Raw genomic sequence first — 230,686 nt, forward strand, 5'->3', positions numbered from 1 at the left:
CTGTTGCTGTTGCTGTTGCTGTTGCTGTTGCTGTTGCTGTTGCTGTTGCTGTTGCTGTTGCTGTTGCTGTTGCTGTTGCTGTTTTAGCTTTTCTTCTACAACCGATAGGTTTTTCTTCGCGGCTTCAAAGTTAGGCTTTTCCTCTAGCAGTTTTTTATACAAATCAGCCGCATCTTCTAATTGACCATTTTGAGCGAGCGAGTTGGCGAGGTTATAGCGGCCGTTAAGGGAGGCATCATGAGAAAATGCTTCGATAGCGGCTTCGTAGTCACCTTTTTGATAACTGGCGGCTCCTTTCCAGCTTGGGTTTGTAAATAGGTTTTGCGCCTGTTCATACTCACCTTGCTTGTAGAGTTCCGCTCCTTGTTGGTCGGCATTTAAGAACGGATTAGCTTCTGCATGCGGTGTCCACGTTACTGGGACTACAGTCGCAACTACCATCCAAATCAGGCCGCGTCGAAACAGTAAAGCCGCAGGAAGAAGTAACAACGGCAGTAACCAAAAGCCACTGTTGAGACGAGAATCAGTTTTAACTTCTTCGCTTTGGGTCGCAGAAAGCTGGCTACCAATGTTATTGGTAAAGGCCGCGATGTTTTCAACGTCACGGTTGGTGTGTTGAATAGGAACAAATAGGCCACCAGTCTTATTCGCTAGCGTCTGTAGGTTTTTCAGGTTTGTTTTCGCTACGACGGTTGTGCCTTGTGCCGTTTTTAGCAGAGAGCCATCGGGCAGCGCGATAGGCGCACCGTTAGGAGTCCCGACGGCAAGAACAGAAATGCGAAACTTTGTACCTTGGACTAAATCTAACGCGCGAGACAGCTCTGACGTATCAAGATCATCCGCTAACACGATGATATCGCCTTGTTGCGTGCCGGCTTGAGAAAACTGGTTGATCGCCAGTTCAATCGCGGCAGGCAGGTTTGCTCCTTGAAAAGGCATCAGCTCTGGTGACAAATTTTCGATAATCCCCGCAAGCGTGCTGGAATCAGTTGTCAGTGGACTTAAGTTATAGGCATCGCCAGCGTAAGCAATAAGTCCAGTGGCTCCCTCTTTCCATTTAGGCAGCAAATCGAGCGCCTTATAACGTGTTTGTGCTAGCCGATTGGGTTTGATGTCTGTAGCAAACATAGAGCGAGACATATCAAGCACCAAGATACGGTTTTGGTTTAACTCAAAGCTTGGTCGAGCATTGGACTGCCAGCTTGGCCCCGCTAATGAAATGCAAGTTATTGCCCAAGCTAAACCCCATAGAGTGAAGTAATGCTTAGACTGCGTGTTTTGTCCGAGCATCCGCGATAGGTGAGGGGCAATCAGTGTGGACTTTTGGGCTCTAAATTTGTGATTAAGCAAGAGTGCAATAGGGATCACGATGAGCCCCAAAAGCCAATAAGGATTGAGGAAAATAAACTCAGCCATGTTTTCTCCTTAATAGGAATAACAATACCGATAATACAAATGCAGCGCTTAATGGATATGGAAACCATTCAGACTGTGGGCGCCAAGTTTGTGTGTCGCTAGATACGGGTTCTAGCTGGTTGATGGTGTCATAAATCTTTTCGAGCTCTTCCGTATCTCGCGCTCGAAAATATTGTCCACCTGTCACCTCTGCCACTTTAGTCAGTGTTTGTTCATCTAAGTCGGCTGCGGTGTTGACTTTGCGAGTCATGAAAAACTCTTTCACCATCATTTCACCAGCGCCCACGCCCACGGTGTAAATAGTGGCGTTGTATTTTTTCGCAATTTCCGCTGCTTCTAGCGGCTCGAGCACCCCTGCAGTATTGCTGCCGTCACTGAGCAAAATCATGACTCGTTGGGGAGCATCACTGTCTACAAAGGTTTTTGTGCCTAACCCAATACCATCACCAATGGCGGTTCGTTGACCAACCAAGCCGATGACGGTTTGATTAATCTGTTGCATGACGCTTTTGCGGTCTGCAGTGAGTGGTGTTTGCAAATAAGCATGGTCGCCAAACAAAACAACTCCGAGACGGTCACCTTTTCTCTTTGCTACGAAATCAGACAGAACTTGTTTGACTGCTGTGAGGCGATCGATATATTCGCCGTTGAGTTCCATGTCTTCCTGCTGCATCGAACCGGACAGATCGACGACTAACATCAAGTCCCGATATTTGGGTTGGAATTCAACGGGATCACCAAACCAAACTGGACGTGCACAAGCGACGACAAGAAAGCCCCAGATCGCGATTGAAAGCGCTTTTTGCAGCGCTTGCTTAGGCTTGCTGCGATTCTCATTGGTTGGTAAGTACGCCAATTTGATCTCGGCTTGTTGAGATTCTTGTGGCAGGAACTTGTATACCAGCCAGGGGATGGGCAACAAAAACAGTGCCCACCACCAGACAAATTCAATGTTTAGCCATTGGGCAAGATCGGTTATGAGTGTTTGCTCAGTCACGGTTATTTGCCTTTTTCTTTGGTGGCAAAGCGTAGGTTATCCAAAAGACACAATCGTCTACCAAGCTTTGATGATGCCCTTGGGAGGAATTCTGATACAACGCTTCTTGCCACTGATGTTGTTTGTCTACGAATCGACTCTCTTTGGTATGGCTATCGAGAAATTCATACCAAGCGATTCCGGTTAATGGTGCGATCTCTTCACGCGGAAAGTAACTCAATGCTGCCTGGCGCAATATTTCCAGAGCAGAAGAGGGGGTATGAGGCGCGGTAGGTTGAGTTAAAAGTGTTAATGCTGTCTTTTTTGCGCGTAAGTGTTTTTTACGCCATCTCACATAAAGACAAATGCCGAAAACGAAGAGCAAGGTGGCTGCAAGCACCACCCACCATCCCCAAGCGAGCGGAAACCAATCCGGTGCGTTTGGCAAAATCAAAGGTTCAAGGTCTAGGCTTTGGTTGTTTGTTGTCATTATTATTACTGCTTAATAAATACTGCTTGTCAGTTTGTTAGCTTAATTGTGAAATTAAGGGCCAGCCACTTGATAGCGTGTTAAATGGAATTGCTATCGAATGGCACTGCTGCTTAATGGTTTCTTGATGTTGGGTAAAGTGGCTTTCGAGTTCTCTTCGTTGTCCTTTAGAGCCAAAGTTAAACCATTGACTATGCAGCCCATCCGAAGCTTTCACTTGACCTCTAAAGTCTGTTTCGCCTCTTTCTAACGGATCATAAAACTGAACGGCCCTTACGCTATTGTGTTGTTTGAGTCGACGTAGTTGTGCCAGTTCCGTTGGTGTTACGTGGGCAAAGTCACTGAGCATAATCAATTCGCTGCCTTTTGGGGTGAGCGTATGAAGTGTCTCCAATACTTGTGTATAAGGCAGTGTACGAGTGTCGTTGCTTGCAGTACGAGTTACTTGCGCATTATGTATGTCGACTATGGCGTTAAGAATCCGCAGCCCTTGTCTTTGTAAAGAAGAGGGGCGAAATTCAAGACATTGATGTCCGTCATCAATCACTGCGCCGATGCGATCTTTTTTAGCTAGAGTTAGCCAAATTAGAACACTGGCAAAGTGGGCCAATTGAACGGATTTGAGTACATACTTAGATCCAAAATGTAGACTAGAACTTAGATCAAGATAAAGAATGACCGCTTGCTCTTTATCTTCTGCAAACAATTTTGTATGTGCTTTACCGGTCCTAGCGGTGACTCGCCAATCAATGCTGCGAATATCGTCGCCAGGTTGATATTGGCGCACCTCCATAAAATCCATACCTCGCCCTTTTTGGCGACTGGTATGGTTACCACTCATCTGCGACCAGAGACTCTGTGCTGGTGGTAACCAACGTACAGATTGAGTGCGATATTGGAGCAGCTCTTCAAGGGTTAATGTCACCCCATTCGCATGAGGTGGTAATGAATGTGTAGCGGACATATCACTCACCTGTTTATGCACTGCCAACAAGGTTTAGCAGTTTATCGATGACCTGGTTTGCCGTAATGCCTTCCGCTTGAGCGTGGTAACTCAACAATAAACGGTGGCGCAGTACCGGATAAGCCATGGTTTGAACATCTTCCGGAGAGACAAAATCACGACCAGCAAGCCAAGCGTGCGCACGTGCACAGCGATCAAGAGCGATGGTGGCACGCGGACTCACACCCATTGACAACCACTTGTCCAACTCAGTGTCATATTCGTTGGCTTGACGTGTCGCCATAACTAAACGGACGATGTACTGCTCTATCGTTTCCGCCATATGAATATCCAACACTTCTTTACGTGCGGTGAATATATCTTGTTGGCTTAACATTGGGCGTTCAACCTTTGCTTCGCCTTTTGCTTCTCCGCGGTTAATACGCAAGATAGATAGCTCATGCTCCGCATCTGGGTATTCCACTTCTAAATGCAATAAAAAGCGGTCTAGCTGCGCTTCAGGAAGGGGGTAGGTCCCTTCTTGCTCTATCGGGTTTTGAGTTGCCATAACCAAAAACAACTCTGGCAGCGGGTAGGTATGACGACCTGCTGTGACTTGTTTCTCTGCCATTGCTTCAAGCATTGCCGCTTGTACTTTGGCTGGCGCACGGTTTATCTCATCCGCAAGAATAAGCGAGTTGAAGATAGGACCTGATTGGAAAGTGAATTCTCCGGTTTCGGGACGGAAGATATCGGTGCCGGTTAAATCGGCTGGCAGCAAATCAGGGGTGAACTGAATGCGGTGGAAGTCGCCTTCAACACAGTCTGAGAGTGATTTTACTGCACGGGTTTTTGCTAACCCAGGAGGGCCTTCAACTAAAATATGCCCATCCGCAAGAAGCGCAACAAGCAGTTGCTTTACCAGATCTTGCTGTCCGATGATCTGCGACTCTAAGTATTGCTGAAGAGTTTCGAAGTTAGATTTATGCATGCTTTGGACTCTCGGTATCCATGTGATTTTCGTGTTGAGTATTGGTCATTTTCCATGTGAAAAAAGTTCCAACGCTCTATTGCAATTTATCTTTTCAATATTGGGACGCTACAGAGAATTGCAAGTACGTGCTATCTCTGAAAGTGCTTATTTGACAGTGTGTTACATTTATTTTTCATAATATAATGAGAAATGCCTCTAGTTTTGTACATATGAGCCGATAAAGATTCCGTGGTGTGCGTGTCATGAGATATGCACCTGATTCCCCTTGTGGGGCCAATAACAAGTGATTCTTTTAAAAGGTCCGAATATGTTGAAACTTCATTCCTTGAGCATCAAACAGAAGGTTGTACTTGGCATTACGTTTGCTGTTCTAGCATCAACAATCATTGTTGGTGTTATGGCTCAGCGTCATGCGAGAGATGTATTGAGCCATCGTCTTATTGACATCGAGCTACCTGCGATGTTGCAGCAAATCAATACCGAAATTGACCGCGAAGTTGTCGAAATGCAACAAGCGGCAAAACAGCTGGCTACAAACGAATTTATTGTTGAAGCCCTATCTAATACAGACCGTGATCCGTCAGTAGAAGTTCAGTTGGTTCAGCAGCTCAATAACGTTAAATCACAGTATGGTCTTAATGATGCGTCGGTAGCGAATCGTCAAACGGCATATTACTGGAATCAAAACGGATTCTTACGTCAACTTAACCGAACGCAAGATGCTTGGTTCTTTGGATTTACGTCGTCTGGTCAAGAAACGTCCGTGAGTGTGTTCCAAGAGGCAAATGGCGAAGTGAAAATGTTTGCCAATTTCCAAGATCTTAATGGTACATCAATGTCAGGTCTCTCTAAATCTATGGGAGACATGGTTGCTTTGCTCAATGGGTTTAAAATTGAAGATACGGGTTACGTGTTCCTCACTAATGAACAAGGCCAGATTCAAATACACCGCCAACAAGGTAAGAACCAAACTTCTATCACTAAACTATTTGGTAGTGACGCAAGTGCGCTGTTGAACAAAAATAGCTTCAACCTAATTAATGTGGAGTTTGAAGGGCAGGATACTTTTGTTTCTAGTTTGTATGTTCCTTCAATGAACTGGTTTGTTATTGGCGTGGTTCCCGTTGATGAAGTATTCGCAGACCTGAATGCGACAGCTAAAAAAATGCTGTTTACGACCATCATTGTTGCCGTTGTATTCATCCTCATGGGCGTATGGTTAGCAAACAGCATTACGAAACCAATCCGACTGATTGCCGATCGTTTTACCGACCTTGGGCAAGGTGAAGGCGATTTGGCGCAGCGTATTGAAATTAAGGGTAATGATGAAATTGCTCAGCTTTCAAAAGGCTTTAATGGATTTATTGAGAAGATTCATGCCACGATGAAAGAGGTTGCTCTAACCAGTGGCTCATTAAGTCAAGCGGCAGAAAGTGTGTCAACGAAAGCAACATCCACACACGACAACAGCCAAGAGCAGCGTGATCAAACCATTCAAGTAGTTGCAGCTATCAACCAAATGGGTGCGACCATCAGTGAAATTGCATCGAACGCTGCTACCGCTGCTGATACGGCAAATCAGGCTTCAGATAACACTCAAACTGGTCGAGAAGTTGTGATGAAAGCAAAAGAGGTGATCAGCCGCCTAGCCGATGATGTTGAAACAACCAACATTGTTGTTACGCAGTTGGCATCGACAACCAAAGATATTGGCTCGATTCTGGGTGTAATTCGTGACATCTCTGAGCAAACGAATTTACTTGCGCTAAACGCTGCAATTGAGGCTGCTCGTGCTGGTGAGCAGGGACGTGGTTTTGCGGTTGTTGCTGATGAGGTAAGAAACCTAGCTTCACGCACGGCTGATTCTACAGAAGAGATTCAGCGCATGATCAATCAGCTTCAAAGTGACGCACAAGACGCGGTAAGTGCTATGGAAGCGGGCAAAGCGGTCACCATAGAAGGGGTTACTTCTACCGATGAAGCAGTCGAGGTATTAATCAGTATTTCTGAACGAATCACCGACATCTCTGATCGTAATACACAGGTTGCAACGGCGACGGAAGAGCAATCCACGGTGGTGCATACCATTAATCAAAATATCGAAGAAATCAACGCGATAAATGAAATGACAACCGCGACAGCAGAAGAGTTGGCGGATGCAAGTCGCGATCTTCAAGCGTTCTCTTCTCGTTTGGACAAGATGGTTGGTAGCTTCAAGTTATAGAGTTGGATAGAATAGGCGAAGTTTAAAAGTTCAATCATTAATTTTAGGTAAGTACTATGAATGACTTCGAAAAAGAACTAGAGCAAATTTCTCAAGAAACCGCTCAGGAGCCAGAAGTAAAACTGCCGTCGCTAGAAGAGCAAAAAGCGATCGTCGCTGAGCTGAAAAAGCTGGAAGCGGAAGGTAAGCTGACGCCAGAAGTGTTAGAACAACACTTTGGTAAGTTTAACCAAAAAAACGCAGTTCCAATCCACTAAGTTAGGTGGTGTTTTGCCTCTAACGTGCGTGATTAAATCACCTGCTCAAACACAAAAAGGGAGTTTATACTCCCTTTTTTAATGTCTGAAAAATGCTAATACCTCTCACATACTTGCCACTTAAAAATTATTGACACTTCAATGAGTTATTAATTAGTACTAGTGATTTTCATACTTGACAATACTACCGCTCTATCTAAATCTATTGCGTATTTCAATAAAAACGACCAAGGGAATGCGATCAGGATGGAGCAGCAAAAAAAAAGAAACGTTATTTTAATCACGGAGGGAAGTCTACAGTCATCTCTGTTGAAAGATGTATTGGAGACCAAACTCGGTATTAGTGTTGCTCTAATCACGCCAGATAATCTGATTCACGGAGTGTTACATGAATCTCTTGCATCAGCCATTATTGTTGATTGCAGCGTGATCACGGATGAAATTTTTCGCCGTTATGCGGAGTTTAAAGCGGCCAAGCAGAAAGACACGCTTGAAATCTTAATTAATTGTGAGCAATCCATATCGACAGAAGACCTCTTTGCTTGGCGTACTTTGGCCGGTATTTTCTATACCTCTGATGATATAAAAACGTTGCAAGTTGGTATTGGTAAGGTGCTTCAAGGAGATATGTGGTTCAGCCGTAAGTTTTCTCAGCAGTACATTACTTACCTTCGTCGACATTGCAAACCTATAAATAAGAATGTTTCCGCTATTCTGACCAAACGAGAGCAACAAATAATTACCTTTCTTTCCATGGGGGCGTCCAATCAACAAATCGCCGAACAATTATTTGTCAGCGAGAATACGGTAAAAACGCATTTACATAATATTTTCAAGAAGATTGATGTGAAAAATAGAGTTCAAGCACTTATTTGGGCAAAGGAAAATATTTCAGACAACTCGTTAACGGTGTAATGCTATTGCAATATTAGGTTGCCTAATTTAGTAAACTCTTAATAATTTCTGTGACCTGAATGTGTTAAAAGTGTTTCTTTTATGAGAAACACTTTTTTTGGTTCTCTTTTTAATAACTTTAGAATTTAAAAAAGTAGCAAATAACTTTACTCTGTGAACTAGCACTTACATATCAAACTAAGTGCTGACGATTAACTACTAATTTAAGAATGTTAAGTCACTGAAAGTATGAGAAACATTATGGAACAGTATATGGAAAAGCCTGAAATCCTAATGCTCACTCAACAAAGTTTACAGAGTGAAAACTTTAAGGAAATGCTTTCTAAAAATACAGAAACTAAAATAACGATCATTGATACTAAAAACCCTAGTTATCATGAACTCATTCCGGAACGCTACTTTTTGCTTGTTGATTTTTCAGTTGAGATTCCTTCCGAAACTTTAGTTTATTTAAAAGATAGTAATAAAGTGCTAGGAACTATAATGCTTAATCTAGGTTATGACTTAGACACAGAAGAACTCGCTTCTTGGCCTCATGTAAAAGGTATATTTGGTCCAGGAGATTCAATGGACAAGGTTTGTCAGGGATTAAAAGCAATAATAAAAGGGGATAATTGGCTGTCTCGAAGATTACTTGATCAGCTAGTAAATTATTATCGAGGCAGAGAAGTAAATAGCATTATCGAACCTGCTATTGAGGTTGAGCTTACTCGGCGTGAAGTTCAGGTTTTAAAAATGTTGAAAGAAGGTGGTTCAAATATGGAAATCGCTGATTCTTTATTTATCAGCGAGCATACTATTAAATCACATCTATACAATATTTTTAGAAAGTTAGAAGTAAAGAACCGTACGCAAGCTACAAGTTGGGCTAAGAGAAACCTGTAGTACTAGTATTAACTTGCTGTAATAAAAAGAAAATACTCTATAAAGTACTAAATTTTATATTTATTATTAAAATGTCAGTCTGAAATATCATCCCATATTCAAACTTATTCCTATTCAGTTGACTATTAGACTTCTCATGTCGTGACGAATCTAGTCAGACGTGGAACAGAAGGTCTATTCAATTAATAAGCTAAGAGGGAATAAAAATGAGCGCAAGTGACAATGACACGTATTTAGGCGATGCAGGTGTAAATAACCAATTTGCTGATTTCGATGGCGGCGATGATTTGTTTATCGGTTTTGGTGGTAATGACTCGTTTGTTGGCGGTGGCGGTAATGATTATGTGATCGGCGGCGACGGCGACGATCGCCTAACTGGTGGTGCTGGAGATGACATCCTTAGGGCTGGTACAGGAAACGACTACCTCGGCGGTGGTACCGGTAATGACTTGCTGTTGGGTTTGTTGGGTGACAATAAATTAAATGGTGGTGTCGGTGAAGATATTCTTGTTGCTGGTTCTGGTGACAACGTTTTAGTTGGCGGCAGCAATGGCGATAAGTTTGTGTTCACGGATAAGTTTGGTGGCCATGGCGAAGCCAAAGTTGTTGATTTCACCATTGGTGAAGACTCTTTGCACATCATTAGCGACTCTGTCACTGACTTTGGTGATTTAAGCTTTAGCTACGATGCAGTTGGGAATGCAGTGTTTACCGATGGGGCTGATCTAACAGTGAAACTTATTGGCGTGACTGAAACTGACATCAACACCTATGGTGCAGATCTGTTCGTAATCTAAACGACTGAAAATAACTCTGGATGGGAATTAGTTTGCGTGGCTCTGCCATGCTGAGGTGCACTAATCGGACACTCTAGAGCGATTTGAGGTTACCTTAAGCTAGGCGCTAGTATTTCTGGCGCCTACAATTTTCACGTTAAACGGAAGTAGTCGTGCAAAAAACGGTTTTCAAAGAAGTGAAACAAAAACTATGCACGCTTGCGGGCTTGCTGATCGTTTTTAGCCTTTTTATCAACTTATTGGTTCTCTCGATTCCGTTGTACATGCTTCAAGTGTACAACCGAGTGATATCTTCCTACTCAACCGATACTTTATTCTTGCTCACTGTCATCGTAATTGTTGCGCTGTTAACCATGTCCATCATCGACATTGCACGAGCACAAATGAGTAAATCTTTTGGTTATTGGATGGACACAAAACTCTCCGCTTTCATGCTCAAGCGCACGATTCAATATCAATCACATACTGGGAAGAGTTATACCTCGCAAACTCTGAGAGACATTCAGAACATCAAAAGCTTTTTGAGCAGTCAAGCACCTTACCCACTGTTGGATGCGCCCTGGACACCGCTGTTTATTTTATTTGTGTATTTATTGCACCCGATATTAGGTCACATCGCGTTACTTGGATCTATCGTATTGTTTAGCCTAGGTCTACTTAATGAGCTAATGACGCGTAAAACAATGCAAGAGAGCGAAGTCAGAGCGATTTCTCATATCAACAACGCAGAATTAGCCACGCAAAACTCCAATTCAATTCTCGCAATGGGGATGATGAATGCATTTTTAGAGAAGTGGCAGTCGCGCGTGAGTGAAGTGAATGTGCTTGAAGAGCGAGTTGCAGGTAAGTCCATCTACATGGCTAACTTTTCTAAGTTTGTGCGTGGATCACTACAGATATTTTTACTGGGAGGTGGTGCATGGTTAGTAATCCAACATGAGATAACGGCAGGGGCGATGATCGCGAGCTCCATATTAATGAGTCGGGCATTATCGCCGATGGAGCAGGCGATAGGCACGTGGCGAAGTGCGATGTCTGCTAAAGGCGCCTATAAAAGGTTGAAAGAAATCGATGCGATCGTGCGCCAAGATGAATCAGATATGCCACTGCCTAAACCAAAAGGACACTATGAGCTTACCGGACTAGCCTATCGCCATCCTGGAGCAACCGAACCAGTGCTCTCATCGATCAGCTTATCGATTCCTCCGGGTGTTGCTGTTGGGGTGATTGGCCCTTCTGGTACGGGTAAATCGACGTTTGCTCGGCTGTTATTAGGTACGGTTAAGCCATTAGCGGGTAAAGTGACTCTTGATGGAATGGAAGTCTCCGTATGGGCATCTGAAGATCGCGGCGTGCATTTTGGGTATCTCGCTCAAGAGGTGGAGTTATTTCCTGGCACAATTCGAGAGAACATCGCGCGCTTTAAAGAAGAAGACCCGGTTAAAGTTATCAAGGCGGCGCAACTAGCAGGATGTCATGAATTAATACTCAAGAAAAACAAAGGCTATGATTGCATTATTGGTGAAAATGGCCGCGGTTTATCTGGGGGGGAAAGGCAGAGAATCGCTCTTGCAAGAGCCGTTTATGGCGACCCATCTATTGTGATTTTCGATGAAGCGAATGCCAACCTCGACGGTGAGGGAGAGGCTGCGTATCAACGTTTGATTGCCCATTTAAAAGCACAGAGTACAACGATTATCGTCATTGCTCACAATCCGAGCACGTTACGACAAATGGATAGGCTCTTGTATTTGGCTGACGGCCGAGTCAAGTTATACGGCGCTAAAGATGAAGTATTAAAACGTTTGATGGGCGAAGAAAGAACAGATATCCCAAGGGTAAGAAATGAGCAATCAACTGCCAACCGTTAATCAGAGTTCTACCGAGATCGTATATCGTTTTAGCCCCAAAGCGAGACTAAACTTTCGAAAACCAATTTTACTCGGTGTGGTGACCTTAAGTGTTTTTCTTGGAGGCCTTGGCTACTGGGCTGCAACAGCCAAATTAGAAAGTGCAGCGATTGCTTATGGTGATTTGTCAGTTCTCACTAAGCGACAAGAAATTCAGCATTTAGAAGGCGGTATTATTGAAAAGCTATATGTACAGGAAGGGGATTTAGTCGAAAAAGGTCAGTTATTAATTCAACTTTCTAAGCGTCAAGCTATGGCTAAGTTGGACTCGTTAAGTGGTCGTTTTATCCATACTCTAGCAAAGGAAAACCGTTTAAGTGCGGAGCTTGATGAGCTTCCAACGATTGTATGGTCTGATGATCTTGAAAGCATTCCCCGTGTCGATATCGTACAAGAAGCACAACTGGTTCAAAACAAGATCTTTGAAGCGAGAAAGCGATTCTTTGATAGTAAACTGAGTATCATTGAGCAGAGTATTTCTGGAGCAAATTTAGAGCTTGAAAACCTTCAGCAAACCAAAGTGATTGAGACGGAACGGCTCAACTTTATTGCTGAAGAAATAGACAGCAACCAAGCCTTGGTGCAAAAAGGTTTCTCGGGAAAATCTACTTTACTTCAACTCAAGCGCTTAGCAGCGGAGGTGAGAAGTACCTTAAGCCAGTTAGATAGGCAGTCGCTCACCGTTAGAAAAAGGTTAGATGAGAACCTAGCGCAAATTGAAGAGTTGAAGCTTGAAAGGCTGAATGAGATTGTCGAGGAACTACGAAATACCAAAACGGAAATTGTCGCAATTCGGGAAGAATATCGCTCCGCTCAAGATATTGTCGCAAGAACAACGATCAACGCACCTATTTCTGGTCGCGTAGTCAACATGCAAGTGTTTACCGAAAAAGGTGTGATTGGCTCGGGTGAAACGTTACTAGAACTGGTCCCGCAAGACGATAAGTTGTTAGTCGAGGCTCGTGTTAATCCTCAGGATATTGATTTAGTGAATCCAGGCCAGCAAGCGCATGTTCGTCTGACCGCTCTGAATGCACGGACGTTGGCACCTTTAGACGGTACTGTGCTGACGATTTCTGCCGATAAGCTCTCGCAAGAAAACCAAGAAGATTTTTATCTCGCTAGAATTGCAATTTCACCGGAAGATGTGACAAAACATCGTTTAACCTCAGGCATGAATGCCGAAGTGCTTATTTTATCTGAGCCACGAACGCCATTGAGCTACCTAATAAAGCCAATTACAGAAAGCATGAATCGTGCCTTCAGAGAGGAGTAATTTCAAAAAGACTTGAGTGAGCACGGACAACAGACAAAATAATTTGTTATCGTTAGCTGTTACTGGGCCGTATTTTTATTCGAGGGAGCCGTGGAATGGAGAAAGTGCAGTTAGTTGTCGATTTTCTTCTCACTCATAAATTGATTTTTACCGCACTGATCTTTGCGATTATGTGGTTAATTCGTCGTGCAATTTTATCGATGATTCGTGGTGATCACGCTTTTCTCTCAGAAGATCAGCGTAGTTGGATGTCCAGAACTAAAAATGGCACCTTTGCTGTTACATTACTGATTTTATTTATTTTATGGCAATCAGAAATTAACGAGTTTGCTCTGAGTGTAACGGCGATTGCCGTTGCCATTGTAGTGGCATCCAAAGAAATCATTTTGTGTTTTACGGGGTCGATTCAAAGAGCAAGTTCGCGTTCTTTTCGCGTTGGAGACTGGATTGAGGTCGGAAAGTTGTGTGGTGAAGTGATTGAGCACAATATGATGGCGACGGTGATTCAAGAGATCGACCTGCATCACGGGCAATATCATTACACCGGCAAAACAGCGACATTGCCTAATAGTATGTTCTTTACCTATCCAGTAAAGAACCTCAACTTCATGAAGCGGTACGTTTACCACAACTTTTCTGTAGTGGTGAAAGACTTCGTCAATTTGTATCCACTGTTACCGATTTTAACTGATAAAATTGAAGAACATTGCAGTTACTTTGCTGATGTTGCACATCGTTACAATGCGATGATTGAAAAACATGCCGGTGTTGACCTTCCTGGTTCTGAGCCACATATGCATATTTCTAGCAACATTAATGGTGAACAAATTCTGCACGTGATGATTTTCTGCCCAACCGATAAAGCGAACCACTTAGAGCACTTAATTCGTAAGGACTTTATGGAACTTTATGAGCAACGTTTTCCTGTAGTGCGAGAAGAATAGAGCATCGTACTTCGCCTTTAATTTCAAACCCCGCTATCAAAATAGCGGGGTTTGTTTTTCTTAGCGTATTTTTAGGCTGTAACAATATTCCCAACTTAGCTGAACTTACTCTTCAGCATTAAAAATAGGAAGTAAGTGCTGCCTATAATAGCGACCAACGTGCCAGCTGCGACCTGACTTGGATAAATAGCGATTTGTCCTAGCCAATCTGCCCACAACATTAGGGTTGCGCCAATTAAGGCACCGACACACAGTTGCTCTTTCACTTTTCTTGCTCCTAACATCATCGCCATATGGGGAGCGACCAAGCCAACAAAAGATATTGGACCAACTGTAGCGGTAGAAAAGGCGCATAACAAAGCAACGATGGTGAGCATAAGCGTATTGGCTACGGTAGGGTTAAGCCCTCGTGCATTTGAGAATTGTCGCCCGATGGAAATTAGTGTTAGCCAACGAGAAATCGAGAATACAGCGGCAAGCAGAACTATTATGGCCAAACATAACATCAGTGCGGTGTCGGCTGTGACTCGATAAATTGAACCAGTTAACCACAATAAAATTTTGTAACTGTCACCAGAACCTTGAGCTAGCGAAAATTGAACAAGAGCTTCTAGTAGTGCCGTTAGTGCGATGCCGGACAACACGAAGTTAGATGGATTAAAATGGCTTCGTTTACCGATAATCAGCAATAACATCAATACGGACATACTTCCGAAAAAAGCGATACCCCAGCTAAATGCGGAGAGAAGCGACCCAGCGATGACTCCTGTCGTAATAATGGCAAACGTGGCTCCGGAAGACACACCGAGAATATCGGGACTTGCCAGAGGGTTATAAACAATGCGTTGCAAAATGATTCCGGCAACGGATAGCGCAATACCGACAGAAAGTGCGGTTAACATTCGCGGCCAACGCAATTGCCATTGGAACTCACCTGGCACAGACCATTGAATTCCGTTTATACCATGGGTAACGAATGAGTAAGCTAGAATCCCAACCAGACTGAATAGCGCAATGCTGCATACCGCGCGTTTAGAAAGCGCCGTTTTTCCTTGGCTCATTGAAAGGTTAAGTTGATCGGTTGCCGTCAGCTTTTTACGAGTAAACCAAATTAAAGCGGGAGCGCCAATAGCTGCAGCCGCTACGCCGCTAGGAATGGTTTCCTCTAACCATAAGCTCAGCGAGATAGCGGCAGAGTCTGTGATGATTAGTAGCATTGCGCCCAAAAGCATGCTGCTGATCAATTCGTCGCGCGGTGTTCTTGCCCCCATCGCTCTGGCAATATTGGGTGTCAGTAATCCGATGAAGCTGATAATGCCAACTGCGGTGATTGAGGCAGATACCAGCCAAATACCCATCACCATTAACGCACCAAACGCGGGTAATACCGCTAAGCCTCGGGCTGCTGCGCCTTCTTGTCCTAGTTTCATTAAGGTCAGAATACGTGGTGCGACGATCAAAATTACGATTGCGATAGCGCAGCGAGGCAATAACCACTCAAACCAATCCCAGCTGTATTGAGAAAGGTCTCCGGCTCCCCACATAAAAATATTCTGTGCGAACTGGGCGTTTAAAATAATAATGGCTGTGGCGATAGAACCGAGCAAGATATTGATCACCATCCCCGAAACGACCAGCGGCAAACCTGTCATGTTACGCACACCGGCAATTGATACGATCAGGCCAAACGCCACTAAAGCCCCAACCATTGCGGCTAATGCAGAGTAATCGGCGACCCAATCGACGAACCAAATGTTTACCACGACTAATGCAAGCCAAGCACCAGAAGAGGTGCCAAGAGTCAACGGCGAGGTGAGGTTATTCTGCGTTAATTGCTGCATTAAGCTGCCGGTGAGACCAAGCATGGCACCAACAAGCAGGGTCATACTTAACCTAGGAAGCTGCGCTTGCGTAAAGAATACGTCACGAAACTCGGTTGCTACCTCTGGTTTTGTTAATAATTGCCATTGTTCGAAAAGTGATAAATTAGTATCAATTTGTAGGCTAAAGACGCTAAGTAACGTAATCAGCGCCAGATAACCAATATAATGTTTCGTTCTCATTGTTCTGGTGCCAACTCTATTAGACTGTCGGTAATCGCTTCAGCGGTGTATTGCAAAGACATGGCACCGCCATACGCCCACACTGCTCTGACTGAATTTACCCGCTGCTGTTTCACAAACGGCATCGCTTGCCAAAGTGGCGACTCTTTCAGTTTTCGTTCTTCTGGGAAAGGTTGTACGTAGAGAACGTAGCTGTTTTGAAGGCCCTGAAGCCGATTGATTCGATCTTGCTTTACTCCCCACGCTCGTGGGTCCTCTTTAATTGGAGCCTGTAATCCCAGTTTTCTAACCACGTAGTCAGTGGTGGAGTTTTCGGTTGCAAGTAATACAGTATTCGGAGTTGAAAATCGCATCACAAGAACGCTGAGTGGAGCAGAGTAATAGTGGCGAATTCGCTGGCGCATCTGCGCAAATGAAGCATCTAATTCTGCCAGTTTCTGTTCAGCAAGTGCCTCTTTATTGAATAGCTTGCTGAGCGTACGAAAGTGACGAATGGCCGTTTCAGCTGCGGCCTCATTTTCAGAAAAATTAGGTAAATAGATTACCGGAGCAATTTGTTTGAGTAACGGAATCAAGTCTTGCTGTGGAGATGCAGCAAGGATGACATCTGGTTTCAAACTGGCTATTTTTTCTAAGTTGGGTTCTGCTCGGGTTCCAATATCTTCAATTGACTCTGGTGCAGTTGGATTGACGACCCATTGGCGGTAGCCTGGTAAATTTGGGGCTGCGATTGGTTCTACGTTTAGCGCCAAAACTTGTTCTAAGATGTCCCAGTTTAAGGCTACAACGCGTTGAGGCGCTTGCTCAAAACTATGCTCGCCATATTCATCGGTAACGGTGATGACTGCATGTGCATTGGTCATAAAAAATGCGAGGAGAAAAGCAGATTGTGTAACCACAGTAAGTAAACGAGCTATTATGCGCATACAACAGCCACCTTTTGGCTCGCTAATGTGTTAGCCGGGCTTGGGTGTTCAATCAGCTTAATTGGTGACTCATATAGTTTAGAAAGGCGTGCCTCGTCTAACAACATGTCGGCGTTGCCTTCAAAGGCAATCTTACCTTTTTTGAGCGCAACAATGTGGGTGGCGTAGCGCAGTGCTAAGTTCAGATCGTGCAGGATCACGATAATGCCTACATTCTCGGTTCGATTCAGTTCTGCCAGCAGCGCCATTAGTTGAAACTGATGGTGAACATCGAGCGCCGAGGTTGGCTCATCGAGAATTAAAATTGGCGATTGTTGAGCCAGTAGCATAGACACCCAAGCACGTTGGCGCTCGCCGCCCGATAAGTCATCCGCCAAAGCTTGAGCAAAAGGTGTAACCCCTGTTCGTTCCATAGCCTGCGTGATGATCTGTTTGTCTTCAGCTTTCCAACGACCAAGTGCCCCACGCCACGGAAAGCGACCTAAGCGCACTAGCTCTTCTACCGTTAAACCAGCCGAAGAGGGCAGCTTTTGTGGCAAATAGGCGATCTGTTTTGCCAACTCTTTGGTTTTGAGTGATGAAAGGGAAGTATCGTTTAGTGTTACCGTGCCTTTATCTGGTGGCATTTGACCAGAAAGCAGGTTCACCAGTGTCGACTTACCTGAACCGTTATGGCCTAAAACGACCGTTAGCTCATTTGTTGGGATGTTAAGTTGTTCGATGCCGAGGATCTGACGTCCACCTCGCACGATCTCAATATTAGACAGTTGAAACATGGATGGCTCTTAGGAGAAAACTCCCCTCAATAGAGGGGAGTAGAAGTACAATTACCAGCGGTAGTTTGCGTTTAGCATAACAGAGCGAGACTGGCCGTAGTAACACCAGTAATCGCAACCTGAAACAAACTCTTTATCTAGGATGTTGTTCACGTTTAGCTGTGCTTGCCACTGTGAAGTGATGTCGTAAGTGACTGACGCATCCCAAAGAGTGACAGAAGGAACCGTTAGGTTCGAGCTCTTAGGGTTATCTTTTGACTCACCTACGTAGCGCACACCAGTACCGATATTGAGGCCTGGAATCAGGCTGTAGGCGCTGTAGTCTACCCATGCAGACGCTTGATGCTCAGGAATAAGTGCGGCTTGTTTTTTACCTTGGCCAAAGCTCTCATCTGTTTTCGCTTTAGTGTAGGTGTAGCTTGCCATCAGTTTTAGATCGTCGGTTAGCTGCGCCGTGCTTTCTAGCTCAATACCTTGAGATGTCACTTCACCTGTTTGTGTCGCAATCCATGTTGATGGGTTAGTGACCAACGCGTTCTTTTGCGTGATGTCGAACCATGCAAGGTTGATAAAGCCATCCATAAAGCTTGGCTCATACTTTACACCCACTTCTACTTGCTCGCCTTCCAGCGGTTTGTAAAGTTCATTGGTTGCCGCATCAATAGTGCTGATCACTTCAAACGACTGAGAGTAGTTTGCGTAAGGTGACAGGCCATTGTTTGCAAGGTACATCACACCCGCACTTAGAGAGAGCTGACCATCATCACGAGATTCACTTTGATCAACGGTAGCGCCCTTGCCAGAGTTTTCTGTTTTCACCCAGTCGTAACGAGCACCTATGTTACCAATCCACTGTTCATGCAGTTTCAATTGGTATTGTGAATAGAGACTTGCTTGAGATTTCTCAATCTCACGTTTCACGTTGTTGGCAGGATCAAGAGGGGTGAAGTTGCCGTAAACTGGGTTCCACGGGTTGATAGTGCCAAATGCATAGTTGTCTTGCTCGTCGCCATCGGTTTTGTGGAATTGCAGATCCATACCGATAAGCACTGTGTGCTCTGCGTTGTCTGTCATCCAGTTGCCGACAGCATTGTTATCGAACGTGATGCTCTGGTTTTTTCCGTCACGGAATACGATGCCTTGCGTTAACTCTTCTTTCGCTGGATCGTTGTTTGAGAACGCGTAAGAGCTGCGCAAGTACAACTCATTCGAACCGTAGTTGAGGTTTTGCGAGAGTGACCACGTGTCATTGATGTCGTGCTCTAGTAAGTAACCTAGAGAAAACTGCGTGCGTTCGTATTTATCGTAGTTTGGCTGACCAAGGTTAGTCGAAGGATCGATTTTGCCAAAGTTAGAACCAATCAGAGTACCTGCTGCCGGGAAGAATGGGTTAGTTGGTACACCGTCATCATGAAGGTAAGTTGCCAAAACGGTCAGCATTGTACGGTCAGAAATGTCGAACTCGACACTTGGCGCTAGGTAGAAACGCTCGTTATTTGTGCCGTCCAGTTCACCATCTTGGCTTGTCATCAAGCCAACCAAACGATAGCGCACAGTGCCTGCGTCGTTTGCTTCGTCAGCAATGTCAAAACCTACGGATTGGTGTTGGTTGTTGCCAACTTCGACTTTTACTTCGCCTTGAGGCGTAAACGTTGGTTTTTTCTGAACAGCATTCACGATACCGCCTGGTGCCGATTCACCAAACAGAATAGCCGATGGACCTTTAACGACTTCTACACTTTCTAGGCCGTAAGGTTCGACCAACCATGTGTAGTAACCATCGCGGAATAGGCGGTTGCCGTTTAGGTAAGTCGCTGCATCAAATCCACGAACTTTGAACCAATCAGTGTCGTTGTCTGCGCCATAAGGCTGAGCGGTTACACCAGACGTGTAGCGTAATGCTTCATCTAGCTTTTTCGGTGCACGAACACGAAGTTCATCTTCAGAAATGATAGATACGCTGCGCGGCGTTTCTGCTGCCGGGGTTTCTACTTTAAGTGCTTGCGCGGTGACCGTTATGGTCTCCATGGCAATCACGTCATCTTGTACGACGTCTTCTTGAGCTTGTGCTGTGAATGCAACCACTGCTGTAGGTGCTAAAGCACAAACCAACGCGTTGCGGATAGCGATGGTCAGTGAGTTATTCTTTTGCATAAATCTATTCCCGATAATTATGATTAACGCTAAGCTTAATTGTAATTATTATCATTTGAGCTTTTGTTTCGGTATTTTACTGACTTTTGTATCAAAAGATAGTAAAACGTTCGCAAATTCATTCGCGGTACCTAAAGTCATTGTTATGTTCAATTGGTTTGAAAAGCTGACCCAACCCTTTCCCCAGATGGAAACCGAAAAGCCACCGAAGACGCTATTTGGCTTTTGTCGTTTTTACACTCGTGGCTTTGAAGCCCCTTTACTCGTTATGGCTGTGTTCAGTGCGCTTATTGCCATTACTGAGGTGACGCTGTTGCGTTATATGGGCGAGCTCGTCGATATTCTCTCTAATCAAGATCGCGCAACATTCTGGCAAGACCAGGGTGATCGCATGCTAATGATGCTGTTCTTAGTGGCGGTTGTGATGCCAGCTCTCGGTTTTGTCCACTCAATGGTGATGCACCAAACGTTATTGGGTAACTACCCGATGTCTATCCGTTGGTTGATTCACCGTTACTTGCTAAAACAAGCGGTTGGATTTTTCCAGCGTGACTTTGCAGGCCGAGTTGCGACCAAAGTGATGCAAAGTGCGTTAGCGGTACGAGAAACGGTCATGAAGCTGGTGGATGTACTGGTTTATATCAGCGTTTATTTTCTTTCGATGCTCTGGATGATGGGCGAAGCCGATGGTTTGCTAATGTTGCCTATTGTGATTTGGATAGGAATGTACGCGGTTATCCAGTTCTACTTTATCCCTAAAATGAAACAAGTAGCGACGGAGCAAGCGGATGCTCGTTCTGTAATGACTGGGCGCATTGTCGATTCTTACACCAACATATCTACCGTAAAGCTATTCGCGCACTCGCAAAGAGAGTTGGAATACGCAGAAAGCAGCATGAAGCAATTTTTGGTGACGGTTTACCGCCAAATGCGCATGGTGACTTGTTTACTGTTTAGTGTGGATGCCATCAACTATTTGCTGCTGATGTCTATTAGTGCCATTTCGGTTTATCTATGGCTAGATCACGCTGTAACAATTGGTGCTATTGCGATTGCCATCAGTATTGCATTGCGCGTACAAGGTATGTCGAAGTGGATCATGTGGGAAGTTAGCGCGCTGTTTGAAAACATTGGCACGGTAGTGGACGGCATCAATACGATTTCAAACGATGTTGAAGTGAAAGACGTACCAAATGCTAAGCCTTTGCAAATCTCTCAAGGTGAGATCTGCTTTGATCACGTAGGTTTTAACTACAGTGATGAGAAGGCAGTATTTGAGAACTTGAATCTGACTATCAAACCGGGCGAAAAAGTCGGCATTGTCGGTCGTTCTGGGGCAGGTAAATCCACGTTGGTTAACCTGTTGCTGCGTTTTTACGATGTGAATACGGGTAAGATTTGTATTGATGGGCAGGACATTTCTCAAGTCGAACAAGAGTCGCTTCGCCAACACATCGGTATGATCACGCAAGACACCTCTTTGCTGCATCGTTCAATTAAAGAGAACATTCTTTACGGTGATCCAGATGCTTCAATGGATGCCGTTATCGCAGCTGCTGAGAAAGCACATGCTCATGATTTCATTCAATCTCTACGAGACGAGCAAGGTAACGTTGGCTATGACGTTGAAGTGGGTGAACGCGGTGTGAAGCTGTCTGGTGGTCAGCGTCAACGTGTGGCGATTGCTCGCGTTCTGCTGAAAAACGCGCCAATTTTGATCATGGATGAAGCAACGTCTGCACTTGATTCAGAAGTAGAATCGGCAATTCAAGAAAACCTTGAAGTTCTGATGGAAGGAAAAACAGTGATTGCGATTGCTCACCGTTTATCAACGATTGCCGCGATGGATCGTTTGATTGTAATGGATGACGGCAAAATCATTGAGCAAGGCTCGCATTACGAGCTGCTGCAATTGGGTGGTGTTTACGCTCAGTTGTGGAAGCATCAAACCGGCGGATTTTTGTCTGAGCAAGGTGATGCTCAACTGCAAGTCATCTAATATGACGCTACACGAAAGAGGAGCAAATGCTCCTCTTTTTTGTGTCTGTCGTTTATACCGAGTAAGTAGGCGTTAATGGGCAACGTTAACTTGTGATTATTCATTGAGTTAGGCCAACTTAATGATGATTATGTTTATAACTCACTGTCGTTACTGAATTTTTTACGCTTTTTTTACGCGAACTCCGAATGGGCTTTTGCTAAAGTTTTCTACATCGAATTTTGGTTGATGTATTTTATGTTTGTTCAATGGCGAGATAACACCTTTCTCTTTTCTACTACCGTGATTGTTGGCGCGGTTGTCGTCTCATGGTTGTTAGACCAACTGTTTGGCTCTACAGCCGCAGTCCTGCTGATTTTACAGTTAGCGGTCGTGGTAGTGGCGTTTCAATGCAACTCGCGATTCGCTTATGCGGCGGCGGTGATCGAAGCGTTGAGCTTCAACTTCTTTTTCACGACGCCTCGTTACTCTTTGCAGATGTTTCGTCCGGAAGACATTTTTAATTTAGTCGTGTTTATGGTGGTGGCATTTATCACCAGCACCTTTGCGGATCTTTATCGTCGCCAGCAGGGCGAGTTAAAACAAACCAAGCTGCAAAACAGCATCCTGCTATCGGTGTCCCATGACTTACGCACGCCGCTGGCAACCATTATTGGAACATTGACCACACTCAACGAGTACATGCCCAAGCTCAATGACTTAGAGCGTAAAGAATTGCTCGACAGTGCGACTTCAGAAAGCCATCGCTTGCATCAATATATCGAGAACCTCTTACAGGCGACTAAGCTCCAGCACGGCACATTAAAAATTACCAAAAAAGATGAGTTGATTGCAGATATTGTTCGGGATGCGGTTTCTCGTTTGCCAAATTACACCGAGAAAGTGTCCATGAATATGGATGATTCCGTTGATTATTTGTCAGTAAGTCGTTCGCTCATCGAACAAGCGATTTTTAATGTGTTGGATAATGCCATGCGATTTTCACCAGAGAATGAATCTGTTGAGGTTTCACTTTCTAAGCAGGGTTCGTCGTGCGTGATTGATGTTCGGGACATGGGGATTGGCATTAAAGCTGAAGATGCGGAAAAAATATTCAGCCTTTTCTATTCCGGCACGAACAACAAATCGGCCGATTCAGGCACCGGAATGGGACTCGCGGTTGCCAAAGGCATCATCACCGCACACCAAGGATATATTCAATCTATGCCAGTATCAGAAGGGACGCTGATCCGCATTCGACTTCCACTCAATCAAGGAGCAGAGCAGGCGTGAGTTACAAAGTTTTAGTCGTGGACGATGAGCCTCTCATTCATACCTTTATTCGAATTTCGCTGTCTGCTGAAGGGTTTGATTACATTGGCGCGAGTACCATTTCAGAAGCCAAAGCGTGTTTCGAAGCGCATTCGCCGCACGTCATTCTGCTAGATTTAGGCTTGCCCGACGGCGATGGGAAGGAGTTTCTCACTAAGCTTCGTCAGACCTATAAAACGCCAGTGCTAGTGCTGACAGCTCGCGATCAAGAAGAGGAAAAAATCCGCCTTTTAGAAGCGGGCGCGAATGATTACTTGAGCAAGCCTTTTGGCGTAAAAGAGCTCATCGCGCGCATCAAAGTGCTGGTTCGAGATTTGGTGGATGAGCAAACCGTCGCTGATGAGCTGGTGGCTGGCCGAGTCAAAATCATCAAAAGCACTCACCAATTTTGGTTGGATCAGAGGGAAATTCCACTCACCAAGAAAGAGTTTTCTTTCATTGAACAATTGATTCTCAAGCCGGGAAAACTCATTGAGCAAACTCATTTGCTAGCGGTGATTTGGGGAAAAAGTCATGTCGAAGATACTCACTACTTACGCGTGCTAGTGAGTCAACTACGCAAAAAACTGAACGATAGTGCTGACGAACAGCGGCTATTAAAAACCGAGCCGGGGCTGGGTTATCGTTTAGTGCTAGAGGCGTCCAAGCACCACTAAATTCCAAATTTAATCAACGTTAATGCCAAGGTTTAGTGCTGGTTATCGGCACTCGAACAGGATTCGTGTTGCCTATTTTCCGTGACGGAAAATCAGTCTAACCCTTAACGCATTAGCATTTTCTATACATAAAACACAGTTAGGTATTGATATGGCTCACTTTACAGTAATTGGTCTAGGGCGATTTGGCGTTGCCGCCAGCTTAGAACTTATTCATCTTGGACACACCGTAACGGGGATGGATAGCGACCCGAAAATCGTCGAAAAATACGTCGAAGAGTTAACGCAAGCGGTCATATGTGACGCAACAGACGAAGGTGCACTCAGAGAGTTAGCGTTAGCGAACAGTGATGTGGTGTTGGTGGCGATTGGCGAAGACATGCAAGCCAGTTTGTTGTGTACGCTGGCGCTGAAAAATCTGGGTGTGAAATTTATTTGGGTCAAAGCGAGCACCAAAGCGCACCATACCATCGTGTCTAAGCTTGGTGTACAACGCATTATTCATCCGGAAGAGGAGATGGGCGTAAGAGTCGCGCAGGCACTCAACTATCCGATGGTGAACAACTATTTAGAAATGGGGCATGGCTTGTATGTGGTGGAAATCCACGTTAAATCCAATCTGCACGATACGCCGCTTTCTAAGTTGATCAGCCGAGGCAGTTACAACATTCAGCCAATCTTGGTGAAGCGCGAAGAAGCCGTCTACACCAATATCAATGATGAGTTTGTGCTTAATGAGTTCGACACGCTGTTGCTTTGCGGTAGTCGCGCTGAGCTGAAATACGTCGCTCCAAGGTTGGTGTAACATGGTTTTGTGGCATCCCTCTATTATCCCAATCGAGCGAAAACCCAAAGCGGGCAAAAAATTGTTGGGCGCACCGCCATTAATACTTAGCCTCAGCTTTGCGTGCTTGATCATGCTCGGCACGGTCTTACTCAAACTGCCGATTGCCACCACAGAGCCCATCACTTGGATTCAAAGCCTGTTTACAGCAACATCGGCCATTACGGTGACGGGATTAGTTGTGGTAGACACGGGCACGGCGTTTACGCCTTTTGGGCAAGTGGTTATTGCTTTCCTGATTCAATGTGGTGGCCTAGGTTTGATGACGTTTGCTATCGTGACCTTGCTGGCTCTGGGCGGAAAAATTGGCTTTTTGGAGCGAGCAGTCGCGAGAGAGGCGTTCAACCAGACTGATTCATCGACACTCATTGCCACTGCTAAATCTGTATTGATGTTCGCTCTGCTCGTTGAACTTATTGGTTTCACTATTTTGAGCGTTTATTGGAGTGAAGAGCTGGGCTGGGAAACCAGTTTGTTCCATGGTTTCTTCTACACCATCAGTGCGTTTAACAATGCAGGTTTTGCGTTGAGTGCCGATAGCTTAATGCCTTACGTGGACGACCCGGTCGTTAACTTCACCATTACCAGTTTGTTCATTATTGGTGGTTTAGGCTTCTCGGTTTGGATTGACTTAAAACGCAATCGCCGTTGGCATCGACTCACCGTTTACAGTCGAATGATGATCTTAGGCACGATGATCATTAACGTGGTGGCACTTATCGCGATTTATCTGATTGAATATGACAACCCCAACACGCTTGCCCCGTTGAGCGAAGCAGGGAAATGGTGGGCATCGTGGTTTCAAGCGGTGACGCCAAGAACGGCAGGGTTCAACACTTTAGCTATCGATCAGTTGGAAGATGCCACAACGGCGATCATTCTGGTGTTGATGTTTATCGGCGGTGGATCATTGAGTACGGCAAGTGGCATTAAAGTTGTGACATTTATAGTGTTAGTCTTGGCGACTTACAGCTATTTGCGTCGCGATGAAGCAACCTATGCCTTTCAACGCGAGATTCCCAAAGAGACCATCAGCAAGGCATTGGCGCTGACTCTGATCTCGGTGGGGGTGACTTGGTTTGCCATATTCACGCTGTTACTGACAGAGAAAGCGTCTATGTTAGACATTATGTTCGAAGCGGTCTCGGCACTGGGTACGGTTGGGTTATCGCGAGGCTTAACGGGCAGTTTGTCCGAACCGGGTGAGTTAGTGATCATCTTCATGATGTTTATGGGACGATTAGGGCCTCTTACATTAGCGTACTTCTTAGCCAGTCCAAGAAAGAAAAAAGCGCGTTACGCGAGTACTAAACTGGCAATAGGGTAAATGGGCTAACTCGTACAAAGTGAGCAAAAGGCTAGACAAAAGAGGAGTAACTGCTCCTCTTTTTGTGCTCGTTGTAGCCACGAAACTGTATACGGCAGTCTCTCTCACAACAATTTATGATTCATCTCTATTTTTTATCATTTATAAATTGTCGTTTTTGAGGTGTTGTCCAGAATGGCATTATCCACGTGCAACATAAGATTGCCGGGAATAAAAATAATTACAATACTGCCTTACTGGAAGATACATGAAAATCAAACCCCTCCCACCTTTAAATAGCCTCGTTGCGTTTGAAGCGTCGGCGCGGCACTTGAGTTTTACGTTAGCCGCTGACGAGCTAAACGTGACCCAAGGTGCTATCAGTCGCCAAATTAGACAATTAGAAGAATACTTAGGCAAGGCTATGTTCACGCGAGCCAATCGAAGCATTAATTTAACGCCTACAGGTCTTCAATATTATCAAGCTGTCAGCCAATCTTTGCTCGATATTGCTCAAATAACTGGTGAAGTGAAGAAGTGGCAGGGCGAACAAAAGATCACGGTTGCGACGACAAATGCAATGGCAGCCTTGTGGTTGTTGCCTAAGGTTGCTCAATTTCAAAATGAACATGATGACATCGATATAAGAATATTGGCCTCAGATAATGTGTTGGACTTACGCCGATTAGATTGCGATCTCGCCTTGTTTTATTGTCGCACTCCACCTGCGGAAATGGATGTGACAACGCTGTTTTCAGAAGAAGTATTCCCTGTGTGTAGCCCGCTTTATTTAGAGAAAATCGGCCAGCCTAGTAAGCCAGAAGAAATCTTCAATAAAACGTTACTCTATCTGGAAGAGTCTCAAAGAGATTGGGTGAATTGGGAGCAGTGGTTTGCGAGTGTAGGATTGCCAAATATTTCGCCTCGTAATCGCATGAACATCAATAACTATCCAATGCTGTTACAAGCGGCAATTAATGGTCAGGGAATCGCGTTAGCCTGGGGGTCATTAGTGGACGACTATTTACAAAGCGGTGCTTTAGTTAGGCCAGTCGAACACGTGCTTTCAACACCTTCCAATTTCTCTATGCTTGAACCTAAAAATAGAGGTTTAATCCCAGCAAGCGTCAAGCGTTTTAGAGAGTGGCTTTTGCAACAGTTGCCAGATGAGGTGGGTGATCGAGGTTTAGCCTAAATCAATAAGCAGAGAAAATAACAGAGTTTGGTCATGTTAAAAAGCGGGAGTACCAGTTCCCGCTTTGTTTTAATTGATTGATGAAACGACGCACTAACTTAGTACTGGTCCCTGATTGAGTGTGGAATCATCTTTTAGTGAGGATGTTGAAGCGATAGGCTCGGAAACCACTGTTTTGCTTTCAACAAGCGGTTCAACAGGACCATCAAGTTTCTCTTGCTCTGGGTGAACGTGCTCTGGAAGCATTGCCCATGGCTTAGGTTCGCGTCGAATACTATGAAACAGCGTTAAGCTCATCACTGCGATAAAAATGGCGATAGGGAAACCGGCAATAATGGAGGCCGTTTGCATTGCTTTTAACCCTCCTGCGTATAGAAGTACTCCCGCAATGGCTGCGATCATGATCCCCCACAATACGCGTATAGAGGTAGGAGGCTCACTGTGCCCAGCGGCATCGAGGGTACATAGAACCAAGGTACCCGAGTCTGCGGAGGTAATGAAATAAGTACCGAGTAATAGACACGCAAGCACGCTAAGTAGTTTACCAAACATACCTGTATCTAGATTGTCGAATAGCGTAAACAAAGCGCGTGTCGTATCGGCTTTAGTCGCTTCAAGAATAGGGCCGCCAGAAAAATCCGCAGGTGGTGTTTGTTTGGTTTCTTGTGCCGCAGTGACTTGCTCTTGATGAGCAACACGAGCGTCTTGCTCTACCTTCAACGCTGCACCACCAAATACTGAAATCCATAAGAATGTGATCAGCGTGGGTACGATGAGAGCACCGCCGATAAGCTCACGTATTGTGCGTCCTTTAGAGATACGAGCTACAAACATGCCAACGAAAGGCGCCCAAGTCATCCACCAAGGCCAGTAATAAGCCGTCCACCAGTTTTGCCAGCCAGAGTCATTCTGTGCATCGCTCCATAAGCTCATACCGACAATGTTTTGTGCATAAAGCCCCGTGCTTTCAAGTAGCGTATTTAAGATATAGCGAGTTGGGCCAATATAAAGTACGACCAGCACGAGTGCGAGTGAAAGCAGCATGTTCCATTCTGATAAACGGCGAATACCTTTCCCTACACCAGATAGCACCGACGCAACCGCACAAGTACAAAGGGAAACGATAATAAAGAGTTGAATCCCCAAACTAATGTCTAGACCAAAGGCTTGATTCAAACCAGAGTTTATTTGGATAACTCCCATCCCCAAGGTTTGAGAGATACCGAAAGCAGTCACCGCGACTGTTAGGATATCAACCGTGTGTCCGATAGGCCCATAAATACGATCACCAATCAAAGGGTACAAGATAGAGCGTAGGGTAAAAGGCAGATCTTTACGGTAGGAAAAGTAAGCTAATGCGAGTGCCACAATGATAAAGACAGACCAAGGATGTAGACCCCAGTGAAAGAATGTCAGTTTCATTGATGTTGTTGCGGCTTCATTGGTCAGGCCTTGAGTAAATGGGTTGTCAGCGTAATGCCACATCGGTTCGGCGACCGACCAGAAAATTAAGCCTATCCCCATGCCTCCGGAAAAAAGCATGGATACCCAAGACAAATAACTAAACTCTGGTTTTTCGTCATCTTTACTCAAACGAATATGCCCATATCGACTAACCATAAGGTAAAGAAGAAAACCGACAACGAGTGAAACAAGTCCGATGTAAAACCACTTCATATTCTGCAGCAAAATGCCGGAAATCGTTTCGAAGTATTGGCCCGCTTGGTTGGCGAGAATGGCGCAGAAAAGTACAAAACCGATAACGACGATCTTTGATGCGATAGTCACAGTCGGATTGAGTCCTTTCAATATCCCAGATGTTGCTCTCATAGGCATCCCTCACAGTGCGTTTGTTTTAGCGTTATTGTTTGTTGCGTTATTGTTAATTTTTGAAAGAGAGTAGAGAGAGGGCTTTTGTGTTTCAACTGATTAATACTCATCGGTTAATGAGTATTAATCATGACAAGAAGATCATTGTTAATTAAAAGGTTATTTTTTTGTTCGAGATCAATGCATGAATGACAAAAACTCATCCAAGCCCGGCGAAAAAGTCGTTTGTTTGTTGCCGGGTTGTTAATCAAAATCATCTCCACTAACACAACACGATGTTGTACGCACTGGATGCAACTCGACTCTCGGAGATATGAATATGAGCAATGTCAACCAAACCATTATTCCTGTTGAACTTGTTGATAATGTACTGAACCCAATCAGTGAAGCAACAGGAATGCCGAATCAGGCCTACACCAGCGAAGAGTATTTTACTTTTGAGCGTGATCAGGTGTTTGGTAACACTTGGGTATGTATTGGTTTTGCATCAGACCTGCTTAAAAATGGTTATGTGATGCCACTTGATTTCATGAATCTTCCACTACTCATGATGAGAAATCGCCAAGGTGAAGTCCAAGTTTTCCACAACGTATGTAGTCATCGTGGTATGAAGCTGGTTCATGAGGCAGGCGAAGTTCAAGGCATGATTCGCTGTCCTTATCATTCATGGACGTACGATCTTGACGGCAATCTAAAAGGCACACCACACATTGGTGGTATCGCAAAACACAAAGATGATCGATTTAAGTGTGAAAAACATGGCCTTAAGCCACTTCGTTCAGCCGTTTGGATGGACATGGTATTCGTCAACTTATCGGGCAATGCAGAAAGCTTTGAAGAGCATATCGCGCCGCTAGAGCAACGTTGGCAGCAGTTCTTAGGTGAAGATGGGTTAGGTCTTCTTCGCCGCGTGAACATGGGTGGCAACTTAGAGATCGAAGTAAAAAGTAACTGGAAGCTTGCCGTAGAAAACTACTGTGAGGCTTACCACTTACCTTGGGTGCACCCGAGTTTGAACAGTTATTCTCGCCTAGAGGATCACTACAACATCATGTTTGCAGAGCGCTTTGCTGGTCAAGGTAGTCTCGCGTACAACCTTTCTGATACAGCAGGAACACACTTACCTAAATTTCCAAGCTGGCCAGAAGATAAACTGCGTCATGCAGAATATGTTGCACTCTTTCCAAACGTGTTGCTTGGTATTCAAGTCGATCATGCCTTTGCAATGATGATTGAACCAATCACTGCGAATAAAAGTGTTGAGCACCTACGTGTTTTCTATGTGGGTGATGAAGCAACGAAAGATGAGTTCGCGGCGTGCCGTACTGCTACCGTTGAGTCATGGCGAGTCGTATTCGGCGAAGATATTGGAGCGGTCGAAGGTATGCAGGAAGGTCGTTACTCACCTGGCTTTGGTGGTGGTGTGTTCTCACCAGAAATGGATGTTCCGACGCATTTCTTTCAAACCTGGTTGGCAAAGCAAGTGAAAGCGGCACTGGAGCAGTAATATGATGCATTACCTTAATTATATTGATGGTGAGTGGTGCGATTCAGAGCAAGCGCTGACCGTCATGAACCCTGGCACAGCCGAAGCGTATGCGACGATTGCAGAAGCCACTATCATCGATGCCGATCGCGCAATGGCAGCGGCACGCCGAGTGGTCAATCAAGGCCTTCTTTCGGACGTTCGTCCAGCCGTCAGAACCGAGTGGATGTTAAAAGCCGCCGCAGCTATTCGTGAAATGGTTGATGAAGGTGGGTTAGTTGCCTGTCGTGAAAATGGGAAATCTTTGCAAGATGCCAAAGATGAGTTTTTAGAGTCGGCACGTTACTTTGAATACTACGCAGGCATGGCCGACAAGCTGGAAGGCACGTCAATTCCGTTGGGTAAAGACTATGTCGACTTCACTCAATATGTGCCGTTTGGCGTGTCGGTGCAGATTGTGCCGTGGAATTTCCCTGTCTCTATTTGTGCACGCTCATTGGCACCTGCATTAGCCGCAGGTAACGCAGTGGTGATCAAATCGCCAGAGATTTCCCCACTTGCCATGACTCTGTTGATTCAAGCGATTGAAAAAGCGGGCTTCCCGAAAGGTACGATTAACCTTCTATGCGGTAAAGGCTCAGTCGTTGGCAGTCATTTGGTGCAGCACCAAGAGGTCGATCAAATTGTCTTTACGGGTTCCGTTCCAACCGGCCAACACATCCTGCAAGATTCAGCGCAACGCGCTACTCCATCGGTGATGGAGCTGGGTGGTAAATCGGCTGCTATCGCGCTGAAAGATGCGAACCTCGAAACACTTTTGAAAAGCGTTCAGGTCGGTATTTTCTTTAACGCTGGTCAAGTGTGTTCGGCAATGTCTCGTTTGCTGATTCAAAAAGAGCGTTATGAAGAAGTAAAAGCGGCAGTAGTGGAAATGGCAAAAAGCCTAACCATTGGCCAAGGCGAAAGCCAGCCGGACATCACACCGTTGGTATCGGCTGATCAACAAGCACGCGTGCTTGAAATGATAGAACAAGCAAAAGCCGACGGCGCGAATATCCTAACGGGTGGATACGCCCCTGATTTGTCGGGTTACTTTGTGGCACCGACGGTGATTGAAGCCTCACCAGATATGCGTATTGCTCAAGAAGAAGTGTTTGGTCCTGTACTGGTAATTACACCGTTTGAAACCGAGCAAGAGGCCGTTGAAATCGCGAATGGCACCGATTTTGGCCTAGTTGCTGGTGTCTTTGGTGAAAGCCTAAACCAAACATTGCGTGTGGCGCAGCAACTGCGTGGTGGGCAAGTGTTCATCAATGAATGGTTTGCTGGTGGTATCGAAACACCATTTGGTGGCGTGGGCTTGTCCGGTTTTGGGCGAGAAAAAGGACAAGAAGCGATTTATAGCTATGTCCAGACACGCAATATTGCCATTCGTTTGCAGCAAGACAGCAACGTATAGGTACCGTGTAACTGTATTTTCATCACCTCGTACCGGCTTGGATTTCAGACCACAAGCTAGGGCGAGGTTGATGGAATCACAACAAATCTGACAACGGTTTGTAAACACGGAAATTCTGAACAAGGTAGTTGGAGTATAAGTGATGAGAAAGTGGCTCTGTATTATTTGCGGCTTAATCTATGATGAAGCACAAGGTTGGCCATCCGATGGCATTGCACCAGGAACAGCATGGGAAGATGTACCGGATGACTGGTTATGTCCTGACTGTTTAGTGGGTAAGGCCGATTTTGAAATGATCGAAATCACCGACGATGCGCCACTAGAAGAGGTTGCAGCTGTGTCTTCGGTGTCGGTAGAAGCGTCTGTTCAGCCAAATACGGCTCAGCCTCTTCCATCTGAAGTTACTCAACCTGTATTCTCAAATGACCCTATCGTTATCATCGGTAGTGGCCACAGTGGTTACCAGTTGGCGGCGGCACTTAGAGCACAATCCGAGACGGTTGCTATCACCATCTTTACCGCTGATGATGGCGCTTTGTACAGCAAACCAGCATTGTCTAATGCATTAGTCATGAATAAAGACGGCGACGCGCTGCAAAGTGAGAGCGCGTTGGAGTGGGAAAGCCGTCTCAATATCCGAGTTTACCCGCATACCCGTGTTGAACAGATCGATCGTGCCAATTCAACGCTACATACCTCCATCGGTAAATACGCCTACAGCCGCTTGGTACTGGCAACAGGTGCATCACCGATTGAAATCCCAATTGAGGGCGATCGCTCTTGGGTTATGAGTGTGAACGACTTAGTTGACTACCGCCGTTTCAGATCGGAGCTGCAAGACAAAAAGCGCATCGCGATCCTAGGTGATGGCTTAATTGGCTGTGAGTTCGCGAATGACCTGATCGAAAGCGGTTATGAAGTGACAGTTATCGGGTTGGGTCAATGGCCAATGGAGCGTTTGATCCCGCAACAGTTGGGTGAATCATTACAAAGCGCACTTGCCGATCGAGGCGTGCAATGGGCTCTACAAGACAGTATCACCAGAATCGAGCCAAGGTCCGCATCCAGTGCGGTTTTACATCTAAACAGTGGCAAGAAGATTGAAGCAGATCTAGTGCTGAGCGCGGTTGGACTCAAGCCAAATGTTTCTCTGGCTGAGCAAGCAGGGCTCGAAGTGGGCCGCGGCATTAAAGTGAATCAATTCGGCCAGACGAGTGATGAGAATATTTACTCGCTAGGTGATTGTGTTGAAACTGAGCAAGGTTGGCAGCCCTATATTGCACCGATTAATCAAATGATCCCTTCTGTAGCGAAAAGCTTGCTAGGCGATGTCGCCCCTATCTCGTTAACACCAACTCCAGTGATTGTAAAAACGCCGATTCTTCCACTCACGATTTTCACGGTAGCCGCTGAAGAACAGGGACAATGGTACATCGAGACCCAAGCAGATGAATTGACCGCTGCGTTTTATTCACCAGAAGGAGCAATGCTCGGTTTTGCGTTGCTAGGAAGAAAAGTACAGTCATTACGCGGCCCTTGGCTAGATCAATTGTCATTGAAACTGTCAGCAGCGTAGCGGAGAAAGAAGATGATTCATTTACCCAATGATGACGTGACGTGTGGTTGGTACCATGCGTTGCCAAGTATTCCAGAAAAATCGGCGTTAAAAGGTAAACAAAGTGCTGACTATGCCGTGTTAGGTGCCGGTTTCGTAGGCCTAGCTATGGCAAGACGTTTAGCTGAACTTATGCCTAATGCACGAATTATACTGATTGATGCGCAACGTATCGGCCAAGGGGCTTCAGGAAGAAATTCGGGCTTTGTTATCGATTTGCCTCATAAGTTTTCACTTGAGCATCCCGACCCTGAGCACAAGCAAAAGTTATTATCACTCAACCGTTCTGCGATTGCTCAGCTAAACACTTTAGTGTCGAAGCACAGTATTTCTTGTCAGTGGTCAGCAAAGGGCAAATATCAAGGAGCCGTAGGGGCGCGCGGTGAAGCATATCTCGATCACTTTGAGCACCTAATGAAAGACCTTGGCGAACCATACTTCCATGTTAATGGCAGTGAGCTTGCGAAAGTCTTAGGGACAAATTACTACAGCCGCGCAATTTACACGCCAGGTGGTTATTTAATGCAACCTGCTGCTCTGGTGCGTGGGCTAGGGGAAAGCCTTCCAGAGAACGTCGAGGTGTTAGAGAACTCGCCAATCCGCAAGCTCAGTAAAGAAAACGGTTGCTGGGTATTACATGGAGATAGTGGCTCTGTTGAAACCCCTGAACTGTTGCTTGGGACCAGCATTTTTACTCGGGAGTTTGGTTATCTTAAAAACAGACTACTTCCAGTGATGACGTTTGCAAGCTGGACGCGTCCATTGACCGACGCAGAAATGCAACGATACGGAGGTGAGCTGAATTGGGGGTTAACTCCAGCTGATCATGCGGGAACGACGTTACGTATGACCGCCGATCGACGTATTTTGATCCGCAATACTTACAAACACGTGCCGAAATATGGCTCAAGCATGAACGATAAAGTCAGAGAACAAATTCGCGACGATCATCGTCAGGTCTTTCTGGCGCGTTATCCCGATCTGGCCGACGTACCATTTACTCACACATGGGGTGGGGTGTATGCCATCTCTCGTAACTTTACTAACTTTTTCGGTCAATTAGATGAAGGTGTTTATGCCAGCGCTTGTGACAATGGTGTTGGTGCTGCGTGGGGAACCATTTCTGGAACACTGTTAGCTGACTATGTCGTTGGTGCGACATCTAAATCATTGGATGACATACAGCAAGTGACAGGAATGCCTTGTTTGAATCCGCCAGAGCCTTTTTTAGGTTTGGGAGTAAAAACGCGTATCCAATTAGCAAAATGGCAAAGCCGGAGTGAATTATGAAGCAAGTCAAACTTGTTGATAGTAAAAGTCTAGATTTCAATGTTCGTGGTGATACGCCGGGAATGGCGTATGTTGCCAGGGCGTTAAGCCCAGAAATTTCACCAAACATTGGCGTAGGCTTTGCTAAATGGGAAGGCGCTAAAGTGGCTTGGACAGTGCTTTATGATGAAGTTATTTTCGTGATTGAAGGCTGTTTCGAGCTGACCGCAAATGGTGAAACACATTTTGTGCACCCAGGTCAGATGCTGTGGATACCGGAAGGAACTGAATTGGTTTATGGTGGGCATGCTCTGTTCGGCTATGTGGTTCAACCAGGAAACTGGAAAGAGTTACATGGTATTGAATGACTTTTATCATTTAGTAGTGTTTCGGAAAGGCAAAACAAAAATCCGATTTTTACCCATGAGTTTTCGTAAAAGAACTTAATCTCAATGGAGCAAGGGTTTCTTACTTGCTATGTTTCTTGGTCACGTTTCCAGACGTGTTAGACCTTTCTCAATTGCTATTTTATCTATCAAAAAGGGAAGCCTTGGCTTCCCTATAATGAGTCTTCTTTTGGCTTGGCTAAATCTTTTATTTTAGCTCAAATTTACCCTGCATGATTGCCCAGTGACCTGGGAACGAACAGAAGAATGAATAGTCACCGCCGGCTTTCATTTTCTCAGTACTGAACGTAATGCTGGTGCTTTCACCGCCACCAATTACTTTTGTGTGAGCGTAGACGCGATCATCATTTGGTTTTACGTAGTTATTTTCTGCTCCAGCTGCCATGCCATCAGTACCGACTGCTTGTAGGTTGGCAGTGTCAGAGATGACCACGTTGTGACCCATCGATTGCGCTGGCATCTTACCTGTGTGATTCAGCGTCAGTTTTACCTCTTTACAAGTGGCTGGTACGCTCAATGTTTTAGTAGAAAACTGCATCATATCGTTAGCATCTAATGACACTTCACACTCGGCACTAGCTTGGGCACCAAAGCTCATTCCTACTAATGCGAAGGTTGTTGCTAATAAACGTAAAGACATATAACACTCTCCATTTTGTATTTTAGGCTGACTTGGATTGATCTTATCCAATAGTTCTCATTATCAGCCAATTTTCACTCCAAAAACGTGCTTCAATCGGTATATTGACGTTTTGTTGCAAGCTTGTACTGGTCAGTTCCGCTATTTGATCACTCAAATGCCTTATTTCATGCGATTGCGTGAGTTAAATCAAAAGTCGTGATTAGCCAGAGTTAAGGTGAAATTAATCTCGCTAAACGGGTGGAAGAATCGTTTGGTTTTAAGGTATTGGAGAGGTTTCGAGAAAGAAGCTCAGCTAAATTGCTGAGCTTCTATAGAACAGACGACAAGTAAACCTAGCGAGTTTGTTTTAACGCATGCAACACATCATGCAGTGAAGGTGCGACAGTATGGCCTAATTGCTTTATTTCGTCACAAGGCTCAACCAAATCAGGGATTTGATAAGTGATCATGTTCGCTGCTACAGCAGCACGCACGCCATTATTTGAATCTTCAAAGGCGAGACATTTGGTTGGATCTACGCTTAGACGACTTGCTGCAAGCAGGTAGATCTCTGGATCAGGTTTGCCGTGTGACACTTCACAGCCCGTCGTTAAGTTGTCGAAATACTTGCTTAGGCCCGCTAACTCCAACTTCTTCTGTGCCACTTCTTTTGCTGTAGAAGTGGCGACTGCAATTGGCAACCCTTGGCTTTTCAACCACTCAAGCAGCTCAATCACCCCTTCTTTTACTGGTATCGCTTGGTGCTTAACCACAGCGTCGTAACGGTCGCGCCACTCTTCGTGTAAGCGGTCAAGATCATCCCCATAAGCTTTACGAAAAATCACTTCAATGCCCGCTGCATTGCGACCAATGATTGAAAGGTAAACATCTTTATAGAAGGGTAGGTTCTGGGCTTCACATGCTTCTTGGAAAATATGCATACAGACGCGCTCAGTATCAAGGAGCAAACCATCCATATCAAAAATAGCAGCTTGGTAGTTCATTACATTAAGACTTTTTGGTTGGGATGGCGCATTTTGACACAAGCAGATCGGTTTTTCTTCTAAAAATTAGAACTTGATTTTGATCCTATGAGTTCACATTGCCTCTGAACACACTATACACAGAGTCTATAAATTAGGTGTGAAATATAATATTTTTAAAATTATAAAAATTCAGTTAAATAGATAAAACTCTATCTTAATATAAGCTAGATTTTTATTAATATTCTATTGTTATTTTAACTATTGGATAATTTATTAATAGTTAAAATTAATAATAAAATAATACCAAGTCACGATTGTTTACGACTGCATGAGTGTACCAGCTCTTGACTTCAGATATTTGTTGCTCTGATAAGCCTCCGAAGTCAACGTTATCTTGGTGAATATCTTGATTTTTTATCATAAAAACAACAGGGAAATCGTCAGGGAATGGGAATTTTATAGGATAATCGGTATTAGTGAATGGAATATCGCAGAAATCGTTTACATCGCAAGGATACCAAGAGTTATTGGATAAGTAATAACCAGTTATCTTACATATAGCTTCAAGCAAGTAAGCATAGGCGTAACCTAAGTGACTGTATTTTATCTCTTCAGACAACATTTGCATAAGAAGCTCTTCAGCTCGGATGCTTTCGCCACTACTTTCCAGCATTTCATTAATCACTTTAAAGGAGTCTTGACACCTTTCCATGATGGCTTTTTCTAGCTCTGGATTACGCTCATTCTTTAGTACGTTAAAAACCTTTTCAGTATCTAATGAATATACTGTCGCCCCATATCCCATATTTTATTCTCCTCACTTTTATACAGTTAAATTCATTTAAGTGTTTTTTATCGAAGGGATTATATTTTGATGTTTTTTGAAGGTAAAGTGTATATATAGAGGTTGTATTTATTATGATGAACTTTGAAAGTTTAAATTCTTAAAATAAATACTATATATTTAATTTTATTAGATCTAGCTCATAAAAACACCTTAATTATTATTGTGTTTATTGTTAAGGGTTATTAAATCTGTGAGGTGGTTCAAGACAATAAAATTTAGAAGAAAATACCGTCAAACTTAGGTGGCTATTCTATCTGAGCACTCAGCCCACTACTTATGGTGGGCTGAGTGCGCGGTTGGGCATCAGGCACATTATTTGGCGATGAATATGCCATATTAGGTGATATTCGTTAGTGTCTATTTTATCCCCAGCCGTTTTGCTAATCGGTGCAAATTGCCGTTATCTAATTCAAGCTGACGTGCCGTTGCTGCCCAGTTACCTTGGTTCTCTTCCAGAACTCGAACAATCATCGCTTTTTGGAAGGCGTCTGTGGCTGGCTTTAATCCGCCTTCTGGTAGCTCAAGCCGAGATTTTTGTTCCGTTTTTTCAACGTTCTTGATGTTCTGATTCGGCGTTCGAATATCAAAATCTTGCTCAACTAACTCAATGTCCATGGCGTGGGTACGCGCTTTTGCCAAAACACCAGCACGTTTAATGACATGTTCAAGCTCTCGCACGTTGCCTGGCCATGAATAGTCTTTGAGTGCCTGCACCAAAGTGGGAGACAAACGAATGCTATTCAAGCCCAATTTGCTTCTTAAGCGTTCGGCAAAAAAGCCTGCGAGTAACACCACATCGTCTTCACGTTCACGAAGAGGTGGAACATGAAGCGGGAAGACGCTTAAACGATGATACAAGTCGGCTCGGAAGCGCCCAGCAGTCACTTCTTCATGCAATATACGGTTAGTGGCGGCGACAATGCGTGTGTTGACTCGAATATGGCGGTCATCACCCACACGTTGAATGTCGCCGTATTGTAGGGCTCGAAGTAACTTAGCTTGCAGTTCTAACGACAGTTCGCCGACTTCATCCAAAAACAGTGTGCCGCCATCGGCTTGTTCGAACTTACCTTTACGATTGCTGATCGCGCCTGTGAATGCGCCTTTGATATGGCCGAACAACTCGCTTTCCGCGACTGATTCTGGCAGCGCCGCACAGTTGAGGTAAACCAAAGTATTGTTCGAGCGGCTAGAGCGATGGTGAATAGCGCTGGCAACTAACTCTTTACCCACGCCCGTTTCTCCCATCACTAGCACAGACAATTCAGTATCGGCGACTGCATCAATCTGCTCTTGAAGATTTTTCATGCCTTGAGAATGACCAATGATTTCATTGCTTAAGGTGCGTTTCTCAGCGTAAGAGTCACGTGGCAAGCTCGCTTGTGTTTCTAATTGCTCTAGTAGGAGTGCAGTGTGCAAGCCTCCTGCTGCCAATGCGCTGACAAAACGTAACTCTTGGTTGCGTAGCCCATCAAACTGGTTGGGGTCGAAGGCATCGATCGTTATTGCGCCAATCAATTGATCGTCGATCAGCAAAGGTAAGCCAATACACGAATGGACATGGAGTTTGTCTTCGTGGTTTGGGATCAAGCCATCATAAGGATCAGGTAAGTCGCTGTCAGAGGGAAAGCGCACGATGTCGCCAGCTCGGGCAATGGCTTCTAATCTTGGATGCTGCTCAATGGAGAAACGGCGTCCAAGCACTTCTTTCGCCAATCCATTGATCGCTAGAGGTTTAAAGTGCTGGTCTTCATACAAAAGCAGGGCAGAAGAGTCACACTTCAATACTTCTCGAATCGTGGTTAATAACGTATCAAAGCGAGCCTGTTGAGTGAGCGCCGAGTTAAGGTCTTGCGTGATGTGTAGCCATTGCGCGATTAAAGAAGTCATAGCCAATACCGATTGTGTCAATATGACTATTGTAGTGTCTTAATGACAATTTTCAACTGTGTCTAAATGACAGTTGTTAAAGTTGGGTTTGAATTAAAGTATTGAAATGTATAGCAATTAAAAGTTGGCACGCCCAGTGCAATACAAGAAGAAATTATTTTTGTTTATCCCGTCATTCAAGGTAGTAATTATGACAATTCACGTAAAAAACAACATTCACTGGGTAGGTCAACGCGATTGGGAAGTTCAAGACTTCCACGGTACAGAATACAAAATGACAAAAGGTACCAGCTACAACAGTTATCTAATTCGTGAAGAAAAAACCGTACTGATTGATACGGTCGATCATCGATTCAGTCAACAATTCATCCAAAATTTAGAAATGGAAATCGACCTTAAGTCTATCGACTTTATCGTAGTAAACCATGCTGAAGAAGATCACTCAGGTGCATTGTCGGCATTAATGGAGAAGATTCCGAACACGCCAATTTACTGTACAGAAGCGGCGATTGATTCGATTGTGGGTCATCACCACCATCCTGAGTGGAACTTCAAAACCGTAAAAACGGGCGATAGCATCGATATTGGTAACGGTAAGCAATTGGTGTTCGTGGAAGCTCCAATGCTGCATTGGCCAGACAGCATGATGACTTACCTAACTGGCGATGCAGTGCTGTTCAGCAATGACGCATTTGGTCAGCACTACTGTGATGAACGTCTGTTCAATGATGAAGTGGATCAAAATGAGTTGATGGAACAGTGTTTGCGTTACTACTCAAACATCCTAACGCCGTTCAGCAGTTTGGTAACCGCCAAAATCAAAGAAGTGCTGAGCTTCAATTTGCCTGTTGACATGATCGCAACGTCACACGGCATTGTATGGCGCGATAATCCAGTTCAAATCATCGAGCAATACTTAGCATGGGCAGACAATTATCAAGAAGATCGCATTACGATTTTCTACGATTCTATGTCAAACAACACCCGAATGATGGCTGATGCAATCGCGCAGGGTATTCACGATGTCGATCCTGGCGTGGCGGTTAAAGTCTTCAATGTCTCTAAACATGATAAGAATGAAATTCTCGCCAATGTGTTCCGCTCAAAAGGCATCTTGGTTGGTTCTTCTACCATGAACAACGTCATGATGCCGAAAATCGCAGGCATGCTAGAAGAAATTACCGGTCTGCGCTTTAAGGCGAAGAAGGCCGCTGCATTCGGTAGCTACGGTTGGAACGGTGGTGCGGTGGATCGTATCCATGCTCGATTGACCGACGCAGGCTTTGAAACCGCAGTGAGCTTGAAAACCAAATGGCGACCAGATGGTAAAGCGATGCGTGAGTGCCGTGAACATGGTCAGAACATCGCGAAATTGTGGGCAAAGCATGACCTGACAAGTTCTGTTATTTCTCCGGCGATTGCTGCGTCTGCACCACAAGTTCAATCACAACCTGCTGCGCCAGCGACAACACAGGCGGTCGTAGATGCTGCTCCTAGCAATCCTAGTACTGAGGCGCATCCCGCAGATTGTCAATGCATGGTTTGCACCGTTTGTAATTGGGTATACGACCCAGCTAAAGGCGAGCCTAATCAAGGCGTTGAACCTGGCACGGCATGGTCTGAAGTGCCAGATTACTTCTTGTGCCCAGAATGCCACTTGGGTAAAGACGTCTTTGTCGAATACAACGGGTAAGGGGGCGAATATGCAAGCACCTATTGTGATTATTGGTAGCGGCTTTGCGGCTTACCAATTGGTGAAAACTGTCCGTCGAATGGACGCACATATTCCGCTGCAAGTGTTTACTGCTGATGATGGCGCGGAATACAACAAGCCCGATTTGAGTCATGTATTCAGTAACAAACAAACGGCCCAAGACTTAGTGGTTAGAAGTGGTGAGGCGTTTGCACAGGAACACAACATCGAACTGTTCGCACATACCATGATTGAGCATGTCGACGTGCAAGCTCAGCAAGTGGTAGCCAATGGCCAAGTCTATCCTTACTCCAAGCTGGTGTTTGCGACAGGCGCGAAAGCCTTTGTGCCGCCAATATCTGGTGAGGCAGCACCTGAGGTGATAACGCTGAACTCGCTACAAGAATATCAATTAGCGGAAGAGCAAATCAGCCGTGCGGAACGAATTCTAGTAATGGGTGGTGGTTTGATCGGCGTCGAGATCGCCATGGATCTCGCAACCAGTAGTAAAGCGGTTACGGTGGTTGAGCCAAATTCCCGTTTGCTCGCTAACTTGATTCCTGAATTCGTTGCATTGCCGCTCGAAAACCAACTTAAGCAGCAAGGTATTCAACTTGCCTTGGAGACTGGGGTTGTTGCGATCAATCGTTCAGATGATTCGCTGGTGGCGAGTTTGAGCAAAGGTGAAGCAATTGAAGCCGATGTAGTGATTTCAGCTGCGGGCTTACGTGCTAACACTTGGTTAGCGAAGGCTTGTGGGTTGAGCGTGAATAAAGGCATCGTGGTGGATACTCGATTACAGACATCAGTAGCCAATGTGTTTGCATTAGGTGATTGTGCTGAGATTCAAGGCCGAATGATGCCGTATCTCCAACCAATCGTGCTAAGCGCCAATGTGTTAGGCAAGCAACTATTGGGACAGGAAGCTGAGTTGAAGCTAACGCCTATGATGGTAAAGGTCAAAACACCGAGTTATCCAATTCAATTGGCGGGTGATTTCAGTTCGGTGACGAGTTGGAGTGTGCAGATTTCTCAAACTGGCATTGCCGCGAAAGCACAAGATGAAAATAGCCGACTCATGGGCTTCGTCGTGACGGGAGAACAAGTTACGCAAGCATTTCCATTACTTCGAGAGTTGTCTCAAGCCGGTCAGGCTTGACTGATTTAAACGAAAAGAATTGTAATTAGAGAGGGTATCATTATGTCGCATTTACGAATTCCTAAAGACTGGACTGTTCAACGTTCAACGCCTTTCTTCACTAAAGAGAATGTACCACCAGCGCTACTGACTCATCACAATACTGCTGAGGGTGTATTTGGACAGCTGTGCGTCATGGAAGGGCAAGTGACTTACTACGGCTTTGCTGATGAACATGCTACAGAAGCAGAAGTGATGGTGGTGATTAATGCAGGCCAGTTTGCTACAAGTCCACCGCAGTACTGGCACCGCATTGAGATGAGCGATGATGCTCAGTTCAACATCAATTTCTGGTCGAACAAGGACAAGAGTGGGCAAGCGATGTTCCACGCTAAGCAGTAGTGAACCTTTGTAAGTGCTTTGACTGTTACGCTAATCGTCAAGTAAAGGGGTGTAGAAGGCGCAATAAACGGACTGCAATGCAGGATCATCGAGACCGAGGAAAGAGAAATCACGAGTAATGATTTCAATTCTTTAGTAGCATGTTACGAAACATTTCAGTCAGGTGAACTAAGGGAAGCGTGCAATGGAAAAACAACGAGTAGCATTTATTGGTCTGGGTGTGATGGGATACCCAATGGCTGGTTACCTAAGTAAAGCGGGCTTTGAAACCAAAGTATACAACCGCACAAAAGCGAAAGCCGACAAATGGGCTGAAGAATACCAAGGCGTAGCTTGTGAAACACCACGTGAAGCGGCAGAAGGCTGTGACATCGTTTTTACCTGTGTGGGTAATGATGATGACGTTCGTAGCGTTGTTTACGGTGAAGAGGGCATTCTGGTCGGCTTGAAAGCGGACGCAGTGCTAGTCGATCACACGACCACTTCTGCAGACCTAGCGGTTGAGCTGGCTGAAGCGTGTGTTAAGTACGGTAATCACTTTATTGATGCGCCAGTTTCTGGTGGTCAAGCGGGCGCAGAAAATGGTGTTCTAACCATCATGTGTGGTGGTGAACAAAGCATTTTTGACCGTGTGTCTCCGGCGATGGATGTGTACGCGAAGCAGATGACGCTACTGGGTGAAAACGGTCAGGGTCAACGCTGTAAGATGGTAAACCAAATCTGTATTGGAGGCGTTTTACAAGGTCTGAGTGAAGCTTTGTTGCTGGCACAAAAATCAGGCTTGGACATCGCTCAAGTTGTAGAAACGCTTAAGCATGGCGCTGCAGGTTCTTGGCAGATGGAAAACCGCGCAAATACGATGGCTGAAGACAAGTTCGATTTTGGCTTCGCTATTGATTGGATGCGCAAAGACTTAGGTTTCTGTCTGCAAGAAGCTGAGCGAGTGGGTCTAGAACTTCCACTGACTAAGAAAGTGGATGAGCAATACGCAGACCTTCAACGTGATGGTTTAGGTCGCATGGATACATCAGTACTGATCAAAGCGGTAGCTAAAAATCAGTAGTTGATGAATCAGTAATAGATAAACAGTTCTTTGGTATCAAAGAGCTTAAAGAAATCTAAGTTAATCATAATGAACCTCCTTGAGCATGGTTTGTGACTTGTGATTAAGGATTAGTGATTTGAAATCAGGAGGTGCTGTTGGGCACCTCCTTTTTTATGTCTTTTAATCACACAGTGTGATGATTACAGCGTTCGCTTACTTGTTTAAGCCTAGCGCAATCTCAAGACCTTTGCCGTACGCTTCGTCTGCTTGGTATGCGTGTTGAACGTGGCGCTGTTGGATGAATTCCGGCACACCGTCCATTGCGCGAGCTGTGTTGTCGAACAGAGTTTGACGTTGCTCTTCGTTCATCAGACGGAATAGGTCACCCGCTTGGCTGAAGTAGTCTTCGTCTACACGGTGATCGTAGTGATCAGCGTTGCCATTGATGCGTAGAGGTGGCTCAGAGTAATCTGGTTGCTCTGCCCATTCTTGTTTGTAGTTTGGCTCGTAACCTAGTGTTGAACCAAAGTTGCCATCAACGCGCATTGCGCCATCGCGGTGGTAGCTGTGAACAGGGCAACGAGGTGCGTTCACTGGGATTTGATGGTGGTTCACACCTAGACGGTAACGCTGAGCATCGCCATAAGCGAACAGACGACCTTGTAGCATCTTATCTGGAGAGAAGCCGATACCAGGTACTACTGCTGCTGGGTTGAACGCTGATTGCTCAACTTCTGCGTAGAAGTTTTCTGGGTTACGGTTCAGTTCGAACTCACCAACTGGGATCAGCGGGTAGTCTTTTTGAGACCATACTCGTGTTAGGTCGAATGGGTTGAAGTTGACTTCATCCGCTTCTAGCTCAGGCATGATCTGTACGTACATCTTCCATTTAGGGAAGTCTTGACGCTCAATCGCTTCGTAAAGGTCACGGTGATGGCTTTCGCGGTCTTTACCTACGATCGCTTCTGCTTCTTGGTCAGTCAGGTTCTTGATGCCTTGTTGAGTTTTGAAGTGGAATTTCACCCAGTAACGCTCGTTTTCTGCGTTGATAAAGCTGAATGTGTGGCTACCAAAACCATGCATATGACGGTAAGAGGCTGGGATACCACGGTCACTCATTACGATAGTCACTTGGTGGAATGCTTCTGGTAGTGATGTCCAGAAATCCCAGTTGTTGGTAGAGCTACGCATGTTAGTGCGAGGGTCGCGTTTTACAGCGTGGTTTAGGTCTGGGAATTTTAGTGGGTCACGTAGGAAGAATACTGGTGTGTTGTTACCAACCAAGTCCCAGTTACCTTCTTCAGTGTAGAATTTTAGTGCGAAACCACGGATGTCGCGTTCTGCGTCTGCTGCACCGCGCTCACCAGCTACAGTAGTGAAGCGAGCGAATAGTTCTGTTTTTTTGCCGATGTCAGAGAAGATTTTAGCGCGAGTGTACTTTGTGATGTCGTGCGTTACTGTGAACGTACCGTAAGCACCAGAACCTTTTGCGTGCATACGACGCTCAGGGATCACTTCGCGGTCAAAGTGTGCCAATTTTTCAAGGAACCAAACGTCTTGTAATAGTTGAGGGCCACGAGGACCTGCAGTCATAACGTTTTGGTTATGTGCGACAGGGCAACCTGCTGCTGTAGTCAATTTCTTGTTTGTCATTTTTCTTCCCCCTCCAGGGCTCAATACCTTAGAAACTGTAGAGGAGGTTATTACGGAAAAGCTGGGGGAGAAAACTGATATTGCTTATCAATTCAATAGATGGTGACTATGGTCGAAACTATATTAGAATCAGAAATTTACTACATTAGCTTGATTGACATAACAATCGACGTTCTCGAATGCGATTGACTGGGGGGAAGCGCTATCCAGTTAGCGTGTCTGCGATGCTAGTAATATCGCCCCTTAAATGAAGTTTTACGTGTCATCAAAGGGACGAAAGGGAGGAAGTAATTAAGAGTACTTCACTTCAAGTTGTTCAGCTTTTGCAAATGCTGGGTGTGTCGCGAGCTGTTTCCCATAACGTTCAATATTAGGGAAGTGATTAACTAAACCAAACTTTTGAACCAATTCGACAATGAAAGACATCATGATGTCAGCGCCAGTCAGACGCTCTTCTACTAGGTAAGTTTTGCCTTCTAAGGATTGCTCGAAGTAGCCTAGTACATTCATTGCTTCCTTGTCGGCATAGCCTGATAAAAACTGAGTTTCATTTGGCTCTTTGCTTACGAAGATTTTTAGCAGCATAGGTAAAATTGCGGAGCTTTCTGCAAAGTGCATCCATTGCAAATATTCTGTGTGTGCTTTTGTACCGCGCTCAGGAGCAAAGGCTCCGTCACTGTATTTCTCAATCAAATATTCGGTCATTGCACCTGACTCAATGATAATCTCGCCGTTATCTTCAAGAACAGGTGACTTTCCTAATGGGTGAACACTTTTTAGTTCTGGCGGTGCCATGAAGGTCACGGAATCACGGACATAGGGTACAATCTCGTAATTTACATCTAGCTCTTCAAGTAACCAAATGATGCGCTTTGAACGAGACTGATTGAGGTGGTGAAGTTTAATCATTTACATATCCCTTTTTATAATGGGTCGTTAATCTGTACTACAAGCTTGCCGAAATTCTTACCTTCCAACAGACCGATGAATGCTTCTGGCGCATTATCCAGTCCTTGTACTAGATGTTCGCGGTATTGGATCTTTCCTTCTGCCAACCATTGATTAATATCTTGCGCAAATTCACCGTAACGATGTCCGTAATCATCAAAAATGATGAAGCCTTGCACCTTGATTCGTTTGGTCAGGAGCTTACCCATTAGTAATGGAAGGTGGTCGGTACCTTCAGGCAGCTCTGTCGCGTTGTACTGAGAAATCAAACCACAAAGTGGGATACGCGCGTTTGTATTCAGAAGTGGCATTACAGCCTCGAATACTTTGCCACCTACGTTTTCGAAGTAAACATCGATACCTTTGTCACAGGCATTTCTCAGTTGTTCTGCAAAGTCTTCAGCTCTGTGATCAATACACTCATCGAAGCCAAGCACCTCTTTAGCGTAACGGCATTTTTCTTCTCCGCCTGCTATACCAACAACTCGGCAACCTTTGATTTTACCAATTTGACCAACTGTTGCGCCTACAGGCCCCGTAGCAGCTGCTACCACGATGGTTTCCCCTGGTTTTGGCTGACCAATGTCGAGTAAACCCATGTACGCGGTAAAGCCAGGCATTCCTGCAACGCCTAGCGCGTAAGAAGGATTTCGCGGTTCTTTACCAAGTTTAATGACCATCTCACCAGTTGAGATAGCGTAGTCTTGCCAGCCAACAGTGTAGGCAAGAACCCATTCACCTGCTTCGTAATCTGGGTGGTTTGATGTTTCTACCTGACAAACTGTACCACCGACCATTACGTCATCAATTGCAACAGGGTCAGCGTATGATTCGGCATCACTCATGCGACCACGCATGTATGGATCTAGAGATAAATAAACCGTTCTCAATAGCATTTCACCCTCTTTCGGAGTCGGTTTCGTTACCTCTTCTAAACGAAAGTTTTCTTGTGTCGGTGCACCATGGGGACGTGACGCGAGTACGATTCTGCGATTTGTTGCGTTAGTCATATCTATCTCACTTGTTGATTAGACCGGTCGTCTAGTATTTGTTTCAAAATATCCCGCTTATGTAAAGCGGGAAGGTTTACTGTGTTAACACTGACGCTTTTTCTGACAGTGAAACGTGTGTAGGGTGTTCATTCTGCTTCCACGCCGCCCGTTATGGGCAAGTGCGCGTATTCTGCAGTAAGTCTTGAGTATAGGTCAGACTTTGCGTCAATGCTGCCTGATCTTGATAAAGTTTGTTCAGCAAGCTAGCGCCATTCCAAAGGTAGTATATCTGCCTTGCTAATAACGCACTGTCACCATTGGGGATTGAGCCATCTTTAATGCCGATGTCAATGCAATCCGCTATCGCTTGAATGGTTTTGTCTGCTCCTTGGCGTAATGCCAAGCGCATTGACTCTGAGAGATCGGAGACTTCTGCACTTAACTTAACCAATAAACATTTGTTCGCATTACACACGTCGTCTTCTACTTTGACCATTTCTTCGAAATAGCTCATTAGGCGTTGGTAGCCACTCAGTTCAGTATTGGTAAAGCGTGCGTTTAAACGCTCAAAATACTTAGTAAAGTAGTCTTGAATCATCGCTTCACCAAATTGTTCTTTGGACTTGAAGTAATGATAAAACGAGCCTTTTGGCACTGCGGCCTTTTTTAATAGCTCTGAAAGACCAACACTCGTGAACCCTCGGTTTACGATCAACTCGTATCCGACGTCGAGAATATGTTGGCGTGTGTCATTCGTCTTTGCGTTCATGAAGTGTACTATAGAATGAATTAGACCAGTCGTCTAGCCTTTGTTGTGGGTTATTTAATCAGCTCATACTCAATAACAAATAGCGTGTCGGTATTTGGGTAGATTTCTCGAATTAACTGCTTGAGTTTTGGTAGTTCGATGGCTTCTTGTTCTGCATGAAACTCATTAATATCTTCAAAGTGAAGTGGTTCTACAGAACGTATCTTGATATCGCAGACTTTACGATTCGTTTCTAAGGTAAAAACTTCGACTTCTGTATTGGGAACGTAATGGCTTTCTGATTCATCTCGAATCGTTATCGTCTTTTTGCCTGACGTGATCAACGGGGTTAAGAATTCAAAAAAAGTAATCTTGGTTGGATGAGATGGCATGATGTACTCGTTAGTCTGGTTGTTTGGCGTAATTATATACCCAAATCCCCCAGAGATTCCTGTATTACTAGAACGACCGAGTGCGGATGAAGCGAATTAACTTGGCACTAAAGTAACCTGAGATAACGCCTATCCAGTTGGTGCTGAGATCATCAAAACTAAATGATCGATTTGGAATAAAAAGTTGGCTCATTTCTTCCATTGAAACGATAGCCAACAGCAGTAGCAAAAGACGAATCCCAAAAACGTCGGTTTTATTCGGGCTCACCAGAGAAGGGAACGTGAAAACCGATAAAAAGCCGATCAATAAACTGAAAGTAAAGTGAAGCGTACTCGATCCGCCTAAGTAGGTTTCCATTTGCAGGTAAGCAGTATGGTGTAGGTCAGAGCTTTTCCACAAAGAGAGTGAAGCGGTTAGCATCAGGACTAAAACAAAACTCGTGCGTGCCAGTATTAAAGCCATAATTAACCTATTGGAAAGAAGCCTAAGTAACGTTTTACAAAGTACAGTGCAGCTAAATTCTGGATAGCCATGCCAATTGCCATTGCCCACGCTGCACCAATCACCCCAAACATTTGGCAAAGCGTAACAAGTAGGCAGATGGACACCGTACCGGAGGAAATTGTAATGTATTTCATGGTTCTCTCATGACCACTCATTAATAATAAAAAACCTACTGAACCAGTCGCAACATTGACTAACTGCCCCAGAGAAAGGACGACTAATAGTGGCGCCGCGGCGAGAAACTCCTCACCAAAAAACTGCATTACAAACTCGGGGAAGAGGGTGCAAATAATTACGGGTACAATCGCTAAACCAACATTGGCTCGGCACGCCAAGCGGCTCAGGTTCTGCAGTTTACGCATTTGACGCTCTTTGTAGAGAGAGGCAAACATCGGGGCGACCACAAAGTTAATGGTAATCAGCACGAAGCCAATCAGTAGTGATGTACGTTGGGCTGCGGCTAACAAACCGAGTTCCGCTGTTGAGATAAAAAAGCCCGTAATAACAAGGCTTCCCCACTGAAGAACATTCGTGAAGATACTGCCAACCCAGACTTGCTTGGCAGAAGCGACCATTTTTTTGTTTGGTACGAAAGCCGATGTTTGATATTGATCTGAGCCAAGCCAATTGGCACTAGATATGACCGCGACACCTATGCTCGCTAAAAGCAGTGCGGTCATTAGATTGTTGATATTTTGCTGACCGATATAGTCTAGGGCAAAGACAAAAATGACCATCAACATGCTTACCCCAAGCTGCAACGCAAACAGAGATGATACAACTTTTCTACATGCTTGAAGCACCCGACTGTTGGTTTGCGCAAGCACCAAGAAAGGTATGCAAAGCAAGCATAAAATAATCGCATACATTGGTGATTGAGTCTGGTTTAGCTGTTCTGGAAACAGATTAAACCCTGCCAACAAAACGCCTATGGCGAGCAAGCAAAATGCCATACTTCGATAAAGTGCGGTTTTATAGTTTTGGCTTTGTTCAAGCTTCTCTTTGTTATTAAAAGCGATCGCATTGTAACGAACTAACGAGACATCAAAACCTAGCTGAGAAACGATGGCGAGTAGCGAGACTAGGTTGAATAAAAAGAAAAATTGACCGGCCGTCGAAGCGTCACTGGTCTTCGATACAATCAGAGTCAGTAAAAAAGCAAATAGCGCACTCAACACACGCGTGATTGCGGTTTTTAATCCAGTAGATAACAAGCTTTTTTTACCGCTGGGCATCAACAGTAATTTTTGTTGAACAGTGTGAAACATAGGGGCATTTAACCGTAAAGTTTATTGAGTGCGAGGCGCTGTTTTTCTTCACTGAAGGCATCGTTTAATTCTGCTGTATATTGGCGAAAATCGATCTCTTCATAATGATTGACACAATGCGCGATCTGCTTGGCCATTTCTTCAGGTGTGAGCGCTAAAAACGGGTAGTTGAGATCTTTGGTTGCGCCGATGGTCCGAATAACCATAGGAAGATGTAACTTGGATGCTTCTAGAATGGTTAACGGCATCCCTTCCCATGCTGCAGTATGTAGATAAAGGTCTGAACCCTTGAGCTTTTCAACTACCTCATCGCGAGGCAGCATGCCCGTTACATCCACATTTTCAGTGCGTAATTTCTGTTCGAGTACGTGGTCACCGCCACCTATCCATGTGATCTCTATCGGGCGGTTAAGCGCATACCGATTAAGGAACTGCAATGTGCTGATAAGAAACTGAGGATCTTTTTGGGGCGCGACACGACCAAGTACAACGAGCTTCAGCGCTTCTTGCTTGTTTCGCTCTATACGATCTTCACTTTGATAAGACACGTAGTTGTTGAGCAGTTCGGCACGTTTCGCACCAATGCTAATGGCTAGGTCACACTCTCGTTGGCTACAGCCTGCAACCACATCAATTTTGCTCAGTTTTACTTTCTCTAGTGCTTTATAGATCTGGCGTGCAAGCTCTGAGATATCTTCACGTTCGAAGGCATAACAGTGCGGTGTGTAAACCAAGCGTGCCTTGCCAAGCTTTAGAAATCGGCCGAGAAATCCCGCTTTACTCGAGTGCAAATGCACGACGTCGGGAGCAAGTGATGCAATCATGTGGTTTGCATCGCGAATAAATTGAAGCAAGCCGCCTTCTACCCACTTTGTCTGTACGAAAATGTGGTGGTTGTTCTCATTGGTCAAGTCGTTTTCTCGGGCTCTGGCTAGCAAGAAATGTTGATAAGGCTCGTCTCTGGATGAGTGAACATAACTATAGAGGGCGGTTTGAACGCCACCTCCAAACGCTTCTGTAACATGGAGTACTTTCTTCATGATGATTTTGTCCCTGGTGTTTGCATCCATTTGTGTTTAAAAGCATCACGCTCTTGCTCTGAATAAACGTGGCGATACAAGGGAAGATCGTACATATAAAACAGTTTTGAGAAGTCGTAGTGATTCTTAAAGTGTTGGTGGATATTGGAGTACCACTTGTTTTTCGCTTCGTTGCTGTTTTTCAGTACGAAGTCTTGCAACTCAAGAAACTCACCGATTTCTTTATCAAGAGAACTGAGCTGTTCGCATTTGATTAGCATGACGTTGGCCTGATCGTTCTGGAATGTGAAGAAAGGTTGAGTGTTGTCCAGCTCTTGGCGCATCACATCGATATTGAAATTACGCTTTAACTCGTTGTCGAACCAGTCCGCAAAATAGTTGAGATTGATATAGTTATCAAAGCAATGCTCGAGGTGCTGATACGTGACTTCCATATCTCGGTGAATTGCATCATTCTTTTTGCCTTCGATAAATTGCAAATGGAGGTCTTGAAAGAAACGAGAAAAGACAGTTGCGATTGGATCGCGGACCAGCGTAACGATTTTAATCTGCTCGCGTTTTTGTAAGATACGTTTTCGCTGCTTGAGCACTAAGCGATAGAGTGCGCGGTTTCGGAAGTCGAAGAATTTACTCACGTCTTTTTTATTGTGATACATGTGAAATTCTTCGTGATCATCAAAGGTGTGGATGTGATAGCTCGGGATATTTTTCTCCCCTAGCGTGTGCTCAATTGATGAGGAGCCAACTTTGCCCATTTGGTAAACTAAAACAAAATTATCAGCTTGGAGTTCTCGGTTCTTTTCAAATTGTCGAGAGATTGAATACTTCATCTATCCTATCCTTGATTATTCATATTCGTGGTGATGGTTTACCGGAAAAGTATGAGCAATGGCCCTTGAGTCGTTGCTCATGCTGATCATGACGGGTAATAAGAGTATTAAAATTATGGTGGTGTTTACCGCAACGAAAAACACCATGATGAGGGCGTATATCGCAAGTAATAGGCTTTTTCTGTTTTCATTAAGACTACGGAAGCAAAAGCGAATAAAAAGAAAATAACCACCAAACAGCAGACCGATACCAAACAATCCGTATTCAATTGCGGTATCTAACACAAAGTTGTGGGTGTAGATCGCCAGCTCATCATAATTAAAGTAACTGATCATAAAGTTGGGTAACATTTTCGCGCCGACACCTAACACTGGGTGTTGAAGTAAAATATCTAGCCCATTGGCAAGTAAAAGTTTTCTATGAAGATTCGATACCCAGCGCGCTTCACTTTGGTTGGCAAATAAGACGTCTTCTTGGGTTATTTCCAATGTGTCTGCTAGCGTTTCAAACCCAACGTAGAGTGTGGTTGTGACGGCAGTAAACACAATGAAGCTCAAGGCTAATAAAATTGTCCACGTGTACGTTTCGCTGAGCGATTTTCTCATTAAGTTTTTTACGAGCAGTTGGTCAAAGAAGAAAAGCAGACAAAAACCAAGTAGCGCTTTTCTTTCTTGTGACAACACCAGTAATACTAAAGCTACGAGCATCAAAAGGTGGAAAGCGCGAATTTTATCTCGATAAAGGTACAGTAGTGAGCACAGTACACCGAACCCGTATTTACTTACCCCGAGTAACTTAAACCCACTTTGATAGCCCTGAGCAAAGTGCCATAAGGCAACGAGCGAACAGATGAAAAACAACAGATACGTGAAATAAACCATTACCCGTTCGTCATCAAACACGCCATAGGCGTACATTAGGCTCAGTAGGCACAAAATCGCTAACCATTGCACAGTTTCTATAACTAGCGGCATTAAAGGGACGCGATTTAGCAGACCATTTATGAACACATACCCAGTGAACAATACGAGGAACCCCATACAGGGATGTATGAGTTTTTCAGCTTTTCCTTCCAATACCACTAATGCAGTAAAACCAATAGACAAAAGGCTTGCGATGTCAGATGGGGCTAGCGCTATTCCTCCAGCACGAAACTTCATTGGAATAAAGAACAATACTAATAGGCATGCTGCAAGCAATGAGGCGCGATGGCTCGATGGCGCGGAACTATTTGTTGGCGCAAAGCTGCTGGTAGATTCCATAGTAACCTTCACGAAATTTATCGATGGTGTAAAGAGAGGTCCTATTGACTGAGTATTGACTTGCAGCGTCATACCGCTCAACACTTTCACACAGTTGGAGAACTTTTTGGCTCAGTTCAGTGGCGTTACCAACTTGAAATAAATATTCGGCACGTCCGGTGACGTCATCCAAACCAGGTACGTCCGACGATAGTACGGGTAAGCCTGCTGCCATCGCCTCAACCGCCGCCAAACCAAAGCCTTCGACGTGCGACGATTGCACGTAAATATCCATGTCGTTCAAAAAGGCTGGAACGTCAGAAACTACGCCATGAAAGTGAACACGTTGCGCGACGTTGATTTTTGTTGCCAATGCTTGCAGTGACGATTTTTTTTCTCCATCTCCCGCAAGGTGGAGTTCGTATCGTCTTGGTAAATGGATAAGTGCTTGGATAAGCGTTTCATGGTCTTTATGTTGGTGAAGTCGGCCCACCATTCCAATCTTGATAACTGGTTTGTCGATTAGGTGGCTGGCGAATCTTGGCGTCATAGAAAACCTTTTTAAATCAACGCCATTGTGCACCACGTGATATTTATGTTGATAGCGAGGCATGAACTTCACCAGTTCATCTTGTACTTTTTCACTAATACTGACCGTCAAGTCGTGGCCCCAATATAAGACGTATTCCATGAACTTAAACAGCGGATAGTCACGTCGACGGTTATAAGAACAGTGCTCAGTCTGGATTCGTTTTTTACCTACCGCCAATAGCGCTAGGTAAATGGAAGGGTAGAGGTGCCCGTGAACGACATCCGGCCAACGCAGCAAAGAGAATTTCTCACTCAATGACAATGTGCGCCAGTTAAAACACTCTACCCCTTGGGCGGATAGCATTGGTAAGTAATCATTTTCATCACACAAGACCAAAATTTTGATTTCGTATTCAGGCTTATGTTCTAAAACAAGGTCGACTAAGAACTTCTGAGCACCGCCGTTCTGAGAAAGATCATTGATAATATGTAGAATCTTGGTTTTCATGATTAATTGGTCAGATATTGCTGTTTAAGGTCGGTGATTTCTGTATTTGAGAAAAAGTGCTTCGTCAATTTAGAATTCAGCATTTCTTCAACGTACTCGGGTGTAGGTTGAAATTGCGTTTTGAATTCTTTCATTAGTGGCGAGTACCATTTGTTGTCTGATTGATTTTCATAAACAACATCCACGGGGTAACCTAAAAAGTCTTCAACTGCGGAGTTAGCCTTCGTTAGCTTGTCACTTCGAATGACCAACAGTGAGAAGTTATTGTTATGGTATGTTTGATAGCCTACTTCGTGATTAAAAGACTCGTTAAACACATCAATCCCTGTTAGTTGTTTGATCTCGTTGTCAAACCACTGCAGCGCATATTGATGATTCATGTGCTTATCAAATGCTTCTTGGAGTAATTGCGGTCGTTCGGTACGTATTGCGCTGTCATCCTTTAGATATTTGTCCGCCATCCAAAAAGGAAGTGCTTGAAAGAACATTGAGACATTTCGTCCGATCGGTTCACGCACCAGCGAGATAATTCGAACTTTTTTCTTACGCTTTAACATGCGGCTCATCGTTATGCGCTTTAGTCGTCGCTTTAACGCATTGATCTGAGGCTTATGCAATTGCGCTCTAACGGGGGATATTTGTTTTTGCGCATCGACGGTCATAAGGTCGTGCAAGTGAATCGAGTCAGGAATGGAATGCTCTAATGCACTCGAACCTACTTTGCCCATTTGATAGATCAATACCGGCTGTTCTTGGCTTTTCAACGTTTGGTACCAAGATAGGTTTACGTTAGTAGGCGTATTTCTGGACATAAAGCGTCTCTCCTTCCTTGGCCTTGGCTTGTGTGATTAAGACGCCAAGAGATGGAACTGAGTGTTGTATTTGTTTAGATAACGCAAGGTTAACCAGTGATGATTTTGTCGATTCTGAGCGAATGACGGTGATCAGACCATTGGCATACTGACCAAGAATAAGTGCGTCACTCACTGACAGTAGGGGCGGTGTATCGATAATGATCCGGTCATACTTATTTTGAAAATGTTCGAGCAACTTTTTAAAGCGATCAGAAGCCAATAATTCCTGTGGGTTTGGCGGAATTAGGCCGGCCGGTAATACATCTAAGTTGGCTTCTTTTATATGTGTAACACAATCTTTGATTGGCGTATCCATCGTCAGGATATGCGTTAAGCCAGGGCTTGATTCAGCAATACCGAATCGCTTTGCGATGGAAGGTCGACGTAAATCGCAGTCGATGATCAATACCTTTTCCATTTTTGAAAACGACACCGCCATATTGATACTGGTTGATGTTTTTCCTTCTTCTGGAATAGCAGAGGTAAAGGGCAATATCTTTTGCTTCGTGTTGGTTAATCTGAGCAGAAGCGAGGTTCTGACGGAGCGGCAAGCTTCACTAAATAGCTTTTCTTCATCATCTAAATACGCGGTATAACTGACGCCGTTTTTACGCAAATTGCGTTTTTTGACCATAGGAATCACACCTAAACACGTAACACCAAGTTTTTCCTGCACATCGGCTGTGCTTCGGATAACTTCTCGCATCGTTTCTAAGATGATGACTAGAGCGCAAGCAATGGCAAAGCCAAAAAAGGTGGCAATTAGTACCAGTTTGATTCGTTGTGGTGCCACCGGGAATAGAGGAATGATGGCTTTATCAGTAAAGCGAGCAGTGACATTCTTGTAGTCGCTGGTGGCGTTGGTCTCTTTCTCACGATTTAAGAACGCTTCATAGAGTGCCTTATTGGATTCAACCTCGCGTTTTAACTGTTCGTAACGCGCTTTTTGTGACCCTAACGATTGGAAGTCTGACTTTTTGTTATCGAGTTCTGCGCGAAGCATGTCCTCTTGCGCTTTTGCAGCAAGAAGGTCTTGTTGCTTACTGAAGGAAATGTCACGGATGAGTTGCTGGGTTCTAGATTGAATTTCAGCAAGCTGCGCTTTCGCCTGAATCATTCGATCATGTTTAGGTCCGTAGCGCTGTGCCAGTTCAGAGAGATTTTTGGCTGCCTGTGCTTCCGACAATTTTAGATCGCGGATTTGCGCTTGATTAGCGAATTCATCAATTGACAACAAGCTGTCTAAACTTTGCGAAGATTTACGTCGTAACAATTGGATTAACGTCTGCGCTTCAATACGCTTATTAACAGCGATATTCAGCTTGCGAGTGAGTTCTTCTAGCTCATTTGCGTAAATTTCATCAATACCATTTATATCGATCAACCCTTCTTTTAACAAGAATTCTTGCAGCGCTTGCTCCGAGTTACGTAATCGCTCCTCCAATTTTTGAGAGTTATTTGTCAACCAAGTAGCCGCATTTTGTGTAACGACCAATTTGGCTTCAAAATTTGCGTCAATGTAGGCTTGGCCGACCGCGTTGGCGATTGTCGTCGCAAGCTTAGGATCGGTAGAACGAAAGCGAATTCTGACTAATTGGGTGTTACGTACTGGCTCAATATCGAGTTTACTTCTGAAAGCTTGAAGTGCCTGATAATACGACTCTGAAAACTGGGCGGTTTCTTTTGGGCTTGGTGCCACATTCAGTAGGTCTTGAACAAAAGGAATCGACTTTATTTGGTCGATTTTTTTATTTAACCCCCCTGAGCTTGTGAACTCAGGTAATTGGGTGAGGTTCAGCTCTCTAATGACCTTATCTGCAATATGATTCGATTTTAAAATGGCGATTTGCGTTTGAAAGTACTCTTTTTTTGTCGTGTCGACGCCATATACTTCCTCGATTGAAAGGGCGCTTTTTTGCTCCTCTTGGATGAGTAGCGTAGCTGTAGCTTGGTATATCGATGCTTTGGAGTAGATATACCAAGTACAAGTTAATGAGAACAGAAGCGTGAATGCTGCGATGCTTAGCCAATTCTTTTTAATCGCTTTGAAGTGATGGCCAAAACGAATCAGTTCTACTTTGTTCATCTGGAGATTATTTGGATGAGTCCCGTTCATTTGATTCCCTGTCACTTAAAAGAAGCTCTGGTCAATAAATACAATGTCACCAGGTTCAACGTTGCGGTGCATACTGACCCCTTCCATCGTTTGACCTGTTTTATGCTTGGTGAGGTTAATGCCTTTGCGTGAGGCTCTGTCGGTCAAGCCACCTGCTAGAGCGATGGCTTTCTCTATGGTTAACCCTGGACGGTACTCAAATCCACCAGGTTTCCTGACTTCGCCATTAACGTAAAATAGACGAAAGTTATTGATGGTGACCATCACTTTTGGATTGATGAGATAATCGCCTTTTAAGCCCGTTTCTATTTCGTACTTGAGTTGTTTTGGTGTTTTTTTGATTGCTTTAATTCGGCCAAGGTAGGGGTAATCAAAGTAGCCATCTGACGTTATTAGAATATTTTTAATCGTAAGATCTTCTTCACCATAGACCTGCACGGAAATGGTATCGCCAGTATCGAGTAAGTAATCTTCCTCGTTTGAGTCAGCGTTGACCAAAGTGCTAAATAGCAACAACGCTACACTCATGAATTTGATGAATGCCTTCATTAATAATCCTTTTTACAGAGAAAACTGTGCGCTTAAAGTCCAAATATTTTGTTCGAAGCTATAATCCGATCGGCTAGAGTTTTTATCTTGGTATTGCCAATCGGCTTGCAGCTGTATCCAACGTTTGATCTGATAATCGATACCAAAAGATAGAGTGTACCGATCGTCGTTTCTGGAGATTCCCGTGTAATCATCTTGTTGATAAACAGCACCTAAGCGAGTTGCAAGGTAACTATTCCAATCGTGCTTGAGGTTCAGTCGGTAACGAGTTTGTAGGTTGTAATCGCCATCTTGATCGGGGTTAACCGCCGCTTGAGTGGTTTTCACGCTGACTAGAGTTTGTTCTTGAGGCAACCATTCAAAGCCGATATCCCAACTAAAGCCTTTAAATGTCTCTCGTTGAGCGCTGTCAAAATCTTTGATTTGATAACCGAGTCGAGCGATGCCTTTGGTTTTTCCTGTGACTTCCCATTCGGCACCGGTGTAATAGAAACTGGTGTTGTTATCTTTCGATGGCTGCGCAGAATTTCGGTGCTGATACTCGGTTACGATTTGGTTTGTTCCGACTAACCAATAGGTTCTTGGCGTCGCTCTTAAATAGAACTCCAAATGTGCATTGGGAGCTCGAAAATCGTTGTATTTAGTTTTAGCGTTTGGGCGACCAGGCAAGCCGTCACGATAGTTTTGATAGGTTTTATCACTATAGCCTAAACCGAATTCGAGTCTGCCTTTGGCACCGTTAGATCCAAAGACATAATTGGTTTTTACATCGTTACGGTTGAACTCTATTGGTGAGTCGATTGCGCTACCATTACCTTCGGTAATATCTTCTCCTCGAACTTCATGCTGGGCGCGAAAACGGTAATCAACCACTAAACGATGACGATGATTAAATTCGAAAAAGTTGGAAAACTGAAAAGTGTGGTCGTCGAAGTCGTTGCGATCGTCAGATGAAAAGCCAGCTTTTAACTTATATAAAATATCTGCGCGATAGCGATTCCGTTCTATACGTGCTAGTAAGCTTGGTTCTATACCCCAAATATTGACTGACTCTACATTGCCGGATTTTTCCGCTTTATTGATGTTGTCATCTCCCTCGTAGAAAGTTTTTACGAGGGGAATCAACTCTATACCAGACTCGGTTTGGTAAGCCATCGGTTCTGCGAGCAAGTCAGTAGAAAACAGACTCAATGCTATTGCCATTGTCAGTTTCTTCATAATCTCAACCTTAGTAAGCGTTAGCACCAGTGAAGCCTTTGAAAACGGTCATAAAGATGATTTTGATGTCCATCCAAACCGACCAATGGTGGATGTAATCCAAATCAAACTCGACTCTCTTTTCCATTTTTTCTAAGGTGTCGGTTTCGCCGCGATAACCATTAATCTGCGCCCAGCCAGTAATGCCTGGTTTTACTTTGTGACGTAGCATGTAGCGATCCACGATCTGACGGTATTCTTCATTGTGTGCCACGGCATGAGGGCGTGGGCCGACAATAGACATGGTCCCTTGCAGTACATTGATAAATTGAGGTAGTTCGTCCAAAGAGGTGCGACGTAGAAATCCGCCAAAAGGCGTAATACGAGGATCGTTCTTTGTCGCCTGTTTCACGTTGGAACCTTGATCCATGGTTGTCATTGAACGGAACTTCCAGACTTCAATCTTGCGTCCATCAAGACCGTACCGATGTTGTTTAAAGATGACAGGGCCTTTAGACGTTGCCTTAATGCCAATCGCAATGACGAATAGAATAGGGGCGATTAAGACCAAAATAATGCTCGAAAACAAGATGTCTTCAAACCGTTTTACCCAAGAAGAAATTCCAGCAAAAGGTGTATCAAAGACACTTAGTGTTTGAACTTGGCCGATCTGCGCCCAACGAGAATGTAAAAGGTTATAAGTGAAGAAGTCGGGAATCAGATACGTATTTGCGGTGGTATCTGAGAATTGGTTAAGAAGTGACGCAATGCGCTCTTTTGCGTGCATTGGCATCGCGATATAGACGTAATCTACTTCCCCTTTTTTAGCTCGCTCAAGGGCGTGGTCAACAGCTCCTTTAATAGGATAATCAGAATTTGGCAATCTGTCGGAAGATCGTTCGTCGTAAAAGCCATCAAAAAGCACGCCGTGTTCTGTGTGGTTTTGAATTTCGTTAGCTAGGGTAATGCCGTGAGGAGTTTGGCCGATGATGATTGCAGTGCGAGTGTTGAATCCTTTTTTTCTCAAATAGGCTAATCCGGTACGGAATGTTACTCGCCATGCCAAAAGCAGAGCGGGCGTAATCGCAAACCACAGCACTAAAATTGTGTTATCAAATAAGGTATGGACTTCAGAAAAATACAGCACAATAAAGATAAGTGCAGAAGTCACCGCCCAAGCAACACAGACAATAAACATCTGCTCTTTAAACGAACTGGTTCGCCAAGAGCGATACAGATTGCCGCTTTCTGCCATAAATAGAAAGGAGATGCCTCCAACGAAAGCCAATATGACGTAATCTTTCCCCATCGCAGTATTCATGTCTTTGAATACTAAAAACAGCATAAAAGAGACGATGACAGCAAGATCTGAGATGCGATATAAAAAAGCGAACTCCATCTCATGAGAGCGGATAAGTCCTTTTTGTTTCATGACTCAGTTTCCCTTCTGACACGCTACCGCCCTTGGGTGTCTTCCCCAATTGCCGTGTCGTGAACGTTATTAGTAGTTGGTGCACAGAGCATTCTGTTGAATACTGCTGAGTTTTTTGTCACGTGTAATTTCGTTGATAAGTGTAAAAATTTGCGTTGTTGAGGTAAGTGGAAATAAGAATGATATTTAGCCCTTTGGCTAAGTTTGGCGGGTTAGGAAAAAGCTGGTACTTACTTATGAGGAATGAGGAAAAGTATTAAAAATGAAGTATCAGTACAAAGACAATGGTTTATGTGAGGGTAGAAGAAACGGGTGATTTGATTCGTTAACGATTAATGATTTAGTATCGAATTGCTGATATTTATTAAGATAAAAAAATCCCTCTCACTTGAGAGGGATTTTTTTGAGTAAGGACGAATGAATTATTCGACTTCTACGCCGTTTTCTTTGTATAGGCGGCGGCATGCGCGACCATCACTGTGGAACAGGTGACAACGATGAGCTGGAATACCGATCTCGATTTTATCGCCAGTGTCGACTGCAAGCGTGTCAGGCTGACGGAAAATAACGTCGGCGTCCGCCCCTTCTAGATTTAGGTATACTTGAGTTTCGTTACCTAGCTTCTCAACAATCATCACTTCACCGTGAATACTTGCATCAGCTTCAGAAGCGGATAATAGGTGCTCAGGGCGAATGCCTAAAGACATTCGGTCGCCGCGGTTAACTGTTGTACCATCCACTGGAATCCAGAAAGATACGCCGTTAGATAGTTGAACTTTGACGCGCTCTGCTTCTACTTCATCAATGAATACGCTCATGAAGTTCATTTTCGGAGAACCGATAAAGCCAGCTACAAAGCGGTTTTGTGGGTAATGGTAAAGCTCAAGCGGCTTACCAACTTGCGATACATAACCGCCGTCTAGTACAACGATTTTATCTGCCATTGTCATCGCTTCTACCTGATCGTGCGTTACGTAGATCATGGTACAACCAAGTTGGCGTTGTAGCTTAGTAATTTGTGCACGCATGTTTACACGTAGTGCCGCATCCAAGTTTGATAGTGGCTCGTCTAGAAGGAATACATTTGGCTGCGATACCAATGTTCGGCCAATCGCCACACGTTGACGCTGTCCACCAGAAAGTGCTTTTGGTTGGCGCTCAAGCAAGTGGCCTAGTTGTAGGATTTCTGCTGCTTGTTCAACACGCTTGTCGATTTCTGCTTTGTCTGCTTTTGCTAGTTTCAAGCCAAATGACATGTTGTCATATAAGTTAAGGTGCGGGTAAAGAGCGTAAGACTGGAATACCATACCAACACCACGTTTGGATGGTTCGACGTCATTCATGCGCTGGTCACCAATATACAAATCACCTGAAGTAATGTCTTCAAGACCGGCAATACAACGTAAAAGGGTAGATTTACCACAACCTGATGGACCTACGAAAACAACAAATTCACCTTCGTTGATTGTTAGGTCTACGTTCTTAGAAATCAGTACGTCGCCATACGCTTTACAAACATTTTTTAACGTGACACTCGCCATGTAGCTCGTCCTCGATCAATTTTTTATTATTCACCGCTCATCATTATATGAATTATCTAGCGAGCAGTAACAGTAGGAATCGGTAAGTTCTTGCGGTTGGTAAGAAAAGTAGGGTAGCACTTCAATAAAATGTCCTGAATAGAAGTGCTACCCATCATAGCCAAGTACGAGTTTCTCTCCCCCACATTATTCGTATTGTCTCCCCCGTGAAATAATTACCACAAACAACACTAATAATGACATTCCACTCGTCTGGCAATGCAAAACCAGCAAATCTTTTTCCTAATACGTAGGCACTGCTGGGAAAGGGTTCTTACCATCCACTCTTGGATGACTGCAGTTTCTAAGATTGTGCGTAGTGCGACATCCTCCTAATAGAAATAATTGTAGGGGGAGTAGAAAGGGAGGAGTAAAAAAGGAGGAGGAAGAAAGCAGTTGGTCGGAAATCACATTATTGCACCACCTAAAGTTGAAACCGATCACAGGAACTATCCATTTTGTGATTTGAGTCTCTTACCCTTGGCGATTTAGATCACGAAAATACGTCATAATTGTAAGGGCGTAGGGATTAGGAGGATGAGACATATTGGATTATTTCAGATGATATATGTCGAAATACGGCTGAACCTCAATGGACTAGCCCTACATCAAAAATATAAAAAGGATACGAACATGAAAAAGTTAAGCGCTGTAGCACTAGGTACTCTTGTTGCTTTGGGTTCTTTTGGTGCTAATGCTGCCATCGAAGAAGGACAACTTACTATCTGGATCAACGGTGATAAAGGCTACAACGGCCTTGCTGAAGTTGGTAAGAAATTTGAAGAAGACACAGGCATTAAAGTGACTGTGGCTCACCCAGATGGCCTTCAAGACAAATTCCCTCAAACTGCAGCGACTGGCGACGGTCCTGATATCGTATTCTGGGCTCACGACCGTTTCGGTGGTTACGCAGAAGCTGGCCTGCTAGCAGAAATTAAACCTTCTAAGAATATTCAAGAAGGTATCGTTGATTTCGCTTGGGATGCAGTACGTTACGACGGCAAATTGATCGGCTATCCAGTTGCGGTTGAGTCTCTATCTCTAATCTACAACAAAGACCTAGTTCCAAACCCACCAAAGTCTTGGGAAGAGGTTGCAGCATTAGATGCAAAACTTAAAAAAGACGGCAAGTCTGCAATCATGTGGAACCTAAAAGAACCGTACTTCACTTGGCCACTAATGGCTGCTGATGGCGGCTACGCGTTTAAATACACTTCTGAAGGTTACGATGTTAAAGACGCTGGTATCGCGAAAGAAGGCGTTAAAGACGCAATGAGCTTCGTAAAAGGCTTAGTTGATAAAGGCGTAATCTCTGCGGATATGGATTACTCCGTGTCTGAATCTGCGTTCAACCAAGGCAAAACAGCGATGACGATCAACGGTCCATGGTCTTGGGGCAACATTGAGAAGTCTGGCGTTAACTACGGCGTGACTACGCTACCTAAGTTCCAAGGTCAATCTTCTAAGCCATTCGTTGGTGTTCTAACGGCTGGTATCAGCACTGCGTCTCCAAACAAAGACCTAGCAGTTGAGTTCATTGAGAACTACCTACTAACAAACGATGGCCTACGTATGGTTAACAACGATAAGCCTCTAGGTGCGGTAGCACTTAACTCGTTCCAACGTGAGCTAGATTCAGATACTCGTATCGCAGCAACAATGGACAATGCGATGAACGGCGAAATCATGCCAAATATCCCTCAAATGAACGCATTCTGGGGTGCGGCTAAGAACGCAATCATCAACGTAGTTGACGGTCGTCAAACTGTCGATGCAGCTCTTGCAGATGCAGAAAAACAAATGACTAAATAATTAAGTAAGACCTTTTTAAGGAGGAGGCAACTCCTCCTTACTTTTCTATATTTATTCTATATTCGCTAGCAGGTTCCCTATGCAGTCAGTTCAAGGTACAAATGCTATGACAGCACCAGAAGCCAGCCTTCCGAGCAGCAAAAAAGTGTTCATGAAATGGTCACTTTTAGGCACAGTCGGCATCATCAATGGCTACGCAACAATCCTTATGTATTCTCGCGGTGAGATTGCGTTTGCACTACTTACGCTCATTCTTACCGCTTTAGCGTTGTTCATCTTTGGTAGTAAAAAGACGTACGCACACCGTTACATCTACCCTGGTATAGCAGGGATGATCCTTTTCATTCTTTTTCCTTTGGCGTACACCATAGGTTTGGCGTTTACCAACTATAGCGCGAAAAACCAACTCTCTTTTGATCGCGCTCAGAACGTACTTTTGGACCGAACTTACCAAAGTGGTGATAGCTACCCGTTCACTTTGTATAAAACGGAGCAAGGCCATCAACTTGTGGTTGAAAAAGATGGTGAGCTACTTGCAAGCCCGACTTTTCAGCTTGATAACCTTTCAGCATCGGAGTTTGATCTTTCACCAATTGAAGAAGTGACGGGTGAAAAAGAATCAATCAAGGCGATTGTTAAGAACCGCAGTGCGTTGAGCAGTGTCGATTTACATTTGCCAAGCGGTGATGATATCCGTATGAGTGGGCTGCGCAAATTTGCTGCAGTTGTGCCTTTGTACACATTACAAGAAGATGGTGAAACGCTTTACAACAACCGGACTGAAGAAACGCTACGTCCAAATATGGAAGTAGGTTACTACCAGCCTGTCGATGAAAACGGTCAATTTGTTGGCAGCACAGTGTCACCAGGTTTCGTGGTGAACATTGGTACCCACAACTTTGAGCGTGTTTGGAAAGATGATGGTATCAAAGAGCCGTTTATCAGTATCTTTATCTGGACCATTGTTTTCTCTGCGCTAACCGTATTGTTTACGCTTGTTATTGGTCTTGTCCTTGCCAGTGTGGTTCAGTGGGAAGCACTTAAAGGTCGCTCAGTTTACCGTTTGTTGCTAATCCTGCCTTATGCAGTTCCGGCGTTTATTTCTATCTTGATCTTTAAAGGTTTGTTTAACCAAAGCTTTGGTGAGATCAACATGTTGTTGGAAGGCTTATTCGGCATTAGCCCGGCTTGGTTCTCTGATCCGTTCATGGCGAAAACCATGATCTTAATTGTTAACACTTGGCTTGGTTTCCCTTACATGATGATTTTGTGTATGGGCTTACTAAAAGCGATTCCAGACGATTTATATGAAGCATCAGCCATTGATGGTGCGAACTTTGTCACGAACTTCACACGTATCACACTACCAATGATGTTGAAGCCGTTAACACCATTGTTGATCGCGAGTTTTGCATTTAACTTCAACAACTTCGTACTTATCCAGTTGTTGACTGGCGGTGGTCCAAATATGATTGGTACATCAGAGCCTGCGGGTTACACCGACCTACTAGTAAGTTACACCTACCGAATCGCATTCGAAGGTGCTGGCGGTCAAGACTTCGGCCTAGCAAGTGCGGTAGCAACGCTTATCTTCCTATTGGTTGGCGCATTGGCACTTATCAACCTACGCGTAACTAAAGTAGCTCAGGACTAAGGAGAAATTACAATGGCAATGGTACAAGGTAAGTCATTAAAGTATCGTGTTTGGGCTACTCATATTGCAATGTGGGCATTCTTGGCACTGATTATTTTCCCTTTACTGATGATCATCGCGATTTCATTCCGTGAAGGTAACTTTGCAACGGGTAGCCTGATCCCAGACAACCCAACACTTGATCACTGGAAATTGGCATTAGGTTTCTCGGTGACTAATCCAGACGGTACAGTTACACCGCCACCATTCCCAGTAATGACATGGTTGTGGAACTCGGTAAAAGTGGGTGGTATTTCTGCAATCCTAATCGTGGCGCTATCAACCACATCGGCTTACGCGTTTGCTCGTATGAAGTTCAAAGGTAAGAACACCATTCTTAAAGCGATGATGATCTTCCAGATGTTCCCTGCGGTGTTGGCACTGGTTGCTCTGTACGCGTTGTTCGACAAACTGGGTCAGTACATTCCTTTCCTTGGTCTGAACACGCATGGCGGTCTGATCTTCGCTTACTTAGGTGGTATCGCACTGCACGTTTGGACCATTAAAGGCTACTTCGAAAGTATTGACTCGTCTCTAGAAGAAGCGGCGGCTCTTGATGGTGCTACACCATGGCAAGCATTCCGTTTGGTATTGCTGCCACTGTCTGTACCAATCCTAGCGGTAGTCTTCATATTGTCGTTCATCATGGTAATTGGTGAAGTTCCTGTAGCGTCACTACTGCTTTCTGATGTAGACTCGTACACACTTGCAGTGGGTATGCAGCAATACCTATATCCACAAAACTACTTGTGGGGTGACTTTGCCGCAGCTGCTGTACTTTCAGCAGTGCCAATCACTGCCGTATTCTTACTTGCGCAGCGCTGGTTGGTTGGTGGTCTAACCGCTGGTGGTGTGAAAGGATAATCTCTTGTGGTCTGAGATTGATAAGAATAACTAGAAAAGGGCGACCACATGGTCGCCCTTATACTTAGCACGGATATTACAATTTTGGTTTGGCCGCCGATCAGTAATATCTTGGCTTTTATTGGCGTTACGCATAGCTGGCTGTTAGCTTAGTTCCTTACGATTCAATCACTAACAGTTTTTGTAACCATAACCTGAGTTTAGACTCAGGTTTTTTTATGCCTGTTAAAGGCAATTTTGCAATAAGTAGATAGAGATTAGCGGCTTTGCAATGGATTACACAGGGCTTGAATAATGCCCTGCGTAGCACTTCACATAAATAACTAGAGCTTAGTAAAAAGCTAAATTGAGGTAGGGAAGGAAGAGATTAAAACTCTCGGCTGGAAGGTGCGCATCCAACGTATTGAAGCAGCGTGTACAAACTTTCTTGCTGCAGTGCGACGCGACGAAATAGATTAGCAAAGGTAACGTCACCGCCAAAGCAAGTTTGAATGTAATGATTAATTTCTGTTTCGTTATACCCCTCGACGTACATGGTTCTCACCCACTGGTACTCGACCGCTTTTAAATTGGTCAACGTCTCTTCACTTAAGGTCGTTTCTTTTAGTCTCAAGATCCAAACTCTATCCAACTCTAAAATAATGGATGGATTTAAGCAAAGCTAGGTGAAGGATTTATGACAGAGAAGGGCGAGCGTGAAACAAATGGCAAAACCATGATGTTGCTCCACACTCTGGGTCTGGGTAACGTTGAGGTACTTAATAGCGTTCTTAACGGATGCCAGTTACTTGAGATATTTAACGTGTGCTTCCATTTCTTCCCCAATCTCTTTACGCATGTTCATAAGACGGATAGCGGATTGCTCTAAGGCTTTGTCTTCATCTGACTCTGGAATCCATTTCGGTACATCGGTTGGTTTTCCGTTTTCATCTACAGCAACCATGATAACGATACAGTGAGTGGTGAGTCTGTTTTTCATTTGCTTTGGATCACTAGCTTGCACGTCAATCGCAATGTGCATTGAGCTTCGTCCGGTATAAATGACTTTCGCGCTAACTTCGACTAAGTTGCCGACATGAATCGGAGCAACAAACCGAATGCCGCCAGCATATGCGGTAATGCAATATTTACCACTCCACGCTGCAGAACAGGCGTACGCTGCCAAGTCGATCCATTTCATTACGGCGCCGCCGTGCACTTTTCCGCCAAAATTTACGTCGCTGGGTTCTGCTAAAAAGCGAAGGGTAATGTCTCTTTGACCACTGCTCATCTGTCTTTCCTTGATGGGTTATTGTTTTCCCAATTTAGCAGCAAGATGAATTTTCGGGAATAGCGAATGAAACAAAATATTAACTTTTATTCGAACGCTGGAAGTGACAAGCCACAGCGTAGTTCTGTGGCTTGAGGTGTAGATGTTAATTGGCGGTAGAGGCAATCTCAGAATTGGACAATGGTTTTCTCTGTCTTACTTTTATTTGCGACAGGATAACGCCAGAGATGACTAACAACCCACCAATAATATGGTAAGCGTAAATTTTCTCACCAATTAGTGTTGAAGCAAGTATGACGGAAACCACAGGCATTAGGTTCATGAACATAGCACTTGAATCAGCACCAATTGAATCAATCGCTTTGACCCACATCAGCGGCGCGAAAATGGAAGCAGCAATACCAGCATAAGCGATTAATGGTAGCGCATCTTGGCTTGGTAACAGTTGCTCACTAGAGAGCCAAAGTGGTGTGAGCATCAAAACAGAAAAGAAGCCCTGCATGTAAACCAGAGTCAGACTACTGAATGGCATTTTCCAGCGTTTTAGCAGAACACAATAAGCCGCGTATACCATGGCAGCAACGAGCATTAAGCTGTCACCTTGCGTTAAGTCTTGATGTAAAAAGTAAGTGATATCACCGTGACCAAGCATAAATGCCAAGCCGACGAGCGAAATGACACCACCGACGATACTTAACATTGGTATAGATTTACCGAGCAATGGGACACTTAAAAACACACTGATCAAAGGAACTAAAGAGGTGATCAGGGCCATGTTAGAGGCCGTTGTTGTTAAACCGGCATAGTATCCAAGTGACTGGTTGAGAACCATACCAAGTAACGCAAGAAACGCCAACTTAGCTAAGTAAAGTCGAATAATGTGTCGTTGTTTGATGATTGCAGGCAGGCAAAATGGCGTTAGGAGTACCATTGCGACAAACCAACGGTAGAAACTCATCGCACTTGGTTCAATGGCGCTTGCTGCCATCTTGTTCACAATTGAGTTACCACCCCAAATCATAACGGTGAAAAACGGAAGTAAATAAATCATGAGAACCCTATAGCACAATTATTGATGGCGCTAGTCTGGCAGGTCTTTATAATAAAAAGTATCTCTTAAAAGACATCGTAAGCGATAGGAAGACAATTTTGAAAAAGAGCGCCAGAAATCTTCATCCCTCCTTATCAATCGATCGTGCGCCATCAGATGTATTTATGAATTTCGAAGCGTTTCTCTCTAATACAGAAACACGAATTCATAGCCACCCTTGGGGGCAAGTGCAACTGATCAGCGGTGGGATTCTGGAGATGGATGCAGAAGACACAAGATTTCTAGCACCTCCACATCTTGCTATTTGGGTTCCCGCCGGAGTTCGTCACACTAGCTACAACCGTAAGCCAATCGAATATTGTTCTTTGAACATTGCCCCTGAATTGACGGCGCATTTTCCAACTAAAACGAGCTTGATCAAAGTGACTCCAATCGTGTCATCTATTATTGAGGACTTTCGTCAGCGAGACATTAACGTGGCGCAAACTGATGAAGACAAGCGCTTGGTACAAGTGTTATTGGACCAGCTTGCAAAGCAAGAAGTGGAACATCACTTTTTACCGACAACCGACAACAAATATCTTCAGCCAATCTTAAAAGCAGTAGAAGAATCGCCAACCGATGAAATTAGTTTGGCGGAGTGGGCGGCAAAAGTGCATACTACAGAACGCACGTTAGCGAGACATTGCCAGAGTGAGTTGGGCATGAGCTTTACTGAGTGGCGCTTACGTGTGCGATATTTACATTCTATGGAGTTGCTGCGTAAAGGGCAGACTGTGAAAGAAGTCGCTCTGACGTTAGGTTATAACCAAGCTAGCCCTTTTATCGCGATGTTCAAGAAATACTCCGGCATGACACCGGAGCAATACAAGAATCGATTGTTATAGCTGAGCCAGAACGTAATTCAGACCACCGACCACGGCTGCAACTTGCGCATCGTTGCATTCTTCGTCGGTCACCGTTGGGCTGTCTGGGTACACTTCCGTTGTCGTGCCGTAAACGCAATTTGTTACGCCGCCACACAGCCCCAGTTTTACCATTGGGTAGTTGATAACGCCAAACTGTACGACGGGTGAACCAATGATTTCGCCGTTTTCATCTGCTGGTGCAATGTGAGTCACTTTTGCAACTGACTCAATGACCGCTTTTTGGAAGTCAGGCTGAGGGTTTTCACTATCTCCCACCGTGTAAAAGCCATCTGGGATCATACCTTCAATGTACTCAATACCATCACGAGCAGCTAAGGCTGGACGGAACTCAGTTTCGTCAGAATCTGTCGTTTCATGTAGATCAATGTGCATTAACACATCGCCTAAAGTTGCAACTAGCTTTATGAGGTTAGCGGACTCTTCGGCAGGGCTATCCTTATAGAAAGAGCGGTTTGGATCAATCGCGTTTGGATTCCAGCGGTTGATCACCTCGTAACCCCAAGGGCTTACGCAGGGGGCAATGACAATATTGAAATACTCTGCATAGCGCTCTGCTTCCGTTTCTACAAACTTTAATGCGCCATGTACACCGCTGGTTTCGTAACCGTGCACGCCGCCTGTGACCAACACAGCAGGTTTAGTTGAATCCCAATTGCGTGTTTTGATACAAAACAGAGGGAAGCGTGCCTCGTTGTATGAGAGCGCACCATATTGTTCAACATCAAAACGCTCGCGTAGGGCATCGATTTTACTGACGACTTCATCTTGGTAGCTACGTTTTACTTCTTGCGTTGCTAACCAAGCTTTACGTTCTTCTTCGTTCCAAGGTTGGCCAGGAGTACCGATCGGGTAAATGTATCCACTTTTCATCTATACTTTTTCTTTTGACTGCTGAAAGGTATCACAAGACTAGACCTGTCTTATCTTTACGGCAATATAAAACACCATTTGGGGTGGTATTCTTTGCAAAATCATCACTTTGATGAGTGATTCATTGGTGTTACATTTTGTTACTTACTCAATTTCATATAAGAGACCAAAAATGGCTGGAGCAAGTTTACTCACACTGTTGGACGATATTGCCACGGTGCTTGATGATGTCGCCTTAATGTCAAAAATGGCTGCAAAGAAAACCGCAGGTGTGTTGGGAGATGATCTAGCGTTAAACGCTCAACAAGTGTCTGGTGTTGCATCTGAGCGAGAGATTCCAGTGGTTTGGGCGGTTGCAAAAGGCTCATTCAAAAATAAAATGATTTTAGTTCCTTCAGCTTTACTTATTAGCGCGATTATTCCATGGCTTATTATGCCATTATTGCTAATTGGCGGCTTATTTCTCTGCTTTGAAGGGGCAGAGAAAGTACTTGAGAAAGTGTTTCCTCACTCGCATCCGCACGAAGAAAAAGAGGAGCTAGTTAATACTGGCGAGTCGATAGAAGAGTATGAAAAGCGTAAAGTTTCTGGTGCGATTCGAACAGACTTTATCCTTTCAGCAGAAATCATCGTGATTGCGTTAGGTACCGTGACAGGAGCCAGTCTTGTTACGCAAATTTTAGTTGTCAGTTTAATTGCAGTGATTATGACGGTTGGAGTTTATGGACTAGTCGCTGGGATTGTGAAGCTAGATGATTTAGGCCTTTACCTTGAAAGTCGCTCAAACGGTAAAGGTTGGGTGGCGAAAGTCGGAGGGGCCTTGGTCGCTTTTGCACCAAAGTTGATGAAGTTGTTAACCATTGTAGGAACTGCTGCGATGTTTTTGGTGGGTGGAGGAATTGTGGTGCACAACGTGCCAGCCATTCATCACTTTGTAGAGCCGATTATTATGAACTTTAGTGGTCATTCGGTTGCTACAGCCATTTTGCCTATTTTATTGAACGGTATTATCGGCTTTGTGGCGGGGTTGGTTGTGGTTGCGGTATGGACGATGGTTGAAAAGCTTCGTGGTCAATAATCACATCTAAAACATGAGACGATAATAACAAGGGTCATGACTTCTTTTTACAAAAAGCATGACCCTGTTTTATAGGTGAAATGTCAGTAAAGTACTTACTTCACTTTCCACTCGATCTGTTCATTTGCTCGAATAGGCACAACGATATCATTGCCAAATGGCATCGTTTCTGGCACATCCCAAGCGGATTTTTCTAACGTTACCGTATCTGTGTTACGTGCAATGCCGTAAAAATCAGGACCGTTGAAGCTTGCGAAAGCTTCCAAGTTTTCCAACTTGTCTTCTTTTTCGAAGACTTCTGCATAAAGCTCTAGCGCTGCGTGTGCAGTGTAAGAACCAGCACAACCGCAAGCCGATTCTTTTGCCCCTTTCGCATGTGGCGCTGAGTCTGTACCTAGGAAAAACTTCTTGCTACCACTAGTTGCTGCTTCGATCAGCGCTTGCTGGTGGGTTCCGCGCTTAAGAATTGGCAAACAGTAGAAATGAGGTTTAATACCACCCACAAGCATGTGGTTACGGTTGAAAAGAAGGTGGTGGGCAGTGATGGTAGCCGCTACGTTGTCTGAGGTGTTGTTAACGAAGTTTGCTGCGTCGGCGGTGGTGATATGTTCTAGAACGATTTTAAGATTAGGGAAGTCATTGACGATAGGAGCGAGGACAGTATCAAGGAATTCTTTCTCTCGGTCGAAGATATCAACATCGTGATGTGTTACTTCGCCATGAACCAGAAGTAACATTCCGACTTCTTCCATCGCTTCTAAAACGTGATAAATGTTCTTCGCATTGGTCACACCGGAATCTGAGTTTGTGGTAGCGCCTGCAGGATAAAGCTTGGCAGCAACAATGTTTCCGGTGGCTTTAGCCTTACGTATTTCGTCTGGTGTCGTGTTATCTGTAAGGTAAAGCGCCATTAAAGGCTCAAACTGTTCGCCATGTTGCTCTTTAATAATTCGGTCACGGTAGGCTAGGGCGAGCTCAGTTGTGGTAACAGGTGGGACGGTATTTGGCATAATCAGCGCACGGCCATTGTAGCGGCTGATGTCGCGAACGGTGTCTTTAAGAACTTCCCCATCGCGTAAGTGAACGTGCCAGTCGTCAGGACGAGTGATAGTCAGTGTTGTCATTAATTGCTCCCACCATTGAAAAGTTGTCTGATTGGAGCCTAAGCGCCGTATTTGCTTTTGAGCAAACGCTTGCGCTTAGGCGCCAGGATGATAGAGGAATTGCCCTCATATTTCATCCCATTTTTCAATTTTATAAAGAGTGAGAGTGTAAGTGGTTACTTCATTGTTAACCAAAGCGCGTGGATCGTACCTGGTAGAAAGAAGAAACACGTCAATATTAGATTAATCAAAAAGTCTTTATTTAGACCTTTCTCCATAAACACCGCGACAGGCGGAAGAAAGATACATAACAAAATCAGAACCAGTTTTCTTGTATCCATAATTAAGCTCCAAATCGATAAATGGGAGTAGTGATAACTTGGGTGAATTATGTGTGTCGTATCACACTTTATCAAACGGTATTTGGTCAGAACGGTGTTAAAAAACGCGAATATTGAGTGTAGTAAATACTTGTCACTAAAACCAAATTTATAAGAATATGGTTTCGAGAAAGTTGCGATGGATGAAGAGGCAGTAGACTCTGCAACTTAATGTGATTTGAGTATACAATACCGCAACAAATAAAAAACACCCGTAGGAAGAAGGCCATGTCGCAACCCGTTTTATCCCAAATTAATGTTTTTCCGGTTAAGTCAGTTGGCGGATTATCGCTGTCGTCCGTATGGGTTGAGAAGCAAGGATTGAGCTTCGATCGTCGCTTTATGATTGCGAAAGCTGATGGCTCGATGATCACTGCGCGAAAGTATCCGCAAATGGTAACCATTAAGTCTGCCTTATTGTCCGATGGAGTGGTGTTTAGTAGTTTGGGTATGGAGCCACTTAAAATCCGTTACCAAGATTTCAAAATGCAGGAGACACCTGCAACGGTTTGGAAAGATACGTTTACTGCCTATACCACGACAGATGATGCAGATGACTGGTTTAGTCGTGTGCTGGGGCAGCGCGTTGAGTTGTTGTTTAGTGGTGAGCAATCGAATCGTGTCCGTGAAAAGCTAGGTCAAAACGTCAGTTTTGCTGATGGTTATCCGGTTTTAGTGATCAGCCAAGCTTCACTTGATGAGCTGAACCGAAGAAGTTCAGAGCTACACTCAATGGATCAGTTTCGTACTAACTTAGTTGTCTCTGATACTAAGCCATTTGAAGAAGATTCATGGAAGCGCATACGAATCGGTGAGGTAGAGTTTGAGTCTCTCAAACCTTGCGAGCGCTGTATCCTGACTACAGTGAATACCCAAAGAGGGACATTCCGTGAGAGCAAAGAGCCGCTCAAAACCTTGCAACAGTTCCGTGCAAACGATGTCGGTGGTGTGTTCTTTGGCCAGAATCTTGTCGCGCGAAATGAAGGCATTATTCGTCAAGGCGATAAAGTTGAAGTATTGGAGTACAAAGAGCCGGAGTTTTACACAGATAACTCGCCAGTGCGCATGAAGCTTACATGTGTTGAGCGTGAAGAAATTGCCCAAGACTTTGTGACCTTATGGTTAGAGCCAAACAAAGGCTCGTTGCCTAATTACTTGCCAGGACAACACCTGCCAATAGAGGTGAATATTGATGGTAAGAAAGTGGGTCGACGCTATACCTTATCATCCAGTCCTTCTCGCCCGGGTCGTTATGCTATTTCTGTAAAGCGTATCGCGGGTGGAAGAGTCTCTAACTCACTCTTAGACAACTTACAAGTCGGTGATGTTTTAGAGGCAGAACAACCTGATGGCCAGTTCCACCTAAAAACGCATGAAGCGCAGCCTCTGCTGTTACTCTCTGCGGGTAGCGGAGTAACACCAATGCTATCGATGGTACGTTACTTAGCGGATCATAATCAGTTGGAGAACGTGGTTTTCTACCATCAATGTCGCACCGAAAATGATATTCCTTGTCGCTCAGAGTTGGAGCAGTTAAAGCGTGAGCACCCGAGGTTAGAAGTGAAAATCTGCTTGACGCAGCCTGCCGTTGATTGGTTTGGGTTAAAAGGGCGTTTAAGTTTGTCACACATTAAGCAAATAAAAGATGTTGAACAGCGCCAAGTGTTTGTGTGTGGTCCTGATGGTTTTATGGAGAAAGCGAAAAGTCTCCTGCTAAGAAAAGGGCTGCCAGAGGAAAACTACCATCAAGAAGCGTTTGGAGTTTCTTCTCTTACGTCAAAGCCAGAGAAAAGTCTCGCTATTGACTTTAATGGAACTAAAGTCGTAGGCAACAACCAAAAAACGTTGTTAGATCAGCTCGAAGATGCTGGGAAGGTCATCAGCAATAGCTGTCGTGCAGGCTTATGTGGTGCCTGTAAAGTTCAGCTTACGTCGGGGCAGGTTCATCATCCGGACGTGCCCGCGCTGACTGATGAGGAACGTGCAATGGGAACCGTATTGGCGTGTTGTGCTGTGCCAGAGACGGACGTAACAGTAACCAACTAGGCGAGAGCACCTTTGTCCTTCGACAAAAACTGTTCCTAGACAAAAAACGCTGCTATTTTTAGCAGCGTTTTGAGTTTTAAAGAGAGCTGAAAATATCGCTTAGTCGTAAATCGTCGGGATTGGCTGGCGTTTGTGCTGCGTTGCTTTGTAAATCGCTACCAGACGGTCACTCACTTGCTGTGGAACAGGTTTGCCCTCTAAGAAGTCGTCGATTTGCTCGTAAGTTAGGCTTAGGGCATCTTCATCTGCTTTTTGTGGAGCAAGCTCTTCTAAGTCTGCTGTTGGCACTTTCTTCACTAGTTGCTCAGGTGCACCCAATGTAGCAGCTACTTCACGAACTTGGCGCTTACTTAATCCGAACAATGGTGCCATGTCACAAGCGCCATCACCAAATTTAGTGTAGAAACCAGTGATGTTTTCTGCTGAGTGATCAGTACCAAGAACAAGGCCGCCTACGTAGCCCGCGATCTCGTATTGAGCAACCATGCGAGCACGCGCTTTTACATTGCCTTTTACGAAGTCGACTTTTGCTGCATCAGTTGGTAGAAGATCTGTGCCTTCTAATGCAACGTGAGAAGCCGAATGAAGCCCGTCAACACCTGCTTTGATGTTCACCGATACAGAATGGGTTGGCTGGATAAAAGACAGAGCGAGCTGAGCCTCATCTTCATCTTTTTGCTCCCCATAAGGCAGGCGAACTGCGATAAATTGGTAGCTATTGTTGCCCGCTTCTTCGTTTAGTTGGTCTACAGCCAACTGAGCTAAACGACCACATGTCGTTGAGTCAACGCCACCGCTGATGCCAAGAACAAGAGACTTACAGCCCGCTTCTTGCAATTTACGCTTAATAAAAGCGACACGGCGTTCAATTTCAAAATGCGGATCAATTGAAGGGAGTACGCGCATTTCGTCACGGATGGATTGTTCCATTTAGGGTTCCTTTTCCTGCAAATATTTCAGACTCTAAAGCACATTTGCTCAAATGGTGATAAACCATACAGTTGAGGCTCATTAAACGCGACTTTAGGGTCAAAAGCTGTAAAGATTAGTAGTATCATACCGAAATCATCAGATTAGAAAACTCTCTTCAACCAGGTAATCACCGGATATGAAAAAAATCGCCATTTTTGGTAGTGCATTTAACCCACCTAGTTTAGGGCATAAAAGTGTTATTGAATCTTTGAGCCACTTTGATCTTGTGCTACTTGAGCCGAGCATTGCACACGCTTGGGGCAAGAACATGCTTGATTACCCAACTCGGTGCAAAATGGTTGACGCGTTCATCAAGGATATGGGGCTTTCTAATGTTCAGCGTTCTGATGCGGAGCAAGCTTTATACCAACCTGGACAAAGTGTGACGACCTATGCGTTGTTAGAAAAAACTCAAGAAATCTACCCAACTGCCGATATAACTTTTGTCATTGGTCCTGATAATTTCTTCAAATTTGCTAAATTTAGTAGAGCTGAAGAGATTACGGAACGTTGGACTGTTATGGCATGTCCTGAAAAAGTAAAAGTCAGAAGCACGGATATTCGCAAAGCATTGGCCGAGGGTGAAGAGGTCGGTGCCTATACAACACCTTCCGTACGTGATTTATTACTTAGTAAAGGCTTATACAGAGAAACATTGTCTGGGAACTGAGAGGTCAGATTTTCATGGTCAGAGTCGTTTTATTTAGTGCATGTGCGCTGCTTGTGGTGACACAAGCTCATTCCGCGTGTAACTATTTTTCTGATCGTTCCGTGGTGTTTGAAGATAACACTCTTCCTATCTGTGAAGAAATTTTAGATTCCATCGGCGTGTTAAGTACTGAAGCATTGATTTGGTATGCAGCGGAAGCGAAGCTTGAAGGACCAACAGAAAACTATTGGGAGGAGTGGGCGATTAAGCCGGAAGACACCCCACTTCTAACTCAAAACTTAGAAAAGAATTACTTTGGTCTTGGTTTTTGGATGCCGGAAGAGCTTCGAGACGAAGAGAGTAAAATGGATACAGAAGAGTGGCTTCGTAGTCACGGGTTGATGTTCAGCGTTGGTTTTGGGGATAAATCCGACGGACAGCCAAGAATGCGGTTTGATTATCGTTGGCACGAATATTATGACGCTGACTGGATGATGCAGATAGAAGTACCTTTCTAGACATCTCAAGCAAATGAAAAAAGGGCGTACATTATCAATGTACGCCCTTTTTGCTTTTACTTGAATCTCTACTTTCTGTATCCGTAACTCTACGTAATGCTGAAAACGTAGCTTGTTAAAGAGCAAGTTATAGCGCTTCTCCAAAGACTAAAAAGCAAAGCTGTTCATATTCTTCGGTGTTACCAGCAAAAAGAGAGTCAACAATTTGCTCTTCCTTCTTCCCCGACAGTTTCATTTTTCTTGCTTCACGTAGTGTTAGTACCAAGCAAAGCTCTTTAGAAATATTCATGTCACAGCCAGGAGTCCATTGATTGATGGTTCTCGTTAACGTTGAGTGCGCTAGTTTAGGAGACAGCGTCAATACTTCATGTCTTACTACTGTCAGTAGATCGGTTTGCAGATCCGAGCGTTCGGCAGTTGTTGCTAGCTTCTCGACGAGCGCTTTTAGTAGCGGTGAAGGCTTCACAAAGCCCGCCTGTTGTGAGAAGTCGTCATTTAAACGCACAGAAAAATCACAACGATATACACGAGAATTAGGTAAAAAGGTGAGGGAGCTCAAACATCCTTGAGGAATCCAAAAATATTGGCCTGGTTCAATGGCATACTCCTGCTTACCCAATTTAATGACGGCTAACCCTTCGATGACAGACAGTAGACTGTGCTTCAATGCTTTTTTACGCGCAGCTACATCAAGAAAGGGGTATTTAGCGTCGTGAAATTCAATTGCGTAGTTCATTATGAGTACCAGTGTTTTTTGGCGCTAAGGGTAACGTTAAACCCATACGATTCCAACCTGCAGAGAGAATTTTTTAGCATGATAAATGGTGGCTTAACTGGTATGACCATGTTAAAAGTATGGGTTGAAATGCTGCTTGTCAGCAAAACTATGCGTAAAATGTGCCAGCTTTTTTTGATATGTAATGAACAATGACAGCCAATACCGATCCTTATATTGAAATTCGTCCTTACAACGACGAAGAAATTCCAGCAGCGCTGGATCGTCTAATCCAAGATGATGAATTTATCACTGCTATCCTAGAACATCGCTTTGCTAATAAAGCAGCGTGGTTCAAAACGCTAATGAGCCCGATCCTGCGCATCTACCTGAAAGCCAAGTGGAGCAAGCTTGATTCTGTCGAAGCAATTCAGATTGAAGTGAAGAAGTATCTGAAAGATACATTGAATAAGACAACGGATGGCGTCACTTTTTCTGGTTTGGATAAGCTGGATAAAAACACGTCATACCTATTCGTTTCTAACCACCGTGATATTGCGATGGACCCTGCGCTCGTAAATTATGGCTTGTACCAAAGTGGGCACCGTACAGTTCGTATAGCGATTGGCGATAACCTGCTGAAGAAGCCATGTGCGACAGAATTGATGCGACTCAATAAGAGCTTCATCGTTAAGCGCTCTGCTAAAGCGCCTAGAGAAATGATGAAAGCATTGGGACAACTTTCAAGCTATATCAAACATTCGCTTGATACTGGCAATTCAATTTGGATTGCCCAAAAGGAAGGCCGTGCTAAAGATGGAAACGACTTTACTGATCCTGCGATTTTAAAAATGTTCCATGTTGAAGGTCGTAAACAAAAGATCAGCTTTGGTGAGTACACGCGTTCTCTGAAAATCGTTCCTGTCTCGATTGCCTATGAAAATGATCCATGTGACATTGCCAAAGCAAAAGAGCTGTACGAAAAAGCAGAAAATGGCCGCTATGAAAAAGGCGAATTTGAAGATATCGAAAGCATCATTCAAGGTATCGTTGGCTATAAAGGCCGTGTACATGTTGCGTTTGGTGATGTGATTGAGCAAGAGTTTGAAACGCCGGAATCTCTTGCTGGTGAAATCGACCGCCAAATTCACAACAACTACAAGTTGTACCCAATCAACTTGTTAGCTGCTGGGCATGAAGATTCGAGCATCATTACGGAAGCGGTTAAGCGTCATCTCGCGGATAAGTTGGATCAGCTACCTGAAGGCGCAAGACCTTATTTGGTGGCGAGCTATGCTAATCCTGTGAATAACCAAGAGTAATCTTCGTCACTGAACTCTGTTGATTCAGAATGCCTTAAAGCCTCGGTCTGCCGGGGCTTTTGTTTATCTGCTCTTTAAGGTGCGACGGCGCCACCAAGGGTTAAATTGCTGGGCCATTTGGTGATCCTGTTACCACCTAAATAGATATTCCCTTTCACCGTCATTGTGTCTGGAAATACTTTCAGCGCTGATCCTCCAATATAGAGATTACCATCAACCACTAATCCTTCAGGAAGATCAGAAATGGGAGTGCGAATAACACTTAGATCACCTTTTACTCGAAGTTTAGCTGGAAGCGCTTTTAGCGGTGTATCTGTCAGATTTAGGTAACCGCCTAGTTTGATGCCTTTAGGCCAGTTTTCGATCTTACTACCTAGTAGGTTTGCATAGCCTTTTATCTTTGTTCCTGAGCGAATAACTTTGAGTGCGCTGTTAGTTGCTTCCAGACTGCCTTCAACATCAAGCCCTTTAGGCAAGGTTTTGATAGGGGTTTGTGAGATGTTTAAGTTGCCCTTTACCACTAGGCCAGAGGGTAGTTGGGTGTAAGGCTTGTTTCTAAGATCAAGATTGCCGTAATTATCGATGTGACCAAACTTAGAATAGTAATCTAGCTCATATGCCAAAGGAGACGAGCAGAGCAGGATTGAAGTAAGGCATAGGGAAACAAAACGCATAGTCAAAGAGTTAGTTAAATACCGAGATCAACAGGTGCTTATCTTATACTTAAATAAACCTATTATGCATTTTTTGCTCACAGTTTTTGATTCATAACTTAAATATTCAAATTAGAGATGCACGCTAAAAGTGTGCGCTTCTTTACTGCGCTAAGTAACTTCAAGCTTACTAAAATGAGATAAATTAAATGATTGAATGTGAAGCAGACCCAAGTGTAGAGGTGAGAAAAATATCAGTAGATATTTGAATAATATGAGATTCTTCCAAGAACTTCACAAGGGTCCTTGTTAGTATTATTGAGGTTTGAGGGAGATTTTCATGAAGTTAAAAAGTGTATCTATTTTTACCGCTGGTGTTTTTGCAGTACTGCTGTCGGGTTCCGTTTTTGCTAAATCATACAGTACACCAGAAAACAAAGCGCTAATAGTTGCTGACGGTAAGGTAGGTCAGCGTATCTGTTACTACGATGATAAAGCCTACACCACAGGGGCCGTGATTAATGTTGAAGGCGTATTACTGATGTGTACCGCTGAGAACGATTTTGAAACCAATGGCTCGTTAAAGTGGGTCGTGTTCAAAAAAGATAAATAAACGCGCCGAAGTTGTCTGTTTCATTTAGAGCGGTTTAAGATTAAGAGATTGGAAAAATAAAAAGCGAGCATCATGCTCGCTTTTTTCATTAACGCGCGAGTGAGCGAGTTTTTAATTCAAAGATAAGTTTTTCAGCACTTACTTCAAATTTGAATCGAGCCGTCGCTTGGTTCGATTCTTCGGTTATTTCTGAAACATTGTATTCAACATCAGCACATACTGATTTAGCGAGCTCGATGTATTTTTGTAGTTCAGACTCTAGCTCTGTTTTTGTCTGTGCGAAAACCGTTACGTCGGCAACTTCGTCACCTTCTTTGATGATAAAGCCAATCTCGCCAGCACAGCCGCAGGCCTCACATACTTGGTTTTTTTCTAATTCGACACTCATAACGAATCCTCTTGTAAATACTAAGGGTATTCTATCAGGTATTTGATCTGTATCTACAAAAATGACGACTTTTGCGTAAAAAAGGAACAGAATAGGCACTTGTTAAGTAAGGGTTAAAGGTTGGATTACTAAATCATCAAGAACGTTAATGTGATATATATCAACATTTAAAATCAATTAACGAACATAGTGACGAGATTTTGCTCAGTCCAGTTGAACTAATGGTTAATTTATAAGACTATTTCTTGATTGATTATTTTTAATAATTATCATTCTTGGTCTTTGAATAGTTTCGATGAATAATTGGCGCAAGGTTTTGATGAGACTAACTTTTCGCCTTATTTTGAGTAGCATGTATTGACAAAAACATAACTGAAAATTACACATTACGCAGTGTAAAGACGTTATGGTTTGGAACTCGACATGATATTAAATAGTCGCAATACATATACCCAAAGCGCTTTAAAGTGCAGCGTTTAGCAACCTGATTTCTAGGTTTTCGCTAATCGAACCGCATCGGCGAGCCGGGTATAATGCTAAGAATGATTTCATTCTGGCCTCATTTAATAGTGAGTTAGATGGATTTACAAAGAGAAGAGCTTAAAATATGCCAAAGCGTAGTAAAGAAGATACCGAAATCACTATCCAAAAGATCATGGATGCCGTTATTGATCAGCTACTCAGATTAGGTTACGACAAAATGTCGTACACGACGCTAAGCCAGCAGACAGGTATATCGCGTACCGGTATTAGCCATCACTTCCCTAAGAAAACGGACTTCACCGCCGCACTGGATAGCCGTATCTTTAAAATGTTTATTGAACACTTAGAGTTTGATAAAGGATTAAATGCATTTTCACAAAGTTGGATTAAAGCGCTGGAAGATGCTGAGTTCCTCGCGATTTTACGACTGCTATTCCATCACATTGTCACCGCTGAAAATGCGCAAGAATTTGCTGCTAATGGTATTGACCGCTTATACAAAATGGTTGAAAGCCAGTTTGGTGCGGGTGGTGACAAAGAGCTTGAGTGGTTGATTGGTCGTTCATTGATCCAAATGAGCAAGTAATAGCGTTTAAAGCAACAAATTCTGCCAATATAAAAGCAAAGGCCCGCAACTCTCATATTGCGGGCCTTTGTCGTATCAAAGTGTTTTCGAGACGGCTTTAGAGGAGATACGCTTTATGCTGCGGCATGCACTTGAGGGAAGTCTAGCGTCGGATGTTTTGTCACAATAGAGCGATAGCCATAAACTTGTTCAATGCGCTCTGACGTTAGTGCATTCCATGGCGTGTCATCACAAACTAGTTTCCCGTTATGCAAGAGTACAAGGCGGTCCGCGTACTGAGAGGCTAGATTCAAGTCATGTAACACCACAACCACCGCAGCGTTCTGTGCTTTTGCCGTTTCACGAGCAATTTTTAACGTGTTGTGTTGATGGGCGAGATCCAACGCTGAGGTAGGTTCATCAAGCATTAAGATTCGTTTTTCGCCAGATTGATGTAGTTGTGTCATCACTCGTGCTAGATGCAGTCGTTGCTTTTCTCCACCAGATAAAGACGGGTACAGGCTTTCTGCTAAATGCAATACGTCGGTTTGTTCCATGTAATGTAAAGCCAGTTTAGTGGTTTCTTTATTGGACAGTGATAGCGGTATTGCCCCCAGCTCTACTACTTCTCTGGCTAGAAATGGGAAGGTTAAGGTGCTGTGCTGCGGGAGCATTGCAATATGTTTGGCGCTTTTTTCAGGCTCCCAATCATGCTTTTGTTTACCGAAGTAGGTGATGTGATGATTCGAAGAGATCTCACCGCATAGAAGCTTGAGTAAAGTACTTTTACCTGCGCCATTGGGGCCGAGTAGGGCGGTCACTTCACCAGCTCGGATATCAATGTTGATGTCATCGAGCACCACACGGTTGCCATATGTCATCGAAATGTTTTTCCCCGATAAAACGATCTGGTTCATTACAAAATCTTCCCTTTTTGCTGGAACAATAAGTAGATGAAAAAGGGCGCGCCAATCAATGCGGTCACGATTCCAACTGGTAATTCAGCTGGTGCCACGGCAACACGAGCAAACATATCTGCGGCAGTAAGAAGCAGTGCTCCCATTAAGGCAGATATTGGTAATAGCGTTCGATGGTCAGGCCCAGCGAGCATGCGCCCTAAGTGAGGAATCACGAGCCCAATAAAGCCAATTGCACCACTGATGCTCACCGTAATACCAACACCCAGTGCAGAAAGTAAAATAAGCTGACGTTTGAGTTTTTGAACCGGAACTCCTAAGTGTCTTGCTTCTGATTCCCCTAACAACAGAGCATTCAGCGCCATCGACTTCTTCTGAAACCAGAGCAATAGGATGACGAGTGTTACAGCAGATAGAGCAATCCCTGACCAATTTGCACCAGCTAATGAGCCCATCGACCAAAGCGTCAAATCTCGCAGCATCTGATCATCTGCGATAAAGTTCATGTAGCCAATCGCAGCACCCGAGAGCGCGCTGATGGCAACGCCGGCTAACAACATAATTGTAACTGAGGTACCAAACTTACTTGTGCCGAGTTTATAAACGAGAATAGTCGTTAGTGCACCGCCAATGAAAGCAAAAAGAGGCAGAGCCGCTAAGTTCATTAGTTGCGGATAGTTTTGGCTAAATTCAGCAAATACAACAATAGCGAATGCACCACCAAGAGCAGCGCCAGCAGACACACCAATGATACCAGGCTCGGCTAATGGGTTACGGAACAAGCCCTGCATAACCACACCACAAATTGCTAAAATGGCGCCGATGAACATACACAAAATGGTGCGAGGCAATCGGATTTCGTTAATGACCAACTGAATGTGAGGAGCGAGATCAGAACTGCCTCCCGTTAGGCTACGCAAACTGTCAGCAAAGCTAATATTCATTGGGCCAACGGTAATAGAGGCGATAGCAATAAATGCTAAAAATCCACTAAGCACTGATAACGTCGTTGAAAGGGGGATGCGTCTTAACAACATGTCATGTCTCTATGGGTAAAGCAGTGCATTCAAGCGTTTAGCTTCTGCAAGGCTTTTAAGGCCCAAACCACCTACCAGAGCATGGCCATCAATCGTTATGATGTCTTTGTTCTTTCCAGCGGGTGTTGCAGCAAGAAGCGGCATTGCTTTTAAAATTGCATCGGCACCACCCAACGTTTCATAGCTGCGACCACTAACAAGAATCACGTCAGGCTGCATCTCTACCATCGCTTCTGTGGATAGAGGCTTGTAAGACGAGAGTTGTGTAGCGGCTGGGTTTTGTCCGCCGGCGAGTTGAATAATTGCATCGGGTGTCGTTTGTGAGCCCGCAACATTTGCAGGTCGCCCTTCATGGATCAGCAGAAAGAGCACTTTCTTTTTCTTCGCTTGATCAGGTTGGTTTGCATTGAGTGCTTGTACTTGCGCCTGGACATCTTGCTTTAAGCTTTCAGCTTGAGCTTTGCGATCCATAAGGTTCGCAATTTGATCAATACGTTGATAAAGGCCCTCGACATTTGCATCAGTATTAACGATTTCTACATCTACGCCAGCCGATTTCAATTGGTTCAATGTTGTTTTCGGCCCCATCTCATCAGAACCAATGACTTTTGTCGGACGTAAGGCGAGCAACCCCTCCGCTGAAAGACGACGATGGTAGCCCACTTTAGGCAGTTCCATTTCTTTTGGTAATTGACTGGTGACGTCGATAGCAACCAAGCTATCTTTAGCGTCGAGTTCAAGCAAGAGTTCAGTGACGGCGCTGCCTGCGCTAACAACGCGCTCTGAGGATGGCGTTTCATTGGCAAAAAGTTGACTACTCGCAAGTAGGGAAATAGCTGCCGTGACAACAGCATGAATAGTGATGCGTGTGTTCTTCATTTTGAAAGGATCTCTATCTTACTTATTTTTATGATGGCTCTTCAGTGAGTAACTGAGTTGCTTGAATTCCGTTTTCTTGTAAAAAGCCGAGAAGTTGTACTAGCGACTGAATATTCGCGGTTTTTTCTGCTCCAATTACAATCGGTTTATCGCTTGACTTACTCTCTTCTAACAGCGCGAGGGTAAAGTTGTCCCAATCGATATAAGTCTTGCCGTTAATAGCCCAGTAAGGCTCGTCTTTAAGAATATTTACCGTGATGGATTGCTTATCGACATCTGCAACAGCCTGAGATTCTGTGCTCGGTAAATTGACGTCTAATGAATCGAGTTTGACCGCTGCGGTTAACATCAGGAAAACCATGACGATAAAAATAATGTCTAACAGCGGTGTTAAATCGGGGGTTAAACCGTTACGACTATTTTCTTGTGGTGTTTTAATCATTGACTTGCGGCCTCAATCTTCCCAGAAGAGCGCAGTGTTACTTTTGAGTGGTCTGGCGAGACATGCTGTAACGATATACCTTCAAGCCATAAGTTGACGTAGTTTAAAGTGTGCTCAAGCTTGGCGATTACACGATCCGCCCACAAACCAATGATCTGCGCTCCTGAAATAGCAGGAAGTGCGATAATGAGACCCGCGGCAGTGGTGCGCATAGCAAGACCTAGGCCGTCAGCCAAATCATTCGGAGTGATATTCCCCGTTGAAACCGCGATGCCTTTGAACATGTCAATTAGGCCAAGTACCGTACCAAGCAAGCCAATTAAAGGACTGATGACACCAATCAGCGTCAGCAAACGAAGGCCGGAATGCAGCTGATGGCGTTTTTCTTGCAGCCAAATACCTGCGGCATCTTCTCTTAAAGATTTCGAGAAAGAATGATGAGCAAGCAACATCGCAACACCACGGTACAGAAGCGGCCTCTTATTCGACAACTCTTCAGCAAGTGCTTCAAGCTCGCTCCCATTTGTTGGGTCTAATCCTGTGAGCTTTTGGCGAATGGCTCGCTTTCCTACACCAAGGCTAATTAACACATGGAATAATCGCTCGGCGATGATCATCACGGTTAGAGCTGAGCAAATGATCAAAGGCCATGTCATCAGCCCAAATTGAGTTTGTAATTCTTGTAGTTGTTCCATTATCCATCCAACTTAAAACGAACAGGTACTTGTACTCGGTGAGCGACTTTTAGCCCACCTGAAATATGTGGTGTAAATTGCCACTGTTTGATCGCACGAAGTGCTGAGGCATCTAGCGACTCTGTGCCGGAAGACTCAATCAAAACCTGTTTAATCTGGTTACCATTCTCATCTAGCCATATCTCATACAAGGCTACACCTTCAATACCGCGTCTTTGTGCAGACCTTGGGTAACGGGGTTGTGTTGGTTGACTCACAAACGTTGGTTTGTCTACCAAGACAGGCTGAGACGTTGCCCCTTTGGATTGGCTCGCAGGTGCGGATTGTTGAGCTACCGTCTCTTTCTCCACTGGTTCCGTTTTTTTCTTTGGTTTCGCTTCGGGCTGAACCTTTTGCTTTGTTACGGTTTTGGTGGGCTCGACCGCTTTAGGTTTAGATTGTTTAACCGGTTCAGGTTTTTTCTCTACTACCTTCTTCTTAACAGCGTCTTTCTTGACGACCTGTTTTTTTACAATCTTCTTTTCTGGTTCAGGTTGGTCTTGAGGCTGCTGCTCTTTTAGTGGTGCTACATTTTCTGGTGTAGATTTTTCGACAGCTGGAGGAGCAGACACAAGATTCAGACTTACCGAACTTGCTGGGTTTCCAGCCGGCATCGCGAACACCTTTGTCTCTTGAGAAACAAAAAGAAGTGCGGCATGGATGGCAAGGGAAGCACCTCCTGCAATGACATATCTTTGTACGTTCACGGAATATCTCGGGAAACTATGAAAACTTGGGCAGATTATTACTTACAATGGAAATAAGATCAATTATCAATTGCATTATCATTACGCTCAAATTATGATTCTTGCAGAATTTTCAAGATCAGCTTCCATCCCTTACATGATGGGAGTTAAGCGAGTATATATGAGCGTCGATATCGATAAGCTTGATGAATCAGTGTTGGGCAGTGATAGTCCTGATCCATTGCGATTTGCTTTTGTTAAGAAGCATTCTGCACATGCCGGGGGAGCGAGCGTACCTGTGCCCTCGTCTCAACAACAGGCGATTTTTTCGAGTATTACGGCTAACTCAATTAAAGCGACCAATAAACGCTGTCTTTATATTCATGTTCCGTTTTGTCGCGTTCGTTGCACTTTTTGTAATTTCTTTCAAAATGCTGCAAGTCGCACACTGGTTGATGAGTACTTTGAAACATTAATGCAGGAGCTTAGAGAGAAAGCGGCATTACCTTGGACACAAAATGGTATTTTTCACGCCGTATATATCGGGGGCGGAACGCCAACGGATCTATCTCCAGTACAGGTTCGTGTGTTAGGCCAGGCTATCCGAGACCACTTTCCTTTGGCTGCAGACTGCGAAATCACCTTAGAAGGTCGCATCAATCGTTTTTCTGATGAGTTGTATCAAGGCGCTTTAGAGGGTGGGTTTAATCGTTTCTCTTTTGGTGTGCAAAGTTTTAATACACAAGTGCGCCGCAGCGCAAAACGTTTAGATGATAGGGAAGATGTCCTCAAACGAGTGAGCGAGATCGCCAAAGAAGACAAAATTCCGGTCATTATCGATTTACTCTATGGCTTACCTTATCAAACCAAAGAAGTGTTAGAGCAAGATTTAAATGATTTCCTCTCGACTGGCGCACACGGACTGGATTTGTATCAGTTAGTGGTTGGCGGGTCAGCTCCCATGCTCAACCTCGTAGAAAAGGGAAAAATCCCGCCACCTGCGACCACACCAGAAAAAGCGGGAATGTATGAGCTCGGTGTGAACTTTATGGCCAAACACCATATGAAGCAACTGAGTGTGAACCATTGGGCAATCGATAACCGCGAGCGTAGTTTATACAATAGTTTAGCCAAGACTTATGCAGAGGTATTGCCAATTGGCTGTGGTGCTGGAGGTAATATCGGTGGCTACGGGATGATGCAACACCGCACACTAGAGACCTATATTAAAGCGGTCAAAGAAGGTCAAAGCACCATCGCGATGATGATGAAGCAAAGCCCTCTAGAACCACTTTTTTCTGCACTCAAATCTGCGTTTGACCGTGGCATTGTTCAAGCAAATCAACTTCCATCATTTATGGGAGAGGACGCGTTCGGGTTTTTATTGCCTCTATTTAAAGTGTGGCAAGCGAAAGGCTTAGTACAACTACATGAACGTAGCGCAATCCTTACTCTTGCAGGCAGCTTCTGGGCAGTGTCACTGGCTCAAAGTTGTATTCAGGTACTCACGTCAGAGATGCACGAAACCGTACCGAAAGCATCCAATAATTAATGAAAACAAATTGAACAAAAACGGAAGACACAATGGAATCAATCAAGCAACAAGTTGAAGTATTACTAGAGCAAGAACCACAATTATTGCCAGCTGCGATGGCAGAGCGTCTTGGCATTTCCGAGTTTGAGGTTGTTGCGGCTCTACCTCAGGAAATGGTGGCTATTGCACCAGGAGAGCAAGCGCAAAGCATCCTAGAAAGTTTGGTTGGTTTTGGCCCGGTGACGACCATCGTCCACTCTTTTGGTTCTATCTTTGAAGTTAAAGCGCCGTTTCCAAAAGGAAAAGTGGCGCGTGGCTATTACAATTTAATGGGTAGAGAAGGTGAACTGCACGGCCACCTTAAATTAGATAACGTTAAAAATGTCGCATTAGTCAGTAAACCGTTTATGGGTAGAGAGAGTCACTATTTTGGTTTTTTCTCAGAGTGCGGAAGCAATATTTTCAAGGTTTATTTAGGCCGTAACGAAAAGCGCGAGTTGATTGAAGATCAAGTCACCGCATTTCGCGCCCTACAAGCCGAATTAAAAAAGTAATCACAAACATAATCGAGGCTTAACTCGAATACTAATTAGTAAAGTCAGGTATCAATATGGATCAACAAGTTAAACAAGAGCGTTTGCAAGGTCGTTTAGGGCCAGAGATCAAAGAGTTTCGTCAGGAGCGCCGTACACTTCAGCTTGCAACTGTCGATGCAGAAGGTCGCCCGAATGTAAGCTACGCGCCTTATGTTCAAAACCAGGAAGGTTATTTCGTTCTCATTTCTAAAATCGCTCGTCATGCCCGTAACCTTTTAGAAAATCCAAATGTTTCATTGATGATGATCGAAGATGAAGAGTCTTCAAAGCAGTTGTTTGCTCGTAAGCGCTTAACTTTTGATGCGGTAGCAAATGTAGTTGAGCGAGACACAGAGATGTGGCAACAAGTTGTTGGACAAATGAAAGAGCGTTTTGGTGAGATTATTGATGGTCTAAGCCAGCTAGAGGATTTCGTTTTGTTCAACTTAAAGCCAGAATCGGGGCTATTTGTTAAAGGTTTTGGTCAGGCGTATCAAGTGTCTGGTGATGATTTAGTAGATTTTGTTCACCTTCAAGAAGGTCACAAGAAAGTCGAAAGTGCCTGATTGTAAACCGATCATATGAATGTCGATCATTTGGCATAATGAACGTTTAAAGGGAGTTAGGTTATACTGACTCCCTTTTTTATATTGGAACAAAAGCATGAAACCTGTAAGCAAGGAATTGAGCGAGATTTGCTATCCGTTTATTTACGAGGACAGTCCGGTTTGTGACTTTGAAATTACAGCAGATGAACTTTGTAGTCGTATTGGCCTTGTTCTCGCTATGGAGTTGGACGAGTTTAGCCGCGATATACTGACAAGAATGCAGCCTAATGTTTATCATCTAAATGGCTCGGTTCGCGGAAAATTAGCGATTACAGAGACGGAAGTTGAAGAGTTAAAGGCCGATTATGCTTTGCTCAAGCAACGTATTGATGGCGGCTTCAAAGGCTTTGTTCTACCCGGAGGGCACCCGGCAGCCAGTCAATTGCATTTGTGCCGTTGCCAAGCTAAAAAAACGGTACGAGCATTAGTTGCCGTTGAACATACAGGTAAGAAGCAGCCCGCACCTATTTTGTTTCGTTACGCGAACTTATTAGCGAATGTACTTTACAGCCTAGCTTCTTATATTAATCATGCTCACCAAGTCAAAGAGACGGAATTCGTTTCTCGTAGTTACGCGATGCCAAAGAAGTGAGCTGAGAAATTAGCGGATGTGAGCATCAGGGATAGGACAAGTACTGCATTATATTCTCAAATCAACTCGTCCAATAAGAGTTAAGAAGTCATAGCTTTGGCTTCTAGCTCTTTTGCTCCGCGAAGCATCGCTTCGATTAGTTCTCCTGCATTGAATTTCTCAAGTGCCTCATGCGCGCCAACTTGGTGAGCTCTGTCTACACAGATTTCGCTCGATAACGATGTATGTAAAATGCGGTATGAATGGTTCAGAGAGGAATTATTCTGAACTTCAAATGCTAATTCATAACCGTCTAATCCGGGCATTTCAATATCGCTGACCAGAATATCAATTGGGCGATGAGCCGCAGCGTCACTTTTCATCAGTTCCAATGCATCTAAACCATTTTTACAGATTTGATACCCAATATTGATGCTATCGAGTGCGTCACACAGCTGTTTACGAGCGATGGAAGAGTCATCCACCAATAGAATACTGAGTGCTTTTAGGCGTTCTCGCTCAATATCTGTCAGCATTGGTATCTTTGAATTCTCGTACTGCGGATAAATTTTGGAAAGTAGCAGTTCCACATCCAGCATTTGAACAGTTTTGTCCTCGTAGCGAGTAATTCCAGTCACGAAAATATTTTTTCCAGCGCTCGGAGGTGGCGTTTCAATAGCTTTCCAATCGCACTCAATGATCTTCTCTATACTACGAACCATAAAAGCAACCACGGTTCGCAAGCAATCTGTCACGATCAAGTAGCAGCTTTTATATTCTTCTTCACTTATAGGACGAAAGCCAACAGCCGCTGACATATCGATCACTGGTACTGTTAAGTTACGTATCGTAACGGTTCCAATGACGTGATGATGCGAGTAAGGGATCTTTGTCGTTGGCATGTACGGGACGATTTCACGGACTTTTAGCGTACCGATAGCGAAACTCTGTTGCAGGGTGAGCTTAAACATCAACATGCCCTGAGACTGATTCGCTTTGCTAACGACTTTTGCCATGAAAATAACCTTATAAATACCACCGAATTGTGTCTAATCTAATCTTATCAGACGAAGGCTTCAACCATCGGAGAGACAAATGTGAGCTTTTTAGGCAATCTTTTAGAGAATAGTGATTAACTGAGTAAAACTTGTTTGTATTTTAAACTCATTATATAGACGATTTTATATTCCACGTGCATTTTGGCCTTTGCCACTGAGCTATTATTAAGAAATGTTTGGTCTGTTAAAAAGGATTGGGTACACTTGCGCGACCAGAATAGTGAGAGATAGATCAATGGCAAATACAGCAGCCGCATTACATATTCTTGTGAAGCACAAAGAGCAAGCGGAAGACATAATCAAGCAACTGAAAAAAGGCGCAAAGTTTCAGACATTAGCGAAGAAGTATTCAACTTGCCCGTCAGGCAAACGCGGTGGTGACCTTGGTGAATTCCGCCGTGGTCAAATGGTACCTCAATTCGACAAAGTGTGCTTTTCTGGCGAAGTGTTAACGCCGCATCTAGTTAAAACCAAGTTCGGTTGGCATGTTGTAAAGGTATTGTATCGGTTATGACATAACTCTAGAATCCGCCCTTGTTATTTAGGAGGGCGTTATGCGCACAGCGTATAGTTATGTAAGACTTTCTTCAAAAAAACAAATTCAAGGTTATGGGCAAGAGCGTCAGTGGCAGGCTATACAGGCAGCTGCTCTAGCTCACGGCTGGGAGCTTAGTGAAAAAACCTTTTCTGATCTTGGAGTCAGTGGTTGGAAAGGTGCAAATATTGAAACTGGTGCCTTAAGCCAGTTTCTTCAATGTGTCGAAGACGGCTATATTGAAAAAGGCAGCGTTTTAATAGTGGAAAACGTTGACCGTCTTTCCCGTGCTGGAGTCCAGCGTGCGGTCTCACTTTTAATGCAGCTACTAGCAAGTGGTATTAGCATTTATACATTCACTGATAGTAAGTTATACGAACCAGACTCTCATAATCCTTTAATGGATTTAATGGCGTGGGCTCTAAGTGCCCAGCGTGCTTTTGAGGAGTCAGAACGTAAAAGCCAAATGATTCTGAACGCTAAGGCAAAGGCACGTGAAAAGGCTCGTCTTACTGGAGAAATTATCACTAGACGCTGTCCTAGTTGGTTGCGTGTCAATCAAGATAAAACCGCATTTGAGCTTATTCCTGAACGTGTGGAAACCGTTCGAAAAATATTTGATTTATACGTTAATGGGTATGGCACGCCTAGGATTGGTCGTCTTTTAACAGAGGAAGGCCGGAAGCCTTTAACTGGTAGAGCGTGGTATCCAAGAAGTATATCCAGAATTCTTCAATATCGTGCAGTTCTTGGTGAATATCAACCAACCCTAAATGGGAAGCCTGAAGGAGATGCTATAAAAAACTACTACCCTGCGATTATTGATGAAGACCGGTTTAATGAAGTGCAGGCCGTCTTAAAAGAAGGTGGTGCAGGAAAAGGTCGTAGGGGCAAAGAGATGCGTAATTACTTTGCTGGCCTACTTCGATGCTCATGCGGTGAAGGTATGCATATTGTGAGCTCATGCGTTAAAGGGAAAAGGTATTACCAGCTTCGTTGTCTTCAATATCGCATTAGTTGTTTTGGTAGCTCTTGGAACTTCTACAAACTATCTTCCTTCGTTCTCTTTGCTTTACGCCGCTTGCCTATCCTTGAAGTTATGGGTAGTCAGGACAACAACAATATCAAAGAGTTGAATGCTAAAGAACGAGAACTAACATTCCTTCTAGAAGATACCAGAAGACAATTAGACAATACGATAAATGCCATTGCTGCACTCGGATTAAACGATCAGCTGCAAAGTAAATTTCGTGAGCTAAAAACCTCAGTCACGAACATTGAGAAGCAACTTTCTAATGTCAAAACAGAACTAGAGACCTCTCAAGGTAAGTTAGTCATTCAAAAACAAGATTCTGAAATGTTAACTGGCCGTTTTCTAGAACTCATTGATAGTACTAAAGATATAGATGGTCGAATAAAGCTCAATCAAGTTTTACGACGGTACTTGAGCAAAATAGAAATGCATGCAGATAAGAAAGAAGAGTATCGGTATATAAAGATATATAGAAAGGATGGTGATGAGCTTGTAAGTATTCAATGTGATCATAGTCTCAAAGGTGCACTTTTTGAGAGTAAGGATGGTCTAGAGACTTTTGAATTGCTTCCTGCTACTGACGCCAAAAGAAACGAGATTAGTAATACTCTGTTGTGTACACCTAAGTAACTCTCATTGTACACACGTGTACACCTTTGTTTAAATGAGCCCGTAGGCCTTGTGGTATAAGGCTTACGAGCTCACAACGTTATTTCTAAAAGTCGTAATTTTCTACTAAGTCAGGTGCTTTAATTCCGTCATTTTTGTCTTGAATACACCCTTCTATAGAACCAACCTGATCTAGCCACTTATTTCTTTGGGATATAGAGATGCCTAGTTGTGAACCTCTAGTTACTTTTCGTAAGCCTTCCCTAAAGATATCCTCTCCGTAAAATGTAATGAGACGGCTGAGACTGTTTGAGACATCTTTGATCTGTTGCTGCTCCCACTTTTCATCGTCTAGGTTTGACATATTATCTTTGCCAGTAATTGCATCTGAGAGACGTCTGATCTTAGGAAACCCTTTAGAGTCCCAACAATTGCTCGGTAAGTGATATTTACTCTCCAGACCAAATCTAAGGCGTTCAACAAAGCTCTCTAAATCTACTATGTTCATGTAGATGTCATCACCTAGAGCTTCACCACAAGTCTTTAAATTTCTGGCAATATGTGCAGCTTGACCACGACTACAACCCACGATCTTTACTACTTGAGATACACTTAGGCCAAATTCTTTATTTACAATTAACTTGCGGAACTTAGCCTGCATAATTTCATCATGAGTAACACCTACACCATGTGACTGATTGGCGTCTTGAGCTGCTGAAAACGCTTCAATGTAAGTACGGTTATATATCACTCGTGAGTTAATCTTTAGTTCAGTATTTGGGTTTTCTGCAAGATACTCCAAGCAAGCTCCAGTACGATGGAAACCATCCACTACATAATACTTATCATCGACCACAAAAACGGTGATAGGCTGCCTTATAGGCTGTCCATTACGAAGGTCTTCAAGAATCTCTTTGCTTTGACTCTCTTGCTTGATCTCTTGCGCTGAACGTACTCGTTTGTCTTGTATGAGTTCAACGTCACGGGCTTGCATTGCTGGATCTAGTATGAGAGTACGAGGGTCTAAATACTCAAATCTGCTATCTGCCATGAATTGATTCATAGTGGTCTTGGTACCTATATATGATTACTTAATGATTATTTCTCTGTTCGGTTTGTATCTGAATAAGGGGGGAGGGGCTGGAGTACAACTATTTGATTTCTATTGCTGCGTATCCTTATTTTTATAAACAATGTGTGATTGAATTTTTAGATTTTTGTACAGTTACTAAGTTACGTTCTTTGATAAAGCTCTTTGCACTGTAGACAGGGATACACCTACCTGAGAGGCTATCTTCCGCAAAGATAGTCCCTTAGAACGCAGCTGGTGGATACGTAGGTGGTTTTCACTGTTTGTTGGTCTGCCTTTATATTTACCTGCTGCTTTAGCCTTCTCAATGCCTTCCTGACGTCTTTCTTGAATCATTGCTAACTCAAACTGGGCTACAGCACCCAGCATGTTAAGCATCAGCTCAGACATGTGGTCACAGCCACCAGCTTTAAAACTTAGGTTCTCTTTGTGAAACCTGATGCTAATCCCTTGGCTAGTCCAGTCATTTACTAACTGTTTCAAATCAACCAAGTTACGAGCTAGACGGTCGATACTATGGACATGAATTGTGTCTCCTTCACGTGCATAATCTTTAAGGGCTGCTAAGGCTGGTCTGTTAGTCGACCCTCCACTACATTTATCCACAAAGCTCTTATCGAAGGAGATGCCTGAGTCTGCCAGTTGACGTTCAGTATTCTGCTCAATCGTTGAAACTCGTAGGTAAGCTATATGCGCCATTAGGTGTACCCGTTTAACTTTAGATGCGTTAGATTTTATTGTGGTCATAAATCAAAGGCAATCCTATTGGGTACTGTTTGATCAAGGTTTGACCGTAGTCGTTTGGGTATACCTAATGGATACACTGTCTTTTCTCATGTCTGACCAAAATACTGCTAAACTGAATACTTAGAATTATGAAGCGTATGTAGTTTGTTAACGATACTTTTGTCTAGTTAAAATGTCAGGTTAGGTACTAATGTATAGAAGCATCAGATATAGTGAAAGTGACTATTACTTAAATTATCTCAATATATCGGCTCATCATATTCACAGTGGGATGTGCTCCGGAAAGTTCCACAACTATATAAAAAAAACATTTGGAATTAATAAACTTCCATACAACATAAAGTTAATAGATTTAATCAGAGCTAATGATAAAAATTATGAGCTATTTATTGATATTCCTGAAGAATACTTCAATGAGTGGGAAAGTTATCCTCACTTAGGAGGTATTGAAAGTACAGAAGCTACGAAGGCTACAGGGGCTACATACTCCGATATACATATAATTAGCACTGAAGATGAGGGGCTTCCTGACTTACTACATCCGTACGATACAATATTAATTGATAGCTTTGTTAATAGCCTCAAATCTAGACCATCTAATCCACTAGTAACTAAAAGCCATAGAAATGGTAGGGAGTATAGGCCTTGTGAGTTCTACCTCTCATATTGGAGAGCCTATATTCTCTTTGAGACCGTAAATAATTGTAAATTTATTGAGAGGTACTTGGCTCAAGAAAAAGGTAAGCCATACTTTGAAGCTGAATATCAGAGAGTGAATGATTATTGGGTGTTAAATTATTCAAGCACATTTCAAAGAGTAGCTACTTACAGAGCCTTTGCTTCAAGGTTTGCTCTGTCTAGGGCTGACATACAATGCACTTATGGAGAAGTATCTTCGTTTGTTCTGGAGCACTTACAAGCGACTAGAGACGATTTAGAGTCAGATATGACAATCTTACTAACGCTTTATAAGCACTGGGAAGGTTTGGCAAAAAGTAGTGAGTTAAACAGCTATAATTTTGGATTGAGAGAGTTGAAAAAAGATATCTACTTTATGTTTGAGTGGCTTTGCTCTGCTGGTCTATCTGAGCACGATGTGTTTGATAAATGGTCTCATGGCGGGCGTCATTCTGGATATTTTTCAACACTAAAAGATGTTCTTGACTTTGAAGAAATCAAGTTTAGAGAATCATTTACCAGATATGTTCCAATTTATGTTCAACCAGTAAAAAACAAGTGGCTGAATGAAAAAATAGAGTTAGATGCTTTGTATTTAAAGTTAGAAGGTTTAAACAGCTTTGATCCGTGGATGCGCTCTTTTTATGACCTTCATGAATCAATAAATAATAGGGATAGTATACATTTAGTTCAACCTAGAATAATTGATTGTTTGCTTATTTTTACAATTAGAACAGAGATTATAATCAGAGACCTAATTTACTCTAATTTTTCATATGAAAAGAACAATCTAAAGGATGTACTTTCTGAATTATCAAATCAGGTTGAAACAGAGAGTGACAAAAAAGTACTTTGCAGTGTGACCAATAATGATAATTGGGCTATGACAAAGCTTAACAGCAAGCCTAACGATATTTTTGAAAATATTGACCGTTGTTCCGTTGGTAAGGCTTGGTCTCCTTCTATGAAATACTCTTTTGCACAGCTACTTAAATTCGTAACATCTAGAAATTACTTTGCACATCACTCTTATAAAGATGATGAACTCAATTTGTCAGTCAATACTCTTCCTAGAGAAGTACTTACGTCATGTTTATACTCCGTTCTTTACTTGGCGTCATTGTCCTATGCAGTTGAAAACTAGGACAAGTACTTTGTGATTCCCATCACGAAAATGGTTATGCCTTTAAGGAAACCTAACTAAGGTGCTTTACAGAACATAAGGCTTGGTATCGACCTAAACATTGTCAGATGAAACCCACAAGCATTAAATATCATCTGTACGGTCTCTTTTCACCAATCACTACCGTTATGACATGGCAGATACATTCTGATCTGCCATGCTCAACCAAACGCTAATCTTTCCAAACTAGAAACTCATTTATATGCAGTTAACTTGGCTTTTCTCATAAGTCGTTATCCTATTTCAAGCTTTGGTATGAGAATACGTTGGCTGGTTGTATCAATTATCAATGCTATTCCTTGCTGGCGAACTTTGGTTCATGTTCGGGCGCCATTCGCATATGATAGCGACCTTATAAAAATTAACCCCGTTCATAATTTAAGATGTCCCTGACTCATAAAGACTATTTTAAAATCGCATTTCCTTTCATTGTTTCTACTGTTACCCAACCATTGTTGGGGGCGGTGGACACCGCGGTGATCGGTAAACTCGGTGTGGCTGAGATGATTGGTGGTGTGGCGATCGGCACCGTCATCATGAACACCTTGTATTGGTTGTTTGGCTTTTTCCGCGTAAGTACTACGGGGCAAAGTGCAATCGCATTAGGTAAAAATAGCCCAGAAGATCAAGCGAGCAGCTTATTTCGTCCTTTCGTGCTTTCGCTTTGCCTTGGCTTGATTTTCATTGCGTTGCAGTCCGTGATTTGGATGGGGGCAGAGCTGATTATCTCCCCTGATGCAGTCGTGGCCGAAAACGCGAAGATTTACTTCGATATCATGATCTTTGGTGCACCGTTTGTACTGCTGAACTACACCGTGATTGGTTGGCTGATGGGGCAGGCGAAAGCCAAAGAAACCTTGTTCACGCAAGTGTTTGGTAACGTGCTGAACATCGTGCTGGATATCGTCTTTGTGTTGTACTTCGATATGGGCATTGCTGGCGTTGCGGTAGCGACACTTATCGCGCAAATTTCGACGTTTGTTATTGGTGCGGTACTGGTGCTGAAAACTTGTCGCTTCCCGCTGTTTGATTACATTCAAACAGCAAAAATGACGCGTAAAGATTTCAGAGTCATTGCGTCTTCCAATATGGATCTGCTGCTTCGTACTGTGTGTCTATTGGTGTTCTTCAACATGATGGCGCGTGTGGGCTCTCAGCTTGGTTCTGATGTGCTCGCGGCGAACGCAATCATGATGCAAGTGACCTTTATCGTCAGCTACATGTTCGACGGTGTAGCGAACGCGTCGAGCGTCTTTGCAGGTAAAGCAGTAGGGCAGAAGAATAAGACATTGCTTGATAACGTGATTAAGCTAAACACGCAATGGACCGCAGCGTTCGTTGTTGTCTTGACCTTGCTGCTAGCGCAGTTCAAACACCAAGTGGTGTCGTTATTTACCACTTTGCCAAATCTTGTTGAGCTGTATTTGGACATGAGCCCTTGGTTATTGGCATTCCCGTTGGTTGCTGGTTTTGGTCTTACGTTTTACGGCATCTTTACCGGTACAGGGACGACGCGACCAGTGCGTAACTCTACCTTTCTAACCATGGTGTTGTTCTTAGTGACTCAATTTATTGCGGTGCAATATTGGGGCAACCACGGTTTATGGCTGGCATTCACGTTGTTCTACGTTGGGCGCTTTGTCTTCTTGTTTCCATACCTCGGTCAAGTTAAACAAAAGTGTCTTTAATACACACTGTCACAAATGACCTAACTTAGATGTTCTTATCACAAGGGGGGGGAGCTATCTGCCCTTGTTGATAAATCTGAAAAAGGTGATGAAATAACCTTTCCGACTGGTTTCCTTGCTTTAACCCGCATGATATTATTTGTGATGTTATATTATTACATTTAGTTTGATGCCGTGATTTCTCGACCAATACTCTCCGTTAATAATCTCAGCCTTACAGACTCAGAACGCACACTCTTCAAAGACATTTCTTTTGAGCTGTTTCAAGGTGAAGTTCTTGCCATTATGGGACCTTCCGGCATTGGTAAATCCATGTTGTCGAAAGCCGTCGCAGGTTTTTTGCCGTCTGATATTTGGGTAGACGGAAGTATCCAGCTTAACAGCAGTGAAGTCGCACAGACTGCCATGCTGCAACGCAGTCAATCGCAGCGTCCTGCGGTCATTTTCCAAGATGCACTTAAAGCACTGAATCCATTGGCCTCTGTCGAGCAACAACTGTGTTTGGCATTGACGGGCAACAAAACACGTTTGTCTTCAGCAAACCGAGAAACGGTGACGACCTTGCTGTCTCAACTCGGATTTACGGATCCAAAAGCAGCATTAGCGCAGCATCCAAGCCAGCTATCTGGTGGTCAACGTCAGCGTATTTGTATTGCGATCGCGTTGCTTGGTAGTGCCAACTTGATCATCGCGGATGAGCCCACCAGTGCGCTCGATCCAATCACCGAAGCGGAGATCCTTGAGTTGTTCCGCAGCAGTGTTCAGCAACGCAACATCAGTGGTTTGTTGATCACGCACGATCTATCTGCGGCTTTGGCGTGTGACAAAGTTTTGGTGATTGCGGACAACACCATGGTGGCTTATGGCGCACCATGGCAAGCCATTCAGCAAAGTTCGCATCCTTTCTGCCAACAACTTGCGCAACTGCTGCCTTAACCTCATCTCTGGAGCCTATTTTGACTAAGCACAACTTGAGCGGGCACACGCAGCCTAAATCGGCGGAAGTTCGCTTTGAGCAAGCCAGTGTTCACTATTACTCCAAACCAAGTTGGTTAGGGGGCAAACCGTTTAAAGCGCTCGAACAATTGGATCTTGCTATCGACACAAAGAACATTGCGATTGTTGGTCCTTCTGGTGCGGGTAAATCGACCTTGATTGAGCTTCTGTTCGGTCTTCGTAAGCCCACATCTGGTGAAGTGTATGTGTGTGGTTATCCGTTATCGCGTAGCTCGGCTAAGCAGCGACAAGAGTTGTGTCAGCACATTCAGCTGATCCCACAAGAGCCGCAATCGAGCTTGAATCCTTATTACACCGTTCGCCAGATTTTACTGGAACCTTTGAGCAACATTGGTTTGACGCAAGAGCTCAACGAGAGGGTGGAAAAGGTGTTGGCGGATGTCGGTTTGGATCTCACATTGTTGGATCGTAACCCGCAGCAATTATCAGTTGGGCAAGCCCAACGTGTGGCTATCGCCAGAGCTTTGATTGTTGAGCCTTGCGTATTGGTTGCCGATGAGCCAACCAGCAGCTTAGACCCCGTCAGTCGTAAACAGATTCTCGACTTGTTGGCAGGCATTCAAAAGAGTCGTCAGATGCGCCTGATTTTGGTGACACATGACCTCGATGCGGCACAAACCCTATGCGATGAAATCCTAGTGTTAGACAAAGGACGCGTTGTCGAGCACGGCACAGCACAGAACGTGACAAATAACCCATCGCACTTGATCACGAGAGCCTTGATGAGCGCTCAACACAAAAGTAATGAATTCACAAAAACCATTGGAGAGGTTTCTTATGCACCTTAGTACTCCCAAGTTAGCTTTGTCGCTGGCTTTAAGCGCATTGCTGACGGGTTGTTTTGACTCTGGCGAAAGCAAGCCAGAAGCGGAAAAAGCAGCTGCACCGCAAGCAACGGAAATTCGCGTTGCCATGATGCAACCACCACGCACAGGTTTATCGCCACTTTCAGATGACGCGTTCAAACTGTCACGTTGGAGCACGGCAGAAACGCTAGTGAACCTAAACGATCAGTCGGTAGCAGAACCTATGCTGGCAACAGAGTGGGAACAAGTTGACCCGATGACGTGGCAGTTTACGGTACGTAAAGGCGTGAAATTCCACGATGGTTCTGAGCTTGATGCCAACGCGGTCGTGAACTCTCTGCAAAAAGCATTAGATGCCGCACCTAAACCACGCATCTTGGACGGTATCGAATGGCAAGTTCGCGCATTGGACGACTTCACTGTTGAAATCAAAACGACCTTTAACGATCCACTGTTGCCAAGCCGTCTTTCTAGCCCACAGCTAGCGATCCTTTCTGGTGCTGCATATCAAGAAAACGGTCGTGTTGTGCCAATCAAAGCAGGTACGGGCCCATTCGTTCTGACAGAAATCAACGGGACAACCAGCGCAAAACTGAAGCGTTTTGACGGTTACTGGGGTGAAAAAGCAAAAGTAGACAGTATCTTTGCTGAATACGTACCAAACGGTTTTGCTCGTGCTGCAGCACTGCGTACTGGTGAGGCGGATGTAGTGGAAGCCGTTCCTGTTTCGCAAATCGCGATGATGGAATCTTCACAGCTGCACGAAGTCGCAATGCCGCGTACCAACACGCTTTACCTAAACAATAAATCAGATGTGTTTAGCCAGTTCGGCTTGCGTAAAGCAGCAGCTCAAGCGGTTAACCGTGAGCAAATCATCAAAACGGTTTACGAGAACCACGCCGATTCAGCGAAAGGTCTGTTAGGTCCAGCATTGGCATGGGCTCAACCAATTCGTGATGCGAACCCTCGTATGGAAACCATGGAAATGCGCCACGCGAACGGTGAGAAGATCACCATCGGTACATTTACCGACCGTGCTGAGTTGCCAGAAGTAGCGGTGCTGCTAAAGCAACAACTTGAAGCGGCTGGCTTTGTGGTTGAACTAGACGTTCGTGAATACGCACAAATCGAAAACGATGCACTAGCAGGTAAGTTCGATGCGTTCTTGTTGTCACGTGCAACAGTGTTGGATTCTGGTGATCCAGTGGCGTACATGCAAAGTGACTTTAGCTGTAAAGGTTCTTACAACCTAGGTCAGTTCTGCTCTGAAGAAGTGGATGCTGCATTGAAACACGCTGATCGTCAGCCATTGGGTGAGAAACGCCAACAAGCGATCATCGAAGCAGAAAGCAAAATCCTTGAGCAATTCGCTGTGATTCCACTGCTTCACGAGCGTGTAATCCAAGGTGAGAGTGACCGCGTGAAGAATGCACAACGCGACCCACGTGAGCGTCGCCTGATCGACCAGTTTACTGAGGTGAACTAACTCGATGTCGTCTGTTGCCAACATGCGCTCTCGTTGGAGCGCTTGTATGCCTGAATGGTTTACGCGTTTTTTGTCGCGCTTCCTGTCTCTCGGGGTAGTGGTTGTGCTGGTGGGTTTGATGCCGGATATTGCAGGTATCGATCCAAGCCAATCAATCCTCCGTGCCCGTGCGGGTGCTCAACAATTGCTGACGGCAGAAGCTCTGCAAGCCATTCGAGAGGATCTTCAACTTGACCGCAGCGCTGCTGAGCGATTGTGGGATTGGTTGACGCTTGCCATGCAAGGAGACTTAGGTGTCTCTTGGGTGAGCGGCGCATCCGTGATGGAGAGCGTTCAACAAACCGCAAAAACGTCGTTACTACTGATGCTTACAGCGCTGGGCATGGCATTTGTAATGTGCATGGCGAGCGTGCTTTACACTGTGCGTCGTTGGCAACAGAATCGTTTAGACAAACATCATGACACGCTCAGTTCGGTGTTGGTTTCACTGCCGGAATACGTGATTGCTTCGCTGCTGATCATGGTGTTTTCCATTTGGTTGGGTTGGTTCCCACCTTATGGTTGGCAAGGCGTGCAAAACCTCTGGTTACCCAGTTTGGCAATGGCATTGCCTGCTGCTGGTTTGTTCGGTCGTTTGCTCAATGACAGCCTCAAGCGTGTATTAGATGAACCTTGGGTGATCACTTGGCTATCGGCGAACGTCAGTAAGTTTCAAATCTTACGCTTTGCCTTGTGGCGTGCCGTTAGTAACTTGATTCCTCAAATCGCAATGACGGTGATTGGTTTAACCGGCGGTGCGGTTGCTGTGGAACAGGTGTTTTCCATTCCGGGTATCGGACGACTAATTTTAGGCGCGGCGAAGTCACAAGATCTGCCAATGCTGCAAGGCGGCTTGTTGGTGTTGTTGGTGTTCTCGATGTTAATCAGCAGTGCGAGCATCTTATTGCAACGCTGGTTACTCGGGCACAGTGTCACAAGTGGCAAGCTGATCAGCAGTCACAGCACGTTCCGTTTTACCCAAAGCACCACCAAACGCATCGTCAGTGCCATAATCTTTGCCTTGCTGATTGGTTGTGCGGGATGGGCGTTAATGCGCGATCCTTACACCATCCAATTTACCCGCCTTGAATCGCCAAGCTTGGCTGCCCCGTTTGGTGCCGATGCGGTCGGGCGAGATCTGCTTGCTCGCGTTGGTGGCGGTATGATGTCGACAATCAAAATGGGCATCATCGCGACGTTCCTAAGTTTGGTGATTGGTTTGCTGCTCGGCTTCGTGACTCGTTATAGCCAAGGCTTAATTGAGATCACCAAAGGTGTGCCATACATCGTGGCGGGTCTACTGATTGCTGGTCTAACGGGGATGAACCCAAACAGTGCCTTGATTGCGATTGTTATGGTGTCATGGGCACCATTAGCGGCGCACTGTGCGAGCTTGTTGATGGAAGCCAAAGCGCAGCCTTATACGCATCTTGCGCCCATTTGGGGAACCAGTCAGTTGCGAGTACTCCGCTACTACTTGTTGCCTTATGTGCTGCCGCCATTGATTCGTCACGCGTTTCTGCGCTTGCCGTACATTACGCTCAGCCTGACGTCTCTGAGTTTTATCGGACTTGGCGTTAAGCCACCAGAACCTGAATGGGGCTTATTGATTGCAGAGAATTTGCCTTACATCGAGCGCTCACCATTAGGTGTCTTACTGCCAATCTCAGGCTTAGTTTTGATGGCAATTGCAGTGAATTTGATTTTTGATGACAAGTGACGAGCAGCGATAAAGTGAAGTGAGCGTCCATATCCAGATGTAATCAGTAATTTGGTAATTTAGAAAACAAAAGGATGTGTTTTCTGCCAGAAAGTACACAGCACGGTCTATGTATATTGGAAGCACCTATAAATTAACGAGTATAAAAGTTACGCGAACTCAGATGTTTAGGTAGTGTTACTCTTTATACACACGTAATCCTTTATCCGTTAATTCTTGAGTGACCACTTCGGATAGGTTTCGATCGGTAATAATTCCGTCCAATTGCTCGATGTCTAATGCATGAAAGCTCGCTATCTGACCGTATTTAGTTGAGTCTGAGATCAGATAATTGGTTTGTGCCGCCTTGATGATTGCTTTTTTAACGAGAACTTTATTTTCATTAGGTGTTGATAAGCCTTTCAAGCTCCAAGATGAAGTCGAAATAAAGGCGATATCAATATTTAGCCCATTCAAGAACTCTGCGACTTTTCCTCCAATGGTAGATTGGTTCTCGCGGTCAATTTTTCCCCCAGTGTGGTAAAGCTCACATTCACTGTGCGTCATAAGGAAAGCAGCAATAGAGAAGTCATTGGTGATCACTAAAAGATCATTACGATTTGCTATTTGATGGGCGATTTCTAGAGAGGTTGTTCCCGCATCCAAGTAAATCGTAGCGTCTTGACCAATTAACGTAGCCGCCAGCTTACCAATTTGAATCTTTTCATCCGCTTGTTGCTCGACCTTCGCATCATGGGAAAGTTCGGAATGTAGAGCTTGAGCGAGTTGCACTCCACCAGAAACAGAAACGACTTTACCTGAGGATTCAAGCTTCACGATATCACGACGAATGGTCATATGTGATACGCCAAGGTGGTCGGTTAAATCTGAAATGCTTAACACTTCTTGATGTGATAACAGGGATAATATGGTTCTTTGACGTTCTGCTGGGATCATAGTTTCACTTCTATATTCTTGTTTTTCAGTATCCTACCAATCTTTTCATTTGTTGTGAATATCTGTGAATTATGTTCTCAACGTTGTAAGAACAGCCTTCGCTTGTGTTAACTGCTCGGAATATCTCTGCCCATAAAGAGGTATATATCACGACATTGTTAATTTGTGTGAAAAAATGTGATTCAAAGCGAGGTCTTAGTATTAATCTTCACATATAATCACATCAACCAAACAAGAATTAACAAAGTTTAATAGACCAGAAGGCATTGTTTTTATGAGTGAAGTTCAATCTGTAGGTGTTATCGGTTTAGGCTCTATGGGAATGGGCGCCGCAAAGTCATGTGTGCGTGCAGGCCTAGATGTCTATGGTTTCGATTTAAATTCTCAAGCGCTTGAAGAGTTAGGTTCATTCGGTGCAAAAGCTGTTTCTACAAATGCAGTTGAGTTTGCAGATAAGCTTGATTCGGTTCTAGTTCTTGTTGTGAACGCAGCTCAAGTTAACACGGTCTTGTTCAAAACCGGTCTTGCTACAGCGCTTAAGCCGAATACGCCAGTAATGGTTTCAGCAACCATCTCAGCAGAAGACGCAAAACAAATTGAAGCGAAATTGGCAGAACACAATCTTGTGATGCTTGATGCACCGGTATCTGGTGGTGCTGCAAAAGCAGAATTAGGTGAGATGACTATTATGGCGTCGGGAGCGCAAAGCACATTTGATGCACTTGAACCAGTACTCAACGCAACGGCAGCTAAAGTCTACAACATCGGTGAAGCGATTGGCCTAGGCGCAACTGTGAAGATTATCCACCAATTGCTAGCAGGTGTTCATATCGCAGCTGGTGCTGAAGCAATGGCATTAGCGGCACGTGCAAACATTCCTCTTGACCTGATGTACGACGTGGTGACGAATGCAGCGGGTAACTCTTGGATGTTTGAGAACCGCATGAAGCATGTAGTTGATGGTGACTACTCCCCTAAATCTATGGTCGACATCTTTGTGAAAGATTTAAACCTCGTATCGGACACAGCAAAAGATCTCAAATTTCCACTTCCTCTATCAAGCACAGCACTAAACATGTTTTTGAGTGCAAGCAATGCTGGTTTTGGCCAGGAGGACGACAGTGCCGTTATCAAGATTTTTAATGGTATTGAGCTTCCAGGTGTAGAAAACAAACAGAAATAAGCGCACGTAAAACGGAGAAAAAATGATGTTATTAGGCGTTATCGCAGACGACTTTACTGGCGCAACAGACATCGCAGGTTTTCTTGTAGAAAACGGCATGCGCACAGTTCAGCTTAACGGTATTCCAAAAGAAGAGATTGATGTAAACGCAGATGCGGTCGTGATCAGTCTTAAATCTCGCTCCTGCCCTGTAGATGAGGCAATCGAGGATTCAGTAGCTGCGCTTAAGTGGCTGCAAGCAAATGGCTGTCAGCAGTTTTACTTCAAGTACTGCTCAACGTTTGACAGCACAGCAGAAGGTAACATTGGTCCTGTAACGGATGCACTGCTTGCAGAGCTAGGTGAAGCGTTCACCATTGTATGCCCATCATTACCAGTGAATGGTCGCACAGTTTACAACGGCCATCTATTTGTATTCCAAGACTTGCTAAGCGACTCAGGTATGCGTAATCACCCTGTGACACCAATGACTGATTCAAGCCTAGTTCGTATGATGGATGCGCAATCTCAAGGCAAATCTGGCCTGGTGAACTTCCAAATAATTGAACAAGGTCCAAAAGCGGTAATTGAGCGCTTTGAAGAGCTAAAAGTACAAGGCAACCGCTACGCAGTGGTTGATGCATTCAATGCAGAGCATCTTGTCACACTTGGTCAAGCGGCGAAGTCTCTAAAACTGGTATCTGGTGGTTCTGGTTTGGCAGCGGGTATTGCTAAGAACTGGATAGAGAACCTTGAAGATCAAAGTGATGCGAAGCAAGAGGGGAACCCTAAAAAGGCACCAACCGTTGTGTTATCTGGATCTTGTTCTGTCATGACCAACCAACAGGTCGCTGTTTACAAAGAAAAAGCGCCACACTTTGCTATTGATGTGAAGGCGTGTCTGACGGAAGAAGACTACTCAAATCAAGTGTTTGATTGGGTCATGACCAACATCGAAAGCGAGTTCGCACCACTGGTTTACGCAACCGCAGATGCAGCGGCGTTAAAAGCGATTCAACAAGAGTTTGGCGCGCATGCTTCAAGTCACGCGGTTGAACAATTCTTTAGCCAACTTGCAGTTAAACTTCAGCAGAACGGTGTGAAAAATTTCATCGTTGCGGGTGGGGAAACCTCAGGGGTTGTAACCCAAAGCCTAGCCGTAAAAGGTTTTCATATCGGTCCTCAAATCGCACCAGGTGTACCTTGGGTGAAGTCACTTGAAGGCGAGCTTTCTTTGGCTCTGAAATCGGGCAACTTCGGCGATGAACACTTCTTTGCCAAAGCACAGTCGTTTTTTGAATAGGTGAGGTTGTGATGAATAAAGAATTGATGACAGAACAACAACTGCGAGAGCAAATGGTCACTATGGCGCGCTCTATGTTTGAACGTGGCTATGCGACTGGCGGCGCTGGCAACCTTTCTCTAAAACTGCCTAATGGACACTTTCTGGCAACGCCAACTGGTTCTTCGTTCGGCCGCTTGATTGCTGAAGAGCTTTCGGTTGTGGATATTGATGGCAACCATATCTCTGGTGAAAAGCCATCAAAAGAAGTCGCTTTTCATCTGGCGATTTATCGAAATAACTCAAAGTGTAATGCGATTGTGCATCTGCATTCTACTTACTTGACGGCGCTTTCTTGTCTTGAAGGTCTAGATCGCGAGAATGCCATCAAAGCTTTTACACCTTACTTTGTAATGCGCATTGGCGAACTGCCAGTGATTCCGTACCTGCGCCCGGGCGACCCTCAGATTGCTGAAGAACTTGCGCAACGGGCTAGTGACTACCGAGCTTTCCTCCTGGCGAACCATGGTCCAGTGATCACGGGTACGGACTTTGAAGATGCAGTGGATAACGCAGAAGAGCTAGAAGAGACAGCGAAGCTAGCGTTCATTCTTAAAGACAGCAACATCCGCTACTTAACGGATACTGAGATTCAAGACCTAAAAGGGAGAGGTAAGTAATGGCTAAATTCGCAGCAAATCTGACAATGTTATTCACAGAAGTTCCTTTTCTAGATCGTTTCGAAAAAGCACACCAAGCGGGCTTCAAAGCGGTGGAATACCTTTTCCCATACGCATTCGAAGCGCAAGAACTAGCAAGCAAGATACAGCAGTTTGGTTTTGAGCAAGCGTTATTCAACATGCCTCCAGGTGATTGGGATGCAGGTGAACGAGGTTTTGCAGCTATTCCGGGGCGTGAGGATGAATTTAAAACGAGCGTCGAGACTGCGCTGATGTACGCCAAGGCACTGAACTGTAAAAAGGTTCACGCTATGTCTGGCATTGTTGATTCACGCTTCACTCGTGATCAGCATATTGAAACCTTTATCTCAAACATTCGTTATGCAGCGGATAAGTTTGCCGAACAAGGTGTTGAGCTGATGATTGAGCCACTCAACAATCGCGATGTACCGAACTACTTTGTTGCACATCAACGTGAAGCGGTGGAACTCATCAAACAAGTGGCTCGTCCAAACGTGAAATTGCAGCTCGATCTCTATCACGCACAAATTATGGACGGTGATCTGAGTACGTTGATTCGCGATGTGGCGCCATACACAGGCCATATTCAAATTGCTTCTGTGCCTGAAAGGCACGAACCATCGGAAGGCGAACTGAATTACCCACACCTATTCAATGTTTTGGATGACTCTGGTTACCAAGGCTGGATCGGTTGTGAATACAACCCAAGGCATAGCACGCAGCTGGGCCTTAGTTGGGTTAAACCATACCTATAACAATTTTAATTTCTATCCATAAATAACTTGAAACCAATTACAAAAACAAAGGGTCGTGACTATGAATATTATCATAACTGGAGGGGCGGGTTTTCTCGGAACCCTACTTGCCAAATCACTACTAAAAGAAAACAAAGCTGAAAGTATTACTATTGTCGACATTCAAAAGTCGCGCTTAGAGGGCATTGATGACCGAGTCGTTTCTTTAGTCATGGATATGACAAAGCGAGAAAATATAGACCAAGTTATTACTGCCGAAACGACACACATTTTTCATTTAGCGGCAATTGTATCGAGCCATGCTGAGCAAGATTTTGATTTAGGCGTAGCTGTAAATCTGACGACCACACAGTTATTGCTTGAGCGTTGCCGTAAAGTAAACCCTAATATTCGTTTTACGTTTGCTTCATCTTTAGCTGTATTTGGTGGTGATCTTCCGGAAACGATTACACCAATAACAGCACTTCATCCTCAGTCATCCTACGGGACGCAAAAAGCTATAGGTGAGTTATTGGTGAACGACTATGCCCGTAAAGGCTTTGTTAAAGCTGTATCCGTACGTTTACCGACTATTTGTATTCGCCCTGGGAAACCAAACCTTGCCGCTAGCTCTTTCGTAAGCGGAATTATTCGTGAGCCTTTGAATGCTCAAGAATCAAATTGTCCTGTAGACCCTACGCTAAAACTTTGGATATCGAGCCCGTCTAGAGTGGTTGACAATATTCAGTATGCAGGGCTAATGCCTTATGAGCAGTTAAATAATCTGTCCTATAGAACGCTTAATTTACCTGGAATTCAAACTACACCAGCTGAGATGATTCAAACAATGGACACTTTAGTGGGTAAGCAACTTTCTAATTATATTACCTATGAGCATGATGCGGGTATTGATCGTATTGTGAGTAGTTGGCCACAAAAAATTGATTGTACTAAAGAACTGGAGCTTGGATTTAAAGCAGACAGTAATTTCAAGGATGTATTACAACAATTTATTTCTGTTAACAATATGGAGATTGTCTAATGTTACCAACCTCAGTAATTGGACTAATAGTAGCCGTATCAGTCCTTGTTTTTCTTGTATTACGTACAAAAGTACATGTGTTAATTGCGATGTTAATTGCGGCATGTATCGCAGGTATTATTGGTGGGTTAAGTGTTGACGACACGATTGCGACCGTTAGCAAAGGATTTGGTGGAACATTAGGCGGTATAGGGATTGTCATCGGTCTCGGCGTTATGATGGGGGCTATTTTAGAGGCTTCTGGAGCAGGAGAAAGTATTGCCTATAATTTTATAAAGTGGTTAGGAAAAAAGAAAGAAGAGGCCGCTCTTGCTGTAACTGGCTATATTGTTAGCATCCCAATCTTTGTGGATAGCGCGCTTATCATTCTTTATCCAATAGCGAAGTCTTTGTCAAAAACGTCCAATCGCTCGATTTTAACGCTTACGGTTGCTCTGGCGGGCGGCTTGGTCGTAGCGCATCACGCTATTCCGCCGACTCCAGGGCCTTTGGGCGTTGCTGGTATCTTTGGTGTCGATCTTGCCAGCATGTTAGGTTTTGGTTTGATGATCGCAGCGCCTTGTGTCATGGGTATTGTTTGGTATGCAAGATGGTTAGAAAAGCAGTTTCCTGAATTCATTCCAACCGAACATTTCTCGAAGTCTAGTGAGCAACTGATTAATGATCACAAAGAGTACATTGCAAGTAAAGAAGCGAAAGACCTACCATCTTTAAGTAAATCTATCGCTCCAATTATTATCCCTATTTTACTTATACTTGCGAAATCAGTGATGGGTTTATTAGAGGGGACTTTCGGTTTCGAAGGGCTGACTGCAACAACATTTGGTCAATTTATCGCTTTTATCGGCAGCCCTACTATTGCACTATCAATAGCGACGTTACTAGCGGTTTACACATTGGGTAATAACCTTACCAAAGAAGAAGCGAATGAAAAGATGGAACAAGGAATCTCCACTTGTGGCATCATTTTGTTAGTAACAGGTGCTGGTGGCGCGTTAGGTGCCGTATTGCGTGAAACGGGTGCGGGCGCAGAGATTGCCAACCAAGTTGCAGGGCTTCCTATTTCTGCGGTTATGATTCCATTTATTATTGCGACGTTAGTTCGTATTATTCAGGGCTCTGGTACAGTCTCCATGATAACCGCTGCCTCTATATCTGCCCCAGTTTTAGTGAATATTCCTGACGTTAACCTTTTATTCGCAGCGACGGCAGCTACGATGGGATCTCTATTTGCTGGCTACTTTAATGACTCGCTATTCCATATTGTTAATCGATTAATGGGGGTGACTGAGGTTAAGAAACAACTCATTATTTGGACTATTCCAACAACAATTGCTTGGGCTATTGGTGGTTCATTAGTCATGATTCTTAACTTATTCTTCGGATCTCATGGTTCAATCTTTGATCCTGTGTTACCACTTGCTGTACTTTTGGGGTGTGTTGCATTTACAAAATCTTACAGCGCTAAGCACGTCGAATTACAAGAGGTATAAAGGTTTACTTGTACTCTTCCATAAAGTAAAAACCTATCACAATATGTATTTTTATCAGATAGTTTAGAGTTTTTTAATAATATGAACGGCCCTATGTTTGGGCCGTTTTAGTTCTTATAAATAAACTATTTAAATTGAACCGATATAGGTTCCGTTTTCAACTTAATCAATATGAAATGGAATTGTTATTTCCCGCTTAGTAAGAGATTACCTATAAAGGTTCTATTCGAGTTTAACTCTAGTGATTTTACTCTAGCGAAGTAGGGTTACTTTATATAAGAGTCCAGTACTTTTAATACGACTTCCATATCTTTTTCACGTTGAGTTTTGTCTTCCTCAAGTACGACGTGTTCAAGTAAGTGACCTTTAATTACTTCTCGCATCAAACCATTTACTGCTCCCCGAATAGCGGCAATCTGCTGCAACACATCTTGGCATTCATGCTCTTCTTCCAGCATTTTTTTAAGTCCATTCACCTGACCCTGTATTTTACTGACTCGAGTGTTGAGCTTCTTTTGATCTCTGGTTGTATGCGACATGTCTTATCTTCTTTAAGTTACGGGCCGAGTTATTCTAACTGATAATGTAGCACTCAATTTATACTGGGGGGTAGTATTTAATACTAGGGGGGAGTATAGTTTGCGATAAATTAGAATCAACAACAGAGAACAACAATGGATTTTGTCGCGTTACTACAACAAGGTAATGGGTGGTTCTTTATTCCCAGTGCCATTTTGCTTGGCGCCTTGCATGGTTTAGAACCTGGGCACTCTAAAACGATGATGGCGGCGTTCATTGTCGCGGTGAAAGGAACGGTCAAACAAGCCGTGATGCTGGGTTTAGCTGCCACACTTTCTCACACTATAATTGTATGGTTAATCGCTGTTGGCGGGATGTATATTAGCCAGAAATTCACCGCTGAAGCGGCTGAACCATGGATGCAACTTATCTCTGGGGTCATTATCGTGACAACCGGCGTATGGATGTTTTGGCGGACATGGAGCGATGAGCGAGCTTGGAACAAAGCTCAGGATCATGCTCGCGACTGGACGACGCAAGTTGTGGATACAGGACATGGGCATGTTTCGCTTTCGATTACACAGGAAGGGGAGCATCACCGTTTCCAATTGCGAACACTCAGCGGTAAACCTTTAACTGCTGAAGGTATCAAGGTTTCGGTATCGAGTGATGGTTATCAACCTGCTGATATCTATCACTTTATAGAGCGTGATGGATACTTGGAATCGGCGTCTTGCATTGAAGTCTCTAATGGACTTTCTGTCACTTTGATCATCGGGCACCATGATCATACCCATGACTTTGATGTACATTTCCGTTCTAGTTCTCATTTAGAAAGCGAAGATAAGGAATATCAAGATGCTCACGAACGCGCTCACGCTTTAGACATTCAAAAACGCTTTGAGAATCGAGACGTGACGAATGGGCAAATTCTGCTGTTTGGATTAACGGGCGGTTTGATTCCATGCCCTGCTGCGGTAACGGTTTTGCTTATCTGTTTGCAGCTTAAGGCAATGACTCTTGGTGCGACTTTAGTTGTGTCATTCAGTATTGGCTTAGCCTTGACTCTGGTTGCTGTTGGCGTTGTGGCAGCATTGGGCGTGCAAAAAGCGACATCTAAATGGAGCGGTTTGAATGATGTTGCACGTCGAGCTCCTTACTTATCGGGCGTCTTGATCAGTGCAGTTGGTTTATACATGGGTATGCATGGATACATATCGCTGACGAGTTAAACTCTGTGATAAAGACTCTTTTCCTTTCTTTTTGTATGGGTAATGGCTTCATGCCTTGGTTTGCCTATTTTGCTGCCGATTCTTGATTGAGAATCACTCGATCCGACATCGCTGCCATATCTACAAACCAAGTCATTCTCGCTTCACCAAGCATCTCGGATTACAACCGCTGCAATTGTGGCTCTAATATCTGAACCTGAGATACTAAATGATAAAACGGGAGCACTGACCACAGCGCTCCCGACGGCAAAACGCTAATTAGAACTCTTTTCTTTAATGTTCGATACCAATTTGGTCGCATAGTTAAATTTAACTATGCAAACGTTTCCTTTTGCGTACTCGTCCCTTCGCCAAACCTCGTAGAAATGTGACGTTTTGAAGACTTTTTTTCCTTCTGTCTAAAGTAATCGGGAACCAAGCAGATACATAGTTATAAAGTTATGTCTTGCTCTGCCAAACAGACCCAAAATGCAGTTTGGTTGGTTTTGGAGAAGAAAGGCTTAGCGCTCGATTAATGAGCATCAATTGAATTGTATTGAGACAATTATAATGAAAAGAATCATCTTATTAGCAGTCTGCGCCATGTTTGGTATTGCTGTCGTGGCGAGTATGGCATCAACGTACCTAATTTCGAGTCAGAAAATCGATGACATCATCTTAAACAAATCCCAAGTTCAAGCTGAGTTTCTAGCGGGAAATGCGAGTTATATTTTGGAGAACTCAGCCAATCCAATGCAAGATTTACAATCGCTTGTTGAGGGGCTGAAACAACGTTCAGACGTGAGTTATGCCGTTGTAATTGACCGTAACGTAACGGCAGTAGCCCACAGTGATAAGCACAAGCTGAACAAAACCTATAACGATGAATATACTGTTGAAGGCGCGACGAGAGGTGTTCAACAGTACTCAAAGTGGTATGCCGATGTCCAGAAAGTATGGGTGTTTGACATCATGGCACCAATTTATGTGGATGGTCAGTTATACGGTACTTTTGATATCGGTATTCCTATTACCGAAGTGAGCCAAGCGACGAATGGAATTATTACTTACCAGTTGATCTCTATGGTGGCGATCTTCGTTATGTGTGTTTTGATTCTGTCACTTCTGCTAAATAAACTGATGAGACCGCTTTCTGCGCTTAAAGACGCTCTACAAGACATCTCAAAAGGAGACGGAGACTTAACCGTTCGTTTGCCAGCGAAAGGTAATGACGAAGTCGCGCAAATTTCTTCTGCTTTCAACGTTTTTGTTGGGAAAGTACATGAGATTATTACACAAGTTGTAAATACTGGTGTGGAGCTTAATAGTTCAGCTGTCGCTTTGCGTGGGCAATCTCAACAAGCGCTCACAAGAGGGCAAGAGCAGAACGAGCAAACCATGCTGGTTGTCACATCCATGAACGAAATGATTGCGACGGTCAATGAAATTGCCTCCAATGCTGCTGGAGCGGCAAATGCTGCGAGTGCAGCAAGTAATGAAGCGCAAGATGGCTACACGACGCTAGAAAGAACCAAAACGGCGATGACTAATCTTGAAAACGAGATGAACAGCACTTCCAACATTATCGTGAGTCTTGCTGAAAATACTCAGTCGATTGGTAGTATTCTAGAGGTGATTAGAGGTATTTCGGAGCAAACCAATCTATTGGCTCTCAATGCGGCTATCGAAGCTGCACGCGCTGGTGATGCCGGCCGAGGTTTTGCAGTCGTAGCTGATGAAGTTCGCAACCTAGCGACTAAAACGGCTCATTCTACCGATGAAATTGACAACATGATTCACCAGCTACAAACTGAAGCTCAAAGTGCGGTGAATTCAATGAGCAATAGTAAGACTCTTATTGAAGAAGGAACGGCAGAAACCGAGTTAGCTCGACAGGCTTTAGAAGCAATAGCTGCACAAGTGACGACTATTTCAGATATCAATACTCAAGTAGCAACAGCAACAGAACAGCAATCAACGGTAGCAAACGAAATTAATATGAACATGGATACCGTCAGCCACTCAGTGAAAAGTGCGCTAACGGCGAGTGAGCAACTAGAAGAATCAAGTCAACAACTCGCGGAGCTATCGCGAACACTCGATCGTCACGTAGGAGCGTTTAGAATCTAAACGCCAACTGACCCTCTTTAATAAAAGCCAGTAAATGTTAATTGCTGGCTTTTTTATTTGAAAAAATCGAGTCTCAAATCGCTTAGCGGTGTTTGTCCTTTCTAGACGATAAAACAGAATACGATAAATTAGTTGAGTAAAGCTTAGCTAGGCGTTAAGTTTTGCGTTTTGCTTTAAATGTTCAACAAACATAGATATTTTCTTAGCTACATGTTTTCTAGACGAGTAAAAGGCGTAAAGCACTAAATCCTCAGGTTCGTACTCTAGAGTGACGATTTCTAGCTCACCATTTTTGATCTCATTTTGGCATGACTCAATTGGCAATATTGCGTATCCAAGCCCTGATAACGCGCCATATCTGGCGAGATGACCGCTGTTTACTTTGAATGAAGATTGCACAGTTTGAGTAATATGGCCCCCAACAGGGTTTCTGAATACCCATGGTGCACCATTTACTGCGGTAAGCGTCGTGATGCAGGGAACATGACTTAGATCCGTAATTTTGTAAGGGGTGGCGTATTTCTCAATTAGTTGAGGCGCGGCTAAAATGGTACTGGGCCAGCGTTTTATCTCTCTCGCCACCCAGTTACTGTCTGACAAAGTCCCTCTATGAAAACTCAATATTATATCAAAGCCATCGATAGCATCGCCTTTAGGGGCGAGCGTTGTATCACAATGCAAAGAGATTGCTGGATATTGATTGCAAAAGGAAACAATAGCTTTTGCCAGTACAGGTGTGTCTGGCATAAGAATTCGCAGTTCCCCTGTTACCGTGTGTGAGTGGCGCGTTACCGTTTCTAGTGCGGCGTTGAGTTGCTCCAATAACGGACGAGTGCTGCTATAGAGCTCTTCTCCAGCCTCGGTAGGCGTCATTCGCCTTGTTGTTCTATTGAACAACCTAATGTTTAACTTTTCTTCAAGCAGGGCAATGTGTCGGCTGACATTTGATGTTGGTATATTCAAACACTCAGCGGCTCGCTTAAAGCTGTTGTTCTCATAAACACAGTGAAAACTTTTTAACCAGATTTGGTCAACGTTATCAAACATTTCATTATCCCATTTTATTGGATTATCAAGCCAGCATATCGCACTTTATCCCTGTACTAAGTTACATACAATTTTATTTACAAGTTTAAGCGAACAAACAACGAGATATCGCGCTAGAACGTAATCAATAGTGGTGAATTTATGAGCTGGTTAGAACGGTTATTTGAGAATAAAAATATAATAGGTTCGCGCAAAGCGTCTATCCCTGAGGGCGTTTGGACAAAGTGTCCTGAGTGTGAACAAATACTTTATAGTGCCGCGTTAAAAGAAAATTTGGAAGTATGCCCTAAATGCTCATATCACATGAGAATGGCTGCGCGTCAAAGGTTGATCTCTTTTCTGGACCATGGAACACAACAAGAGTTGGCAAGTGAGTTGGAGCCACAAGATATTTTGGGTTTTAAAGACTTAAAGCGATATAAAGAGCGAATTGCTTTAGCACAGAAAACGACTGGAGAAAAAGATGCGTTGGTGGTGATGGAGGGCAAGTTATTGGGTCTGCCTGTTGTTGCGTGTGCATTCGAATTCTCTTTCATGGCAGGCTCGATGGGCGCAGTGGTTGGCGAGAAGTTTGTCCGAGCAGTTGAAAGCGCAATTAATACAAAATCTGGGTTAGTATGTTTTTCCGCTTGCGGAGGGGCGCGCATGCAAGAGTCTTTGGTGGCACTCATGCAAATGTCAAAAACCAGCGCCGCGTTAAACCACTTATCTGAGCACAGATTACCCTATATCTCAGTATTGACGGACCAAACTTATGGTGGCGTCTCGGCGAGTTTAGCCATGTTAGGAGACATCAATATTGGTGAACCTAAAGCAAGTATTGGCTTTGCGGGAAGACGGGTCATTGAGCAAACGGTACGTGAAAAGCTACCAGACGAGTTTCAGCGAAGTGAATTTTTACTAGCGCATGGTGCGCTAGATATGATTGTCGATAGACGTGAAATGCGCGATCGCGTTGGCCGCTTACTGGCTAAGTTAACCAACGCGAGGGTGGTCTCAGAATAGGTTGTATTAAAGTTAGACTTAGTACTTGCGTTTATTGAGCCGTAATCATTACAAACCGTTCATTTTGCCCCCATCTTGGTTCCGCATTCATTAGGCTGAGATCCAACGCCGTTTGGTATGGGTCAACAGCAAAATGGTCGCTTACTAACCCCCAGAGCATCCAGTTGATTGCGGTTTCATTCTCGGTAAGCTCTTCGAGTGGCGCTTGGAGGAAAAAGTACTCATCTTCGCCATCGTAACCGAGCCGATCATAGATAATGTTGCGTAGCTCTCGATCCAAATCATGTTGGAGGTTGATTGAGTCGTACAGTTGCTCTTCTGTTGGGCCATTCTCATGGTGATAAACATTGCGTTTTGACTCTTTGTGTAAAGTACCTGCGCCAGTTTCAATGCTTACTTTCTTTTGCGAGTGTTGCTCAAGAACTTGAATGATTTCACCCTCTAGTTGATCGAGTTTACTCAGCAAAACTTGATTGTTTATGTCACCAGCGGGGGAGGCCATCGTTTGGAAGGCTTTCACTCTCTCGTAGACTGCTTTCCCGTGAGGAAGGGCTGCAAAACACTGTTCTTGGAGCGCTTCATTGGCTTGCCAAATGCCCGAGTAGAGCTCGTAATCATGTGTATATGGTGGAAGCTCTTCAGTATCTTCCCCTAATAATTCTCGCCAGTGCTTTTGCCACTGTTCTTCTTTTGCGTGTTTTACACGCGCGTATTGCTTAACCCAGCGGTTACGAAGTTTTACCCCAAAAATGGCAAGTCCCCATGGAGCGAGCAAATAAAAATAATAGTGAGAAGAGTTATCCCAAAAGTAACCGTAAACGTAAACACCAAAAGCAAGCACCCAAGTTCCAATAGTACAAGCAATAACCCCGGACATTATTGATGATTGGCGCTTTGTTTCTCTTAATGTATTACCTTCAGCACATAACCAAAAAATGCCGCCAAAAACAAAGGCAAACGTTGTCATGAAGTAGGCAATCCCCGCTCCCAAAAATCCCCAAAGTGACATGTATTATCCCTAGCCAAATATCTGCTTTATTCACTCATCAATGACTGGAGGAGTAAATGTGTTTGATTTGGCGGAGAATTTACCATTAATGCCAACCTTTTGATATGCACTCTATGACTTATTGGGAATGAGTCACAAATAAAAATAGATGGTATCAAGCATCAAAATTTAATTTAGAACCTTTGATTGTCGTGAACTCTATCTGGAAGAGTTAAGGGGGGCGTTTAAGGGCAATTTTCCTCATAAAGTCGTTATTTAGAAAAAGGTAAATTAATGTTTTTATTGATAATTGTGAGTTTTTTGGGAGTGGGATTGCTCCCATTTAATTAGAGTAAAAGACCTATTTTTGGGAGCGGTTTCATAAATTTTATGACACTGATTTCACTGTTTGAGCTGTAAAGAATATAAACCCCCACTCAATGTATGTTAATAATCAATGAGTGTTGTTATGTCTCATATCCGTTTTTTCCCGCGCCATCGTTTGGCGCTTGCTTGTATGCTAGCGAGTGTGTCTGGCTTCTCTTTTGCACAAAATCAGTGTGCTGTTGCTGATTTACAACAATCGCGAGATCTGGCTACTGCCGTTTCTGGTGCTGAGTATGATTGCTACCACGCTTGGTTTTCAGCACCTTCAGAAACGCTGAATGATATCTATAGTGAAGCGAGCCTAAGCCGTATCCAAGTCGCGCTGGATCAAGAAATCGCTCGCTATCGTGGTGAAGCAGATCAAGCTCGTATTCTAGAGAACCTAGGCGAATTTATTCGAGCGGCCTACTACGTTCGCTACAACGCTGGTACTGGTACACCCGAGTTTTCGCAAGCGTTGAGTCAGCGTTTTGCTCAGTCGACGAACCTATTCCTAAACAACCCTCATGCTTTGGATCAAGGTCGTGAACAAGTTGGTGCAATGAAGAGCCTGACTTTGATGGTTGATAACGTTAAGCAGTTGCCGCTGACCATGGATAGCATGATGGCCGCGTTGATGCACTTTAATCGTGAAACCGCGCAGGACACGCAATGGGTCGATGGTTTAAACAACTTGTTCCGCTCTATGGCAGGCCATGCGGCGAACGATGCGTTCTACCGATACATGGCAAACAATACACACCATATTGATACGTTGGTGAAATTCGCATCTGATAATGCTTGGGCATTAGATACGGATGCAAGCTTTATCGTTTTCAATGCATTACGTGAAACTGGTCGTTTGCTCGCGAGCCCAGATCAGGAGACCAAACGCAAAGCATTGGCAGTAATGCAACAGGTGATGCAGCGTTATCCACTGGGTAGTGAGCATGACAAACTATGGCTTGCTGCCGTTGAAATGATGAGCTACTACGCACCAGAAGGCCTAAATGGTCTGAATATTGAGCAAGCCAAGCAAGATTTAGCTGCACGTGTAATGCCAAATCGTTTTGAATGTCAGGGACCTGCCATTATTCGCTCTGAGGATCTGACCGATGCTCAAGCAGCGAAAGCGTGTGAAGTGCTAGCGGCAAAAGAAGCCGACTTCCATCGAGTTGCGAATACGGGTAATCAACCTGTCGCTGATGATTTGAATGATCGTGTTGAAGTGGCGGTATTCGCGAGTAACACTAGTTACGTTGATTACTCTTCATTCCTATTTGGTAATACAACGGACAACGGTGGTCAGTACCTAGAAGGTGGCCCTTCAAAAGCGGACAATACTGCGCGTTTCGTCGCTTATCGCTACGCGAATGGTGAAGATCTCTCTATCTTGAACCTAGAACATGAATACACGCACTATTTAGATGCACGATTTAACCAATACGGTTCGTTCAGCGATAACTTGGCTCATGGTCATATTGTTTGGTGGCTAGAAGGTTTTGCTGAATACATGCATTACAAGCAAGGTTACCAAGCTGCGATTGAGCTGATTGCAGATGGTAAACTGAGCCTTTCCACTGTGTTTGATACCACGTACTCTCACGATACCAATCGTATCTATCGTTGGGGTTATCTAGCTGTTCGATTCATGTTAGAAAATCATCCACAAGACGTCGAAAGCTTGTTGGCATTGTCGCGCTCTGGCCAGTTCGAACAATGGGCACAGCAGGTGACGTCTTTAGGTCAACAATACGATGCTGAGTTTGAACGTTGGTTGGACACATTAAAAGTGGAACCTGAGCAACCTGATACAGACCCAGAAGAGCCAACAGAACCAACAAGCCCTGAAGCACAAGTGACTGAATTGACGGCGAACCAAAGCCTTCAGCTCAGTGGCGAAGCATACAGCGAAAAACTGTTCTACGTTGATGTTCCAGCCAACACCGTTAACTTCAATGTATCTATTGAGGGTGCGGGTGATGCGGATCTTTACATGAGCTACAACAAAGTCGCGCATTACTATGATTTCGAAATGAGTCATTATGCTGATGGCAGCAATGAAGAGATTGTGTTTGAACCAGAGCAAGATGGTTACGTTAAAGCGGGTCGTTACTACATCAGCTTAACTGGACGTGATAGCTATGACTCAGTGAATCTTGTGGCTGCGTTAGAAGTGGAAGCGCAAACACCGCCAACCCAAGTGCAAGATGATTTAGCACCTGTGGTATTAGAGTCTGGTGAAGCCAAAATGCTTACCGTTCACAAGCAGCGTTATGCAGCAGTTTATGTGCCTGAAGGTGTTGAAGAGGTTCGTGTATGGCTAACGGCTCACTCTCAAACTGGTAATGTCGATCTATACGCGAGTAGGGAGCATTGGCCTACAGTAGAGCAGCACGAGTATGCGTCCAACTATGCAGGCAGCAATGAATACCTTGCGATTCCTGTTACTGAAGCAGGGTACGTGCATTTCGCTCTTCAGGCTCCAGAGCAAGGCGATGACGTTGAAATGCTAGTGCACTTCAACTAAACAGGTTCGATTAACTAAAGTCGAGATAAAACGTCGCTGATACAGCGACGTTTTTGTTTATATCGGACACGATTATAAACAAACAGCGGCGAATGCTAGTTAATCGGCTGGTTTATCGAGTTATCAGTTGCCCTTTTTCTAAACGGCTTTAGATTTGTATTGCAATTTACCGCGCACATAAACTTTTTTAGCGACGCGTTCTGTGACCTAGCTTCTGATTTGTGCTTCCCAAATGGATACAATATATATGCACCCCGTGCAATAAAGTGAAAAGGGAAAGACATGAAAACGCTTATTTATGAAACGTTGATTAGCCTTGCTAACCAAGAACCAGAACAACATGCAAGAATCCGACAAAATCTCTATGAACAGTTGGATCTGCCGTTCGATAAGCAGCTGGCTTTGTATTCTTGTGCCCTTGGTCCTGCAAGTTCAGGCAAGTTGGAGAGCAGTCAAGGGATTAACAACGCGGTAGATTGCGCGGTTAAACTGCTTGAAACTCCTGAGCGCTAATTCACTCGTTGTTTTAATCACGGCCCGAACCCCAAGGGCCGTTTTTAATTGCGGTTAAATTGATTTCAACGTCGTTATTACTCTGCTCTTTCCGCTAGCACTTCTTTGAATGCAAACATGCCGTTTAATGCCGCGGGAAAACCTGCGTAGACGGACATCTGCAAAATGATCTCTTTAATCTCATCCTCGCTACAGCCTACATTCAGCGCTGCATTTAAGTGCACTTTTAGTTGCGGCGCGCAATTCCCCATTGCCGTTAGCGCGGCGACGGTTGCGATTTCTCTCGATTTTAGGTCTAAGCCCGGGCGAGCATAAATATCGCCAAACGGATACTCAATGGTGTACTGAGCTAAATCTGGACAAATATCTTGTAAGGTTTCGATGACATTATGACCAGCGTCGCCATCAATTTGAGAGAGTAGTTCTAATCCTTTGTTAAAGCGTGATTGTTCCATCGGTATGTTCCTAGTGAATAAACGTAAACACACCTTAATCGTTAGAGTTAACTCTAAGTCAACGAACTTTTCCGCTTTTATACAAGGCAATTTTTTCTTCTAGAGCCGATAAGTGCTTTTTCTGTTGCTCAATGTGGCGTTTGAGGTTTTCTTGGTGTTGTTCTAACAGGGCTTGACGTTGTGGTACAGATTGAGAGCCGACTTCCCTTAATTTGGCATACTCTAGAATCTCTTCAAGTGGCATTGCAGTTTCTTTTAAACGCTTAACAAAGCTTATCCAGTTTAGATCTTTCGAACTATACATTCGATGTCCACTCGCGTTTCTATGGACATGTTTAAGTAAACCGATTTTTTCATAGTATCGAAGTGTATGAGCAGATAGCCCGACGAGGTCAGAAAATTCTTTGATATTCATTATTATCCTCCAAGGTAGAGCATACCCCATAGAGACAAGCTAAGTTTCGCATTTTGAAGTCATTTCGGGACAGATACAAACAGAAATCTTTAGTCTTTTAACGCTAGGTATGGTGATTTACTGGATTTTTGAAACGCGCCAAACGTGATCCATCTGCCAGTTTCGTTTTATTAACAATTGATTACTCAACGGGTTGGCTTGGCTATTTTTATCCTTTGGGCCTATTTTAGGGCGTACGTAGGTCTTATGTTGCATCTTTTTTGATTGATATTTTTGCTAAATAAAACAATGTCTTAGGTTTGTTCTGGGCTGTTTGGGGTGTATGTTGTGTGCCCGTTATTCACTCAGAACGATTTATCGCTGTGCAATGGATGAGTCGCTACGCCTTCGATTTCAGCCTTGAGTTAGTGCTAAAAGGGTGAGTGCCTCTGATGAATAGCTTTTATAATTTCGATTATTGAATTCACTCACAAAAAAATGCAAACAAGTAATCGTGAGTGGAAACGAGCAGGAGAACAACATGAGTGGCTCACAGGAAACACAATCATTCGGTGCAAACGTTATCTTACATGCGTTTGATTGGAAGTATGCTGACATTGCCCAACGAGCAAAAGAAATCCGCAAGCTTGGTTATGGCTCTGTGTTGGTTTCGCCACCAATGAAAAGCGCACACGATGAGCGCTGGTGGCAGCGTTATCAACCACAAGATTATCGTGTTATCGACAATGCCTTGGGTGATACCAAAGATTTTATTCATATGGTTCGTGAACTGGAGCAAGTTGGTGTGTGGGTTTATGCCGACGTAGTGTTTAACCATATGGCAAATGAGGCCCACCTTCGCAGAGACCTTCAGTACCCAAGACAAGAGGTCTTGGAGGAATACCAGAACAACAAGCAGAAATATCAGTCGCTAGCGTTGTTTGGCGATCTATCTCAACCACTTTTTGATGAAGAGGACTTTGTTGAAGCATTCGGCATCAAAGACTGGAAAGATAAGTGGCAGGTTCAAAACGGACGTATCACAGGTGGACCAACCGATCCTGGCTTGCCAACTCTTCGTGTTTGTGACCATGTCGTTGAGCAGCAGCGAGCGTACCTAAAGGCGCTGAAAGCTATTGGTGTGAAAGGTTTTCGTATTGACGCTGCGAAACACATGACGTTAGAGCATCTTAAGCGTGTTTGGACAGACGACATCACGCGGGATGTGCATATATTTGGTGAAATTATTACCGATGGCGGTGCGACGGAAGAAGAGTATCAGCTGTTTCTTGAGCCGTATCTACAGGAAACTCGCCTAGGTGCGTACGATTTCCCTTTGTTCTCAACCATGTTTAAGGCGTTTGCTAAAAAGGGCAGCTTCAAGTCTCTGATTGATCCCTATTGTTTTGGTCAGGCTTTGTCCCCCGGTCGTGCGATTACATTTGCTATCACACATGATATTCCTAACAATGATGTCTTTCTTGATCTCATCATGGACGAGGAAAACGAATGGTTAGCTTATGCCTATATTCTAGGCCGAGATGGCGGTGTGCCGTTGATTTATACCGACTTAAACACCAGCGGTATTAAAGGTAAAAATGGTCAGCCAAGGTGGCAAGGTGCATGGAGCGACCCGAGAATGGCAAAAATGATCCAGTTCCATAATATGACGCATGGCGAGCCGATGAGTGTTCTTGAAGGTAACGATGACATGCTCGTACTTAAGCGAGGTGACAAAGGTATTGTGGTGCTTAATAAATCACAGCGTCAACAGTCTTTGACATTAAAAACGGATGGCAATTGGGTTGATTTGATGACAGAACAAATCATTCCAACTGACGGTAAGTTAATCGTACCATCTAAGTCGTCGATGTTACTTGTCGCGAACTAGAAGATGTACACACCGAGCTTAGCAACTTCGGTGTGTATGTTTTTCATCGTCATTCACGTTCTGCTGAAGTTCAATATAAACTCAAACTCTCTCGTTTTTGCTAGAAATTTATGAGCACTCGTTAACGCAACATTCTGCTTTTAAAAAACCAATTACGTCATCTAAGCACTGATATTCTGCAACACAAAAAAGGGTTCTACCCTCACGGCGCTGGGTGAGAAGACCGGCTGAAGCAAGGCTCGAGATATGATGAGAGAGAGTGGATGCTGGAATGCCAAGCTTTTCTTGTACGCCGCCTACCGCGATACCTTTGTATCCCGCTTTGACGACTTCTTTGTAAATACTTAAACGAGTCGGATGCCCTAACTCTTTTAGTGCTTTAGCAACGGCTTCAAGCTCCATACTGACCTCTAAAGAATGACCACAGTAATTTTGTTTCGATAATAGGGAAAGTCTCGGTAAATGCCAACTATTACGATCTCAGAACAATTTAAATCAGATGAGATTCATGCTGGCTCATGCCTTCATGACAACAATTGTCTGTTCTAATGAGACAGATCAATCTTCATTATTATTTCACGCCACGTTCAAAATCCCTCGTCTACACTCACTGTTGAGTTGTCAGTTGGCAGACCAAGGAGGCGGCCATGATTGCGGTTCATAGAGATTATTGTTTGTCTAACAGTTCGGAGTTACATGCCCACGTTAAAGTCAATCCTGTCGGTAAATTAGAAGTTGAGATTGTTGAACTTCAAGAGCGCCACACCACAGAGTTTGATGATTTGTCTTTTGAGAGTCGTGGGTGTGAAACTCGAATCTGTGGTAAAGAAGACACAACTCCGTGGCAGTTCAATCTTGCAGTTACTGATGCGTTAGAGCTTTCTCATTTAGTGGAAGAAGCAAACGAAGAGTATGAGATTTTAATGAATGATCTTATGTAATATCGAGAAGATCATTTTATCCTGCACGGCGTGTGGCTCTGTACTGAAAAAATAAAAACCTCCCAAGCGGGAGGTTTTTAATATGGAGTGCGTTATCGTTGGATAGGCTCTTCTCTTGGTGGTGTTAGCTCTTGGACGTTATCTTCATTAAAGTCATCGGCGTAACCTTTAGGTGGCGGTGTCCAACCACGTTCTGACCGCGATAGTTTGTCATGACGATCTTTTTGCATCTCTTCCGCCATTTTCTCCTCTAACTGAATAAACAGTTGTCGGAAATTGTTGTCATAGCGTTCACCTTCAGAATCATCTTCCCAAGCTTTGTAGAGTATTTCTGACTTACGTGCTTCAACACGCTTATATGTCGCCTTCTGTTGTTCAACAAAGAAGGGGTGAATGCCAAGTGCTTTCATTGTGTGACCGCCCATCTCCAATGCAGAATGGTAGGTCTCTGATTCAATAATATCAGCTCCCGCTTGACGCAAAAGATAGCCATGTCCACGGTCAAAGGCACGTGCAATCACTGTTACTTTTGGGTACGTGTGCTTAACGTACTTCACCAGTTCTACACTCGATTCTTGGTTATCAATCGCCACAACCAACGCAGCGGCGTGCTCAATGCCGGCTGTATGTAGCATATCTGGTCGAGTCGCGTCGCCAAAATAGGCGCGAGTGCCAATCTGGCGCATGTTATCGACTTGGTCAGATTGATGGTCAAGTACCACGGTAGTCACGCCGTTTGATACCAATAGGCGATTCACTATTTGTCCAAAGCGGCCGATGCCGGCGATGATCACCGTGCCTGTTTCCTCAATCGTATCGCTTTCGCGTTCATTTGACTGGCTTTCAAAGCGCGGCAGAATCACTCTATCAAACAGAATAAACAAACCTGGTGTCAGGAACATCGAAATCGCAACCACTAACGCAAGAGTTTGTGAAAGTTCAAATGGGATGACGTGGTTTTGCACTGAAAAGCTTAGAAGCACAAAGCCGAATTCACCTGCTTGAGCCAAGCTTAGGGTAAACAGCCAGCGGTTGCTGCCTTTCACCCTAAATATCAGTGCAAGAATAAACAGCACCAAGGCTTTCAAAACCATCACGCCAATGGTCAATGCCATGACCAACCTGAAATCACCAAAAAGGACCGAGAAGTTGATCCCTGCGCCAACGGTAATAAAGAACAGACCTAACAATAGGCCTTTAAATGGTTCGATGTTGGATTCTAACTCGTGGCGGAATTCACTGTTCGCCAATACAACGCCAGCCAAGAAGGTTCCTAAGGCAGGAGATAAGCCCACTAAGCTCATCAGCGCAGCGATACCAATGACCAGCATGAGTGCAGTTGCGGTAAAGATTTCTCGCAAACCAGAGCTAGCCACATAATTGAGCAGAGGTCGACTTAAAAAGTGTCCACCAACGACGACGATTGCAATCGATGCTGTGATTACGATGCCGTATGCCCAGCCGGGCAACCCCGCAACGAGGCTTAATTCTTCATGGTGCGCTGCGGCTGTTTGAGCCGCGGACTGTGCCTGTTCAATTAATTCAGGTAAGGCCAATAGAGGAATGAACGCCAACATTGGTATCACTGCAATATCTTGAAAAAGCAACACGGAGAAAGCGTTTTGTCCACCTTCCGTCTTCGTTAATCCTTTTTCGCTAAAAGTTTGCAAAACAATCGCAGTAGAAGAGAGGGCGAAGATCAAACCTATGGCTAAGGCTATGGTCCAAGGCTGGTCAAAATACAAGGCAATACCCATAATCGCCGCGACGGTACCGCCGACTTGCAGACCTCCTAAGCCCATTAAGCGATTGCGCATTGCCCACAACATTTTGGGTTCGAGCTCTAAGCCAACGAGAAACAGCATCATCACCACGCCAAACTCGGCAAAGTGCTGGATTGTTGTTGTTTCTTCACCGACTAAACCGATAATTGGGCCAATGACCACACCTGCGATGAGATAGCCTAAAACGGACCCAAGTCCCAAACGCTTAGCAAGTGGGACTGCAATTACAGCAGCAATCAAATATACGAAGGCTTGTAAGAATATCCCTGTCATGAAGCCTCCTTAATGAGCTCTGGCAATGCGCTGTTAAGCTTGATTAATGACGCCGCAGCTTCAACATCCAACCTATCTTCGACTAAAGCTGTTAGCAGGCTCTTGTACCGCTCAACATGACGAGGGATTCGCCCTTCTTCATCTGCTGTACGTGCGCCAAACATCGCGAGAGGGGCAATGTAGTTCATGCCTGTCAGTGCGGACATTTGTTCAATAGGCGCAAGCAGTTGACGAATCGTAAAGTGGTTGTAGCCCTCTGCCTTATAAGCTTCTTCTTTACCCCCTGCAGACAGCACACAAAGCATGGTCTTACCTTGCAGTGCTGTGCCATCTGTACCGTAAGCAAAGCCATATTCCAAAACCAGATCTTGCCACTCTTTTAAAATTGCAGGCGTTGAATACCAATATAGTGGGAATTGGAAAATCACCACGTCATGCTCACGTAAGCGTTGCTGCTCACGGTCGATATTAATATCGAAACGAGGGTATTCGCCATAGAGATCAACACATGTCACGCCTTCAATTTTTTGAGCTTCTTTGAAAAGTGGAGTATTCACTTCTGAACGATGCTGGGAAGGATGAGCAAAGAGAATGAGTACTTTTTTATTTGCCATAGGGATCCTTGCTATCTAAATAACCATGCCCAGTAGGAGCGCGGGTTGGTTAGAAAATGTAACTCATAAATGATCGCCAAGCTAGTTTGGAAAACTGTTTAAGCTGTTTCAATATCAATAAAAAACCACCAAATAAATTGGTGGTTTTGGGAAGCGTTACGTTTTACTAATCATGAATAGGGACGACTAGAATATCCACCGGTGACTTGTTAATTAAGTGTCTGGAGTAAGAAATAATCTTGCTCCAGAAATCTTGGTGGTGACCACAAATCAGAAGATCCACTTCTTGCTCTTTAATGGTGACCTCTAATTTATCAGCCAAGTCGCCAGTACCTACGAAGAAATGTTTAAGTGGGTAATCCATGTAATCACTAAATGTTTTTAAACATTCCATTGAATGCTCATTCAACGGCCTTTGATCCGGGTTTTCTTTGATGTCTACAAGCTCACGATAGATTTCTCCGTGCGTACCATCAATATGAATAAAGGAGATATCGGAGTCGAGATAGTTTGCCATTGATACCGCTCTGTCGATAAGCACGGTGCTTTCATCTGACAGTTCGAGTGCAACAAGGATATGTTTGTATTTCATAACCACGCCCTTATGTGGATTATCTTTAGTCTAAGCATAGTATGGCTTGGATAAAAATTGTGTTGCTAAGATCTCGAAATTGTTCAAAGACTTGTTAAAAAGTTAATGTGATATAACAACTTACTGTGAAACTTTCTTTTTGTTCACATTTGGTTAGAAAGCTTGCTTTTTGAACAAAAAAGCGGCTACACTCTGTGCATCATTTCTCTAGGAGATTACGCCAACATGAAGAACTAAACCTGTCATCCATATTTTTACTTATTTTTTGGATCTGCAGGGTTAGTAGGCGTAGCTCACTTTCCGATATTTCTTTGCAACAAGACGACTTTTTGATTTGACGTATATCGTCGAGCTTTACATAGAGCTTAATGCGTTTGTGCACGCGTTTTGTTGCCATTTCAAATCATAGCTACGGCTGTTGTCCCTGTCATACAGGAGGCAAATTATGCCAGTTTTACAAGCTTTTAATGTTAGCCATCAGTTTGATAATGGCGATACGCTATTCCAGTCTATTTCTTGTTCCATGACTAAACGACGTGTTGGTTTGGTTGGGCGCAATGGCATCGGCAAGTCGCTTTTGGCTTCCATTTTAGCGGGAGAAATTCAGCCTGCCAGCGGTGTTGTGACTGCTCCCTCTTCTTTCATGATGTATCGCCAGCAGCCGTCTGATCTGCTTTCAGGTCAGCAATCGATCGCCCAATTTCTGGGAACAGACTCGGCCTTACATGCTTTGAAGCAGATTGAACAAGGTGATGTTTCTGAACATTGGTTCGAACTGGTTGGCGAACAGTGGGATATTGAACTGAAACTCAAACAGCAGCTTGCTGCGATGGGCTTGCCGCAAGACCCTGATTTCTCTTGTGCTCGGCTCAGTGGTGGTCAGTTGGCGCGTTTGCAGTTATGGCAGTTATTTGAAAACGAAACGGAGCTTTTGATTCTCGATGAACCATCCAATCACCTCGATACCGAGGCGAAACAATGGTTGATAGAGTCTATGACGCACTTCAGCGGCGCGATTTTACTCATCAGTCACGATCGTGAGCTGCTGCGAGAGATGGAGGAAATTTGGGAGCTATCGGGCCTAGGTTTACAGGCTTTTGGTGGAAATTACGATGTGTACGCCGAGAAAAAACGCACTGAACTGCAAGCGGTCGAGAGGCAGTTAGCGCAAGTCGATAAACAGAAAAAACGGTTAGCCGAGCAAGCCCAGAAAAATCGCGAAAAAGCAGACCAACGCGCCGCGCAAGGGAACAAACTGCGCAAAGACGGCAGTCAGCCCAAAATTTTGCTTGATGGCAAAAAGGATAGCGCGACCGCCAGCGCCTCAAATCGCAATAAGAATGAGCAACTCAGACAAGTGCATTTACAAGCCAAAGAGCGGGCGTTGCAATCGCGACATGAGCAGCTCAAAGCGCAAAAGCTTTATCTTGCAGATAATCCGAACCGTTCGCGAAAAGTGTTGTCGATACAAGAAGGTATATTGCCTTTTGGAGATTCTACTCCTATCACTTTGCAGATTTTTGCGAACGATAAAGTCCATCTCAAAGGGAAAAATGGCTGCGGAAAGTCAACCTTGTTAAAGACGTTGCTTGGCGAGTTGTCGTTGCTGAGTGGTGAGCTGCAAGTGAATACCCCCTTGTATTATCTCGACCAACACTTTGGCGCAGTGAATCCAAATCTTTCGTTACTTGAGAACGTAATGGAGACCTGTCAAGAGATGACGGAAAGTGAAGCGAGAACCTTATTGGCGGGGATCGGTTTTCGTCGAGACGCTGTGTTTCGGTTGGGATGCGTACTCAGTGGTGGCGAGAAGATGAAGCTCGCAATGCTGATCGTCAGCCATCAACACTCCCAGCCTTTGCTGCTGCTTGATGAACCAGATAACCATCTCGATCTCGAGTCAAAAATAATGCTTAGTCAGGCGTTAAATACATACAAAGGTGGATTTGTTCTGATTAGTCACGACCAAGATTTCGCTTCTGAGTCTGGGGTTTTGCGTCAAATCGAACTGAATTAGACGAAAGAGAGTAAACGCCATCGTAGCTCTTCAGCGTTGTTCCTAAGCTCTACACCTCCACTTACCGATATGTAGAATTGGCAGGAAATAAGGGAGTTAGGATGGCTTTCACAACTCGTTTAATGAAATTAGATTCATTTTGTCGATATATAGTAGAGTTCTGATGTATTGCACAAAAAGAAAACAGAAAAATAAAAAGGAATTTCATGAAAAAGAACACCCTAGCACTCACAACGGCTCTCGCACTCGGAAGTGTGTTGTCTGTGGCGCATGCGAATGAAGCGGCGCAATCGTCGGTTGAACAGGTAACCCCGAAAGCCATCACGTACCCAACCACACAAAAAGTGGATGTTGTCGATGACTACTTTGGTACAAAAGTGAGTGATCCTTATCGCTGGTTGGAAGACGATCTCAGCCCAGAAACCGCAGAATGGGTGAAGGTACAAAATGCAGTGACGTTTGATTATCTGGCGAAAATCCCTTACCGCGAGCAGATTGAAGAGTGCATTACTAAGCTCATGGATTACGAAAAACAAAGCCAGCCGTTCAAAGAGGGTAAGTTCACTTATTTCTACAAAAATGACGGGCTACAAAACCAAGATGTGCTTTATCGGCAGTTAGGTGATGGCGAAGCAGAAATTTTCCTCGATCCAAATACTTTTAGTGAAGATGGCACCACATCGTTAGCGGGAGTGAGCTTTTCACGTGATGGTTCTTTGGTTGCATATAGCATTTCGGAAGGCGGTAGCGATTGGCGCAAAGTCATTGTGTTAGACACAGAAACCAAAAAGCCCGTCGGCGAAACGCTGGTGGATATTAAGTTCAGTGGCATCAGTTGGTTCGGCAATCAAGGCTTCTATTACTCAAGTTATGACAAGCCAAAAGGGAGTGAACTTTCTGCGAAGACAGACCAACACAAGCTCTACTTTCATAAACTAGGGACGAAACAAAGTGAAGACCAATTAATTTTCGGTGGTGTAAAGGACGAAAAGTATCGCTACGTTGGGGGTTACACGTCGGAAGATGAACGCTACTTGTTTATCTCAGCTAGCGTATCGACGTCGGGCAACAAACTGTTCTTCAAAGACCTGAGTAAGCCAAATAGCTCGCTCAAAACCATTTTAGATAACACCAGTTCTGATACTTGGGTGATAGACAACCAAGGCACGAAACTGTACTTGGTTACGAACCTTAATGCGCCGAACAAACGCGTCGTGACGGTGGATGCGAGTCAGCCGCAGCCCAAAAACTGGAAAGATTTGATCCCTGAAACAAAGAATGTGTTACGCGTTTCTACCGCGGGTGGCAATTTGTTTGCGAGTTATATTGTTGATGCGATCTCGATGGTGAAGCAATACGACATGAACGGCAAACTCATCCGAGAAATCAAATTGCCTGATATTGGCAGCGCGTACGGTTTCTCGGGTAAAAAAGAAGAAACCGAAGTCTACTATTCTTTCACCAACTACAAGATGCCAAGCACTACGTATCGTCTGAACATCAAAGATGGTGATAGCGAGGTGTACTACAAATCTAAAGCGCCATTTGATCCAGCTTTGTATGACTCTCGCCAGGTGTTTTACACCTCAAAAGACGGAACAAAAGTGCCGATGATCATCACCTATAAAAAAGGGACACCGATGGACGGCAGTGCACCAACCATCCTATATGGTTATGGTGGTTTCAACATCAGCCTCACACCATCTTTTAACCCGACACGTGCGGCTTGGTTGGAGCTTGGTGGTGTCTACGCGGTAGCGAACATTCGTGGCGGTGGGGAGTATGGTAAAGAGTGGCACAACGCTGGCATTCAAATGCAAAAGCAAAATGTGTTTGATGACTTTATTGCGGCGGCTGAATTTCTAATTGATGAAAAGGTAACGTCATCAAACAAGTTAGCCATTAACGGTGGATCGAATGGTGGCTTGTTAGTGGGGGCCGTTATGACGCAACGTCCAGAGCTTTTTAAAGTGGCGCTGCCAGCAGTCGGCGTACTGGATATGCTGCGTTATCATACTTTTACCGCAGGTGCTGGTTGGGCGTATGACTACGGCACGGCAGAGCAAAGTAAAGAGATGTTCCAATATCTGAAAAGTTACTCGCCGGTGCACAATGTAAAAGCAGGGGTGGAATACCCAGCAACATTGATTACAACCGGTGATCATGATGACCGTGTTGTTCCTGCTCACTCATACAAATTTGCTGCTGAGTTGCAATCGAAGCAAGCGGGTTCAAATCCGACCTTAATTCGCATCGAAACCAATGCAGGACATGGTGCAGGCACACCAACGCGTAAAATAATTGAGACAAATGCAGATATTTATAGTTTTGCACTGTTCAATATGGGAATAGAGAAACTGCAATAGTGCGAATTGTTTGCGTTTTAGTTATCGAAACACATCGGCGCTTTATCGCTCGATAATAAAAGGGAATCACAGAGAGTGATTCCCTTTTTATTTATTATAGGCCTACTATTCTAATCTGATGCTAGGCTAATCAAACTAAGGTTTTTAAATTATTATAATGTTCTAATTAATCTGAAGAGTGTTGTACGATCGAAATGAAACATTGATCGCGATCACCTAAATCCATTGCACTCTCTATTTATATGGTAAAATTAATTAATCATTTGTTCTAATGATAATTGAATTTTCATAAGTTTTAATATTTCCTTCTTCATTGGTATTACCAAATTTCAAGTTATATAAGATATAAGTAGCGGTGATTGAACTTTTACGATGCTTTATTTTATTTTAATTAAAACGTCGAATGTTTCGTCATTATTGAATTTGCTTTGATAATTTATGTTATCCAAAGCGAGTTGTGTTGCTTGCTATTTATGATGACCTCATGACGTGAATAATTTTATAATCATTAAAATGGATACAGTTTTATGAATTTAGTGAAACCGTCTGTTGCCATTGTGGTTGCAGCCCTACAACTCGCGTCTTCTGCCTATGCGCAAACAAACAATAGCGAAGAACTACAAGATATGTCTGACCCACTTGCGGTATACACCCAAGCTGGCTTTGGTATTACTGATAAAGGCGCGAACATCAAAATCGGTCAAACTTACCAATCTAGCCAGCCTGGTACCATGGCGATGAACATCATTGAAATGAAAGGCATTGGTGGTGAGCTATTTGGCATTCGCGACAATGACGATCCAATATATGCCAACGTTGATGACAGCATTGACTCTTTCCGACTACGTAATTTCCAAGTAGAAGTCGCAAAAGGTCTAGGCCGTCAATTAGATGTAAACTACGACGTTGATAACGATAAATTAGATGCATCTTATAGCTTTATTCAAGGTCTACCTAAGTTTGGTATGTTGCAGCTATTTCCTTTAGCTGGTGCGGGTGTCACTATTGCTAATGATTTTAGTGGTGATGACAAAGGTTATGAAATTCCAGGTACTTTCACTGTTGTGGGTATGTACTCAAAAATTGAATTAACCGATAAAATCTGGATTAACTACAACCCAATGTATATGCATACGTTGTCAGGGTCTAGTCAATATAAAGATACTTATTATGCGGGTGAAGATAATATCTTGACTCATGAGTTTGCGTTGTCTTATCAAATTAATCCTCGCGCAAATATTCGTTACTTTGCAAACTGGAATGAGCACGTTAATTTCGGTGATGGTGATCACCGTATCGAATTTAACTACCAATTCTAACTCCCTCGTTTATTTCCAGAATAGAAAGTAGGTTTATCCATATATTTAAATATTTAGGCCAAAGCTCTTTCTACATAAAGTAGGTTTATCATGAAAGCCAAATATAAATTTGCGTTGGTATCTATTGCTATATCTTCTGCATTACTATCAGGATGCAAAACTGGCGATATCGCAACGAAAACAGCCCAAGCACCCTCTGTTGAAACCGTTACCCTAACCGAAACAAAAATCACTCCTTATCATACTTTTATCGGTCGAACTGAAGCGGTAAATGACGTTGATATTATGCCGCGAGTCGGTGGCGAATTAACCGCGATTCATTTTAAAGATGGCGATATGGTAGAAAAAGGCCAATTGCTGTTTGAAATCGACGACCGTCCTTACAAAGCGGCACTGGCGTATGCAAAAGCGTCGTTGCAAAAAGCAAAAGCACAACTCGTTCAAACTACGCGTGATGCAGAACGTGTGAAGAAACTCATCAAAGATAAAAGCATCAGTGAGCAGCAATACGATGACGCCATTGCTGCGCACGCCGCAGCGATTGCCTCGGTAGAAGAGGCGAAAGCGACGCTGGTTTCAGCAAGGCTCGATCTTGAATTTAGCTCTGTGCGCGCTCCTTTCTCTGGCCGCGTGGGTTTCAGCAACTTCCGAGTGGGTGACCGTATTTCGAAAATTCAACTCGTTCCTCTTGTTTCGATCACTCAAATCGACCCAATTCGCTTTGGCTTTGATGTGGATGAGAAGCTCTACCGCCGCGTAAGAAGTGCGATTGATGTGGCCCATCGTAACGATGACAAACTGGATGTTGATTTAACACTGACGCTTTCAGACGGTTCATTGTACCCGCTTGATGGCAAGATCTACGCCGTTGGCAACAAGATCGATTTAGAAACAGGCTCAATTCGAGCAGAAGCACAATTCGATAACCCAACTTACGCGCTTATGCCGGGTGAATATGGCAACTTGACCATCAAGCTGCGCAACAAAACCATTGATGGTTTGCTTATCCCATCGGCGGCTGTTCAGCAAGACCAAGCGGGTGACTACGTCATGGTGGTTGGTGATGATCACGTGGTGTCTCGTCGTAACGTTGAACTCGGTCAGACCTACGGTGTGAAACGTGCTGTGCTGACTGGTTTGGCGGCTAACGAAAAAGTCATCGTCAATGGTCTACAAAAAGTGCGTCCGGGTGCAACGGTGAAAGACGTTGAGCTACAGAGTGAACAAGGCTGAGTGAGTACTGATGTTAAGTAAATTTTTCATTCACCGGCCGAAGTTTGCTTTGGTGATCTCACTGGCGATGACATTGATGGGTATGATCGCCCTGAAAGTCTTGCCAATTTCTGAGTATCCTCAAATCTCTCCAACGGTAATTACGGTGAGCACCATGTATCCGGGTGCAAACGCGGACGTGGTTAAAAAGACCGTAGCACAACCGATAGAAGCCAAAGTCAACGGCGTTGAAGACATGATTTACATGTCTTCTGTGATTGGTAACGATGGCTCATACACATTGCGTATTTACTTCCGAGTGGGCGCAGATGGCGATATGGCGCAGGTTCGTGTGAACAACTTGGTGGCACAGGCGACGTCGTCTCTACCACAAGAAGTAAACCAAATCGGTGTGACGGTTAAGAAGAAATCTTCCGACATGCTGGGCGTTATCACACTGCGTTCTCCGAAACAGTCTCACGACAGTATCTACCTTTCTAACTACGCGGATCTCAATATTGTCGAGCGTCTAAAACGTATCGAAGGTATGAGTGACATTACGCTGCTGGGTAAGAAAGACTACTCAATGCGTATTTGGTTGAACCCAAATAAACTGGCTACCTTGAAGCTTTCTGCTAGCGATGTTATTGGCGCAATTAAAACGCAAAACATCCAAGTGGCGGCGGGTAAGATCGGTGGTATGCCAGCTCCAGGTGACCAGCAATATCAATATGTTTTGCAAACCAAAGGCCGCCTCACTTCTGCGGAAGAGTTCGAGAACATCATCATTCGTGCGAGCAAGAAAGGTTCTTTGATTCGCTTGAAAGATGTGGCTCGTGTGGAAGTTGGTGCACAAGGTTACGAAGCTGATGGTCGTATGAATAACGAACCAGCCGCCGTTCTGGCCTTGTACCAGTTGCCGACCGCGAACGCGCTAGACGTGATGGAACGCGTGAAAGAGGCCATGAAAGAGTACGAGAAATCGTTCCCAGATGATTTGGTCTACGACATCGCGTATGACTCTACCGAATACGTAGAGACATCGATTGATGAAGTGTACGAGACGCTGGTGATTGCAGTACTTCTTGTCACCTTCGTTGTGTACGTTTTCTTGCAGAACTGGCGAGCGACCATCATTCCAACCTTAGCGATTCCGGTTTCCATCATTGCGACGTTCGCAATCATGGGCGTGATGGGCATGACCATTAACACGATCTCGTTGTTTGGCTTGATCCTCGCCATCGGTATCGTGGTGGACGATGCGATCATCGTGGTAGAGAACGTGGAGCGGGTTATCCATGAAGAGCATTTAGACCCGATTCCGGCCACGATCCAAGCTATGAAAGAAGTGACGGGGCCAGTATTGGCAACAACGCTTATTTTGTTGGCGGTATTCGTACCGGTTGCGCTATTGCCGGGTATTTCTGGTCGAATGTTCAACCAGTTCGCGGTCACCATCTGTGTATCGGTGCTGATCTCTGCGATCAACGCATTGACGTTAACGCCAGCGCTTTGTGCGTTGATGTTGAAATCTACTCACTCGCAACCTATTGCGCCTTTGCGTGCGTTTAACCGCGGTTTTGAAGCAATAACGCGCAAATACCAAGGTTTAGTTGGCTTCTTGAGCCGCCGCATTGTGCTGAGTATCGGTGTGTATGGCGCGCTTATTGCGGTGCTGGCATTTGCGTTCATGACCGTACCTTCTTCTTTCGTACCGAACGAAGATAAAGGCGTGTTCATGGTCGAAATGCGTTTGCCAGACGCAGCAGCATTGCAGCGTACTGCACCATTAATGAAGAAGTACGTTGATGAGCTAAAACAGATGGAAGGTGTGGAGAACGTGGTTTCGGTTGCGGGCTTCTCGGTAATTAACATGGCGTCGATTCCAAACTCGGGCATGTTGATCATCAAACTGGATAACTGGAGCAAACGTAAAGACCCTGAGCTACACCAACGTGCGTTGATGAACAAAGTTAACCAAATGCTGAACTCAACGCCAGATGCCGCTTCGTTCGTTTTCGCGACGCCGGCAATCAAAGGCATGGGTGCGGTGGATGGTTTCAACCTTGTGCTGCAAGACAACTTGGGCCGTTCTCCACAAGAGTTGGCAAAAACAACCGCTGATTTTGTTGCCCAAATCAACCAACTGCCTGAAGTGGCACGTGCGTTCTCGATTTTCCGTGCGAATATTCCGCAACGTTACATCGATATTGATCGCGATAAAGCGATTTCGATGGGCGTACCGTTGAATGAAATCTTCAGCACACTGCAAGCACAGTTGGGCGGTGCCTACATTTCTGACTTCAACTTGTTTGGTCGTTCGTACCAAGTGAAAGTGCAAGCAGACGAGCAATACCGTGACAATATCGACGACATCAACCATCTGTTTGTTCGCTCAAGCTCTGGAAAAATGGTGTCACTGGCAACGCTAGTGAAAGTGAAGCCGATCTTCGGCCCAGATACCTTGTCGAACTACAACATGTTCAGTTCTGCAACCGTGAACGGTGCGCCAGCGCCAGGTTACAGCTCGGGTGATGTTGTAAAAGCCATTGAAAAACTGGCTGCGGAATCTTTGCCAAGTGGTTACTCGTACGAGTGGTCAGGCATGACTTACCAAGAGATGAAAGCAGGCAACATGGCGCCAATCGCGTTCGCATTGTCTTTGCTGTTCACCTACTTGTTCTTAGTGGCTCAGTACGAAAGTTGGACCATTCCAGCTGCGGTAATGATGGCGGTTCCAGTCGCGATTCTCGGCGCAATGGGCACGCTACTGCTGGTGGGACAACCGTTCGATTTATACGTGCAGATTGGTGTGGTCATCTTGATCGGTATGTCCGCCAAAGTGGCGATTCTTATCGTGGAATTTGCCAAAGTTCTGCGAGAAGAAAAGGGCTTATCCATCATTGATGCTGCCAAAGAAGCTGCTCGAATCCGTTTCCGTGCAGTACAGATGACCGCATTCGCCTTCATCTGGGGGGTATTCCCGTTGGTGATTGCATCGGGTGCTGGTGCCGCATCTCGTCACTCACTGGGCTTTGCAGTGTTCGGCGGCATGATTCTCTCTACGTTTGTCGGCACGTTACTGACGCCAGTGTTCTTCGTGATGATGCAATCTCTGCGCGAGAAGTTTAAGCGAAAGAAATCCACTGAACTTGAGGTGAGCGAGCAACAACGCTGATTTCAACTTACTGACTCCACAACACCCCCACGCTGTGTGCGATTGGCCAATGCCTTTCATTGATATATAACCACCGTCGCAGCGTGGGTTTCCCAAACAATAATAGGTTTTAACATGAAAAATCTTTCAAAAATCGTCGTAGCGAGCTCTTTACTGACGTGTGCTGCTGCGCAAGCGGGTGGGTTATACCTTTACGAAACTACAGCATCGGATATTGGTTTGGCATCCGCTGGTATGGCGGCTCGTGCGCAAGATGCCTCAGTAATGGCAGCAAACCCGGCTGGTCTGGCGAATGTTTCTGGTAAATCTTTCTCTGGTAACCTGATTGGCCTTTACGGTGACGCGCAACTAGACACGATGACTGGCGATGCGGGCAACGTGATTGGTTTTGTTCCTATGGCGTCGGCATTTTACAGCCAACAAGTGAACGACAAATGGACGCTGGGTATTGGTCTGTATGGCAACTACGGTCTTGGCCTCGAGTACGAAGGTCTTTTGGGTGATCATTTAGATATTCCTACAGCAACGACGCAAGCCTTGACCATTCAACCTTCCGCTTCTTACCGCATCAATGATCACTGGTCTGTGGGTGCGGCGCTTGGCATTCAGTACGGTATGTATGAAGTGGAAACGAAGGGAGCCTTGAACTTCAATGACGAAGACCAAGATACTCAGCTCAACGGCCGAGTAGGTGTGCTTTATGAAGCAACACCAGGCACTCGTCTTGGCCTGTCTTACTCTTCTGAAACCGAATTTGAATTCGACAAGAGTAACTCCATTGCTCCACAACAACTGATCTTCAGTGCTTACCATGAAGTGAATGATGACCTAGCGGTGATGTGGAACGTGAACTGGCAAGACTGGAGCGAATACACAACCACGCTGGGCGTAGAGACACAAGACACTTACCAAATCGCATTGGGTACTCAGTACAAACTGAATGAAAAAATGATGTGGAATGCAGGTTTTGCATTCGATACCAGCATGTATGAAAGCCAATCAAACGGTGACATTACCGTTCCTACTGGCAAGGCGTACCGCATTGGTACAGGCATTGATTACAAATTGGATTCAGAAAACTCAATTGGTTTCGCGTTTGAAGCGATCTTGATGGAATCGTCAGAAACGCCACGCTTACAAGCTGGTTTTGATGAGCCTGCGCTGTACTTCATGAGCATGAGCTACAACTGGAAAAACTAATCATTCCTAATCGCTAAAACGCCTTCCTTACAGGCCATTCTACCCTAACTACCTGCACTGGATGCTGTCACACCATCTAAGGTAGTTAGGGCGCTTCTGTCACATCCAGTGAGTGATGATTCAAAAAGTATCTGCGCAGCTAAGTGCGGGTATTCAACATCTCAAAGGACTAAAAAATGAAAAATAAACTAGCGTTAGTGTGTATAACTTTGTTGGTTAGTACGCTGGCTCATGGTGCCGAGCATCGAGTAAAAGACAATAAAAACAAGTTGGCGGATGACCCAACAAAAGTCATCACGAAATTTGGCGCGTCTTACGCAAACAACTACGATTTTGATGATCAAAACATCTCATTCTCGGGCTCACTTGCGCTTGACCAAGCGCGCAAAATTAACCTGCGTATCAATGATGATGCGAGCGAGTGGCGTATTGGTGGCTCGTGGTTGTTTCCGGTCGGTATCGTGAACTTCAACTTCGGTAAAAATGAATACGTAAACGGCGCGGATCAAACCAACTACAGCGTTGGTACCTTTATGCCGCTAAGTTATTTCGGGATTGAGCCAGCAGGTTTCCAAATTTTCCCAATGGCAGGCTATACGTACAACACTGGTGATGTTCCTGTTTGTGACGGTGCAGAAAGTAGTCTCTGTAGCGAGCCTAACTTTACGGGTACGCCAAGTGCAGAGAATGGCTTCAATATGATAAGCTCTTCAGGCAGTAGCGGTTACGTTGGTGCATTTGCGCTGAAATCGTTTACCAAAAAGCTGACGTTAATCAGCTTCGCAGCAGGCACTTACGGCTCAGTAAACAGTGAAGGAGAGAACTACAAAGGCTTCTTTGGTGGTATTGGTCTTGGTTACCTCGTGAGCAAACGCCACTCTTTTAACGTAATGACGTTTGTCATGGACAACAACACCTATTTGGATGAAGCAGACAAGCGCATCGTGTTATCATATCAATATCAATTTGAATAAATAAAAACGCAGCCCAAATAGCTGCGTTTTTACTTTGATAGAATGAACTAGTGAATTGAGTTGTTTTCTTCGATCTTTTTCTGGTACTGGTGTTTTAATATATACATGCGCTTAACATCGCTGTAAGCGCCGTTAATAAAGTATTCTTCTACAAGGTGACCTTCTTCGATAAAGCCGCATTTTTTGTATAAGTGAATAGCGACTTCGTTATCCACTGCGACTAATAAGTAGATTTTACGTAGATTAAGAATTGAGAATGAGTAATCTAACGCACGATTAATCATCTCTGTCGCATAACCTCGGCCTTGATGCTCTGGGGCGATGATTATCTGAAATTCCGCGCTGCGGTGAATGTAGTTAATCTCGATCAGCTCAACTAAGCCAATTACGATGCCGTCTTCATCTTCGACGACAAAACGCCTTTCAGCGTCATCATGTATATGTTTTCGATAAAGTTCTTCGAGCTCGTCATAAGACTCGTAAGGTTCTTCGAACCAGTAGGCCATGATATTTCGGTTGTTATTCAGTTCATGAATAAAGCGCAAATCAGAACGCTCTAATGCACGCATTTTTAGGCCTTTCTTCATCATTTTTCTCCAATGAGGGCGGAGAATACCTCCGCACTTGATGCTAGAAAATATTACCGTATTTCACAAGAATAGCGCATCTTTTTTGGAAAATATCCTGTGATTTTCAATGTGGAAACTTAGAGTTCACGACAAATATAAATTAATCTTTACGATAAAAAACTCGATTAGGTGCTTTGCCTAATATCGTATTAAATACCGCGCAACGACTTAGTGTCTTAATCTAAACAAACAAGGTATTCAATATGTTTTCAATCGGTGACGTAGTAGTAGCGACTAAAGGTATCGATCTTGGCGAAATGGTTGTTACAGGTTTAAGCAGTGGCGGTTTTTACACACATGTAAAAGCAGGCGAAAAAACACTAACTTACCCAGCTAAAGATCTTAAGAAAGCATAATTAAATTTGCTCATTCTTATTTTTAACTGGCTTAAAGTTCGTATTAGTTATTTTAAGCGGGTTAGAATCGATAAAAGGTAGCGCAATGAGTCGCTACCTTTTTTTATTTTTTCTACCTTTCTTCACCAATATGAAACTCAACGCGATTTCTTCCGGTTTCTTTTGCCTTGTAAAGTGCTAAGTCGGCGCGTTTAACGAGTGGTTCAAATGAGTCGTCGAGACGACAGACTTGAGTTACCCCAATACTCGCGGTGAAGCTCATATCACAACCTGAATGTTGAACGGTCGTCGTTTCTAGTGCATTACGAATCGTTTCTAATGTGTCTAGAGCTTGCTGTGATGAGCGACTTCTTAATACGATGGCAAACTCTTCACCGCCAACTCTGGCAAGTAAGTCACAATCAAGTAGATGACTTTTAATAGTATTAACTGCATGGATCAGTGATTTATCGCCTGCGTCATGACCAAATCGGTCATTGAGGCTTTTAAAATTGTCGAGATCTAAAATAGCAACATGGAAGTCAATGCCCTGGGTTCGGTATTCATTTAGGCGGCTTTCGATTTGTCGCATGAACTCTCTGCGGTTTGGAATACCTGTTAGATCATCCGTCGTGGCGAGGTGCTCCATTTTCATAATCTGTATATGAAGGGCAATGTTTAAAGCAATCCAATTAGCGATGCACTGAAGCTGTGCCGCTTGTTCGTTTGTGTAAATGTGCGTTTGATGATGCGCAACATTAAGCGTTCCTAGGCAGACTTTACCGTGCATTAAAGGCGCGTCCATACACGTACCCATACCATTGGATGCGAGCATCACACAATCGATCTCATCAGATTGCGTAACATCGTCGCAGATCATCAGTTGTTGCTTTTTGAACACTCGGCCAACAAACGCTTGATGAATGGGCACTAAAAATTCAGCGGGAATCGCTTTACTACCAGAGAAAGAGTAGACCTTTAAATGATCATTGTTTTCATAAAGTGTGATACTCGCACGGTCAGAATTAAATATACGATTTATCCATTCTGCCACCGTATCAAGTACTTGCTGTAGTGTTTCCGATTGAGCTAAAAAGTGAACAAACCCTATCGGCATACATATCGGACTTTCCATGTTTTGCATCGATAAGTCATCAGGGTTAAAAGTTCTTTCAAGTCTCAATAGACATCTCCTTGGCAATGTTGCAAATACCAACAATAAATTACGTGAAGCTATTTTGTAGAAAATGTGCTTCTTGGTAAGAGTATGGTTTAATTATCGCCGTTTGTGTGCATTTGGTTGCTTAATGTGGGCGTTAACTCACCCTAAATAAGTAAATCTTATACCTATTTATAAGTAAGTCATTACTCAATAAGTGGTGTTTTTAAGATGGAAGTACAGAATGAGCCCTTCTGGAATAGAAGGGCTAGAAAAGGATACAAATAGGGTCAGGTGAGTGGTGACTTAATTGTCTTTGTACTTTTGTAAAATCAACTGACTTATCTGCGCAACGAGTTGGTCCCTAGCTTGAAGTGAGAGCTCGGTTTCAGTGACATAAATACTAATGTAAACAGGTCGATGATTTTCCTTCCATATAATCGCGTTAATGCCACGCGAACCATGACCTCCCGCACCAGAACGGTCTGCAATAGACCAACCTGTTGGTAATACAGAACGCATTAACGAGTCTGAAACTTTGTTGTCCTGCATCCAGATTTTTAATTGTACACGAGACTCATAAGACAACGTTTCGCCTTCGACCAAAGTTCGAAGAGTGTTTAGTATGGCGTTAGGTGTGGTTGTGTCGCGGCTGTCGCCTGGTGTGGCTTCGTTCAAGCGAGGTTCTATTCTGTCTAGGCGCGTTGCTTTATCTCCAATTGTTCGCAGAAACATTGTTACGGCCTTAGGGCCGCCAATTTCATTTAATACTAAGTTGGCTGCGGTATTATCACTCATTAACATAGCGGCTTCACACGCGTGCTCTATGCGTGTGTTTTGGCCTGCGAGCTTATCCATCACTGGAGACCATACAACGATACTGCGCTCATCGACTTTTGCGGTCGCATTTTTACTTAGCTTACCGCTGTCCATATCACTTAGCATTTTGGCACAAGCTAGGGTTTTGAATGTGCTCATGAGTGGGAAGCGTTCATCGCCACGGTAATCCCAACGCTCGTCTGCTTGGGTATCCCAAACTGACACCCCAATTCTGCTTGAGGTTTGTTGCTCGAGGAGAGAAATGTCCTCATTCAGTTGGGACGCGTAACTTAGGGTTGAGCAAACCATTAGCCCAGCCAACAAAAATAACTTTTTCATGGATCGTGTTCTTCAATTTTAGTTTTAGTTCGCACGGTAGCGATGTCACGTAAACTATAACGAGCCAATACTCTAAACACTGTTAAATCTATGTCTATTTTATGTAGGATTCTTCGCAATACGCTTAAACGGTCTCAATATGGGGAGAAGAGTGTTGCTATCAAGGCCTGTAGTTTGGCTTATATTACGTCGGTGATTCGGTCACAAAAATATCTTAGCGTGAGACACTGGCTCAGAATTTCTTATCATGAGCTAACGAATAGTTTGATCCAGAGAAATAAAAGGAGCTGAATCATCAGCTCCTTTGTCTATTTGGATAATTACTTACAGTTCAATCTTTTTAACCATGCCCGCTTCTGCATGGCCCGGAATGTTGCACGCGAACTCAACCTTGTTGTCACCGTGGAAGTGCCACAGTAATTGCTTCGCTTTACCTGGTTCTACCGTAACTGCGTTTCCTGAGTCATGCATGTGATCGCCGCTCATCGTCTTCATCATTTCGCGATGTTCTAGCTGCTCTTTAGCCGAACCAATCGTAAACTCGTGGTTGATCTTACCGGTGTTCATGACCACAAATTGCACCACATCGTTTGGCTCAATCTTAACGTCTTTCTTGAACTTGATGGTCATGTCATCACCTAAGATAACGTGTACCACCTTGTCTGGCTTTGCCCCTTTTGCTGGCATACCTACTGCCGACATGCCCTGCATATCCATCATGTTTGAATGATCCATTTTACTGTGGTCCATCCTCATGTTGCCGTGGTCCATATTTTCATGCTTCATTTTGCTATGATCCATGTTCGCGTAGTCCATGTTTGAATGATCCATTTGGGCAAACGCAGTCGTTGTTGTTAGGGCTAGAGCAAGAGTGATTAGTGTCTTTTTCATTTTTTTATCCTTGTTTTAATTCATTAATAATTTGGTTGCTTCCCCCCAAACGAATTGATTGAGGGGAAGGTAGGGATTAAGCGTTGTTGTTTACATCACTAGCTTGGTGATTAGTCGCATTGCTTTGGCGCAACTCGCGTTGTTTCCACAGCTTGAAGATGGCAGGAAGCACCAACAGCGTCAGTAGCAGTGCCGATGCCATACCGCCAATCATTGGTGCAGCGATACGTTGCATCACTTCTGATCCTGTCCCTTCGCCGTACATGATCGGAATCAGACCAATAATGACCGTCAGTACCGTCATCATTACTGGGCGAACACGAAGGCCTGCACCTTCACGAATGGCATCAGTTAGGTCTTTCGCTTCAAGCTTCTGTTGGCTCTTTTCCGCATCCAGCTTTTTGTAGTGCCATGCTTGGTTGAGGTAGACGAGCATGATGACCCCAATTTCAACCGCGACGCCTGCTAGGGCAATAAAGCCGACCCCAACGGCAATCGAGAAGTTGTAGTTGAGGATATGCATAAGCCACAAACCACCGACCATAGCGAGTGGTAGAGTAAGCATGATGATCATCACTTCACCGACACGACGGAAGCTGAAATAAAGCAGTAGCATAATGATGGCGATGGTGATTGGTACCACGACACTCAAGCGGTCTTTCGCACGCTCCATGTATTCGTATTGACCAGACCAAGCCAGCGAGTAACCCGCAGGAAGTTCTAGTTGATCAGCCACTACTTGCTGTGCTTCCACAACGTAAGATCCAAGGTCACGACCATCGATATCGACAAACACCCAGCCGTTTGGACGCGCGTTTTCCGTTTTAATCATTGGAGGGCCGTCTTCGTAACGAATGTCCGCTACGTCAGCCAGCGCAATACGAGCACCATTTGGTGTCACCAATGGTAGATTTTGCAGTTTAACCACTGAATCACGGTAGTCTTGTGGGTAACGAACGTTGATTGGGTAACGCTCCAAGCCTTCGATGGTTTCACCCACATTCATGCCGCCAACCGCGGTGGAGATCACCTGCTGAACGTCTTTGATGCTCAAGCCGTAACGCGCTGCGGCACGACGTTTAATGTCGATTGCGACATAACGACCACCTGCTACACGCTCTGCATAAACCGATGCCGTGCCTTGTACGCCATTAAGAATTGGCTCCAACTGAGAACCGATCTTCTCAATCACTTTCAGATCGGGTCCGGCGATCTTAATGCCGATAGGGGTTTTGATGCCCGTTGCCAGCATGTCGATACGCGTTTTGATAGGCATTACCCAAGCGTTAGTAAGACCAGGGAACTGAACCAGCTTGTCGAACTCTTTGCGCAGTGACTCGGTTGTTACCCCTTCACGCCATTGGTCGCGTGGCTTCAACTGAATCACGGTTTCAATCATGGTGAGTGGCGCTGGATCGGTTGCGGTCTCAGCTCGGCCAATCTTGCCCCATACGGTTTTCACTTCTGGAACGGTTTTGATCAGTTTGTTGGTTTGCTGTAGAAGCTCACGCGCCTTACCAATCGAGATACCTGGGTAGGTCGTTGGCATGTACATCAAGTCGCCCTCATCCAGCGGCGGGATGAACTCGCTACCCAGTTTACTGGTTGGGTAGTAAGCCGACGCCATCAGACCTAATGCGATAACAATCATGGTCTTAGGGTATTTTAAGCTGGTATTCAACAGCGGGCGGTACAATGCGACCAAGCCACGGTTAACCGGGTTTTTGTGCTCCGGTAACACCTTACCGCGAATGAAGTAGCCCATAAGAACAGGGACGAGTGTGATTGCCAACCCTGCTGCCGCTGCCATGGCGTACGTCTTAGTGAACGCAAGCGGCGAGAACATCTTGCCTTCTTGGCCTTCTAAGGCGAACACCGGTACGAAGCTAAGAGTGATGATCAGCAATGAGAAGAACAGCGGAGCGCCGACCTCTTCTGCGGCTTTGCCAATTACTTGCCAGCGGTTCTTGTCGGTCAGTGGCGTTCGTTCAATGTGCTTGTGAACGTTTTCAATCATCACGATTGCACCATCCACCATGGCACCGATGGCAATCGCGATACCACCAAGGGACATGATGTTGGCGTTGATGCCTTGCCAATGCATTACGATAAACGCAGTGAGAATACCGACCGGTAGGCTCAGAGCGATAACCAATGAAGAACGAATGTGGAACAGGAACAACGTACACACAATCGCAACGACGATGAACTCCTCTGCAAGCTTTTTCCATAGGTTTTCTACCGCTGAATCGATAAGGGTAGAGCGGTCGTAGGTTGCAACAATTTCCACGCCTTCTGGTAGGCTGCGTTGCAGGTCGGCGAGTTTGTCTTTGACTTTCGCAATCACTTCACTCGCGTTCTCGCCAAAGCGCATTACGATAACGCCACCCACTGCTTCACCTTCGCCATTCAACTCTGAGATACCTCGTCGCATTTGTGGACCAAGGTTAATGTCTGCGATGTCTCCTAATAGCAACGGCGTGCCTTTCTCGGTGACTTTTAGCGGCAGTGATTTTATGTCTTCAATGCTGGTTAGGTAACCCGTGGTACGAACCATGTGTTCGGCTTCGGCCACTTCGATAACGGACGCGCCGGTCTCTTGGTTACCGTTTTGGATTGCCATGTTCACTTGTTGCAGAGTGAGGTTGTAAGCACGAAGCTTGGCAGGATCAATCTGCACTTGATACTGCTTCACCATACCGCCCACGGTAGCGACTTCAGAAACGCCATCAACGGTTTGCAATTCGTACTTCAAGAACCAGTCTTGCAGGCTGCGAAGATCCGCCAAATCATGCTTGCCGGTTTTGTCTTGTAATACGTAGCTGTAAACCCAGCCCACGCCCGTTGCATCAGGACCTAGGGTTGGTTTTGCGTTCGGTGGCAGCTTGGGTGCTACTTGGCTTAAGTACTCCAACACGCGTGAACGTGCCCAGTACATGTCGGTATCATCGTTGAAAATGATATAAACGTAAGAGTCACCAAAGAAAGAGTAGCCACGAACCGTCTCAGCACCCGGCACGGCAAGCATGGCGGTGGTGAGCGGGTAAGTAACTTGATCCTCGACGACTTGAGGAGCTTGCCCCGGATAGCTTGTCTTGATGATCACTTGCACATCAGAAAGATCCGGAATCGCATCAACAGGCGTATTCTTTACACTGTAAAGTCCGCCTAATATAAGGGCTAAGGTCGCGACCAACACTAGGAATCGGTTGCTCAGTGACCAACGAATAATAGCATTGATCATAATTAACCCTCGACGGCTGTTGTTGCAGGAACTAGTTGTTTAAGAACGTAGTCAGATCCTTGTTTTTCAACTAGAAACCGAACTTTCTGTCCTTCTTCAAAACCCGATAGATCAACATCTTCACCCACAGAGAAGTTCATCTCGCCAGCATCCCAGTTCCATTCTGCAACCGGTAGGTGGTTTAAGGTGATCATGCCAAAATCAGCCATCAGCATCGTGATGTCACCAGTTAGCCAAACTTCTGCTGCAATGACGCTGTTGTCTGCCCTATAGTCAACGATTTGGTACTGACCGGACTCCGTCTTTTGCATTTCAAATTCGATAGCCTGACCTTTTTTCAAGTCACCCATCTCAACGCCATCTGCAAAAGTGAAGTTCATTACCATGCCCGGCCAATCCCATTCTGGTACAGGCTGGTGGTTGATGGTCAGCATGCGGTGATCTTTCATTACGTCTGTGATCTCACCTTTGGCCCATGCTGTTTCCGCCGCTGCTTCTACACCATTGATGCGAGACAGATCCGCCGACTGGCTTGATTCAGAGTCGAGCATGAAGTGAGATGAAGTAACGATCTTGTCGCCTTTTTTAAGTCCTTGTAATACTTCGATTTGTTCGCCAGCTTCGCGGCCAACTTCAATTCGAGCAGAACGGTATTTGCCATCACCTTCCGCCAGAACAACGCGAGTCATACCGCCAGAGCGGATAACAGATGATTTAGGAATCGTTAATACTGCGTCGTCAGTGACAGGCTGCAGGGCAATATTGGCGAACATGTTTGGCTTCAATGCGCCATCTGGATTAGGAAATTTAAGACGCACACGCAACGTACGTGTTTTCGGATCGAGGATTGGGTACACGTAATCCACGACACCTTGCCATTCATTGCCCGGAATCGCGTCAAGGGTCATCGTGGCTTGAGAGCCTGCTTTCATCCAGTGTGCTTGACGCTCAAAGACTTCTGCATCAACCCAAACATTGTCCAAAGGACCGGCACTGATCACCGCTTGAGCAGGGGACAAATAGCCACCTTCACGCACGTTTAAGCTCGCGATAACGCCATCAGCAGGAGCTTTGATTTCAATGGTTTGCGATGCTTTACCACTACGAGTAATGGATTTGATTTGAGCGCGGTCAACACCAAGCGTTACCAAGCGTTCGGTCGCCCCTTTTACAAGACCTTTGCGGCCAGTGCGGTACGCATTCAGCAATTCTTCTTGTGCTTTAACCAGTTCAGGAGAGTAGAGCGTGAAAAGCACATCGCCTTTCTTCACTTTCTCACCCACGGCATTGATGTAGAGTTTTTCTACCCAACCCGCCACACGAACGTTGGTTTGCCATAACAGACTTTCATCAAAGGCAATATAACCAACCGTTTCGATGCGTGGTGATAACTGTTGTAGTGTCGCGTTTGCGGTTTTAACCCCGAGGTTATTTTCTACTGAAGGGTCAATAGTCACTGTACCCGGTGCGTCTTGTTCACCGGATAGGTCTTCTGCGTAAACCGGAATCAAATCCATGCCCATTGGGGATTTACCCGGCTTGTCGCGTTTGTAATTCGGATCCATTGGGGCAACCCAGTAAAGCGGATCATTAGAGCTTGCAGCAGATTCGCCACCCATCGCACTCATGTCGTGAGCCGAGCCCGTAAGAAAATGATTAGCACCAAACCCTAAAGCACCACCAACAATCAGCGCGATGGTTGCAATCTTAAATGTTTTCATTGTTTTACCTTATTATTTTTTAAATTCAGACAGTTCTGGTTGCTCGACTTGATAGTCGAAACCACCGAGTAGGGTGGCTAAATTGCTGTTTGCAATGTTGAGATCAGTCAGCAAACGTTGTTGCTCTAATTGCAGAGCCAACTCGTCTGTGGTGGCAGAAATCACATCGTTAAACTGCGCTGTGTTGTTTTGATAACCCCGCTCAACGGCTTGAATGCGCGCTTTCGCTTGAGGCAATAAGGTGGATTGATAACGTTCTAAACGCTGGGTTAAGTTGCCGCGATCAACCAGCAAAGTGTTCACCTTGGCATTCATCTGCGTTAGTAAGGTGTCTTTTTGTGATTGTGCCGCGCCAACTTGGTATTGAGCGGCAGCAAGATTGCGATCTTGGCGGTCACCCGTAAACAACGGAATGTCCATGGTTAGGTAAGCGCTGACCAAGTCTGATGCTGGCTCACCCATCATGTTGTCGGCTTGGCGGTAGGCGTACATTACTTCGACGCCAAATTGTGGGTTGTAGGCTTGCTCAGCAATTTCAACCTGAGTTTTATTGGCAGAGATGCTGACGTCGGCCATCTTGACCATCGGGTGTTGGCTGAGTTGTTGATAATGCTTGGTGGAACCCTGACTAGCAGCAAGTTTGCCGTTCAGTGTGTCCCAATTAAGTTGGTTGCTCGCGTGCAGAGCCTGTTCATTCGCCAACCAATCTGAACCCAACCATTCGGAGAGTTGAGAGATAAGACGACGTTGCATTTGTGCATTGGCTTGCAGTTTCTCATCCAACTTGCTGACTTGTAATTGAGCGTTGAGTAGGTCTTGCGCTTCACTCTTACCAATCGAATAGTTGGTTTGAATAAAGCTTTCCATCTCCTTCATCAACTTGCGGTTCTCAAGCATGATTTGCTCCGCGCGTTGCTGGTAACCAAGTTCTAACCAAAGTTGAGTCATGCTGTTGGCTACCTCAAGCTCACGAGCATGGACTTGAAGCCCAAGGCCGTCAGCTTGTTGATTGGCTTTCTTCTGTTGTAAATCAAGCGTCGAGCCACGCTCAAATTGTTGCATTAAACCAACGGAGATGTTGGTCATTGGGTCTTCATCGAATTTGAAGCTGTCGACAGGCAAGCCACCAAAACCCACTTTCAGTTTTGGGTCCATTAAGGTCGAACTCGCGACGCCCGTTTCACGCATGGCAGCAGATTGCGCTGAGTATTGCTTACGATTGCCATCGTTACTCAAAGCGACGTTGATCAGTTGGGCAAGCTTGGTCGTCGAAGCTCGCTCACTTGATGCGGAATTTTGTGCTGCGTGCGTCTCTTTACCAGCGGCGTTAACCAAGGTTGGCGCAGCGACCAGAGCCACCATAAAAATAGGTGCAGCTAAGCGGTATGGTTTGATATCCATAATCTAAATCCAGTGTTCGCCGGATCGATGGAGGTGCGGATTTTATTACGGGAACAGTAAAGCCTTGTTACCTCATCGTTCAGGCGCATTAAAACAACCTGCGATACACGCGCAGGGTCGAATGCTAGGACGGATTTAGGCTATTGGAGGCCGGTATAGGTCGCGGCTGACGTGTACGACTGGGGAAGCAACTTCAGGAGTAATAGTTGCGCGATAGACGACGGGCATCGGGCTATTGACAGGATTCGGTAGGGGGACGAAAACTATCGTACACGCAGCAGTACAGCAGGTATGAACCATGCCAGAGCCTCCACCACAGTTCATGCTGGTTTCTCTTGCATCGCCATCTTCGGACATAGAAGCGTCAGTCATGGAGACGTCCATCATGTTAGGCATACCGCAGTGTTCGCTGTCACTCATCATAGAAGGATGGTGAGCCATGCCAGTAGACATCATTTGAATATTCATCAACGGCTCACTGTTCGCCACACTAGATACCAATAGCACTAGCGTCGTGAAGAGAGTTAACCAGATTGTATGCAGCGATTTTAAGTGCATACCTTTTCCCATGTGTTTGATGAAAATGATGAAAACCCTTCGATTCTAAAGGTTAACCTAAGGGTAAGGTCAATCATTTATTACTCTTATTATCAAAATAATCCAACCCTTCAGTTTTCGCACTTTCGAGCGAGTAAAACGTTTGTTAAACACCGAGTGTTGAAAGTTAGCGAAAGAAGCCCTCGCTTTTTATGACACGTGAAAAATGTGGTTTATAAGTTTTACATCACACTAACTTGTCTTACAAATGATTATCCTTATAGAATGCATGGTTTTGCTTGTGCAGATTTGGATTTGCTTTGCTGCGGGGGTTGCATGATAGAAATTGTCATCGATGGAAAATATAGAATTGTAGAAGAGGGTCTAACCCTTTTAGAAGCAGCAAAAGTGTGTGGGGTCGAGATCCCATCGCTGTGCGGAATGAACAAAAGTAATGAAAAAGTACCGTGTGACTTGTGTGTGGTTGAAGTCGAAAGCGGCGGTACTAAGCGTGCGTGTGAACTTGAAGTTTACCGCGGCCTTAATGTGGTCACGCAATCAGAACAATTAAGCGAGCACCGCAGAAAAGCACTCAACCGCATCATGACGGACCATTACGCCGATTGTGAAGCGCCATGTAAAACCGCGTGTCCTGCGGGCGTGGATATCCAATCGTACCTTTATCACATCGCACAGAACGATCATCAAAAAGCGATTGAAGTGATTAAGCGTACGCTTCCTATGCCGTTATCGATTGGCCGCGTATGCCCTGCATTTTGTGAGAGCGAATGTCGCCGTTCGTTAGTCGATGAGCCTATTGCAATTCGTCAGCTAAAACGTCATGCCGCGGATGCGGATTTGTCTGCGCATGAAGCCTACGTGCCAGAAAAGAAACCAAGTAAAGGTTTGAACATTGCCGTCGTCGGCAGTGGTCCTGGTGGTCTAACGGCTGGCTACTACCTATCGAACGAAGGCTATGACGTTACGGTCTTTGAATCCATGCCAAAAGCGGGCGGTTGGTTGCGTTATGGCATTCCAGAATACCGTTTACCAAAAGACATTCTCGATAAAGAAATCGAACTGATGTGCCGCAATGGCATGCAAGTTCACACCAATCAAAAGCTGGGTGTGGATTTCACGCTTTCTCAATTGAGTGAAGAATACGACGCAGTGTGTTTGGCTGTTGGCGCGTCTCAAGCGGTTGAAATGCATTACACAGGCAGCGACCTTGAAGGTTGCTACTTAGGCGTTGATTACCTTAAAGATTACGTTACTGAGCAAAACTATGTAACGGGTCATAAAGTCGCGGTGATCGGTGGTGGTAACACAGCAATTGACTGTGCTCGTACTGCGCGTCGTGCCGGTGCAGACACCACGTTGATTTATCGTCGTACCCGTGACGAAATGCCGGCAGAAGACTACGAGATTGTCGAAGCGGAACACGAAGGGGTGAAATTCCACTTCTTAACCAACCCGGCAGAAAACCTTGCCGATGAAACCGGACGCGTGAATGCGATTCGTCTAGAACGCATGGCGTTGGGTGAGCCGGATGCATCTGGTCGTCGAAGCCCTAAACCAACCGGCGAGTTCTTTACCGAAGAGTTCGACACCGTGATTGCGGCAGTATCGCAAAAGCCAGATCTGAGCTTCCTAGAGGGCGAAGATTTGTCGATTCCGCTTACGCGTTGGAACACCTCTGATGCAGATGAAAAGACCATGCACACCGGCACGGGCAACATCTTCAGTATTGGTGATTTCCGCCGTGGTCCAGCAACGGCAGTTGAAGCGGTGGGTGATGGCCGCGTTGCGGCAAAAGCCATTGATCTATTTTTGAATGGCGATATGGCGGATATGCCAAAGGCAGCGTTCAACTCGCGTAAAGAGAAGAAGCTCTCTCAAGTCGACCCGCTTCACTTCGAGAATATCCAGAAAGTCGCTCGCTCTATCATGCCTGAGCTGACTCCAGCACAACGCGAGCAAAGCTTCGCTGAAGTGGAGTTGGGTTTTGATAACGAAGAAGCAATGAAGGAAGCCGCGCGCTGTCTAGAATGTGGCTGTCAGGCAAATACCGATTGTGCGCTGCGTGATTACTCCACCGAATATGAAGCTCAGCAAAGCTTTGACTTCTCCTTGCAGATTAAATCGCATCAAGATTGGTTAGATCTTCGTGCGAAAGACTTGCGTCATAAGTACGAAGTTGACCGTAGCTCTGAGTTTATTGAGTTTGATGCCAACCGCTGTATTAGTTGTGGTCAGTGCATCCAAGCGTGTCGTGACAAAGCCGTGCACGGCGTACTGAACTTTGTGTGCGACAAACAAGGTCGTCCTGCATTACGTCCTGACGACCGTCCACACTTTGGAAGTAACAAGAATGGCTTAACCCTAATGGGCGATTCGAACTGCGTGCAATGTGGCGCGTGCGTTCAAGTGTGTCCAACGGGCGCGATGGTCGATAGTCGTGACCGTTCACAAGGTCGTACTGAAGATCTGAAAGCGGTCGACACCATTTGTACGTACTGTGGTGTGGGTTGTAAGTTGACTATGTTCGTGGACGAAGCAACCAATACGATTCGTTACGTGAAAGGCGGTGACTCGCCAGTGAACCAAGGCATGCTGTGTGTGAAAGGGCGCTTTGGTTTTGATTTCATAGGCAGTGAAGAGCGTCTTACCACGCCTTTGATCCGCAAAGACGGTTGGTTGCAGCCTGCAAGCTGGGAAGAGGCGATTCAACTGATTGCGAGCAAGTTCTCTGGCATCAAGCAAGATTTTGGCAGCAACGCATTAGCGGGTTTCTCTTCAGCGAAAACCACCAACGAAGACAACTACGCGTTCCAAAAATTTGTCCGTCGTGAACTGGGCACTAACAACGTCGACCACTGTGCGCGTTTGTGTCACGCATCGAGTGTAACCGGTCTTGAGGCGTCACTGGGTAGTGGTGCAATGACCAACGACATTCCAAGCATTAAGCACTCTGATGTGATCTTTATTATTGGTTCGGATACCACATCGGCGCACCCGATTATCGCTTCACATATCAAACAAGCAATTCGTCACCACGGCGCTCGTTTGATTGTGGCTGACCCGAAACGTGTCGATATGGCAGAGCATGCAGAGCTGTATATGGCGCACCGCCCGGGTACGGATGTGATGCTTTTAAATGGCGTCATGCAGCAGATCATCAAGAACGGCTGGTACGATCAAGAGTACATCGAAGAACGTGTCGACGGCTTTGATACCTTACTGCAAGAAGTAATGTCGCCAGCTTACAACCTCGATAAAGTGGAATTGGTTACGGGTGTTAAAGCCGAAGACATTCAAGCAATGGCGCGTATGATTGGCACGGCAGATCGTACCGCTGTGTACTACTCGATGGGTATTACTCAGCACACGACAGGTCACGACAACGTGCGTTCTATCGCTAACCTGCAATTGCTGTGTGGCAACATCGGCATTGAAGGTGGCGGTATCAACCCGCTACGTGGTCAATCAAACGTGCAAGGCGCGTGTGATATGGGCGCTTTACCAAACAGCTTCCCGGGCTACCAAAAGGTATACAATCCAATTGTGCGTCAGAAGTTTGCGATTGAATGGAACGCACCAAATCTGCCTTCTGAGCAAGGTCTAACCCTGACAGAAATCATTGATGCGGCTTGCCATCGTGATGTTCGTGGTATGTACATCATGGGTGAGAACCCAGTATTGAGTGACCCGAACCAAGCGCATGTGATTGAAGGTTTAGAAGCACTCGACTTCTTGGTGGTTCAAGACATCTTCCTAACGGAGACTGCACAATACGCGGATGTGGTTTTGCCTTCTTGCTCGTTTGCAGAGAAAGCGGGTCACTTCACCAATACGGAGCGTCGTGTTCAGCGTGTGAATCCTGTCGTAACGGCGCCGGGTGAAGCGAAAGAAGATTGGTGGATTATCCAAGAAATCGCCAATGCCATGGGCAGTGATTGGGATTACCACTGCGTGTCTGATATCACTAACGAAATCGCACGAGTGACACCTCAATACGCGGGTCTTCGTTGGGATGCCATTACGCCAAACGGTGTGCAATGGCCGAGCAACAAGAACAACCCGGCAGGTACTCGCATCATGCACCAAACCCAGTTTACTCGTGGTAAAGGGCAGATGGTGGGTGTACCGTTCCGTTATGCGGCTGAGTTGCCAGATGAAGAGTACCCACTTGTGTTAACGACGGGTCGCGTACTTGAGCAGTTCCACACTGGCACCATGACGCGTAAGACCAAAGGGTTGGATAACCTTGCTGGCCCTCGCGCGATGGTGAGCGTGGAAGACGCAGAAACGCTTGGCATCAGTAATGGTCAGCGTCTGACGGTGTCTACACGTCGCGGCAGCATTGAGATTGATGCTTTTGTGACTAAGCGTATTCAAAAAGGAGTGGTGTTCATTCCATTCCACTTTGTTGAATCGCCAGTCAACCGTTTAACGACAACGGCGACGGATCCGCATGCGAAGATCCCTGAGTTCAAGGTCGCTGCGGTTAAAGTGGAAGTGAGCGAAAAAACAACGCAGACAGAGTCTCTCGAAGATAGTTACCAACACGTTTAAATTCGGTGAGTCACATTGTTGTGGTCACTGACAATTTGAGCCTAGTTGATGGGCGGATAATCTAATCTTGATTTCCGCTCTCACTACATTCACTCGGATTGTCTTTTTCTTCCAACTCCTTTTACTTTTCTGTTATCACCGCGCTCCGGTTAGTTTTCCTTTCTTACTTCTTACTTCTTACTTCTTACTTCTTACTTCTTACTTCTTACTGTCTCTGTGGCGTATTTTTGTTCAAGCCCATGATGAGAGTGCAATAAAGTTTGTTGTTGAGCTTGTCATAGAATTGACTGTCTCTGACTGTCCCCTGTTATTTGGGCAAGTTCTATAACCTAAACTTTGCTCGCTTCCTATACTGAATTAACGAAGCAAGATTTTTATAACAACAAGAGGAAGCTTGTATGACAAGAACAACCTCATTTGCACTCGTTTTATTACTTATGTGCGCATACTTTGGTTACAACCGTTATTATGTATACCCCCAGCAGTTGGAAACACAGGCGAAGTCGATGCTAATACAAATGGCAAATCGCGAAGAGTGGGTAGATGTGTTTGAGATGATGAATCGCGTAGACGCGCATAAGGGCCATTTGGAACTTGTTGCTGACGTGAGATCCTCTGATGGTCAGCGAGCGTACAGTGAAGGTATTATCACGTACACGGATCGCGAAGGCGTTGTCTGTAAACAGGTAGTGTTCAACTTTAAAATAAACTCTTTGAAAAACTACAATATTTCCGATTTACGAGATTGTTCCTACGGTGAGTACTATTAATATTGTCTGAGAGTTGAGCTCGATAGCACAGTGTATGAATACACAAACAAAAAATAGCCCTTCGTTGGGGCTATTTTTGTTTTTAAGGAATGAACGCAATATCGTGGGATTAGTCGAGTGATTTTTTGAAGCGAAATGAAGCGACAATAAGGCCGATAACGGTGAATCCAAGTAACCAAACTGTATCTCGCCATAGCTCTATTAGGTCTGCACCACGCAGCACCACACCACGAATAATTCGCATAAAGTGGGTGGCAGGCAGCGCTTCGGATATCCATTGTGCCGCGATGGGCATTCCTTCATAAGGGAACATAAATCCGGACAGAAGAATCGATGGCAAAAGAATAAATACAGTCATCTGCATTGCTTGAAGCTGCGTCGTCGCAATGGTGGATATCACCAAACCTAAGGTTAAACTCGCGGCGATAAACAGCAGCGTACCAAACAGTATCTGACTAATGGCGCCGTTTATCGGCACACCAAATATCCAGTGCCCCAAGCCTAAAATGATAAACACCTGTATCAGACCAACAAAGATGTAAGGGATGATCTTCGCCACCATGAGTTCTATGGAGTGGATTGGCGTAGTAATCAGTAACTCTAAATTGCCACGCTCCCGTTCTCGAACAATGGCTGCACTGGTGAACAAGATCATCGTCATGGTTAGAATCACGCCCAACAAACCAGGGACAATGTTCACCGCTGAGCGCCGACTCGGGTTGTAATACAGCGCAACTTCAAAGGTTTTGGTTGGAGCAGGACGTATCTCAAAATCAAAATCCGTTAACGGCATGGTTTGCAGTGAGAGAATCGCAGAGCTGATCATGGTGTCTGAACCATCCACAATCCACTGTCCAAGCTCTCGACCTTGCACCATACGTTGGGTTAGGTCGCTAGGTAGAATTAAAGCCGCTCGCACCAAACCGTCCTGAATGGCTTGCTCGGCTTCTGAAGCGGTAGCAAAGGTTTCAACCACATCGACCACTTGCGTGACTTTGACGGACTCGGTGATCACACGCCCAGCAGTACTGCCACTTTGATCGACGACGCCAACGGGGATGTTGCGAATATCGGTATTAATGGCAAAGCCGAATAGCAGAAGCTGAATCAGGGGGATCATTACGACCATGCCAAAGGTAATGCGGTCACGTGAAAGCTGACGGATCTCTTTGATCATTACCGCTTTCATACGGGCAATAGATTTCATCATTGGCGACCTTCTCCCGTCACGCTGACAAACACATCTTCCAAGCTAGGACGAGCAATGTTCATCTCGCAACCATCAAGCTCAGGAAAGGTTTGGGTTAACCATTCGATCGGTTGTTCGATGTGCTGGTGGACTAAAATGCGTATGCGAATGCCTAGCTGTGCGGCCGAGCGCACCTCTTCACGTCGAATGACTTTCTCTTTTAGCTCGCGTAAGTTATCCGCTTTGACTTCGACGATGTTAACGCCCATTTGCGCCATGAGTTCTTCTGGCTCACCATCGGCGCGGATTTCGCCTGCTTCCATAATAGCCAGACGATGGCAGCGCTCTGCTTCATCCATGTAATGCGTAGTGACCAAAATCGTCGTGCCTTGGTCAGAGAGATCAAACAATTGCTCCCAGAAATCGCGCCGGTTCTCTGGGTCAACCGCAGACGTGGGCTCATCGAGAAACAACAGTTCTGGTTTGTGCATGGTGGCGGCGGCGAGAGACAAGCGTTGTTTCTGGCCGCCACTCATTCCGCCGACGCGCTGTTTACGCAACTGGTCGAGACCGTAGGTGGATAGTTGTTCTTCGATACGAGCTTTTAGGACCTTGGTTTCCATACCAAAGATTTGTCCAATAAACTCAAGATTCTCTTGAACCGTCAGGTCATCATAGAGGGAAAACTTTTGCGTCATGTAGCCAATCTTGAGGCGCAGAAGCTCAGATTGTTTTGGGATCTCTAGCCCGAGTACATCGACATTGCCCTCGCTTGGGCTAAGTAAGCCAGTTAACACACGAATGGTTGTCGATTTACCGCAGCCGTTCGGGCCAAGAAAACCATAAATACTGCCTTTGGGCACATTGAGCGTGATGTTGTTGATGGCGGTGAAGTCACCAAACTTCTTCACTACATTTTCAGCTTGAATCGCGAATTCGGTCATTGGCTTACTCCACCAAATCCACTTGCGCTGGTATACCTGAAGGCAAGGATTGTGCTGAGTCTTGAAGGTCGACTTCTGCTAGGTACATCAAACGCGATCGTTCTTCCTCGGTAAGCGCGAAATAAGGCGTGAATGAAGGCTCAGTCGCTACCCAACGAACGGTGCCGCTATATGGTTGCTCAACGCCATCTACATGCACGTTAACCGTTTTACCCGGCACAAAGTTGACTCGATAATTGGCAGGAACATAAACACGGGCGTATGGGACGCGGCTCGCTTGAATTACGGCAACAATGCCATTCACCGGAACGCGTTCACCAAGGTTAAACGGTAGGTTATCTAGCAAGCCATCTCGCGTGGCCGTGATGGTGAGTTCTGCCAGTTTCTGTTCTTGTAGTGCTACATCGGCTTTTGCAGCCATGAGTGCGGCTTTCGCTTGTTCAATATCTTCAGGACGAGAGCCAGCGGTCAGTTTGCTGAACTCTTCTTGTGAGGAGTCTAGCTCTGCACGGGCAGAATCTCTGGCTGCTAAAGCGGTGTCTTTTTCTGATTGGCTGATGAGTTTTTTACGAACTAACTCCGCTTTACGTTGGTAGTTCTTTTGCGCTTCAATCAATTGAGCTTCCGCTCTGGCAACGCGAGCTTGCGCTGCGGCAATGTCTTCTGGTCGCTCACCATTGGTCAATTTCAAAAGATAGGCGTCAGCCTTGGCTTGTTCGGCAACGGCGTGAGCTAAAACGGCTTCTTGGTTCTTTGTATCGAGCTGAACCAGCACTTCTCCTTCGGTGACTTGGCTGCCTTCCTTAATGGGTAGGGCACGAATTATCTCGCTAGAGGTGGCAGTGAAGGTTACGCGGTCACGTTCTAGTGTGCCAAGGGCTTGCTGTCCGTCATCTTTGGAACAGGCAGTTAAAAGAGTCAGGGCTAGGGTGCCAAGAATGATTCGCTTCATCATGCGACGCTTCCTCTAAGAAGGTGAGCTCGAATTCGTATCAAGCTATAGGAGAGTATGGGACTGCATTCAGTGTAACGTGAGTCAGTTTTGTCCGGCTAGGAAGTTAATTCCCTCAATATTCATCAATTGATTAATTATTGAAGCTGGCTTTATCCTGCGGAAGCCGTGCTTTACTTGGCTCTTTTAAGTTGATTACATGAATATCATTTAAACAAAAATCTTGCCTTTCATGTAGAGCACGCCGTCGCCAGATACTCTTACTTGTTCGCCAGTAACTTCACAGTGCAAAATGCCTCCGCGCTGAGAAGCTTGGTAAGCGACCAGTGATGTTTTGCCTAACGCTTCTGCCCAAAACGGTGCTAACCCAGCGTGAATCGAGCCAGTTACGGGGTCTTCGTCACCACCATTTGCAGGCCAAAAGTAACGAGATACAAAGTCTTGTTGATCGCCTTTTGCGGTAACGACCACATCGTAAGGAGCGAGTGTCTTGAGGTGCTCTGAACGGTATTGAACCTCAAGTACCTCCTGTTGGCTGTCGACCACCACGAAATACGCTTGAGGGCTAAGCAGTACGCGTTCCACATCGCAACTTAAGCCTTCAATTAATGCTAGGGGAATCTCAGAAACGGCTTTTGGAGGACGAGCAGGGAACGTCATCTCGATCTTACCTTGCGCATTCTTCTCCACGGTGAGGGTTCCTACTTCCAGAGTATGAAATTCAATCGTGCCATTAATGCCAAGCTCATCAAACAGCACTAACGAAGAGGCCAGTGTGGCGTGTCCACAAAAGTCGATTTCAGTTATAGGAGAGAACCAACGAATCTCATATCGGTTTGCGCCAATGGATTTTAGAAAAGCCGTTTCCGACAAGTTGTTTTCTGTCGCGATATTTTGCATCAATTCTGGGGCTAGCCATTCCTCTAACGGTATCACCGCTGCTGAGTTGCCTTTGAATTGCGTATCGGTGAAGGCGTCCACCACGTTGATATCCAATTCCATTTTCCTTCCTTGTTCCGTGAGCGATTAATTAGCATAAACCAAGTGCAATTAAGAGAGTAAGAAATTTGTGTTAGAATCTTAAAGTGTCAAAATTATAGATTATTTTGTGTTTTTTGATACTTACTGACAAGAATTCGGACTGATGGGTACTTACACTAGTGTTGAATTCATTGAAAGGAAGAAAAACATGAAAGCGATCTACAAATCAGTTTTGGCATTGAGTGTTTTTGCGGTCGGTTCTGCCCATGCATTTGAACTCGTGAGTAGAGATATTCAAGAAGGCCACCCGATGGCGAAGACATTTGAATACTCTGGTTGGGGATGTGATGGCGGGAATCAATCACCACAATTGATGTGGAAAGAAGCTCCAAAGGGCACAAAAAGTTTTGCGATCACCGTGTATGACCCCGACGCGCCAACAGGCAGTGGTTTTTGGCATTGGATAGCGTTTAATATTCCATCCACCGTTAGCGAACTGCCTCGAGGCATTGATATGAACAAGTTAGGCGGCAAAGAATCTCGTATTGACTACGGCACAACGGGGTTCGGCGGCGCGTGTCCTCCAAAGAATGATGGGATGCATCGTTACCAGTTTACGGTGTGGGCATTGCCAACTGAAGAACTGAAATTGGATGAAAACACGCCACCAGCCATTGTAGGGTTTACTTTGAATAGTGTTGCTTTGGGTAAAGCGACATTAACCACGACTTACACGCGATAATTGAATATAAGGGGAGAGAATGGGTCACCAACATCAGGTTACGCTGTTTCGTGCGGAGCAGCAGCAGAAGCTTCGTAATGTCAGGATTCACTCCCCAAGCCTTATTCAGATTGTTAAGGGGAGTAAACATCTTTTCTGGAAAGATGAAGTACTCGACATCCATCATCCAAATATCATGCTTTGTGAAGCAAATGCATCCCTAAATTTTGAAAATCTTCCTCTACAAGGGCGATTTCTTTCTCGAATGTTCAGTTTTTACTGTGTGCCTAGCGATGAAATGTTGGAGCTAAGCATGAGCAACGCATTAGGAAACTATGTACCCGTTGTTGAGACAGATAAAGCATTGCAAGCGACGTTAAATGCTTTGTTTTCGTTTGAGCGGGAAAGCTTAAGTGAAGCGACACAACGCTATTGGATTATGGGCCTATATCAGCAGCTAGCTGAGAGAGGGTTATTGCATCGGTTATTCTCGAGTTCACATATCTCTTTTAGTCAGAAACTTAGTCGTTACTTATCGCGCTCTCCAGGGGAGGAGCATCCATTAGACATGGTCGCGGGGCACTTTGCTATGAGCCGAGCAACATTGATACGCAAACTGAAACAAGAAGGTACCCAGTATCGTGAAGTATTGGCGGAAGTGCGCTTAAATCACGCACTTTACTTGATGCAAAATGGCTCGTATAACGTTGCTATGCTCGCACAGTTGTGTGGTTATCAGTCAGAGGGGCGTTTTAGCCAACGCTTTAAAAGTAAGTTCGGCCTAACGCCCAGCGAGTATATTAAAACGGTAGTGAGTTAATGTTTTACCGCTTTTGTATTTTTTGTGCTTTTTAGGTTAGCCATAATATTTGGCTTTCATTCGCAATGCTACATTCACCAAAGCAATCAACACAGGCACTTCGATCAGCGGGCCAATGACACCAGCAAAAGCTTGGTCTGAGTTTAGTCCAAACACCGCGATAGAAACCGCAATAGCCAATTCAAAGTTGTTGCCTGTTGCCGTGAAAGCAATCGACGCGTTTTTGTCGTAGTCAATGCCCATTTTCTTACCAACGAAGAAGCTGACAAAGAACATCAACACAAAGTAAATAGCCAGTGGAATTGCTACACGGAATACATCCATTGGCAGTTCAAGAATCATCTCACCTTTTAAGCTGAACATCAGTACGATGGTCGCAAGTAGGGCGATAAGGGTAATTGGTGAAATGCGTGGGATGAACACGTCGTTGTACCATTGCTCACCTTTCGCAGCGACCAGCCATTTACGGCTTAGAAAGCCCGCTAGGAATGGGATACCAAGGTAAATCAGAACGCTTTCCGCGATGTCCATCATCGAGATATCAACCACGAAACCTTCGTAACCAAAGACTGGTGGCAACACAGTGATGAATAACCATGCCATCACACTGTAAGTCACGATTTGGAAAGCGCTGTTTAGTGCAACTAGGGCTGCACCGTATTCTTTGTTACCGCCACCGATATCGTTCCATACCAATACCATGGCAATACAACGAGCAAGACCAATCAGAATGATACCAACCATGTAACCCGGATGATCACCTAGGAAAGTCAATGCAAGGATGAACATCAAAATAGGGCCGACAATCCAGTTCATGACCAAAGACAGCGTGATCGCTTTTTTATCTTTCGTCACTGTGCCTAGCAAGTTGTAGTTCACCTTTGCGAGTGGCGGGTACATCATCAAAATCAAACCAATCGCTAGCGGTACGTTTGTGCTACCAACTGACATTGACTCGTTCCACTCAGCAACTTGAGGGAATACTGCGCCAATACCTACACCGATTGCCATTGCCACAAAAATCCACACCGTTAGGTAACGGTCCAAGAAGATCATTTTGTCGCTGGCACTATTTAAAACTTGAGTAGTCATAGTGTTCTCTTATTCGTTTATCGTCGAAAGGCGATAGTTAAAGGTATAGTTTATCTCTGCACGCCTGACCAGCGTGCAAAGGGAATTAATCAAATAACTTGGAAAAGCCTAGATTGAACTGATCAAACGCGTCGCGTTGAATGCGGTAACACACCTTAGGTGGGTTTGGCTCGGCGCTGATAAAGCCTGCTTGCTTGAGAATACGCAAGTGCTCGGAAACAGTAGATTGCGCAAGACCCAGTTCAGAAACCAAATCACTGTTCAAACAACCGCCCATGGTATCGAGCGTGTGCAGGATATGCAGAATGCGCAAACGTGCTGGATGCGACAAAGCTTTTGCTTGCGCTGCGAGAGTTTGTTCTTTCTCGAGCTGTTGTTGTGTTGTCTGAAAAACAACTTCGCACGTGTCCTTGCACTTATCACTCATTCGCTGGCCTTAATAGTTAATCGTCGAATTGCGATAAAGTGTACGCCTGCTCTGTGGAAGATGCAACAACTCGATGAAAAAATTAATCGTAAAATAACGATGAATAAAAAATTGAAAAAATATATGTTTTAAAAACAGTGATATAATAAAAAATTAAGTAGGTTACTAAAAGTTAACTAATTGCACTATATTTCTAGGTTACCATAATAAACCACATCCGACGCACAATGGTTACTGCGTCATCTTGTGAACTTATTTAAAGGTAATCCCATGAGCAACGTACTGATCATCAATGCACACGAACCATCACCATATTCAGAAGGTCGTCTAAATGCTTCTCTTGTCGACAAAGCACAGACGCTTCTGCAAGCAAAAGGCCATGAGGTTCGCGTTGTGACAATGCAAGATGAGATCAACGTAGATGAGCAACTCGCACACTTTGAATGGGCTGATCGCGTGATCATCCAAAGCCCAATCAACTGGATGTCTGTGCCTTGGTCATTCAAAAAATACATGGACGACGTGTTTACTGCGGGTATGGGCGGCGCACTGTGTGCATTCGATGGCCGTAGCGCAGAAGAACCAAAGAAAAACTATGGTACAGGCGGTACTCAAACCAACAGCAAATACATGCTTTCACTGACATTCAACGCGCCAGAAGAATCGTTTGATGATGAGAGCGAATACCTATTCCAAGGTAAAGGCGTGGATGATTTGATGTTCCACATGCACGCTAACTTCCGCTTCTTTGGTATGTCAGCATTACCTACATTCGCTTGTTATGATGTGATGAAGAACGCAGATATCGAAAACGATTTTGTTCGTTTCGAAGCTCACATTAACGAAAACTTCTAATCCTTTTAGAAAGATAGTGCGAACTGAATGATGAATTGAGATGGACTGCTGTACGCGGTCCATTTTTATTTGTTTGCGGCGAGGTGACGTTTTTATTACTCTAAAGCACTAAATGTATCTAGCTTACTTTTCGTTACCTAGATTAGGTGCGTATCTTGAGGTGTATTGTGGAAAGCAGAATCAGTGTAGATAGCAAAGGTCGTAAGTCAGTGGCGAACGTATGTGCGGAGCCATGTGCTATCGAGAAAGGGATGCGTTTAATTGGTGGTAAATGGAAAGGTTCTCTGATTTATCATTTGAAAGACGGCCCAGTTCGTTTCAATGACTTAGCACGCATGCTAGGCGGTGCAAGTAAAAAGATGATCGACCAACGTCTTAAAGAGCTAGAAGCGGAAGGTATGGTGGTGCGTAAAGTGATCAGCGACCGCCCAATTGCAGTCAGCTATGAACTAACAGAGTTCGGCCGTACCGCACTTAAGATTCTTGATGATTTGCGAATTTGGTCTGAAAAGCATCAAATTGAGCTTCGTTAAGACCAAAGTAGTTAATCGCAAACGTCACTCTCTTTTGAAAGCTGATTAACAATACATCGCCGTTTATACCCAAGTAACTTAGATGTGCTTCATTCAAATCGTAATTTGTTTCGTAAAACAACGTACTCTTTCGAGTCAGGCATATCGAGGCTACTTGAGCATAATCGTACTTTTTAAGTTTTTGATTTTTAGTTATTATTTTATCATACTTAGTAAGTTGTAGAATAAATCACTCACTTCAGTTGAATTTAAAAAAGCACTATTTAATTCCAGTTTATTTTCAAAATCGGAATATTTATCGAATTCCTCTTTCTCAACTAAACCTATTGGTGAGTTGTCGTTAACGTGGCTTTCATATTTTTTGATGGTATATAATTTAGACTTTTCGTCAAAATATTGAATTATCTTAATGTTAACGTCAGGTCTCTCCGTATTATACGTGATCGTAATTTTTTCATAATCTTTATTAATCGGAGTCGTAAGCCCTGTAGGGTAGATGATTTTAAACCTATTAATGTCATTCTTCTTCGTGCTTTTATAATGTTTTGAGTATGAAAAGTTTTCAATTGCACTTTTAGTGACGATAATTGACTCACCTTTCTTTAAACCGTATTCGGTACATTCATAATCGTCGACAACCGTAGAATTTCTTTTCTTTTCAATCAGGTAGGACATAGTTGCAGATGTCCCTCCGTGTTCCAGTTTTTGTTGGTTTACAGAACAATAGAAATGACCTTTGTCCACCGTCATTGCGTTGACTTGTTCCGGATTTGAAATGGTGGGATGTATATCTTTTGCTGGATCGTTGTCGCTTCCTCCTGAACCGCATCCAACTAATCCGATACAAACGGCCATATAAAGCAAAGAGATTTTATTCATACTGTATTTCTCAATTAAGATGTGTGATTGCAAATAACGATTAATTACATTTTTACAAAGTGAAATGTTTTTTATTTTAATTGAACGGTGTTTTATTGGTAATTTAATCGTTTGCTTTTATTTTGTCTCTTACGGTATCTATGTTTTCATTTATGGTGTGAATTGTTAGAAGTGCACAATTGTGAGTTGCAGTAGGATAATAATATCTAGCTAACTACTTGTGTAGGTATCGTTATGATTTATACATCCGTTAAGTCTAAGTTTTTAGTCTTAATTTCATGTGTTTATCGTGAAAGTGACTTAGAAGTAAATACTTAACGTTGTTTGAGGGGAGCCTGAACTTCACTGATCTTGTTTTTCATCAAGGCGTTGTATAATGAACAAGGACTCTATTTCCAACTTGTTGATACATATCAGATCTCACGGATCTGATATGCATTCCAAGTTATTCTCACTAAGGCAAGAATCCTAGCTTATTTAAGGATAGAAAGTTTACTTGGGTGTAGAAGATATTAGTAATCCAATGTGCCACGGATAGGGTAGTTATTGTTTGGATCGCGAATCCATGCCAATCCGCGTGATAGCGCGCCAAGCTCAGGGCGAACAAACGGGTTGTTTGAAATATCCACCACGTGTAAGTCGCCGTGTTCATTCACCACAAACAGACCTGGTTCTGCGAAATTATGATCGGTTTCCTGTTCAGATCGAGGAATAGATACATACAAGCCTAGCGTTTTCATTTGTTCTTCGGTCAGGCCGTAAGCGATAGGGAAGCTGATTTCGAGTTTCTCTAGATGCCCCTCTAGCTGTGCTTTTGAATCGCCAGAAACGGCAAGAATATCGACGCCAGCATCAGCGAAAGCCTGTTTGTAACTCTCAAGCTCGTTGAGGTACTTAGTACAAAGAGGGCAGTGTTTACCACGATAAACGAATACTGCTTGCCAAGTCGCATCACCTTGCGGCTGACCCAACGTTACGCTTGAACCATCTAGCAAAGTGGCTTGAAGATGAGGGAAGCTGTCGCCCGCTTTAAGTTTCACTGAAGTTGCCATATTGACTCCCGAATTGGTGGTGTATATCCATGAATGCCCCTTTCTCAACAAAGCGATTGGGGGATGAGACTTCAATGTAGACTCTGTTTTGCTGTGTTTCAACTAGTTAACTTTTAGTAACCTGCAATAAGGTAGTAGAGTGCAAAAGATGAAAAAGCAGAACTTAAGATACAACGAAGTGGGGGTGTAGTATCAGGAGCTAAGTTCTGCTTGAGGTTAGGCTATGACCACTGGAACATATCGTTAAGATAAACCAGAGTCATCACTTCTATTTTATTACTCGATTGAGCTAGGCGTTGCTGAAAAAAGTACGCCATCATTGGCTTCTTCATTTTTTCCTCCTTTAGCTGACGAGTAAATTATGTGTATAAAAGGGGATATAAAAAAGAGAGTGCTTTTGTTGGCTTTTTTCCTAATAACGTAAATATATGGGGCTTTAAAGCCGAATTTAGAGGTTAATTGTGGAAAAGGGGAACAGATAATTAGGAAGTTTTCTTATTTTATTACCGCCAACTTAAGTAAACTATTCCTATCCACAAACTTCACAGATCTAAGGTTGATTCAGTGTCTGATCTCAATTTGTTTCGCTATTACCAACGATTACTCTCGTTTAGCGTTGGTGATGAAACAAAAACCACGTTACAGGACATTGCCGACATCATGTTCACTTCTTCTCGGCATGCTCGTAGCCTGCTAACGCAGATGCAGCAGAAGGCGTGGTTGAGCTGGCACCCGAAAGCTGGGCGGAACCAACGATCGACTCTTATTCTGAATATGGAGTTAGACGTTTTAAAAGAGAGCTTGGCTCTTGAACGTATCAAGTTAGGCAAGTATGAAAAAGCACTGGCGATATTAGATGAAGACGAAATGGCATTTGGCCGTTTGTTAAAAACAACGTCTGGTGCTTCTGTTCAAGAAGGACAGCTCAATATTCAATTAACCTATAAGCGAATGTTTGAGCGCGTCGTTCCACATCAACTTCAGCGTAGCAGCGAACGTTTCTTATTAAGGCAAATCTATTGTTGCTTAGTTTCGAGTGATCACAATGGGAAAGTGCAACCAGAACTCGCACATCACTGGCGTTATGACGAAGACACCTACGAATGGACTTTCTACCTTCGTCCAGGTCTGACTTTTCATAATGGTAATTCCATTGATGCAGAAACAGTGGTTAGCTTGTTTGCAAAATTGAGTTCACTACAGTATTACGAAAAAGAGTTGGCACATGTTGCTAACATTACTGCGCCAACGCCATTGAAGGTTGTTTTTAAGCTTAATCGAGCTGACTTGGGCTTTGCTGGACTTATTTCTGGTGTGAAATACGGCATTCAACCAGTAAGCCAAGTTAACGTAGCGAATAACAAGCTGGTGGTCGGAAGTGGCCCATTCTCTGTTGTCGAGCACAATGAAAGTCGTTTAAAACTGCAAGCATTTAATGGTTACTATGCATGTAGAGTTCTAACGGATTTGGTGACTATCTGGATTGTTAATGACGAGCAAATGGAGAACCCGTCATTGGCAGCAAATACGTTGCAAAGGGATACTTCGCCCGAGGAGGATTTGTGTGGACACTATATGTCGACGCAAAACCGAGAAAACTCATCGGCGAGCAAGCGTAGTCGAATAGAAGATGGTTGCTTGTTCGCCTTATTTAATCAGCACGCTAAGCACAAACTCTCTTTAGCGCAGCGCCGTTATATTAGTGAGCTAATTCAACCTGAGCACTTGGCCGAAGTGATGCGCCGCGAGAATATTGTATTTGGGAGTATACCCGCTTATAACCTGCTACCAGGTTGGAAGCCAGTGCTCCGTCCGTTTAGTGAGCCGCTTAAGTTACCTAAACACATTACCATAGCAGGATATAACTATACCGCGTTGCGTCGCTGTGCGCGGGCTATTTCTAATCGTTTGGCGAGTGTTGGCAGTAAAGTAGAAATTGTTATGTATTCCTACCGTGAGCTGAACGAGAAGGCTAAGAACGGTGAGCTAAATGAGACAATGGTCGTAACGAACATAAACCTAGATGATAATCGTCATGCCTCTGCGTTCACGAACTTCTTCAGCAACGCTGTGCTATTCCACACTTTGGGAGAGAAGAACGCACAATGGTTAGATGAACAACTACAGAGAGTCAGATCTTTCGTTCCACTTGAGGACTACCTTAATGCATTGGAGCCAATTGCATCGACGTTGATCAGCGAATACTGGATTGCACCCATGTTCCACCATACACAAACTTTGCGTTTCCAAGGTGTTTTAGAAGACGTCGCTCTTACTAACTGGGGTTGGCCAGATATTCGCTCGGTGTGGTCGGCGGATTAACTGCTTTAGTTATTGAGCAAAGTGCTGCTTCACAAATTCAATGAAGGCTCTGGTTTTCGCCGATTGATAGATAAGTTGTGGGTACACCAAGTAAACCGCGTTGTGCTGGTGGTAAGTTTCTTCCGATAGAACCTGCACTAGACGGTCGTGCTCAACGTCTTGTTCGACAAAGTAACTTGCTAACCGAGCAATGCCATTGCCAGACAGGGCTGATTCTTTGAGTAAGCGGTTTTCATTGCTTGAAAGCCAACCTTGGGCTTGAACTGTTCCCGTTTTTAACGGCCACTCTTTTTGATGCAATGTGGTTAAGCATTGATGCTGTTTTAAATCCGCTAACGTCTCTGGCGTACCTTCTTCTTGCAGATACAGAGGTGAGGCAACCAGCCAGTGGTGGTAGTCCAAAAGGTGATGCGCAATCATATTCTCGGGCGGCGTTCTTGTTGCTCGAAACGCAAAGTCGACGCTGGTTTCCGTCAGATTAAACGCTTGATAGCTAGAAAGAATCTCGAACTCTACGTTTGGATGTAAAGCGCGAAACGCCACACACAAATCATGCAGCACCGCTTCGGCAAACATCTTGGGAGCAGTAAGCCGAATCAGACCGTCTACTTGCTCAGATTGCTGACTTAAACTCTTTTCCATTTCCATTACGCGGCGTTTGAGATCTTCCGCTTGTGCAAAGATCGATTCACCTTCTGCCGTCAATCTCACGCTGCGTGTGGTTCGAACAATCAAAGGCGTGGCGAGTTCCGATTCCAATCGCTTGATTTGTTCCGACAGGTAACTTTTAGAGATACCAAGTTGCTCTGCTGCTCTAGAAAAGTTGAGTGTTTGAGCCACTTCAGCAAACAGCATCAGTTTTTCGATGCTCTTATAATCTGCCATCTTGATTGCTCGTCTTTATTGTTCGCTTTAATTGTTCGGTATCGAGGATAATGAATTCGATTTTACGGTATTAAACTAATTTTTACGAACGGTAAGATGGTTCGAGTTAATTTAAGAAATTGAAGATGCAGAAATCGGAAAAGTGAGAATAACGATGAACAATCCAACACTACCGCTCGCCAAAACCTTACCTAACGTTAGCCGCTTGGTCTTCGGCTGTATGGGAATTGGAGGGGAGTGGAATCGCAACCCATTAACCGCCCAAGATGAAAACCAAGCTTATGCCGCTGTAGAGGCAGCATTAGAGGTTGGCATCAATCTCTTTGATCATGCGGATATCTACAAATTCGGTAAGGCTGAAGAAGTGTTTGGGCGCATCTTAGCCAATGACTCAACCTTACGAGAACGAATGTATCTGCAATCAAAGTGCGGCATCCGTCTAGGAGATGAGCAAGGTGTTAAGCAGTATGACTTCTCTGCCAAATGGGTGACGGCTTCTGTTGAGGGCATTCTTGAACGCCTTGGCGTGGAAAATCTTGATGTTTTGATGCTGCATCGTCCTGATCCTTTGGTTGAATTTGAAGAACTGGGCACAACGCTAAAAGCCCTGAAACAAGCTGGCAAAGTTAACCACTTCGGTGTTTCTAACATGAACAGTGCTCAAATTGACCTTCTTCAACAAGCAACGGGCGAAGTTGTTGTGGCGAACCAGTTGGAAATGAGTCTGGCTAAGTCTGACTTTATTAAGCAAGGCATGGGGCTTCCTTCGTCGGAATCTGACTACGTTGCTGGAACACTGGAACATGCCCGTAAGCATAATATCCAGCTGCAAGCGTGGGGCAGTATGGCGCAAGGAAGATTCTCAGAGCGTGGTTTACATTCTGATGATCACAACACCAGACAGACGGCGGAGATGGTAATGGCGCTAGCAGCTGAATATGGCGTGTCGTCTGAGGCGATTGTTTTAGCCTTCCTGACGCGTCATCCAAACCAAATTCAGCCTGTTATTGGTACTGCAAACCCACAGCGTATTCGCGCTTGTGCTCAAGTAGAGAACGTCACGCTATCACGTAGCCATTGGTATGGCTTGTTCGAGAAAACCCTTGGTCATGAGATCCCGTAGGAGAGAAAAATGAAATACGTACAAGTTCAAACTCTGATTCAAACGGCATTGGAAATTGCGACTGCTCGCAAGCAAAACATTGCGGTTGCCGTGGTTGATACACATGGAGAATTGCTCGGTTTTGCCCGAATGGATGATGTGAGTGTGCAAGCAGGTTTGTTAGCACAGAACAAAGCTTACACCTCGGCTAGAGACCGTCAGCCTAGTGGCAATCTGGGCGCTTGGGCTCGTGAGACAGGTAAGCAGTTGAGTTATTGGACTGACCCGAAGATCACAGGCTTTATGGGTGGTGTGCCTATAGAACAAGAGGAGAAAGTCGTCGGTGCAATTGGCATTAGCGGTTTGGCTGAGCAAGATGATGAAGCACTTGCGATGGAAGTATTAAACGCGCGTTGAGTATAATGTTTATCAGTAGGTGTGATGCTTTGTCCAGCTTTGTACTCACTGTAGGGACTCAAGTTCACAGGCTTCGTCGAGTCACAATGCTATCTAATAGCCTGAAGTAAGCAGAAGTTGAAATCGCGAACTATGATTAATTTATTTGAAAGCTTTGAGGCCTAAATATGTTTCATAAGGTATTCGTTTCGCTATTTTTTGTTCTCCTCTCAGGCTGTGGTACGAGTGACAGCGCGTTAAAAGAGAGCGGTTATGATGAAGCTTATATCCAAGGCTTTCATGACGGTCGGCATAGTGGTATGCAAGAGGCAGGGAATGATTTTGAACACTATATTAAGGACGAAACAAGGTATCAAACCGACTCAGATTATCGGCAAGGCTGGGATGCTGGTGAGGTAGAGGGTAACAAGTTACAAAAGCAGGCGACCGCGATAGGACAAGGCATGATTGATAATTCATATGAAGAACGTGATGTCTTTGATCCTGATAAAGTGGCGAAAGATGCAATAAAAGGCGTTGATACATCGGAACTGAAAAGCCTAGAGTAACGGACTGATATAAAGAATAAAACTCGTCATTTGACGAGTTTTATTTTTGTCTAAACGATTCATGTTTCAACGCTCAACAGGGCATTCATCGTTTGGGTATGAGTAATGTCGTTAATCACCTTTCTTGTTCTTTTGTTCAAGGATTAACGATAACAGGCGAACGAGCAGGGACTGAGCTTCCGGTGAGAGCAATCGCGCCACGGCCGTTAAGTCATTTGCTGTGACATGCTGAACATCACGTACATCTAAAGCAATATCTAGGTCAGTCAAATGAAGCGAACGCAATATGGCACGATATTGTGAGAGTTTAAGATCGGACTCTCCGCGCTCGATCCTTTGATATGTTTTTACGCTCATTCCAGCGATGTTTGCCATTTGCTCACGGGAGAGGCCATTCGATTTTCGTCTTGCGATCAGTGCTTGAATTATAGGGTCTACCTGCATGTGCTCTCCTGAAAGGACAGTTTTGACCTAAACGGAGCAAGAAGTGGACCAGTTTAACCACTACATATTTACCTGCTTTGCAATCAGTATAAAAATAACTGTCTTATAAAAACGTAAATATTTTAGTCAGTTATTAACTCAATGGAAAAGTATCAATCATACAAATCAATAGAAACGAAAGCTTCTATTCGCAAAATGCAACGCATTTTAGATCATTTATTTAGTGAAATTGATCAGCAACATCGTGAGACTAAAGAGAATGTTGTGACACTGATTCAACAGTCACAACAGCGATTGATGAACTACAAAGAGCTTTACCTTCACAAAGAATCGATAAGTGAAGTAGAGCTGCGGATGGCGCATGAAAATATGAGTGAGACTGAGAAGCAGGTCGCCGATATGGGTATTCCAGTGTTAACTTATATCATTGGCGCGCTAGATAAAGCGTATTAACACAGTCGTAAAGTCGGGCGATACAAGATTTATGCAATTTCGATCAATTGATGACATCTAAAAGAAAGGATGCAAATGCTGGGGAACCACACCCAGCATTCGGACACTCATTTACCTATATTTTCGAACCGTAAATCAGTGTTTAGAGGTATGTGAACCGAACAGTGTCGGTACGCAGCGAATAATAGCGATATTGTCCGATCTAGGCTACGTCCTTGGAATCTAACACCTTCACTTAAACTGTAAATTAATCTGTACACCCAGCCAAATTGAGCCATTGAGCACGTTCTTCCTTCTCTTTAAGCGATAAAAGACTAATTAGTGACGAAAAAAACAACACATCTTAGGTAAAAGATAAGAGTTGTTAAAATATATCGCTATAAGATTGACCTTTTGCTTTTCAATCGTCCTGCTTATGCCTTACAATCTTTTCGAACCAAATCCATTCATAACGAATGGGGTTGATGAATTAAGATGAACAATTTTGCTTCGAACCCAAAGTTGCGCACATTTCATCAACGATGACATCGCCAAAAATGACTCTCAAGTGTTCATGTGCAAATGATTAACCACCTTTTGTTGCATGTTTTCTTAGCCATACAGGGCTCTTGTAACATAGTGCTCTTGTAACCAAATTTTGACTAAGTCGGAGCGTTTTGTTGTGTGCTTTAGATAAAGCACAACTGGCGAGAAATTAACGGATTGAATTTAGAGGTATTAACCGTGAACCTAAAACTTGTCGGCAGCTCCCTGATCGTTGCAGGTACTGCTCTTGGCGCTGGTATGCTTGCTATACCAATGGTGCTTGCTCAATTTGGCCTCCTTTGGGGCACTCTTCTTATGTTGTTCATCTGGGCTGGAACGACTTATGCTGCGCTGCTCCTTCTTGAAGCCAGTTGCAAAGTAGGTGGTGGTGTGAGCATGAATGCAATTGCTCGCGAAACGCTTGGTAAAGGAGGCCAGTTGGTAACCAACAGCTTGCTTTACGCCCTGTTAGTTTGTCTATTAATGGCTTACATCATTGGTGCGGGTGATCTGGTACAAAAAGTAACAGCCTCAATTGGGCTTCCAACATCTACGATCTCAAGCCAAGTCGGTTTTACTCTTTTAGTTGGTATCATTGTTTCGGCAGGTACAGGGGTAGTAGATAAGCTGAATCGCGGTTTGTTCCTAGGCATGATCGTAGCGCTGATCCTGACACTTTTTGCGCTTGCACCAAGCGTCTCGTTTGAAGGACTTGATGAGGTTGTGAGCGACGATAAAATGGCACTTATCAAAACCAGCTCGGTGCTTTTCACCAGTTTCGGTTTTATGGTCGTGATCCCATCGCTTGTAACTTACAACAAAGAAGCGAGTAAAACACAGCTGCGTAATATGATTATCGTGGGCTCAACTATTCCGCTTGTTTGTTACCTATTATGGTTGTTAGCGGTTGTCGGCAACCTACCACCTCATGAGCTTGTTCAATACTCCAACGTAACAGAGTTGATATCGGTACTAGGTCAGCAATACGAGGGCTTAGAGTTCATCCTATCCATGTTTACTGGTTTGGCACTACTAACGTCGTTCTTAGGTGTTGCAATGGCGCTATACGATCAAAATGCAGACCTACTGAAAGCAAGTAAGCCAGTGATTTTTGTTACTACTTTTGTGCTACCACTATTAGGTGCTGTATTTGCGCCAGAACACTTCCTAGCTATTCTCAGCTACGCGGGGATTATTCTCGTGTTTCTCGCGGTCTTTGTCCCATTATCAATGACCATGAAAGTGCGCCAAGTGCCGGTAGAAGATGACAATATTTATGAAGCTGGTGGCGGCGCAATGGGAATGAGCATGATCTTCCTATTCGGCTGTTTCTTGCTGTTTGCCCAAGCAGTATAAAATCACGCTAGCTTATTTAAAAACTGAGCCGCTCGTAGTCAAACGGGCGGCTTTTTTGTATTCATAGCCGAACCCAGGCCACTCAAAGTCATCAGCATTTGTGATGTTTGACGTTTCTCTGATAATCACGGTTAGCGCTGACTTTTTAGTAAAACTCCTTAGCGAAAGGCTGACATGTACAGTGATTCACCCTTCTATTATATCGATGTTGATATGAATAAGAGGCTCTGTTGTGTCAAAGCAATTATCTTTTGCCATGGTTGGCGTTATGTTGTCTTTAGGTGTGTTGAGTACAGAAGCGGTGGCTGACCCGAAGCATAAGCATGGACATCGGTACGATCACCATCATGCGCATCACCACCATCATAAACACAAGCGCAAGCACAAGCATAAACATAAACACAAACATCGTGACGTTATTTATGTGGAGACCCGACGACCAAGGCGCAGTTACTATTACCATGACCGAATTCCTCGGAATAGTACCTACATAAAGATTGGAGATTTCACTTATCTAAAAGTGGACGACCGCTATTATCGTCGTTCTAATGATCGCTATATCCATGTCGAGTTCAATTAAACTTGAAAGGACACATAGTCGGCGTTCTTGTAATGTTGAGCTTAATAGCACCAACATGGCACATGTAACATCGACCAATACTAGGTAGAGGGTTAAAAACAAAAACAGCGAGCCGGTGCTCGCTGTTTTCGCTTAAATGAGTGTTAGACAGTAAATCTATTTAAGATTTGATCTTGTTTATGTACATCTTCTTGTTGCGCCTGCATCGCGTCGTTGGTTCGATTTGCCGATTCGGCGACTTGAGTCGATAGGTCTTTAATATTCACCGTATTGTTGTTGATCTCTTCAGCGACAAGGCTTTGCTCTTCCGCTGCTGAGGCAATTTGCAAGTTCATATCGGAAATACGCTGAATCGCGTCACGAATGCGTTGTAACGCACTATTTGCTAAACCCGCTTTTTCAACGGCCTCTATAGCACTACCTTTGCTTTGATGCATGGCATTTGCCACAGATGAAGCGCCAGATTGTAGTTGCTCAATCATAGTACGAATCTCTGTTGTCGACTCTTGAGTACGTTGTGCCAGTGTACGTACTTCATCTGCAACAACGGCGAAGCCTCGGCCAGATTCTCCCGCACGTGCAGCCTCGATTGCGGCATTCAACGCGAGTAAGTTTGTTTGGTCCGCAATATCGTTGATGACTTTTAGAATCGTTTCGATATTGGCGGTAGCAGATTCCAACACTTGTACTTCTTCGACTGCAAGGTCAATGCTATCGGAAAGCATGTTTATCGTTTGTGTCGATTCACCAACGATAGAAGACCCCTCAACCGTTGCTTGGTCGGCTTCTTTGGCTGCACTTGCCGCACCTTGCGCATTATTAGCAACCTCTGTCGCGGTGACAGACATCTCATGCATCGCGGTAGCAAGTTGTTCTAGCTCTTGCAGCTGAGTGTGAATTGCGCCTGCCGAGTCTTTTGCGCCCTCAGCGGTGATTTGAGTTCCGTTTAAAATTTGATCAGAAATACGTTTCGACTCAATGATTTGCTGTTGTAAGTTCTCCATGAACGTATTGAAGTTTGTGGCAAGCTCAGAAAACTCTTGGTCAGTATCTGTTTCGAGGCGTTGTGTAAGGTCGCCTTTCCCTGATGCTACATCTTTAATCGCATTATTTAGCGTGTCCAAAGGACGCATGAGAGTGCGAATCAACAGAGTTAGGGCGATAATAGATGCAATCACGGCAATGATTGAATAAATAATAGCGTTGTTACGGAGCTCTCCTACGGCAGAATAGGCAACAGCTTCATCGATCACCGAACCTACGTACCAGTTCTCTCCAGGAATGTGAGTCAGGTTAACCATGTAGCGGTTGCCATCAATCTCAACATGTTGTGCTGATTGCGTAAGTTCGATTTGTGGGAGGTAGCTACCGACTTTCTCACCGTTGTATTTACTTTGAGGGTGAGCAATGGTTGTGCCATCAGCGGTGACCAGAAATAAGTAACCAGCATCAAACAGATTCACTTGGTTGACCAGATCTGAAAGGGTAGTTAATTCGAGGTCATAAAACATACCGGCTAAAAACTGGCCATTTTCTTTTACTGGCGTACCAACAGAGATGATAACGTTTTTCGAAGACGCATCGACGTACGGATCGGTTACGACCAAATCGCCTTTGCTCTTAGCTGCAATAAACCAAGGACGCTGACGTGGGTCGTAGTCTGGACCCGCATCCCAGCCGTCGTCATTTTCAATCACAAAGCCATTACTTTCATAACCAAAACCGATGGCAAGGAAGCTGCTTTTTGGCGTCGGTCTTTCAAGTATGTTTTGAACATAGCTATGTGAACTGGGATCAAGCTCAATCACTTCAGTAATGGAGCGAGCGAGATCCTTCTTTGCATTCATTTCTGATTGCACAGTGTTACCAACACTGGTCAATATCTCGTTGACACTTGAGTCGATTTGCTCCTGAGTTTGGGAGCGGATGGTCATAACTTGTTGTGTCGACAATAACGACACGGTAATTAGCAGCAAAAATGAAGAGGCTGTGACAACCTTATGTCTGAATTTCATGAGCTTTCCTCTGATTCTCCCGGTTGGTTCCACTTTGCTTTCGCCTCTTTTAAACCGAGCGAATTGGGCATAAAGAGAAACCTATTGTGTTTGGTTATATTTTTATCGACATCTTTGTCAAAAACATGAACTCATTTGTCGTCTTTTTTAACTAAATTTAAACAAACCGACAATTTACGTTAAAACTTGTGAGTGTGATCATGTTTGCGAGCTCGATTAATGAAATCGTCATAATGAAAAGGATTGCTTAACAAATAGTGGCATCAACTGGCTTTGCAGGTGAGGTGATGAAAATTTTGTTGGTGCTGGCAGGTGTTTTGTTGAAGTTTTGTCTTTGTAAATTATGAGCTTTTTACTAAAAGCCTAATGTGAACGGAGTTTTGGGTATAAAAAAGGCCCCGACGATGCGGAGCCTTTGTTAATTGACGTCTCGATTTTAGAAAATAAGATGAGCAACGCCAGCAATCACAGGTAACGTGATTAACGTACGTAAAATGAAGATTACGAAGAGCTCTACAATGTTTACTGGAATTTTGCTGCCTAACAGTAGGGCACCTACTTCCGACATGTAGATAAGCTGAGTTACTGACATTGCCGCAATAACAAAACGTGTCATTTCGTTATCGATTGAGGCCGCTAAAATTGCTGGAATAAACATATCCGCAAAGCCAACAACGATTGTCTGTGATGCTGCAACAGCTTCAGGGACTTGCAGTAGCTCTAGGTATGGGATAAACGGTTGACCCAGAATTGCAAATACAGGCGTGTATTCTGCAATCACCAATGCAACGGTACCAAGACCCATAACTACAGGTAGTACGCCAAATACCATATCGACTGCGTTGTGTACGCCTTCTTTAAATACAGACTGAACCGATGTGACTTGACCAGCACGCTTAAGAGCTAGATCCATACCCCAAGAGAATGTGGTGTGGCCTTCTGGCACTGCATCTGCGTCTTTATCTGGGTTGCTGCCGTCAATGTAGCGATCTTTCTTCAGACTAAGCGGAGGCAGGCGAGGAATGATAATCGCAGCTACGATACCAGCTAGACAGATAGCGCCGTAGAAAGGCAAAAATAAGTGCTCTAGTTTTACCTGAGCGATAACAACTAAGCTAAACGTGATCGATACTGCTGAGAAAGTGGTCCCGACAACAGCCGCTTCACGCTGAGTATAGAACTTATTTTCGTATTGCTTGCTGGTTAGCAAGATACCAACACTTCCGTCGCCTAACCAAGATGCCATACAGTCAATTGCACTGCGGCCAGGTAGGTTGAATACCGGACGCATTATTTTACTGAGTAACGCACCAAATAGCTCCAGAAGACCGAAGTTCAAAAGAAGCGGAAGCAGTAAACCCGCGAAAATGAAAACGGCAAACAGAGTAGGTAGAAGACCAGTAAGAACAAGCCCGCCAGTGTTCTCTTCCCAAATTGCTTTTGGACCCACTTGGAAGAACGTCATTAACACGGCAGCGCCGCCGATTAAACGAACAACGAGCCAAAGTGGAGATGGATTGAAGAGACCGTTTAAAAAACCATTACGTAAAATTGCAGCTGGCTTAAAAATTTTGCAAAGAACAGAAGCAACGGCCATGAAAGCGATGATACTGGTGACGATAGCAATCAAGGTATCGCCTAACACCGCTGGGATGACTTTTGCCATCACGGCAACGGGAATGGTTAGGCCGCCATCGTAAGAGATCGGAGCCATAAAGAGTAGAAGACCAATTAGGGAAGGGATGAAAAACATCCAAAAGTTGCCCTTAGGAGCTTCAGTAGCATTAGTGGTGTTATGCATAGTTGTCTCGTGTTACTACTAGTCAATACTTGCCATTTCCATGACATAAATATTCACTAAACATCCGTATTTAATCACAGTTTTGCGGAGGGTACCCGCAAACTGCATCCATTGCAATACTATTCATTAAATACATCTAGTTATTCAGCCGATTTGTCGGGTAATTGGTCAAATAACGTCTAAGTGTATGCGAATATGTTGCTTGTGTTAGAAAATTGTAGCACGAGGGGCGAATTGCGCAGTGAATTATGGGGCGCATTGTGACTGGAATAATAAAATGGTAAACAAATGTGATTTTGATCTAACTAACTTCTTTGCCAGAAATTCAGTTAGCCTTATCTATTCTAAGGTTTTTAGTGGTGTCAAAATACCGTTCAGCGTTTCTTGTACCGTTGCAGTGTGAACCTATTGAGCCAAATCCGATTGAAGCATGTCGCTTCAATCGGATCGAAATTTTATGCTTTTTGTTGACGGCTAAGTATGTATAGGTAACTCCAGTAAATCAGAGCTGTAGAAAAAGCCAATATTGCTGGGAAAACCAGCGTATATAAACCATATACCGTAAATAGAGCCGCTCCCGCGACGCCGCCAAACAAAAAGCCAAAGAAAATGAATAGGAATAATTTTGCTTTACGTCGGTCAAATTGACGACCTCTCAAGCTCTCTCCAATCATAATCCCTAGATCGGTGATGATTCCGGTCATATGTGTGGTTCTGACTACTGCGCCGCTAAACGTGGTGATCATTGCGTTTTGTAATCCACATGCTGCTGATGCTAGATATTGGCCGTACAAATCCCCTTGCACCAAAAAGCCCAAGCTGAGTAAGAGCAAGCTCCCTTCTATGCACAGTGCAACACCATATCTTCGCCCTAGTTTTAACGCACTGCTTTCAATAAAAAAGCCGCTAAAGGCAGCGCCAATCAAAAAGCTAAATACGATGAAGAGCAGGTGAATGGAGCTATCCACACCTGTTAGCAAGCTGTTCCCTAGCTGAGTTACGGTTCCCGAAAGATGAGTTATCGCTTGGTGTTGAAAGCCGAGAAGACCAACGGCGTTGACGCAGCCCGCGAGAAGAGCTAGTAGAAACGCGCCATATTCCACCCAACGAGGAAGTCTGGAAATCACAATAAACCCCCACCAAATATTAGGAGCCGATTATAACGCTCACACCGAGTTACGAAACCCTTTACAGTAAAACTCGATTGATCATTCTCAAAAAAATCTCACTTATAGGGTGTTTGTCCGAGCCAAAGTAAATATGTGAACGTGGATTGCCCGCTAGCAGATGTGTTCCGTTGTGCATTCGAAACTCACCCACCCGTGTTTCATTTGTTCATAGACTGAAACCGTAGGTTGGTGGAACTCTTTATCGGTAAATAGACCGACGGGAATGATCATGATTTCTGGGTATGCAGAAACGAACAACCTCATTGTCGTGCCGCAGGATGGACAAAAGTCATACTGAACCTCACTGCCATCATCGCCAATTCGGGTATAGCTAGTAACTTCACCGTTTAAAGTGACGTGCTCTTTTTCAAAGCGAGCTTGTACCCCAAAAACACTGCCAGTTCGTTTTTGGCATTCGAAGCAATGACGGACAGACGTGTGGGTGGGCTCTCCCTTACAACGGATCTCAACTAAACCGCAGGCGCACTCGCATGTATGAATGGTTTTTGTCATCGTGATTACCTATTTGTCCCAACACACCGATAGACCTAGAGCACAGAGCTTGTGTCACTGGCTCGTTATTAGCTCTGGACTTGAAACTATTTGGATACAATCAGTTTAGTTTAATTTTGAAACACTTGAAGAGGTGAAATCATTTGGGTATACAATGGTATACTCGCTTTTCGTTTATACCTTGAAACAAGGAAGCCTTCATGACTTACAAAAAAATCCTGCCGATACCACTTATTCTACTTATTCCAATCGTTTTATTAGTTGTGGTTGTGATCGCAGGTGTTTATCGTTTTAGTTTGTCTGATGACGAGATCATGGCTAAGTTTCCTCAAACAGAAGTAGAAACTAACGTTATTGTGCAAGAGACGCTTGGCATCACTGCACGTAACCCTTGGACGATCCAAGTACCCGAGCAAAGTGCGGTCACTTTTCTTGATGAGTGGGATAAAGAAAACGGCTATTTGATCGGTGACTATGATGCAGGTGCGACAAAAGGTCAGATACTTGTTCCAACTGCGTCGATTAGTCAGCGTGAGATTGAAGGTGTTTCATGGGTTGTTGCACCGATGATTGTAACGACACAAGGTAGCGGTTCGTTTAACTATGTTGGCTTGTTCAAGTTTGACCCCGTGCCGAGCCGAGTTGTCCTTTTAGACAGTATTTTTGTTGGTGACCGCGTGAAATTTACTCAGCTCGAATGGAAAAGTGATACAACTATCACGCTTTCATATTTAGCGCACGGTGACGATCAAGCAATGGCAGACACGCCAAATCAATTCAATTCATCCACATTACAGCGTGTAGGGAATAACTTACATATGCAACAGTGATGAATTTTTTTTGAGTTCTGTAAAAATTCAGTATTTTCTGCGCTAGATCTCGAAATTTCCTAGTGATTTCTTATTCGGGAATGCATAAGCTATGAGCCTTGTTTGAAAGGAGATAGTAATTCCCGTGTCTACAAATGAAATTACAAGACGGTTGCCGAATCTGACAAGTCGTAGAGCGCTGCTGTTATACTCCTTGCCAGTTTTAGTTGCGATTGGTGTTTCTCACTCTCTCAAAGAGTCATCTTTAACCAAAACCATCGCATTGAACCTACCTGAATCTCAGGTCGTTGAAAAAATTCTTGATGCGACAACTGCCGAAGTTGTCACTCCCCCGAACTTCGAATATCAAATCCAAGCAGGTGACAACCTAAGCACTATTTTTAGTCAGCTCGGTTTCGGTTACAGCTCGTTAATGAAAGTAATGGAAACGGATTTGAACTACTTGGCACTTGATACACTTAAGCCGGGCAATACGCTCCGTTTCTGGCGTGATGATGCGACAGGCGAGTTAGCGAAAATGGAACTGCAATTTTCTATTGCAGATAAAGTGGTCTACAAGCTGAATAATGATGGTAGCTATGACTTTACTGATATTTCCATTCCTGGCGTGTGGAGCCAAGAACCTTTAGTTGGCGTTATTCAAGGCAGTTTTTCTTCTTCTGCGAGTCGTTTAGGTTTAACGTCGGCGGAAGTGAGTCAAGTCGTAAGCTTACTCAAAGAACAACTTAACTTTGGACGTGATCTTCGTGCAGGTGATCGATTTGAAGTTGTTCGTCGCTCACAAAGCATCAATGGTGTACCAACAGGTAAGAACGAAATTGAGGCGATTAAGATTTATAATCGCGGCCGCGAGATCACCGCTTACCTTCATACTGATGGTCAATTCTACAATGCCAAAGGTGAAAGCTTACAGCGCGCATTCCAGCGTTACCCTGTAAGTAGTCGTTGGCGTATCAGTTCTGGCTTCAACCCTAATCGTTTACATCCAGTAACGGGGCGTGTTGCGCCGCACAACGGCACTGACTTTGCTGTACCAACCGGTACACCAGTCGTTTCTACTGGTGATGGTACAGTGATCATGACTCGTAAACACCCTTATGCGGGTAACTACGTGGTTGTTGAGCACGGCAGCAAATATAAAACCCGTTACTTACACCTAAGTAAGATTTTGGTGAAGAAAGGGCAAAAGGTTTCTCGAGGCCAGCGTATCGGTCTTTCTGGTAAAACAGGTCGAGTGACTGGGCCACACCTTCACTATGAGTTGATTGAATACGGCCGTCCAGTTAACGCTATGCGAGCAAATATCCCAATGGCGAGTTCTGTTCCTAAGAAAGAGATGGCTACTTTTGTCGCGAACAGAGATGAAATGGATAGACTGTTACGCGATAAAGAGAAAGCAGTGCTGTAATAAAGTACTTCGCTCAAAAAACAAAAAGAGACTAAGCATAGCTTGGTCTCTTTTACTTTGTGCATTAACTAGATTTGAATTCTATGACAGCAGTCTGTTCAGTACGTTAGGCACTCCGCACTTCACGTTCATTTATCAGGTGTACGATTTCTTCAACACTGTGTGGACGAGAGTAAAAATAACCTTGGATGTAGTGGCAGCCCATTTCAATTAACTTTTGTAGTGCTCTATCGTCTTCTACGCCTTCGGCAATTAAATCCACATCGAGCAGCTCTGCCAATTGCGCTATCAAAAACACTACTTGTTCAGAGGTTGTATTTGAGAGCATGTTCTGCACAAAGGTAGCATCGATTTTGATGCTATCAATCGGATAATTGTGTATATAGTTCAAGCTTGAGTATCCCGTACCAAAATCATCCAGTGCAACTTTAAAACCCAAGTATCGCAACGAGTTAAGTACCATCTGTTCACGGCCACTTTGTGAGAGTAAGACGGTCTCGGTGAGCTCTATAACAAAGTCTTTTGCTTCGTGCTGATACTTTTCAACCATGTTGGTTAAGTGATTAATATAACGGTTGGAATCAACCAGCTCATACGCTGAGCAATTGATGGAGAGTTTGACTTTATAGCCTAGGTTCGCTTCGAGTTCTTGCTTTGCGATACACGCGAGTTCAATAATCCGTTCACCTAACTCGATAATCAGGCCTGATTGTTCGGCAGCTTCAATGAACTCCGCTGGAGAGATATTTCCATAGATATTGCTATTCCAACGAGTCAAAATTTCAAAGTAATTCCAGCGGTCGCTCGTGATATCGACGATCGGTTGAACCACTACATACAACTCATCGCTGTCTTGTATATCAGTACTTAGCTGGATTCGCATTGCCTCAATAAGCTGTGTCCTACGGTGGTATAAAGCACTGAGGTGTGTGTCGTAATGCTGAATCCGTGTATCGCGGTGTTTTTTACAATCTTTGAGAGCGAGACTGGCATTCAAAATCAGCTCATCGCTGTTCAACATATGTACTGGGGCACGCGCAATCCCAATACTAACGGTGAAAGAAATCCGGTTAGATTTGTCGCTGTAGCCGCTTTCAATTTTGTCGAGTACTTCCTGACACACGGCGACAGGATCTTCGTCGTACGTGATGAAGGCGAATTCATCTCCTGCAACACGGAACGCATTGTTTGGCGACGACAAGCTCTGTTGAATGGCGTTAGCTGTGAACTTAATGATTTGGTCGCCGATATAGTTTCCGTTGATATCATTGATCGATTTGAAATTATCGATATCAAGATACGCCAAACTGAATGGGCGAGTCGCCTGCTGCGTTAATGTCTCCAAGGTATCAGCTAAACAGCTACGGTTGAGCAGTCCAGTTAGGTTATCATGCGATACCTCATAGCTAAGCTGATTAAGAAGCTTATCTGAACGTTCACTGACCCACTTTTCACGTAAGCTATGAATAATGACATTGGCATAAAATCGGTGGAAGTCGAGGATATCTTGCGCTTCTTTCGCGTGGATGCTTCGGGTAAAGGTAGACAGTAAAATTCCCAGAACTTCGCCATTTTGTGTCTTCAATGGCAGGCCAATGTAAGCTTGAATGCCATCTTCTTGAAACATCTGATCTTCAGGAAAACGCTTGTATACCTGGTCTTGATAGAAAATATGTTCGCCAATGTCTTTCGCCACTTTTTCACAGGGGGTGCCTGAAAGGTGGTAGCTTAGGTTGTCTGTAATTTTTCCATTGCTGGCGAAGGAAATGGTATGAGCCGATTGCTGAAGATGCGCAACTTCTACAACGCAAGTGCAATGGCTCTGCAAGTGTTGATGAATATCTAACGTGACTCGGTTTAGCTGAGCCGTGCCGTTTAGCTTCAATATCTCATCAATTTTGTGGAAACTGATTTGTACCTGACCCATCGAGCATTTCACCTAGCGTTGTTATTAACATATCGTGTAAGACACGACGAATTATTATTTGATATGCATCAAATAAACTATCGGTTACTAAGGCAGATTTTTCAAATTTTGTGAACGAACAAATCATTATTTTCATGTTTTTATGCTTGAACATTTTAAAGGTATAGCGATAAAAACGCTAAGCTAGGCGCGCTTCTCCTCTTCTAATCGTGATTTGAGATAATCGAGGAATAGCTTAGTCCGGGTATGCTGATAATCCAGCTTTGGATAGTAGGCATATACAGTAGCTTTATCCGCTGTGATATCGGGCAGGATAGGGACTAACGCGCCGGATTTGAGATCATCTTTGATCATGACGTTGTTCGTCATCAAAATACCCATGCCTCTTTTGGCACCATGAAACAGCGCTTCTGGGTTGGTCGTGGCAAAGTTACCGGACAAGCTGATACGTTTGCCTCGATTTGTTTTGATTTCTCGTGAGGGTTTTTCTCCCCAAATCAGGACATTATGCTCTGTCAGATCCTCAACGCATTGTGGGGTGCCGTATTTTTTTAGGTAACTAGGCGCAGCGTAAAACTGGGCTTTATGTTCGAAAAGCGCAGTGGCTTTGAAACTCAGAGAGTTCAGTTGCTCTAATTCCCGGCTAATAAACAGGTCTAAGCTTAGCTCTGGCAATTGGCCTGGTAGCGTTGTTGTTAATTGAAGTGTGATGTCTGGATATTTCTCAAGAAAATCATCAAGATAATGAACTAGAAATTTAGAACCAACGGCCAGCGTTGCCCCAATTTTTAATAGCCCTGCTGGTGATTGGTTGACTGAGCGAGTCTCATCTAATACCGACTGCCATGAATCAAGCTGACTTTTTGCTCGTTGATAAAACAGAGCACCAGCTTCAGTTTGGCTAATTGAGCGGGTCGTACGTTTGAGTAGTTGAACGCCAATTTTATCTTCTAGCCATTGAACTCGCTTACTGATAGCTGAGCTGGTGGTATTGAGTTTCCGCGCTGCTGCATTAAAGCTACCTTCTTCGACCACACGAATATAACTCTTCACGCTTTGAATCCAGTCCATTGTATCTCCTTGGGAATTAATTCCTTTCCAACTTAGCTGATTATCATCTTTGAGTATCAAATATACACTGTTTGCCATCAATCTGTCACAAAGTAGGAGGAACGTTTGCGTAAAACACCATTGTTATTAGCGATGATGATCATTGCCACAGGCCAAGTTGGCGTTAGTATTTATCTTCCTTCTTTGCCATTGATTGGTCATGACTTGAATTTGCCGCAACATTCGATTCAGAATCTCGTCACGCTATTTCTCGTTGGCTTCGGTATCTCTCAGCTTTTTTACGGCCCATTGTCTGATGCGATTGGTCGTCGGCCGGTGTTTATTCTGGGGCAAAGTGTATATCTAGTTGGTACGGTTATTTGCATCGCGTTTTCGGACAACATTGTTGCCCTTGAAGCGGGACGGTTACTGCAAGGTCTAGGAGCGGGCAGCGCTTCGGTACTTGGTCGGTCAGTACTGCGTGACAGTTATGACGGTATGCAATTAACCAAAGCGCTATCTTATATTTCAGTCACGGCATCTGTGATGCCAATCATTGCTCCGCTGTTTGGTGGTTGGATTGCTTTTCACCTGAGCTGGCATGCTGTCTTTGTGTTTGTGCTGATTTACTTAATGGCAATTTTTACGCTTGGTTTATTGGTGCTGCCAGAAACGCTGCCTTACCCGAAGCGAAAATTTAAAGTAGGCGAAGTAAGCGCGAACTATTTGCGTCTGTTAACGAATACACAAGTGATTGGTAGTGCGAGCTACAACTGGCTTAGTTATTTATCGGCTCTGGTTACGCTCTCCTTGTATCCATTTTTAATGCAACAAGAGTTAGGATTAACGGCGGCGGATTATGGCTCGTTGATGATCATACCGTCAGTTGGTTTGCTGACGGGTAGCTTGGTGCTTAATTTGATCAACGCTCGTTACAAAGCTCAGAAAATCTTGCTGATGAGTTTCGCGATTGTTGCTATTGCTGGCTTCATGTTGTTGGTTACCCCCTTCAGTGTATTTTCATTACTAGTGGCATTTACGTGTTTAAGTTTTGCCCAAGGTATGTCGTTTCCGGTATCAATTAGTTTGTTGCTGTCGCCACATAAGCAACAGGCTGGAGCGGTTTCTGCATTGTCTGGCTCAATTCAAATGTGTTTAGCCGGGTTGTTTGGCGGATACTTGGTAGATTCTTGGGTCACGAATCAAAACCAGCTTGGGGTGTTTTATTTGTTTATTGCGTTACTTTCTTGCTTTGTTCTCGTACTAAGCCAATTTCGTAAAGTGCCAGAAGGGACTATTCAAGCAGAAACTTCCACCTGAATATACTTGCAACGAAAGAGGCAGCTTTCTAAAATGCGCTGCTAAATTAAGTCAGGATCATTGTGCATATTGAATGACTCAGTTTGAGAGGAAGAGGGCAATGCCTGATGCTCCTCTCAAGCTTGGGGATACATTTCTGCCCAAATGACTATCCGATCTCTAATCGTTAGGTGAAAGAATGCAACAAAACGAATTTGAAACACTGGTAAAAGAAATTACTCAGCAAGAAAGCATGCCAAAGGCACTCGAAGTCTTGAAGGCGTGTGAGGAAGAAGAAGTTGCACAAGCGGCACAATCCCTAACGGGTCAGTTTGGTCTTGCAGAAGTTGATGGCGAGAAACGTATTTACCATATTACCACTCAAGAAGACGAGTCCGGAGAAGAGCAAGAATACGTGGAGCACGTCATGAATGAAGGCGATCACTTGATCAAATTTGCTGCGTGGTTCTTTGAAACATTCTTTGAAATCAAACAGAAAGATACGTACGTCGCAGCGGGTAAAACATACCAGCAACCTAAGCGATAGACGCTCATTTCAAGAAATCCACGAAAATCAAACTGAAAGTTAATTACAAAATAAATGTGACTGGAGTCTTGTTTTTATCTAATTGTGGTGTAAAATTACTACATAGTTAAGTCAATACATTCAGGAGAAGGTCATGGGTAACGAACTTGGTGGTGCTTATATTGGCCAGATGATTGCAAAAGACGCGATGCACAAAGCGCTTTACGGTAAAGCGAAGAAGAAAAAAGCTTCTGTTTTTGCTCGTGTTATTAAAAAACTGGCGAAATAATTTAAAAAGCCCTGATTGAAAAATCAGGGCTTTTTGCTTTTCTCTGTTTTGTTGTTAGTAAGTAGCCAACATATTGCACAACATTGGCAAAACGCTACTCAAAGACTGATGACATTTAAATCTAGAATTACGCGGATTGGCTTGGTATCTCCACAACATTGTTAGGCACTTTATCTAGCCCCTTTGCTGATAACCACTTTTCTAAATCGTCAGCGCCTCCAATATATTTTCCATCTAACCAGATTTGCGGCACTGTTACCGGTGTTTTTTCGCCAATGATGGCTTTTACTTCAGGAATCATGCGGTATAAGGCGGCGCTGTCTTTAACTACATCATGGTACTCATACTGAACGCCAGCCTCGTCAAGTAATTGTTTGGTTTTGACACAGTAAGGGCAAGTTGCTTTACCATAAACAATGTTGCCTTTTAGCTCATCGCGTTTTACCCACTCAGCAATAACAGACTGTACAAGCACACCCCGATTCAATGCTTCTCCTTGGCTGATAACTTTCCCTTCGACAAGAAGAATGGGTGCATGCCAAGCACCAGCTTTTAATGGTTCCCACCAGTGCGATAACCAATCTTTTACTTCAAGTTCAACGGGCACATCGGCTAGTTCGTTTTCAAAAGTATCCTTTAAAATATCTTTGGTTAATGTACATTCACCACAAGGAATATTGACTTTGAATGGGCCCCAACTACCAGCCCAGCGATACAGTGTAATTTTGATTGGTTGACTCATATGGGTTCCTCATTTCCTTTCCTGAAAATATAGAACTTTTAAATTAGATTTTTCTTTCAACTAACTTTGTCTTTTTCGCTTCCCAATGCGTAATAAACGCAATAGATGCAATAATAATCGCAGCACCTAACCATAAACGACCAGGTGGCACCCAACCAAACACCAACCAACCAGCAACAACATTCAAAGGCAGTTTGGCGTGATCAAATGGTTGCACAAATGAGGCGTCTGCTACTGCATATGCTTTAACGATAGCCCATTGAGCGAGTGCTGTAAGTGCACCTGCGGCTAAAAGCACACCCCATATCGTCCACGTATCTGGCATAGTAAACGTCGGTATCGCTAACAAGATATTAAATGGTGTTATCAGCAGCAATAAATAGACAACCATGGTTGATGGCGGATCGTTTACCGACATTTTTTTAACCATTAATGAATACGCTGCCCAGAAAAATGCGGCGCCAACAGGGAGCAGGGTCGCCCATGTAAATGAGTCTGCCCAAGGCTCAAGAATGATCATGGCACCAACAAACCCCGTCAATGTCGCTAACCAGCGTGCAGTACCTACTTTCTCTTTGAGTAACAAGCCAGAACCAACTGTGGCAAATAACGGGGAGGTCATGAGAAGTGCAATACCTTGCCAAATTGGAACTGGGTAAGCGAGAGCCCATAACCAAAGTTGAATCCCGATAACAGAGAGAAAAATGCGGAATGCATGCCAGCCAAAGTGTTGGGTTCTTAAAGAACGTCTAATCCCAAGTGTACGTAGGTAGGGCAGAATAACAAATAAGGCGATTGCATATTGGAATAACGCAAATGTGGTGGAGGAGACACCAAAGTTGATGCTAGCAATTTGGGCGAAGCTGTTCACTATGGCGAATGCCAAGCCAGCTGTTAGCATCCAGGACGCACCTTGAACAGGATGATGATTCAATTGAAAAATTCCAGTTTGATAGACGTGGCGGGATCATACGTCCTATTGTTTTTCGCGCCAATAAAAAAATGCCTCCCAGAGGGAGGCGACATTACCAATTCAAAGGACGTGCCTGTTATAACAGGTACAAAGAACGAGAAGCACAAACGCTGCCATGCATTTGCATAAATAATATTGCAGAACACGTGCCAACTTTTATATATTTGATTTTAAATGGTTTTTTGGTTTTTCTATGTTGTCGATTAGATGAAATGCACTAACTTAGTGATCAATCGCATTAAAAGAGGGCAGAAGTAGGCGTCGTTACGCTCGTTTTTCATTGCTGAGCGATGCTTGGATAGTGTGAAAACTTATCGAGTTGTGTTGGGTTAAATAAAAAATGGCCAGCAAAGGTGCTGGCCAAGTGGACTCGCTCTTAGGACAAGAGTGAATTAGAAATCGTAACGTACGCCTAGGCGCAGTGTATCTTCGCCTTCTGTTACTAGACCTGTTGTTGCATCTTTTGCTTCATCAAGTTGGTTGATGTAGTAAGACAGGTAAGTACGGAAGTTGCTGTTTAGTTTGTAGTAACCAACAAGCTCGATACCTTCAACGGTGTCGTACTTTGAACCGTTGTCTGGATCATTCTCTTGAGCTGTGTATAGAGCTGCAAGTGTCACTTTGCTTGCTACTTTGTAGCTTGCGACTAGCTCGTAAGCCGTAAAGTCTTCAGAGTCAGTCAGGGAACCTTGAGAATAAGTACCTGCTAGGTAAAGGTTGTCCATCGAGTAAGCGATACCACCTAGAATTTGATCTTCAGAGTTATCTTTATCTACATCGCCACCAGAGTATGCAAGACCAAAGTCGAGGCCCATTGGTAGTGAGTACATTCCAGAGATGCCGTATTTATCTTCGTTATCGCTAGAGTTTGCTTGGTAGGTTGCTTGAAGTTGTAGTGCATCAAACGCACCACGGTATGCGAAAACGCTGTCTTGCTTATCAGACGACGAATCAATAACTTGCTGAACACCAGAGAATTCTGTGATATCCGTCATGTCAGAGATGATGACTGCAGCCATGTCTTGACGACCTACAGAGAAAGCACCGATATCAGAGTCGACGCCTGCATACATGTAGCGGTTTTTGAATTCACTCTTGCCCGTTTTTTGTTCGGCTTCGTAAACACCGAAAGCAGAAAGGCCGTTGCCGATGTCTGTTTTACCTTTTAGGTTAAGACGAGCACGGCTTTTATCTTCCATGGAACCTTCAACTTCAGCACCGTCTGAACCGATGAAGTCACCACGAAACTCAACGCGGCCGCCAACTTTTAATTCAGTACCGTCGTTTTTGTATACAGTTGCTGCGAATGATGGTGCTGATACCAATGCTGTAAGAATTGCAGTAGTTAGTGCTGCCTTTTTCATTTTCTTATTACCCTAGTTGTAATCGATGGGCTTTCTTGCCCGATGTGTTGATGACGCTAAGGTAAAGGCTGAAAATGAAAGATAGATTTCTGTTAAGTTATGATTTGATTGCACTTTTATTGCTGGAAAGAATAAGTTCCCCTTCTCATACCACTTATAAAAAGAAAGGTTTATCTTTTTTGAGGTTTTTTCCTCTCCGTTAAAGACTGTGTTTTTTTCAAAAAGTTCCTGAATTGCTTCTTGACCCTAAATGTAAGTAAACATTTCAATTTGGCAGGGAAGTTTGGCCTAAAAATAGCGAATCATCAGCTATTTGTGAGCTAACTCTCTCTAAAGCATTTCTTATTGTAAGGTTTTTATTTCTCGATTTCTTGAAGACTAAGTAAACGATTGCTTTTTAGGTTTTGTCTGAGATCTTTTCACTCGGTTGTCAGGAACTAATCAAATAAAGTGTCGGCAGTTGTTACACAAAGGTAAAAGTAATCTGGTGGAAACGATGCCTCGGATAGCCTTTGTATTCCTCTCTTTGTTCATCATTTCGTTTTTACGAAAGTGAACCAAAGCCGGGTCTAAAACTGACTAACCAACTAATAAGTAATGGATTTAGAAATGAATAAAAAATTATTAGCAGCGGCAATCGCGGCAGCAACCTTCGGTACTCAAGCAGTTGCAGTGGAACTATATAATAACGATGGCACAACATTTTCGATGGGCGGCCACGTTTCTGTTAATTTAAATGGATCAGAGCAAGGTGACACGGATGTGGGTACTAACTCTCCTCGTATCAATATCTCTGCGACACAGGATTTGGGTAATGGCTTCACCGCAGACGCACGTGGTGAATGGGCGCTAAACTACTTAGACGGTGGTGAAGAGTCGTTTAAAACTCGTCTAGGTTACTTAGGTATAACGCATGAGGTTTATGGTCGTGCAGTAGGTGGTACGCAATGGTCACCTTACTACGATGTCGCAGGTATTGCAGATATGCCAATCGCGTTTGCCAACGACTTCATCTATGACGATCATGGAAACCTTGGCACTGGCCGTGCGGATAAAATGCTTTCTTACCGTAATGCCATCGAGTTGGGTGAAGCGGGTGTGATCAACTTTGGTCTTGGTTGGCAGGGTGCAAACGATGATTACACACGCAACGATGCTGGAGTTATAACTGGCGGTGCTAAATACGATGACCGTGTGCAAGCTGCGCTTTCTTACTCAATCATGGGCGCTAAAATCGGTTACTCTTACAATGGCGGTGATTTCCAGCACCCTGCATATGCAGGTAAGCACACGGCGGAATCACACGTTGTATCAGCATCTTACGGTGCGTACGGCCAAGGCCTATTCCTTGCTGCGGTTTATGGTTCAAACGAAAACATGAACTTCAGTGCAAAAGGCGACCGTTTAGAAGAAAGTGATGCGTACGAAGCGATCATCGCATACGCTCTAGCAAACAGCCTAAACTTGAGTGTTAACTATGAGATGGTGGAAGGTAAAGAGTTTAAGAGCTCTAAAACAGAAACTGCTCGTGAAGAAATGGCACTACAAGCAGAATACAACTTCACGCCTAAATTTGTTGGTTACGCGGGTTACCAATTTGACCTAAATGACGACAATGGTCGTGAAACTGATGACAAATGGGCGTTAGGTGCTCGTTACTACCTATAATAGGGTTTAGCGAGAACTATTATTCAAGCTCATTGATCTAAAGCCAGCCTCGTGCTGGCTTTTTTGTCTATTTGTTTTACAAATACTTTGCTGTTTCAATTAGATGATACAAAACTCAAAACGGGGTGAATGTCTTATTTTTTACACTAGAGGTTGCTATTTAGTGTCGTTAAGTCAATAGGTTAGATTATGATGGGATTTTTGTTTTGCAGGGAAGAATGATGAGTGTTATTCAAGTTGAAGAAAAGAAAGTAGAAGTGGGTAAAGTGCTTTGTGTTGGACGAAATTACGTTGAACATATTCATGAGCTTAATAATGCAATGCCTGAGCAAATGGTGGTATTTAATAAACCCGCAACTTCCGTATCAACAACTCTGCGTTCATTCCATCAAGAGCCCCTTCATTATGAGGCTGAAATCTGCTTTTTGATCAAGGATGGACGTTATTCAGCGGTTGGTTTGGGATTGGATCTGACCAAGCGTGGTTTGCAATCCTCGCTTAAAAATCAGGGGTTGCCGTGGGAGCGTGCTAAGGCATTTGATGGCTCTGCTGTGTTTAGTCGGTTTGTCTCTTTGGATAACATTGATATCAATGATCTTAACCTTGAGCTCTTAATTAACTGTGTTCGTGTACAAAAAGGTCACGTTAACCAAATGCTCTACCCGCCGCTAACTATCCTGGATGAATTAACCAGTTACACAACACTTCAAGATGGCGATGTAGTGATGACTGGTACACCAAAGGGCGTTGGTGAGGTACATGAAGGTGACATCTTCCTTGGTCGATTAAAGTGTGGCGATGTCACCTTGTTGGAGATTGAGTGGTTGGCGGATTAAAGCCAAATTCGTAGAACGAGAAATACCACCATACTGATAACCGTCGTTAAAAGAACATTTTTAGTAAAATACGCGATTAAAGCAGCCAGTACGGCAGCCAGTAAAAATGGGTTTTGCACATTGACGCTGAGCTCCCCATCGGGAATGAAAACGATAGGTGCCCAGATCGCAGTCAGTACTGCGGGGCTAGCGTAATTGAGTACTTTTTGAGTGCGCGTCCCTAATCGCAATGGTAGCTTGGGTTCTAAAAACAAGTAGCGGCTGGTGAAAACAAGTACCGTCATCAGCAAAATAGCCAACATGATCATTAGCGTTTCTCCTTTACTTGTTCCACAAAGTAACCAGTAAGCATGGCTAAAATGCTTGAAATCATCAAACTTCCCTCAATTTGATAATAGGTTAGGGCAACTGAGCTCACCAAAGCCACAATAACACTCGCGAGCACTGCTGCATTTTTAATGGTGGGTACTACTATCGCGATAAAAGTTGCGGCTACAGCAAATTCCAAACCCATTTCGTTCAGTTCAGGGATTAGACTTCCCGCAATAATGCCCGTCAATGTCGCGACATTCCAAAACAGGTAAAAACTCAGACCAGCCCCAAGTGCATACCAGCGATTAAACTGTTTATCGGAATGGTGGCCTACAATCGCAAACAGCTCGTCAGTAAGTAAGAAGCCGAGTGATAATCGCCATTTTAGAGGGAGCGGTGCAATTTTACTGCGCATCGATACACTGTAGAGGAAGTGTCGAGAGGTGATAAAAAGCGTTGTCAGTAACATGGTCACTAGACCTGCTCCCGTTTTAATCATTCCCATCGCGACGAGCTGTGCAGAACCTGCGAACAAAATGGCGGATAGTGCTTGCCCTTCCAAAGGGTGAAGCCCAGTATCAATTGCGAATGAGCCTGCGAGTAAGCCCCAAGGGAGCACTGCGATACTCAGAGGCATCATCGCAAGTGTACCTTGCCAAAATAGCGTGGCTTTTGATTCTTTTTGTAACGGCAAAGTGTGGTCCATAGTTTCTTCTTATTTATTCCTAAATCAGATTACCAAGATAGCTCGGTAGTCGCATAACGCCTTGTACAATATTGCTGCTTTAGCTATGACGGACGTATTGGCCTGGAGTGACGCCCATGGCTTTTTTAAAGTGTCGATGCAGATGGCTTTGATCATGGAAGCCGCATTCTTGTGCCACGTCTGAAATTTTTTGTCCCATTTTTAGTAGCTTCTTCGCCATACGTAAACGTTGCTGAATTTGATAGGCATGAGGCGGAAAGCCAAATTGCTTTTGAAACTCTCTCAGCAGATGAAAAGGGCTTAATCCAGACAGTTTCGCGAGTTCTTCTAGTGAGACGTCCGTTTGTGGAAAGTCTTCCAAAAATTCTCTGACGAGCTGCACTTGTCGCTGAGCTCTGGTTGACTCTTTCAGTGGTGCCCGATGAGTGCTGTGTTTACTGGCTAGCTTGATCAACGTGCCGTAAACCAAAGTTTCTCTCAATAAACGGTTGTCTGATTTTTCTAGTGTTTCAAATACCAATCGTAACTGACTAGCCAGTTCAGGATCGTAAACCACAGGTTGAGGGAAATAGGGCAGAGCTACATTTGGTGAGCCAAGCTCTTGTCCTAAAGTTTGAAACTGCTGAGGTACGGGGTACATTGCTTTGTATTCCCAGCCGCCTTCCGAGGCTGAATGCCCGTTGTGTACTTCATCTGCATTAACAAGGATGATGCTGTCCTGTGGCGCGATATGATTCCCGCCCGTCCTAAAAAATTGTTGTGCCCCTTTTTCGATGACACCAATAGTGTAACCTTCGTGGCTATGGCGTGAAAAATTCTGCTTCTCATACTTTGCATCGAGAAGCTCTAAACCTCCGAGCTCTTGAGCTATCTTGAAGGTAGCGATTTCCTTATTCTTTTCTTTCATCTTTATCCGGTCTGCTCAAGAAAATCATTTTAGAAGTGTAACGGATCCATCGTGCTTATTTTTGTACAAAATTGCTATTCGATTTTGATAAACAGGCGAATTGATTGCTATTTTTCATATGGGCAAACTATGATTTTTATTTTTTGAATTATCTTGGCTATTTTGGGCTGGATGATGTCATTTTGTTGGTATAACATTCGCCGCCTTGTTGTAGAAAAGCGGTTCCATCATGATTGATTTATCTGTACTTCCTGTTTATCTCACCGCAGTAGTGGCTTTGTTGCTGTTACCAGGGCCCGATATGTTGCTGATAGCGAGCTCTAGTATGAGTTACGGTAAGAAGGTCGGTCTGTTTGCTAGCTTAGGCAATGCGACGTCTGGTGTTATTCTTACTTTGCTTGCAGCAATGGGTGTATCTACCCTGATTGCCATGAGCCCAATAGCCCTTAAAGTCCTTCATCTACTAGGTGGCGCTTACTTGTTAAAAATGGGTTGGGACTGCTTACGAGCTGAGGCATCTTCGGCTCCAGAGCTTGATGGTCAAAACAAAATGGCATCAACTTATTATCAACGTGCTTTGATGAGTAATTTGCTCAACCCTAAAGCCTTGGTCTTTTTTGTGATGTTTTTGCCGCAGTTTGTCTCAAGCAATATCACGGCATCTTCTGGTGAGCAGATGCTAGCGCTAGGGTTATTGTTGAACGTTCTTGGCTTGTCATTCAATTTATTACTTGTTGGGTTAGCAGGCACATTGGGCAAAGGGCTGCTCGAGAACGAAAAATTCCGCACGTATCAACATAAACTAATGGGGTTAGTGTTTGTTATTCTGGCGTTGTGGATGCTGAGTAGTTTCGCCTTGTAAAGTTATCATATTCCATCAGAAAGCCAGCAATTGCTGGCTTTTTGTTTTAGGATATTGGTGTTTCCTAAGGAGAGGATATATGAAGCTTGAATTTTGTTTAAATCCAGATCAAACAGACCTTGATTTTGTTCGTGAAGGTATTCGATCTTATAACCGACTGCATTTACCTGGAGGGGAAGTGCATGCTGTAGGCTGTTTCGCAAAAGATGAGAATGGCAAGATCATGGGTGGCTTGACTGGCGAAATGTTTAAAAATACGGTATTTGTTGAGTTTTTGTGGGTAGACGCTGAAAGTCGAACCTCTGGTCTCGGTAGCCAATTAATGTCGATGCTAGAACAAAAAGTAAAGCCTCATGGGGTTACCCATGTTTATTTGGATACCTACAGCTTTCAAGCTCTTGAGTTCTATCTCAAATTGGGTTTTGAGAAAGTGGGGCAGTACTCAGGCTATCCTGCAGAGAGCATCCACAAGTACTTTCTACAAAAGGAAATTGTAGGCTAGGGAAAGCACGGGTTAGCTTGACTTGTTCTCGTTAAAATCAAAAAATGAGGCGCGAATTTGCGCCTCTTGTTGTATCAAATATCTATGTTTCTCTTTGACTTACAAACTTTGCTGGTGCGCGTCGATAAGTTCGTTCATCTTCGCTTCTGCTGCTTGCTGTGCTTGTTCATAGCTCATATCCGCAGGGAAGAGGTTGATGACTTCGTAGTAACATTTTAGTTTTGGCTCAGTACCAGAAGGACGAACAATCACGCGAGATTGATCTTCTAGGTGATAAATCAATACGTCACTTGCTGGTAAGTCAATGGATTCTTCAGAGCCGTCGTCAAACATGCGAACCGATGTTTTAAGATCTTCGGTTACTGCAACTTTTTTACCAGCAATCTCTGTTGGTGGATTTGCTCGGAGTTTGTCGCCGATTGGTGGAGAGTTCGGGTCGAGAGCGATGCTGCGTTGTGCGTTGAAGTAGAAACCGTGCTCGCGGTACAGCTCTTCCAGTTTATCCCACAGTGTTTTGCCTTGCGCTTTAAGCTTGCCTGTTAGCTGTGAAAACGCGACGATTGCAGATAAACCATCTTTATCCCACACCTTGTTACCCACGGTATAACCGAGCGCTTCCTCATAAGCAAACAAGAATGGGTTGGTTTCTGTCTCTTGTTCCATGGCAACGTTAGTAAGCCATTTAAAGCCAGTTAATGTTTGATAGTATTGTGCGCCATGCGCCTTAGCGATGCTGCTCAGCATTCTTGAGGATACGATGGTGTTGCCAACCAAAGCGTTAGGTTGCTGCTCCAGCAAGTAATCGCCAAACAGTGAGCCCACCTGATCACCTGTTAGCATTTGATACTCGCCATCTAGGCGTTTAACTGCCACGGCAAAACGGTCCGCATCTGGGTCGTTCGCGCAAGCGATATCGGCATCTACGGACTTACCTAATGCCATTACCATATCCATTGCACCGGCTTCTTCAGGGTTTGGGAAGTTGACGGTTGGGAAGCTTCCATCAGGTTCGCGTTGTTCCTTAACACTTGCCACTTTTTGGAAGCCTGCGTCGGCAAGTAGCGTTTCCGCCATATTCGCGCCAACGCCATGCATTGCGGTGTAAGCAATAGATATATCGGTATTGTTGTCAGGAGTAAGCAGCGCGTTTTCATTCATTGTCTTACGGTAAGTTTGGTAGTAGTCGTCTTCCAACCAAACTAACAAACCGTGCTGTTTTGCATCATCGAGAGACATTAAAGGTAATGGCTTCGTTGTTGCGTCATCAATTTTCACTGCGATTCCAGAGTCGTGTGGAGGAATAATCTGTGCGCCATTTTCCCAATATACTTTGAAGCCATTGTATTCTGGTGGATTGTGGCTGGCAGTAACAACAACAGCGGCCGCAGCATTCAATGTACGGACACCAAACGCAACAATTGGGGTTGCTGCAACGTCATACGTTAGGTAAACCTTGATACCAAGGGCCGTCAGTACGGATGCGGTATCATGCGCGAATTGTTTTGAATCGGGACGACCGTCGTAGCCAATAACGACACCACGACTCGCGGCATCTTTGACTTGCTCAAGTAAATAGTGCCCTAAACCAGTGGCGGTCTCTTGAATCACCAAGCGGTTCATTCGGTTTGGACCTGCGCCCACTTTGCCACGTAAGCCTGCAGTACCAAAGGCAAGGCGTGAGCCAAAGCGATCAGTAAGTTCTTGTTCATTGTTCGTATCGACGAGGTGTTGTAGCTCTTCACGAGTCTTAGGATCAGGGTCTCGTTCTAGCCATTGCGTAATTAGTGCTGTCATATCAGTCATTCCTTAGTAGGGGGAGCCTACTTTCTTGGACACTTCGTTTGGTAAGTATCTCAATGTTTTCTTTTAAATCAATGTAAATGGTTCTCAATTACATTTCAAAGAGGGCAATCGATAAACCGAATTAATTTTTCTTATCCGAACAAAATTTAATCATATTTAATTTCTTGAAGAACCTTGGAACTATAACTAGCCTTTTAACATAAATATAACAAACTGTGTCGAAATCGTAGTTTTTGTGATTTTTCGTAAAGTTGTTCGATATTTGCATCGGGACGCAAGGAAGCTCGCGTAGGCGTAGCGGCTGAGCAGAGGAGAGATCTTTTGAAAAGATTAACGACTACTCTAGCCTTATCACTGAATGTGATTTTAATCACATTTTCCTCTTTTGGTTGGTCAAAGGAAAATGACTACAACATGACAAAAGGGGTCACAGAGATAAGTGGGCAAGTGTATGAATTACATATGCTGATTTTCTATATCTGCTGTGTAATTGCTTTGATTGTTTTTGGTGTGATGTTCTATTCCATCTTCCGTCATCGCAAGTCAAAAGGAGCAGTTGCCGCACATTTCCATGAAAGCACAAAAGTGGAAATTATTTGGACGGTCATACCCATCATCATTCTTGTCGCTATGGCGATTCCCGCAACAAAAACTCTAGTAGCAATGGAAGACACAAGCCAATCGGATATCACGGTCAAGATCACAGGCTCGCAATGGAAATGGCATTACAGCTATTTTGGCGAAGATGTTGCGTTTTTTAGTTTGCTTGCCACCAGCCAAAAACAAATTGATGGAATCGAAGCTAAAGGCGCACATTACTTACTGGAAGTAGACAACCCTTTGGTGTTGCCTGTGAATCGCAAAGTGCGTTTTTTGATGACTTCTGATGATGTCATTCACTCTTGGTGGGTACCGGACTTTGCCGTCAAGAAAGACACCATTCCAGGTTTTATTAATGAAGCATGGACAAGAATTGATGAGCCAGGCGTATATCGCGGTCAGTGTGCGGAGCTATGTGGTCGTGCACACGGATTTATGCCAGTGGTGGTGCATGCGATGGAAGAAGAGAAGTTCGATGAATGGCTAGCGAGTAAGAAGGAAGAACTCGCACTTCAAAAAGCGGCGGCACAAGAAGCGCTCTCTCAAGACTTATCTATGGATGAATTGATGTCGCAAGGCGAGTCTATATACACGGCGCGCTGCGCTGTCTGTCATCAGGCAAATGGTGAGGGGATTCCGGGTGCATTTCCCGCGATTAAAGGCAGTCCTATTGCAACCGGAGATGTTACAGAGCACATAGATATTATTGTCAACGGTCGCCCGGGCACCGCAATGCAGGCTTTTTCTAATCAGTTAAGTGACAAAGAAATTGGCGCGGTTATCACATATCAACGAAATGCATGGGGCAACGATACTGGCGATACAGTGCAAGCATCCGATGTGAATGCCTTTAAGGCACAAGGCAGTGCTAAGGAGGAAATATGAGTAAGCCAATAGATAAGGCAGTGAAGTCTGTGCCAGCAGAAGCCAGTGCGAACAGTACCATTGCGATTGATGATGGTCACGAGCATCATGCACCCCAGGGCATCACTCGTTGGTTGTATTCTACAAGCCATAAAGACATAGGCACCCTCTACCTTTGGTTTAGCTTTGCGATGTTTCTAACAGGTGGTGCGATGGCTATGATCATTCGTGCCGAACTGTTCCAGCCAGGGCTACAGCTAGTCGATCCGCAGTTTTTTAATCAAATGACCACGGTACACGGTTTAGTAATGGTATTTGGTGCGGTGATGCCAGCATTTACGGGTCTTGCTAACTGGATGATCCCGATGATGATCGGCGCTCCAGATATGGCGCTGCCGCGCATGAACAACTTGAGCTTTTGGATCTTACCTTTTGCATTTCTTATTTTGTTGAGCTCGTTGTTTTTACCTGGCGGCGGTCCTGATTTTGGTTGGACGTTTTATGCTCCGCTGTCCACGACTTATGGCCCGGATAGCACTGCGCTGTTTGTATTCTCTGTTCATATCATGGGTATTAGCTCCATTATGGGCGCGATCAACGTTATCGTGACGATCGTAAATATGCGAGCTCCGGGAATGACTTGGTTCAAGTTACCAATGTTTGTTTGGACTTGGTTAATTACCGCTTTCTTGCTAATCGCGGTTATGCCGGTATTAGCGGGTGCGGTGACCATGGTTCTTACTGACAAATATTTCGGGACTAGCTTCTTTGACGCAGCTGGTGGTGGTGACCCGGTAATGTTCCAACACATCTTTTGGTTCTTTGGTCACCCAGAAGTGTACATCATGATTTTACCGTCGTTTGGAATCATCTCCGCCATTCTGCCTGCTTTCAGTGGTAAGAAGCTGTTTGGTTATCATTCGATGGTTTACGCGACGTGCAGCATTGCATTGTTATCTTTCCTTGTGTGGGCGCACCACATGTTTACCACGGGGATGCCAGTTTTTGCTGAGCTCTTCTTTATGTATTGCACTATGCTGATTGCGGTACCAACGGGGGTTAAAGTCTTTAACTGGGTTGCCACAATGTGGCGTGGAGCTCTGACATTTGAAACGCCAATGTTGTTTGCCATTGCCTTTATTGTGCTTTTTACTATTGGCGGCTTCTCGGGACTGATGTTGGCGATTGTGCCGGCGGATTTCCAATATCATGACACTTACTTCGTGGTTGCCCATTTCCATTATGTGTTGGTATCTGGTGCGGTATTCTCGATCATGGCAGCGGCATACTACTGGCTACCTAAGTGGACGGGCAATATGTACGACCACAAGCTGAGTTTATGGCATTTCTGGTGCTCAATTATTTCCGTCAATGTCCTGTTTTTCCCAATGCACTTCCTAGGCTTAGCGGGCATGCCAAGACGCATACCGGATTACGCCATTCAGTTTGCTGATGTTAATCAAATAGTATCAATTGGTGGGTTTGCATTCGGGTTGTCACAACTGATCTTCTTATGGTTGGTGATCAAGTGTATTCGTAGCGGGGAAAAGGCTTCTGCAAAACCGTGGGAACGTGCGGAGGGCTTAGAGTGGACAGTACCAAGCCCTGCGCCGCATCATACGTTTACTACACCGCCTAAGATTGACTAGCAAAGAGTGGGGTGAGTGACATGAAACCGAATCCATCAAACAAGAAGCTCACAGTGAAGTTGCTTTTGGCGACCCTGTTAATGTTTGGCTTCGGCTATGCACTGGTCCCACTTTATGACGTGATGTGCGACGCACTGGGAATCAATGGAAAGACAAGTGAAGTAGCCGCCATTCAACCGACAGGTATGCAACCGGACATGAGCAGAACTGTTCGCGTGGAGTTTATGGCGCATGTCAGCCCAGATATGCCTTGGGAGTTTAGACCCAAAGTGATTTCGATGGATGTTCACCCAGGTGAAGTCGTACAAACCGAATACCTTGCATTTAATGAAAGCGGGCAGAAGTTGGTGGGGCAAGCCGTTCCTTCTGTTTCTCCCGGGACTGGAGCTGCTTACTTCAATAAGATTGAGTGTTTTTGCTTTAACCAGCAGCCTCTGGATGGTAAACAGCAAGCTCAAATGCCGTTGATTTTTTATATCGAACCGGACTTGCCGGAGTCTATACACACGTTAACGCTGTCTTACACACTCTATAAACTTCCCCCTCCTACAGGCTCTTAGCCACTCAGGGAGAGAGATACAGACCAAGGTTGGTCAGTAAGGAGAGAAATTATGAGTAACAAGCCAGGAACATATTATGTTCCCGCTCAAAGTAGCTGGCCGATCATCGGTGCATTTGCTCTGTTTTTGGTTGCTGTTGGCGCAGGCATGACCGTCCAGGGGACACAAAGTGACGGTGCAGTGGGAACCATTGGTGGCATTGTGCTAGCGGTGGGCTTCTTGTTCTTGCTTTACATGTTGGCTGGTTGGTTTAGTAATGTGATTACTGAATCACTGAGTGGAAAATACAGCGCGCAAATTACTCGTTCTTTTCGCCAAGGAATGAGCTGGTTTATCTTTTCTGAAGTGATGTTTTTTGGTGCCTTTTTTGGTGCCTTGTTCTACGCCAGAATGATTTCTGTGCCTTGGTTAGGTGGGGCAGATAATAACTTCATGACTAACGAAGTCCTGTGGCCAACCTTCGAAGCGATGTGGCCACTCACACTGACGCCGGGAGGAGAAACAACACAAGCTATGCCGTGGCAGGGCATACCCCTTACCAACACTATCTTGCTGCTATTGTCGTCTATTACGCTACATATGGCGCATATAAGCCTTGAACAAGACAAAAGAACGGCACTGATTGTTTGGTTAGAGATAACCATCGTACTTGCTGGCTTTTTCCTATATTACCAAGCGGTTGAGTATGTTCATGCTTATCAAGACATAGGGCTCACGTTGCAGTCCGGTATTTACGGTAACACGTTCTTCATGTTGACGGGATTCCACGGTTTACACGTTTGTCTTGGGACTATCTTCTTAATCGTGCTGCTGTTCAGAATCGCTAAAGATCACTTTTCGCCAAAGAACCATTTTGCCTTTCAAGCGGGCAGCTGGTATTGGCATTTCGTGGATGTGGTTTGGTTATGTCTGTTTGTGTTTGTTTACGTACTTTAGGGTCATTGTGAACTCTTGGTCCGACTAATAAGGGCGTGGGTTTGGCGCTAGCCAACCCGAGCTGAGCGCAATAAGCAGAAGGATGACCACCAAAGCGGAGAACATGACTCGACGGCCTAAGTAATGACTCATGGGTTTGTCTCTTTTTTCAGGATTATCTGGGTCTTCACGAACCATTTCGATAAGCGCTTTTGCGAGGTTGAAGATAATGAAAAGCAGCAAAAGGACAAGCGTCAGTTTGAATAGAAATACGGTGGACATGGCACCTCCGGTTTCATCATTGTTGTTATCAAGACAATTATGGCTATCGAAACGGTTTTGGGTTGCAGTTGGTTTAACTGTGGTTGTGTTTTCTCTTTTGGTCAAACTGGGTTTTTGGCAGTTTGAGAGAGGGCAAGAAAAACAAGCATTGGAACAAGCCATTCTCGCGCGTGCGGATAGTGCGTACCAAGCACTAAGCGTCGTTCTTGAAGACAATGACTGGCGAGAGGAAAGTATCCTCGGGAAAAAAGTGGAAGTTAATGTTGTTCCTCAGGCGTTTCCCGTAATTTTGTTAGACAACCAAACGCATCAAGGCAGTGTGGGATATTTAGCATTTCAGATTGTATTGACGATCGATGAGCCTAGTGCCTATGCGTTATTGGAGCTTGGTTTTGTCGAGGGAAGAGCAGAACGCTCAATGTTACCAACGGTCACCAAACTCGATAATTCGACTTTCATCACAGGACGCCTGTACCGAAAATCTACTAATCCACTGAGTTCAGAGTTAATGCCGGAAGTTGGCGATGTTATTCGCGTGCAAAACCTAAACATCGCGCAATTGAATCAGCTACTGAATATTGAACTTATGCCCGCAGTCTTGCAGCCAGACAATTTAACTCGTTGGCCCTATGACTTTCCTTGGAATCCATTGCCACTCAATAGTGCCAAACATTTTGGCTATTCGATTCAATGGTTTTCGATGGCAGGTGTTTTCTTATTACTGACTTTAATTGTTTTTGTTCGTTGGCAAAAAAAGTTGCGTCACATGGAGGTGAAGCATGACATCTAAAGTAACCAAAGGACGACTAATGTTGATTGCGCTGGTTTGTACGTTCGCGCTTCCCGCTGTCATTGCAAAAGTCATTCTCACACAAGGGTGGTATCAAAGCGGAGTGACCAATAGAGGCGAGTTAGTCGAACCATACACGACGTTAGAGCAACTTGGTCAAGAGTCACCTCTCAAAGACCATGGTTGGCAACTCGCTTATGTATTGCCTAACGAATGCACTGAACAGTGTAAACAGCAGCTTTACCTGCTTCAGCAAAGCCATGTTGCTTTAGGTAAGTATCAAGAGCGAGTAGTGCCAGTCGTTTGGCAGACTGAGCATTCAGATCCCATAGAAGTATCGATGTTAGCGATGCAAATGAATGAATTGGTTACCGCAAAAGTGAAACCTGGGCAAATGTTGATCGTTGATCCTCTTGGGCAACTGGTGATGTCTTACTCGCCGAAACCAAATGAGGACTTAGTCCTATTGAATAAAGGTATGTTGGCGGACTTACGCAAGCTCTTAAAACTGTCACGAGTCGGTTAGAGGAAGTGCATATGAAATTAATTCAGTTGGTTAGATTCAGTTTGCTGCTAACTCTCGTGGTGATCATGTTAGGGGCATATACTCGCCTTTCAGATGCAGGGTTAGGTTGCCCGGATTGGCCTGGTTGTTATGGGCACTTTTCTGTGCCGCATCAAGAAGAAGACGTCATACGTGCTAACCTGAACTTCCCCGAGCGGGCAGTAGAGCATGAGAAAGCATGGCTTGAGATGATTCATCGCTATTTTGCAGGAACGTTAGGTTTAGTTATTTTTGCGATGGCAGCGATATCAATGAGGTCTGAGCGTGTAAATTCAACCATTCCGATGTTGCTCAGCGTATTGGTGATTGGGCAGGCACTTTTGGGAATGTGGACAGTTACTCTTAAATTAATGCCCGTCATCGTGATGCTTCACTTGCTCGGTGGTTTTGTTTTATTGGCGTTACAGGCGATTTTTTACTGCCAATTAAAAGCGCAAAACAATCTCTATTTCTCTCCATCTTCTAGCTCTCTGAGAGGCTTTTCATTGTTGGTTTTTCTGGTTGTTTTGGTGCAAGTGCTCCTTGGAGGATGGACTTCGTCAAATTATGCAGCGCTGATGTGTAACACACTGCCGATTTGTGAGGGAGACTGGATGAGCCATCTCTCATGGAAAGAAGCGTTTTCTTTCTGGCAAACTGGATTCGAGAATTATGAATTTGGTGTTTTGGAGTATCCGGCAAGAATGACTATACACGTCACTCATCGTATAGGCGCTATTGTTACCGCCACCGTGGTATTGGCTTATAGTATTGGGCTTATGAGGCAAGATTCTCATCATTCACAGAGAATCGGAGGGTGGTTGTTATTCACTCTGGTGTGCCAAATTATGCTGGGTGTAAGCAACGTAGTATTTCAACTTCCTATCTATGTCGCGGTGGCGCACAACCTTGGTGCCGCTGTTATGTTGAGTCTCGTTTGTGTTAGCCAGTTTTACTTGTGGCAGGGTAAAACGGCTTGGAATTACACCGCGAAAGGAGTTCGCTATGAGTAAAGAAATCGCGCTGTCGTTAAATGGGCGAAAGCGACTAAGTTCCGTTTATTTGAAGTTAACGAAACCTAAAGTGGTGGCGTTAATGTTGGTGACGGCAGTAGTAGGGATGAGCTTAGCCCCGGTTGATGATTTCCCCTGGTTGCAGGCGGTAGTTGGCCTAACGGGGATTGGTCTGATGGCCGGGTCTGCGGCAGCGTTTAATCATCTAATTGACCGCCGAATTGATGCGAGAATGGCACGCACACACAAACGACCATTGCCATCGGGTGAGACTAAACCATCATCGGTGATAGCCTTCGCTACAGTTTTAGGTGTCTTAGGGTTTGTACTTCTCTATGCGATGGTCAACCCGCTGACGGCATGGTTGACTTTGATGAGTTTGCTCGGCTATGCGATGGTATACACAATGTACCTCAAACGTGCTACGCCCCAAAATATCGTCATCGCAGGGATTGCCGGTGCGATGCCGCCTCTTCTCGGTTGGACTGCTGTAACAGGGCAATTACATGCGAATGCTTGGCTGCTCGTGATGATCATTTTTATCTGGACGCCACCACATTTTTGGGCTCTCGCTATTCATCGTGTCGAGGATTACCGCAAGGTAGATATTCCCATGCTGCCAGTGACACACGGCATTGAGTACACCAAAACTTCTATTCTGTTGTATACGGTGCTATTGACTTTGGTTTGTGTTCTACCGGTTTTGGTTGGTATGGTCGGCGTGGTGTATCTTTTTGCCTCGCTACTACTCAATGCTGGCTTTATGTACCATGCATGGAAGCTAAAATATGCACCAGAGCCAAATACCGCGATGGAGACGTTTAAATTCTCTATCTATCATCTTTTGGCGTTGTTCATTGCATTGCTTTCGGATCACTATATTGGTTTTTAACCTCTCTTAAAACACAAAACGCCGCGTGGTTCGCGGCGTTTTTGGTTTTGATACTTTGGCTTTAAGACAAAGCTTTCTAGATTTATTGAATTTCTAGCAGTTCAACATCAAAGATCAAAACACTTGCTGGTGGAATTGGGCCAGAGCCACTCTTACCATAGCCAAGCGTGCTTGGTACGAATAGACGGATTTTCTCACCCTCTACCATGTATTGTAGGCCTTCTTGCCAGCCTTTAATGACTTGGTTAAGACCAAATGAAATAGGCTCACCACGATTAACAGAGCTATCGAATACCGTGCCATCAATCAAGGTGCCGTGGTAGTGTACTTTTACTTTACTTGTTGCAGTTGGGTGAACCTCACCTTCGCCTTTTTCAAGAACCATGTATTGAAGGCCACTTTCTGTTGTGATAACGCCTTCTTTTTTCGCATTTTCTAGTAAGAATGCTTGGCCTTTGGCAAAGTTTTCATCTGCTACTTTATGGTTTGTCCAAGTACGGTAAATGAAAAAGCCCGCCAAAATAAAAATAATAAGAGGAAACAAAAATTTAGACACGTAATCTCCTTGTCTATTTAGGTTGTTTTAGCAAAAATTTGATGGTTTCTGCCATGGCTTCAACGCTGTCATGACCACCAGTAATCACTTGATACTTTCCGTTCACGATAAAGGCTGGAACGGAGTTAATTTGGCCGCGAGTCGTGATCGCTTCTGCCTTAGTGATGTACTCAAACAGCGTTTTTTGCTGTGCTTCATCTAAATGGTAAGGGCTGATAAGGTTGCGAGACTCAAAGGCTTTCTCAACAGCGACTTGGCGTTCTTCAGCTGTTGCATCGGCAACCATTTGCACAGCAGTAAAAAGATCCGCCATAAACGCTTTATCTGGTGTTGATTCAAGCTGCATTACGGCAGTATAGAAGATGATGGCGCTCACTTGTGCACTTTCATTGAACGTTACATGCATTTTTTCAACGCTTTGATCGGTCAATGATTCAATTTGAGGGACAAACTCTTCCATTGAGCGGCAGTGGTCACAAGTTAAAGAGAATGCTTCAGTCAGGGGAGCTAAATCATATTCTTCAAGGGATACTGGCAAAACTTCGTATTGTTTGCCTTGCTGAGGCTGACTCTTGCCGCTATCGCATGCCGACAAAGCCATTACGGCAACAACAACAGCAAAGCCTTTCGATATGGTTTTTAACATAGTAGTGCTCTAAATGAGAAATTTGCGTTAGTTTATCGGTTAACGATAGTGACTAAAACCATTAAATAACAATAAAGTGAGACCATTGGTAACAGACTTTGCCTGACGTATGGGCTGCAAGGGTAGGGTATTTTAGTGTTGCTTTTTATTTGAGAGATGATTTTGCATTGACTCCAGTGGCATGAACGCTGCATAGACAAACCAATCGGTGGACAAAAGCGCTAAAGATTCGGCGTGTTTTGTCGACACAATGAACAAGAGTTTTTCTACGTTGGTAATGGTATGAAGCATTGGTTTTTAATTGTTTGTGGCATTCTGGCCGGGTGCAGTAGCCTCGATCAAGATATGGTCCCAGGTGGGAACATTTTAGATACAGCTCCTAAATCAAACACTGAGCTGAGACACCCAGAGTGGGGATACCCGAGCGCATCCAATGTGGCTTCTTCCTCTCGTTCATATCAAACGGCGAGGGCGTCAGTAAAAAAGTCGCAAAACGTGACCTCTCTGGAAATGTTCCTGAGCAGGCATAACATTCCTCACGAGACGCTCAGTGGTGGCCACCTGATGATACGTTTGAAAGAGCAAGTGCATTTTCAAACGGGCTCAGCAAGGTTATCTGCTCAATCTCAAGACTGGATTCGAAACATTGGTCACTATCTGGCGGGAAGAACTGATGTTGATGTCGTGATTGATGGTCATGCGGATAGTACGGGAGCTGAAAGCTTCAACGACACGCTATCTGAAAAGCGAGCTCGTGAAGTAGAAAAACAACTATTGGCGACGAGTATTCCACGTCAACGAGTGTTTTCTAGAGGCTTCGGAGAGTATGTACCGAAGTGCAGCAATGCGACAGCGAGTGGTAAAGCTTGCAATCGGCGCGTAGAGCTAACATTGATCGTGGATGAATAACGCAGACGTTGGGTGGTAATCTTCGTTGTGTTGTTCTTGCATACCCGTTATTTGCTTAGTGGAGTTTAAGTTCGGAGTTGAGCAAGAAGACTGAATAAGGAAAGCTCGCACGGCAACATTTAGCTAGAAAAAATAGAAAAGAGGCACCGTTAGGTGCCTCTTTTACATCCGCCAATGTTCATAGGGGGAACTTAGGCAAATTCTTTTTCAACGTAAGCGACGATGTCAGATGACTCGTATAACCACTGTGTCTCGCCATCTTTTTCGATACGAAGACAAGGGACTTTAACTCGCCCACCACCTTGCTCTAGTTCAGCTCGATGAGTCGGGTTATTTTTTGCATCACGTAGCTCAATGTTCACCGATTGACGCTTCATTGCACGGCGGACCTTTACGCAAAAAGGGCAGGCTTCAAATTGGTAAAGTGCGTATTGTTTCGCTTTTTCATCAATACGTTGCTGTTCTTCTGCGGTGCGCTTAATACCACGAGGTGAGAACACCGCGTTCAGCAATAAGATAACCTTGCCTAAAATCCAACGGATAAACTTCATAATGATCCCTTGATGTTCATTGGGTAATTGTCCTTTAAGAATGCAATCATGATGCTTGTTGCACTGAGCGTGAAGTCTATCAGTTGTTTGAAATGGATAAAACCATGTATTTTATGCGGAAAATAGACGTGTAAACCAACCCCAAAAGCCACTTGCTGAAGCCGGACGGGCTTCTTTACCTTGATAAAAACTTTGCATGAGTTCGGTTCTGAATGCATCAACGTCCATGCGTTTTATGACAAGCTCGTGCTGCAATGTATTTTGAGTCTGCTCGGCATGATCGTGCGCCAAGCTGAAATCCATATTTAAATAGCCTTGCGTGTATAACCAAAGGTGGGTGACTAAGATTAGGTCTTCAGCAGATTGGTTAGTAAACTTATCCGCGTGCTCATTACCCAAGGAGTCAGTCAGAACTTGCTGCATACGCTGGGTAGAGTGAGCATTTTGCTCGTAGTTAGCACTTGCTTCAATATGTGATTTGGTCAAAAGGCCAAGCAGGTGAAGAGTAGGTGCTGTTGTGGGTTTGTTCTCACAAACTTTTGTAAATAGTTGTGACTGTTCTTTTAACCAACGTCGCTTTGCTGCTTTATGTTCTTTAACAAAGGGGATTTCTTCAAATCCCATCTCTTGACTCAGTTCACTAAGAGACGTCATGGTTTTTTAGTTCCTTCACCGTTACTTCGATATGTTGATCATTGATATCAACAAAAATTGAGCTGCCAGTAATCATAACAGAAAGGCTAGTACCTCGGTCAAGGTGCTGACAAATCAAGTCGATAGCGTCATAGTCAAAGCTCTCTACGTTGACGGGAAGCATTGAGAACTTTCCTGACATTTTGTCCCACCAGACAGCCGCTTTGGTGTTATAAGTGTAAACTTTTACATGCTTTGCTAGGCGAGAAGCTTTCTTAATTCTGTCTGGTTCTGGTTCGCCAATTTCAATCCAGTGAGTAATGCTTTGATCATCGCCAACATGCCATAAATCAGGCTCTTCAATCGTAGAGAGTCCTTTTGTAAACTCCAGATTGCTTTGAGCATTTAAACAGTAAGCTAGAATGCGAGCCAACATTCGTTGCGGCTTTTCAGAAGGGTGAAGGGCGATAGTTAGATTTTTAGAATCGTAATAGTCATTATTCATATCGGAAATGGCGATACGAAATTTGTAAATGGTTGGTTTAAGAGCCATAGATTTATATCGTTTTGTTGGCAAAATAAGTTTTAGGCAAAAAAATAGCCAGCTTTAAAAGCTGGCTATCGTATCAAATTCTTTAAGAATTAAAGTACTTTGATTTGCTCTGCTTGAGGGCCTTTTTGACCTTGAGAGATAACAAATTCTACTTTCTGGCCTTCAACTAGAGTACGGAAGCCGTCACCAGTGATTGCAGAGAAGTGAGCAAATACGTCAGGACCGTTTTCTTGTTGAATGAAACCGAAGCCTTTAGTTTCGTTGAACCACTTAACTGTGCCAGTAGCTGTGTTAGACATGTCTATTTCCTAAATATCTAAATAATGTAATCTTTCGCCTCAACGGCGCTTATAGCGTGGAAAAATAAATTGCTATTGCGTACCACAGGACGACGGGTTACAAGTAATCCAACGAAATGTGAAAACAAAGAACTTTCTTTCTAGCCGTGTTTGAGTCTAGGTTAATTCCACGAAGAGTCAACATATATTAGTGCTTTATGGACAAATATTTGTATTTAGTCACTATTTAACCAGCATGTTTTTGATTAAATTTCAAATAAATGACGGTGATGTGAAGTTTTTTAGCATAAAATTCAACTAAATCTATAAATTTGACTTATTTATATAATTATTGTCCAATCTGGTTCGACCATTAAGGAGGATTTATGGCAAAGCGTAAAATCAGTCCTCAACCGAGTGGCTCACAACATGAGACCGACTTCGGCAGAGGTGAAATCAAAGACAACGCGTTAAAAGCGGTTGTTACCAGTCAGCTGTTCCAAATACGAGTCGTTAAAGCGAAAAAAGGTAAAGGTAGCTTCAGCCGTAAAATGAAGCATAGAGGCAAAGAGCCCTATTCAAAGTTCTCCCCAAGGTGGATTTTGAATAGGGCTTTTTTATTGGTACTAGGTGTTTGCAAAACTGATGATATTCAATTTTTTAGTACCAGATAAGTTTTCCTAATTTATCATGTACTGCTTCAACTGCTTCAGCGAACCAAGCGTTGAAAGTACCAATTAAGTACTAAAACTTACTAAGTTAGATTCATATCAATAAGCGTCACTTCCTGTATTATGCAACTCTACTATATCTTTAGTCTAATCAAACAGCCGAGATTATGGTTTAAAAAGACTGGTGAGAAGTAGGTATGTCATCGACGAGTTATGGTACTTATGGTTGCAAATGTAAAAAAGCGTGTGCTTCTTTATTACTACTGTGGCTGTCCATTTGTCCGATGGCGCATGCACACAAGTCAGAGTCTCATTCTTTAATTGTTGCTAACTCCAAAGCGTGGAAGCCGTTCTCTTACCTTAGCCCAGATGGTGAACCTAAAGGTATTTTAATCGACTTTTGGAAAGAGTACGCGGCGAACAACCAAATCGACGTTCAGTTTCTCCTTTTGGATTGGGATGCTTCTTTACAAGCCGTAAAAGAGGGTAAGGCTGACTTTCACGGAGGACTTGTCTACTCGCCCGAAAGAGCGAAGTATATGGACTTTGGCGCAGTCATAATGCCTATCCAAACCAAATTGTACGTAAATAAAGATGTACTTTCGGTTGATATCAGGAGTGTTTTAACTGGCGAAATGACGCTGCCAATTGGCGTTGTTAAAGGAAGTTACGAGTCTGAGTTTGTTCAGACGAATTACCCGAATGCACCTATCGCAGAATACATTAACAATGATTCGATGATACAAGCCGCCGTCGATAAAAAGGTGCTGTACTTCGTTGCAGACCTGCAAGTTGCTAACTTTTATATGGCAACCACGCCGGGAGCGGGTATGTTTGTCCCGACAATTAGCTTATATAGTAAAGATCTTCGGATTGCAGCAGGAATGCACAGTGCAACTTCCATTTTAGAGGTATCAAGAGCGTTTGAAAAAGTCATCGATACGGATCGTGAGCGGATCCTCACCCGTTGGAGTGTGGTGAAAACGGTTTATCCACTTTATCTTTTCCCTATTGCCATTTTCATCATGGCGGTTGCAACGCTTTATCATATTTTTGCCCTCAAACGTATGGTTGCTCTTCGGACAAGGCAATTAACGATTGCCAATCAGCAATTGCTGGAGATGACGTTGACGGATTCTCTCACAAAGCTATACAACCGTAGACACCTTATTGAGCAATTGGCGCTACTGAATCATTTGAAGCGAAACTTAACGGTGATGGTGTTTGATATTGATGATTTTAAATCAATCAATGATCGATATGGCCACCTTGCTGGAGACCGAGCAATAGTTGCCATCGCAGAAGCCGCTAAGTCGATGACTGATGACCGAATGACATTGGCGAGAATTGGAGGAGAAGAGTTCGCACTCGTTACGTCGTCTCTGTCAGAGCGAGAAGCACTCAATTTTGCCAATATGCTCTGTAAAGCAGTTTACGATCAGCCTGTTATACTGGGTGGACAAGCAATTCATTTGAGTATCAGTTTGGGCTGTGCTTACTATCCTGAGTTTACCCACATCGTGAGCTTGCAAGATGCTGACGAGTTGATGTATCAAGGTAAGTCTGAAGGAAAGAATCGTGCAGTTTTCCAAGTTATAACAGACTGTCAGCTTCAACCTGCGCTTCGTCAAGTGAATTAGGTCTCGCTAATTCAACTGATACTTCAAACCATCCTCAAGCCTCAAAGGTTTAGTCAGAGTAACGTGGTAAGCGTTGACGATTACGTTGCGTTGTTTTCTTTGAGGCCAATTTGCGTACAAATATTCGCACTTTCATATATATAACCCCCACCTGCTCACGTTTTTATCATAGAAGCAGTAATTGTTTTAAAGTGATAAGCGATTTCTTGGTAAAGATCAGAACCCCTGTCTACACTCAGTGTAAAGTAATGCATATAAAGCATGATGCATACGGTGTTGTACAAAAACAATTAAAGAAGATAAGAAATAAGTTGGCTTGAGAAGGACGGGGAATGAACAACGAATGCTTTGCTAGGTTCCGAGCTGTCACGGATGAACTGTCAATGAAAGAATCGTTGTCAGTTGGGAAAGACCCTTATGCTCACTATCTCAAAGATATTGTGGGGATTGATTTGTTGTCTCGTGAAGAGGAGTTGCATTACGCCAAACTTAATCGAGCTGGTGATGAAGAAGCGCGCGAAATGTTGATTGAGTCTAATCTTCGACTTGTTGTGAAAATCGCAAAAGGTTACCTCAAACGGCCAGGTAATAACTTTACTCTGCTCGATTTAATAGAAGAAGGTAACATTGGTTTGATAAAAGCGGTCGATAAGTTCGATCCTGAGCCAGGCTACCGTTTTTCTACTTATGCGGTATGGTGGATTCGCGAGAATATAGAAGCGGCATTAATGAACAATGGCCGCACGGTACGTTTACCTGCTCATGTGTGCAAAGAGATAAATAGCCTGGCTTTAAAAAAGCTCGATGCGTCAAAAAGTGAGAGCAAGGAGTTGTCTATTTCTGAACTCTCACGCTGCTCAGGGGTGAAAGCAGAACGTATAGATGAACTTGTTGCTCTAAGTGGTTTTATTGATGTATCGACCACTGCGGACCTACATCGTGTTCCATTTGTTCTTGAACTGTGTGAAAGTGAGTATACGCCAGATCCACAACAAGACTGTGAAAACCAGTGCTTTACTCAAGCTATTGAAAATATTATTAAAACTTTGCCAATTAAGTTGCAGAAAGTCTTGATCCATCGATTCGGATTATTTGACCAGAGAGTGAAAACCTTGTCGGAAATAGGCCTGTTATTAAACGTGTCTAACGAGCGTGTTCGTCAGATGCAGATAGAGGCGGTTGAACGCGTGCAGAAACGTCTCCGATTCGATGGTTGGGTTTAAGATTTTTAGCCCCTTATCCTAGCCGATTAATTTACTGGCTTGCTACTCTGTTCTTCCGTAAGTAACAGCAGCTCAAGCTGTGCTTTAGCTGCTGCCTCCAATCTCCATACACTCAATAATCGGTTAAGTGCTGCGCGATAAGTACGACTTTTGAGTAAAAAAGCGAGCGTACTTGTGTAGTTGTTTACGACTTGCGCTTGTGTCTCGACCAAAGCAGTTTTGTTTTCGATGTCGATGTGTTGAAGGTTAAAGTCAGGAAGAAACGCACACTCATACCATACCTCTACAATTTCACGAATTTCGAGTTCTTCTTCAGGCACGTCGAAGTCTTGTAACTGGTAGTTTTCTGGTATCGTTGATAAATAAACCACATCCAATTTGTCTGCAACAAATGTATACATCGGATTCCTTAGTGTACGCGCTTACAGAGTAAATAGTCTCATCGTTTACATTTTTGTCTATGACCGTGCTCAAGTATGAATGATGAACCACACCACATTCCGAACTTAACTTAGACTTTTTAAGTACTTATCGGTTAACCCGAAATACTTCAGGTTGCCATCTGGCTCCAAGACTAAGCTCATATTGGATGTAGAGATCATGCCCGGATCATTCGTTGAGAAAATAACGGTCTTATTGAGTAGTTTGTCGCTAAATAACCGCTTGAAGTAGTGGGAATTTTCTTGCTCTGCACCATTAAATGGCTCGTCAATGATAATCAAAGATTGTTCGCAGTTGCCTAGCCCTAATGCGAGCCGCAGTCTTTGTTGAATACCATTTGGTAAACTTTTACAGATATCAACGCTCAATTGAGTGTCTAGGCCTTGTGGCAACCATGTATCGAGCTCAAAGAAACTCACCATTTCACGCATTTTTTCTGTTGGGATTAACCCATTATGCAAGATGAAGTTAGTCTCCAAGGAGCCTTCAAAAATATGCAGGTTAAACGGGATGTAGTTAATCGAGGTTCGATAGCGGTAACTGTTGAATTGTTTGATGTTATAACCGTCCACCGAAACTGAGCCTTGATAGCGTTCCTCTAGCCCAGCGATAATAGAAATGAGCGTCGTTTTACCGCAACCTGTTGGTCCACAAATCACAACTTTTGCGCCCGGTGGAATTTTAAAACCAAGATTAGTTAAGCCTGTTGCCGCACCACTATAACGATGGCTCACACCAGAGCCGACGATACTACCTTGAAAGAGGCGAATAGGGGGGCTTTTCTCTAACGTTAGCTTATCGTCATTCATCGCCATAAGGTTGTTGATTTGCGCAGAAGACGCCTTAATGGATTGGAACTTAGAAATAGAGTTGTAGATGCCCATAATAGGCCCCAACGCCTTCCAGACTAAAATTACGGTAGCAAGCATTGCACCTGCATCGGAGGTGCCGTCCATCACGCCGATAACGGCCGCGACGATACTTGCGGTACCAATAACCTGAATCAAACTCCCGCCTGCTGCCTGAACCCTGCTATTAGTCACTGAAACATGTTCTGCATCGTTGGTGCTTTGTAAATGCGATGCGCTAAAGCGGGACTGGATAACACGCAATAATGGCAAGCCTTGGATGGTTTTTATACCACGAAGAATCTCATTCCATTGGTAAGAAACCATGGCGTTGGCGCGAGAGCTCTTGGACGTGGCTTGCGAGTAGATGTAACGAGAATAAACACAGAACACCAACATCAGAATCAAACCCGCCATGACGACCAATGCTGCGGTTCCTGACATGATGGCAATCGCGACAATGAACACGATAACAAACGGCATGTCGAAGTAGCTCAAGGTTGACTCTGCGGTTACCAAACGGCGGAAAGTGTCGATGTCTTTCAAACGTGCTAACTGAGAAGAGACACCAGCGGTAGATGTCATCGAATAAGGAAGCCACAACAGTTTGGATATTACGTTTTGAGAAATATGCACCGCCAAATCCTTCCCTGATGTGGCGATGATGTTGACCCGCATTTTCTTGAAAAAGTATTCCGAGAACCCAACAATCACAGCAAATAACGTCAGCCAATAAAGCGTGGCTTGCGAGCTAGAGGTTAAGGCGAAGTTGTACACACTCATAATAAAAAAGGGCTGGAGTGCGCCGAGAATACTGACCACGAAGCTGAGGATAATTAGGCTCTTGAGTTCATTGTTGTAGCGATAAAACGCGTATTTAATCCAGTTACTGCGGTCTTGAGATTCAGGTGGCGGCTCTCGAAACAAGCGCGAGTATTCGCTGACCGAGACCAACAAACATGGCTTTTTGCAGAGCGGGTATTCAATGGTGTTGTTATTGGTGTAATCAAACAGGATCAGTTTGCCGTCTTTGGTGCCCAAGAAAATCGCAGTGAGGTTTTCTATCTCGATAAAACAAGGATGAGGGTGCCCCTCGATGTGCTCCAACGTTTTTAATTTGGTGACGTCACAACGGTAACCAAGGCGTTCAATGGTGGCTATAAAACTGTCGCTGTCTTTTGGTTTAGGGATAAAAGCGTCACTGAGGATAGAAGGCGTGCCTTCCCATTCAAGCGCAATGAGGGTGTAAGCTAAACCACGAATCAAAGGTGACTGATTGTATCGCTCATCATAACTGCGAGCCTCAAAGTCCAACAAGCGTTGAGGGACATTATTAAAATCAACCAAAATACTCATTGGTCACCTCCGGTAAGTTTGACACGTTTGAGGCGATGATTGAGTTTGTCCATCTTATTGCTGACGATGATGAGGACTTTGTCGTTGGCGCGATAGGCGGTGCTGGTCAAAACCAATCGAGCAAAGTCGTCATCATAAACACAGTCGATGTCGTCGAAGATCAACACTCGTTTGTTTGCAAGCAAGGCACGCACCAACAACAGGGCATAAGCGACTTGGCGCGAGAATGGGTTGCGTAAATGTCCTTTAAGCTCGGTGTAAAAACCAGCGGGAAGGGCATCGATTTGTGCTTTGATGTTCATGGTTTCGCAAAGCGCAAATGCGGTGTTGTTTAAGCTCGGGCGGAAGCAAGTCAAGTTGTCGATGATGGTGCCTTCGACGAACGAACTGGTTTTGTCGACCATGAGCACGCTATTACGCCAGACGTTGTAATTGACGTCATCAAGTGGTGTCTCGTTGATCTTAATGTCCAGTTTGTTGTCGGTGTTTTGCCGCGTAACGCAATTGGCAAGATGGGTTTTGCCTGCGCCGCTTTTCCCCGTCAGCAAGTAAGCCTGGCCACGTTCAAACTCGATGCGTTGCTTTTCCGAATACTTCACCGAGATGCGCTCGACTTCTGTCGTGTCATTTTGTTGTTCTACAGATGCAGCAAGTTCAAGCAGCTCGGCGATACGTTGAATATGAAGCTTGTTCAACTCCCATCGACTCACCGTGCGCATTACTTGCTGGTATGGCGCGAAGTAGCGGTTGGTAAGCATGATGATGGCAGCCATGATGCCTTGGCTAGATTGCATGTTGATAACTGCCGTTGCCAAAACTACCACCACACAAGCAATGGAGAGCTGTTGTATGAGCGACAAGATAAGGCTGAAGTTCGATTCGATTTGCTCGTATTTGATGTTCTCGACTTCACGCTCTTCCACCATTTGTGTCATGAGGCTCTCAACGCGATATTCCATATTGCGCGCTTTGATATCGAGTGGGCTAGAGATGATCTCGATGATTTTAGAAGTAGTTAAGCCTTCGATGTCGGATTTGTTTTCTAAGCTGTTGATTTTTTGCTTGGAAAGACTGAGTGCGAACACCGCCAAAATGATGGAGGCGAGCAAGATAGTCACTCCCGCCCAAATGTTGATCAGACCGATAATCAGAATGGTCAGTATGCTGACGGCAAGGTTGATCAATGCCCGTACAGATTCTCCGCCAAAGAAGGATTTAATCTCTGGAATGGTGGCAATACGCTCTAAGTATTCACCGGGTTCTAGGCGACGAAACTTCGATATCTCAGCCAAACAGATGGATTGAAACACCTTGTTGGTTAAGTTGGTTTCGAATTGCTTCATGATCACCGACGAAATCTTCTCTTCCTGATTCTTTAAGTGATAGTCGAGGAAGATAGTGATCAAGATAATGGCAAACAGAAGAAACAGCGTGTCTTTGGCTTGGTTAGGTAAAACTCGGTCAAAAATAATCAGTATCGAAAAGGGCAGCACTAAACCAAACAGCGTCGAGATGACCGTCGAGAAAGTCAGGTAACACTTGTCAGCAAAGTTAATCTTCTGGGAAAAATGCTCAGTTTGCATTGCGACCTCCTTTCTTAATCGATGGTTTGGAGAGAAGGTGTTTTGGAACTAAGTCTTGATTGCTTCTGCCTTCGATATCGCTCATTAACTGCATGATGCTTTCGATGGATTGCACCGACAGCATGCCTTTGATTTGCTCAAGATTGATCGATTCAATGATGTAGTCATAACGCGCGCTCTCGTAATCACGTAGCGCGCTGAACAGTTTACTTTCCGCTGCCAGTAAGTCGGTAATGGTTCGCGTACCAAGCTGGTAGGCGCGTTGAATGCCTTTGTAGGAGGCGTAGTTTGCACGAATGATGTTCTCGTAACTGCTAATAGCTCGGGAGAAGTCGTTAATGTTGAGTACCGAGGTGTTAACGCTATTGCGCGTCGTGAACAACGAATCTTGGTACAGCAGCTCGGTTCGCTCGATGGCAGTCGACGATTTTTGATAACCGTAGTAATCCGAACCGCCGGAGAAAATCGGCACATTCAAGTTCAAACCGACGCTAGTGGAGTTACTGTCCCCTGTTGCGGTGGGGTCGGTTCGGTCATAGTTGTTCGCATCGTCATAACGGTAACTGGCAGAGAGCGATACGGTCGGCACAAAGTTTGAACCGCTTTCTTTCAAGCCTCTTCGGCTGCGTTCTACGGTTTTCTTCGCGACTAATAAGTCGTTATTGAGCTTCAAAGCTTGTTCAAGGATCTCACGTTGTTCGGATTCGCTGATTTCCGCCAAGGGCACGCTTTCGTAGATGTCCTGCGATGGGGTGACTGGATATTGAACTTGAATCTCTAAGCCGTTCAAAATCACGCGTCGATCTTTCTCTAAGGTTCTTAAGCGGTTGGCAATGCCTTCTTTCTGAGCAATTACCTCATACAACTCGCTCGCCGCAGTGTTGCCAAGTTCCACGTTGCGACGCATTTGGCGCTCACGTGTTTCAGACGATTTAAGTTCTACTTGGGTGGCTTTGATTTGCGCGTTGTTTTTGAGGTATTCGAAATATTGCGTCGCGATTTCAGAAATGGTGCTCTGGATTTTGTTCTCGTGTTTGATTTCTTCAATGTTGAAATCAAGCTTTGCGGTGCCGTATTTGAAGATGTCGCCAAGGTTAAACACCGATTGAGATAAAGACACGCTGTAGCTGTTTGAATTGTAGCTTGAACGCGTATCCGGTGTTCCCGTTAAGATGGTCTCGTTTTCATTCCATGTAGTATCAGCGGCACCGTTTAAAGAGGGTAGAAACTTAGAACGGCTAATGTCGATGTTGTATTCGTTTTCCTCCACGCCTTTGTCACTAGCGCGCAGAGATAAATTGTTTTCCAAGCCGAGCTTGACCGCCTCAAGCAAGGTGGTCGCCATTGCCGAAGGAGCATTGCTCAATGTAAGCGCTGCCAATACGCAGCTAGTTAAGTTTCTGTACCGCAACATACTTGTTGATCACCTTGATGATTTCGTCGTTTTTATAAGGTTTGCTGATCACATAATCCATTCCAGCTTCGATACAAGCTTGGTGTTCATTACTGCTGGTCAATGCTGTCGCACCTATAATGGTGCAAGGATGTTGTCCGCTCTCTTGTTCGTATTGTCGAATGCGTTTGGTTGCTTCAATACCGCCCATGCCCGGCATGATGCAGTCCATAAAAATGATGTCTGAGCGCTGATTCATGAAATGCTGAACGGCGTCTGCGCCATCGCCAACGGTGTCGGCTTCGTATTCTTGCTTGCTCAAAATACGTTTGAGTAGAATCTGTTGAACACGGTCATCCTCCACAATCAGGAATGAGCTGTTCTCCATCTGATCTTCAGAGGCTTCCGCTTCCATGATTGCTAACAGGTTAGGGATGAACTCATACGGAATCGCAGGGGAGTTCAGAATCTTGTCGACAAAGGTATGACTCTCTTGTGCTTGCTGAGTGCTAGTGACTGAAAGCAACAACTTCGTGTTCGGGTGATTGCGCAGTTGCGATTTCACCGTTTTGCTCAGTGAGGGCAGCTTGTTTGGCTCGAACGTGTCGGTCAGCATGATGGCATCGTATTCGCCAAAGGTTTTTGCCGCAGAGAAGAGTTCGTTCGGCGTTCGAATTGGCGTAATCTCTAAGCCCAAGTTGACTAACATTTTGTTCATCACATCAATGCGCAGCTGAGAGTTGGCACACAGTAATAGGCGCTTATTGTCGAAGCGAGTTTTCTCGGTGTGGAAGCTTTTGGCTTTCAAATCGAGCTGAATTTGAAAACGTTCCTGATTGCCCGATTGATACCAATGGCTCTCGTAATAGCCATAATCTTTCAACACGCTTTTCGCCAAATCGTCTTTGGTTGCAGTGTGCTGTTTATGGTCGCTCCAGTGTAGGGTATTGAGCTTGGCAAGCGGCACATCCAGCGTGGTTAAGAAGTTTAGATTGATGGTCAGGCGGGTATTTTCAATGTCTGACGCCGCACCTGATTCAATGGTGACAAACAGTTTCTTGTCGGCTTTGAGTTGGATGGCATTTGATAGCTGTAGGAACAACACCCAGAATAAGCTGGTGGATTGTCCTTCAACACGGTTTGGTAAGTTATCTGAGATAAAGCAGTCTAGCTCACCTTCATTGCGCTGCACTTTTGAACTGATGTGAATCATCAATTCAGACAGTACATTCAGCAGTGAAAACTCTTTCGATTTGCTCTCGGTCCCTTGTGAAATGAGTCGGTTGTAGTTCTCTGCCAATTCAGACAGGGTATTGGCAGCCGAGGTTATATCTTGCGCCATCAACACTCCGCTCTCATCGGTCTCTTGAACTAGATATTGCACGCCGCCGTTAATGGTGTTGGTGATGCCACGAATCTCGTAACCAATCAGAGCATAGAGCTGCTTGTAGAGATCGTTATTGCGTTTTTGCTCTTCGAGTTTGCTGAAAATCAGTTTTAGGTGTGAGTAGATCTGACGCTGCTTCGGATTGATGCTCACTTCATTCAGCAACTCTTCCAACCTTTGTAAATCCAGTTGTTTGAGTTCTTGATAAAGCTCATCGAATTCTTGGTCAATGTCACGCTCATTCGAGCTGGATTTTTTCAGTTTAAGGATTGCCACCAAGTTCGATAGCACTGCGATACCAACCAGTACGACAACGACCACAAACAACCAAATGAAGAACTCGTTTTTCTCCATCATTAGGTCGCTCGCATGGTTGTTAAATATGGTCCTGTAGTTGTCGTCCATTTGTAGGTAGTTATTGGTGAGCGAGAGGTACAGTGCCAACACATCGTCGCGTGTTTTTTGGCTGTCTGAGAAGCGATTGATTGCCAGTTCAAGCTGCGTGTATTCGGTCGCGCCCACCAAGCTAAACTCGGTTTTGTTGAGTGACGCGAGCGACTTAAATTGGTCAATTTCGTCTTTCAGAACCTCAAAATCAAGCTCTGTTGTACTGCAATAACGTGCGCTTAAACAGCGTTGAAGCGTTTGAATATCAAACTCGATAGTTTGGTTGAGCTGTTGAGCTTGAACCAAAAGAGGCGCGTTTTGCACTTTCTCGACTGAATCCACTTTTTCCCAAGAGATATACAAATAAAAGGCGAGGGCAGCCAGCATCAAGCTGAAAGCGATGCTTAGGCGCATAACAGGAACGGAAATATTGTAAGAAGGTTTGCTACTCATCCATCACCTCTCATCGAATGCGTCTTCGATAGCCGACATAACCGGCTTCGCTGCGTATTCGATCACCCGGCGTGAACCTGTTTTCACGTCTGCGGTAAACTCCATATAAGGGGACAGCTTGTATTGTGTGCCTCCGCGCTCTAGATAGTTTTGACTGATTTGGATTTCCGCGAGGTAGAATTCAGCGTCTTCTTCTTCATAAGAAGAACGGCTGATCGATGCAATTCGACCTTCCAAAAATCCGTATTTGGCAAAGTTGTAGGTATCCATCTTCACTTTGACCGCTTGTCCGATTTCTACAAAACCCATGTCTTTACGCGGGATCTTCGCCTCTCCGTGAAGGGCGTTATTGATCGGTGCAATGTCCGCGATGCTTTCACCTGGCGGTATCACAGCGGAGCGGAAGTTGAAGTGCACTTTATCTACTACACCGTCAATAGGGGCGTAAACCACGAGGCGATCCACTTTATCTGAGTGTTGAGGACGTAATATACGTTTCAACTTTAAGTCCTTGTTTGCTTGAATGATTTGCGCTTGATACTCGGCATTACGATTCTCCACCAAGTCTCGGTACTGCTTCTCTAATTTGTCGAGTTGGAAGCGCTCATTCATGACCGACTCATCAAGGTTTTCTATCTCACGCACCATGTTTGACTCTTGAACCTGCATATTCAGAACATCGACGTAAGACGCCATTTCCTCTTTGTACAAGGTGTTCTTAATATTGAGCTGCTTGCGTATCAAGGAGAGCTGGTTCTCGGAGCTTTTACGGCGCTTGAGCATTGAATCAATAAGCGAATTCTTATGTTGGATATCGTGAGTGATCAACTCTTCATTGGAACGGTTTTTAGAAAATTCTTGCTGCCAGGTATTCATGTTGACTTGCACTAATTCTGGGTACTTTTCGATGTAGGCAGAAAAATCGGGTTCCACCATATCGCGCAGGCTTTCGTAACGAATCTTGTCTAGCTCTAGCTGAATGATCTCTGTGTTTACCGTATCGAGTTGAGTGTTTCTATCCAGAGAGCGAAGGCGTGCAATAGGCTGACCTTCGTAAACTACTTCGCCTTTGCGCACTAGCATTTCTTCTAGAATACCGCCTTCAAGGTGTTGCACTTTTTCGATGTCAGATTCGAGCAATAGCTCACCGCGCACCGACACCACAATGTCGATACGAGCCTGAGATGCCACGGCGATAGCCACCATGGAAAGCAAAAAGATAACCAGCAAGGTTTTGTGTACGCTGGTCATTGCACTGGCTAGCACGATTGTATCGTCTGTTGTTACCTTCGAAGCTTCGTTGTTCGAAACGAGCGCCTTTTTGAGGTGATGTTCTATTTGCTTATTACTCATGAGCCACCCCTACGATTCACTACCTGTGCGGCTATCGATTGAATTTTCGATTTTTAACAGCTGGCTAATTTGTTTGTTTACGTTGTTAAGCTCGGTTTTAACGTCCTCAATCAATTCATTAGGAGCAGGGAAATGGTGTTTGTTTAAGTGTTCAAGCTTTGCCAATTTTGGTGGTAAGTCGTCATCACATAACAAGACGAGAATGGTCTTTAGTCTTTTTGAATAACATCTGAGTGCTTCAAAACGGTTTTGTTTATGCAGCATCTCAATATCAATCCCTGCGTCACTGAAATCTTGGTAAAAATCGCCTAATAGCAATTGCAGCCCTTTATGGCTGTTGTCGACTGAGCGCAACAGATTTGTCATATTTATCATTATCCCACCGCACTAATTGCTTTAATGACAACAAGTAAGGATCTTTATACTGGGTTTTCAAATTTTTTTGTTTTTATGGAACTCGAAAGGTATGAAAAAAGTTGTATAAAAAAGTTGGTTTCTAAAAATGGTGTCCTTTACTGCCTCTAAATACGATCAGTTAGCTAAAAAGCAACGGAGGCTGTAATGGCAGGCGACACTAATCAAGAAAAAGACAATGAAAAGCTTAACGATGCGGTAGAGCAAACAGAAACGAAGGATACGGGGACAAAAGAAGAAAAACAGCAGTCGACCGTCTCTTCGACTGTAGCGACTGGTGCTGAAAGTGCAGATGCTGTTGATGAAGCCAATCGTGCGATGGAAGAAAATCCTAGTGGCGCGGGTACGGAAGAAGAAGCAGTGAGCTCGGGTGGCGCAGTTCAAGAAGAGGATACTGAAAGTAGCAGCGACTCTGACGCTGCACAATCCAATGTTGTTGATAGTGTAGCTTCTAGCGGAGAATCAGGTGACGAGGCTCTGGGCAGCGGTGGTTCGGATTCTGGGGCGGGTGCCCAAGCGGTCGGTGGTGGTGATGCCTCTGGCTCTGAAGGTGGTTCGGACGCAGAAGGCAATGAAGCGCAAGGACAAGCGGTACAAACTTCATCTGCGCCAAGTGCTTCTTCAGACTCTGAAGGTTCTCAAGGTGGTGACGAGCTAGATTCAGAAACCACTGAAGAGAGCTTCGCGGTGGATGTACAAGACACCAGCGAAGAAACTACGACGCAAGTAGAAGACGATTTCGACTCCGAAACTACGAGCGAAACGTTCCAGATTAAAGTCGAAGGTGAAAATGACGCGCCAGAAGTAGGGCAAGATCTGGCATACATCATGGATGAAGATGGCACTATTACCTTCACTCAAGAACAACTTCTCGGATACGCGAGTGATGTTGATGGCGATGATCTTGCCGCATTCAACGTGCAAGTGGGTGCTAATGCATCGGTTGTGGATAATGGTGATGGCACTTATACCGTCACACCTGATACTGATTTTAATGGTGAACTCGGCTTAACGTTTGATATCAGTGATGGTCAAGAAACCATTTCTAGCTCGATTGATTTAACTGTTCGTCCAATCAATGACGCACCAGTGCCGGAAGATAAAACCTTTGAGGTGGAAGAAGACGGCACGCTGATCTTCACCGATGCTGACCTGCTTGCTGGCGCAACGGATATTGAAGGCGATAACCTCACAGTTGAAGGCGTGAGCTACGACGGTGGCGACGGCATCCTGACCGACAACGGTAACGGGACTTACACTTTTGCGCCAAATGAAAACTTCAATGGCGATGTAAACTTCAGCTTTGATGTGTCCGACGGTACAGATACGGTTTCTGCCAACATTGATGTAAGCGTCACACCAGTCGATGATGCGCCAGTGTCTGGCAATCTTGCTTACTCGGTGGACGAAGATGGCTCGATTCGTTTAAGCCAAGAGCAGTTGTTGTCGCAAGCTTCTGACGTGGAAGGCGATGCACTGACGGCTTCTAACCTTTCGGTAGATGGCAACGCGACGGTGACTCAAAATGACGATGGTAGCTTCACCATCACGCCGGACGCAGATTTCAACGGTGATATCGACATTAGCTTTGATATTTCAGATGGCACGAATACCGTTCAAGCAACCGCTGACCTAACCGTTAATCCAATCAACGATCTGCCTGTTCCTCAAGACCAACAATTTAGTGTGGAAGAGGACGGCACGCTACAATTTACCGATGCGGATCTGCTTGCAGGTGCGACCGACATTGAAGGCGATGACCTTTCTGTAACGGGAATCAGCTACGAAGGAACCGACGGCGTTCTAACTGACAATGGCGATGGCACGTATAGCTTTGCGCCAAATGAGAACTTCAACGGTGATGTAAACTTCAGCTTCGACGTATCTGATGGCACAGATACAGTTTCAGCGAATGTGGATGTGAGCGTTACGCCGGTGAATGATCCTCCGGTGGCTGGTTCAACGTCTTACACGGTTCACGAAGATAACTCTATTACCATTTCTGACGCGCAGCTGTTGGCAAATTCTTCGGATTTAGAAGGGGATGTCTCGATTGATAGCGTGAGCTACTCTGGTAGCGATGGTGTGTTGCAAATCAATGGTGACGGCACGTACACCTTCTCTCCAAATGAAAACTTTAATGGTGAAGTGACGCTTGATGTTGTCGTCGCTGATGAAGAAGGCGCAACGGATGCCACCACTGCTGGCATTACGGTGCTGGAAGTGAACGATCCACCAGTCGCAGGACCAACTTCTTACACCATTGATGAAGATTCAGTTCTGACCTTCAGTGAATCGCAAGTGCTGCTGAATGCCTCTGATGTGGAAGGCGATGTAGAGCTTGTTGGCATTAGTTACGATGGTCCGGATGGCATTTTCACCGTTAACGATGATGGCACATGCAGCTTCGCGCCAAACGAGAACTTTAACGGACAAGTTCAACTTGATGTGACTATTCGAGATGAAGATGGAGCAGAAGTTGATACCGTCATCAATGTGAATGTATTGCCAATCAATGATGCGCCAGTATCGGGTGATTTGGCTTACAGCGTTGATGAAGACGGTGCGATTACACTCAGCCAAGAGCAGCTTCTTTCTCAAGCGTCTGATATTGAGGGAGATGGTCTGACTGCTAGCGATTTGACTGTAGATGGAAACGCAACCGTCACAGCGAACGACGATGGCAGCTTCACGATTACGCCAGATGCGGACTTTAATGGTGACATTGATATCCAATTCAACATTACGGACGGCACAGACACTATCCAAGCAACGGCGGATCTAACGGTTAATCCGGTTAACGATCTTCCTGTTCCTCAAGACCAGCAGTTCAGTGTTGAAGAAGACGGCACGCTGCAGTTTACCGACGCAGACCTACTTGCTGGCGCGACCGACATTGATGGCGACAACTTAACGGTTGATGGCATTAGCTACACAGGCAGCGATGGTGTGCTGACTGACCATGGCGATGGTACTTACACCTTTGCACCAAATGAAAACTTCAACGGCGACGTCAGCTTTAGCTTTGGTGTTTCTGACGGCACTGAGACCGTACCTGCCAATGTGGATGTAAGCGTCACTCCAGTGAACGATCCTCCGGTTGCGGGTTCAACGTCTTACACGGTTGATGAAGATAATGCGATTACGATTTCCGACGAGCAGCTTCTGGCTAACTCTTCGGATGTGGAAGGTGCAGTGTCCATCGATAGCGTGACCTATTCAGGCACCGATGGCGTATTCCAAGACAACGGTGACGGCACTTACACCTTCATGCCAAATGAGAACTTCAGCGGTGATATCAGCCTTGATGTGATTGTGGCGGATGAGCAAGGTGCGATTGACGAAACAACCGCAGGCATTACGGTCATTGAAGTGAATGACCCTCCAGTTGCCGGTCCAACGTCTTACACGATTGATGAAGATTCAGTACTGACATTCAGTGAGTCACAAATTCTTGCCAACGCATCTGATATCGAGGGTGATGTAGAGCTTGTTGGCATCAGCTATGAAGGCTCGGATGGTATCTTTACCGTCAATGGCGATGGTACTTGCAGCTTTGCACCAAACGAGAACTTCAATGGTCAAGTTCAGTTGGATGTGACCATTCAAGATGAAAATGGGGCAACCGTTGATACGCATATCAATGTCGACGTATTGCCAATCAACGATCCACCAGTATCGGGTGATTTGGCTTACACCATCAACGAAGACAGCTCAATAACGCTGAGCCAAGAGCAATTGCTTGCCAAAGCGGGCGATATTGATAGCGAGAACCTTGAAGCCATCAATCTATCGACAGATGACAACGCGACGATTCAATACAACGATGATGGCAGTTACACCATCACACCGGATGAAAACTACAACGGCGATCTAGACCTGACCTTCGATATCATTGATAACGATGGTGGTTCGGTACAAGTTGGTCTGGCTATTACGGTTAATCCTGTTAATGACTTGCCACAAGCGCAAGATCAACAGTTCACGGTAGAAGAAGATGGCACCTTGCTGTTCACGGATGCAGACCTATTAGAAGGCGCATCGGATATTGACGGCGATGATCTGTCTATCGAAAATGTTCTCTACACCGGTGCGGATGGTGTGCTTACCGATAATGGCGATGGCACTTACAGCTTCGCGCCGAATGAGAACTTCAACGGTGATGTTCAGTTCACATTCGATGTGTCTGACGGCACAGGTTCAACACCAGCATTCATTGATGTCAGCGTGACACCAGTGAACGATCCACCGGTTGCAGGTTCTACGTCTTACACGGTTCAAGAAGATGGTCAAATTACCATTAGTGACGAGCAGTTGTTAGCCAACTCTTCTGATGTGGAAGGCGATGTAGCCTTGGCGAATGTTAGCTACTCTGGTAACGACGGCAGCTTCGTGGACAATGGCGATGGCACATATACCTTTACGCCAAATGAGAACTTTGACGGTAACATTTCGCTCGACGTTACGGTCATCGACCAAGATGGTGCAACGGATACGACAACTGCAGGCATCGATGTTATCGCGGTGAACGACGCACCAGAAACGTCAGGCATTCAAGCTGAAGTGGATGAAGATAACGCCATCACCATCACGCAAGAACAATTGCTTGCGAATGCGACAGACATTGAAGGTGATGACCTTGTTGCCAGCAATCTACAAACCAATGACCCAGATGCGACGATCGTAGCCAACGACGATGGTTCATTCACCATTACGCATACGGAAAACTTTAACGGTGAGTTGGACTTCACTTACAACATCAGCGATGGCGAAAATGATGTTCTGACCACGTTGGATCTGACCGTTAATCCTGTCAACGATGCGCCAGAAGCGGGCGACGAGATCTTTATTCAAGCAGAAGAAGACCAAACAGTGGGTGTTTCTCTGCGTGAAGAGCCTGCGTTACGTCTCGACCAAGCCCCTGAAAACGGCATCATTGAAGCAAATCTAAATGACGAATGGGTACAGCTAGAAGTCGGGCAGGAGGTGCCTGCAGATACGGAAGTGCGCTTCATTCCAAATGATGATGCGTTGGCGAACGGTACGCATACCACTCAAATCGGTACCTTTGACGACAATGCAAGTGTTGATGATTGGGGTGATGAAATTGACCCATATACTCGCCAGTTCACTGATGGTGATTTGACCGTAACGGTACAGAGTAATGATGATCCGCTTGGTGCATGGAATGGTAACACACACATTGGGCATGGTATTGGCGATACTGACCGCCAAGGCTTGAGCGGTGATGAAAAACTAACTGTGACCGTTGAAGGTCAAGACATCAACGAAATCAGCTTCCATCTAGATGGTCTAGGCGGCTGGTTTATGGAAGAGTCTCGCCACTTTACCGAAGTCGAAATTCGCGCATTCAACTCTGATGGTGACTTGATCGACTCGATGACTTACCACAAAGAAGATCGTGGTAGTTATGAGACGGATTACACCCTAACGGTG

The 230,686-nt window shown here is 44.5% G+C and carries 207 protein-coding genes and 1 pseudogene (1 of these 208 cut by a window edge); 103 read left to right on the plus strand and 105 right to left on the minus strand.

Annotated features, from left to right (window positions below; all coding sequences use genetic code 11):
- From R8O70_RS01360 to R8O70_RS01380, 5 genes are all read right to left on the minus strand, one after another.
- Window positions 1–1,416: VWA domain-containing protein (locus R8O70_RS01360; protein WP_318082642.1), on the minus strand; the 1,416-nt coding region annotated here is incomplete at its 3' end.
- The gene (locus R8O70_RS01365; RefSeq protein WP_005383916.1) at window positions 1,409–2,413 is read right to left on the minus strand and encodes a vWA domain-containing protein; all 1,005 of its coding nucleotides are present in this window, start codon (window positions 2,411–2,413) and stop codon (window positions 1,409–1,411) included. The genes R8O70_RS01360 and R8O70_RS01365, both read right to left, overlap by 8 nt.
- Window positions 2,406–2,882 (minus strand): DUF4381 domain-containing protein, encoded by a 477-nt coding sequence (locus R8O70_RS01370; protein WP_005375161.1) that lies wholly within the window; start codon window positions 2,880–2,882, stop codon window positions 2,406–2,408. Before R8O70_RS01370 ends, R8O70_RS01365 begins: the two co-directional genes overlap by 8 nt.
- A 37-nt stretch (window positions 2,883–2,919) precedes the next feature.
- Complete coding sequence (locus R8O70_RS01375; protein WP_025768548.1) at window positions 2,920–3,846, minus strand: DUF58 domain-containing protein; 927 nt, start codon at window positions 3,844–3,846, stop codon at window positions 2,920–2,922.
- 13 nt (window positions 3,847–3,859) lie between these two features.
- Complete coding sequence (locus R8O70_RS01380; RefSeq protein ID WP_025768547.1) at window positions 3,860–4,816, minus strand: AAA family ATPase; 957 nt, start codon at window positions 4,814–4,816, stop codon at window positions 3,860–3,862.
- 310 nt (window positions 4,817–5,126) lie between these two features.
- Here R8O70_RS01380 and R8O70_RS01385 point away from each other — a divergent pair, with 310 nt between their 5' ends.
- From R8O70_RS01385 to R8O70_RS01420, 8 genes are all read left to right on the plus strand, one after another.
- Entirely contained in the window at window positions 5,127–7,043 is a 1,917-nt protein-coding gene (locus R8O70_RS01385; protein WP_318184004.1) for a methyl-accepting chemotaxis protein, read from the plus strand.
- Between the two features lie 56 nt (window positions 7,044–7,099).
- Window positions 7,100–7,300 carry a restriction endonuclease subunit S gene (locus tag R8O70_RS01390; RefSeq protein ID WP_005375165.1) on the plus strand — a complete coding sequence of 67 codons (201 nt, stop codon included), beginning with the start codon at window positions 7,100–7,102 and terminating at the stop codon, window positions 7,298–7,300.
- 246 nt (window positions 7,301–7,546) lie between these two features.
- A complete protein-coding gene (locus tag R8O70_RS01395; RefSeq protein WP_021707603.1) occupies window positions 7,547–8,215 on the plus strand; it encodes a LuxR C-terminal-related transcriptional regulator in 669 nt (222 codons plus the stop codon).
- Window positions 8,216–8,443: 228 nt separating this feature from the next.
- The gene (locus tag R8O70_RS01400) at window positions 8,444–9,100 is read left to right on the plus strand and encodes a LuxR C-terminal-related transcriptional regulator (protein WP_031777174.1); all 657 of its coding nucleotides are present in this window, start codon (window positions 8,444–8,446) and stop codon (window positions 9,098–9,100) included.
- A gap of 206 nt (window positions 9,101–9,306) precedes the next feature.
- Window positions 9,307–9,897: a calcium-binding protein gene (locus R8O70_RS01405; protein ID WP_005375168.1), complete on the plus strand. Its 591-nt coding sequence runs from the start codon at window positions 9,307–9,309 to the stop codon at window positions 9,895–9,897.
- A 152-nt stretch (window positions 9,898–10,049) separates the two neighbouring features.
- Window positions 10,050–11,768 carry a type I secretion system permease/ATPase gene (locus R8O70_RS01410; protein WP_005375169.1) on the plus strand — a complete coding sequence of 573 codons (1,719 nt, stop codon included), beginning with the start codon at window positions 10,050–10,052 and terminating at the stop codon, window positions 11,766–11,768.
- Window positions 11,743–13,083 carry an HlyD family type I secretion periplasmic adaptor subunit gene (locus R8O70_RS01415; RefSeq protein ID WP_005375170.1) on the plus strand — a complete coding sequence of 447 codons (1,341 nt, stop codon included), beginning with the start codon at window positions 11,743–11,745 and terminating at the stop codon, window positions 13,081–13,083. The genes R8O70_RS01410 and R8O70_RS01415 overlap by 26 nt, the downstream gene beginning before the upstream one ends.
- 95 nt (window positions 13,084–13,178) lie before the next feature.
- Window positions 13,179–14,027: a mechanosensitive ion channel family protein gene (locus R8O70_RS01420; protein ID WP_005375171.1), complete on the plus strand. Its 849-nt coding sequence runs from the start codon at window positions 13,179–13,181 to the stop codon at window positions 14,025–14,027.
- Window positions 14,028–14,122: 95 nt separating this feature from the next.
- Here the strand turns inward: R8O70_RS01420 and fhuB are convergent, their stop codons facing one another.
- Genes fhuB through R8O70_RS01440 form a run of 4 tightly spaced genes read right to left on the minus strand, consistent with a single transcriptional unit; the run spans window position 14,123 to window position 19,946 of the window.
- Window positions 14,123–16,090: a Fe(3+)-hydroxamate ABC transporter permease FhuB gene (fhuB, locus tag R8O70_RS01425; RefSeq protein ID WP_047103935.1), complete on the minus strand. Its 1,968-nt coding sequence runs from the start codon at window positions 16,088–16,090 to the stop codon at window positions 14,123–14,125.
- The gene (locus R8O70_RS01430; protein ID WP_054574938.1) at window positions 16,087–17,016 is read right to left on the minus strand and encodes an iron-siderophore ABC transporter substrate-binding protein; all 930 of its coding nucleotides are present in this window, start codon (window positions 17,014–17,016) and stop codon (window positions 16,087–16,089) included. Before R8O70_RS01430 ends, fhuB begins: the two co-directional genes overlap by 4 nt.
- Complete coding sequence (locus tag R8O70_RS01435; RefSeq protein WP_017635311.1) at window positions 17,007–17,792, minus strand: ABC transporter ATP-binding protein; 786 nt, start codon at window positions 17,790–17,792, stop codon at window positions 17,007–17,009. Before R8O70_RS01435 ends, R8O70_RS01430 begins: the two co-directional genes overlap by 10 nt.
- Before the next feature lie 51 nt (window positions 17,793–17,843).
- A complete protein-coding gene (locus R8O70_RS01440) occupies window positions 17,844–19,946 on the minus strand; it encodes a TonB-dependent siderophore receptor (protein WP_025768541.1) in 2,103 nt (700 codons plus the stop codon).
- Between the two features lie 145 nt (window positions 19,947–20,091).
- On the opposite strand from R8O70_RS01440, the gene R8O70_RS01445 reads away from it, so the two are divergent.
- The 6 genes from R8O70_RS01445 (at window position 20,092) to R8O70_RS01470 (ending at window position 27,257) form a co-directional block, all read left to right on the plus strand.
- The gene (locus R8O70_RS01445; protein WP_033906862.1) at window positions 20,092–21,945 is read left to right on the plus strand and encodes an ABC transporter ATP-binding protein; all 1,854 of its coding nucleotides are present in this window, start codon (window positions 20,092–20,094) and stop codon (window positions 21,943–21,945) included.
- Window positions 21,946–22,182: 237 nt separating this feature from the next.
- Window positions 22,183–23,217, plus strand: coding sequence for a DUF4118 domain-containing protein (locus tag R8O70_RS01450; RefSeq protein WP_171342591.1), 1,035 nt, complete (start codon window positions 22,183–22,185; stop codon window positions 23,215–23,217).
- On the plus strand, window positions 23,214–23,912 hold the full coding sequence (locus tag R8O70_RS01455; RefSeq protein WP_258645422.1) for a response regulator transcription factor: 699 nt from the start codon (window positions 23,214–23,216) through the stop codon (window positions 23,910–23,912). The genes R8O70_RS01450 and R8O70_RS01455 overlap by 4 nt, the downstream gene beginning before the upstream one ends.
- Window positions 23,913–24,063: 151 nt before the next feature.
- Complete coding sequence (locus tag R8O70_RS01460) at window positions 24,064–24,717, plus strand: potassium channel family protein (protein WP_258645425.1); 654 nt, start codon at window positions 24,064–24,066, stop codon at window positions 24,715–24,717.
- A gap of 1 nt (window position 24,718) precedes the next feature.
- Window positions 24,719–26,083, plus strand: a complete 1,365-nt coding sequence (locus R8O70_RS01465) for a TrkH family potassium uptake protein (RefSeq protein ID WP_025768536.1) — start codon at window positions 24,719–24,721, stop codon at window positions 26,081–26,083.
- Window positions 26,084–26,330: 247 nt separating this feature from the next.
- The gene (locus R8O70_RS01470; RefSeq protein WP_115386780.1) at window positions 26,331–27,257 is read left to right on the plus strand and encodes a LysR substrate-binding domain-containing protein; all 927 of its coding nucleotides are present in this window, start codon (window positions 26,331–26,333) and stop codon (window positions 27,255–27,257) included.
- Between the two features lie 93 nt (window positions 27,258–27,350).
- On the opposite strand, the gene R8O70_RS01475 is transcribed toward R8O70_RS01470, so the two are convergent.
- Complete coding sequence (locus R8O70_RS01475) at window positions 27,351–29,087, minus strand: BCCT family transporter (RefSeq protein ID WP_151515359.1); 1,737 nt, start codon at window positions 29,085–29,087, stop codon at window positions 27,351–27,353.
- A 319-nt stretch (window positions 29,088–29,406) separates the two neighbouring features.
- On the opposite strand from R8O70_RS01475, the gene R8O70_RS01480 reads away from it, so the two are divergent.
- From R8O70_RS01480 to R8O70_RS01505, 6 genes and pseudogenes are all read left to right on the plus strand, one after another.
- Complete coding sequence (locus tag R8O70_RS01480) at window positions 29,407–30,594, plus strand: aromatic ring-hydroxylating oxygenase subunit alpha (RefSeq protein WP_258645427.1); 1,188 nt, start codon at window positions 29,407–29,409, stop codon at window positions 30,592–30,594.
- A 1-nt stretch (window position 30,595) separates the two neighbouring features.
- Window positions 30,596–32,032 carry an aldehyde dehydrogenase family protein gene (locus R8O70_RS01485; protein ID WP_258645430.1) on the plus strand — a complete coding sequence of 479 codons (1,437 nt, stop codon included), beginning with the start codon at window positions 30,596–30,598 and terminating at the stop codon, window positions 32,030–32,032.
- Window positions 32,033–32,174: 142 nt separating this feature from the next.
- A pseudogene (locus R8O70_RS01490) lies at window positions 32,175–32,336 on the plus strand (rubredoxin); the annotation flags it as partial.
- Window positions 32,325–33,608, plus strand: coding sequence for an NAD(P)/FAD-dependent oxidoreductase (locus tag R8O70_RS01495; RefSeq protein ID WP_258645436.1), 1,284 nt, complete (start codon window positions 32,325–32,327; stop codon window positions 33,606–33,608). The pseudogene R8O70_RS01490 and the gene R8O70_RS01495, both read left to right, overlap by 12 nt.
- A gap of 12 nt (window positions 33,609–33,620) precedes the next feature.
- The gene (locus R8O70_RS01500; protein ID WP_258645433.1) at window positions 33,621–34,937 is read left to right on the plus strand and encodes an NAD(P)/FAD-dependent oxidoreductase; all 1,317 of its coding nucleotides are present in this window, start codon (window positions 33,621–33,623) and stop codon (window positions 34,935–34,937) included.
- A complete protein-coding gene (locus R8O70_RS01505) occupies window positions 34,934–35,284 on the plus strand; it encodes an ethanolamine utilization protein EutQ (RefSeq protein WP_213912069.1) in 351 nt (116 codons plus the stop codon). The genes R8O70_RS01500 and R8O70_RS01505 overlap by 4 nt, the downstream gene beginning before the upstream one ends.
- 226 nt (window positions 35,285–35,510) lie before the next feature.
- On the opposite strand, the gene azu is transcribed toward R8O70_RS01505, so the two are convergent.
- The 4 genes from azu to norR form a co-directional block, all read right to left on the minus strand.
- Complete coding sequence (gene azu, locus R8O70_RS01510) at window positions 35,511–35,963, minus strand: azurin (protein WP_005375211.1); 453 nt, start codon at window positions 35,961–35,963, stop codon at window positions 35,511–35,513.
- A 335-nt stretch (window positions 35,964–36,298) separates the two neighbouring features.
- A complete protein-coding gene (locus R8O70_RS01515) occupies window positions 36,299–36,949 on the minus strand; it encodes an HAD family hydrolase (RefSeq protein WP_258624756.1) in 651 nt (216 codons plus the stop codon).
- A gap of 268 nt (window positions 36,950–37,217) precedes the next feature.
- On the minus strand, window positions 37,218–37,736 hold the full coding sequence (locus R8O70_RS01520; protein WP_005375218.1) for a hypothetical protein: 519 nt from the start codon (window positions 37,734–37,736) through the stop codon (window positions 37,218–37,220).
- 399 nt (window positions 37,737–38,135) lie between these two features.
- Window positions 38,136–39,668 carry a nitric oxide reductase transcriptional regulator NorR gene (norR, locus tag R8O70_RS01525; protein ID WP_258624758.1) on the minus strand — a complete coding sequence of 511 codons (1,533 nt, stop codon included), beginning with the start codon at window positions 39,666–39,668 and terminating at the stop codon, window positions 38,136–38,138.
- Between the two features lie 190 nt (window positions 39,669–39,858).
- On the opposite strand from norR, the gene norV reads away from it, so the two are divergent.
- From norV to R8O70_RS01545, 4 genes are all read left to right on the plus strand, one after another.
- Window positions 39,859–41,361 carry an anaerobic nitric oxide reductase flavorubredoxin gene (gene norV, locus R8O70_RS01530; protein WP_143693626.1) on the plus strand — a complete coding sequence of 501 codons (1,503 nt, stop codon included), beginning with the start codon at window positions 39,859–39,861 and terminating at the stop codon, window positions 41,359–41,361.
- A gap of 10 nt (window positions 41,362–41,371) precedes the next feature.
- On the plus strand, window positions 41,372–42,520 hold the full coding sequence (gene norW / locus R8O70_RS01535; protein ID WP_258624760.1) for an NADH:flavorubredoxin reductase NorW: 1,149 nt from the start codon (window positions 41,372–41,374) through the stop codon (window positions 42,518–42,520).
- 42 nt (window positions 42,521–42,562) lie between these two features.
- The gene (locus R8O70_RS01540) at window positions 42,563–42,901 is read left to right on the plus strand and encodes a DUF1971 domain-containing protein (RefSeq protein WP_258624761.1); all 339 of its coding nucleotides are present in this window, start codon (window positions 42,563–42,565) and stop codon (window positions 42,899–42,901) included.
- A gap of 184 nt (window positions 42,902–43,085) precedes the next feature.
- Window positions 43,086–43,964 (plus strand): NAD(P)-dependent oxidoreductase, encoded by an 879-nt coding sequence (locus R8O70_RS01545; protein WP_017821261.1) that lies wholly within the window; start codon window positions 43,086–43,088, stop codon window positions 43,962–43,964.
- Between the two features lie 195 nt (window positions 43,965–44,159).
- On the opposite strand, the gene R8O70_RS01550 is transcribed toward R8O70_RS01545, so the two are convergent.
- From R8O70_RS01550 to malK, 17 genes are all read right to left on the minus strand, one after another.
- Window positions 44,160–45,599: a catalase gene (locus tag R8O70_RS01550; protein WP_042521590.1), complete on the minus strand. Its 1,440-nt coding sequence runs from the start codon at window positions 45,597–45,599 to the stop codon at window positions 44,160–44,162.
- A gap of 291 nt (window positions 45,600–45,890) precedes the next feature.
- Entirely contained in the window at window positions 45,891–46,508 is a 618-nt protein-coding gene (locus R8O70_RS01555) for a glutathione S-transferase family protein (RefSeq protein ID WP_005375238.1), read from the minus strand.
- Between the two features lie 14 nt (window positions 46,509–46,522).
- Complete coding sequence (locus R8O70_RS01560; RefSeq protein WP_258624763.1) at window positions 46,523–47,557, minus strand: NADP-dependent oxidoreductase; 1,035 nt, start codon at window positions 47,555–47,557, stop codon at window positions 46,523–46,525.
- Between the two features lie 151 nt (window positions 47,558–47,708).
- A complete protein-coding gene (locus R8O70_RS01565) occupies window positions 47,709–48,308 on the minus strand; it encodes a TetR/AcrR family transcriptional regulator (protein WP_318184006.1) in 600 nt (199 codons plus the stop codon).
- A gap of 50 nt (window positions 48,309–48,358) precedes the next feature.
- Window positions 48,359–48,679, minus strand: a complete 321-nt coding sequence (gene yqfB, locus R8O70_RS01570; protein ID WP_206953498.1) for a N(4)-acetylcytidine aminohydrolase — start codon at window positions 48,677–48,679, stop codon at window positions 48,359–48,361.
- Between the two features lie 67 nt (window positions 48,680–48,746).
- Window positions 48,747–49,142, minus strand: coding sequence for a VanZ family protein (locus tag R8O70_RS01575; RefSeq protein ID WP_047102581.1), 396 nt, complete (start codon window positions 49,140–49,142; stop codon window positions 48,747–48,749).
- Window positions 49,143–49,144: 2 nt separating this feature from the next.
- Complete coding sequence (locus R8O70_RS01580; protein ID WP_258624766.1) at window positions 49,145–50,452, minus strand: oligosaccharide flippase family protein; 1,308 nt, start codon at window positions 50,450–50,452, stop codon at window positions 49,145–49,147.
- Window positions 50,453–50,460: 8 nt separating this feature from the next.
- Window positions 50,461–51,492, minus strand: a complete 1,032-nt coding sequence (locus R8O70_RS01585; protein WP_053303830.1) for a glycosyltransferase family 4 protein — start codon at window positions 51,490–51,492, stop codon at window positions 50,461–50,463.
- Window positions 51,489–52,322, minus strand: coding sequence for a putative capsular polysaccharide synthesis family protein (locus R8O70_RS01590; RefSeq protein WP_005375258.1), 834 nt, complete (start codon window positions 52,320–52,322; stop codon window positions 51,489–51,491). Before R8O70_RS01590 ends, R8O70_RS01585 begins: the two co-directional genes overlap by 4 nt.
- A 15-nt stretch (window positions 52,323–52,337) precedes the next feature.
- On the minus strand, window positions 52,338–53,585 hold the full coding sequence (locus R8O70_RS01595; RefSeq protein ID WP_053303828.1) for an O-antigen ligase family protein: 1,248 nt from the start codon (window positions 53,583–53,585) through the stop codon (window positions 52,338–52,340).
- Window positions 53,551–54,603: a glycosyltransferase gene (locus R8O70_RS01600; protein WP_318184007.1), complete on the minus strand. Its 1,053-nt coding sequence runs from the start codon at window positions 54,601–54,603 to the stop codon at window positions 53,551–53,553. Before R8O70_RS01600 ends, R8O70_RS01595 begins: the two co-directional genes overlap by 35 nt.
- Window positions 54,604–54,605: 2 nt before the next feature.
- The gene (locus R8O70_RS01605; RefSeq protein WP_053303826.1) at window positions 54,606–55,415 is read right to left on the minus strand and encodes a putative capsular polysaccharide synthesis family protein; all 810 of its coding nucleotides are present in this window, start codon (window positions 55,413–55,415) and stop codon (window positions 54,606–54,608) included.
- Entirely contained in the window at window positions 55,393–57,573 is a 2,181-nt protein-coding gene (locus tag R8O70_RS01610) for a GumC family protein (RefSeq protein ID WP_171342490.1), read from the minus strand. Before R8O70_RS01610 ends, R8O70_RS01605 begins: the two co-directional genes overlap by 23 nt.
- A gap of 15 nt (window positions 57,574–57,588) precedes the next feature.
- On the minus strand, window positions 57,589–58,122 hold the full coding sequence (locus R8O70_RS01615) for a polysaccharide biosynthesis/export family protein (protein ID WP_005375265.1): 534 nt from the start codon (window positions 58,120–58,122) through the stop codon (window positions 57,589–57,591).
- A 12-nt stretch (window positions 58,123–58,134) separates the two neighbouring features.
- Window positions 58,135–59,340 carry an outer membrane beta-barrel protein gene (locus tag R8O70_RS01620; RefSeq protein WP_017635284.1) on the minus strand — a complete coding sequence of 402 codons (1,206 nt, stop codon included), beginning with the start codon at window positions 59,338–59,340 and terminating at the stop codon, window positions 58,135–58,137.
- A 10-nt stretch (window positions 59,341–59,350) separates the two neighbouring features.
- Window positions 59,351–60,751: an undecaprenyl-phosphate glucose phosphotransferase gene (locus R8O70_RS01625; protein WP_258479375.1), complete on the minus strand. Its 1,401-nt coding sequence runs from the start codon at window positions 60,749–60,751 to the stop codon at window positions 59,351–59,353.
- A gap of 422 nt (window positions 60,752–61,173) precedes the next feature.
- The gene (malK, locus tag R8O70_RS01630) at window positions 61,174–62,292 is read right to left on the minus strand and encodes a maltose/maltodextrin ABC transporter ATP-binding protein MalK (protein ID WP_005375271.1); all 1,119 of its coding nucleotides are present in this window, start codon (window positions 62,290–62,292) and stop codon (window positions 61,174–61,176) included.
- A 672-nt stretch (window positions 62,293–62,964) separates the two neighbouring features.
- On the opposite strand from malK, the gene malE reads away from it, so the two are divergent.
- The 3 genes from malE (at window position 62,965) to malG (ending at window position 66,700) form a co-directional block, all read left to right on the plus strand.
- Window positions 62,965–64,143, plus strand: coding sequence for a maltose/maltodextrin ABC transporter substrate-binding protein MalE (malE, locus tag R8O70_RS01635; protein ID WP_005375272.1), 1,179 nt, complete (start codon window positions 62,965–62,967; stop codon window positions 64,141–64,143).
- Between the two features lie 79 nt (window positions 64,144–64,222).
- A complete protein-coding gene (gene malF, locus R8O70_RS01640; RefSeq protein WP_005375273.1) occupies window positions 64,223–65,797 on the plus strand; it encodes a maltose ABC transporter permease MalF in 1,575 nt (524 codons plus the stop codon).
- Window positions 65,798–65,809: 12 nt separating this feature from the next.
- A complete protein-coding gene (malG, locus tag R8O70_RS01645) occupies window positions 65,810–66,700 on the plus strand; it encodes a maltose ABC transporter permease MalG (RefSeq protein WP_005375275.1) in 891 nt (296 codons plus the stop codon).
- Window positions 66,701–67,067: 367 nt separating this feature from the next.
- Here the strand turns inward: malG and R8O70_RS01650 are convergent, their stop codons facing one another.
- The 3 genes from R8O70_RS01650 to R8O70_RS01660 all read right to left on the minus strand — a co-directional run bounded on the left by R8O70_RS01650 (window position 67,068) and on the right by R8O70_RS01660 (window position 69,021).
- Entirely contained in the window at window positions 67,068–67,313 is a 246-nt protein-coding gene (locus tag R8O70_RS01650) for a hypothetical protein (RefSeq protein WP_005375277.1), read from the minus strand.
- 171 nt (window positions 67,314–67,484) lie between these two features.
- A complete protein-coding gene (locus tag R8O70_RS01655) occupies window positions 67,485–67,970 on the minus strand; it encodes an acyl-CoA thioesterase (protein ID WP_005375279.1) in 486 nt (161 codons plus the stop codon).
- A 145-nt stretch (window positions 67,971–68,115) separates the two neighbouring features.
- Complete coding sequence (locus R8O70_RS01660) at window positions 68,116–69,021, minus strand: DMT family transporter (RefSeq protein ID WP_213870341.1); 906 nt, start codon at window positions 69,019–69,021, stop codon at window positions 68,116–68,118.
- A 98-nt stretch (window positions 69,022–69,119) separates the two neighbouring features.
- Here R8O70_RS01660 and R8O70_RS01665 point away from each other — a divergent pair, with 98 nt between their 5' ends.
- Window positions 69,120–69,908 carry an AraC family transcriptional regulator gene (locus R8O70_RS01665; RefSeq protein WP_213870342.1) on the plus strand — a complete coding sequence of 263 codons (789 nt, stop codon included), beginning with the start codon at window positions 69,120–69,122 and terminating at the stop codon, window positions 69,906–69,908.
- Here R8O70_RS01665 and R8O70_RS01670 read toward each other — a convergent pair.
- Complete coding sequence (locus R8O70_RS01670; RefSeq protein WP_213971297.1) at window positions 69,903–70,820, minus strand: M14 family metallocarboxypeptidase; 918 nt, start codon at window positions 70,818–70,820, stop codon at window positions 69,903–69,905. The two genes, R8O70_RS01665 and R8O70_RS01670, sit on opposite strands and share 6 nt — an antisense overlap.
- Window positions 70,821–70,992: 172 nt before the next feature.
- Between R8O70_RS01670 and R8O70_RS01675 the strand changes: the two genes are divergently transcribed.
- A complete protein-coding gene (locus R8O70_RS01675) occupies window positions 70,993–71,898 on the plus strand; it encodes a DUF808 domain-containing protein (RefSeq protein ID WP_213870345.1) in 906 nt (301 codons plus the stop codon).
- A 95-nt stretch (window positions 71,899–71,993) separates the two neighbouring features.
- Here the strand turns inward: R8O70_RS01675 and pyrC are convergent, their stop codons facing one another.
- Both pyrC and R8O70_RS01685 read right to left on the minus strand, forming a co-directional pair.
- Window positions 71,994–73,022 (minus strand): dihydroorotase, encoded by a 1,029-nt coding sequence (gene pyrC, locus R8O70_RS01680; RefSeq protein WP_318184008.1) that lies wholly within the window; start codon window positions 73,020–73,022, stop codon window positions 71,994–71,996.
- Window positions 73,023–73,177: 155 nt separating this feature from the next.
- Window positions 73,178–73,342: a YqaE/Pmp3 family membrane protein gene (locus tag R8O70_RS01685; RefSeq protein WP_005375297.1), complete on the minus strand. Its 165-nt coding sequence runs from the start codon at window positions 73,340–73,342 to the stop codon at window positions 73,178–73,180.
- Between the two features lie 267 nt (window positions 73,343–73,609).
- On the opposite strand from R8O70_RS01685, the gene R8O70_RS01690 reads away from it, so the two are divergent.
- Window positions 73,610–75,427 (plus strand): hybrid-cluster NAD(P)-dependent oxidoreductase, encoded by a 1,818-nt coding sequence (locus R8O70_RS01690; protein WP_258624780.1) that lies wholly within the window; start codon window positions 73,610–73,612, stop codon window positions 75,425–75,427.
- 99 nt (window positions 75,428–75,526) lie between these two features.
- On the opposite strand, the gene nadE is transcribed toward R8O70_RS01690, so the two are convergent.
- Window positions 75,527–76,357, minus strand: coding sequence for an ammonia-dependent NAD(+) synthetase (gene nadE / locus R8O70_RS01695; RefSeq protein WP_005375299.1), 831 nt, complete (start codon window positions 76,355–76,357; stop codon window positions 75,527–75,529).
- Window positions 76,358–76,535: 178 nt separating this feature from the next.
- On the opposite strand from nadE, the gene R8O70_RS01700 reads away from it, so the two are divergent.
- Window positions 76,536–77,069, plus strand: a complete 534-nt coding sequence (locus R8O70_RS01700; RefSeq protein WP_213870348.1) for a nicotinate-nicotinamide nucleotide adenylyltransferase — start codon at window positions 76,536–76,538, stop codon at window positions 77,067–77,069.
- A gap of 14 nt (window positions 77,070–77,083) precedes the next feature.
- Window positions 77,084–77,566, plus strand: a complete 483-nt coding sequence (locus R8O70_RS01705; RefSeq protein WP_017635276.1) for a hypothetical protein — start codon at window positions 77,084–77,086, stop codon at window positions 77,564–77,566.
- A 127-nt stretch (window positions 77,567–77,693) separates the two neighbouring features.
- Here the strand turns inward: R8O70_RS01705 and R8O70_RS01710 are convergent, their stop codons facing one another.
- Window positions 77,694–78,302 carry a hypothetical protein gene (locus tag R8O70_RS01710; protein WP_005375302.1) on the minus strand — a complete coding sequence of 203 codons (609 nt, stop codon included), beginning with the start codon at window positions 78,300–78,302 and terminating at the stop codon, window positions 77,694–77,696.
- Window positions 78,303–78,493: 191 nt separating this feature from the next.
- Here R8O70_RS01710 and R8O70_RS01715 point away from each other — a divergent pair, with 191 nt between their 5' ends.
- Window positions 78,494–79,603 carry a 1-acyl-sn-glycerol-3-phosphate acyltransferase gene (locus R8O70_RS01715; RefSeq protein WP_005385027.1) on the plus strand — a complete coding sequence of 370 codons (1,110 nt, stop codon included), beginning with the start codon at window positions 78,494–78,496 and terminating at the stop codon, window positions 79,601–79,603.
- A 74-nt stretch (window positions 79,604–79,677) separates the two neighbouring features.
- Here R8O70_RS01715 and R8O70_RS01720 read toward each other — a convergent pair whose 3' ends face one another.
- Window positions 79,678–80,277, minus strand: a complete 600-nt coding sequence (locus R8O70_RS01720) for a hypothetical protein (RefSeq protein WP_005375305.1) — start codon at window positions 80,275–80,277, stop codon at window positions 79,678–79,680.
- Between the two features lie 319 nt (window positions 80,278–80,596).
- Here R8O70_RS01720 and R8O70_RS01725 point away from each other — a divergent pair, with 319 nt between their 5' ends.
- The gene (locus R8O70_RS01725) at window positions 80,597–80,869 is read left to right on the plus strand and encodes a YnjH family protein (RefSeq protein ID WP_005375306.1); all 273 of its coding nucleotides are present in this window, start codon (window positions 80,597–80,599) and stop codon (window positions 80,867–80,869) included.
- Between the two features lie 88 nt (window positions 80,870–80,957).
- Here R8O70_RS01725 and R8O70_RS01730 read toward each other — a convergent pair whose 3' ends face one another.
- Window positions 80,958–81,257, minus strand: a complete 300-nt coding sequence (locus R8O70_RS01730) for a YfcZ/YiiS family protein (RefSeq protein WP_005375307.1) — start codon at window positions 81,255–81,257, stop codon at window positions 80,958–80,960.
- Between the two features lie 607 nt (window positions 81,258–81,864).
- Here R8O70_RS01730 and R8O70_RS01735 point away from each other — a divergent pair.
- Window positions 81,865–82,326 (plus strand): TetR/AcrR family transcriptional regulator, encoded by a 462-nt coding sequence (locus tag R8O70_RS01735; protein ID WP_086047264.1) that lies wholly within the window; start codon window positions 81,865–81,867, stop codon window positions 82,324–82,326.
- A gap of 113 nt (window positions 82,327–82,439) precedes the next feature.
- Here R8O70_RS01735 and R8O70_RS01740 read toward each other — a convergent pair whose 3' ends face one another.
- Genes R8O70_RS01740 through R8O70_RS01765 form a run of 6 tightly spaced genes read right to left on the minus strand, consistent with a single transcriptional unit; the run spans window position 82,440 to window position 87,021 of the window.
- Window positions 82,440–83,222 carry a heme ABC transporter ATP-binding protein gene (locus R8O70_RS01740; RefSeq protein WP_005385036.1) on the minus strand — a complete coding sequence of 261 codons (783 nt, stop codon included), beginning with the start codon at window positions 83,220–83,222 and terminating at the stop codon, window positions 82,440–82,442.
- The gene (locus R8O70_RS01745; RefSeq protein WP_054578656.1) at window positions 83,222–84,259 is read right to left on the minus strand and encodes a FecCD family ABC transporter permease; all 1,038 of its coding nucleotides are present in this window, start codon (window positions 84,257–84,259) and stop codon (window positions 83,222–83,224) included. The genes R8O70_RS01740 and R8O70_RS01745 overlap by 1 nt, the downstream gene beginning before the upstream one ends.
- 9 nt (window positions 84,260–84,268) lie before the next feature.
- Window positions 84,269–85,138 carry a heme/hemin ABC transporter substrate-binding protein gene (locus R8O70_RS01750; protein ID WP_053303820.1) on the minus strand — a complete coding sequence of 290 codons (870 nt, stop codon included), beginning with the start codon at window positions 85,136–85,138 and terminating at the stop codon, window positions 84,269–84,271.
- A 28-nt stretch (window positions 85,139–85,166) separates the two neighbouring features.
- On the minus strand, window positions 85,167–85,580 hold the full coding sequence (locus R8O70_RS01755; RefSeq protein ID WP_005375322.1) for an ExbD/TolR family protein: 414 nt from the start codon (window positions 85,578–85,580) through the stop codon (window positions 85,167–85,169).
- Window positions 85,577–86,275 (minus strand): MotA/TolQ/ExbB proton channel family protein, encoded by a 699-nt coding sequence (locus tag R8O70_RS01760; protein WP_017821236.1) that lies wholly within the window; start codon window positions 86,273–86,275, stop codon window positions 85,577–85,579. The genes R8O70_RS01755 and R8O70_RS01760 overlap by 4 nt, the downstream gene beginning before the upstream one ends.
- Complete coding sequence (locus tag R8O70_RS01765; protein WP_213961206.1) at window positions 86,275–87,021, minus strand: energy transducer TonB; 747 nt, start codon at window positions 87,019–87,021, stop codon at window positions 86,275–86,277. Before R8O70_RS01765 ends, R8O70_RS01760 begins: the two co-directional genes overlap by 1 nt.
- A 160-nt stretch (window positions 87,022–87,181) precedes the next feature.
- Here R8O70_RS01765 and hutW point away from each other — a divergent pair, with 160 nt between their 5' ends.
- The 4 genes from hutW (at window position 87,182) to R8O70_RS01785 (ending at window position 90,309) form a co-directional block, all read left to right on the plus strand.
- Window positions 87,182–88,552, plus strand: coding sequence for a heme anaerobic degradation radical SAM methyltransferase ChuW/HutW (gene hutW, locus R8O70_RS01770; RefSeq protein WP_258624785.1), 1,371 nt, complete (start codon window positions 87,182–87,184; stop codon window positions 88,550–88,552).
- Window positions 88,553–88,584: 32 nt separating this feature from the next.
- Entirely contained in the window at window positions 88,585–89,088 is a 504-nt protein-coding gene (gene hutX / locus R8O70_RS01775) for a heme utilization cystosolic carrier protein HutX (protein WP_186585149.1), read from the plus strand.
- Between the two features lie 56 nt (window positions 89,089–89,144).
- Window positions 89,145–89,675 (plus strand): heme utilization protein HutZ, encoded by a 531-nt coding sequence (hutZ, locus tag R8O70_RS01780; protein ID WP_005375331.1) that lies wholly within the window; start codon window positions 89,145–89,147, stop codon window positions 89,673–89,675.
- Between the two features lie 97 nt (window positions 89,676–89,772).
- On the plus strand, window positions 89,773–90,309 hold the full coding sequence (locus R8O70_RS01785) for an ATP:cob(I)alamin adenosyltransferase (RefSeq protein ID WP_005375333.1): 537 nt from the start codon (window positions 89,773–89,775) through the stop codon (window positions 90,307–90,309).
- 80 nt (window positions 90,310–90,389) lie between these two features.
- Here R8O70_RS01785 and R8O70_RS01790 read toward each other — a convergent pair whose 3' ends face one another.
- Entirely contained in the window at window positions 90,390–91,304 is a 915-nt protein-coding gene (locus tag R8O70_RS01790; RefSeq protein WP_005385059.1) for a chemotaxis protein, read from the minus strand.
- Between the two features lie 214 nt (window positions 91,305–91,518).
- Here R8O70_RS01790 and ppiC point away from each other — a divergent pair, with 214 nt between their 5' ends.
- Together ppiC and R8O70_RS01800 are read left to right on the plus strand one after the other, a co-directional pair.
- Window positions 91,519–91,860: a peptidylprolyl isomerase PpiC gene (gene ppiC, locus R8O70_RS01795; RefSeq protein ID WP_225473223.1), complete on the plus strand. Its 342-nt coding sequence runs from the start codon at window positions 91,519–91,521 to the stop codon at window positions 91,858–91,860.
- A gap of 40 nt (window positions 91,861–91,900) precedes the next feature.
- Complete coding sequence (locus R8O70_RS01800) at window positions 91,901–93,544, plus strand: recombinase family protein (protein WP_025816611.1); 1,644 nt, start codon at window positions 91,901–91,903, stop codon at window positions 93,542–93,544.
- Window positions 93,545–93,629: 85 nt separating this feature from the next.
- Here the strand turns inward: R8O70_RS01800 and R8O70_RS01805 are convergent, their stop codons facing one another.
- Both R8O70_RS01805 and R8O70_RS01810 read right to left on the minus strand, forming a co-directional pair.
- Complete coding sequence (locus R8O70_RS01805) at window positions 93,630–94,574, minus strand: hypothetical protein (protein ID WP_224868395.1); 945 nt, start codon at window positions 94,572–94,574, stop codon at window positions 93,630–93,632.
- A gap of 177 nt (window positions 94,575–94,751) precedes the next feature.
- The gene (locus R8O70_RS01810; protein WP_025612184.1) at window positions 94,752–95,312 is read right to left on the minus strand and encodes a recombinase family protein; all 561 of its coding nucleotides are present in this window, start codon (window positions 95,310–95,312) and stop codon (window positions 94,752–94,754) included.
- A 238-nt stretch (window positions 95,313–95,550) separates the two neighbouring features.
- On the opposite strand from R8O70_RS01810, the gene R8O70_RS01815 reads away from it, so the two are divergent.
- From R8O70_RS01815 to R8O70_RS01840, 6 genes are all read left to right on the plus strand, one after another.
- Window positions 95,551–97,182, plus strand: coding sequence for a hypothetical protein (locus tag R8O70_RS01815; RefSeq protein WP_069502505.1), 1,632 nt, complete (start codon window positions 95,551–95,553; stop codon window positions 97,180–97,182).
- Window positions 97,183–97,604: 422 nt separating this feature from the next.
- Window positions 97,605–98,909: an MATE family efflux transporter gene (locus R8O70_RS01820; protein WP_318184011.1), complete on the plus strand. Its 1,305-nt coding sequence runs from the start codon at window positions 97,605–97,607 to the stop codon at window positions 98,907–98,909.
- A gap of 174 nt (window positions 98,910–99,083) precedes the next feature.
- A complete protein-coding gene (locus R8O70_RS01825) occupies window positions 99,084–99,845 on the plus strand; it encodes an ATP-binding cassette domain-containing protein (RefSeq protein WP_213885192.1) in 762 nt (253 codons plus the stop codon).
- Between the two features lie 20 nt (window positions 99,846–99,865).
- The gene (locus tag R8O70_RS01830) at window positions 99,866–100,714 is read left to right on the plus strand and encodes an ABC transporter ATP-binding protein (RefSeq protein ID WP_086047266.1); all 849 of its coding nucleotides are present in this window, start codon (window positions 99,866–99,868) and stop codon (window positions 100,712–100,714) included.
- Window positions 100,704–102,218, plus strand: coding sequence for an ABC transporter substrate-binding protein (locus R8O70_RS01835; RefSeq protein ID WP_318184012.1), 1,515 nt, complete (start codon window positions 100,704–100,706; stop codon window positions 102,216–102,218). The genes R8O70_RS01830 and R8O70_RS01835 overlap by 11 nt, the downstream gene beginning before the upstream one ends.
- A 4-nt stretch (window positions 102,219–102,222) precedes the next feature.
- A complete protein-coding gene (locus R8O70_RS01840; protein ID WP_412034570.1) occupies window positions 102,223–103,977 on the plus strand; it encodes an ABC transporter permease subunit in 1,755 nt (584 codons plus the stop codon).
- A gap of 177 nt (window positions 103,978–104,154) precedes the next feature.
- Here the strand turns inward: R8O70_RS01840 and R8O70_RS01845 are convergent, their stop codons facing one another.
- Window positions 104,155–104,913 (minus strand): DeoR/GlpR family DNA-binding transcription regulator, encoded by a 759-nt coding sequence (locus R8O70_RS01845; protein WP_005375354.1) that lies wholly within the window; start codon window positions 104,911–104,913, stop codon window positions 104,155–104,157.
- A gap of 274 nt (window positions 104,914–105,187) precedes the next feature.
- Here R8O70_RS01845 and ltnD point away from each other — a divergent pair, with 274 nt between their 5' ends.
- The 6 genes from ltnD to R8O70_RS01875 all read left to right on the plus strand — a co-directional run bounded on the left by ltnD (window position 105,188) and on the right by R8O70_RS01875 (window position 111,327).
- Complete coding sequence (gene ltnD, locus R8O70_RS01850; protein ID WP_213971305.1) at window positions 105,188–106,096, plus strand: L-threonate dehydrogenase; 909 nt, start codon at window positions 105,188–105,190, stop codon at window positions 106,094–106,096.
- Window positions 106,097–106,121: 25 nt separating this feature from the next.
- Entirely contained in the window at window positions 106,122–107,378 is a 1,257-nt protein-coding gene (gene otnK, locus R8O70_RS01855; protein ID WP_318184041.1) for a 3-oxo-tetronate kinase, read from the plus strand.
- Between the two features lie 11 nt (window positions 107,379–107,389).
- A complete protein-coding gene (locus R8O70_RS01860) occupies window positions 107,390–108,037 on the plus strand; it encodes an aldolase (protein ID WP_005385078.1) in 648 nt (215 codons plus the stop codon).
- Window positions 108,037–108,813 carry a 2-oxo-tetronate isomerase gene (gene otnI / locus R8O70_RS01865; protein ID WP_047101720.1) on the plus strand — a complete coding sequence of 259 codons (777 nt, stop codon included), beginning with the start codon at window positions 108,037–108,039 and terminating at the stop codon, window positions 108,811–108,813. Before R8O70_RS01860 ends, otnI begins: the two co-directional genes overlap by 1 nt.
- A gap of 61 nt (window positions 108,814–108,874) precedes the next feature.
- Window positions 108,875–109,834 (plus strand): D-erythronate dehydrogenase, encoded by a 960-nt coding sequence (gene denD / locus R8O70_RS01870; RefSeq protein ID WP_085569322.1) that lies wholly within the window; start codon window positions 108,875–108,877, stop codon window positions 109,832–109,834.
- Entirely contained in the window at window positions 109,834–111,327 is a 1,494-nt protein-coding gene (locus R8O70_RS01875) for a GntP family permease (protein ID WP_005375369.1), read from the plus strand. The genes denD and R8O70_RS01875 overlap by 1 nt, the downstream gene beginning before the upstream one ends.
- Window positions 111,328–111,593: 266 nt before the next feature.
- Here the strand turns inward: R8O70_RS01875 and rcnR are convergent, their stop codons facing one another.
- Complete coding sequence (rcnR, locus tag R8O70_RS01880; protein ID WP_005375370.1) at window positions 111,594–111,866, minus strand: Ni(II)/Co(II)-binding transcriptional repressor RcnR; 273 nt, start codon at window positions 111,864–111,866, stop codon at window positions 111,594–111,596.
- A 135-nt stretch (window positions 111,867–112,001) separates the two neighbouring features.
- Between rcnR and R8O70_RS01885 the strand changes: the two genes are divergently transcribed.
- Window positions 112,002–113,078 carry a nickel/cobalt efflux protein RcnA gene (locus R8O70_RS01885; protein ID WP_171342503.1) on the plus strand — a complete coding sequence of 359 codons (1,077 nt, stop codon included), beginning with the start codon at window positions 112,002–112,004 and terminating at the stop codon, window positions 113,076–113,078.
- A gap of 549 nt (window positions 113,079–113,627) precedes the next feature.
- Window positions 113,628–115,187, plus strand: a complete 1,560-nt coding sequence (locus R8O70_RS01890; protein WP_017635256.1) for a methyl-accepting chemotaxis protein — start codon at window positions 113,628–113,630, stop codon at window positions 115,185–115,187.
- A gap of 147 nt (window positions 115,188–115,334) precedes the next feature.
- Here the strand turns inward: R8O70_RS01890 and R8O70_RS01895 are convergent, their stop codons facing one another.
- The gene (locus R8O70_RS01895) at window positions 115,335–116,234 is read right to left on the minus strand and encodes a LysR family transcriptional regulator (RefSeq protein ID WP_171342504.1); all 900 of its coding nucleotides are present in this window, start codon (window positions 116,232–116,234) and stop codon (window positions 115,335–115,337) included.
- A gap of 141 nt (window positions 116,235–116,375) precedes the next feature.
- Here R8O70_RS01895 and accD point away from each other — a divergent pair, with 141 nt between their 5' ends.
- Window positions 116,376–117,239, plus strand: coding sequence for an acetyl-CoA carboxylase, carboxyltransferase subunit beta (accD, locus tag R8O70_RS01900; RefSeq protein ID WP_064354563.1), 864 nt, complete (start codon window positions 116,376–116,378; stop codon window positions 117,237–117,239).
- A gap of 31 nt (window positions 117,240–117,270) precedes the next feature.
- Here the strand turns inward: accD and R8O70_RS01905 are convergent, their stop codons facing one another.
- Window positions 117,271–118,248, minus strand: a complete 978-nt coding sequence (locus R8O70_RS01905; protein WP_171342505.1) for a hypothetical protein — start codon at window positions 118,246–118,248, stop codon at window positions 117,271–117,273.
- Between the two features lie 448 nt (window positions 118,249–118,696).
- Between R8O70_RS01905 and R8O70_RS01910 the strand changes: the two genes are divergently transcribed.
- On the plus strand, window positions 118,697–121,123 hold the full coding sequence (locus R8O70_RS01910; RefSeq protein WP_318184013.1) for a M9 family metallopeptidase: 2,427 nt from the start codon (window positions 118,697–118,699) through the stop codon (window positions 121,121–121,123).
- A gap of 282 nt (window positions 121,124–121,405) precedes the next feature.
- Window positions 121,406–121,636, plus strand: a complete 231-nt coding sequence (locus R8O70_RS01915) for a PAS factor family protein (RefSeq protein ID WP_005375384.1) — start codon at window positions 121,406–121,408, stop codon at window positions 121,634–121,636.
- 77 nt (window positions 121,637–121,713) lie between these two features.
- On the opposite strand, the gene R8O70_RS01920 is transcribed toward R8O70_RS01915, so the two are convergent.
- Window positions 121,714–122,091, minus strand: coding sequence for a carboxymuconolactone decarboxylase family protein (locus tag R8O70_RS01920; protein ID WP_005375385.1), 378 nt, complete (start codon window positions 122,089–122,091; stop codon window positions 121,714–121,716).
- A 58-nt stretch (window positions 122,092–122,149) separates the two neighbouring features.
- Window positions 122,150–122,506, minus strand: a complete 357-nt coding sequence (locus tag R8O70_RS01925; RefSeq protein ID WP_005375386.1) for a MerR family transcriptional regulator — start codon at window positions 122,504–122,506, stop codon at window positions 122,150–122,152.
- 520 nt (window positions 122,507–123,026) lie between these two features.
- Here R8O70_RS01925 and R8O70_RS01930 point away from each other — a divergent pair.
- Window positions 123,027–124,376 carry an alpha-amylase family protein gene (locus tag R8O70_RS01930; protein WP_054578668.1) on the plus strand — a complete coding sequence of 450 codons (1,350 nt, stop codon included), beginning with the start codon at window positions 123,027–123,029 and terminating at the stop codon, window positions 124,374–124,376.
- A 108-nt stretch (window positions 124,377–124,484) separates the two neighbouring features.
- On the opposite strand, the gene R8O70_RS01935 is transcribed toward R8O70_RS01930, so the two are convergent.
- Window positions 124,485–124,778, minus strand: a complete 294-nt coding sequence (locus tag R8O70_RS01935) for an ArsR/SmtB family transcription factor (RefSeq protein ID WP_005375388.1) — start codon at window positions 124,776–124,778, stop codon at window positions 124,485–124,487.
- Between the two features lie 245 nt (window positions 124,779–125,023).
- Between R8O70_RS01935 and R8O70_RS01940 the strand changes: the two genes are divergently transcribed.
- Window positions 125,024–125,317, plus strand: coding sequence for a hypothetical protein (locus tag R8O70_RS01940; protein ID WP_005375389.1), 294 nt, complete (start codon window positions 125,024–125,026; stop codon window positions 125,315–125,317).
- Window positions 125,318–125,409: 92 nt separating this feature from the next.
- Here the strand turns inward: R8O70_RS01940 and R8O70_RS01945 are convergent, their stop codons facing one another.
- The 3 genes from R8O70_RS01945 to R8O70_RS01955 all read right to left on the minus strand — a co-directional run bounded on the left by R8O70_RS01945 (window position 125,410) and on the right by R8O70_RS01955 (window position 128,580).
- Window positions 125,410–127,374, minus strand: coding sequence for a monovalent cation:proton antiporter-2 (CPA2) family protein (locus tag R8O70_RS01945; RefSeq protein WP_171342506.1), 1,965 nt, complete (start codon window positions 127,372–127,374; stop codon window positions 125,410–125,412).
- Entirely contained in the window at window positions 127,371–127,988 is a 618-nt protein-coding gene (locus R8O70_RS01950; protein WP_005375391.1) for an NAD(P)H-dependent oxidoreductase, read from the minus strand. Before R8O70_RS01950 ends, R8O70_RS01945 begins: the two co-directional genes overlap by 4 nt.
- A 166-nt stretch (window positions 127,989–128,154) precedes the next feature.
- Window positions 128,155–128,580, minus strand: a complete 426-nt coding sequence (locus R8O70_RS01955; RefSeq protein WP_005375398.1) for a universal stress protein — start codon at window positions 128,578–128,580, stop codon at window positions 128,155–128,157.
- Window positions 128,581–129,025: 445 nt separating this feature from the next.
- On the opposite strand from R8O70_RS01955, the gene R8O70_RS01960 reads away from it, so the two are divergent.
- The 7 genes from R8O70_RS01960 (at window position 129,026) to R8O70_RS01990 (ending at window position 140,846) form a co-directional block, all read left to right on the plus strand.
- A complete protein-coding gene (locus R8O70_RS01960; RefSeq protein ID WP_171342507.1) occupies window positions 129,026–130,597 on the plus strand; it encodes an ATP-binding cassette domain-containing protein in 1,572 nt (523 codons plus the stop codon).
- A 206-nt stretch (window positions 130,598–130,803) separates the two neighbouring features.
- Entirely contained in the window at window positions 130,804–132,963 is a 2,160-nt protein-coding gene (locus tag R8O70_RS01965) for a prolyl oligopeptidase family serine peptidase (RefSeq protein WP_171342508.1), read from the plus strand.
- A gap of 527 nt (window positions 132,964–133,490) precedes the next feature.
- A complete protein-coding gene (locus R8O70_RS01970) occupies window positions 133,491–134,282 on the plus strand; it encodes a hypothetical protein (protein ID WP_017821525.1) in 792 nt (263 codons plus the stop codon).
- A 90-nt stretch (window positions 134,283–134,372) separates the two neighbouring features.
- Window positions 134,373–135,515 (plus strand): efflux RND transporter periplasmic adaptor subunit VmeP, encoded by a 1,143-nt coding sequence (gene vmeP / locus R8O70_RS01975; RefSeq protein ID WP_005391278.1) that lies wholly within the window; start codon window positions 134,373–134,375, stop codon window positions 135,513–135,515.
- 10 nt (window positions 135,516–135,525) lie between these two features.
- A complete protein-coding gene (gene vmeQ, locus R8O70_RS01980; RefSeq protein ID WP_258624808.1) occupies window positions 135,526–138,672 on the plus strand; it encodes an efflux RND transporter permease subunit VmeQ in 3,147 nt (1,048 codons plus the stop codon).
- Between the two features lie 114 nt (window positions 138,673–138,786).
- The gene (locus R8O70_RS01985) at window positions 138,787–139,872 is read left to right on the plus strand and encodes an OmpP1/FadL family transporter (protein WP_053303797.1); all 1,086 of its coding nucleotides are present in this window, start codon (window positions 138,787–138,789) and stop codon (window positions 139,870–139,872) included.
- 176 nt (window positions 139,873–140,048) lie between these two features.
- A complete protein-coding gene (locus tag R8O70_RS01990; protein ID WP_033906800.1) occupies window positions 140,049–140,846 on the plus strand; it encodes a hypothetical protein in 798 nt (265 codons plus the stop codon).
- A 47-nt stretch (window positions 140,847–140,893) separates the two neighbouring features.
- On the opposite strand, the gene speG is transcribed toward R8O70_RS01990, so the two are convergent.
- Window positions 140,894–141,433 (minus strand): spermidine N1-acetyltransferase, encoded by a 540-nt coding sequence (gene speG, locus R8O70_RS01995; RefSeq protein ID WP_005375417.1) that lies wholly within the window; start codon window positions 141,431–141,433, stop codon window positions 140,894–140,896.
- Window positions 141,434–141,678: 245 nt separating this feature from the next.
- Here speG and R8O70_RS02000 point away from each other — a divergent pair, with 245 nt between their 5' ends.
- On the plus strand, window positions 141,679–141,831 hold the full coding sequence (locus R8O70_RS02000) for a hypothetical protein (protein ID WP_005375418.1): 153 nt from the start codon (window positions 141,679–141,681) through the stop codon (window positions 141,829–141,831).
- A gap of 112 nt (window positions 141,832–141,943) precedes the next feature.
- Here the strand turns inward: R8O70_RS02000 and R8O70_RS02005 are convergent, their stop codons facing one another.
- From R8O70_RS02005 to R8O70_RS02035, 7 genes are all read right to left on the minus strand, one after another.
- Entirely contained in the window at window positions 141,944–142,993 is a 1,050-nt protein-coding gene (locus tag R8O70_RS02005) for a sensor domain-containing diguanylate cyclase (protein WP_053303796.1), read from the minus strand.
- Between the two features lie 282 nt (window positions 142,994–143,275).
- The gene (locus R8O70_RS02010) at window positions 143,276–144,127 is read right to left on the minus strand and encodes a carbenicillin-hydrolyzing class A beta-lactamase CARB-42 (protein ID WP_005375420.1); all 852 of its coding nucleotides are present in this window, start codon (window positions 144,125–144,127) and stop codon (window positions 143,276–143,278) included.
- 324 nt (window positions 144,128–144,451) lie between these two features.
- A complete protein-coding gene (gene copI, locus R8O70_RS02015) occupies window positions 144,452–145,018 on the minus strand; it encodes a copper-resistant cuproprotein CopI (RefSeq protein WP_318184023.1) in 567 nt (188 codons plus the stop codon).
- 76 nt (window positions 145,019–145,094) lie between these two features.
- The gene (locus tag R8O70_RS02020; RefSeq protein WP_318184024.1) at window positions 145,095–148,262 is read right to left on the minus strand and encodes an efflux RND transporter permease subunit; all 3,168 of its coding nucleotides are present in this window, start codon (window positions 148,260–148,262) and stop codon (window positions 145,095–145,097) included.
- Window positions 148,263–148,264: 2 nt separating this feature from the next.
- Window positions 148,265–149,983, minus strand: coding sequence for an efflux RND transporter periplasmic adaptor subunit (locus tag R8O70_RS02025; RefSeq protein ID WP_318184025.1), 1,719 nt, complete (start codon window positions 149,981–149,983; stop codon window positions 148,265–148,267).
- 12 nt (window positions 149,984–149,995) lie between these two features.
- Window positions 149,996–151,384, minus strand: coding sequence for a TolC family protein (locus R8O70_RS02030; protein ID WP_318184026.1), 1,389 nt, complete (start codon window positions 151,382–151,384; stop codon window positions 149,996–149,998).
- 135 nt (window positions 151,385–151,519) lie between these two features.
- Window positions 151,520–151,942 (minus strand): hypothetical protein, encoded by a 423-nt coding sequence (locus R8O70_RS02035; RefSeq protein ID WP_318184027.1) that lies wholly within the window; start codon window positions 151,940–151,942, stop codon window positions 151,520–151,522.
- A 315-nt stretch (window positions 151,943–152,257) separates the two neighbouring features.
- Between R8O70_RS02035 and fdhF the strand changes: the two genes are divergently transcribed.
- Window positions 152,258–156,496 carry a formate dehydrogenase subunit alpha gene (fdhF, locus tag R8O70_RS02040; RefSeq protein ID WP_318184028.1) on the plus strand — a complete coding sequence of 1,413 codons (4,239 nt, stop codon included), beginning with the start codon at window positions 152,258–152,260 and terminating at the stop codon, window positions 156,494–156,496.
- Between the two features lie 398 nt (window positions 156,497–156,894).
- Window positions 156,895–157,266, plus strand: a complete 372-nt coding sequence (locus tag R8O70_RS02045; RefSeq protein ID WP_155489917.1) for a hypothetical protein — start codon at window positions 156,895–156,897, stop codon at window positions 157,264–157,266.
- 109 nt (window positions 157,267–157,375) lie between these two features.
- Here the strand turns inward: R8O70_RS02045 and R8O70_RS02050 are convergent, their stop codons facing one another.
- From R8O70_RS02050 to R8O70_RS02065, 4 genes are all read right to left on the minus strand, one after another.
- Window positions 157,376–158,473 (minus strand): ABC transporter permease, encoded by a 1,098-nt coding sequence (locus R8O70_RS02050; protein WP_053303790.1) that lies wholly within the window; start codon window positions 158,471–158,473, stop codon window positions 157,376–157,378.
- The gene (locus R8O70_RS02055) at window positions 158,473–159,399 is read right to left on the minus strand and encodes an ABC transporter ATP-binding protein (protein WP_318184029.1); all 927 of its coding nucleotides are present in this window, start codon (window positions 159,397–159,399) and stop codon (window positions 158,473–158,475) included. Before R8O70_RS02055 ends, R8O70_RS02050 begins: the two co-directional genes overlap by 1 nt.
- Before the next feature lie 4 nt (window positions 159,400–159,403).
- Window positions 159,404–160,354: an HlyD family secretion protein gene (locus tag R8O70_RS02060; RefSeq protein WP_373920837.1), complete on the minus strand. Its 951-nt coding sequence runs from the start codon at window positions 160,352–160,354 to the stop codon at window positions 159,404–159,406.
- A gap of 207 nt (window positions 160,355–160,561) precedes the next feature.
- Window positions 160,562–161,353 carry a PhzF family phenazine biosynthesis protein gene (locus R8O70_RS02065; protein ID WP_053303788.1) on the minus strand — a complete coding sequence of 264 codons (792 nt, stop codon included), beginning with the start codon at window positions 161,351–161,353 and terminating at the stop codon, window positions 160,562–160,564.
- Between the two features lie 187 nt (window positions 161,354–161,540).
- Here R8O70_RS02065 and R8O70_RS02070 point away from each other — a divergent pair, with 187 nt between their 5' ends.
- Together R8O70_RS02070 and R8O70_RS02075 are read left to right on the plus strand one after the other, a co-directional pair.
- A complete protein-coding gene (locus R8O70_RS02070) occupies window positions 161,541–162,074 on the plus strand; it encodes a YbhB/YbcL family Raf kinase inhibitor-like protein (protein WP_053303787.1) in 534 nt (177 codons plus the stop codon).
- Between the two features lie 19 nt (window positions 162,075–162,093).
- Entirely contained in the window at window positions 162,094–162,873 is a 780-nt protein-coding gene (locus tag R8O70_RS02075; RefSeq protein WP_258624816.1) for an AraC family transcriptional regulator, read from the plus strand.
- 36 nt (window positions 162,874–162,909) lie between these two features.
- Here the strand turns inward: R8O70_RS02075 and arsB are convergent, their stop codons facing one another.
- Together arsB and R8O70_RS02085 are read right to left on the minus strand one after the other, a co-directional pair.
- Window positions 162,910–163,965 carry an ACR3 family arsenite efflux transporter gene (arsB, locus tag R8O70_RS02080; RefSeq protein ID WP_318184030.1) on the minus strand — a complete coding sequence of 352 codons (1,056 nt, stop codon included), beginning with the start codon at window positions 163,963–163,965 and terminating at the stop codon, window positions 162,910–162,912.
- A gap of 85 nt (window positions 163,966–164,050) precedes the next feature.
- Complete coding sequence (locus R8O70_RS02085; RefSeq protein WP_005375451.1) at window positions 164,051–164,392, minus strand: ArsR/SmtB family transcription factor; 342 nt, start codon at window positions 164,390–164,392, stop codon at window positions 164,051–164,053.
- Between the two features lie 270 nt (window positions 164,393–164,662).
- Between R8O70_RS02085 and R8O70_RS02090 the strand changes: the two genes are divergently transcribed.
- Entirely contained in the window at window positions 164,663–165,247 is a 585-nt protein-coding gene (locus R8O70_RS02090) for an NAD(P)H-dependent oxidoreductase (RefSeq protein WP_017635228.1), read from the plus strand.
- 167 nt (window positions 165,248–165,414) lie between these two features.
- Window positions 165,415–165,780 carry a winged helix-turn-helix transcriptional regulator gene (locus tag R8O70_RS02095; RefSeq protein WP_005375456.1) on the plus strand — a complete coding sequence of 122 codons (366 nt, stop codon included), beginning with the start codon at window positions 165,415–165,417 and terminating at the stop codon, window positions 165,778–165,780.
- 195 nt (window positions 165,781–165,975) lie between these two features.
- Here R8O70_RS02095 and R8O70_RS02100 read toward each other — a convergent pair whose 3' ends face one another.
- Together R8O70_RS02100 and R8O70_RS02105 are read right to left on the minus strand one after the other, a co-directional pair.
- Complete coding sequence (locus R8O70_RS02100; RefSeq protein ID WP_258624818.1) at window positions 165,976–166,659, minus strand: hypothetical protein; 684 nt, start codon at window positions 166,657–166,659, stop codon at window positions 165,976–165,978.
- 512 nt (window positions 166,660–167,171) lie between these two features.
- Entirely contained in the window at window positions 167,172–167,711 is a 540-nt protein-coding gene (locus R8O70_RS02105; RefSeq protein WP_005385152.1) for a redoxin domain-containing protein, read from the minus strand.
- 564 nt (window positions 167,712–168,275) lie between these two features.
- Between R8O70_RS02105 and R8O70_RS02110 the strand changes: the two genes are divergently transcribed.
- On the plus strand, window positions 168,276–170,033 hold the full coding sequence (locus tag R8O70_RS02110) for an SgrR family transcriptional regulator (RefSeq protein ID WP_064369142.1): 1,758 nt from the start codon (window positions 168,276–168,278) through the stop codon (window positions 170,031–170,033).
- A gap of 9 nt (window positions 170,034–170,042) precedes the next feature.
- On the opposite strand, the gene R8O70_RS02115 is transcribed toward R8O70_RS02110, so the two are convergent.
- The gene (locus R8O70_RS02115) at window positions 170,043–170,918 is read right to left on the minus strand and encodes a LysR family transcriptional regulator (RefSeq protein ID WP_318184031.1); all 876 of its coding nucleotides are present in this window, start codon (window positions 170,916–170,918) and stop codon (window positions 170,043–170,045) included.
- A 154-nt stretch (window positions 170,919–171,072) separates the two neighbouring features.
- Between R8O70_RS02115 and R8O70_RS02120 the strand changes: the two genes are divergently transcribed.
- The 3 genes from R8O70_RS02120 (at window position 171,073) to R8O70_RS02130 (ending at window position 172,985) form a co-directional block, all read left to right on the plus strand.
- Window positions 171,073–172,041, plus strand: coding sequence for an aldo/keto reductase (locus R8O70_RS02120; RefSeq protein ID WP_064369144.1), 969 nt, complete (start codon window positions 171,073–171,075; stop codon window positions 172,039–172,041).
- Between the two features lie 9 nt (window positions 172,042–172,050).
- On the plus strand, window positions 172,051–172,437 hold the full coding sequence (locus tag R8O70_RS02125; RefSeq protein ID WP_064369145.1) for a GlcG/HbpS family heme-binding protein: 387 nt from the start codon (window positions 172,051–172,053) through the stop codon (window positions 172,435–172,437).
- A gap of 167 nt (window positions 172,438–172,604) precedes the next feature.
- Window positions 172,605–172,985 (plus strand): hypothetical protein, encoded by a 381-nt coding sequence (locus tag R8O70_RS02130; RefSeq protein ID WP_005375467.1) that lies wholly within the window; start codon window positions 172,605–172,607, stop codon window positions 172,983–172,985.
- Between the two features lie 111 nt (window positions 172,986–173,096).
- Here R8O70_RS02130 and R8O70_RS02135 read toward each other — a convergent pair whose 3' ends face one another.
- Complete coding sequence (locus R8O70_RS02135) at window positions 173,097–173,429, minus strand: helix-turn-helix transcriptional regulator (protein ID WP_005375470.1); 333 nt, start codon at window positions 173,427–173,429, stop codon at window positions 173,097–173,099.
- Between the two features lie 141 nt (window positions 173,430–173,570).
- Between R8O70_RS02135 and R8O70_RS02140 the strand changes: the two genes are divergently transcribed.
- The 3 genes from R8O70_RS02140 to R8O70_RS02150 all read left to right on the plus strand — a co-directional run bounded on the left by R8O70_RS02140 (window position 173,571) and on the right by R8O70_RS02150 (window position 176,343).
- Window positions 173,571–173,882: a hypothetical protein gene (locus R8O70_RS02140; protein ID WP_005375472.1), complete on the plus strand. Its 312-nt coding sequence runs from the start codon at window positions 173,571–173,573 to the stop codon at window positions 173,880–173,882.
- Between the two features lie 723 nt (window positions 173,883–174,605).
- Window positions 174,606–175,763 (plus strand): amino acid permease, encoded by a 1,158-nt coding sequence (locus tag R8O70_RS02145; protein WP_017821614.1) that lies wholly within the window; start codon window positions 174,606–174,608, stop codon window positions 175,761–175,763.
- Between the two features lie 232 nt (window positions 175,764–175,995).
- Entirely contained in the window at window positions 175,996–176,343 is a 348-nt protein-coding gene (locus R8O70_RS02150) for a hypothetical protein (protein ID WP_017821612.1), read from the plus strand.
- A gap of 143 nt (window positions 176,344–176,486) precedes the next feature.
- On the opposite strand, the gene R8O70_RS02155 is transcribed toward R8O70_RS02150, so the two are convergent.
- The 4 genes from R8O70_RS02155 to R8O70_RS02170 form a co-directional block, all read right to left on the minus strand.
- The gene (locus R8O70_RS02155; RefSeq protein WP_017821611.1) at window positions 176,487–178,358 is read right to left on the minus strand and encodes a methyl-accepting chemotaxis protein; all 1,872 of its coding nucleotides are present in this window, start codon (window positions 178,356–178,358) and stop codon (window positions 176,487–176,489) included.
- A 436-nt stretch (window positions 178,359–178,794) separates the two neighbouring features.
- On the minus strand, window positions 178,795–180,159 hold the full coding sequence (locus R8O70_RS02160; RefSeq protein WP_017635848.1) for a YjiH family protein: 1,365 nt from the start codon (window positions 180,157–180,159) through the stop codon (window positions 178,795–178,797).
- A gap of 455 nt (window positions 180,160–180,614) precedes the next feature.
- On the minus strand, window positions 180,615–181,286 hold the full coding sequence (locus R8O70_RS02165) for a YoaK family protein (protein ID WP_005375484.1): 672 nt from the start codon (window positions 181,284–181,286) through the stop codon (window positions 180,615–180,617).
- A gap of 153 nt (window positions 181,287–181,439) precedes the next feature.
- On the minus strand, window positions 181,440–181,841 hold the full coding sequence (locus R8O70_RS02170; protein WP_047101644.1) for a GFA family protein: 402 nt from the start codon (window positions 181,839–181,841) through the stop codon (window positions 181,440–181,442).
- Window positions 181,842–182,041: 200 nt separating this feature from the next.
- On the opposite strand from R8O70_RS02170, the gene R8O70_RS02175 reads away from it, so the two are divergent.
- Window positions 182,042–182,671 (plus strand): hypothetical protein, encoded by a 630-nt coding sequence (locus R8O70_RS02175; RefSeq protein WP_047101642.1) that lies wholly within the window; start codon window positions 182,042–182,044, stop codon window positions 182,669–182,671.
- Window positions 182,672–182,795: 124 nt separating this feature from the next.
- A complete protein-coding gene (locus R8O70_RS02180; protein ID WP_318184032.1) occupies window positions 182,796–184,079 on the plus strand; it encodes a peptidoglycan DD-metalloendopeptidase family protein in 1,284 nt (427 codons plus the stop codon).
- A gap of 106 nt (window positions 184,080–184,185) precedes the next feature.
- On the opposite strand, the gene R8O70_RS02185 is transcribed toward R8O70_RS02180, so the two are convergent.
- Complete coding sequence (locus R8O70_RS02185) at window positions 184,186–186,006, minus strand: putative bifunctional diguanylate cyclase/phosphodiesterase (RefSeq protein WP_258624821.1); 1,821 nt, start codon at window positions 186,004–186,006, stop codon at window positions 184,186–184,188.
- Between the two features lie 183 nt (window positions 186,007–186,189).
- Window positions 186,190–187,077 carry a LysR family transcriptional regulator gene (locus tag R8O70_RS02190; protein ID WP_017635852.1) on the minus strand — a complete coding sequence of 296 codons (888 nt, stop codon included), beginning with the start codon at window positions 187,075–187,077 and terminating at the stop codon, window positions 186,190–186,192.
- Window positions 187,078–187,182: 105 nt separating this feature from the next.
- Between R8O70_RS02190 and R8O70_RS02195 the strand changes: the two genes are divergently transcribed.
- From R8O70_RS02195 to R8O70_RS02205, 3 genes are all read left to right on the plus strand, one after another.
- Window positions 187,183–188,376, plus strand: coding sequence for a multidrug effflux MFS transporter (locus R8O70_RS02195; protein ID WP_258624824.1), 1,194 nt, complete (start codon window positions 187,183–187,185; stop codon window positions 188,374–188,376).
- A gap of 178 nt (window positions 188,377–188,554) precedes the next feature.
- Window positions 188,555–188,902, plus strand: a complete 348-nt coding sequence (locus R8O70_RS02200; protein WP_005391198.1) for a hypothetical protein — start codon at window positions 188,555–188,557, stop codon at window positions 188,900–188,902.
- Window positions 188,903–189,035: 133 nt separating this feature from the next.
- Window positions 189,036–189,170, plus strand: a complete 135-nt coding sequence (locus R8O70_RS02205) for a hypothetical protein (protein WP_017635854.1) — start codon at window positions 189,036–189,038, stop codon at window positions 189,168–189,170.
- 127 nt (window positions 189,171–189,297) lie between these two features.
- Here the strand turns inward: R8O70_RS02205 and R8O70_RS02210 are convergent, their stop codons facing one another.
- The 3 genes from R8O70_RS02210 to R8O70_RS02220 form a co-directional block, all read right to left on the minus strand.
- Window positions 189,298–189,912, minus strand: coding sequence for a glutaredoxin domain-containing protein (locus tag R8O70_RS02210; protein WP_005375543.1), 615 nt, complete (start codon window positions 189,910–189,912; stop codon window positions 189,298–189,300).
- Between the two features lie 43 nt (window positions 189,913–189,955).
- Window positions 189,956–190,813 carry a DMT family transporter gene (locus R8O70_RS02215; protein WP_005375542.1) on the minus strand — a complete coding sequence of 286 codons (858 nt, stop codon included), beginning with the start codon at window positions 190,811–190,813 and terminating at the stop codon, window positions 189,956–189,958.
- Between the two features lie 464 nt (window positions 190,814–191,277).
- Window positions 191,278–192,249 (minus strand): porin, encoded by a 972-nt coding sequence (locus R8O70_RS02220; protein ID WP_005375535.1) that lies wholly within the window; start codon window positions 192,247–192,249, stop codon window positions 191,278–191,280.
- A 609-nt stretch (window positions 192,250–192,858) separates the two neighbouring features.
- Between R8O70_RS02220 and R8O70_RS02225 the strand changes: the two genes are divergently transcribed.
- On the plus strand, window positions 192,859–193,917 hold the full coding sequence (locus R8O70_RS02225) for a porin (RefSeq protein WP_042521502.1): 1,059 nt from the start codon (window positions 192,859–192,861) through the stop codon (window positions 193,915–193,917).
- 221 nt (window positions 193,918–194,138) lie between these two features.
- Window positions 194,139–194,753 (plus strand): fumarylacetoacetate hydrolase family protein, encoded by a 615-nt coding sequence (locus R8O70_RS02230; protein ID WP_017635857.1) that lies wholly within the window; start codon window positions 194,139–194,141, stop codon window positions 194,751–194,753.
- Here R8O70_RS02230 and R8O70_RS02235 read toward each other — a convergent pair.
- The 3 genes from R8O70_RS02235 to R8O70_RS02245 all read right to left on the minus strand — a co-directional run bounded on the left by R8O70_RS02235 (window position 194,750) and on the right by R8O70_RS02245 (window position 196,678).
- Window positions 194,750–195,061: an AzlD domain-containing protein gene (locus tag R8O70_RS02235; RefSeq protein ID WP_005385193.1), complete on the minus strand. Its 312-nt coding sequence runs from the start codon at window positions 195,059–195,061 to the stop codon at window positions 194,750–194,752. The two genes, R8O70_RS02230 and R8O70_RS02235, sit on opposite strands and share 4 nt — an antisense overlap.
- The gene (locus R8O70_RS02240) at window positions 195,061–195,771 is read right to left on the minus strand and encodes an AzlC family ABC transporter permease (RefSeq protein ID WP_213885957.1); all 711 of its coding nucleotides are present in this window, start codon (window positions 195,769–195,771) and stop codon (window positions 195,061–195,063) included. The genes R8O70_RS02235 and R8O70_RS02240 overlap by 1 nt, the downstream gene beginning before the upstream one ends.
- Window positions 195,772–195,850: 79 nt before the next feature.
- The gene (locus tag R8O70_RS02245) at window positions 195,851–196,678 is read right to left on the minus strand and encodes an AraC family transcriptional regulator (RefSeq protein WP_005385198.1); all 828 of its coding nucleotides are present in this window, start codon (window positions 196,676–196,678) and stop codon (window positions 195,851–195,853) included.
- Window positions 196,679–196,907: 229 nt separating this feature from the next.
- Here R8O70_RS02245 and R8O70_RS02250 point away from each other — a divergent pair, with 229 nt between their 5' ends.
- Both R8O70_RS02250 and R8O70_RS02255 read left to right on the plus strand, forming a co-directional pair.
- Complete coding sequence (locus R8O70_RS02250) at window positions 196,908–197,540, plus strand: LysE family translocator (RefSeq protein WP_005375522.1); 633 nt, start codon at window positions 196,908–196,910, stop codon at window positions 197,538–197,540.
- A gap of 79 nt (window positions 197,541–197,619) precedes the next feature.
- Complete coding sequence (locus R8O70_RS02255) at window positions 197,620–198,042, plus strand: GNAT family N-acetyltransferase (protein WP_318184033.1); 423 nt, start codon at window positions 197,620–197,622, stop codon at window positions 198,040–198,042.
- A gap of 99 nt (window positions 198,043–198,141) precedes the next feature.
- On the opposite strand, the gene R8O70_RS02260 is transcribed toward R8O70_RS02255, so the two are convergent.
- The gene (locus R8O70_RS02260) at window positions 198,142–199,836 is read right to left on the minus strand and encodes a phospho-sugar mutase (protein WP_318184034.1); all 1,695 of its coding nucleotides are present in this window, start codon (window positions 199,834–199,836) and stop codon (window positions 198,142–198,144) included.
- A gap of 330 nt (window positions 199,837–200,166) precedes the next feature.
- Here R8O70_RS02260 and coxB point away from each other — a divergent pair, with 330 nt between their 5' ends.
- The 4 genes from coxB to R8O70_RS02280 are packed head-to-tail and all read left to right on the plus strand — an operon-like array spanning window position 200,167 to window position 204,454.
- Window positions 200,167–201,330: a cytochrome c oxidase subunit II gene (gene coxB, locus R8O70_RS02265; protein WP_213970917.1), complete on the plus strand. Its 1,164-nt coding sequence runs from the start codon at window positions 200,167–200,169 to the stop codon at window positions 201,328–201,330.
- Window positions 201,327–202,958, plus strand: a complete 1,632-nt coding sequence (ctaD, locus tag R8O70_RS02270) for a cytochrome c oxidase subunit I (protein WP_318184035.1) — start codon at window positions 201,327–201,329, stop codon at window positions 202,956–202,958. The genes coxB and ctaD overlap by 4 nt, the downstream gene beginning before the upstream one ends.
- 20 nt (window positions 202,959–202,978) lie before the next feature.
- A complete protein-coding gene (locus tag R8O70_RS02275; protein WP_005385211.1) occupies window positions 202,979–203,518 on the plus strand; it encodes a cytochrome c oxidase assembly protein in 540 nt (179 codons plus the stop codon).
- Between the two features lie 51 nt (window positions 203,519–203,569).
- Window positions 203,570–204,454, plus strand: a complete 885-nt coding sequence (locus tag R8O70_RS02280; RefSeq protein WP_318184036.1) for a cytochrome c oxidase subunit 3 — start codon at window positions 203,570–203,572, stop codon at window positions 204,452–204,454.
- Between the two features lie 24 nt (window positions 204,455–204,478).
- Here the strand turns inward: R8O70_RS02280 and R8O70_RS02285 are convergent, their stop codons facing one another.
- Complete coding sequence (locus R8O70_RS02285) at window positions 204,479–204,715, minus strand: DUF2909 family protein (protein ID WP_005391169.1); 237 nt, start codon at window positions 204,713–204,715, stop codon at window positions 204,479–204,481.
- Between R8O70_RS02285 and R8O70_RS02290 the strand changes: the two genes are divergently transcribed.
- The 4 genes from R8O70_RS02290 to cyoE are packed head-to-tail and all read left to right on the plus strand — an operon-like array spanning window position 204,714 to window position 207,954.
- Entirely contained in the window at window positions 204,714–205,505 is a 792-nt protein-coding gene (locus R8O70_RS02290; protein WP_031780952.1) for an SURF1 family protein, read from the plus strand. The two genes, R8O70_RS02285 and R8O70_RS02290, sit on opposite strands and share 2 nt — an antisense overlap.
- Window positions 205,495–206,031, plus strand: a complete 537-nt coding sequence (locus R8O70_RS02295) for a hypothetical protein (RefSeq protein ID WP_031780953.1) — start codon at window positions 205,495–205,497, stop codon at window positions 206,029–206,031. The genes R8O70_RS02290 and R8O70_RS02295 overlap by 11 nt, the downstream gene beginning before the upstream one ends.
- Window positions 206,032–206,042: 11 nt before the next feature.
- Entirely contained in the window at window positions 206,043–207,062 is a 1,020-nt protein-coding gene (locus tag R8O70_RS02300) for a COX15/CtaA family protein (protein WP_318184037.1), read from the plus strand.
- Complete coding sequence (gene cyoE / locus R8O70_RS02305; protein WP_005385222.1) at window positions 207,055–207,954, plus strand: heme o synthase; 900 nt, start codon at window positions 207,055–207,057, stop codon at window positions 207,952–207,954. The genes R8O70_RS02300 and cyoE overlap by 8 nt, the downstream gene beginning before the upstream one ends.
- A gap of 82 nt (window positions 207,955–208,036) precedes the next feature.
- Here the strand turns inward: cyoE and R8O70_RS02310 are convergent, their stop codons facing one another.
- The gene (locus tag R8O70_RS02310; RefSeq protein ID WP_005375638.1) at window positions 208,037–208,510 is read right to left on the minus strand and encodes an FKBP-type peptidyl-prolyl cis-trans isomerase; all 474 of its coding nucleotides are present in this window, start codon (window positions 208,508–208,510) and stop codon (window positions 208,037–208,039) included.
- A 13-nt stretch (window positions 208,511–208,523) separates the two neighbouring features.
- Window positions 208,524–209,156, minus strand: coding sequence for a thiol:disulfide interchange protein DsbA/DsbL (locus tag R8O70_RS02315; RefSeq protein ID WP_262638080.1), 633 nt, complete (start codon window positions 209,154–209,156; stop codon window positions 208,524–208,526).
- Window positions 209,157–209,438: 282 nt separating this feature from the next.
- Here R8O70_RS02315 and R8O70_RS02320 point away from each other — a divergent pair, with 282 nt between their 5' ends.
- A complete protein-coding gene (locus R8O70_RS02320) occupies window positions 209,439–210,065 on the plus strand; it encodes an OmpA family protein (RefSeq protein ID WP_085569492.1) in 627 nt (208 codons plus the stop codon).
- A gap of 191 nt (window positions 210,066–210,256) precedes the next feature.
- On the opposite strand, the gene R8O70_RS02325 is transcribed toward R8O70_RS02320, so the two are convergent.
- The 4 genes from R8O70_RS02325 to R8O70_RS02340 form a co-directional block, all read right to left on the minus strand.
- On the minus strand, window positions 210,257–210,616 hold the full coding sequence (locus R8O70_RS02325; protein ID WP_005375631.1) for a glutaredoxin family protein: 360 nt from the start codon (window positions 210,614–210,616) through the stop codon (window positions 210,257–210,259).
- A 111-nt stretch (window positions 210,617–210,727) separates the two neighbouring features.
- Complete coding sequence (locus R8O70_RS02330; protein ID WP_167415930.1) at window positions 210,728–211,270, minus strand: hypothetical protein; 543 nt, start codon at window positions 211,268–211,270, stop codon at window positions 210,728–210,730.
- Window positions 211,257–211,802: a YaeQ family protein gene (locus tag R8O70_RS02335; RefSeq protein WP_005375627.1), complete on the minus strand. Its 546-nt coding sequence runs from the start codon at window positions 211,800–211,802 to the stop codon at window positions 211,257–211,259. Before R8O70_RS02335 ends, R8O70_RS02330 begins: the two co-directional genes overlap by 14 nt.
- A gap of 89 nt (window positions 211,803–211,891) precedes the next feature.
- Window positions 211,892–212,101, minus strand: a complete 210-nt coding sequence (locus tag R8O70_RS02340) for a cold-shock protein (RefSeq protein WP_005375625.1) — start codon at window positions 212,099–212,101, stop codon at window positions 211,892–211,894.
- A gap of 365 nt (window positions 212,102–212,466) precedes the next feature.
- On the opposite strand from R8O70_RS02340, the gene R8O70_RS02345 reads away from it, so the two are divergent.
- The 3 genes from R8O70_RS02345 (at window position 212,467) to R8O70_RS02355 (ending at window position 215,614) form a co-directional block, all read left to right on the plus strand.
- Window positions 212,467–212,754, plus strand: a complete 288-nt coding sequence (locus R8O70_RS02345; RefSeq protein ID WP_167415931.1) for an alternative ribosome-rescue factor A — start codon at window positions 212,467–212,469, stop codon at window positions 212,752–212,754.
- Window positions 212,755–212,948: 194 nt separating this feature from the next.
- The gene (locus R8O70_RS02350; RefSeq protein WP_017635871.1) at window positions 212,949–214,391 is read left to right on the plus strand and encodes a diguanylate cyclase domain-containing protein; all 1,443 of its coding nucleotides are present in this window, start codon (window positions 212,949–212,951) and stop codon (window positions 214,389–214,391) included.
- Window positions 214,392–214,723: 332 nt separating this feature from the next.
- Entirely contained in the window at window positions 214,724–215,614 is an 891-nt protein-coding gene (locus R8O70_RS02355; protein ID WP_025768458.1) for an RNA polymerase sigma factor RpoD/SigA, read from the plus strand.
- A 26-nt stretch (window positions 215,615–215,640) separates the two neighbouring features.
- Here the strand turns inward: R8O70_RS02355 and R8O70_RS02360 are convergent, their stop codons facing one another.
- The 7 genes from R8O70_RS02360 to R8O70_RS02390 all read right to left on the minus strand — a co-directional run bounded on the left by R8O70_RS02360 (window position 215,641) and on the right by R8O70_RS02390 (window position 225,193).
- Entirely contained in the window at window positions 215,641–216,015 is a 375-nt protein-coding gene (locus R8O70_RS02360; RefSeq protein WP_005375619.1) for a hypothetical protein, read from the minus strand.
- A gap of 105 nt (window positions 216,016–216,120) precedes the next feature.
- Window positions 216,121–218,259, minus strand: coding sequence for an ATP-binding cassette domain-containing protein (locus tag R8O70_RS02365; protein WP_171342524.1), 2,139 nt, complete (start codon window positions 218,257–218,259; stop codon window positions 216,121–216,123).
- Complete coding sequence (locus R8O70_RS02370) at window positions 218,256–219,842, minus strand: ABC transporter transmembrane domain-containing protein (RefSeq protein WP_239933241.1); 1,587 nt, start codon at window positions 219,840–219,842, stop codon at window positions 218,256–218,258. The genes R8O70_RS02365 and R8O70_RS02370 overlap by 4 nt, the downstream gene beginning before the upstream one ends.
- Window positions 219,832–221,256, minus strand: coding sequence for a TolC family protein (locus tag R8O70_RS02375; RefSeq protein ID WP_222711928.1), 1,425 nt, complete (start codon window positions 221,254–221,256; stop codon window positions 219,832–219,834). Before R8O70_RS02375 ends, R8O70_RS02370 begins: the two co-directional genes overlap by 11 nt.
- On the minus strand, window positions 221,231–223,462 hold the full coding sequence (locus R8O70_RS02380) for a response regulator (RefSeq protein WP_222711927.1): 2,232 nt from the start codon (window positions 223,460–223,462) through the stop codon (window positions 221,231–221,233). Before R8O70_RS02380 ends, R8O70_RS02375 begins: the two co-directional genes overlap by 26 nt.
- A gap of 3 nt (window positions 223,463–223,465) precedes the next feature.
- Entirely contained in the window at window positions 223,466–224,815 is a 1,350-nt protein-coding gene (locus R8O70_RS02385) for an HlyD family type I secretion periplasmic adaptor subunit (RefSeq protein WP_005375593.1), read from the minus strand.
- Between the two features lie 9 nt (window positions 224,816–224,824).
- Window positions 224,825–225,193: a hypothetical protein gene (locus tag R8O70_RS02390; RefSeq protein WP_031777210.1), complete on the minus strand. Its 369-nt coding sequence runs from the start codon at window positions 225,191–225,193 to the stop codon at window positions 224,825–224,827.
- A 183-nt stretch (window positions 225,194–225,376) separates the two neighbouring features.
- On the opposite strand from R8O70_RS02390, the gene R8O70_RS02395 reads away from it, so the two are divergent.
- A protein-coding gene (locus R8O70_RS02395) for a tandem-95 repeat protein (protein ID WP_318184038.1) crosses the window boundary here: on the plus strand, window positions 225,377–230,686 show its beginning. 13,368 nt of this gene lie beyond the right edge of the window; only the first 5,310 of its 18,678 coding nucleotides appear in the window; its start codon is at window positions 225,377–225,379; the stop codon falls past the right edge of the window.

Source organism: Vibrio sp. 779(2023), assembly GCF_033344285.1.
GTDB lineage: Bacteria > Pseudomonadota > Gammaproteobacteria > Enterobacterales > Vibrionaceae > Vibrio > Vibrio alginolyticus.

What these genes read in the sequence shown, in the direction of transcription:
- R8O70_RS02320 (WP_085569492.1), top strand. Translation starts at nt 209,439, where the DNA reads ATGAAGCATTGGTTTTTAATTGTTTGTGGCATTCTGGCCGGGTGCAGT.
- R8O70_RS02210 (WP_005375543.1), bottom strand. Translation starts at nt 189,912, where the DNA reads ATGAGTCAACCAATCAAAATTACACTGTATCGCTGGGCTGGTAGTTGG.
- R8O70_RS02185 (WP_258624821.1), bottom strand. Translation starts at nt 186,006, where the DNA reads ATGGGTCAGGTACAAATCAGTTTCCACAAAATTGATGAGATATTGAAG.
- R8O70_RS02290 (WP_031780952.1), top strand. Translation starts at nt 204,714, where the DNA reads ATGGCACCTCCGGTTTCATCATTGTTGTTATCAAGACAATTATGGCTA.
- R8O70_RS02240 (WP_213885957.1), bottom strand. Translation starts at nt 195,771, where the DNA reads ATGGACCACACTTTGCCGTTACAAAAAGAATCAAAAGCCACGCTATTT.
- norW (WP_258624760.1), top strand. Translation starts at nt 41,372, where the DNA reads ATGCAAGCACCTATTGTGATTATTGGTAGCGGCTTTGCGGCTTACCAA.
- vmeP (WP_005391278.1), top strand. Translation starts at nt 134,373, where the DNA reads ATGAAAGCCAAATATAAATTTGCGTTGGTATCTATTGCTATATCTTCT.
- R8O70_RS01515 (WP_258624756.1), bottom strand. Translation starts at nt 36,949, where the DNA reads ATGAACTACCAAGCTGCTATTTTTGATATGGATGGTTTGCTCCTTGAT.
- R8O70_RS01445 (WP_033906862.1), top strand. Translation starts at nt 20,092, where the DNA reads ATGTTCAATTGGTTTGAAAAGCTGACCCAACCCTTTCCCCAGATGGAA.
- hutZ (WP_005375331.1), top strand. Translation starts at nt 89,145, where the DNA reads ATGGATCAACAAGTTAAACAAGAGCGTTTGCAAGGTCGTTTAGGGCCA.
- R8O70_RS01565 (WP_318184006.1), bottom strand. Translation starts at nt 48,308, where the DNA reads ATGAACGCAAAGACGAATGACACACGCCAACATATTCTCGACGTCGGA.
- norR (WP_258624758.1), bottom strand. Translation starts at nt 39,668, where the DNA reads ATGACTTCTTTAATCGCGCAATGGCTACACATCACGCAAGACCTTAAC.
- R8O70_RS01895 (WP_171342504.1), bottom strand. Translation starts at nt 116,234, where the DNA reads ATGTTTGATAACGTTGACCAAATCTGGTTAAAAAGTTTTCACTGTGTT.
- R8O70_RS01385 (WP_318184004.1), top strand. Translation starts at nt 5,127, where the DNA reads ATGTTGAAACTTCATTCCTTGAGCATCAAACAGAAGGTTGTACTTGGC.
- R8O70_RS01540 (WP_258624761.1), top strand. Translation starts at nt 42,563, where the DNA reads ATGTCGCATTTACGAATTCCTAAAGACTGGACTGTTCAACGTTCAACG.
- R8O70_RS02125 (WP_064369145.1), top strand. Translation starts at nt 172,051, where the DNA reads ATGAAATACGTACAAGTTCAAACTCTGATTCAAACGGCATTGGAAATT.
- R8O70_RS01835 (WP_318184012.1), top strand. Translation starts at nt 100,704, where the DNA reads ATGCACCTTAGTACTCCCAAGTTAGCTTTGTCGCTGGCTTTAAGCGCA.
- R8O70_RS01420 (WP_005375171.1), top strand. Translation starts at nt 13,179, where the DNA reads ATGGAGAAAGTGCAGTTAGTTGTCGATTTTCTTCTCACTCATAAATTG.
- R8O70_RS01480 (WP_258645427.1), top strand. Translation starts at nt 29,407, where the DNA reads ATGAGCAATGTCAACCAAACCATTATTCCTGTTGAACTTGTTGATAAT.
- R8O70_RS02155 (WP_017821611.1), bottom strand. Translation starts at nt 178,358, where the DNA reads ATGAAATTCAGACATAAGGTTGTCACAGCCTCTTCATTTTTGCTGCTA.
- R8O70_RS02065 (WP_053303788.1), bottom strand. Translation starts at nt 161,353, where the DNA reads ATGGAATTGGATATCAACGTGGTGGACGCCTTCACCGATACGCAATTC.
- R8O70_RS01585 (WP_053303830.1), bottom strand. Translation starts at nt 51,492, where the DNA reads ATGAAGAAAGTACTCCATGTTACAGAAGCGTTTGGAGGTGGCGTTCAA.
- R8O70_RS02070 (WP_053303787.1), top strand. Translation starts at nt 161,541, where the DNA reads ATGAAAGCGATCTACAAATCAGTTTTGGCATTGAGTGTTTTTGCGGTC.
- R8O70_RS01735 (WP_086047264.1), top strand. Translation starts at nt 81,865, where the DNA reads ATGCCAAAGCGTAGTAAAGAAGATACCGAAATCACTATCCAAAAGATC.
- R8O70_RS01760 (WP_017821236.1), bottom strand. Translation starts at nt 86,275, where the DNA reads ATGGAACAACTACAAGAATTACAAACTCAATTTGGGCTGATGACATGG.
- R8O70_RS01620 (WP_017635284.1), bottom strand. Translation starts at nt 59,340, where the DNA reads ATGAAGAAACTGACAATGGCAATAGCATTGAGTCTGTTTTCTACTGAC.
- R8O70_RS01705 (WP_017635276.1), top strand. Translation starts at nt 77,084, where the DNA reads ATGGTCAGAGTCGTTTTATTTAGTGCATGTGCGCTGCTTGTGGTGACA.
- R8O70_RS02085 (WP_005375451.1), bottom strand. Translation starts at nt 164,392, where the DNA reads ATGAGTGATAAGTGCAAGGACACGTGCGAAGTTGTTTTTCAGACAACA.
- nadE (WP_005375299.1), bottom strand. Translation starts at nt 76,357, where the DNA reads ATGGAACAATCCATCCGTGACGAAATGCGCGTACTCCCTTCAATTGAT.
- malG (WP_005375275.1), top strand. Translation starts at nt 65,810, where the DNA reads ATGGCAATGGTACAAGGTAAGTCATTAAAGTATCGTGTTTGGGCTACT.
- cyoE (WP_005385222.1), top strand. Translation starts at nt 207,055, where the DNA reads ATGAGTAAAGAAATCGCGCTGTCGTTAAATGGGCGAAAGCGACTAAGT.
- R8O70_RS02175 (WP_047101642.1), top strand. Translation starts at nt 182,042, where the DNA reads ATGACTTACAAAAAAATCCTGCCGATACCACTTATTCTACTTATTCCA.
- R8O70_RS01590 (WP_005375258.1), bottom strand. Translation starts at nt 52,322, where the DNA reads ATGAAGTATTCAATCTCTCGACAATTTGAAAAGAACCGAGAACTCCAA.
- R8O70_RS02275 (WP_005385211.1), top strand. Translation starts at nt 202,979, where the DNA reads ATGAAACCGAATCCATCAAACAAGAAGCTCACAGTGAAGTTGCTTTTG.
- R8O70_RS02205 (WP_017635854.1), top strand. Translation starts at nt 189,036, where the DNA reads ATGGGTAACGAACTTGGTGGTGCTTATATTGGCCAGATGATTGCAAAA.
- R8O70_RS01950 (WP_005375391.1), bottom strand. Translation starts at nt 127,988, where the DNA reads ATGGCAAATAAAAAAGTACTCATTCTCTTTGCTCATCCTTCCCAGCAT.
- R8O70_RS01655 (WP_005375279.1), bottom strand. Translation starts at nt 67,970, where the DNA reads ATGAGCAGTGGTCAAAGAGACATTACCCTTCGCTTTTTAGCAGAACCC.
- R8O70_RS02280 (WP_318184036.1), top strand. Translation starts at nt 203,570, where the DNA reads ATGAGTAACAAGCCAGGAACATATTATGTTCCCGCTCAAAGTAGCTGG.
- pyrC (WP_318184008.1), bottom strand. Translation starts at nt 73,022, where the DNA reads ATGACAACACTGACTATCACTCGTCCTGACGACTGGCACGTTCACTTA.
- R8O70_RS01805 (WP_224868395.1), bottom strand. Translation starts at nt 94,574, where the DNA reads ATGGCAGATAGCAGATTTGAGTATTTAGACCCTCGTACTCTCATACTA.
- R8O70_RS02140 (WP_005375472.1), top strand. Translation starts at nt 173,571, where the DNA reads ATGGAAAAGTATCAATCATACAAATCAATAGAAACGAAAGCTTCTATT.
- azu (WP_005375211.1), bottom strand. Translation starts at nt 35,963, where the DNA reads ATGTCTTTACGTTTATTAGCAACAACCTTCGCATTAGTAGGAATGAGC.
- norV (WP_143693626.1), top strand. Translation starts at nt 39,859, where the DNA reads ATGACAATTCACGTAAAAAACAACATTCACTGGGTAGGTCAACGCGAT.
- R8O70_RS01400 (WP_031777174.1), top strand. Translation starts at nt 8,444, where the DNA reads ATGAGAAACATTATGGAACAGTATATGGAAAAGCCTGAAATCCTAATG.
- R8O70_RS01730 (WP_005375307.1), bottom strand. Translation starts at nt 81,257, where the DNA reads ATGAGTGTCGAATTAGAAAAAAACCAAGTATGTGAGGCCTGCGGCTGT.
- R8O70_RS01495 (WP_258645436.1), top strand. Translation starts at nt 32,325, where the DNA reads ATGATCGAAATCACCGACGATGCGCCACTAGAAGAGGTTGCAGCTGTG.
- R8O70_RS01720 (WP_005375305.1), bottom strand. Translation starts at nt 80,277, where the DNA reads ATGCGTTTTGTTTCCCTATGCCTTACTTCAATCCTGCTCTGCTCGTCT.
- R8O70_RS01925 (WP_005375386.1), bottom strand. Translation starts at nt 122,506, where the DNA reads ATGAATATCAAAGAATTTTCTGACCTCGTCGGGCTATCTGCTCATACA.
- R8O70_RS01415 (WP_005375170.1), top strand. Translation starts at nt 11,743, where the DNA reads ATGAGCAATCAACTGCCAACCGTTAATCAGAGTTCTACCGAGATCGTA.
- R8O70_RS01875 (WP_005375369.1), top strand. Translation starts at nt 109,834, where the DNA reads ATGTTACCAACCTCAGTAATTGGACTAATAGTAGCCGTATCAGTCCTT.
- R8O70_RS01955 (WP_005375398.1), bottom strand. Translation starts at nt 128,580, where the DNA reads ATGAAATACAAACATATCCTTGTTGCACTCGAACTGTCAGATGAAAGC.
- R8O70_RS01675 (WP_213870345.1), top strand. Translation starts at nt 70,993, where the DNA reads ATGGCTGGAGCAAGTTTACTCACACTGTTGGACGATATTGCCACGGTG.
- R8O70_RS02245 (WP_005385198.1), bottom strand. Translation starts at nt 196,678, where the DNA reads ATGAAAGAAAAGAATAAGGAAATCGCTACCTTCAAGATAGCTCAAGAG.
- R8O70_RS01375 (WP_025768548.1), bottom strand. Translation starts at nt 3,846, where the DNA reads ATGTCCGCTACACATTCATTACCACCTCATGCGAATGGGGTGACATTA.
- R8O70_RS02050 (WP_053303790.1), bottom strand. Translation starts at nt 158,473, where the DNA reads ATGAAATCTATTGCCCGTATGAAAGCGGTAATGATCAAAGAGATCCGT.
- R8O70_RS01605 (WP_053303826.1), bottom strand. Translation starts at nt 55,415, where the DNA reads ATGTCCAGAAATACGCCTACTAACGTAAACCTATCTTGGTACCAAACG.
- R8O70_RS02235 (WP_005385193.1), bottom strand. Translation starts at nt 195,061, where the DNA reads ATGATCATGTTGGCTATTTTGCTGATGACGGTACTTGTTTTCACCAGC.
- R8O70_RS02120 (WP_064369144.1), top strand. Translation starts at nt 171,073, where the DNA reads ATGAACAATCCAACACTACCGCTCGCCAAAACCTTACCTAACGTTAGC.
- R8O70_RS02200 (WP_005391198.1), top strand. Translation starts at nt 188,555, where the DNA reads ATGCAACAAAACGAATTTGAAACACTGGTAAAAGAAATTACTCAGCAA.
- R8O70_RS01820 (WP_318184011.1), top strand. Translation starts at nt 97,605, where the DNA reads ATGTCCCTGACTCATAAAGACTATTTTAAAATCGCATTTCCTTTCATT.
- R8O70_RS01815 (WP_069502505.1), top strand. Translation starts at nt 95,551, where the DNA reads ATGTATAGAAGCATCAGATATAGTGAAAGTGACTATTACTTAAATTAT.
- R8O70_RS01690 (WP_258624780.1), top strand. Translation starts at nt 73,610, where the DNA reads ATGTCGCAACCCGTTTTATCCCAAATTAATGTTTTTCCGGTTAAGTCA.
- R8O70_RS01845 (WP_005375354.1), bottom strand. Translation starts at nt 104,913, where the DNA reads ATGATCCCAGCAGAACGTCAAAGAACCATATTATCCCTGTTATCACAT.
- R8O70_RS01520 (WP_005375218.1), bottom strand. Translation starts at nt 37,736, where the DNA reads ATGGGATATGGGGCGACAGTATATTCATTAGATACTGAAAAGGTTTTT.
- R8O70_RS01370 (WP_005375161.1), bottom strand. Translation starts at nt 2,882, where the DNA reads ATGACAACAAACAACCAAAGCCTAGACCTTGAACCTTTGATTTTGCCA.
- R8O70_RS01475 (WP_151515359.1), bottom strand. Translation starts at nt 29,087, where the DNA reads ATGAGAGCAACATCTGGGATATTGAAAGGACTCAATCCGACTGTGACT.
- R8O70_RS01750 (WP_053303820.1), bottom strand. Translation starts at nt 85,138, where the DNA reads ATGAAGAACACACGCATCACTATTCATGCTGTTGTCACGGCAGCTATT.
- R8O70_RS02055 (WP_318184029.1), bottom strand. Translation starts at nt 159,399, where the DNA reads ATGACCGAATTCGCGATTCAAGCTGAAAATGTAGTGAAGAAGTTTGGT.
- R8O70_RS02325 (WP_005375631.1), bottom strand. Translation starts at nt 210,616, where the DNA reads ATGAAGTTTATCCGTTGGATTTTAGGCAAGGTTATCTTATTGCTGAAC.
- R8O70_RS02220 (WP_005375535.1), bottom strand. Translation starts at nt 192,249, where the DNA reads ATGAAAAAGGCAGCACTAACTACTGCAATTCTTACAGCATTGGTATCA.
- R8O70_RS01965 (WP_171342508.1), top strand. Translation starts at nt 130,804, where the DNA reads ATGAAAAAGAACACCCTAGCACTCACAACGGCTCTCGCACTCGGAAGT.
- R8O70_RS02030 (WP_318184026.1), bottom strand. Translation starts at nt 151,384, where the DNA reads ATGGATATCAAACCATACCGCTTAGCTGCACCTATTTTTATGGTGGCT.
- R8O70_RS01920 (WP_005375385.1), bottom strand. Translation starts at nt 122,091, where the DNA reads ATGGAACAATCACGCTTTAACAAAGGATTAGAACTACTCTCTCAAATT.
- R8O70_RS02375 (WP_222711928.1), bottom strand. Translation starts at nt 221,256, where the DNA reads ATGTTGCGGTACAGAAACTTAACTAGCTGCGTATTGGCAGCGCTTACA.
- R8O70_RS02300 (WP_318184037.1), top strand. Translation starts at nt 206,043, where the DNA reads ATGAAATTAATTCAGTTGGTTAGATTCAGTTTGCTGCTAACTCTCGTG.
- R8O70_RS01435 (WP_017635311.1), bottom strand. Translation starts at nt 17,792, where the DNA reads ATGTTTCAACTGTCTAATATTGAGATCGTGCGAGGTGGACGTCAGATC.
- R8O70_RS01885 (WP_171342503.1), top strand. Translation starts at nt 112,002, where the DNA reads ATGGATTTTGTCGCGTTACTACAACAAGGTAATGGGTGGTTCTTTATT.
- R8O70_RS02345 (WP_167415931.1), top strand. Translation starts at nt 212,467, where the DNA reads ATGGCAAAGCGTAAAATCAGTCCTCAACCGAGTGGCTCACAACATGAG.
- R8O70_RS01545 (WP_017821261.1), top strand. Translation starts at nt 43,086, where the DNA reads ATGGAAAAACAACGAGTAGCATTTATTGGTCTGGGTGTGATGGGATAC.
- hutX (WP_186585149.1), top strand. Translation starts at nt 88,585, where the DNA reads ATGGAATCAATCAAGCAACAAGTTGAAGTATTACTAGAGCAAGAACCA.
- R8O70_RS01970 (WP_017821525.1), top strand. Translation starts at nt 133,491, where the DNA reads ATGAATTTAGTGAAACCGTCTGTTGCCATTGTGGTTGCAGCCCTACAA.
- R8O70_RS02045 (WP_155489917.1), top strand. Translation starts at nt 156,895, where the DNA reads ATGACAAGAACAACCTCATTTGCACTCGTTTTATTACTTATGTGCGCA.
- R8O70_RS02130 (WP_005375467.1), top strand. Translation starts at nt 172,605, where the DNA reads ATGTTTCATAAGGTATTCGTTTCGCTATTTTTTGTTCTCCTCTCAGGC.
- yqfB (WP_206953498.1), bottom strand. Translation starts at nt 48,679, where the DNA reads ATGCCATCTCATCCAACCAAGATTACTTTTTTTGAATTCTTAACCCCG.
- R8O70_RS02170 (WP_047101644.1), bottom strand. Translation starts at nt 181,841, where the DNA reads ATGACAAAAACCATTCATACATGCGAGTGCGCCTGCGGTTTAGTTGAG.
- R8O70_RS01615 (WP_005375265.1), bottom strand. Translation starts at nt 58,122, where the DNA reads ATGAAGGCATTCATCAAATTCATGAGTGTAGCGTTGTTGCTATTTAGC.
- R8O70_RS01625 (WP_258479375.1), bottom strand. Translation starts at nt 60,751, where the DNA reads ATGAAACAAAAAGGACTTATCCGCTCTCATGAGATGGAGTTCGCTTTT.
- R8O70_RS01810 (WP_025612184.1), bottom strand. Translation starts at nt 95,312, where the DNA reads ATGGCGCATATAGCTTACCTACGAGTTTCAACGATTGAGCAGAATACT.
- R8O70_RS02060 (WP_373920837.1), bottom strand. Translation starts at nt 160,354, where the DNA reads ATGATGAAGCGAATCATTCTTGGCACCCTAGCCCTGACTCTTTTAACT.
- R8O70_RS01715 (WP_005385027.1), top strand. Translation starts at nt 78,494, where the DNA reads ATGACAGCCAATACCGATCCTTATATTGAAATTCGTCCTTACAACGAC.
- R8O70_RS02340 (WP_005375625.1), bottom strand. Translation starts at nt 212,101, where the DNA reads ATGTCTAACACAGCTACTGGCACAGTTAAGTGGTTCAACGAAACTAAA.
- R8O70_RS02385 (WP_005375593.1), bottom strand. Translation starts at nt 224,815, where the DNA reads ATGAGTAATAAGCAAATAGAACATCACCTCAAAAAGGCGCTCGTTTCG.
- R8O70_RS02115 (WP_318184031.1), bottom strand. Translation starts at nt 170,918, where the DNA reads ATGGCAGATTATAAGAGCATCGAAAAACTGATGCTGTTTGCTGAAGTG.
- R8O70_RS01800 (WP_025816611.1), top strand. Translation starts at nt 91,901, where the DNA reads ATGCGCACAGCGTATAGTTATGTAAGACTTTCTTCAAAAAAACAAATT.
- R8O70_RS01960 (WP_171342507.1), top strand. Translation starts at nt 129,026, where the DNA reads ATGCCAGTTTTACAAGCTTTTAATGTTAGCCATCAGTTTGATAATGGC.
- R8O70_RS01745 (WP_054578656.1), bottom strand. Translation starts at nt 84,259, where the DNA reads ATGTTGTTAAGACGCATCCCCCTTTCAACGACGTTATCAGTGCTTAGT.
- R8O70_RS02255 (WP_318184033.1), top strand. Translation starts at nt 197,620, where the DNA reads ATGAAGCTTGAATTTTGTTTAAATCCAGATCAAACAGACCTTGATTTT.
- arsB (WP_318184030.1), bottom strand. Translation starts at nt 163,965, where the DNA reads ATGACTACTCAAGTTTTAAATAGTGCCAGCGACAAAATGATCTTCTTG.
- rcnR (WP_005375370.1), bottom strand. Translation starts at nt 111,866, where the DNA reads ATGTCGCATACAACCAGAGATCAAAAGAAGCTCAACACTCGAGTCAGT.
- accD (WP_064354563.1), top strand. Translation starts at nt 116,376, where the DNA reads ATGAGCTGGTTAGAACGGTTATTTGAGAATAAAAATATAATAGGTTCG.
- R8O70_RS01595 (WP_053303828.1), bottom strand. Translation starts at nt 53,585, where the DNA reads ATGGAATCTACCAGCAGCTTTGCGCCAACAAATAGTTCCGCGCCATCG.
- R8O70_RS01405 (WP_005375168.1), top strand. Translation starts at nt 9,307, where the DNA reads ATGAGCGCAAGTGACAATGACACGTATTTAGGCGATGCAGGTGTAAAT.
- R8O70_RS02225 (WP_042521502.1), top strand. Translation starts at nt 192,859, where the DNA reads ATGAATAAAAAATTATTAGCAGCGGCAATCGCGGCAGCAACCTTCGGT.
- R8O70_RS02105 (WP_005385152.1), bottom strand. Translation starts at nt 167,711, where the DNA reads ATGGCAACTTCAGTGAAACTTAAAGCGGGCGACAGCTTCCCTCATCTT.
- R8O70_RS01790 (WP_005385059.1), bottom strand. Translation starts at nt 91,304, where the DNA reads ATGGCAAAAGTCGTTAGCAAAGCGAATCAGTCTCAGGGCATGTTGATG.
- malE (WP_005375272.1), top strand. Translation starts at nt 62,965, where the DNA reads ATGAAAAAGTTAAGCGCTGTAGCACTAGGTACTCTTGTTGCTTTGGGT.
- R8O70_RS01390 (WP_005375165.1), top strand. Translation starts at nt 7,100, where the DNA reads ATGAATGACTTCGAAAAAGAACTAGAGCAAATTTCTCAAGAAACCGCT.
- R8O70_RS01575 (WP_047102581.1), bottom strand. Translation starts at nt 49,142, where the DNA reads ATGGCTTTAATACTGGCACGCACGAGTTTTGTTTTAGTCCTGATGCTA.
- ppiC (WP_225473223.1), top strand. Translation starts at nt 91,519, where the DNA reads ATGTTTGGTCTGTTAAAAAGGATTGGGTACACTTGCGCGACCAGAATA.
- R8O70_RS01985 (WP_053303797.1), top strand. Translation starts at nt 138,787, where the DNA reads ATGAAAAATCTTTCAAAAATCGTCGTAGCGAGCTCTTTACTGACGTGT.
- speG (WP_005375417.1), bottom strand. Translation starts at nt 141,433, where the DNA reads ATGAAGAAAGGCCTAAAAATGCGTGCATTAGAGCGTTCTGATTTGCGC.
- R8O70_RS02330 (WP_167415930.1), bottom strand. Translation starts at nt 211,270, where the DNA reads ATGACGTCTCTTAGTGAACTGAGTCAAGAGATGGGATTTGAAGAAATC.
- R8O70_RS01395 (WP_021707603.1), top strand. Translation starts at nt 7,547, where the DNA reads ATGGAGCAGCAAAAAAAAAGAAACGTTATTTTAATCACGGAGGGAAGT.
- R8O70_RS02285 (WP_005391169.1), bottom strand. Translation starts at nt 204,715, where the DNA reads ATGTCCACCGTATTTCTATTCAAACTGACGCTTGTCCTTTTGCTGCTT.
- R8O70_RS01450 (WP_171342591.1), top strand. Translation starts at nt 22,183, where the DNA reads ATGTTTGTTCAATGGCGAGATAACACCTTTCTCTTTTCTACTACCGTG.
- R8O70_RS01905 (WP_171342505.1), bottom strand. Translation starts at nt 118,248, where the DNA reads ATGTCACTTTGGGGATTTTTGGGAGCGGGGATTGCCTACTTCATGACA.
- otnI (WP_047101720.1), top strand. Translation starts at nt 108,037, where the DNA reads ATGGCTAAATTCGCAGCAAATCTGACAATGTTATTCACAGAAGTTCCT.
- R8O70_RS02000 (WP_005375418.1), top strand. Translation starts at nt 141,679, where the DNA reads ATGTTTTCAATCGGTGACGTAGTAGTAGCGACTAAAGGTATCGATCTT.
- R8O70_RS02380 (WP_222711927.1), bottom strand. Translation starts at nt 223,462, where the DNA reads ATGAGTAGCAAACCTTCTTACAATATTTCCGTTCCTGTTATGCGCCTA.
- R8O70_RS01860 (WP_005385078.1), top strand. Translation starts at nt 107,390, where the DNA reads ATGAATAAAGAATTGATGACAGAACAACAACTGCGAGAGCAAATGGTC.
- R8O70_RS02090 (WP_017635228.1), top strand. Translation starts at nt 164,663, where the DNA reads ATGAGCAACGTACTGATCATCAATGCACACGAACCATCACCATATTCA.
- R8O70_RS01840 (WP_412034570.1), top strand. Translation starts at nt 102,223, where the DNA reads ATGTCGTCTGTTGCCAACATGCGCTCTCGTTGGAGCGCTTGTATGCCT.
- R8O70_RS01930 (WP_054578668.1), top strand. Translation starts at nt 123,027, where the DNA reads ATGAGTGGCTCACAGGAAACACAATCATTCGGTGCAAACGTTATCTTA.
- R8O70_RS02350 (WP_017635871.1), top strand. Translation starts at nt 212,949, where the DNA reads ATGTCATCGACGAGTTATGGTACTTATGGTTGCAAATGTAAAAAAGCG.
- R8O70_RS01915 (WP_005375384.1), top strand. Translation starts at nt 121,406, where the DNA reads ATGAAAACGCTTATTTATGAAACGTTGATTAGCCTTGCTAACCAAGAA.
- fdhF (WP_318184028.1), top strand. Translation starts at nt 152,258, where the DNA reads ATGATAGAAATTGTCATCGATGGAAAATATAGAATTGTAGAAGAGGGT.
- R8O70_RS02010 (WP_005375420.1), bottom strand. Translation starts at nt 144,127, where the DNA reads ATGAAAAAGTTATTTTTGTTGGCTGGGCTAATGGTTTGCTCAACCCTA.
- R8O70_RS01580 (WP_258624766.1), bottom strand. Translation starts at nt 50,452, where the DNA reads ATGTTTCACACTGTTCAACAAAAATTACTGTTGATGCCCAGCGGTAAA.
- R8O70_RS01440 (WP_025768541.1), bottom strand. Translation starts at nt 19,946, where the DNA reads ATGCAAAAGAATAACTCACTGACCATCGCTATCCGCAACGCGTTGGTT.
- R8O70_RS02215 (WP_005375542.1), bottom strand. Translation starts at nt 190,813, where the DNA reads ATGCTAACAGCTGGCTTGGCATTCGCCATAGTGAACAGCTTCGCCCAA.
- R8O70_RS01990 (WP_033906800.1), top strand. Translation starts at nt 140,049, where the DNA reads ATGAAAAATAAACTAGCGTTAGTGTGTATAACTTTGTTGGTTAGTACG.
- R8O70_RS02370 (WP_239933241.1), bottom strand. Translation starts at nt 219,842, where the DNA reads ATGCAAACTGAGCATTTTTCCCAGAAGATTAACTTTGCTGACAAGTGT.
- R8O70_RS02025 (WP_318184025.1), bottom strand. Translation starts at nt 149,983, where the DNA reads ATGAAAACATTTAAGATTGCAACCATCGCGCTGATTGTTGGTGGTGCT.
- R8O70_RS01755 (WP_005375322.1), bottom strand. Translation starts at nt 85,580, where the DNA reads ATGATTAAAACACCACAAGAAAATAGTCGTAACGGTTTAACCCCCGAT.
- R8O70_RS01685 (WP_005375297.1), bottom strand. Translation starts at nt 73,342, where the DNA reads ATGGATACAAGAAAACTGGTTCTGATTTTGTTATGTATCTTTCTTCCG.
- R8O70_RS02075 (WP_258624816.1), top strand. Translation starts at nt 162,094, where the DNA reads ATGGGTCACCAACATCAGGTTACGCTGTTTCGTGCGGAGCAGCAGCAG.
- R8O70_RS01725 (WP_005375306.1), top strand. Translation starts at nt 80,597, where the DNA reads ATGAAGTTAAAAAGTGTATCTATTTTTACCGCTGGTGTTTTTGCAGTA.
- R8O70_RS02360 (WP_005375619.1), bottom strand. Translation starts at nt 216,015, where the DNA reads ATGTATACATTTGTTGCAGACAAATTGGATGTGGTTTATTTATCAACG.
- R8O70_RS02160 (WP_017635848.1), bottom strand. Translation starts at nt 180,159, where the DNA reads ATGCATAACACCACTAATGCTACTGAAGCTCCTAAGGGCAACTTTTGG.
- fhuB (WP_047103935.1), bottom strand. Translation starts at nt 16,090, where the DNA reads ATGAGAACGAAACATTATATTGGTTATCTGGCGCTGATTACGTTACTT.
- R8O70_RS01660 (WP_213870341.1), bottom strand. Translation starts at nt 69,021, where the DNA reads ATGATTTATTTACTTCCGTTTTTCACCGTTATGATTTGGGGTGGTAAC.
- R8O70_RS01610 (WP_171342490.1), bottom strand. Translation starts at nt 57,573, where the DNA reads ATGAACGGGACTCATCCAAATAATCTCCAGATGAACAAAGTAGAACTG.
- R8O70_RS02230 (WP_017635857.1), top strand. Translation starts at nt 194,139, where the DNA reads ATGAGTGTTATTCAAGTTGAAGAAAAGAAAGTAGAAGTGGGTAAAGTG.
- vmeQ (WP_258624808.1), top strand. Translation starts at nt 135,526, where the DNA reads ATGTTAAGTAAATTTTTCATTCACCGGCCGAAGTTTGCTTTGGTGATC.
- R8O70_RS01670 (WP_213971297.1), bottom strand. Translation starts at nt 70,820, where the DNA reads ATGAAAAGTGGATACATTTACCCGATCGGTACTCCTGGCCAACCTTGG.
- R8O70_RS01600 (WP_318184007.1), bottom strand. Translation starts at nt 54,603, where the DNA reads ATGAAAACCAAGATTCTACATATTATCAATGATCTTTCTCAGAACGGC.
- R8O70_RS02190 (WP_017635852.1), bottom strand. Translation starts at nt 187,077, where the DNA reads ATGGACTGGATTCAAAGCGTGAAGAGTTATATTCGTGTGGTCGAAGAA.
- hutW (WP_258624785.1), top strand. Translation starts at nt 87,182, where the DNA reads ATGAGCGTCGATATCGATAAGCTTGATGAATCAGTGTTGGGCAGTGAT.
- R8O70_RS01505 (WP_213912069.1), top strand. Translation starts at nt 34,934, where the DNA reads ATGAAGCAAGTCAAACTTGTTGATAGTAAAAGTCTAGATTTCAATGTT.
- R8O70_RS01430 (WP_054574938.1), bottom strand. Translation starts at nt 17,016, where the DNA reads ATGCGCATAATAGCTCGTTTACTTACTGTGGTTACACAATCTGCTTTT.
- denD (WP_085569322.1), top strand. Translation starts at nt 108,875, where the DNA reads ATGAATATTATCATAACTGGAGGGGCGGGTTTTCTCGGAACCCTACTT.
- R8O70_RS01710 (WP_005375302.1), bottom strand. Translation starts at nt 78,302, where the DNA reads ATGAACTACGCAATTGAATTTCACGACGCTAAATACCCCTTTCTTGAT.
- R8O70_RS01555 (WP_005375238.1), bottom strand. Translation starts at nt 46,508, where the DNA reads ATGATTAAACTTCACCACCTCAATCAGTCTCGTTCAAAGCGCATCATT.
- ctaD (WP_318184035.1), top strand. Translation starts at nt 201,327, where the DNA reads ATGAGTAAGCCAATAGATAAGGCAGTGAAGTCTGTGCCAGCAGAAGCC.
- R8O70_RS01935 (WP_005375388.1), bottom strand. Translation starts at nt 124,778, where the DNA reads ATGGAGCTTGAAGCCGTTGCTAAAGCACTAAAAGAGTTAGGGCATCCG.
- R8O70_RS02365 (WP_171342524.1), bottom strand. Translation starts at nt 218,259, where the DNA reads ATGAGTATTTTGGTTGATTTTAATAATGTCCCTCAACGCTTGTTGGAC.
- malF (WP_005375273.1), top strand. Translation starts at nt 64,223, where the DNA reads ATGCAGTCAGTTCAAGGTACAAATGCTATGACAGCACCAGAAGCCAGC.
- R8O70_RS01740 (WP_005385036.1), bottom strand. Translation starts at nt 83,222, where the DNA reads ATGAACCAGATCGTTTTATCGGGGAAAAACATTTCGATGACATATGGC.
- R8O70_RS02295 (WP_031780953.1), top strand. Translation starts at nt 205,495, where the DNA reads ATGACATCTAAAGTAACCAAAGGACGACTAATGTTGATTGCGCTGGTT.
- R8O70_RS01380 (WP_025768547.1), bottom strand. Translation starts at nt 4,816, where the DNA reads ATGCATAAATCTAACTTCGAAACTCTTCAGCAATACTTAGAGTCGCAG.
- R8O70_RS01940 (WP_005375389.1), top strand. Translation starts at nt 125,024, where the DNA reads ATGATTGCGGTTCATAGAGATTATTGTTTGTCTAACAGTTCGGAGTTA.
- R8O70_RS01910 (WP_318184013.1), top strand. Translation starts at nt 118,697, where the DNA reads ATGTCTCATATCCGTTTTTTCCCGCGCCATCGTTTGGCGCTTGCTTGT.
- R8O70_RS01945 (WP_171342506.1), bottom strand. Translation starts at nt 127,374, where the DNA reads ATGACAGGGATATTCTTACAAGCCTTCGTATATTTGATTGCTGCTGTA.
- R8O70_RS01485 (WP_258645430.1), top strand. Translation starts at nt 30,596, where the DNA reads ATGATGCATTACCTTAATTATATTGATGGTGAGTGGTGCGATTCAGAG.
- R8O70_RS02035 (WP_318184027.1), bottom strand. Translation starts at nt 151,942, where the DNA reads ATGCACTTAAAATCGCTGCATACAATCTGGTTAACTCTCTTCACGACG.
- R8O70_RS02260 (WP_318184034.1), bottom strand. Translation starts at nt 199,836, where the DNA reads ATGACAGCACTAATTACGCAATGGCTAGAACGAGACCCTGATCCTAAG.
- R8O70_RS01500 (WP_258645433.1), top strand. Translation starts at nt 33,621, where the DNA reads ATGATTCATTTACCCAATGATGACGTGACGTGTGGTTGGTACCATGCG.
- R8O70_RS01470 (WP_115386780.1), top strand. Translation starts at nt 26,331, where the DNA reads ATGAAAATCAAACCCCTCCCACCTTTAAATAGCCTCGTTGCGTTTGAA.
- R8O70_RS01700 (WP_213870348.1), top strand. Translation starts at nt 76,536, where the DNA reads ATGAAAAAAATCGCCATTTTTGGTAGTGCATTTAACCCACCTAGTTTA.
- R8O70_RS01890 (WP_017635256.1), top strand. Translation starts at nt 113,628, where the DNA reads ATGAAAAGAATCATCTTATTAGCAGTCTGCGCCATGTTTGGTATTGCT.
- R8O70_RS02020 (WP_318184024.1), bottom strand. Translation starts at nt 148,262, where the DNA reads ATGATCAATGCTATTATTCGTTGGTCACTGAGCAACCGATTCCTAGTG.
- R8O70_RS02315 (WP_262638080.1), bottom strand. Translation starts at nt 209,156, where the DNA reads ATGTTAAAAACCATATCGAAAGGCTTTGCTGTTGTTGTTGCCGTAATG.
- R8O70_RS01785 (WP_005375333.1), top strand. Translation starts at nt 89,773, where the DNA reads ATGAAACCTGTAAGCAAGGAATTGAGCGAGATTTGCTATCCGTTTATT.
- R8O70_RS02335 (WP_005375627.1), bottom strand. Translation starts at nt 211,802, where the DNA reads ATGGCTCTTAAACCAACCATTTACAAATTTCGTATCGCCATTTCCGAT.
- R8O70_RS02250 (WP_005375522.1), top strand. Translation starts at nt 196,908, where the DNA reads ATGATTGATTTATCTGTACTTCCTGTTTATCTCACCGCAGTAGTGGCT.
- otnK (WP_318184041.1), top strand. Translation starts at nt 106,122, where the DNA reads ATGTTATTAGGCGTTATCGCAGACGACTTTACTGGCGCAACAGACATC.
- R8O70_RS01460 (WP_258645425.1), top strand. Translation starts at nt 24,064, where the DNA reads ATGGCTCACTTTACAGTAATTGGTCTAGGGCGATTTGGCGTTGCCGCC.
- R8O70_RS01560 (WP_258624763.1), bottom strand. Translation starts at nt 47,557, where the DNA reads ATGACTAACGCAACAAATCGCAGAATCGTACTCGCGTCACGTCCCCAT.
- R8O70_RS01465 (WP_025768536.1), top strand. Translation starts at nt 24,719, where the DNA reads ATGGTTTTGTGGCATCCCTCTATTATCCCAATCGAGCGAAAACCCAAA.
- copI (WP_318184023.1), bottom strand. Translation starts at nt 145,018, where the DNA reads ATGAAAAAGACACTAATCACTCTTGCTCTAGCCCTAACAACAACGACT.
- R8O70_RS01550 (WP_042521590.1), bottom strand. Translation starts at nt 45,599, where the DNA reads ATGACAAACAAGAAATTGACTACAGCAGCAGGTTGCCCTGTCGCACAT.
- R8O70_RS02355 (WP_025768458.1), top strand. Translation starts at nt 214,724, where the DNA reads ATGAACAACGAATGCTTTGCTAGGTTCCGAGCTGTCACGGATGAACTG.
- R8O70_RS02135 (WP_005375470.1), bottom strand. Translation starts at nt 173,429, where the DNA reads ATGCAGGTAGACCCTATAATTCAAGCACTGATCGCAAGACGAAAATCG.
- malK (WP_005375271.1), bottom strand. Translation starts at nt 62,292, where the DNA reads ATGGCGAGTGTCACGTTAAAAAATGTTTGTAAAGCGTATGGCGACGTA.
- ltnD (WP_213971305.1), top strand. Translation starts at nt 105,188, where the DNA reads ATGAGTGAAGTTCAATCTGTAGGTGTTATCGGTTTAGGCTCTATGGGA.
- R8O70_RS02100 (WP_258624818.1), bottom strand. Translation starts at nt 166,659, where the DNA reads ATGAATAAAATCTCTTTGCTTTATATGGCCGTTTGTATCGGATTAGTT.